This is a genomic window from Bacillota bacterium (assembly GCA_013178045.1).
Classification (GTDB): domain Bacteria; phylum Bacillota; class Ch66; order Ch66; family Ch66; genus Ch66.
In genome coordinates, this window is the sequence record JABLXP010000004.1 from 1 (window position 1) to 170,311 (window position 170,311).

Consider the following 170,311-nt stretch of genomic DNA (forward strand, 5'->3'; position numbering starts at 1 on the left):
CGACCATGAATGCCGAGACCTTCTTAAGCCCCAAAGTTTTGTTTATCTTCTGCTTGGGTCTGGTGGCCTTTGCTACAGCTACCGCCACGGGGATAATTTTCGCCAAGATCATGAACCTGTTCCTGAAGGAAAAAATTAACCCGCTGATCGGGGCAGCCGGGGTTTCGGCGGTGCCGATGTCAGCCCGGGTGATGCATCGGCTGGCGCAAAGCGAGGACAAGCGCAACTGGATTTTAATGCACGCGATGGGGCCGAACGTGGCCGGAGTGATCGGAACGGCGGTAGCCGCGGGTATGTTTATCTCCATGCTCGGTGGTAAATAGGTTTTACGTTGAGGTATTTCTATCATCAAGCGGTTTATCTTAACGCAAATATCGTTGGGTGAACCGCTTGATGACCAAAAAATACACCTCGCTCAAGGTTGGGGGTGTATTTTTTATTTATTTCATTTAGTTGAGAGAAAGGGTCAGGGCGACCTCATCGCAGTTGGGAAATTTGACACAGTTGACGCAGTCCTTCCAGACCTTCTGCGGGAGCTGGTCCTTTGAAATGACGGTAAAGCCGCACTTGCTGAAGAACGCCGGTTGGTAGGTCAGGACAAAGAGTTCGCTGATCCCCAGTTGCCGTGCTTCGGCCAACAGGGCCTCGACCAGTTGGCGGCCAATCCCCCGGTGGAGGTACTCGGGGGCAACGGCCACAGAGCGGATTTCCGCCAGATTTTCCCATACCACATGCAGGGCGCCGGTCCCCAGCAGTTTTTTGCCTTCCACCGCCAGCGTAAAATCACGAATGTTTTCATAAAGCGAGGCTAAGGAGCGGTAGAGCATTAGCTCTTTTTGGGCGTAGCCATTAATTAAGGCCTGCATGTCTTTAACGTCAGCTATAACGGCTTTGCGAATTTGCATGGGAATTCCTCCTTGTCTCAGAAAGATGTCAATTGACCAGTAATGCAAACGTATACTGATTTCTTGAATGATTATACATGAACCAATTGTATCACGTTAAGCCCCAAAAAGGAACAGAAACCTGGATAAAAATTTGGCTTGAATAAAAAGAGCAAACCCCGGGAAATAACAAGGGGACAGTTCCATCGCTGTCCCCTTTAAGCCTGTTTTCCACCGTAACGGTTTAATGTGCCTGGCCCTGCGTTATAAGCGGGCTTGGTCAATTGCGCATAAAGCAGCTCGGCCAAGCCAAAGGTCCGAGTTTTCGCCATCTCCTGGGCGTATTTCTCGTCCAGCATTTGCTCATAGATGCCAAGCGCCAGGCTGTTTCCCAGAAAGTCTGTTTTAGGTACGGTCGCCCGCATGCACCTGATCATCTGGTAAACCAGAACGCTCTCTAGTTCCTGACAGACTTCTTTCAGCTTTTTCTGATCGTTATTTTCCCGGGCTTTCTGCAACTGCTCGACAAATGTTGGTCCCGTAACTTTGGCTTCGGGGCTAGCGTTGGCCGGGGCGAGTTTGGTCGGAACAGGCAAAGAGTCTAAACTTACCAGAGACAGCAAGGATCTCACCTCAATACCCTGCAATTAGCGGCGAAGGTTGTTCGCCATTCCCAGCATTTCATCCGAGGCCTGAATAACCTTGGAGTTGATCTCGTAAGCCCGCTGGGCAGTGATCATGTTGATCATTTCTTCAACCACCTGGACGTTGGAACTTTCGAGATACCCTTGTTCAATGGTGATCGAGGAATCGCTTTCCGGGTCCCAGTCGATAGCTTCGCCGGAAGCAGCGGTCGCAGCGTACAGGTTGCGGCCCAGTTTTTCTAGGCCAGCGGGATTAATGAATTTAGCCAGCTCAATTCGACCAGCCTCGATGCGGTCGTTTTGACCCGGCAGCTTGTAGGTCACGCTGCCGTCGGTGCTGATCGAGATGTCAGTTGCTTCTGGCTCAAGCGCCTCCACTCCCACCAATTTGTAGCCATCCGTCGTGACCAGGTTGCCCTCGCTGTCGATCTTAAAAGAGCCGTCTTTAGTGTAGAGGGGCTCATCCCGGCCAGGGACTTCTACCTTGAAAAAAGCGTTGCCAGTGATCGCCAGGTCAAACGGGTTGCCGGTCGGCACCAGGTTGCCTTCAGAAAACAGGGTCTGGGTGGCAGCACTACGGACCCCGAGCCCAACAGATAATCCGACCGGCGTTGTTTGGTACTGGGCGGTAACTGTTGGTTGTTTGATATTAATGTAGATGAGGTCCTGAAAATCAAGTCGGGCTTTCTTAAACCCGGTGGTGTTGACATTTGCCAGGTTATGGGCAATCGTGTCAATGTTCATCTGCTGCGCTTGCATTCCTGAACTGGCTGTGTATAATGCGTGCAGCACTGGAATACCTCCCCTCTCAAAGGAATCGCTATGATTGTCCTGATCACGGTACTTCGGTCAGTCGGTACCGGGAGGCCTCTGCCGGGGCAGTCCAGCCTCGTGGGTTGTACAAAACTTCAAAGATTTTCTTCTGAATAAACACCTCCCTCCTTTGCTGATCAGTTTTTGAACATATTTGAACATATATTACAAACTACATAGTACTTAGACGTTTTTTGCCAAAATCCTGCCATTATTACCAGGGTTATTTTTTTTAGAAAATCATAGCGGGCTGAGTCTCAATTTTCGCGGCAGTAACAGGATTTTTTTCAGGGGTGTTGAATACTGGGAACAGGGAATCATTGATTGAACCATCCATAATTTGAGCAGGGAGGGAGTAAAATTGAAGCAAGCATTGATGATCATTGATATGCTTAATGATTTTGTGCAGGAAAACGGGTCTTTGTACATTGGTGAGGCCGGTCAGGAAATCATTAAACCTATCCAATCTGAACTAGCCGAGGCGCGAAGAAATAATGTGCCCGTGCTCTACGTCTGTGACCGGCACCGCCCAGACGACGCGGAGTTTAGAATGTTTCCCCCGCACTGTCTGGTGGGTTCGTGGGGGGCTGCGGTCTGTCCGGAACTGGCACCACAGGAAAAAGACGTTATCATACCAAAACGCCGTTACAGCGGCTTTTTTGGGACAGAGCTTGACTTGACCTTGCGTGAACTCGGGGTAGAAGAACTTATTCTGGTTGGGGTGTGTACGAATATTTGCGTCCTCTATACGGCGGCGGACGCCCGGATGCGGGGTTATCGCGTCAAGGTGTTAAAAAATCAAGTGGCCACATTTGATCCGGGCGCCCATGAATTTGCCCTGCGGGAAATGGAGAAAACTCTGGGTGTGGAGATAATTGACCGCTGATTATACAGATATTGGAAAGCAGTTTGAGAAGGAATTCCGGCGGGCATGACGAATTAACGAGCGTAAAGGAGGTGCAGTCAGTGTTTGGATTTATACCAAGTGTTGGACCATGGGAGCTTATTCTCATTCTTGTGATTGCCCTGATTATTTTTGGACCAGGAAAATTGCCGGAAGTTGGTCGGTCATTGGGGAAGAGCATAAATGAGTTTAAACGGGCCTCGGCGGATATCAAACGTCAGGTGGAAGATGGGCTGAAAGAAGAAGAAAAGGAAAAAGAGAAAGAAAAAACTTGATTAGGGCAATTGTTTATTGACACAGTTCTGATCTCATGATATTCTATGGGAAACAACTTCAAAGCGAGAGCACTCTTATCAAGAGAGGTGGAGGGACGGGCCCGATGAAACCCGGCAACCAGCTTCGCGACGAGGCCAGGTGCCAATTCCCACAGAATTTTCAATTCTGAAAGATGAGAGGGAGGGCGAGACAGGCAGCGAAAAAACCTCTTCATCTGAAGAGGTTTTTTTATGGTGTTCAATATGTGATGGGGGAGAGTGAGGTCTGGCGTGCAGAAATCTTTTGATTTGCTCAAGGAAAAAATCTTGGTGCTGGACGGGGCCATGGGGACCATGCTGCAATCGTGTGGCCTCAAACCTGGAGAATGTCCAGAACGCTGGAATATCGATCACCCCGAAGTGGTGCAAAGAATTCACCGGCTCTACGTTGCGGCCGGGGCGGACATCATCCAGACCAACACCTTTGGCGGAAACCGGTTTAAATTGCGTGAATTTGGCCTGGGTAACCAGGTGGCCGAAATAAACAAGGCGGCGGTTAGACTGGCCAAACAGGCCGCGGGTGACCGTGCTCTGGTCGCGGTTTCTATTGGCCCGACTGGACAGTTGATCGAGCCTTTCGGCGAGACAACTTTTGATGAAGTTTACGCGGCTTTCCGGGAACAGGTCACGGCGGCGGTGCAGGCTGGCGCCGACCTGATCAGTTTGGAGACAATGAGCGATCTGCAGGAGATCAGAGCCGCGATGCTTGCGGCCAGGGACAGTGGCCCTGTTCCCGTGATCTGCCAAATGACCTTCGAAGGTGGCCAGCGAACCATGCTGGGAACCGACCCGGTTACGGCGGCAGTTGTTTTGACTACTCTGGGGGCGAGTGCGGTTGGGGCCAACTGCTCGGGTGGGCCGGCGGAACTGCTGAAGGTGATCACCGCGATGGCGATGGTGACCGACCTGCCCCTGGTGGTTCAGCCCAATGCGGGCTTACCAGTGCTGATTGACGGACAAACCGTATATCCGGAGAGCCCGGCCACCATGGCTGAGTACGCAGTGAAGCTGGTTGACGCCGGGGCGAACATTGTGGGGGGCTGTTGCGGGACGAACCCCGACCACATCCGGGCGATCAGCCAGGCGGTTCGAGGGCGGCGCCCCGTCAAACGGGTTGTGCCGCCAGTCTCAGCCTTAACTGGGCGCAGTCAGACCTTGTTTATTCAGGAACAGGGCCGACCCATATTTATCGGCGAGCGCATTAATCCGACCGCGCGCAAGAAGTTGGCCGAGGATATCAGGGCAGGACGCATGCTGCATGTGGTGGAGGAGGCTCAAGCCCAGGTGGCCGCGGGAGCACCGATGCTGGATGTGAACGTAGGGGTACCCGGTGTTGATGAAGTAGCGGCGATGCGCAAAGCCGTGCTTCAGATTCAAAGCACGGTGGATGTTCCGCTGGCCCTCGATTCGACCAATCCTGAGGCAATTGAAGCCGGGCTGAAGGTTTTTGCGGGAAAACCTCTGATCAATTCAGTGAATGGCGAGGCAAAAAGCCTCCAGGCGATTTTACCGCTGGCGAGACGATATGGAGCGGCGGTACTCGGTTTAACCCTTGATAGTCACGGTATCCCCTCGACAGCGGAAGGACGTCTGGCGATTGCCCGACGCATCGTTGACGCGGCTTTAGCGTATGGGATCCGTCGGGAAGACATATATATCGATTGTCTGGTGCAAACAGTCAGCGCCCAGCAGGCCGAGGTGATGGAAACCCTGCGGGCGATTCAACTGGTCAAGCGTGAACTGGGGGTCAAAACCATATTGGGAGTCAGTAATGTTTCTCATGGTTTGCCACGGCGCGAGGTATTAAATTCCACTTTCCTGGCCATGGCCTGTGGTTTTGGCCTTGATCTACCAATAATGAACCCGTTTGACCAGCGTATGCGGGAAGGGCTGTGGGCAGTGGCGGTACTCACCGGCCGGGATCCATACGCGCGTGGCTATATTGATGAGTTCCGACCTGCTTTAAATGAGGCTCCAATTACGACCAGCGAAGCGGCTAAGCCGAGCAGTGACCGACAGCAGCGGATCTACCAGGCGGTGCTCAATGGCGAGAAAGCCAGTATTGCTGCGCTGGTGAAGGCAGCCCTGGAGGAAGGGGTTGACCCGCTGGTCCTGGTTAATCAGACCCTGATTCCCGCCATCGAGGAAGTTGGCGAACGGTATGATAAAAAGATTTTCTTCCTGCCCCAATTAATGCTGGCGGGTGAAACGATGAAAGCTGCCTTTGAGGTAGTGAAGCCGCGGTTAGCCACGGAACAAGCGCAGAATCTGGGCACAATCGTCCTGGCCACTGTTCAGGGAGACATTCACGACATAGGCAAGAACATTGTCGCTGTGATGCTGGAGAACTACGGTTGGCGGGTGGTTGACCTGGGACGGGATGTTCCAACGGCGACAATTGTTGAGGCGGCGGTTAGAGAGCAAGCCACCATTGTTGGTCTGAGTGCCCTGATGACTACCACCATGCCCAGAATGGCGGAGGTGATTACCGCAATGCGGGCGCGAGGTGTCAAGACCAAGGTGATGGTGGGGGGAGCGGTGGTGACTGCCGATTACGCTGCTAAGATTGGGGCCGACGGTTACGCGGCTGATGCTCGCGCTGCCGTGCTGAAAGCGAAGGAGCTATTGGGGTAGACAAATATACAAGACTTTTTATGACTAAGTTTAAATAGTCTTAGATCTGCAGAGAGAAAAGGAGGAGTATAGGGTGAGCCAGTTAAGAACTTATGCCGAAATCAACGAAAAAATCAAGTCGGGGAAAGCGGTAGTCGTTACAGCTGAGGAAGTGATCGACCTGGTTGCGGAGAAGGGGATTGAGCAGGTTGCCCGAGAGGTAGATGTGGTCACCACCGGGACCTTTGGCCCGATGTGTTCATCCGGGGTGTTCCTGAATTTTGGCCATCCCAAACCCCGCATGAAGATGAAAAAAGTGTGGCTGAATGGAGTCAGCGCCTACGCCGGGATCGCTGCGGTTGACGCGTATCTAGGGGCGACTGAACTGCCGGAGAATGACCCGGAGAACAAGGTCTTTCCGGGCAAGTTTGTGTACGGAGGGGGCCACGTGATTGAGGACCTGGTTGCCCGTCGACCAATTCGCCTGGAGGCCATTGCCTACCCAACCAACTGTTACCCCCGGAAAAAGATCGAAACAACAATTACCCTGGATGACATCAATGAGGCGATCCTGTTTAATCCGCGCAACTGTTATCAGAATTATAACTGTGCGGTCAATCTTTCCAATCAGACGATCTATACTTACATGGGCATTCTCAAACCAAACCTGGGGAATGCTAGCTACAGTAGCGCGGGGCAACTCAGCCCGCTGTTAAACGACCCGTATTTCAAAACGATCGGCGTTGGCACCCGGATCTTCCTGGGTGGAGGGATCGGGTATGTGGCCTGGCACGGTACCCAGCACAATCCTTCTGTCCCGCGGGGTGAAAACGGGGTTCCCCTGGGCGGCGCGGGTACCCTGGCCGTTATTGGCGACCTGAAACAGATGAGTCCGGAATGGTTGCGCGGGACAAGTTTTGTTGGTTACGGCGCCACCCTGACGGTTGGCATTGGGGTGCCGATCCCGATTTTGAGTGAGGAAATCCTTAGCTATACTGCTGTCTCTGATGCCGAGATCTTCTGCCCGGTTGTTGACTACAGTGAGGCCTACCCCCTGGGAACTGGTGGTAACCTGGGGCTGGTCAGTTATGCCGAGTTGAAATCAGGCAAGATTATCATTAATGGCAAAGAAGTTCCCACGAACCCCTTGTCCAGTTATCCTAGGGCCAGAATGATTGCCCAAAGGCTGAAGGAATGGATCCTGAAGGGAGAATTTCTCTTGACTGAACCAGTTCAGTTGCTGCCTTCAGTTGAGGCGGGGATCACCATTAAACCACTTCTCGAGAAGAACGGCAATGGCCGGTAGCTGATTAGTAAGAGAATGAGGATAAGGGGGAAAATCACGTGATCAGTAAAAAGGTAGTGCAACGATTTTCTGCCAGTATTGTCGAGCAACCGATCATTTACCGACTGGTCAAAGATTTTGACCTGACGGTAAATATTCTGAAGGCGGACATCAACCCGCGTAAGGAGGGTTCTTTGGTTTTGGAGTTGACCGGCCGGCCTGACAACTATGGCGAAGGGATCAAATTTTTAGAACACCTGGGGGTAAGCGTTGAGCCCTTGAGCCAAACGGTGGTCTGGGACGAAAAACGGTGCACCAGTTGTGGAGCCTGTACTGGTGTCTGCCCGGTCGCCGCGCTTCACATTCAGCGACCTTCCATGGAAGTAGCATTTGACAACACTAAGTGTGTCGTTTGCGGCATGTGTGTGCTGGCCTGTCCGGTAAGGGCGGTGGAGTTCCGCTTCTAGGAGAATGGAATCATGTATGTATCCAGAGTATACCGAGAGCAGGTTAAACAGGATGACCTGGTCCATTTTCGGGTGGTTATTAAAGAGAGCGATCTCTATATCAGTGTGGATCGCCCGAGTTTCAACCCGGGCGTAGAAGAACTTGCTTATGAGTTAACTTGGCGTTACCGTCAAGCTCTGGAAGAATATATTGCGGTTGACCCACTCTTCCGTACCACGTTTTCTCCCCACATACTGCGGCAAGATGCCCCGCCGATCGCCAGGACCATGAATGAGGCTGCCTGGCAGGCGGGGGTTGGTCCGATGGCGGCGGTGGCCGGGGCGATGGCTGAATTTATCGGCCGGGAGCTACTGTCGGCCGTCTGCGAAGTCATCGTGGAAAATGGGGGGGACATCTTTTTAGTCACTCGAGTACCGCGCACCATCGGTATTTTTGCCGGCACCTCCCCTTTCAGCAACCGTTTGGGGTTAGAAATACAGCCAGACACCACACCGGTTGGTGTCTGCACTTCTTCCGGGACGGTTGGCCCCTCATTCAGTTTTGGCCAGGCTGATGCGGCGGTCTTGATTGCCAAATCAGCCGCTCTGGCGGATGCTGCCGCGACAGCGGTCGGCAACGTTGTGCAAACCAAGGTTGATGTCCAAAAAGCGGTAGAGCTGGCCCAGACTATTCCCGGGGTGCTCGGGGCGGTGGTGATTAAGGACGATCAGTTGGCTGCCTGGGGCCAGGTCAGGCTGGTTCCTATTAAGATGCGAGCAGGGGGTTGATGTATGCCAAATTTGACTGACCAGATTGACTTGATTGTCGAATGGCTGCGGGCCAAAGTTAAAGAAGCCAATGCCCAGGGATTGGTAGTCGGGGTAAGTGGTGGTGTTGATTCGGCGACTGTGGCGGCGCTGGCGAAGAAAGCCTTTCCCGAGGCATCAATCGGGGTAATCATGCCGTGTCACAGTGATCCGCGTGACGAGCAGGACGCCAGACTGGTGACCGAGGTGGTCGGGTTGAAACGCGTCCAGGTTGAGCTCAGTGAGCCACACCAGTTAATCTATGACAATGTTCGCGACCGTCTGACTACCCAGGGTTATGAGTTCAGAGCCAATGACCGCCTGGCTGATGCCAATCTGCGTGCCCGGCTCCGCATGGGTACTCTCTATTCAATTGCCAACCTGTTAAATTATTTGGTGGTAGGAACCGACAACGCCGCCGAAGCGTATACCGGTTATTTTACTAAATACGGCGATGGCGGGGTCGATCTGCTGCCGCTCATCCAGTTTACCAAACGGGAAGTGCGGGCCCTGGCCCGGGAGTTGGGCGTTCCTGACCGCATCATTAACAAGCCACCCTCGGCTGGGCTGTGGCTGGGGCAAACAGATGAGGCTGAGATGGGCACCACCTATGAGATGATTGACGATTACCTGGACGGGAAACCGATTCCCGCCGATCATCTGGCGCGTATCGAGGAACTGCACCGGCGTTCAGAGCATAAACGGCAACTCCCTCCCAGCTTCCAGCGGACCGACCGGCAACTGGTTAGACGCTAGGGCAGAATCCTGCTGCCATTGCGTGTTGGGAAACCGGTGTGTTAAAATAGTGCTGAAATTGGGGGAAAGGAGGTTTGAAGCCGTGTCAGGTCATTCCAAGTGGGCGAACATCAAGCATAAAAAGGCCAAAATGGATGCGCAGCGGGGCAAGCTTTTTACGAAGATTGGCCGGGAATTGATTATGGCGGCCAGAGCCGGTGGTGGTGACCCCAATGTGAACATGCGCTTGAAGACGGCTATTCAGAAAGCCAGAGAAGCCAACATGCCAAATGAAAATATCATGCGGGCCATCCAAAGAGGAACAGGCGAGATTGAAGGGGTTAATTACGAAGAGGTAACTTACGAAGGCTACGGTCCGGCGGGAGTCGCCATCTTGCTGAATATTGCTACTGACAATCGTAACCGCACAGCAGCGGAGATCCGCCACATTTTTTCCCGCAATGGCGGCAGTTTGGGGGAAAGCGGTTGTGTGGCCTGGATGTTTCACCGCAAAGGGTTGCTGATTGTTGACCTCGCGGAAAATCAGAAGGACGAAGACGAATTGATGCTCATGTGTTTGGAAGCGGGAGCAGAAGATATAAAAGTAGAAGACGGGGAAGCGGAGATCACGACCAGCCCGGAGGATTTTGAGGCGGTCAAAGAAGCGCTGGCCAGGGAAGGGCTTAAGTTTTCTGTGGCTGAAGTAACCATGGTGCCGCAAACAACCGTCCAGCTCACCAACCCTGACCAGGTCAGTCAGATGTTAAGGCTGATGGAAATGCTCGAAGACCATGACGATGTCCAGAATGTATACGCCAATTTTGATATTCCAGATGAAATGATGGGTGGATAATGACGAACCTTGTTTACCGGGAAGCTAGCTCATATTAAAAGGCTGTTGCTAGGTAATCGCTCAACAGCCTTTTTGTATGGGCTCTATATTGCTCTAGATTTATTTTGGAAAAATTATATAAAAATTATATAAAATTATGTATGGATATAAAATATATTGTTGACAAACAATTTGCATTCAAACTATATTTAAATTAAAACGAACTGACGGAATGTTAACCACTATCTTAGAAAGGAGATGCTTGTTGTGGATTTTAAACTAACTGAAACGCAAGAATTAATCCGGGCCAATATGCGCGAGTTTACCAAACAGTATGTTGACCCCATCGCTGTGGAAATCGATGAAAACAGCCGTTACCCGGCCGAAGTAATTGCCAAGCTGGCCGAAATGGACTATATGGGGATGCCTTACCCCGAGGAATACGGCGGAGCGGGGGTTGATTTCCTAACCTTTACCATCGTTATTGAGGAACTTTCCCGTTCCTGCGCCGCAACGGGGTTTACCCTTTCCTGCCACACCGTGCTGGCCAGCGGCCCAATTTTCCACTTTGGTACTGAAGAACAGAAGAAAAAGTATCTGGTTCCCCTGTGCAAAGGGCAGAAAATTGGGGCCTTTGCCCTGACTGAACCTGGTGCGGGTACCGATGTCGGAGCGGCCACCACCACCGCCCACCTGGACGGAGATGAGTGGGTGCTGAATGGCACCAAGACTTTTATCTCCAATGGACCGGTAGCTGATACCTTTGTGGTCTTCGCGCTCACTGACAAAGCGAAAGGCACCAAGGGCATGAGCGCCTTTATCGTCCCCAAGGAAGCCCCCGGTTTGAAGGTGGGCGAGCATTTTTATAAAATGGGGATTCGGGCTTCCCAAACCTCAGAGATCATCCTCAAAGACTGCCGGATCCCCAAAGAAAATTTGCTGGGGCAGGAGGGCCAGGGTTTCCGCATCGCCATGTCAACCCTCGACAACGGTCGGATCGGTGTTGCGGCCCAGGCTGTGGGGATCGCCCAGGCAGCTATGGACGAATCCATCAGATATTCTAAGGAAAGAATTCAGTTTGGCCGGCCAATCTCGGCCAACCAGGCGATCCAGTGGATGATCGCTAATATGGCGACCGATATTCAGGCGGCCAGATTCCTCACCTATTACGCCGCCTGGCTGAAAGACCAGGGCTTGCCGTACACCAAGGAAGCCTCAATGGCCAAAGTCTTCGCGGCGGAAATGGCCTCCCGTCACACCTCCAAAGCTGTGCAAATCTTTGGCGGCTACGGCTATATCAAGGGGCAGAAAGTCGAACGTTTAATGCGTGACGCCAAGATTACCGAAATTTATGAAGGTACTTCGGAAGCTCAGCGGATGGTGATCGCGGGTAACCTGCTGCGGTAGAAGATTGGAGGGGGGCAAATATGCCCAGAATCATCACCTGTTTCAAATGGGTAATCGATGAAGCCGATATCAAAGTAGTGGCTGATTCTCGGGAACTGCTCCTTGAACGGGTTAGCTACAAGATCAGCGACTACGACCGCAACGCCATTGAGGAGGCAGTACGGCTTTTTGAACAACACGGTGGAAGTGTGGCCGCGATTACAGTTGGTCCACCGGCGGCGAAAAAGGGCTTAAAGGATGTCCTTGCGCGCGGCCCGGAAAAAGCATATTTTGTCAACGACTCTTCTTTTACCGAACTTGAGCCAGCGCAAACAGCGGCGATCTTGGCCAAGGCAATCCAGACCAGAATCGAGTACGACTTAATAATCTGTGGTGAAGGTTCCAGCGACCTCTATGCCCAACAGGTTGGACCGCGCCTGGCTGAACTGCTGGGTATCCCGTGTGCCACCTTCGTCAACAAACTGACCCTAGATGGCGAGCAACTCATCGCCGAACGGAAAATTGACGACGGAATCGAAGTGGTTGCCTTAACCCTGCCTGCTCTGGTTACCGTTTTACCGGATATCAATACACCCAGGATTCCGGGGCTAAAGCAGACCCTGGAAGCGAACAAGAAACCTATTGTTGAGATTACCGTCAAGGATTTAAATCAAACCTTTACTCCGTGTCTGCAGACGCTCAAGGTTCGGGGGACAACGATGGAGCGAAACTGCCAGAAGTTTGGGGCCGAGCCGACGGAAATCAGCAAGTTTGTCGAAGCCCTGCTTAAAGAAGGGGTAATCGCTTAAAGGGGTGAAAAAAGATATGGCTGGGGTTTGGATTTTAGCCGATCGTCGGGAGCAGACCCTTGAGTTGTTAAATATCGGTCGAGAGATAGCCACCAGGCTGGGGACCAGACTGGTGGCCCTAGTCAGCGCTGACCTGAACCAGGCCCAGGAGTACATTCTCCACGGGGCCGATGAGGTACTTATTATGCCGCCGCTGGCTGACGAGCAGCCGCTTTCTGCCTACGTCCCGGTTATTGCCGAGGAAGCCCGACAAAATGACCCGGATATTTTCCTGGTTGCTGGAACTTCCCAGGGCAAAGAGATGGCGGCGCGGATTGCTGCCCGGCTCAACACCGGCCTGGGCAGTGACTGCATTGGTTTAAACTTTGACGAAACCCAGCAAAAGTTAGTTATGGACCGGCTGATCTACGGAGGAGCGGCAGTGCAAACCGTTGTCTGTTTAACCTGCCCCCAGATGGCGACGGTCCCACCGCGCATGTTTGCTCCCGCTACCCCCCAGAACGGCCGGCAGGGAGTGGTCCGGGAACTTGCCCCACCGCCGCCGTCTGGCGTAAAAATACTCAGCCGGAAGCCCCGGGAACACGCTGCTGGGGACATCACGGAAGCAAAGGTGTTGGTTTGCGTTGGCCGCGGTTTTGAAAATCAAGCTGATCTGAAGCTGGCTCAGGAACTGGCGGAAACAATCGGCGGGGTAATCGCCTGTACCCGGCCGCTGGCCGAGGAATTGCACTGGCTGCCGGAACGGAGCTACATCGGTCTGTCGGGGGAAAAAGTCAAACCGGAACTCTACATCGGTGTCGGAGTCTCTGGCCAGATCCAGCACACCACTGGCATTCGTGATGCCAAAGTGATCTGTGCCATCAACCGTGACGAAAACGCGCCGATCTTTGATACCGCTGATTACGGGATCGTCGGTGACCTGTACGATGTCCTTCCCAAACTGACCGAGGAATGCAAAAAGGCTTTAGGGAAGTAAGGTGAGCTGAAATGGCGGCAGAAAAGTTTACTACTATCATCATCGGTGCGGGTCCAGCGGGGAGCACGGCCGCTTACCTCCTGGCCAAAGCTGGTCTGGATGTCCTTCTTATCGAGCGGGGAGAATCACCTGGCAGCAAAAATATGTTCGGAGGTCGGATGTACAGTTTTGCCCTGAACCGGATCATCCCCAACTTCTGGGAAGAAGCCCCGCTCGAAAGACCAGTTGTCCGCGAAACGGTCACCATGATAGCCGGGGATAAAAGCATTTCCTTAACCTTTCAGGAAGACAACTGGGCTACCCCTCCCTACCACTCCTTTACCCTCTTGCGGGCGGAATTTGATGCCTGGCTGGCCAGTAAAGCTGAAGAGGCGGGGGCCATGCTGGCCTGCAATATCCGGGTAGACGATGTGCTGCTGGAAAATGGCCGGGTTGTTGGGGTGCGGGCCGGCGACGACGAACTCCTGGCCGATGTCGTTATCGCTGCGGACGGGGCTAATTCGCTGATTACGGAAAAGGCAGGGTTACGACCGAGATTATCCCCGCGTCAGGTGGCGACCGGCGTCAAACAGGTGATCGAACTACCAGCAGAAACCATCAGTCAGCGGTTTCAGCTGACGGGAAATAATGGGGCTGCTCACCTCTTTGTCGGGTCCTGCACCCGGGGCATACAGGGCGGTGGATTCCTGTATACCAACAAAAACAGCGTCTCCTTAGGACTCGTGATTAATGCCGCTGAACTGCAGCGGTACCCGTATCAAATCAGTGAACTTTTAGAGGACTTTAAGGCCCAACCTTTCATCGCTCCCCTGATTGAGGGTGGGCGGGTCGCAGAGTATTCGGCTCATCTCGTTCCCGAGGCGGGTTTGCACATGATGCCGCGGCTGGTTGGTAACGGGATCCTGGTGGTGGGTGATGCCGCCGGCTTTGTACTCAACCTGGGCTACCTGGTGCGCGGGATGGACCTGGCCATTGGTTCAGGGGAAGCGGCAGCCCAGGCTGTCATGGAAGCTAAAGCCCGCCACGATTTCTCGCAGCGGGGGCTTAGCGTGTACCAGGATATCTTAAAAAAGAGTTTCGTTTGGCGCGATCTGGATTTTTATCACCAGGTGCCCCATTTTCTGGAGAATCAGCGCCTTTACCGCCTTTACCCGCAGCTGGCCACTGGGATTGCGGCGGAAATGTTTACGGTTAGCGATGCCCCGCCAGTCCACCTGCTGGGCAAGATCATGGCCCAGATCAAAAAATACCAGATTTCCTTAACGCAATTGGCCAGCGACGCCTGGAAAGGGGGCCGGGTTCTGTGAAGCGCCTGAGTACTGAACAGTTACTGTCGATCAATAAATTCTCTGTTGATGATGAGGCAAAGCACATTATTTTAGATAGGCAAATCTGCGGGCGGTGTGAGAGCAAACCCTGTCGTTTCGCCTGTCCTGCGGGCCTTTATTCGATCAAAGATGGTGAAATCAGTTTTGACCCCGTTGGCTGTCTCGAATGTGGTACTTGCCGTGTGGTTTGCTCTCACCCGGGAGCGATCACCTGGCAATATCCCCGAGGCGGATTTGGAGTTATCTACCGTTACGGCTAAAAAGAAGGAGATCTGGGGTATGGAATTAGAACAATGCATAAATTTTTTACTGACAAAGGTGCAACAATCTGTACATCAGCTTTTCAAGGCGGAGTTGGAGCCTTATGGAGTTACCCCCGGTCAATATGCGATTTTAAAATGTTTGTGGGACAATAATGGGCAATCAGTCAAGCAACTGGCGGAGCGCCTTTCCTTAGATAGTTCAACGATCACCAGTGTTTTAGACCGGCTAGAACAAAAAGGTTTGATTGAGCGGCATCCTGATTTACATGACCGCCGGGCTTTACAGGTAATAATTACCGATAAAGGTAGAAGTCTCGAGGAGCCTTTAACACAGGCGATCATTGAAGCAAACAAAAAAGCCATGAAACTTTTGGGTGACGCCGAGGGCAGGAGACTAAAACAGTTGTTGGATGTGAACAGGGCTGACGTCCAGTAGATAATAGGTGGACCGAACGGAAATCAAACCGAGATAAAGAAAAAAGTTAAGGAATAGAGAAAACCCGATGGAATCAACAGGGGGGATCGTTGATCCATCGGGTTTTTGTAATTACTAGGTTTTTTCTTCAAGGCAGGTACAGTAGAGGATTTACAGCTTGTCCATTAACTAAAATTTCAAAATGCAGGTGGGGGCCGGTCGAACGTCCAGTACTGCCGACCAGGGCGATTACTTCACCCTGGCTGACTTTCTGGCCGGTTTGGGCCAGGAGCTTGGAACAGTGACCGTAGAGGGTCAGCAGGCCATCGCCGTGATCAAGCATGATGGTTTGGCCGTATCCAGTAACCCAGCCGCTATAGATGACGGTTCCGGTTCTGGCGGCTTTGATCTGTTGACCGGTGGGGGCGGCGAGGTCTAACCCCTTATGTAGCCGGCCTCCTCTTGGGCCGTAGTAAGAACTGATCCGAGCTTGCACGGGCCAGATAAAACCTCGACTGCTTACACCGCGGGAGGCAATGGTCCGGGATTGTGTTGTTTTGGATGGCGAATCTTGCCGGCTCTTTTCGTTGGCTGACTGGTCTTTGCTGGCCGGTGTTGGCTTCTGGTTGACCACTGTATCCGTAATTTTCAAGGTGGTCTCACCCACTGATTTATTGTTCTCTAACGAAATGCTTTGGTCATTGTTGGCTCTGTTGGTCGTTTCTTCGGTTTCTTCGGTACGGTTAGCCGCTGGAACGGTTGGCTCCAATGTTCCCCCTACGGTGGTTTCCAGTGCAGGAAAAATAACCGCCGGAGTAAACTTGGGTGGAGTAAACCAGGTGGAATGGGAGAAGGTAGTGGAGGCGAGACCAAGGGTGAGTAAACCGACCAGCAGTGCAGCCGTAATCTTGATCTTGTTCATGTAAACTCCTTTCTGGCGCGAAACCTTACTGCAAAGAAGATTCGACAAAAAAATGATCATCCCTGGTGGGAATTGCAGGAGGTATAATATATACCATTTATGGAAATTATTATAGAAAATCAGTGCGATATTGCATTATGAAGTACCCAAGAAAGGAGGGGCGGCCGTGGTCGGCTCGCAACAAAAAAGAAATTGGTTCCCGGTATTCTTATTGGGTATTCTCAGCGTCTTGGCCGTCTTCCTGGTGGTCTTCATTTGGCCATTGCTAAACAAGCCCCGCAATCCGCTTAATGAGTCACCAGTGGCAGTTGAACTGGGGCAGAGCTGGTTGGGGCCAATTACTGCCACCACCAAAATCACCGTGCAGCAGACCTATTCCTTATGCCAGCACACGCAGGTGGTGCCAGTTGAGGTTGATTCAGCCCTGGAGGGGTTATCAGTTAAGCAATTGAAAGAACGCTACCCGGCCAGTCAGGGGTGGCAGGTCAAGATTGATGGCCCGGATCGGATTATCATACAGCAGACGCTAGATGGGTTTTGCCCGGCAGATGCCCAGAAACGGCATCTGGGGGTGATAGACAGTCGGGTGGCTATTTTTATCGGGCCGATGGGAATTGACCGCGAAGTGGAGAAGGTAACCGAGATCAATGTGGCTCGACTTCCGCCAGAACTGCGCGAGCAGATCCGCCTGGGTATGCTGGAATTTGCCAATTCTGATGATCTGCAGCAGGCGCTGGACAGTTTAGACGAGTACCAGTAATCACGTAAATTAATTGAGGCATGGGTGCAGATAGCTGCCTATGCTTTTTCTTTATGGGAGGAGGAGAAAAAAAGGAGATATCCTGGCGGTGGCGAATAGTGTTCTAGGAGAGAGGAGAGGAAGCTAATGGTAATCCTGGGGGTTGACCCGGGCATCGCCCTGACTGGATATGGAGTGGTGCAAGTCAAACCAGCCCTGAGAGTGCTTGGTTTTGGAGCGATAGAGACGACGCCAGCCTTAACAATCGCCGAACGGCTGGAGAGGCTGTTCAACGGGCTAAGCGAGATCATCCAGCATTACCAACCAACAGAACTGGCGGTAGAAGAATTGTTTTTTAACCGGAACACGCGGACGGCCATAACTGTAGGCCAGGCGCGGGGCGTGATTATTCTGGCTGCGGCCAGGGCAGGACTGGCGATTCACGAGTATACTCCTTTGGAGGTCAAGCAGGCCGTGGTTGGCTACGGTCGAGCGGAGAAGCGACAAGTTCAGCTCATGGTCAGAAGTCTGTTGGGTCTTCCCCAGATCCCAAAGCCTGACGATGTCGCCGATGCGCTGGCCATTGCGGTTTGTCATGCCCATTCTTATCGCTTGAAACAAACGTTGATGGAGAGGAACCAATGATGATCGCCTTTCTGCGGGGACGACTGCACGCAGTTCGTCCAGACAGTCTGATACTTGATGTTAATGGCGTTGGTTACCACGTTTATACTTCCAGCCGAACCCTGGCTCAACTACCGACACTTGGTGAGGAAATCGAGATGCACACCTACCTGCATGTACGGGAAGGCTCCATCCAATTGTTTGGCTTCCGGGAAGCCGCCCAACTCGAGTTCTTTCTGCTTTTAATTGAGGTATCCGGTGTTGGGCCAAAAGCAGCGCTGAGCATCCTATCCGCCGCCTCGGTGGCGGATCTGAGCCAAGCGGTGCTGCGCGAGGACGTTTCCTGGCTGACTAAACTTCCCGGTGTAGGAAAAAAGACAGCTCAGCGGCTTTTGGTTGAGTTAAAAGATAAGATTGGTCGGTCTAATCTTGCGGATCTTGCAAATGGCTGGGCTGAAACGGGTGGCTGGCGGACCGAGCCCTTGACGGAGGGAGCGGACGTTTACGCCGAAGCTAGTCAGGCTTTATTAGCCCTGGGGTATCAACCGCATGAGATTCGAGGGTGCTTGGAGCAGATTCGCTCAATTTCCGGTGAGGATGTGAATCTGCAGCGAATAATTAGATTGGCTTTACAGTACTTGGCCAAAGGGTAGGTGAGGAACATGGAAGAACGCCTTGTCGCGAGGCAGCAACAAATGGAAGACTGGGAAATGGAGGCCTCCTTAAGACCCCAGCGGTTGGCTGATTATATTGGTCAGGGTAAAGCAAAGGAAAATTTAAAGATTTTTATTGAAGCAGCCAGGGCCCGTGGCGAAACGTTGGACCATGTTTTGCTATATGGTCCACCCGGATTGGGGAAAACCACCCTGGCGAATATCATTGCCGTGGAGTTAGGGGTGCATATCCGCAGGACTTCAGGGCCCGCGATTGAACGGCCCGGTGACCTGGCAGCGATTTTAACCAACCTTGAACCGGGTGATGTTCTTTTTATTGATGAAATTCATCGTTTAAGCCGGATGGTAGAAGAGATTCTCTACCCGGCGATGGAAGATTTTCACCTGGATATTGTGATTGGTAAGGGGCCGAGTGCCCGTTCCATCCGTTTAGAGCTGCCAGCGTTCACCCTCATCGGGGCGACGACCCGCGCCGGCCTCCTGACCTCGCCGCTGCGAGACCGCTTCGGCGTGATGAGCCGACTGGATTTCTATACCGTGGAAGAACTGGAGCAAATCCTCAACCGGGCCGCCCGGATCCTCCAGGTGCAGCTTGACGCGGGTGGCGCCAGGGAGATCGCCAGACGAGCGCGCGGCACACCCCGGATTGCTAACCGCCTGCTGAAGCGCGTGCGCGATTACGCCCTGGTGAAGGGGGATGGGGTGATCACGCAGGAGGTGGCTGACGCGGGACTGCGCCTGCTGGAAGTGGACCATCTCGGTCTGGATGCCCTGGACCGGAAGTTGCTTTTGACGATCATTCAGAAGTTTGGCGGTGGACCGGTTGGGCTTGATACTTTATCCGCTGCTTTGAGCGAGGAAACGGAGACGGTGGAAGATGTGGTCGAGCCGTTTCTCATGCAGCTAGGATTTTTGCAACGTACCCCGCGAGGTAGAATAGCCACGGTGCGAGCTTATGAGCACCTGGGTCTGCCATTTCCGACAGCCGAGCCGGCGGCCGAAAATAAGCAGCAGGTTTTAAAGCTTTGATTTAGGTGTAAAAGGGACAAAATCCTGAGCACTGATTTTTTAAAGATGGTAGGTGAGCGGTAATGAAAACCCTTTTGCATATCTGCTGTGGGCCGTGTGCCACTTATCCTGTACCCCGTTTGCGCGAGCAAGGGCATGAGGTACACGGATATTTCTACAACCCGAATATTCACCCTTACCAGGAATTTTCCCGACGCCAAGCGGGGGTAGAGCAGTTGGCTAAAGCCATCAACCTGCCGGTGATCTACTATGCCGACTACGAGTTGGAGCCATTTTTGCGAGAGGTGGTTTTTCGCGAACATCAGCGGTGCCGGTTTTGTTATTATCTCCGGCTGAAGCAGGCGGCCCAAATCGCCCGTCATGGTAAGTTTGACGCTTTCACTACCACCCTCCTGGTCAGTCCATTTCAGAAACACGAACAGATTCGTGAAATTGGTGAGCTGGTTGGAGAACAGATGGGGGTTTCTTTTTACTATGAGGATTTCCGGCCAGGTTATCCCGAAACTATAGGACGGTCGAAAGAATTGGGGCTTTATCGACAGCAGTATTGTGGCTGTATTTTCAGCGAGAAGGAACGGTATGCCCCAAAGCGCAAAGGAGAGGTAGAAAACAGGGAGGAGAAACACCGTGGGTGATTGGAGTGCTTTTGGTAAGTTGTTGTTAGCCATAGGCGGCGGCATAATGATTCTTGGTCTTTTCCTTTTGGGGCTAGGAAAATTGTTTAATATCGGCCGACTGCCGGGGGATATCTACTATCAAAAAGGTAATTTTACCTTCTACTTTCCGCTGGCGACTTCTATAATTTTGAGCATATTACTAACCGTGGTGTTAAATCTGCTCAGTCGAAAATAAGTCTAAACTTGCCGCTTTTCCTTAAAAAGGGCAGGATTTTGCGATAATCGTGTCGAACCTCCCTCTAATTAGCTTACTGCTGGTGTGGAGGGTGATGGAGGTGCTTCGGGGAAAGTGGTTTAGCCAGTTGGGTCGGGTCTGTACTTTATTGATTGGCTTACTTCTGATCGTCTTGATTGGAATGTGGCCGTGGCCTGAAGTCCAAGCGGCAACAGTTCCGGCTACGGTGCGAGTTGGCTTGGAGATGAACGTGTCGTGGGTTGATTTCGAAGTCCGGCAGGGAGCCTACCAGTTAGTTGACGGGGCAACGAAAAAAGTCATTGCCCGGACTTTGCCTAGCGGGCAGGTGTGGCGGGCCCAGATTGCCTTAAACTCTACGAAGATAGAGGTTTTCAGTCTCCGCACGGGAACTAACTGGCAAAGCTGGGGAACTTTTGCGGGGCCGATTATGCTTGAGCCAATCAATAATAAGAACCTGAACCTGTTTAAACACAACAACCGAAGTTACCGGGGAAAGCTTGAAATAAGGTCTAACAAGGACTGTAATGGCTTGATCTGTATCAATGAACTGCCCACTGAGGAATATCTGTATGGGGTAGTACCCCGGGAGATGGGTCAGGACTGGCCGCTGGAGGCGCTCAAGGCACAGGCAGTAGTGGCCCGGACCTACGTTGCTAAGAACACGGCCAAACACAGTGCCGACGGCTTTGGGGTATGCAACCTCACGCACTGCCAGGTTTATGGTGGTTATGACAGTGAAAGCGCCCGGTCCACGGAGGCCGTCAACGCTACCCGCGGGGAGGTTCTGGTAGACGGGAACGGGACCCTGATCTATGCCCTGTACCACTCCAACAGCGGGGGACATACGGAGGACAACCGTTATGTAAATGGCTGGGATTACTCGTACCTGCGGGGAAAACCAGACCCATACAGTCGGGGGTATAGTCTGTCGGATTGGCAATTTGCTACGCCGGTAACCAGCCGGGGCAATCAGGGTCAGGCTGGCTTACTGGAACTGCTCCAAAAGAAAGATTCCATCGGACCGATTGATTCGCTGGAATTAATCAAAAGGGAGTCGGGCCGGGTAGAAGCGGTACTGATTACTGACACGAAGGGGAATACTATACAGAAAACCGGGAGCGAATTTGGGCAGTTGTTTAACCCCGGGTTTAATACCTATATCAGCCGGGACAGTTTCATGAGCAATTTCTTTGACTTGAGCACTGATGCGACTGTCGCCATTATTAATGGGCGGGACGAGGTAAAGACCCAGCACGGTGGAGCGAGCCGATTCGCGGTGTTGAACGCCAGTGGAGCAGTGGGTAAATTAAACGGGTCTGATTCAGGTTACTACCTCCAGGGAGCGACTCAATGCATTAAGGTGGCCAAAACCCCGACGCAGATCGCGGTTTTCGGGCACGGTTGGGGCCACGGCGTGGGGATGTCGCAGTGGGGGGCTTACGGCATGGCGGAACAGGGTCAATGCTATCAGCAGATTCTTGATTTTTACTACCCAGGGACTAAAATACAGTAGGATTAGGAGCAGCAGACTGTTCATATGGATATTGCCCTTTTTGACTACGATCTGCCGCCTGAGCTGATTGCTCAGGAACCGGTTGACCCACGTGACCAATCGCGATTGATGGTGGTCAGGCGCGACCAGTCAACACTTGAACATCGAATCTTTCGCGACATTACCGATTATTTGCGGCCAGGAGACGCATTGGTTCTGAATGAAACCCGGGTGATTCCTGCCCGACTCTTTGGTTGGCGGACAGATACAGGTGGCCGGCTGGAAGTGGTTTTACTGAAACGAGTAGGTTCCGATCGCTGGGAAGCTCTGGTCAGACCAGGGAAGAAGGCGCAAGCAGGAACGAGGCTAGCATTCGGTCGGGGAGAATTAAAAGCCGTAGTGGTGGGGAAAACGGCAGCGGGCGGTCGAGTCCTGCAGTTCCATTACGACGGTGTCTTTGAGTCACTCCTTGACCAAATTGGGGAAATGCCTTTACCACCGTATATTACCCGGCCGTTCAGGGAGAGCGACCGGGAACGCTATCAGACTGTTTATGCCCGGGAAAAGGGGTCGGCAGCTGCCCCGACGGCCGGCCTCCATTTTACACCGGAATTGTTGAAGACTATTGAAGCCATGGGGGTGCAGCTGGTTTACCTGGTCTTGCATGTTGGGCTGGGTACTTTTCGCCCAGTGAAGGTGACAGACATCCGGGAACACCAGATGCACAGCGAGTATTATGAGGTAAGCCAGGCAGCGGCGGAAAAGATTAATCAAGCACGGGCCAACGGCGGGCGAATTATCGCGGTGGGGACAACCACTACCCGAACCCTGGAGACGGTCGCTGACCCAACCGGCACAATATCTCCTGCGGCTGGTTGGACAGATATTTTTATTTACCCCGGGTACCGTTTCAAGGCGATTGATGGGTTGATCACCAATTTTCACCTGCCTAGGTCCACCCTACTGATGTTGGTCTCGGCCCTGGCCGGCCGGGAAAAAATCCTGGCGGCTTACGAAACGGCGGTCAGGATGCGGTACCGTTTTTTTAGTTACGGCGATGCCATGCTGATTCTTTAAAATGATTAATTAGGAGTAATCAATGGCCATCACATTTGAGATAATAAAAGAATGTTCGGCGACTGGCGCGCGTGTTGGTCGTTTAATTACGCCGCATGGGGTGATCGATACCCCAGTGTTTATGCCGGTGGGTACGCAGGCCACGGTGAAAACCATGACCCCGGAAGAATTGAACGCGCTGGATGTGCAGATCATATTAAGCAATACCTATCACCTGTATCTCCGGCCGGGAGCGGAGCTGATTCGGGAGGCCGGGGGGCTACACCGGTTTATGCACTGGGAACGGTCAATTTTGACCGACAGTGGGGGCTACCAGGTCTTCAGCCTGGGCGAATTGAGAGAAATTACTGAAGAAGGTGTCACCTTTCGTTCCCATATCGACGGTTCAACCCATTTCCTCAGTCCAGAACGGGCAACGGAAGTGCAGATGGCCTTAGGGGCAGACATCATCATGGCTTTTGATGAGTGCCCCCCTTATCCGTGCCCCTATGAATATGTCAAAGACTCTCTGGAACGGACCACCCGCTGGGCGGAACGCTGTTTGCAGGTCCACACCCGAAAGGATCAAGCCTTGTTTGGTATCATTCAAGGGGGAGTATTTCCCGATCTGCGTGCCCAAAGCGCTCGCGAGTTAATGGCTTTGGACTTTCCCGGTTACGCGATCGGCGGGCTGAGCGTCGGTGAACCGAAAGCCCTGATGTATGACATCCTGGAACAGACTGTTCCCTTGCTTCCGGCCAATAAACCCCGCTACCTGATGGGGGTAGGCTCCCCTGATTGTTTGGTGGAAGGGGTGCACCGGGGGATCGATATGTTTGACTGTGTCCTGCCAACACGAATTGCCCGTAATGGTACGGTGATGACGCGCCAGGGCAAGCTGGTGGTGCGCAATGCGGAGTATGCCCGGGATTGGCGGCCACTCGAGCCAGGCTGTGACTGTTATGCCTGCCAAAATTATACGCGGGCGTATATCCGTCACTTGATCAAGGCAAATGAGGTTTTAGGCATCCGTTTAACAACGATGCATAACCTGGCTTTTTTGCTGCGTTTAATGCGGGAGATTCGTCAGGCGATCTGGGAGGATCGTTTTCCCGCTTACCGCGAGACCTTTTGGGCTGAGTATAAAGTATCTTCGGGTGGGGAGGTTGATGAATAGACGACAAATGTGGAAAAAGCTTTTTGGTCAACCTAATATATTGGAGGGGGATTGAACTATGCTCACTAGCTGGGTTGTATACACGATCTTAATTATGGCGATTTTTTATTTTATGTTGATCGCTCCCCAGCGTAAAAAGGAAAAGCAACACCAGGCGATGCTGGATAACCTCAAGGTCAATGATCGGATTGTTACTTTGGGAGGAATCTATGGGCAGATTATCCAGCTGAAAGACAAGAGCGTGATTGTTGAAATTGCTCCCCGGGTAAGAATTGAACTGCTGAAGTCAGCGATTGCCTATCTTGATCGAGAGGGAACTGCAGATGAAAAGACATAAAATATAGGGGTTGCGAGACCGCATTGTGGCGAGATGCGGTCTGTTTTTGTCTAAAAACTCCCGCGCTATTCCTATAAATAGACATAAATCGAAGCAGGATTTAACCAGGAGTATGAATAAAATAAGACCCCAGGGAAAAAGCCGAGACAGAAAGGACTGTCGGGTTATGCAGCCACCAAAAGGCAGACAGTTAGTGAAAGAATTCAGGCAGTTAGGGATGAACCTGGTTAGGAGAGGGAAAATGTATTTGTGGGGAATCCACGACTGGTTGTCCTCCAGGTTCCAGCTAGGACGTCGAGAAAGGACAGCGGATATCTACTGTGATCACACCAGGGGCAGTTGGGTGATTACTTCCTGGGACCGGGCGGAAAACTTAGCTCTGGCTCAATTTGAGCAAAATATTTCATCATCCGCGACCACCCCGAATTTAACTAAGCCGGAGGTAATCATTCAACGAGGAGATATCTTCCGCGTGGATTTGGGGATGGCCGAGGCTTGTTATTCCCTCCAGCGGCCAGTGTTGGTTATCCAGAATGATATCAGCAACCAGTTTGAGGATACCGTCATTGTTGTTCCCCTCTCGCCGATGTTATATGCCAAACACCTCCAGGTCAGTGTGGTTATCCCGGGGAATACTCTGACTGGTTTACCAACCTCGCACGTGGCTTTATTTTCTATGATTCGGACCTTGCCCAGGAGTGTCTTCTCAACGGCGAACCACCTGGGTTGTTTGGAGCAATGGCAGATGGCCAAAGTTGATGAGGCGATTCGGCTCAGTCTCGGATTGAGCACGCTGCAGCGGATTCAATCCAGGGCGCGGATGAGGCGGACATCGTAAAAACTGTAGCTTTTTGCATATTTTTGGGAGGATAATATGATATTATGAAGAATAAGGTAATTTTAGTGCTGAGAGTTCACTGCCAGCCAAAACCTGGAGGGAAGCATGGGGATTATTACCTTGGAGGATATCAAAAGAGATCGGGAAGTAGATACTTTTATCACCAGGGGAAACGAATTTCTGGGTAAAATGGGTTTCACTGAACATGGGTACCGGCACGTCAACCTGGTGGCTGAACGCGGTTACCAGATTTTAACGGAATTGAAACACTCCCGGCGAGAAGCAGAACTGGTGGCCATTGCGGGTTATTTGCATGACATTGGTAATGTAGTGAACCGGGAGGGACACAGTCAGTCCGGGGCGCTGCTGGCTTTTAGTATTTTGACCCGCTTGGGAATGCCTTTGCCTGAAGTGGCAACGGTAACCGCGGCGATTGGCAACCATGATGAACAAAGCGGTCAGGCGGTCAATAATGTGGCGGCCGCTTTGATTCTGGCTGACAAGTCTGATGTTCACCGGTCGCGGGTCAGAAATCAGGAAGTGACGACCTTTGACATTCACGACCGGGTCAATTACGCGGTGATAGAGTCTCAGTTGAGGGTGGATGAAAAAAAGCGAACGATCACCATGGAGTTAACTATTGAGATCCAGATCTGCCCGGTGATGGAGTACTTTGAGATCTTTCTCACCCGAATGATCATGTGTCGACGTGCTGCCAATTTCCTCGGATGTCGCTTTGGTCTGATCATTAATGATGCCCAGTTATTATAGATGAGTTGATATATTCGGTGATAGATTTGCCAGTAGACAATCGTTGACAGCCCCTGAGGCCGGGTATATAATCGTGATATGTGGTTACCGGCAGATGAAGGAGAAGATTAGAAGGAGGAATAGATCAAATGAACAAGCGCAATCTGGGCAAGTTGATCGCCATCGTTGTCGCGGTGTTGATCCTTGTTGTTGCCGCAGTCAACCCGATCAAGAACAAGATCAACCTGGGACTTGACCTGCGGGGCGGCTTGCACGTCGTGCTGGAAGCGGTGGGGACGCCCGAAAACCCGGTGACTGACGAAAAAGTCAAAGACGCCAAAGCCATCATCGAAAACCGGGTCAATGGTATGGGTGTCCGTGAACCGATTGTTCAGCGCGAAGGCGACCGGCGTATCATCGTGCAACTGGCGGGGATCAACGACCCCGAAGAAGCGGCGCGGGTTATTGGCAAAACAGCGGTGCTGGAGTTTAAAACGGAAGACGGAAAAACCATCGTGACTGGTAAAGACTTGAAGGATGCCCGGGCTCAGCTCAATCAGGCTAATGAACCGGAAGTCCACCTCCAGTTCAACCCGGAAGGAGCCAAGAAATTTGCCGAGGCGACGGCGCAGAACGTTGGCCGGCCGATCGGCATTTACCTGGATAAGCAACGAATCAGTAACCCAGTGGTTCGTGAGCCGATTCCCAATGGCCAGGCCGTGATCAGCGGCGGCTTCCAGTCCCTGCAACAAGCGGAAAACGAAGCAGTCCTTTTACGGTCAGGTGCGTTACCGGTTAATTTGGAGATGGTCGAAAAGCGAACCGTTGGCCCATACCTGGGACAGGACTCGCTGCAGAAGAGTTTCAAAGCTGGTATAATTGGAATCCTGGCCATCTTCATCTTTATGCTGATCTTCTACCGTAGTCCGGGGCTGGTGGCTATACTGTCGTTAATCCTGTACGCGACCCTGGTCCTCGGCGTGATGGTGCTGTTCAAAGCAACCTTGACTCTACCGGGGATCGCGGGCTTTATCCTGTCCATTGGGATGGCGGTTGACGCGAATATCATCATCTACGAACGGCTGAAGGAAGAACTGCGGGCGGGGAAAACCTTGCTGGCCGCGATTGACGCGGGGTTCTCCCATGCCTTCTGGACCATTTTTGACTCTAACCTCACGACTTTGATCGGTGCGGGTGTGCTCCTGTACTTCGGGACTGGCCTGATTAAAGGATTTGCGGTAACGTTGAGTATCGGGATTATTCTCAGCATGTTCACCGCGATTACGTTTAGCCGGCTTGTGCTCCGCCTGATGGCCAGCTCGAAGCTGATTACTAATCCGAAGTATTATGGAGTTTAGAGAGGAGGGAGAGTCGTGAACGCCAATACGAAAGTCATCGATTTCGTTGGCCGGCGCAAAATTTGGTATGCCATCTCCCTGGTCATCATTATCCCTGGCCTGATCGCCTTGATGCTACACGGGCTTAACCTGGGGATTGATTTTACAGGTGGAACGATCATCAATTTGAAGTTTAACCAGCCTGTGACCACGACTGAGGTTAGTGAGGTGCTGAAATCGTTCGACCTGGGGGAAAATGTTCCCATCCAAGTGGCGAACGATAACACGGTTTTAATTCGCACCAAGGCCCTTGAGCAAGAACAGACTGACCAAATTGTGCGGGCATTCCAGGCTAAATACGGGCAGGTGACAGTGCTGCGGGTAGAAAAGGTCGGACCGGTGGTGGGAAAAGAACTGACCATGAAGGCCATCTACTCGGTCCTGGTAGCCTCAGTTCTGATGCTGATCTATATTACCTTCCGGTTTGAGTTCAAGTTTGGGGTCGCGGCGGTGATTGCTCTGCTGCACGACGTTTTAGTGGTCCTTGGGGTGTTTGCCTTGTTGCGTATTGAGGTGGACAGTTCGTTTATCGCTGCCCTCTTGACCATCCTGGGTTATTCGATTAACGACACCATTGTCATCTTTGACCGCATTCGTGAAAACCGGAAGATTATGCCGAAGGCTTCAGTTGAGGATTTGGTTAACCGGAGTATCACCCAGACCTTGACACGGTCGATTAACACGGTTTTGACGGTGGTCTTCACCCTGGTTGCGCTCCTCTTGTTTGGGGGAGAGACCACAAAGATTTTTGTGCTGGCGATGTTGATCGGGGTAATCAGCGGATGTTATTCGTCCATCTGTAATGCCAGTCCGCTTTGGGTTGACTTTAATCTGTTGAGCAAAAGAAAGAAGCGGATGGTAGCCACTGCAACTCGTTGAAGTCACGCTGAAAAGAATACAGGAGATAAGTTTTTTACCCTTGAACGTCCTCGTGAATATTTGCTATAATGATTCTAACAAAGTCAGGCCGCTCTGTTTAACCGTGCGGCTGGGCCGACAGGCAACGGGAATATTGGGGAAAATAACCCGTGGGACTTCATCAAATACTTTTTGATGGAGTCCTTTTAATTTTTGAGGAGGAATTAATGGTGCAGTCAGACAATTTATTTAACCGTTTTTTGCCAGATGAAAAGGCTAAGGTAGCTGCCCTGTCTGTGCTTTCCAATACCATATTGGTTGTTTTTAAATTGATCGCCGGTCTCATGATCAATTCAGTAAGTGTAATTTCCGAAGCCATTCACTCGGGATTGGACCTGGTGGCGGCGATGATCGCTTTTTTTTCGGTGCGAACATCCAGTCAACCACCTGATGAGAGACATCGCTATGGTCACGGTAAGATCGAGAACATCTCAGGGACAATTGAGGCAATTCTGATATTCATTGCGGCAGTTTGGATTATTTTAGAGGCTTACAAGAAGATCGTTTTAGGTAGTACAGTCGAAACGGTTGGCGTCGGCTTAGTAATCATGGCGATTTCGGCCGTGATGAATTTGATTATCTCAACTCTTTTAATGAAGACGGCCAGGAAAACTGATTCAGTCGCTCTAGAGGCTGATGCGCTTCACCTGCGCACTGATGTTTATACTTCGCTGGGAGTGTTCATAGGGCTGGCTGCCCTAGAGATCACCAAGATTCAGATTTTTGACCCGATTATCGCGATTGCGGTTGCTTTGATGATCATTAAAGCTGCTTATGATTTAACTGTAAAGGCATTTGTGCCCTTGTTGGACGTTTCCCTTCCCGGAGAAGAGGAAGCCGAGATCACCAATATCCTTGAGCTGTTGCGGGCAGAAGGGAAACTGGTGGATTATCATAAGCTCCGTACCCGCCGGGCCGGCCGTGAACGGCACGTTGACTTACATGTGGTAGTACCGCGAAACCATCCCATTCATGAGGTGCACCAATTGTGTGACCAGATTGAGGAAGATATTGAGAAACGACTTCCAGCGTCAAACGTTCTAATTCATGCGGAGCCCTGTCAGGACAAGTATTGTTCTCTCTGTCGGAGCTGCCCGGGCAACTTCAGCCAACTGCAGAACAAGGAAAGGTAATTAATTGTTCGAGAAAATAAAGTAACCACCGGGTACGGCCGGTGGTTTTTTAGGTAGTTATCCCCTTGTCGGTTGTCGTTCCCTCAGTGATAATTTATAATGGATTTAGCTTAACAGCGGAGGAAAGTTTATGCTGCAATGGGACAAGATCTGGTTAGTTTATAAGCCAGAGTATGAATTAACCCAACGGTTAGCCCGGGCACTTGGTATTTCGCCAATTGTGGCGCAGATTCTAATTAATCGAGGAATCAAATCAGTTGAGGACGCCAAATTATTTTTGGGGAGCGACCTGCGACAACTGCCACTGCCGTGGGAACTGAACGGAGTAAAGGAAGCCTGCCAGTATATTCTCACCGCGATCCGGCGCGGGGAAAAGATCCTGGTTTATGGAGATTATGACGTGGACGGGATCACCAGCACCACATTGTTGGTCACGGTACTGAAACGGCTGGGGGCTACTGTTGACTATTACATACCCGATCGCCTGGAGGAGGGTTATGGCCTGAATTTAGAGGCCCTCCGCACGGCTAAAGAGGCGGGAACGCAAGTAGTGATTACGGTCGATTGCGGCATTAGCTCACTGGCTGAGGCGGAGTACGCCCGTCAACTTGGTTTGACTTTACTCATTACCGATCATCACGAACCACCGCCAAAACTTCCCAACGCGTCTGCCGTGGTGAACCCTAAGTTGGGCTACGTCTTTCCTGAACTGGCCGGGGTGGGAGTGGCTTTCAAATTGGCGCAGGGTTTGCTGGCGACAGTCGATGGTGGAGCGGGAACTAAATTTTATGGGGAAGAACTGCTTGACCTAGTGGCTTTGGGAACCGTAGCGGATATCGTTCCTTTAACGGGCGAAAACCGGACCCTGGTCAAGCACGGCCTGCAGACAATACGCCACACCACTCGCGTTGGCTTACAGGAATTGCTAAAGATAACTGGTCTGGAGAACAAGGACCTCTCAAGCTGGCATCTGAGTTTTGTTCTGGCTCCTCGGCTGAATGCCGCGGGACGGCTGGGCGATCCCCGGTTAGGAACTGAGCTGCTCTTAACTGAATCGAGGCGGCGGGCGCAGGAGTTGGTTCTGTTGCTGGAACAGACGAATCTGGAACGCCAGGCTTTAGAAAAAGAAATTTTGCGTCGGGCGGAAGAGAAGATCGCGACCGAGGTGGATCTGCAGTCAACCCGGGTCTTGGTCCTGGCCGAACATGATTGGCATCCAGGTGTTATTGGCATTGTTGCCGCCAAACTGGTGGAAAAATATAGCCGGCCAGTATTCCTCATCACCGTTGAGGGGGATACCGGAAAGGGATCTGGCCGCAGTCGGTCAGGTTTTTCGTTATATGCCGCCCTTGAACAGTGTCGATCGTTGTTAGTAAAGTATGGCGGTCACAGTCAAGCCGCCGGACTGACGATCTCGGTTGACCAGATCGCCACTTTTCGCGAAGCCATTAATCAGGTGGCCGATAAAATGATGACGGCGGAAGGTTTGCTGCCCAGTCTGTATCTGGATACCGAAGTGGCGTTGGCTGATCTGAATTGGGAACTGTTTGGTCAGTTGCAAACTCTAGCCCCTTTCGGGAACGGTAATCCCAACCCGTTGCTGGTGTGTCGTGGGGTCCAGGTGGTGGAATGCCGGGGAGTCGGCAATGGAGGTAACCATCTGAAATTGAAAATCAAGGGGGAAACCGGCTATTGGGACGGTATCGGGTTTAGTTTGGGTGGGTTAACGGAAGTGGCAGCTACCTATGAAGCCGTTGACCTGGCCTTCGGCTTAGAAGAAAATGAGTGGAACGGACAACGGAGGTTACAGCTTAAAATTAAGGATCTCAGACCGAGCGGGTATGTAGATTTACATGGGTGGTTACCGGGTGGAAGTGCATCTACCAAGGGCGGGTTAAACCTGGTCGAAAAGCTTTTCTTTCATAGGACCGCCAGGAGTTTGTTTCCCGACCAGCCCACAGAGCTCACGGCAATGAGTGAGGTAGAAAAAATACTATTCTGGGTACGTCTCGCTCTGGAGAAGGCTAAAGAAGGGCTAGTCACTCTGGTGGTTTCTGTTCTTCCGTCGACTGTGGAACGAATTTATCAACAGGTGGTCACTCTTATTGGTCCGGGCTTGAACGTGTACAAGGTGTTTGCTTCGCAAACCCCATGCGAAAGAGCCATTATCTGGGATGTTTTCTGCCAGAGCCGTCCGGGCGTTATCTTGACAACCCACGATTTTTTAGCATATTATAAAGAAAAATTTCTCCAGTATCGGAAGCAAATCGGCCTGGTAGTCCAGAATGGCGTTGACTGCTCAGTGGAGATCGAGCAGTTGGGTGGGCCAGCCACGGTATGGTTCCCAGTCGAGGGACAGGAAACGGGTAGCTGGTTGGATATTTCCTGGCAAAATGTCTCCTCGATTGAAGAGGTGGTGGCGCTAACTACCTCTCAGCAAGCAGGGCCAACTTTGTTTGTCGTTGGTAATGGGCGGCAACTTGGTGAATTGACTGGTGCCTTGATCGCGTCGGGGATAGAGGAACTGGCTGTTTTGCCAGCTCATCTAGAATGGGAGCAGAAACTGGGGGCTTTAAACCGTCTGGAGTCAGGAGCAGCCAGTATTGCTGTATTAGAAGAAAACTGTCTGCTCCAATTGCCAGGGGCGAAGTGGCAGAATCTTGTCTGGTGTGGCTTGCCGCGTGACCCGTTTAACTTTTTCTCCTTGTTGAAACAGGTAGCAATTCAATCAGGCAACGGGTATTTGGTTTTTTCTCCAACTGAAGCGGTAGCGATGAAGAAAATTTTAACGGATAACTATCCGGGACGCGAGGTGCTTGGACGCCTGTATCTGGCGCTGCGCGAATTAGCCAATACGGACCGCACAGTAACTGCTCCCTGGCCGCGGTTGGTTGACCTGTTGGTTCAAAGTGCTGGGATTATTTCTGGGAAGGGTGCAACAATAAGGGCCGGCTTGACAATCTTTGATGACCTCGGATTAATTAATTGGCAAAATGGGGGCGGGCAGCACTACCTTCAATTGTTGCCTCCGCCGAGGGACAAGCTGAATCTCCAGTTGTCTCCCTGGTTTCGAGAAGGGATGCGCATACGCCAGGCATACGCTGCTTGGCAAAAAAGCGTGGGTATTATTATAGAAGGTCATGAGAGAAGGTGAAATGGTGCCCCTTGATCAACTACTGGAAAAGGTTCGCAGTTATTATCCCAAAGCAGACATAGAATTGCTGCGGCGAGCTTATGCCTTTGCCGACCAGGCGCATCAGGGTCAATTCCGGAATTCCGGGGAGCCATTCATCAATCACCCCTTGCGGGTGGCCTATATTCTGGCTGAAATCGAGATGGATGCGATCACGATTGCCGCCAGCCTGTTACATGATGTGGTGGAGGACACCCAAACCACGTTGGCCGACGTTGAAAAAAACTTTGGTAATGAGATCGCTTTGCTGGTTGATGGAGTAACCAAGTTAAGCCGCATTGAATACAAGTCCAAGGAAGAGCAGCAGGCGGAAAATCTGCGCAAGATGTTTTTGGCAATGGCCAAGGATATCCGGGTAATTATTATTAAGCTGGCGGACCGGCTGCATAATATGCGCACCCTGAAGCATCAGCCGCACGCTAAACAAATTGAGATTGCCCAAGAGACCTTGGAAATTTTTGCACCCCTGGCGCACCGTCTAGGGATTTTTCGGTTTAAGTGGGAATTAGAGGATTTGTCCTTGCGCTATCTCGAACCAGTCACGTACTACCAGCTTGTTGAACGGATTGCAAGAAAGCGGGCCGAGCGCGAAGAATACATTAATCAAATCATCGAGCGTTTGCGGCAACGTCTGACCGAGGTTGGGATTAAGGCCGATATCGCCGGGCGGCCCAAGAACTTCTACAGCATCTATAAAAAAATGGTGGACCAGCAAAAAGACCTGAGTGAACTTTATGACCTGATCGCCGTACGGGTCATTGTAGACAGCGTGAAGGATTGTTATGGGGCTCTGGGGATCATCCACACCCTGTGGAAACCGATCCCGGGGCGGTTCAAGGATTTTATCGCCATGCCCAAACCCAACATGTACCAGTCGCTGCATACGACCCTGATGGGGCCGCGCGGTGAACCATTCGAGATTCAGATTCGGACCTGGGAAATGCACCGGACGGCTGAGTACGGGATCGCCGCACACTGGGTATATAAGGAGGGAAACCGGACAGACAAAGAGCTTGACCAAAAGATCTCCTGGTTAAGGCAATTGCTCGAGTGGCAGCTCGAGCTGCGCGATGCCCACGAGTTTATGGAATCATTAAAGATCGACCTGTTTTCTGACACCGTGTTTGTTTTTACTCCCAAAGGCGATGTGATTGAATTGCCTGCGGGAGCGGTGCCAGTTGATTTTGCTTACCGGGTGCACACCGATATTGGACACCGTTGCGTGGGGGCAAAAGTGAATGGTCGCATCGTTCCCCTGGACTACAAGCTGAATAATGGTGATATTGTCGAGATCTTAACCTCAAAACAGGCGGCTGGGCCAAGTCGCGACTGGTTAAACTTTGTGCAGACTTCGCAGGCCAAAGGGCGAATTCGGCAGTGGTTTAAGCGGGAACAACGGGAAGAGAACTCCATCCGTGGCCGGGAACTGTTGGAAAAAGAGCTGCGTAAACAAGGCGGAGAACTGGTCGAGTGGTTTAAGGCTGAGCGTCTAATTGAAGTCGCCAAGCGCTTCAATTTCATGACCGTAGAAGACCTCTACGCCGCGGTTGGGATTGGGACGATCACACCCCTGCAGGTAATTGGGCGAATCAAAGATGAGTATCAGAAAGATAAAAAGCAACATGAACTAAAATCAGCGGCAACAGAAACGCCGACCAAGCGTTGGTCTAGGCACAACCACTCGTCACAAGGTGTTCGCGTTATGGGCGTAGAAAATCTGATGGTCAGGTTGTCGCATTGCTGTAACCCTTTACCTGGCGACCCGGTGATGGGCTATATTACCCGTGGCCGCGGTGTATCGGTTCACCGGGCCGACTGCCCGAACATTCAGCTGTTTAACCAGCATGAACGGGAACGGATCGTTGATGTGACCTGGGAAGCCCCAGAACAAGCGTCTTATCAGGTAGAAATTGAGGTCACGGCCGTTGACCGTCCGCGGCTGACGACTGATGTGATGAACACGATTGCCGATGCCAAAACCGCGATCAACTCAGTTCATGCCCGGGCTAAAAAGAACAAGTTGGCTATGATTAATCTCAAACTTGAAATAAAAAATATTGAACACCTGCAGTTGATCATGCAAAAAGTAAAACGCGTGACGGATGTCCTTGATGTGCGGCGGGTGATTCCTTAAGGAGGGTTTTCATTGCGGGCGGTGGTGCAGCGGGTTACCGGTGGTCGGGTAACAGTCGGAACCGCAACAGTTGGTGAGATCGGGATGGGGCTGGTTGTTCTACTCGGGGTTGGATGTGAAGATACAGAGCGCGATGCGGAATATCTAGCTGATAAAATTGCCAATCTGCGGATATTTGAGGATGAACAGGGAAAAATGAACCGGTCGTGCCTGGAGGTTGGCGGCTCGATCCTGGTGGTATCTCAATTTACCCTCTATGGCGACTGTCGGAAGGGTCGGCGACCAAGCTTTTCCAGTGCAGCGCCGCCAGACCAGGCAGACCAACTTTACCAGCACTTTGTGGAGGTCCTGAAAACATACGGGCTAAAGGTAGAAACCGGGCAATTTCAAGCTTCAATGCTGGTGGAAATCGCCAACGATGGGCCGGTAACCTTACTGCTGGACAGCCAGCGGCAGTTTTAGCATAAAGTTATTATCAAGTGAGGAGGTAGGCAATTAATGTATCTCAAAGGGATAGAAGTTGGGGTTATTAGTGCCAATTGCTACTTGATTGGCTGTGAAGAGACCAAAGAAGCGGCTTTGATTGACCCAGGCGGAGATGCACCGCAAATCATGCGGCTGATTGAAAACAGTGGCTTGACAGTTAAGTACATCATTAATACCCACGGTCACATCGACCATATTGGCGCGAACCAACAAGTCAAAGAGGCAACCGGAGCCGAACTCCTGATTCATGAAGCAGACGCCCCGATGCTCACCAGTGCCGGCCGCAATCTTTCTTTGTTTACCGGGAGAGTTGTCAGCGGACCTGCTGCCGATTGGGAGTTGAAGGATGGTGATCGGATCAAGATCGGGAAGACGGTCGAACTGGAAGTGATCCATACCCCGGGCCATACCCCCGGCGGAATATGCCTGAAGACTGGCGATATAATTTTTACGGGGGATACATTGTTTGCCGGTTCGATTGGACGAACTGATTTCCCCGGCGGCTCTTACAAGCAGTTGATTGACTCGATCAAGCAGAAATTAATGGTTTATGAGGACCACGTCGTGGTTTATCCGGGACATGGCCCTGCTTCAACCATTGGCTTTGAGCGGAAGCACAACCCCTTTCTTTAAGCAAAACTGTGCTTGCCAGTTAAAATAGCGCATGGTATAATAACGGCAAATGCATAATCTAACCCAAAGGCGATGAGGGAGAAAAGTAGTTCAGAGGTTGCCCTGCAGGGAGGAGATGTCGTGACTGTGAGCATCTCTAGGGTGATGCTGAGTGAAGTTCGCTCCTAAAGCTGCCGGCTGAAGCGCTGAAACCGGCGTGCGTAGGTCAGGACGGAGACTTCTACCGTTAAAAGGAAGCAGGTATCGGATGTGCTGATGGCGTCCCGTACTGGCAAGAGTGAGTTTGCTGGCTTGATTTAACTAAATCAGGCGGGTGAACTAATAAGGGTGGTACCGCGAAAGCATAGCTTCTCGTCCCTTACAGATGAGAAGCTTTTGTTTTTTGCGTAATGTCGAAAATGTCAGTTCAGACACAGTTGTTAGCATATCCTGTACTGAGTCGAGAGAGCGCCGGGATTTTTCTGGTGACTAAATGGGGTGGTACCGCGAAAGCCTGCTGCTTTCGTCCCGATGGGACGAAAGCAGCAGGCTTTTTGTTTTACATAATAATCTAAGGAGGGATTTTTCAATGGTTGTAGTGATGAAACTACAGGCCACGGAAACAGAAGTAGAGAAGGTGCAGGAAAGATTGGAACAGTTGGGTTTTACCAGCTATGTCATCCAGGGGGTTGAACGAATTGTGGTGGCTGCAGTGGGAGATACCAAAGTTGCCGGGCCGTTGGGTCTTGAGGTGCTGCCAGGTGTCGAAAAGGTGGTCCCAATCATGCGCCCGTTCAAACTGGTCAGTCGGGAATTCCAGTCTGATGACACGGTGGTCACAGTTGGGGGAGTGCAAATCGGTGGTTCCTCGGTGGTGGTCATGGCCGGACCGTGCGCGGTAGAAACTCGAGAGCAAATGTTAGAAACAGCCTGGGCAGTTAAACAGGCCGGCGCGAAAATTCTCAGAGGCGGTGCTTTCAAACCGCGGACCTCTCCATATAGTTTCCAGGGTCTGGCGGAAGAAGGATTGAAGCTGCTGGCTGAGGCGCGGGAAGAAACGGGAATGCCGATCGTCACCGAGGTAGTCAGTCCAGAAGATGTGGAATTAGTTGCGCAGTACGCTGACATCCTTCAAGTTGGCGCCCGAAATATGCAAAACTTTGCTCTTTTACGGCAGGTTGGCCAAATCAGCAAGCCGATCCTTTTGAAGCGGGGGCCGGCCAGCACTATTGATGAGTGGTTGATGGCAGCCGAATACATCCTGTCTCAAGGGAATACTCAAGTGATGTTGTGTGAACGCGGAATACGCAATTTTGACTCTTACACCCGGAACACCCTTGACCTCAGTGCCGTGCCAGTGGTCAAATACCTCAGCCACCTTCCAGTAATCGTTGACCCTAGCCACGGTACCGGCAAATGGCGTTGGGTCGGACCAATGGCAAAGGCCGCTCTGGCTGCTGGCTGCGATGGTCTGATGATTGAGGTGCATCCTCGCCCGGCCGAGGCCTGGTCAGACGGACCGCAGTCGTTAACCCCGGCAAGGTTCACCTATCTGGTTGGTGAACTCCGGTCAATCGCCGGCGTGCTGCAGAAGCAAATATAGCAAGTTAAATGAGGTGTTGCGATGATGATGATTAAGAGAATCGGTTTTTTAGGTCCAGCGGGCACGTTTTCTCACGAGGCGACAGAACAATACTTATTGACCAGTTTATCGTCCAGTAACCATGCTGGTATACGTTTGCTTGATTACCCAACAATCCCCAGTTTGGTGGCGGCGATTGGTGACCGAACTCTGGATGAGGCCGTGCTGCCCGTGGAGAACTCCTGGGAAGGGACGGTCAATCTCGCCCTCGACAGCCTGGCAGCTGAAGTAAACACCTGGATCAAAGCCGAGGTAATCGTCCCCGTGCATCACCATCTTCTGGCCGGGGAACCGATTGCGGTTACCGATATTGTTAAAGTTGTTTCCCATCCCCAGGCGCTGGCGCAGTGCCGGCGGTTTCTCGCCCAGCATCTACCCCATGCTGACTGGGTGTCAGCCAATAGTACGGCCGAAGCGGCGAAGCTAGTGACTGGTAAACGTGGTTGGGCGGCAATCGGGTCAAAACGAGCGGCTGAATTTCACCACCTGTTGATAATTGCATCAAATATTCAGGACTGTGACGTGAATGAAACCAGGTTTGTTGTGTTGGCTCAGTCTGACAGTGAGTTCACCGGTAATGATAAAACTTCGCTACTTTTTTCCGCGGCGCACCGTCCTGGTTCCCTTTATGAGATCTTAGCCGAATTTGCCCGCCGTGGGATCAACCTCTGCAAGATCGAATCACGCCCGGCAAAGCGGAGATTAGGAGAATACGTCTTTTTTGTCGACGTTGAGGGGCACCGGGTTGAGCCGGCGGTAGCTGAGGCCATTGAGGCGATCCGAGCGCGGACGGGTTTTTTGCGGGTCTTAGGCTCATATCCTCGGTTTGGCGGCTCAGGGCCGTCAGATCCCATTGATTAACCCGGGGCTTAACCCCGGGTTGGGGAGGACGATAGTGGCTTGGTCTATCTGGCTGAATACGATGTTCCAATCTTGAGCACTGCTCTATTTTTTAGCAATAAAAAATATTCAATCTAAGAGTACGTACACACGGTTTTCAGAAACGAGAATTGCTAATTATTAATTGTCTTAGCCAATTATAACTGGCATATATTTTGCGTAAGGTGCGTAAGTGATCTAAAAAATTTGTATTAACAGGAGGTGATGAATATTATATAATTCAAATATAAACTGTTTACAAAATTAAAGGTAAAAAAAGGGTGAACGACTCAGACCAAACTTTGGCTTGATACTCTGTCGTGTTTTTCGCTGTAAATATTATCCCCAAACCACACAAAATGTAAATATGCGTATTACAAGCTAGGGGTGCCGTAAGGCTGAGAGAGAGTTATCTCAACCCTTTGAACCTGATATGGGTAATACCATCGGAGGGAAGCAGAAAAGGATAAATGTTGCGCAGTTTTGTCGTCAGCTTACCCCCGGGGTAAGCTTTTTTGTCGTCTAGGAAACTATGCTTTAACTCTTGCTGTGGATAAGCTTCCTAGACGCTCGAACAAGAAAATCGACAACCAAGTATAGTCGACGAGGTTGATTTTCTTGCTAGGACTGATTGAGGTTTGATTTTGGCTCAAACCCGCGGGGATAGTTGAGGTTGATTATTATTTTATTATTTTTATTTTTTATTATTTTAAAGAGGTGGTGTCATTTGAAAATTACCCTCAACGGGAAGGAAGAAGTTATTAATGAAGGGACTAGCATAGCTGCTTTGATTGCGCTTAAAGGGCTTAATCCCGAGACGGTAATTGTGGAGTACAACTTTAACCTGGTCAAGAAGGAAACCTGGGCCGGGATCGTGCTTAAGGAAAACGACCGGCTGGAGATTTTGCGATTTGTCGGAGGTGGATAAGCAAGTGCAGGATGTGTTAACGATCGGCGGACGGGAATTGACCAGCCGCCTGTTTCTGGGTACAGGGAAGTTTGCGGCCAATAAATTGATACCTGAAGTGGTGAAAGCCGCCGGGGTGCAGGTGGTCACCGTGGCCTTGCGGCGGGTGGACCCGGAATATGAGGAAGAGAATATTGCGGCCTATGTTCCCCGGGATTGTATCTTGATGCCGAATACTTCCGGGGCGCGAAACGCTCAGGAAGCAGTCCGCATCGCCAGACTGGCCAGGGCGGCCGGCTGTGGTAACTGGGTAAAAATTGAAGTGATCACCGATAACCGGTACCTGCTGCCTGACAATTATGAGACGATCAAAGCCACGGAAATCCTGGCGGCTGAAGGATTCGTGGTCTTGCCTTACATGAGTCCAGACCTGATGGTGGCTAAGAAGCTTGTCGAAGCGGGTGCTGCGGCGGTAATGCCTTTGGGGGCCCCGATTGGCAGTAACCGTGGTTTGAAAACGAAGGAATTAGTGAGAATTTTGATTGAAGAAATTCCCCTCCCCGTTATTGTGGATGCCGGGCTCGGACGACCGTCCGAGGCCGCTGAAGCCATGGAGATGGGCGCGGCGGCGGTCCTGGTGAACACCGCCATCGCTACGGCCAGGGATCCCATCGCTATGGCCCGGGCCTTTGGCCTGGCGGTTGAGGCTGGACGCCAGGCTTATCTGGCGGGACTGGGGGAAACCACTGTTTACGCCAGGGCCTCTTCCCCCCTGACTGGGTTTTTGAGGGATTGAGGAAAGGGATGGGAAAGATGAGTTTTTATGAGGAACGTCAGCGGTACAATCACTTTGATTTTGAAAGCTATTTTGAACAAATCACTGATGCCGATATTGAAAAGATTATTGGCAAAAGCCGGCTGACCGAGTGGGACTACCTGGCCCTGCTTTCGCCTAGGGCGGAAAAATACCTGGAGGAAATGGCCCAGAAGGCGCACCGTCTTACTGTTCAGCATTTTGGGCGGGTGATTCTCCTGTATACCCCGTTGTACCTGGCCAATTACTGCATCAACCGGTGTGTTTACTGTGGATTCCAGGTGCTTAACAACATCGAACGGAAAAAACTAAACCTGACGGAGTTGGCCCGGGAAGCAGAAATTATTGCGGCGACCGGGTTAAAGCACATTCTCATTCTTACTGGTGAATCCCGACGGGAGTCACCAGTGTCATATCTTCGGGCGTGTGTTGACGTATTAAGGAAATACTTTACTTCGATCAGTATCGAGGTCTACCCTCTGCAGGAAGAGGAGTATGCCGAGCTCATTTCCGCCGGCGTCGACGGATTAACCATCTACCAGGAGGTCTATGACGAGGAGGTCTATGCCCAATTGCACCCGGCCGGTCCAAAACGGAACTATCGTTTTCGGCTGGAAGCTCCTGAACGGGCCTGTCGGGCCGGGATGAGAGCGGTAAACGTCGGAGCCCTGCTGGGGCTGAATTCCTGGCGGACCGAAGCATTTTTTACGGGGTTGCATGCCAATTATCTCCAGAACACTTTCCCAGAAATCGAAGTCAGTATTTCACCACCCCGGCTACGCCCTAGCCCGGGCGGTTTCCAGCCCCGGGTTGAAGTAAGCGATAAAAACCTGGTTCAGTACATACTGGCATTCAGGCTCTTTATGCCCAGGGGGGGAATCACCATTTCGACCAGAGAACGGGCCGAATTACGGGATCACCTGGTCAGGTTGGGCGTAACCAAAATGTCGGCTGGTTCCTGTACGGCGGTGGGGGGCCGGTCTGGCCATGACTCTACCGGTCAGTTTGAGATATCCGATGAACGCAACGTCCCCGAGATCGCCCGGATGATCTATGCTCAAGGCTATCAGCCGGTATATAAAGACTGGCAGGTGTTGTGATGATAACCAATCTGAATGATTTTGAAAAAGCGCTGGCCGAAATCCTGGGGCAGGCCAACCTGAGGAAAATTCAACAGGTGCGGGTTGGTATCGCTGGGGCGGGGGGACTGGGTTCCAACTGTGCTCTGTTTTTAGTAAGGAGTGGCTTTAGGCGATTCAGACTCGTTGATTTCGATGTCGTCGAATACAGCAACTTGAACCGCCAGTTTTACTTTGCAGCCCAGGTCGGGCGCAGGAAGGTGGAAGCCCTGAAAGAAAACCTGTTGTTGATCAATTCCAACCTGGTCATCGAGGCTTTGCCGGTGAAGATCGAGCCGGCAAACGTAAAAAATTTATTTGCTGATTGTGACGTGGTCGTCGAAGCCTTGGACCGGCCGGAATATAAAAAAATGGTGGTAGAGACCTACCTCAATGCGGGCCCGCTGCTGGTGGCGGCCTCCGGTCTGGCTGGGTGGGGCAGAAGCGATAACATTAAAGTTCACCAGCTTAAAGACAAATTTTACCTAATCGGAGACCTGGTCTCAGAGGCCGGTCCGACCTGTCCCGCTTTAGCCCCGGGTGTTAACGTGGCCGCGGCAAAGCAGGCCGATGTGATTTTGAATCATTTCTTGGTGAAAGATATTATTCAGGAGGACGACCATGACTATTAAAAAAAATTTGGCCAACTTGCTGGAAGCGGACATTTACGGGATAACGGCGGAGGAATATTCGCGGGGCAGAAGCAACCTCGACGTGGTTGCCCAGATGATTGCTGCCGGAATCAAGGTGATTCAATACCGAGAGAAGGATAAGCAGATGCGGCAAAAATACGAGGAGTGTCTAAAAATCAGGGAGATGACCAGACAGGCGGGGGTCACCTTGATTGTTAACGACCATGTCGACCTGGCTCTGCTGGTGGATGCCGATGGAATTCACCTGGGTCAGGACGATTTACCGCCGGAAAAGGTCCGAGAACTGGTGGGGGAAAACATGATTATCGGTCTTTCTACCCATTCTCCTACTCAGGCTGAAGCCGCTTTGAAATCAGGAGTAGTAGATTATATCGGGGTCGGGCCCATTTTTGCGACGAGCACCAAGAAAGATGTTTGCGCGCCGGTGGGCCTGGAGTACCTGGACTATGTGGTGAAGAACATTGACCTGCCCTTTGTGGCCATCGGGGGAATCAAGGAGCATAACCTCGCTGAAGTGAGTGGCCGGGGAGCCAGATGTATTGCACTGGTAACAGAAATAGTCGGAGCCGAGGATATTGTGGCCAAAGTACACAGTTTGAGGAGAAAACTCGGCCAGAAGACCTGAGAGAAAGGTGGTATGGATTGGCAGTAACTCAGGTTTGTAGCTAGAGGATCGGATGAACATATTTCGGAGGTGATAAAGTGGGAGAGTTGTTCGATTCGATCGCCCAGCGCTATGACTCCTGGTATCGGACAGAGCTGGGTAGTTTAGTACACCAGCTTGAAAAAGAAGTAGTGTATGACTTATTGGTGCCCAAGCCGGGCGAAAGAGTGTTAGACCTGGGCTGCGGTACTGGCAATTATACCATCGAATTAGCTCAAATGGGCTTGGAGGTGACTGGCCTCGACATCTCAAGCAAGATGCTTGCCATCGCCAAAGAGAAAGCCGCTTGCTTAGGTTTACCGATCAATTTTATAGAAGGGGATATTACTGGCATTGACCTGCCATCTGCACAGTTTGATAAAGTCGTCTCGGTAACCGCGTTAGAGTTTTTCCCGGAACCAGCAACTGCCTTGGCAAAAGTATACAACCTGTTAAAACCAGGTGGCAAAATGGTGATTGGGGTGATCGGAGCCCGGAGTTTCTGGAGCGACTATTACCTGAAACGAGCCAAGCAAGATCCCCATTCTGTATTTAACCGGGCCACTTTTTACACCGGCCAGGAGTTGTTGGCTCTTTTCCCATATGGTAAGAGAACATATCGAGGGTGTCTTTATTTTCCCCCTGATTTATCCCCTTTTTCGCGGGAAAAAACGCTGACCATGGAAAACGATCGAGAAATTAAAGAAAAAATTGCCCCGGGATTTGTTTGCGGATTGTGGGTGAAAATTTCATGAATGCTAATTATGCCCCACAATTGGTCAATAAACATGATTAAAGTTTTAATCCCGTACCACTTGGGTAGTGATACGGGATCTTTATAACCATTATCCCCCGGCTAGCATTGGGAAAACAAAGATTTCTTGATTGTCGTAGAACGTGACTTCTGATTCAAGGATCAAATTACCGCCGGTGGCGAAATATATGGCCTTTACTCCTAATTTTTGTACGACTTTTTCTTTTAATTCTATAAATCTGCTGGTGGTTAACTCTATCTCTTCTTGCGGCCGGTTGAAGACAGAAGCGTAAGTAACCTTAACTTTAATCATCCGCCAGTAACCTCGCCAGAAGTTCCTGGGAAATGGTGCCGTCCGGGTTCCAGCCCCGGAGCTGGTAAAATTCCGGGAGATACTTTTCTATATCCAGCACGTGGCCGTAAGCTCCTCCTTCCGTAAGAGGTTTTCTCACGTGGCCGGACAAACGGTCATCGGCCGGGCTGCTGCCCAGGTTAAAGGAAATCGCTCGTTTGATGGTTAAGGAGTTGTTGGCAGCGGCCAGGACTTTTTCTGGGCTCCAGGGTACACCGGTAATAACAGATAAGGCGCCGATGACTGTTTTCAATGAGGTAAAGGTGAAGTTACACTTGACCAGGCAATTGTCAAGCTCCCGTAAACTCTGGTGATTGGCCACCTGCGCTACCCGACCGTCGAGGTTCTCGCGTGGGCCAGGCTCGATACCTAGATCTTTATCCTTTAACAGTCCCAAATCCACTTCGAAGAAATCGCCGCGTTGATGACACGCTCCGCGGGGGCAGGTGGCATATGACAGCGCCTGTCCGACAAAAGCCCGGGGCTCATGCATGGGGATTTCCAGCCGGCGCACGGCGGCGGCATAATCCGGGGATAGACCAAGTTCCTGTAGGGTTCTAATGGTCCCCTGACCAATTAACCGGCCAATGCCACGGTTTTCGCCCGTGAGCGTCAAGGCCTCGAGAATACCTTCCCGGTTGCCAAAATCAGGAACCTCGGCCATTATTTCGGCCGGCAGGAGTTTTTCCTCTTTTAGATACATAAGGAGGGCCAGGGTGACGCCGGCGGAAATGGTATCAAAGCCGTAGCGGTTGGCCAGGTCGTTGGCTTCGATAATGGTATCCAGATCCAGGTTTTGCACAAGTGGTCCAAACGCGACCGCGGTTTCATATTCAGGGCCATCGACTTTCCTGCCTTTGAAGCTAATCTCCCGTCCGCAAGCAATTGGGCAGCCCCAGCAGGCGCGGGCGTGCACTGAATATTCTTCCCGAAACTTTCTCCCGTTTAATCGGTCGATCGGAAATATCCCCTGGGTAAAATATTTCACCGGGACATCCCCGAAATGATAACCAATGTCAAGGTAACCCAGGGTACCAAATTGGGTAAACAGCTTGGTACTTTTTTGGTAGGCGGCGGTAAGCTCCCGAACCAGGACTTTCAAGGAATCTTTATCAGCGACCGGAACTTCACCTTTCCCATCCACCACGATTGCTTTTAAGTTTTTGCTTCCCCAAACTGCCCCAAATCCCATACGGCCAGCCGCCCGCCCGTGGTCGTTGATTACGGCTGCCATTGGGAGCAGATTTTCACCGGCTACCCCGATGCAGGCGATACTGGTGTTATCGCCGTGTATTTGTTTAAGCTGCTCTTGTGCTGTGTAGGTGTCGAGACCTTTCAAGTTGCTACCCGTTCGGATTTCCACATTCCCGTTTTGGACTAAAAGATAGGTCATTTCTTGGGCTTTACCCTGGATGATTAAGCCGTCCAGGCCGGCTCTTTTTAAATAGGCCCCGAATCTGCCCCCAGAGGTGGATTCGCCCCAGTAGCCGGTTAAAGGGGACCTCTCGCAAACCGCGAAACGGGAAGAGCCCGGTATGGCAGTGCCGGTGATTGGACCCGCCATGACTGCCACGCAGGCTTTTTCTGCCAGTGGCTCGATCTCGGGTTTAAGGTCGTCGTAAAGCAACCTTGCTGCCAGACTACTGCCACCGATGAATTTTTCTGCGGCTTTTAACGGTGTGGCTTTGATTTCCACCAAGCCGCTGGTCAGATCAACGTAAGCGATTTTGCCGGTATAACCGAACATTATTTCACCCCTCCCATTAGCTGGCCGGTAAATGAAGCCATGATTATTTCTTCATAATCCCTGGGCGTAATTGGTACGGGACTTAAAAGCGTGACCGGGTCCATCAGGGCCCAGGAAACCAGTTCCTCAAGAGCTGAAGTAAACGCTTCCCTGGTTACCTGGGGATAAGCCGAGAATTTGTATTCGAATCCAATTTGTTGATAAAAAGCCAGAAGCGCTGCTAAAAATTCGCTGCTGTCGCGGTAATTAAATGCTTGGGCCAGTTCCTCTGGTTTAGCGATATGTCTGGCGTAAAACTCGTAAACGTAAGGTAAAAATGCGCCCACGCTTAGGCCATGGTGCAGGTTAAATTTTTTGCCGATGGTGTGTCCCAGGGCGTGGTCAATTCCCGGAGCGGCATTACTGAAGGCAAGGCCGGCCAGGTTTGCCGCGATCAGCATTTTTTGCCGGGCTTCTAAATCCCGGCCATCCGCGATCACCCGGGGCAAATACTTAAAAATTAATTTTATGGACTGTAAGGCATAACCGTCAGTATATTCATTGGCCCAGCCGCTTAAAAAGCCGCCCCTACCGCGTGCGCCAGGGCATCAAAGCCCGTCCACATGGTTAAAACCGGGGGCATCGAGATGGTAAAATTGGGGTCAAGGATAGCGATATCGGGCACCAGTTCGGGGTGGGTGACACTCATTTTGTGACCACTATCGTTTGCAAGGCACGGATCCCTGAAGTGCCCGCCATTTTGTAGAGTGTCCGCACGATTGGAATCTCAAAACCATAACTTTCACGTGCTTTCATCATATCCCCCCCTGATTTCTTCCAACAATTACTTAATTTTCCTTTATAGTATTTTTTTAAGCGGGGAGTCAATGACAAATATTTCTAAAAATTCATTTATTTTTGCGTTTTTTCTTTTCCTACTGACCCGCGGGGGCAAGATAAAGGGAATTATGTATCATTTTAGAACAGTGTTTCATTTTAACTCGAGGATAGGCGATTATTTGCCAGTAAAAAGGGGCTGAATCAGGATCTTGACATCCGGATATTCTCCGGAACTCAAGCGCTCGAACGCAGCCTGGACGCCATCCAAGTTAACTGTAGAACTGACAAACCGCTCGGTTTGGATGACTTTCTTGGCCATGAGGGACATCGCGGTATCGAATTCCGCGGTGGTATACCCGATCGAGCCTTTAAGTTCCAACTCGCGCAGCACCACAAGCAGGGTATTGATGGGTACCGACGCGTAACTCACTCCCACCAGAACCATGCGGGCGGTTTTTTTTGAGGGCCATGATCCCAGTATTGACTGCCGGGGCAACGGCGGCACATTCCAGGACATGGTCAAAACCTCCCCCGGTGGCTTCGATGAGCTTGGGTACTAATTGTTGGTCAGTAGCATCGAAGACAGCGTCAACATCGCCCATCTTCAGGGCATTTTCTACCCGTAAGGGATTGGCTTCGGTCAGGGCCAGGTAGGACGCTCCGTAAATCCGGGACCAGGCCGCGCAGAGCAGACCAATTATCCCCCCGCCGGTGACCAATACTTTATCTCCAGGTTTAAACCCGGCCAACCGCACGGCTCGGAGAGCCACGGCCGTTGGTTCGATCATGGCGGCTTCGTCGTCGCTCATTTCATCGGGTAGTTTTCTGACCATATAAGGACGAGCAGCATAATATTCCGCGTATCCACCTGTCGCGGTTACCCCGGGCGAGGCGGCCAGGCTGTTTACGCAATATTTAGGTTGACCACTGGTGCATGGGCCGCACTTTCCGCAGGGATTAAGAGGAATAACCGCGACGCGGTCGCCGACGCTGATGGTGTCTTTCAATGCCCCGGGATCAACTACCGTACCGCAAAATTCGTGGCCCATAATCAACTCCGACCGTTCCCCTTTTTCCCAGATATGGATGTCTGAACCGCAGATACCGACCCGGGAGACCTTGATGATAACCTGATTGCCGTCGGTTTTTGGAGTGTCGGTCTCAACCGTGGCTAATTGTTTTTTGCCGACAAGCTTTACCGCCCGCATCTAAAAAACCCCCTTTACCGAAATAAAATAAAAATGTAAATGTGAGGAAGAACCTCTCGCTTTCTTTCAGTTGCTCATGCAATAATTATGCCAAATTCAAAAAATGGACGCGCTGGCCAACTGAAAATATTCCGAGCGCGAGCATTAGGCCGGCCGGCGTCACAGGACACGACGCTCACCGGCCGCCAACAGTTGTAACATTATGGAACAGTTGTTTAATAATGGAGCAATATTATCACAAGTTTTATTTTCACCGTTGAGGTGGACAAGAAAACCATGAGCCCGGTGACGAAAAGCATTAGTTATGGGTTCAAGGAAGAGAATTAATGAGACCGAATGGCCGGCGGTATCGTTCTACCGCCGGTCTTCTCTCTTGCAAAACAGTGCGCATATTTGCTTGAAAAAAGTAATGACTGACCATATAATTAAAATTATAATTTATAATCAGTGCTGACCCTTTGAACCTGAACTGGGTAATGCCAGCGGAGGGAAGTGAGTAACCCTGTTATAACCGTGTTTTCTTTGACACTCCCTGGAGGGAGTATTTGTTTTTTATCGCACGCCTGAAAAATTGTATTGTGCAGTATAGATACACTAAATTATTGGGGGGAGAAGTAAATGACACAACTGGAAAGGGCAAGACGGGGGGAGATTACTCCCCAGATGGAAGCAGTAGCTGCGGCGGAAAGCGTGTCCCCAGCTGCGGTCCGGGATCTGGTTGCTCGCGGTCTGGTAGTTATTCCTTGCAACAAGGAGCATCGTGGTCTGGTACCGTGTGGAATCGGAAAGGGTTTGCGTACAAAAATAAACGCCAACCTGGGGACTTCTCAGGTCTTTCCGGACTGGCGGGATGAGATGGTTAAACTGGAAATAGCACTGGCTGCCGGTGCTGATGCGGTTATGGATCTGAGTACTGGCGGCGAGCTCAAAGAATGTCGTCAGCAGATTATTGCGCACGCTCCGGTACCGGTAGGAACTGTGCCGATTTACGAGGCAGCGGTGAGAGCTCGTTTGCAACACGGCGCAGTTGTGGAGATGGAAGCAGATGAACTGTTTCAGGTGATCGCGGAACAGGCGGCGGAAGGAGTGGATTTTATCACTGTCCACTGCGGAGTGACCCGGCAAATTGTGGAAAGACTGAAAATCCAACCCCGCCTTCTGGGGATTGTTAGTCGGGGCGGTGCGATCATGGCGGGTTGGATGCTCCATCGAAACGAGGAAAATCCCCTGTATGCTCAATTTGACCGTTTGTTAGACATTTGCCGGACCTATGATGTAACGTTAAGTCTTGGAGATGGATTGCGACCAGGGTGCCTGGAGGATGCTACAGATCACGCTCAGATTGAGGAACTAATGATTTTGGGCCAATTGGTACAACGAGCTCGGGAGGCCGGGGTCCAGGTGATGGTGGAAGGACCAGGCCATGTTCCCCTGGATCAAATTGAAGCCAATGTCAAACTGCAAAAGCGCCTTTGCTTCGATGCTCCTTTTTATGTCCTGGGGCCACTTGTAACAGACATTGCGGCCGGTTATGACCATATCGCCGCGGCTATCGGTGGCGCTCTGGCGGCGGTGGCAGGAGCTGACTTCTTATGTTACGTGACCCCAAGCGAGCATCTGGGTTTACCCACGGCGGAAGATGTTCGGGAAGGGGTCATCGCTTCCCGAATTGCAGCGCACGCGGCCGATTACGTTAAAGGAATATCTAATGCCCGGGCCCGCGACCGGGCAATGGCCGAGGCGCGTCGGAGTTTAAACTGGGAACGGCAGCTCGAACTGGCCCTGGATCCAGAAAAGGCACGCCGGGTACGGATGGAACGTAATCCTGTTCCCCAGGAGGCTTGTTCGATGTGTGGTGATTACTGTGCCATCGATCTGGTGAACCGTTATTTAGGACATCAAGGACCGAAGTGCTAAGCCAGGGAAAATGACCTGTTCTTCTGACCCTTCCGGGGTAGAACATCATTAATGGCGGTCCAGTATAAAAGATCATGGAAAGGGAGATTATTCAGAGATACTTATGAGCACGATCTGGCTTGACGGGCTCGCAATTGAACACCGAAAAACTTTGGAGGACATTGTGCGGCTTTTTTTCCCTACTGCCGAAGTTAAGCATGGCCAACCGCAGCAGGACGATCAATTAACATCAGAGCGTGAAGAAGATGAACCAGCTGGTTGGTTAAAAATGTGGGAAGAAGAAGCCTGTGGCTACATAGCAATAGAAGCGGAATTTTCTCTAGTAGGCTACCGTGGATATCGGGTTGTTGCACATCAGCGGGAGACGCTAACTGCGCCGAACCAGAGTGATGCGGCTAATCAACGGAAGCGTGTAATTCGACTGTGTGTGCTCAAAACCCTGACCCAGGCCACAGGTAAATTGCCTGGTCCCTGGGGAATTTTGACTGGTATTCGGCCGACCAAGGTGGTCCACCGTTTGATCGACGAAGGCTACTCAGCCGAGGACATACTGGAAATTATGACCGAAGACTACGCCGTTAGCCCAGCCAAAGCCCGGTTGTTGTACGAAATTGCGCGTCGACAGCGACCATTTCTTCTTACTCCAGCGCAGGCCGAACGCTTGGTCAGTGTATACATTGGAATTCCATTTTGTCCAACGCGGTGTCTCTACTGTTCATTTCCAGGTTATCCCCTGGCTCGACACCGGGCCTGGGTTGAACCATTTGTAACTACCCTGCTCAAAGAAATTCAGGTGATCGGTGAAGTCTTGCACACTTATGATTATGCGGTACAGAGTATCTACCTGGGTGGAGGTACGCCAACCAGTTTAGATATCGGGCAGTTGGGCCAACTGCTGGAAAAAATCAACCATTACTTGTTCAGTTCGGCGACTAAAGAAATCACGGTGGAAGGAGGACGACCGGAAACCTTATCCAATGAGAAGTTGAGTCTACTCAAGGGAATGGGTGTCAATCGGTTGAGTATCAATCCCCAGACGATGCGGGACGAAACCCTGCAGACTATCGGCCGGGCTCATTCGGCTGAAGACATTGTACAGGCGGTGGAGCGGGCCCGACGAGTTGGATTTTCAACGTTAAATATGGATATAATTATTGGATTGCCTGGGGAGACGGTGGCTGATGTTCAACAGACTATGAAACAGATTATGAAGCTGGCGCCGGAAAACTTGACTGTCCACACTATGGCGATCAAACGAGCGTCCCGGCTAAAAGAAGAACTGGTCGCCTGGAAACTGCCGACCGAAGAAGAAGTCGGCCGGATGCTGGAAGTAACCAAAACTGTCGCTGCTGAGATGGAACTAGTACCATATTACCTTTACCGGCAGAAGCGAATCCTGGCTAACCTGGAGAATGTTGGCTACGCTTTTCCCAGTCATGAATGCCTCTACAATATCCAGGTAATGGAAGAGCGACAAACCATTGTTGGCCTGGGGGCTGGGGCTGGTTCAAAATGGGTCTCCCCAGCTGACTGGACGTTAATCAATACTTATAACCCTAAAGACCCCAACGACTATATCAAACGAATCAATGAACTGCTCGACAAAAAGAAGGATATGTTGCACGGTTTAAGACGGAAGCCGACACATTAGGCTAAATTGAAAGAACCAGTAGCTGACTCACAATTCAGAACAACATTCTGGGCATACTTATGATATACCTATGTCAACGTTCTAGAAGAGAAAAAGGCTGTTTATAGAGGATTCTGATGTTTCTTGGCGAAAAAGGTATAGTGATATTACTATTATTTATTTATTACTATGTTCGGAGAACCTGTGTTTTTACGTGCGGTGTTTATGTTAGCGGGAAAAGAGTAAGTGTGCTCGATAACCTGTGTACTGAACCCGGACAGGAAAGGGAAGCGGTATGCATGAGATGAGTCTTGCCCAAGGAATCATGGATTTGGTTCGCGAGAGTGCAGTTGAAAAGGGTATTGAACAAATTAAACGCATAAAGCTGGTGATAGGCAAGCTCTCAATGGCTGAGCCCGAGAGTCTAAGATTTGCTTTTAAGATTATGGCCACAGATAACCTGTTTAAAGGGGCTATTCTCGACATAGAGGAAAAGGAGATTACCTGTCGCTGCAATAATTGCCAAGCGATCTACGCGGTTCAAGATGTGATTGAGCGCCGATGTCCGCGGTGTAGAGCCATTGAGGCTGAACTCGTGTCCGGACACGAATTGTACGTTGACTGGTACGAGGGAGAATGATATGAAGCAGGTTAAGCTGGGGAAAAATATCCTGAGTGTCAATGATATTATTGCCAGGTGTTACTGATGTCAAGCAGCCTTAGTCACCGCGACGATTAGGAGTAAACTGGGATTATGAAGACGAATGAGAAGACAGTGGCTATAAGGATACAGATAAGAGGTGTGGTTCAAGGCGTGGGTTTTAGGCCCCATGTGTACCGCCTGGCTATGGAATATGGGATTAAAGGCTGGGTCTTAAATTCGTCTGCTGGAGTAGTGATTGAGGCCGAGGGCCAACCGCTTGTGGTAGACCGATTTCTTCACCGTGTAATTGAAGAGGCGCCTCCCTTGGTCCGTATCAAGGAGGTAGAAGTGTTTCCCATCGCTGCTAAAGGATTAAGTGATTTTGTAATCAGAGAAAGCGAGCGCCAGGCGGAGAAAAAGGCGCTGGTACCTCCGGACATAGCGGTCTGTGCCGACTGCCGGCGTGAGGTAACTGACCCTGGAGACCGCCGATACCGTTACCCCTTCACCAACTGTACTAACTGTGGTCCTCGCTTTACCATTGTTAAAGATGTACCCTATGATCGTGAAAACACTACCATGGCAGTATTTCCAATGTGTTCTGTCTGCCGGGAGGAGTACGAGAACCCGATTAATCGTCGCTTTCATGCTCAACCCAACGCCTGTCCGGTTTGTGGGCCTCGTCTTAAGCTTGTAGACCGCGAGGGGCAGGAGTTGCCGAGTGATAAGGTGGTAGCCCTTCTTAAAGCGGGTTATATTGTGGCCGTAAAGGGCTTGGGGGGGTTCCACCTGGCTTGTGATGCTACTAATGCTCAGACCGTAGCAACCTTGCGTAGGCGTAAGCGCCGGGAGGCAAAACCCTTTGCAGTCATGGTTCGAGATCTCGAGGTGGCTTACAAGTATTGCCGGGTAAACAAGTACGAGGCCGAGTGGCTGTCATCACCGCAAGCCCCTATTGTGATCCTGGAACGAAATCTGGAAACAATACTCCCCGAACGGGAACTGCATCCAGGAATAAGCACCAGAGGGGTTATGTTGCCCTATACACCCATGCATTTTCTCCTTTTCGACGATGACCTGGAGATTCTGGTGATGACGAGTGCCAACATCTCAGATGAGCCCTTGATAATTGATAACGAGGAAGCCCTGGCAAAACTCGGGGAAGTAGCAGACTACTTTCTCATCCATAATCGCGAAATCTACAATCCCTGTGATGACTCGGTACTCAGAGTCACACCACTGGGGCAGACCCAGTTTTACCGGCGGGCCCGGGGCTTTGTTCCCGAAGGAATAAAGTTGCCCTTCAAAACACGGCCGGTGCTTGCCCTGGGAGGGGAGATGAAAAGCACCTTTTGTCTAACCCGAGGTGATGAAGCTTTTTTAAGTCAGCATTGGGGAGATCTGAACCACCACGATAACTACATGTGTTTTATTACCAGCATACCGCGTTTTAAGAAGATGCTGGCTGTAGAACCTGAGGTTCTGGTCCATGATCTTCATCCAGAATATCAGACAACCCGCTGGGCTCGTAGCCAGGAAGGAATAGAATTAAGAGCCGTTCAGCACCACTGGGCCCACATGGCTTCGTGTATGGCAGAAAATAGTCTCACGGGGGAAGCAGTTGGGATAATTTGCGATGGCACCGGTTGGGGAATGGACGGAGCTGTTTGGGGATGTGAAATCCTGGTTGGGGATTACAGCCACTTTGAACGCTGCGGACACCTGCGCTATATCCCCCTGCCCGGAGGGGATCAGGCCATTAAAAGACCTTACCGTATGGCGTTCTCATATCTTTACGATGTTTGGGGAGAAGAGGCCTTAAGTTGGGCTGAGTGCTATCTAAAAGACCTCGGAAAGGAAGAAAGAGAACTGCTAATCATTCAGTGTCGAAGAGGGCTAAACTCGCCGCCAACCTCTTCCTTGGGGCGCTTATTTGATGCTGTTTCCGCCTTTCTTGGTATTTGCAGTTTTAACCGCTATGAGGGACAGGCTGCCGTAGAACTGGAGGAGGCAGCAGGAGGACGTATTGGTGAACCGTATTCCTGTGAGGTTTATCAGGAAGATGGGAAATGGATCATGGATATGCGCCCGCTCTGGAGGGAGCTTGGCGGTGACCTGAGGAAAGGAAAAGATATAGGCCTTGTCGCTGCCCGCTTTCACGGAACTGTCGTATCGATGCTGGCTGAGGTCGCGACTAAGGTGGCCCGGGCCAAAAGGTTAGAACATGTGGTTCTAAGCGGCGGATCGTTTCATAACCGACTTCTTTTGGCCAAGCTTACGCAAACGCTTGAGATGGCAGGACTTCGTGTCTATCACCAGAACCGGGTACCACCAGGGGATGGCGGTTTATCCCTGGGTCAGGCTGCTATAGCGGGGTGGCGATAGGGCTTGATGATGTTGGGTGAGAGGGATTACTAACGGATTTGATAGATGGGGGGATAGGATAGGATGTGCCTAGGTGTACCTGCTAAGGTTGTTAAAATACTACCACAGTCCATGGCTGTAGTCGATGTACAAGGCAATCTGGTCGAGATAAGCGTGCGCTTTACGCCGGAGGTAAGGGAGAACGACTACGTGCTGGTTCATGCTGGTTTTGCCATGGAGATAATAGACCCTGAATGGGCGGAGGAGACAACGCGTATACTGGAGGAATTGCATGGTCATGCAGAATACTGATCTTCACAGCACCTATCTCTTAGAGGAAATTAGGAAAGAAAAGCTGGAACTTAGTTTAATGGAAGTTTGCGGGACGCACACCATGGCCATTGCCCGCAGCGGCCTAAAGGAATTGATGCCGAAAGGCATCCGGCTTATTTCAGGACCCGGCTGTCCCGTCTGCGTGACGGCACAGGCGGATATCGATGCCGTAGTCGCTTTGGCCCGCGAACCCTTGGTTATCCTGGCTACTTTTGGCGATATGATGCGGGTACCGGGCAGTGAGAGTTCCTTGGCCCAGGAAAGAAGCCGTGGGGCCGACATACGGGTAGTCTACTCGCCTTTAGATGCAGTAGCGCTGGCACGATCTAATCCCGGTCGTGAAGTGGTTTTCCTGGGTATTGGCTTCGAAACAACGGCCCCAGCGGTAGCTGCCAGCATTGAAATGGCAGCCACCGAAGACATAAAGAACTATTCGGTATGGTCTTTAAATAAGCTGGTACCGCCAGCTCTTAATGTTCTCTTTTCTGATCCAGAACTTAGGGTGGACGGCCTCATCTGCCCAGGACACGTATCGACGGTTATCGGTATATCGCCTTATGTGGAATTGGCGGCTAGATACAAGCGCCCATGTGTGGTTACCGGCTTTGAGCCGTCGGATATCATAGAGGGGATCTATATGATTCTGACTCAAATAAAGCAGGGCAGGAGCGAAGCCGAGATCCAGTACCGGCGGGTTGTAAAACCTCAGGGCAATGTAGTGGCGCAAAAGATGATAGACCGGTTTTTTGAGCCTGTGACAGCGCGCTGGAGGGGATTAGGGTCTATCCCTGCCAGCGGTTTGGCTATAAGAAAGGAATATGAGGCTTGGGATGCACGTGTTAAATTTGCACTACCCGAGTTTCCTGAAAGGCCAACCAGGGGATGTTCTTGCGGGGAAATCTTAAAGGGTAAGATAACTCCTTTAGAATGTCCACTATTCGGAAGGTATTGTACTCCCAGTACTCCGATTGGTCCCTGCATGGTCTCTCAAGAAGGAGCCTGTGCCGCTTATTACCGCTACGGTCGAAGAGTTAATTAAAGAAGGCGGAAAAAAGTAAGAGGTGAACAGAATGAGCGACGAAAGAGTACTCTTGGCGCACGGGGCCGGGGGCAAGATGTCTCAACAATTGATAGAGCGGGTGTTTAAGAAAAAGTGGACGAATCACGCTCTGGAGCCCCTACTCGATGCGGCTGTCCTTTCCCTCCCCGGTAAGCACATCGCTGTGACCACCGACTCTTTTGTAATAACCCCTATCTTCTTTCCTGGCGGCGACATAGGTAAATTGGCAGTAGCGGGAACGGTAAACGATCTGATTGCAATAGGTGCAGTTCCCCTCTATTTAGCGGCAGCCTTTATAATCGAAGAAGGTTTCAAGATTGCCGATCTCGAGGCTTTGGCCGACTCCATGGCCCAAACAGCCAGTCAGGCCGGGGTGAAGCTGGTTACCGGCGATACCAAAGTAGTGGAAAGGGGAAGTGCTGACGGTATTTTTATTACGACTACCGGAGTAGGATTTATGCCTCTTGGTATCGAATACCAACCCCAACGAATCGAGCCAGGAGACAAAGTCATCCTCACGGGAAATGCAGGTGACCATGGGCTTGCCATCCTGGCTCAGCGCGAGGGTTTGAGTTTTACTACCCCTGTTGTAAGTGACTGTCGTCCTCTGATCCGGTTAGGGGAAGTTACCAGAGCTTATGGTCCGGCGATTAAGTGTTTGCGCGACCCCACCCGGGGCGGGGTAGCCACTGTTTTGAATGAGTTGGCCCAGCAATCGGGGACGTGTTTCCACATACGGGAAAGAGATATACCGATTGCTCCGGCTGTTAGAGGAGCATGCGAGATGTTAGGTATGGATCCCCTTTACCTGGCCAACGAGGGAAAAATGGTGATTATTGTCTCCTCTGATGCTGCCTCGCAGGTACTGACTGCGTTAAGGCAAATACCAGAGGCTGCCGACGCTGCCCTTATAGGGGAGGTTAAGGCCGAGCCTCGAGGAATGGTTGTACTTAAAACCGAGATCGGGGCCGAGCGCATTCTTGGTATGCTGGAAGGGGAACACCTGCCGCGTATCTGCTGACGTGACCAGAGGCACAACGTCAAGGCCAGGTGCTTGTTATTTATTGTAAATTGTAAAAAAACAGGTAGCATGGCAAGATATGCAAATGGGATACCCATTGACAACCAATTTAGACATGTATTATCATATAATTGTTAGCACTCAAACTGAACGAGTGCTAACAAGATGCGCCGAGGGGGGTGAAGTCAATGCAACTTCGACCCCTGGCTGATCGGGTAGTGGTAAAAGTTGTGGAAAAAGAAGAGAAAACCGCTGGTGGGGTTATTCTACCCGATACAGCAAAGGAAAAGCCTCAGGAGGCGGAGGTGATCGCGGTGGGTCCAGGTCGGACGCTAGATAATGGCACTACTATTGCTCCTGAGGTGAAAGTTGGGGACAGGGTCGTTTTCGCCAAGTATAGCGGTACTGAAGTGAAGGTAGACGGCGAAAAATACCTGATCCTGCGGGAAAGTGACATCTTAGCGATATTTAAAGTTTGATTTTTTAAAATACAGAAAGGAGGCATTTAGTCTTGGCAGCGAAACAGTTGGCTTACCAGATAGAAGCGCGTAAAGCCTTGGAAAAGGGAGTTAATACAGTTGCCGATGCGGTCAAGGTAACCCTTGGACCAAAAGGCAGAAACGTGGTTATTGAAAAGAAGTTTGGTTCTCCGTTGATTACTAAAGACGGTGTAACTGTGGCCAAAGAGATTGAACTGGCCGATCCATACGAAAACCTGGGTGCGCAGCTTTGTAAGGAAGTAGCCAGTAAGACTAATGATGTAGCCGGCGACGGGACTACGACAGCTACTGTTTTAGCGCAAGCGATTGTTCTGGAAGGCCTCAAGAACGTAGCGGCAGGGGCCAATCCGATCTTCATTAAACGTGGGATTGATAAAGCTGTTGAAGCAGCAGTAGAGGAGATCAAAAAAATCAGTATCCCAGTCGAAACCAGAAAAGCGATTGGTCACGTGGCGAGCATTGCTGCCAATGACACGACCATTGGCGAACTGATCGCCGAGGCCATGGATAAAGTGGGCAAGGACGGGGTAATCACCGTCGAGGAATCGAAGGGGACGGAAACCACGGTTGAGGTTGTCGAAGGGATGGAGTTTGACCGCGGCTACATATCGCCCTATTTTATCACCAATACGGATGCGATGGAAGCCGAGTTTGAAGATCCTTATATATTAATCTACGAGGAAAAGATTTCTTCATTAAATGATTTGTTACCGGTGCTGGAAAAGGTAATCCGCACAGGTAAGCCTCTGGTGATCATTGCTGAGGACGTGGAAGGCGAGGCTCTGGCTACCCTGGTTGTCAACAAGATTAGGGGGACTTTAAAGGTAGCAGCGGTCAAAGCTCCTGGTTTCGGAGATCGCCGCAAGGCCATGCTGGAGGATATCGCGATCTTGACAGGTGGAACCTTTATTTCCAAAGATGCCGGCTTTAAACTAGAAAATGTTGGCCTTGACATGCTCGGTCAGGCGAAGAAGATCAAAATTGCCAAGGAGAAGACTACCATCGTTGAGGGGGCCGGTTCCAAGGATAACGTCAAGGTGAGAATCCAGCAGATCAAGACCCAGTTAGAAGAAACCACGTCCGAGTATGATCGAGAGAAATTGCAAGAACGATTAGGTAAGCTGGCGGGCGGCGTGGCCGTGATCAGGGTTGGTGCAGCAACCGAAACCGAGCTGAAGGAGAAGAAGCACCGAGTAGAAGACGCCTTGAATGCCACGCGGGCTGCGGTTGAAGAGGGGATTGTCCCTGGCGGCGGAACAACACTGATCAACGTCATCCCGGCCGTGCAGGCCTTGAAGCTTGAGGGTGATGAGGCGGTAGGCGCTAGGATTGTTGCCCGAGCTCTGGAAGAGCCGCTGCGTCAGATTGCCAACAATGCTGGTGTTGAGGGCTCGGTCATTGTTGAGAAAATCAAGGGGCAGTCCAGAGGAATTGGCTTCAACGCGGTTACAGAAGAATTTGTCGACATGGTTGAAGCGGGTATCGTTGACCCGGCAAAAGTGACCCGCAGTGCTTTGCAGAATGCGGCCAGTATCGCCTCGATGCTGTTGACGACCGAAGCACTGGTTACTGATGCTCCGAAAAAGGAGTCACCTAAGGCGCCATACAATCCAGAGATAGATTATTAAAAATGTGTATTACTGATACATGTATTGTATAACTTGGGACTGAACAGTTGTTCAGTCCCATTTACTTGTTTATTTATGTGTCGATGCATATTAATCAGTAAAATGTCCAAAATACATAGTGAAAAAACTGCGCGAAAGTGGGGTAGTGAAATGCCATTAATTCCATACGAGCCTTTTAGACAATTAGATCAATGGCGGAGAGAGATGGACAGATTTTTTAACGAGACCTGACGATTCCCATTTGCGCCGGCCGTGGCCGAGCCGAGAATTGATGTGTACGAGACAGAGAGTGAGGTGATTGCTGCTTGCGAGATTCCAGGTCTGGAAAGGCGAGAGGATGTTCATATTGATGTTGACGACAATATATTGACCATCAGTGGAAGTATCAATCGCACCAACGAAGTGCAAGAGGAACAAATGTACCGTCGGGAGAGATTTATTGGTCGTTTTCAACGGTCAGTTGCTTTGCCCAGCAAGGTGATATCAGAGGAAGCGAAAGCAATTTATAGGAATGGTATATTAGAAGTGAGAATACCCAAAGCCAGGCCAGAAACGAGAAGACGGGTAGATATCGAATTTCACTAAAGCTAGGAGGTGAGAAGAAAAGTGGCGAAGAGAGAGAAGGATGTTAATGGCAAGAAGAAGACCGCCGAAAAGGTCAAACCAAGGGGACCATTGTCTCCAGAACCTGACCTGATTCCTGGAACAGAAGCCGGCGAAGCGATCCCGGAAAAGAAATAGCTTTCATAAACAGTCACCCTGGTGGTGGCTGTTTTTAACTTAATGAATATTTGACAACCAATTTCCCTTCGGCTACAATACTGCTATGGTAGCAATTTGTTAAATTTGAATGCGATGATCAGGAGAGTAGCTTGGAACTGCGTCGCCAGGGAGGAGACACCGTGACTGAAAGTGACTCTCGACGTCGGCCAGGTGAAAAACACCTGGGAGTGGGTTGCCTGAAAGAGGTTAAAAAGCAAGTAAGGTAACTCGGGTGGCCGCCGTTAACCGGCTGGAAGCGGAGTAACCGATAGGTTATTCAATTAGGGTGGCACCGCGGGAAGACCTCTCGTCCCTACACGAAGTTTAGTGTTGGCATGAGGGGCTTTTATTTTATATTTTATTATATTATAGCTGAGGATAGGGAGGGGTATCTTTGTTAACAACCGGTCCGCGAGGGACAAATGATATCTTGCCAGGAGAGGTCGAAAAATGGCAATACCTGGAGAGACAGATCCGTGAACTCTGCCGGGAGTATGGGTATGCTGAGATCCGGACGCCAATTTTTGAACATACCGAGTTGTTTCAACGTGGGGTAGGTGAAACTACCGATATCGTCGAAAAGGAGATGTACACGTTCTTAGATCGGGGAGAACGCAGCATTACCTTGCGCCCAGAGGGGACAGCGCCAACGGTCAGGGCCTTTCTGGAACACAAACTGCAGGCACAACCCCAGCCCACTAAATTATTTTACATCGGGCCGATGTTCCGCTATGATCGTCCCCAGGCGGGGCGGTACCGCCAGTTTCACCAGTTTGGGGTTGAGGTGTTTGGGTCGAATGACCCCATGGTAGATGCGGAAGTTATCGCCATGGCCATGGATTTGTACGACCGTTTAGGACTAACTGACCTGGAACTGCAGATTAACAGCGTCGGTTGCCCAAACTGCCGAGGAAAACACCGGGAGGCCCTGCAGGCTTTCTTGCAGCCGCACCTGGAGAATCTTTGCCCAAACTGTCGTGGTCGATTCGAGCGTAACCCGATGCGGATTCTCGACTGCAAGAGCGAACACTGTCAGGCTTTAACCAGAGAGGCCCCAACGACAACCCGGTGCTTGTGCTCTGGGTGTGCGGCCCACTTTGCTGCCGTCCAGAAGTACTTAAATTTATTAAATATTCCTTACGTGGTCAATGAGCGATTGGTCCGCGGCCTGGACTACTATACCAATACCGCGTTTGAGATCGTGGCGAAGGACATTGGGGCGCAGAGTTCCATCGGGGGTGGCGGCAGATACAATGGCTTGATGGAACAATGCGGTGGGCCGGCGCTGCCCGGCATTGGTTACGCCCTGGGCCTGGAGCGCATCTTGCTGACCTTGGAGCAGCAAGGGGTCAACCTGCCAGTGGAAACTAATTTCGATGTTTTCATTGCTGCCCTGGGGGAAACCGCCCGGTCGCGAGTATTTCCTCTCTTGTTTGCGCTCCGTCGGCTCGGGGTCAGAGCGGACATGGATTATTTAAATCGCAGTTTAAAGGCGCAGATGAAGTATGCCAATAAATATCAAGCAAAATATACTGTGATAGTTGGTGACAACGAGTTGAGTCGAGGGGTAGCGACTGTACGGGAGATGGCAACGGGTGCTCAGGTGGAGTTACCATTGGCTGATCTGGCTGATCAGCTCAGGTCGCGGCTCGAAGACGATTTGCAGAAGGAACTTGATTTAATATAAATGGTGGGAGGAGTCAAGAAGATGACTGAAACCAGTGAATCAATCCAGGGGTTAAAAAGAACTCATTCCTGTGGTGAACTGACCAGTGCTCAAGTTGGACAGAAAGTGGTATTAATGGGTTGGGTTCAGCGGCGGCGTGACCACGGAGGACTTATTTTTGTTGACCTGCGCGACCGGTCGGGTCTGGTACAGGTGGTATTCAGCCCAGAGGTGAGCCAATCGGCCTTTGCCAAAGCAGAAATCGTTCGCAGTGAGTATGTGCTGGCTGTAATTGGAGAGGTCAGACAGCGCCCGGCGGGTACGGTTAATCCTAACCTAGCTACAGGTGAAATTGAGGTTTATGCGAGGGAAACCCGCATTCTTAATAAGGCAAAGACTCCGCCATTCTACATTGAGGATGGGATTGACGTCGATGAGATTATTCGCCTGCGGTATCGCTACCTGGACTTACGAAGGCCGGAAATGCAGCGCAATCTGATCCTGCGCCACCGAGTAACCAAGGCAATGCGTGATTTTCTCGACCAGCGGGGTTTCCTCGAAATCGAAACCCCTATGCTGACGAAGAGCACACCGGAAGGGGCACGGGACTACCTTGTGCCCAGCCGGGTTCACCCAGGCGAATTTTATGCATTGCCCCAGTCACCACAGATCTTCAAGCAGATTCTTATGGTGGCGGGGATGGAGAAATACTTCCAGATCGTGCGGTGTTTCCGGGACGAAGACCTCCGGGCCGACCGCCAACCTGAGTTCACTCAACTGGATATAGAGATGTCGTTCATAGACCAGGATGAGATTTTGAGTTTGATGGAACAACTGGTGGCGCACATCTTCAAGCAAGCCCTGGGCAGAGAATTAACGACGCCATTTCCACGACTGACGTATCAAGAGGCGATCAATCGTTTTGGTTCGGACAAGCCCGACTTAAGGTTTGGTCTAGAATTGAAAGATGTTTCTGATCTGGTGAATAATGTTGAGTTCAAGGTGTTTACCAATGCGTTGAAGGAAGGCGGCCAGGTCAAAGGCATAAATGCTGTGGGCTGCGCCAGCTTCTCCCGTAAAGAACTGGATGATTTAACCAGCTTTGTGGGAAATTATGGAGCAAAAGGTCTGGCCTGGATGCAGATAACGGCGGAAGGAGTCAAATCGCCGATTGCCAAGTTCTTTACCGAGGAGCAGTTGCAGACACTAATCCAGCGTTTGGAGGGCAAACCAGGTGACTTGTTGCTGTTTGTCGCTGACCAGCCAGGGGTGGTGGCTGACGCCCTTGGCCATCTCCGTCTGGAACTGGGGAATCGCTTAAACCTGATCGACCGGGATGAGTTTAAATTTGTCTGGATCGTGGAATTCCCATTACTAGAATACGACCACGAAGAAAAACGCTGGGTGGCCATGCACCATCCATTTACTTCCCCGGTAGATGAGGACATTCCGTTGATGGATACTGATCCCGGCAAGGTCAGGGCGAAGGCGTATGACCTAGCCTTGAACGGAATTGAGGTTGGCGGAGGAAGTATCCGGATTCACCGTCGAGTGATTCAGGAAAAAATGTTCCGCCTTTTGGGTTTAACTGATGATGAGGTTCAGGAGAAATTTGGGTTTATGCTGGAAGCTTTTGAGTATGGAACTCCTCCTCATGGTGGAATCGCCTTTGGGTTGGATCGGTTGGTCATGCTGATGGCTGGTCGGGAGAGCATTCGGGATGTAATCGCTTTCCCTAAGACCCAGAGCGCGACTGACTTAATGACCAGGGCACCATCGCCAGTGACACCCAAACAAGTCAGGGAACTGCACATTCGGCTCGACGTAGCGGTCAAAAAGTGAATGGACTCAGAGCAGGCTTTCAGAAACAACCTGGGTGTTTGGTCCCGGTCGTGTAATTTTGAAAAAGGCTGGAACCCAAAGGGTTAGAGGTACTTGGCACTTGAATGAGGCCTGGGACTATGGTAATATTGAGATGGAAAAATTGAACGTTTGTAGGTTAACGCCCTACTGTGTTCGTGAAGCTGCCGATAAGTTTTGAGCCAACACCAACACATAGGGAGCCTGGACTCTGGCTGTGGCTGATATGCCCCCAGCGAGGGGACATCAAAGACACTCAGGAGGGCACCCACCTGCCGAGAGCAGGTTCAAAACATCGGCCCCACGGCATGGGTGGGGTTTCCTTTTTTTGTGGCTTAAGATAGCCAACGGTCTGCACCATATAAATTTGGCAATTTACTTTTTACACCAGAAATGATATCATGGCAATATCAATAAGATACTAAGATGGAGGGGATTATTTTGACGGAACAGAAGGCTTGGCGGATTAACGGGTTTCTGCCGCTGGCGATGATTCTCTTGCTGCTTGGGGGATCGATTTACTTTTTCATCCAGCAGGAAATTGTGGCCGGGGTGGTCGCGGTGGTGTTGGCGATTCTGCTGGCGACGGGCATCAATGTTGTTCAGCCTAATGAGGCCAAAGTATTGACTTTTTTCGGCCGTTATATCGGCAGCATCCGGGACAGCGGCTTTTGGTTTAATGTTCCACTAGCGGTACAGAAAAAGGTCTCCTTGCGGGTGCGCAACTTTAACAGTAAAACATTGAAAGTGAATGACGTGGAGGGTAATCCCATCGAGATTGCTGCCGTGGTGGTCTTTAAGGTAATTGATTCGGCTAAAGCCATGTTCGATGTCGATGATTACGAGAAGTTCGTCGAAATCCAAAGCGAAGCTGCCCTGCGTCACGTTGCCACCAAGTATCCATACGATATTTTTCAGGATGAGGGATACTCGTTGCGGGGAAATGCTGACGAAGTAGCGGGTGAACTGGCCCGTGAACTCCAGGAACGGCTGACGGTGGCCGGCGTTGAGGTTATGGAGGCGCGCCTGACTCATCTGGCGTACGCCACCGAGATCGCCAGCGCGATGCTGCAACGGCAACAGGCAACGGCGATCCTGGCAGCACGGCAGAAGATTGTTGAAGGCGCCGTGGGCATGGCCCAGATGGCGATTACTCAACTGCAGCAGGATGGTACGGTTGAACTTGATGAAGAGCGAAAAGTCGCCATGATCAATAATCTATTGGTGGCAATTGTCTCTGATCGGGCGGCACAGCCCGTAATAAATACTGGAAGTTTGTATTAGCTGGCGAGAATTATGGCCACGAAGAAAAGTTTTCTGTTACGAATTGATTCCAAACTGTATGAAGTGCTGGAGCGCTGGGCAGCTGATGAATTCCGGAGTGTAAACGCCCAGATCGAGTTTATTCTGCGCGAAGCGGCTCGGCAGGCCGGGCGGCTTCCCAGGGTAAAATCTGGTGGGAAAGATGATCAAGGGGCGTTATGATCTGGTAAAATGTTGCTGGCCAGGACATATAACTGGTGATACGGTCTGCCTGGTTGTCGTCATGTCCTGATAAAGGGCGGATGGTTTGACCAGTCTCTCGAAAAATTCAGGGGGACAACTTGCAGATGAAGAGGAAGGAGAAGACTCTGACGGAGATGGTGGTTGGAAGAAAGGAGGTTTCCCCGGGTGACTTCCTCATGGAGGTCTACACCCGACTCTATAATCATTTTGGTCCCCGACACTGGTGGCCGGCGGAGACGCCTTTTGAAGTAGTGGTCGGAGCGATCCTCACGCAGTCGGTGGCCTGGCGGAACGTGGAAAAAGCCATCGCCAATCTGAAAGAGGCCGGGTTACTCAGTGTGGAGGGCCTGCACCAGGCCGAAGTTGAAGAAATCGCCAGCCTGATTGTCCCCACCCGGTACTACCGGGCCAAGGCAAAGAAGCTGAAGGCTTTCATTAATTTCCTGGTGGAGAAATACGGGGGCAGTTTGGCCAGATTATTTACTGAGCCATTAGCCAAACTACGTCCAGAACTCCTGGGCCTGAACGGCATAGGGCCCGAGACAGCCGACTCGATTCTTTTGTATGCGGGCGAATACCCGATCTTTGTGATCGATGCCTACACCCACCGGATTTTTCAGCGGCTGGGTGTGTTTGAGCCGAAAGTAAGCTATGCGGAGATGCAGCGTTTCTTTATGTACCATCTACCAACCGATGTTAAGCTGTTTAATGAATACCATGCCTTGATTGATGCCCTGGGCAATCGACTCTGCCGCGCCAGGAAACCGACCTGTCAGGAATGCCCTTTACTTGGGCTGGGCTGCCAGGTCTCCAAAGATGGAAACCTGAAAACAGAAAGTCTAACCGTGTTACCTGAAAGGTGAGGTAAAGACGATTACCGTGTAGTATACTAAAAGTAGAAATAAATAAAAAAATAAAAGGGGGGCGCGGGATGACTGTAAAACAAATCTCCATCTTCTTAGAGAACAAGGCGGGACGCTTGGCACGCGTCACGCGGGTTTTGGGAGATCACGGGATCAATATCCGGGCGTTGTCGATCGCGGATACCGCGGACTTTGGGATTCTGAGGTTGATCGTCAATCAACCGGAGCAGGCTTATCAGGTTCTAAAGGAAGCCGGTTTTACGGTGAGTGAGACTGAGGTTATCGCCGTGGAGGTTCAGGATTCGCCGGGCGGCCTGGCTACCGTGCTGGAAGCGATGGGCGAGGCCGGGATCAACATTGAGTACCTCTATGCTTTTGTGTCCAAACCAGCGGACGATGCCCTGGTGGTTTTCCGGGTGGAAAACCCGGCCGCCGCCATGGTGATTTTGAACGAAAAGGGAATTCGTACATTAAGTGGTGAAGAAGTGTATCGATTGTAGAGTTTGTGTCTGGGCGGTAACATGAGCATAAACGGATACAGGAATAAAACATTTACGGTGACCAAGATCCTGGTGGAGAGACCAGGATCTTGGTCTTTTATATGGTCTGTTGCTGTTGATAAAAATTTATTTACGGTAACCAAGAGCCTGGTGGGAAGACTAGGGGCTTGGTATTTTTCTGGCCCGCTGTTGTTGATGGCTTTTTGGGTTTAGGTCCCAGGACTTACGCATCATTTTTAACTGCTTTTCTTATGAAAAATACCGCAGGAGCGCGAAAAATCTTAGTGACACGCGTTTTTGTCTGGAAAAAAGATTTAGGAAAAGTTATACAGCAGCAGGAGATTACATGCGAAAGTAGAATATAGTGGTATAAAGTGGTGGAAAGTGGAGGAAATTGTCCTCGCGGTGGGGTGAACGGGTATGTTTATGGGGGAGTATCAGCACTCCATAGACCCCAAAGGACGGTTAATAATCCCGGCACGGTTCCGCGAAGCCCTGGGTGATAGATTTATCGCGACCAAGGGCTTGGATAACTGTTTGTTTTTATACCCCCTCTCGGAGTGGCAGGTAATTGAAGAGAAGTTGAAAACCCTTCCTTTTACTAAAGCTGACGCACGGGCGTTTGTGCGGTTTTTCTTTTCGGGGGCCACCGAGTGTGAGGTTGATAAGCAAGGGCGGATCCTCCTACCAGGTAACCTGCGGGAGTTTGCGAGAATTGAACGTGATGTTGTGATTATCGGGGTGTCTACCCGAGTAGAAGTCTGGAGCAAGGAAGAATGGGAGAAATACAGCCAGCAGGCCGAACAGTCATACGAAGAAATTGCCGAAAAGATCGTTGATTTAGGGATTTAATTATGTCCTGCGGTTATGCTAAACATAATGATATTTGTTAATGAATCAAGGTGGAGAAGGAGACCGATGGAATTTTATCACCAACCGGTGATGTTAAAGGAAGTGATTAATTGGCTTAAAATTGAGCCAGCTGGTGTGTATGTTGATTGTACCACTGGTGGCGGCGGGCACAGTTGGGAAATTTTACGGCGACTCGGCCGGAATGGGCGTCTGATCGGACTGGATCAGGATGCGGCTGCTCTAACAGCGGCGCGGCAGAAGTTGGCCGATGAACGGGTTACCCTGGTGCAGACCAATTTTGCGCGAATCAAAGAGGTTCTTGAGGAATTAGGCATTGGGGCGATAAACGGTGTTTTGTTTGATCTGGGGATGTCTTCTTATCAAATTGATGAAGGTGAGCGAGGCTTTAGCTTTCAACAAGATGCCCCGTTAGATATGCGTATGAATCCTGAAGACGGTCCTAGCGCTGCTGAACTGGTGAATAAACTGTCTGTCCAGGATTTAACCCGACTGATCACCAACTACGGTGAGGAACGATGGGCAAAAAGGATCGCCGAGTTCATCGTCGCTAGAAGAAAGTATAAACCGATTTTGACTACGGGTGAATTAGTAGGGGTAATTAAAGCTGCTATCCCGGCCGCAGCCAGGCGGACTGGCCCGCACCCGGCACGACGCACTTTTCAGGCCTTACGCATTGCCGTCAATGACGAAATAGGGGTGCTGGAGAGAGCCTTAAACGATTCCATTCAACTGCTGCAATCGGGAGGACGGATAGTGGTGATCTCTTTTCATTCTCTGGAGGACCGGCTGGTTAAGCAAGTTTTTCAGGCTGGGGCGCAGATGTGTATCTGTCCACCCGGGTTACCAGTTTGTACTTGCCACCGTCAGCCGTTGTTAAAGGTGCTTACTAGGAAGCCGGTTGTTCCTTCGGCCGAAGAGGTTGAGAAAAATCCCCGGTCCCGCAGCGCGAAAATGCGGGTGGCGGAGCGAATATAGCCATGACGATACCGGCGAGGCTAGTTCTAAACTAGAAGGAGGGTGAATAATCTTGATAGTAGCGCCGCAGAGATATGATTACTATGAACTGTCCAGGAACAATCCGACACCTCAGCGACGGGCTAAACTTACACACAGGCGGAAGGTTGGACTGAAAGTACTGTTAGTTGGCGCGGTGTTAAGCGGATTTGTGTTTGGCCTGGTTTTGACTTTTTATTATTTATATTCCGTTCGGCTCGGCTATCAGGTCGTTGCCCTCCAGAACGAGATAGCGTCGATCAAGAAGGAGAATGCTTACCTGGAACTGGAGGTTGCCCGGCTCAAGTCCTTGGACCGGATTGAACAGGTAGCCACTACTCGTCTTGGGATGGTAAAACCGCAAGAGGTTGAAATGCTGCAGGTGGCACGTAACCAGCCGGTGAGTCCGGGTAAAGGAGCTTCTACGTTGGCGGCTAATAAACAAGCGGCCAGTGCGCTTGAAGCGCCGACCAAGAATCGCCATCCATTAATTGAGGCGGCAGCCCAGATGGTGGCCAGTTTACCAAGTCGCTGATATTCAGACAGGGATAAGCGCGGTCGGTAACCACACATTAGACCCAAATCTGTTGTTAAAATGGCAAGCCCGAGCGGAACCAAAAGGGGCGAGGGTAATTGACAACAACAACGGTCGTGGTAAAAAAAAGAATAACCAGTTTGTTTTTAATACTAGGCCTGGTACTCACGGGCCTTGCCTTGCGTCTGGGATGGATCCAGATCGTACGGGGCAGTGAACTACAGCAACGAGCTTTGAATAACCGTATGCGGGACGTACCGGTTGAGGCCAAACGGGGCATTATTTATGACCGCAATGGGCGGGAATTGGCTATTAGTATTAGTTCTGATGCTTTGTATGCCATCCCGGCAGAAGTGAAGCACTCCCAAAAAGACAAATACATTGCGCAAAAGCTGGCTGAGATCCTGGAGATGGATGAACAAAAAATTTGGGAAAAGATCACCCGCAACTCCCGTCACGAATGGATTAAACTGAAAGTCCCTCCCAATCAAGTACAGCAGATCAAAGCCTTAAACCTGCCCGGAATTGGATTCGCCGAGAAGAGCCAGCGTTTTTACCCGAAAGATTCTCTGGCGGCTCATGTTTTGGGGATATCTGGCGCCGATAACACCGGTTTAGAGGGAATTGACAAGTGGTACGATAAGGAATTGGGGGGGATTCCCGGCCGAATCGTAATCGAGCATGACGCTATGGGACGGCAGATCCCTGAGGCGATCCACAAGTACATTCCACCAGAGGACGGACACAATATTGTTCTGACGATTGATGAGACCATCCAGTACATCGTTGAACGCGAACTGGATAAAATTGTCGCTGCCCGCCAACCGAAAAGCGCGACGATCATTGTCATGGACCCGAAAACGGGTGAAGTCCTGGCCATGGGGAACCGACCGACCTATAACCCGAATAACTACAACGACTTTCCTGCGGCTAATCGACGCAATATCGCTATTTCCAACAGTTATGAACCAGGATCAACCTTCAAGATTGTTACCGCAGCGGCTGCCTTAGAGGAAGGGGTTGTTCGTCCGGATGACCGTTTCTACGATCCCGGGTATATTAAAGTCGGGAAGGAAACAATCGGTTGCGCTCAGAATCGAGCGCACGGCAGCCAGAGTTTCCGTGAGGTGGTATATAATTCTTGTAACGTGGGTTTTGTTGCCGTTGGGTTGCGTTTGGGTTTGGACAAATTCTACAAATATGTCCGCGCCTTTAATTTCGGTGAGAAGACGGGTATCGATCTCCCCGGGGAAGCGGCGGGAATCCTGGTGCCGCAGGCGCGAGCCAAACAAATTGACTTGGCCGTTATGTCGTTTGGTCAGGCCAATGCCGTTACCCCGCTCCAAATGATTAGCGCTATTTCAGCCATAGCCAATGATGGCTTGTACATGAAACCCCACCTTGTTCGGGCGATTTACAATAAAGAAGGCAAACTAATTCGAGAAGTACAGCCTGAGCCGGTGCGGCAGGTCATCTCGAAAGAGACGGCGCAGGAGCTCCGCATGATCTTGGAAGGAGTTGTCAGAGACGGCACTGGGAAAAACGCTTACGTGGAAGGTTACCGGGTGGCCGGTAAGACGGGCACCGCGCAAAAAATTGCTCCCGGTGGTGGGTACCTGGCCAATGAGTACGTGGCTTCTTTCATCGGTTTTGCGCCGGCGGATAATCCCCGGATCGCGGCGCTGGTCGTGATTGACGCGCCGAAAGGTTACCCTTACTATGGTGGTTGGGTCGCGGCCCCGGTATTTAAGGAACTGGTTTGTGATACCTTGCGCTACCTGCAGGTGCCGGCACAGGGTGAGTCTGGCCAGGGGAGTGTGGGTGAACCAGCGCAAAAATTGGTATCAGTTCCCAATGTGATCAATTTGTCGCTCGATGAGGCGGTAGGAATGCTGACTAAAGTTGGCCTGACAGCGATTGTTGAAGGCGAAGGACAGCGGGTTTGGGGTCAGACTCCGTTGAGTGGAGCCGAGGTTGCTCCTAAGACCAGTGTGCTCCTCTATCTCGGACCGGTTAGGGGTGAGGCGGTTATGCCTCAGAACGTGACTGTACCAGATGTAACTGGTAAGACCATGCGCGAAGCGGCCCAAATTTTGGGGGCGATCGGGCTGCGCTTGGATGCTCGGGGGACAGGGATGGCCACACGGCAACATATCGAGCCGGGAACTGTTGTCAAGACGGGGAGCATTGTCACGGTCGAGTTTCAACCTCCATCAGGACAGCGGCAATAAAAAATTAGGAAGTATTATTATTTTGACAAAATCAAGGAAATAATAGAAAATGAGTGTTATAAAGGAAGAACAGGAGGCCGAGCGGTGAACCTGGAAGAATTAGTAAGAAGAATTAATGTTAAATCTATTAGCGGTGACCCTCGCATCGAGGTCACGGGAATTGCCTATGATTCGCGTCGAGTTCGACCGGGGATGGTGTTTGTCTGTATTACCGGGTTTAAAACCGACGGTCACCTGTACATTGATAGTGCTGTTAATAACGGTGCGGTAGCGGTGGTGGTGGAAAAGGAGATTAATCCTCCAGCCGGCGTGGTGGTCATCCGGGTCGCCAACACCAGGTGGGCCCTGAGTGAGATGGGAGCAGCCTTTTATCAAGATCCCTCGCGTCAGCTCCGCATGGTTGGTGTAACAGGAACCAATGGCAAGACTACGACCACCCACTTAATAGAAGCCATCCTCAAACAAGCTGGATATAAAGTCGGACTGATTGGCACGGTATACAACAAAATTGGTGATGAGGTTTTGCCAGTTGAGCACACGACCCCAGAATCGCTCGACCTGCAAGAATTATTAGCCCGGATGGTCAAAGCTAAAATTGATGTGGCGGTAATGGAAGTCTCGTCACACGCACTGGCCTTAGACCGCGTGAGTGGTTGCGAATACGACGTGGCTGTGTTTACCAATCTCACGCAAGATCACCTGGATTTTCATCAAAACTTAACTAACTATTTAGCGACCAAATCTCGACTGTTTAGTGAACTTGGACAGCTCGATTTCAAGCGAACTCCTAAATACGCGGTAATTAATGCTGATGATCCCAATAGTTCTTATTTGATCGAACGGACCAAGGTACCTGTCGTTACATATGGAGTAAGCCGAGCTGCGACGGTGACGGCGCGGGAGGTTGTGGTTACACCCCGGGGTACATCGATGGTGGTCAATTACCCAGCAGGTGAATTTCTGCTCTGCCTGCAGTTGACCGGTTTGTTCAATGTCTATAACGCCCTGGCGGCTGTTTGTGTCGGCTGGCAAGAAGGGGTTTCTATAGGGGACATTCAAACGGCCTTGCAGGCGGTAACCGGTGTACCAGGGAGATTTGAATTGATTGACTGTGGTCAGGAGTTCACCGTTATCGTTGATTACGCCCACACCCCTGATGGTTTGGAGAACATCTTGCAGACGGCTCGTGAGATCACGTCTGGGCGGGTGCTGACGGTATTTGGTTGTGGCGGGGATCGCGACCGGACGAAACGCCCATTGATGGGTGAGGTTGCGGGCCGTTATAGTGATTTTACGGTCATTACCAGTGATAATCCGCGGACTGAGGACCCCCTGAAGATTATTGAGGATATAATCCCTGGCATGGCAAAAGTGAGTGACCAGTATGAGGTTATTCCGGACCGCCGAGCGGCCATAGCTGCCGCATTGCAGAAAGCCAGGCCGGGCGATCTGGTAGTAATTGCCGGAAAAGGTCACGAGACATACCAGATCATTGGTAATCAGGTTTTTCCTTTTGATGACCGGGAAGTGGCCCGAGAAATCCTGAGGAGCATGTAAATATGGAAGAAATGTTGGTGTCAACACTTTGCCAGGCTGTGGCTGGTGAACTTCTGCAAGGAGAGCCGGAGGCAAGATTTTGCGGCGTCGGCACCGATAGCCGGCAAATCCAGCCGGGAGAGTTGTTTATTGCCCTGCGAGGTGAACGTTTTAATGGGCACGCTTTTGTTGCATCGGCCCTGGCCGCCGGTGCCGCGGGTGCAGTTGTTTCTGAACAGGTGGAAGTAGCGGCGGAAGACCGGGGGAAACCGTTGGTCCGCGTGGCGGATACGCGTCAGGCCCTACAACAGTTGGCGCAATACTACCGTCAGCTGTTTAATATCCCAGTGATTGGTGTGACCGGCAGTACTGGCAAAACCACCACGAAAGATATGATCGCGGCGGTTTTATCAGAACGCTGGTTAACCTTAAAAACCGCTGGCAATTTTAATAATGAAATCGGCTTACCGCTTACTCTGCTGAAGTTAACGTCCAGGCACCAGGCAGCGGTAATTGAAATGGCCATGCGGGGACGGGGAGAGATCGCTGCTTTGTGTCAGATCGCTCAGCCGACGCTGGGGGTGATCACTAATATCGGCCATACGCATCTGGAATTGCTCGGCTCTCAGGCCAACATCGCCAGGGCCAAGGCTGAACTCCTCGAGGCTTTGCCTCCTGATGGAGTGGCGATCCTTAACGGAGACGATTTCCAGGTTCGCGAAATCAGCCGTTATGCTCCAGGACGCGTCTTTTTCTATGGTCTCGAACAACCAGCGGAGATTATGGCGCGCAACATCCAACTGCTGGGTAAAGACGGAAGCCGGTTCACCGTCCAGATCGCGGGAATGACGGCTGACGTTCATTTACCCATTCCGGGGGTACATAACGTACTCAATGCTCTGGCGGCGGTGGGAGTGGGATATAATCTCGGTTTAACCTTAGAGGAAATAGCCAGCGGGCTTCGTAAGGTGCGGCTTTCTGCTATGCGACTGCAGATCGAGAGCGGGCGAGAAGGCTTGACCGTGATCAATGATGCGTATAACGCTAACCCCCAGTCAATGAAAGCAGCCTTGCACACCCTGGTCGAACTGGCGGACGGCCGCCGAACCATAGCGGTGCTGGGGAGTATGTTTGAGCTGGGGGCATACGCGGGGCCAGGCCACCGGGAAGTGGGTCGGCTGGCGGCGGAACTGGGAATTGATTACCTGCTTACAGTGGGAGAACTGGCTGAGCAGATCGCGGCTGCCGCGCTCGAAGCCGGCCTTCCGGCTGAGCGGGTTGAGGCGGTAGCGAAAAACGAGGACGCCATTGTCCAGTTGCAACGAGTTTTAGACCCTCAGGATGTTGTTCTGGTTAAGGGCTCGCGGGGGATGAAGATGGAAGAGATTGTTCGCGCTCTTCTGGCTTAGTTACCCTTAGACGAAGCAATTCAATGGGGGTTAAGGGTCAATGATCGAAAACGTCTTGTTCAAAAGCCTGTGTTCCTTTTTCGTGGCCTGGGTAATTTGTCTAATTATCGGGCCTTTCCTTATCCCAATCTTGCGCCATCTGAAGTTTGGGCAACGTATTCGCGACGATGGTCCACAGGCGCACTTGCAAAAAGCGGGTACGCCGACGATGGGTGGGTTAATGTTTCTGGCAGCGATCACCACCGCAGCCATCTTCTTTAGTGAGCGCAACATGACTGTGTGGATCTTATTGACAACAACTCTGGGTTACGGGTTGATTGGTTTTTTGGATGACTTTATTAAAGTGGTGAAAAAGCGGCCTCTGGGACTGAGAGCCAGGGAAAAGCTGGCTGGACAAATTGGCCTCGGTTTGCTGGTAGGTTTGTTGGCCGTAACCGAGCTTGGTCGGGGCACGGTGATTGGGGTTCCGTTAACTAGTATGACCTGGGATATGGGGTGGCTGTATATCCCGTTTGCGGCTTTTGTTGTTGTTAGTGCAGCGAATGCGGTCAACCTAACTGATGGTCTGGACGGACTGGCGGCGGGGACGGTGATGTTTGCTTCCCTGGCCTATGTCCTGATTGGCGTCATGACGGGTCTCCCGGAGACGGCCGTTTATGCGGGAGCTATGGCCGGTGGGTGTCTGGGTTTCTTAAAATTCAATCGGCACCCGGCACAAATTTTTATGGGTGATACTGGCTCTCTGGCCCTTGGGGGGGCCCTGGCTGCTCTAGCAATTATAACCCGGACCGAACTGGTGCTGGTCGTGATCGGGGGTATATTTGTTATTGAAACCCTGTCAGTCATTTTGCAGGTGATCTCTTTCCGTTTAACCGGACGACGGATCTTCCTGATGAGCCCGTTGCATCACCACTTTGAGTTGGCGGGTTGGTCTGAAAAACGGGTAGTGTACACTTTTTGGGCGCTGGCGGCTGTCCTGGCTATTTTAGGGATCTTGAGTTTGCATAACTTTCCATATGAAGGGTAGGTTGATTAACAGTGGAAGTACAGAACAAAAAAATCCTGGTTATTGGACTTGGACGAAGCGGACTGGCGGCGGCGAAGGTTCTTCACCACCGGGGGGCCATGGTGACGGCCTGTGATGTTAAGACAGAAGAGCAATTGGGGGCGGTGGTTTCAGAACTCAAGCAGTCGGGAATTACTGTGTGGGCTGGGGGTTACCCTCCTGTCAGCCCAGCCAGTACCGATTTGATCGTTATTAGCCCCGGAGTACCGTTGACGATTCCTCCCGTGCAGCAAGCGCTGGCCGATAATATCCCTATTTTGAGTGAGTTAGAACTGGCCTACCGGTTTTCTCCTGCTTCCTTTGTGGCGATAACTGGGACCAACGGTAAGACTACAACTACGGCTCTGATCGGGCAAATTCTTCAGGAGGCTGGCTTCCCGGTTTTAGTGGGAGGCAATATTGGCCTTCCCCTAATCGAAGAAGTCACGAAACTGACCCCAGCGCACGTGGTGGTGGCTGAGGTGAGCAGTTTTCAATTAGAACGTAGCGAGGAATTTCGACCGAAAGTGGCCGTGATCCTGAATATAACGCCGGACCATCTTGACCGACATGGCACCATGGACGAGTACACCCGGGCAAAGGCGAAAATATTCGCGCGTCAGCAGCCAGGTGATTTTACCGTGCTCAATTATGATGACAAAATCGTCCGCGGTTTGGCTGACCAGGTACCTGGACAGGTGATTTTCTTCAGCCGGAAACAAGAATTAAACGAAGGTGTTTTTGTCCGAAGCGGTCAGGTAGTTGTCAGGATGGACGAGATAGAAACAGTCATCTGTCCTACGCTGGAGATCGGGATCAAGGGGGCCCATAACCTGGAGAATGCCCTGGCGGCGGTAGGTGCAACTTGGGTCCTGGGAGTGACGCCGGAGAGCCTTGCCCACTCACTCCGCAAGTTCCCGGGTGTGCCGCACCGGCTAGAATTTGTCGCGGAGATTAATGGTGTGAAATACATCAATGATTCCAAAGGGACTAATCCCGATGCGGCCATGAAGGCACTGGACGTTTATAGCGAACCGATTGTGCTGATCGCCGGCGGAAAGAACAAAGGCAGTGATTTTACTGAATTTGCTCAGATGATCCGACATAAGGTTAAGGACCTGGTGCTGGTTGGCCAGGCTTCAGGGGCTATCCGCCAGGCGGTAGAAAAAACAGGTTTTACCAATATACATCAGGCGACTACTTTCCCTGAAGCAGTGATCATGGCCTCAAAACTGGCTGAGCCTGGGGACGTGGTTTTACTATCTCCAGCCTGCGCCAGTTGGGATATGTTTAACAATTTTGAGGAGCGAGGCGATTTGTTCAAGCAGGTAGTGCGGTCCTTGAGGGGGTAGGGCCATGCGTTTGCCGAGAAAGTCACCTGACTTTATCATTTTTCTGGTGACGATTCTTCTCCTGTCAATTGGCGTGATCATGGTTTTTAGCGCCAGTGCGGTTAAGGCTGGGATTAATTATAATGATGAATATTATTTCTTGAAAAGACAACTACTCTGGAGCGTTATCGGTATCCTGGCGATGATTTCGATGATGAATATTGATTATTACCGTTTAAAGCGGTTTGCCGGCTCCATTTTGCTGATTGGACTTTTTTGCCTGGTGCTGGTTCTGGTCCCCGGTGTGGGTAAAGGGGCTAAAGGAGCGATCCGCTGGGTGGGAATTGGCCCACTGACTTTTCAACCCTCTGAAGTCATGAAGCTGTGCCTGGTTTTCTTTATGGCCAAAAGTCTAAGTAATTATCAAGACCGGATTCAGTCTTTTGTTGGTGGGGTTCTCCCGCACTTGGCTATTGTGGGGGTAGTGGCCGGCCTGGTCATGCTCCAACCCGACCTGGGAACGGCCGTGACTATTTGTGGCACAACCTTTTTGTTGTTGTTTGCCGCCGGGGCGCGTACCAGTCATTTAGTTTTTTTGGCTCTGATGGGCATAGCTCTGGTTGCGGTGGCGAGCGTAACGGCTTCATACCGCATGGAACGCTGGATCGCTTTCCTTGATCCCTGGAAATATGCCCTGGATGAAGGGTTTCAGACCATTCAGTCGCTATACGCAATCGGGTCCGGGGGATTGTTGGGGATGGGCCTTGGCCGGAGCCGGCAGAAGTTATTCTATTTACCTGAGCAGCACACCGACTTCATCTTTGCGATCCTGGGTGAAGAACTGGGCTTCATCGGCGCCGTCCTGGTGGTGGCTCTGTTTTTCCTCTTCGCGTGGCGGGGGTTAAGAGTGGCGATAACCTGTCCAGATTCCTTTGGCAGTTTGCTGGCTACTGGCATCACCTGCATGATTTCCTTACAGGCGATTATTAATATTGGTGTGGTGTCAGGTAGCCTGCCGGTTACTGGCATCACTCTGCCGTTTCTGAGCTACGGAGGCTCGTCATTGTTGTTTACGATGATCGGGGTGGGGATACTCTTAAATATTTCGCGGTACACTACGGCAAAGTAATCATTAAGAGCTGGTATGAAGACCAATACTTTCAACGTTTGGAGGTACCGACTGTGCGGGTGGTCTTAACTGGAGGCGGGACGGGCGGACATATTTACCCAGCCCTGGCGATCGCCCGGGGTCTGAAGGAAAGCCAACCAAAGGTGAAGATTCTTTTTGTTGGGACCCAACAGGGGATGGAGGCTACAATTGTTCCCAAGGAGGGGTACCGTTTCCGCACCGTCACCGCGGAAGGGCTGGAGCGCCGTGTGTCTTGGCGAATAATTAAGACCGGCGTTAAGTTAATTAAAGGTTTTATTGAGGCTTATCGAGTTTTGCGTGATTTTCAGCCGACAGTGGTCGTCGGCACCGGTGGATATGTGTGCGGCCCGGTGGTCATGGTAGCCAGCCTGATGGGGTTACCAACGGTAATCCATGAGCAAAACGCGTTACCAGGCATTACTAACCGCTTTCTGGCGGGACGAGTTGATCGGGTTCTGACTACTTTTCCTGATTCGGTTCGCCATTTTCCTAAATCAGCCAGAGTATTTGTGACCGGGCTTCCGATTCGGTCGGAAATCCTGCGGGTTACTCGGGAGGTGGGGGCGCGCTGCCTGAAAATTGATCCCGCTAAGTTTACCCTGCTGGTGGTGGGAGGCAGCCGGGGGGCGCAGAGCATCAACCGGGCCATGGGTCAGGTCTTACTAGCCTGGCAGAATCGGCATGACCGGCAGATCGTTTTTGTTACCGGGCAGGCTGGTTATGACGATACAATGGCCAATCTCCAGGAAATGGGTATAGATTTGGCGAAATGTGGGAATATTATGGTTACCCCTTATGTATATGATATGGAGAACGCTCTGGCGGTGGCCGATCTGGTGGTATGCCGGGCAGGCGCGGCTACACTGGCGGAGATTACCGCTAAAGGGATTCCCGCTGTCTTGATCCCTTATCCTTTTGCCGCGGAAAACCACCAGGAGTTTAACGCCCGCTCTCTGGTTGAGCGCGGGGCGGCGGAATTGATCCTTGACCGGGAATTGTCGGGAGAACGGCTGCTTGGTGTTCTTGATCGGCTGTTCAGCGATCGGAAAAGGCTGGCACGCATGGCGGCTGCTTCGAAAAGCTGTGGACAACCAGACGCCCTGGATGAGATTATTAACCACATTAAGGAAGTAAGTCGAAAAAGCTAAACATTGGCCGTCGGGATTGGACAAGCCTGTGGGTTGTAACACCTGTTTTTTTATTTGCATAAGATATTGTTGCAAAGGCTATGATTGTATCTACATTTAATACCGCTTGGGTCTTATTTTGACCGGGAAGGTGAATTTTCCAGGGACTGCGTTCAGACTTAGGCGGGAAGGAGTGACGGATCGTGCTAAAAACAGCAGGCGAGTGGTATCATTTTGTCGGTATTGGGGGAACTGGTATGAGTGGAATCGCCAGGGTTCTGCTCCAGGCTGGTTATCGGGTGAGTGGTTCAGACCTCGCCAGTAATGATACGACCAGCAAGCTGGCTCAACTCGGTGCCACGGTTTACCAGGGACATACCGCTGCACATATTAGCGATGGGATCGATGCAGTGATTGTGTCATCCGCGGTACCGTCCAGCAATGAAGAAGTTCTGGCTGCCAGAAAGAAAAATATCCCCATTGTCCACCGCGGTGAAATGTTGGCCTCTCTAATGGAGGCTCGTCAAGGAATCGCTGTAGCCGGGGCCCACGGTAAAACCACAACCACGGCCATGGTCGCCCTGGCTCTTGAACGTAATGGGCTAGATCCCACGATCATTGTGGGTGGTGATTTAAACGAACTGCAGGGTAACGCCAAGTTAGGTCAGGGGGAGTATCTGGTGGCTGAAGCAGATGAAAGCGATGGCTCGTTTCTTCTCCTGCGGCCGAAAATAGCGGTGGTGACCAACATCGAGAATGACCATCTGGATCACTATCGGACAGTGGAAAACATAGTTCAGGCTTTTCGTGAATTTGTCGGACATGTGCCAGCAGACGGCCTGGCGCTGCTGTGTGCTGATGACCCTCGAGTAAGAGAAATCGCCGATAACTGCCCCAAACACTGCCTGACCTATGGTGTTACCAGCGCCGCTGATTTTATTGCGCGAGACATTGTTACCCAGAGTTTGTCGACTCAGGCCCAAATTTATTACCGCGGTCGCCGACTGGGCAAGCTCAGCCTGAGCATACCCGGGGTCCATAATGTGTTAAACTCCCTGGCCGCGATAGCAGTAGGCCTTGAACTCGGCCTAGATTTTCAGAACGTCGCTGATGCCTTGCACACCTTTCGGGGGGTTCACCGCCGTTTCGAAATTCTGGGTGAAGTTCGGGGGATCACCGTGGTTGACGATTACGCTCACCACCCAACAGAGATCAAGGCCACATTAAAAGCAGCTCGACAGACTGAAGCCAAACGAGTAATTGTCGTATTTCAACCACACCGGTACACCCGAACTTATTATCTGCAAGACGAGTTTGGTACGGCATTTAGCGATGCCCACGTGATCATCATCAATGAAATATACTCGGCCGGTGAAGCGCCAATTGCGGGGGTAACGGCTGAACTCCTGGTGCGGTCGATTGAAAAGTTCGAACAAAGGCCGGTGATTTACCTTCCAGAGAAAGAGATGATTATAGATTACCTGGAAAAGAACGCGACTGCTGGTGATCTGATCTTGACCATGGGCGCGGGTAATATTTGGCAAGTAGGGGTAGAATTGGTGAAACGATTGCGAGGTGACAGCCCATTAAGTTAAAGCAGAATTGGAGGTAGAGGCGTGGACCGATTGGTGATCAAAGGGAAAGCTAAACTGGAGGGAAAGATTCCTGTCAGTGGGGCAAAAAATGCTGCTCTACCCATTATGGCAGCCACAATATTAACGGAATCAGAGTGTATTCTCCACGGAATTCCTGATTTGACGGATATTTTTGTCATGGCGGAAGTTTTGCAGTTACTAGGGGTCAAGGTGCATCGGGTTGGCGACTCGCTGATGATCAACGCACAGGGCATGAGAAACAATGAGGTTTCCGAAAAACTGATGCGCAAAATGCGAGCCTCTAACCTGGTGATGGGAGCTTTGCTCGGACGAAGCGGTAGATTTCGTGTATCCTACCCCGGTGGTTGTGCCATCGGTTCCCGGCCGATGGATTTACACCTTAAAGGTTTTCGTGAACTTGGAGTGAAGATTGACGAGAAATTTGGTTACATCGAAGGGGAGGCCCCAAAGCTGAGGGGGGCCGAGATTCACCTGGATTTTCCCAGTGTTGGGGCGACTGAAAATCTGATGATGGCTGCATGTCTGGCAGAAGGGACTACCATGATCCGCAATGCCGCCAAAGAGCCGGAGATTGTTGATCTACAAAACTTTTTGAATACATTGGGGGCCAGAATCATAGGGGCTGGTCTGGATGTGATCAGGATTGACGGAGTAAGAAAACTCGGGGGTGGTGAACACCGAATTATTCCTGACCGGATTGAAGCCGGCACGCATATGGTCGCGGCGGCGATTACTCAGGGTGATGTGGTGGTGACCAACGTAGTCACTGAGCACGTCGAACCGGTCGTGGCGAAACTGCGGGAAGCGGGGGTGACCATTACTGAAGAGGCTGGAGGAATCAGGGTCAAAGGAAGGAGGCCGCGGGCCGTAGACGTGAAAACCTTGCCATTTCCTGGTTTTCCGACTGACATGCAACCCCAGATGATGGCCTTGATGACCATTGCCGAAGGGACGGGGCTATTTACGGAGACAATTTTTGAGAACCGGTTCAAACACGTCAATGAACTGCGGCGTATGGGGGCAAATATCAAGGTTGAAGGACATGTAGCCGTTGTCAAGGGAATCAATCACCTCTGTGGAGCCCTGGTCGAAGCGACTGACCTGCGGGCGGGCGCAGCTTTAGTCATAGCGGGCCTGGCTGCTGAAAACACCACGATCGTGGAGGGTGTTGAACACATTGACCGGGGTTATGAACGGCTAGAGGAAAAGTATCGGGCGGTGGGAGCAGATATTACCCGCGTCTCAGTTTCTTAGAAGTTCAGTCACCTCAGGTAAAGATTTGAAAAGATTGAATAAAAACCTTGACATTCCTATCAGGAATGTTTTTTTAGTGCTGTCTTGGACAAGAATCAGAGATCTGCTATAATGACTTTATTGGAGGTGGGGCTTGTGCAGGCGAAGCTCAATTCTCGCTCAACAGCCGAGTATTCGGTTTCCTATAGATTACTTCACGGTTTTATTTTTTTGCTTCTATCATTGCTGGCACTCTACTTTTTTCTCCATTCTCCATTCTTTGCCATTAAAAAAATTGAAGTTGCGGGCAGTCAGGCGATTCACCAGGAAGAGGTCGTCCAGCTTGCCAGCATTGCTCTAGGTACCAATATTTTTCGGGTAAACATCGAGGAGATTAACCGGCGATTGGCTTTACACCCCATGATCGAGCAGGCAGTGGTGACCCGGCACATTCCTTCAACGCTGATGGTGAAGATCGTGGAACGTAAGCCACTTGGACTGCTGCCAGTAACTGGCGGATTTATTGTCATCGATGGCCAGGGTATTTATTTAACCAAGATCGGGAGTATCGTTGAGCTGAACCTACCAATTATTACGGGAGTCCAATTGCCAGCAAACCTGTTTCCAGGCCGTGTGATCGCTGCTCCTCAATTGTCAGCCGTTCTGCCACTCCTCCAGCAACTGGATGCCTTACTGGGCCAAGCCATTTCTGAGGTTAATGTAGCCACCCCGGAAAAAATGAGACTATACACTTTAGATGGTGTTGAAGTACGGGTTGGCACTGTAGAGCAGACCCTGGCTCATTTGGACCTGTTGAAAGAAGTGCTGACCAAGAAACGTCCCGATGGTCAAAAGATTGAGTATATTGATATGAGTTTTGCTGGTAACCCAGTAGTAAAGTATCGACAGTGATCATGCTGCCACGAGACATAAATTTGTAGGGATATTGGGGTGAAGGAAAATGAAATCCAAAAGCGGCTTGCTGATGATTACCTTGGTCAGTGTGATTCTGGGACTAATGCTGGCCGTACAGTTTAAGGTAACGCAAAGCAATAGCATTGGACCTTCTGAACGGGTTCAGGACCTGGCGACGCGGTTGAAACAGGCCGAGGTAGAAAGAGACCGTTTAAAGTCGGAAGTTGAGGATCTACGCAAAAAAATAACTAACACCTCAACCAACGAGGCGTTGGCAAGCGAGATGGAAAAAGCGCGGCAAGCAGCAGGTTTGGTGGCTTTAAAGGGCCCGGGGATAACAGTTACTTTAAATGACAGTCCCAAGACTGTCCACCTCGGTGAAGACCCGAATCTGTACTTGATTCACGATGAGGATCTGCTGAAAGTCGTTAATGAATTGAAAGCGGCTGGTGCCGAGGCGATCGCAGTCAACGACCAGCGGATTATTGCCATGAGCGAAATTCGGTGTGCCGGCCCGAATATTCTTGTGAACGTCAAGAAAATTGCTCCCCCATTTGTGATCACGGCGATAGGTAATCCTGATTTGCTGGAGAGTTCTCTCCGGATGAAGGGCGGAATCATCGAAACTTTGCAGGTCTGGAATATTCAGGTGAAGATTGAGAAATCCCAGAACCTCAAGGTGCCCGCCTATAACGGCCCCATCAAGTTTGAATACGCTATTCCAGTTAAAGAGGGTGAGTAGATGTGTGGTGGATACCGATCCTGGGTTTGGTATTTGGTATTTTAATTGGTTTAAAGTCTCCGCTGTATTTTCCGGTTGCCTACGCGAAATACATGTCCGTGGCGGTGCTGGCCGCGCTGGATTCTGTGTTTGGGGGACTACGGGCCGGACTGGAAGAACAGTTTGACAACACGATTTTTATGAGCGGTTTTTTTAGTAATACCTTACTTGCGGCCATGTTGGCTTACATTGGAGACCACCTGGGGGTAGAACTGTATATGGCTGCAATTGTTGTTTTTGGTGTCAGGGTATTCCAAAATTTAGCGATAATTCGTCGTCATCTTTTAAAAAAATAGGAAAAAATACAAAATTAAAAAAGAGGGAAAACCGGTTTTATGTTGAATCATTCAATCTAAGTAAAATCTGGTTTGGAACTTTCATTCAGGTAAAACTGGGTTGGAGGTGCACAACTTGGCCAGGCGAACTATTGTGGTTGGACTTGATGTGGGGACGACCAAAACGACCGCCCTGGTGGGGGAAGTTGACGGTGAGCATCGAGTCCACATCATCGGAGTTGGCGAGTGCCCCTCTAGCGGATTGCGTAAAGGGACTATAGTTGATATAGATAATACTGTAAAGTCAATTGATCGTGCTATTGAGAAAGCCGAACGGATGAGCGGTGTCCACGTTGAAGCCGTCTGTGTGGGGATCGCGGGTGCCAATATCAGCTCTGTTAATAATCGGGGTGTAATTGCCGTGGCCGGCCCCGACCGGGAAATCACGGCCGAGGATGTCGAGCGAGTGCTGCAAGCTGCTCGGGTCATCCACCTGCCTGCTGATCGGCGGATTATTCACGTTATCCCCAGACAGTATCTGGTTGATGGGTATGACGGTGTGCGCGACCCAGTTGGTATGGCGGGAAGCCGTCTGGAAGTGGAAACGAATATTATTACTGGCGCAGCCACATCGATTCAGAACATGCTTAAAAGCATCCACCGGGCCGGGCTCAAACTACAGGATTTAGTCCTTAATCCCCTCGCGTCGGGGGAAGCCGTCCTCCTCCCAGCAGAAAAGGAATTAGGGGTAGTTGTTGTTGATATCGGGGGCGGGACCACCGATATCGCTATTTACGACCAGGGCAGCCCGTGGTTTACTTCGGTATTACCAATCGGCGGCGATTACGTGACCAGCGACCTGGCGGTTGGCTTACGGACAACCCTGGCGGAGGCGGAGCGCGTTAAACGTGAGATGGGCTGTGTGCTGGCAGATCTGGCGCCCGATAACGAATATGTTGAGATCACTAGTGTTGGCGGCAAAGAGGTTAACCGAGTTTCGCGCAAGCTCCTGGCTACCATCATAGAACCACGCATGCAAGAAATAATTGCCATTATTCGGAATGAAATTTATCGTTCCGGATATAAGGGAATACTCCCCGGCGGGGTGGTTTTGACGGGAGGGGCAGTGCTGATGGATGGATTGGTTGAGTTGGCTCGAACGCAGTTTAACTTACCAGTGCGTATTGGCGTCCCCGAAGGAATCGGGGGAATTTCTGATGTGGTCAGCAGTCCGGCGTATGCCACTGCGGTTGGTTTAGTGCTCTACGCGGCAAAAAAACTGCACAGCAGCGCGGGTGAGGAAGATGATCCTTTATTAGGTAAATTCTTCGCGAAAGTTAAGTCCTGGTTTCGAGAGTTTTTTTAATTTTTATCTCATACCACCTGATAACCTAATGGGAATTAAAGGGAGGTCAATCTATGCTAGAATTTGATACCGATTTGGCCCAGTTGGCGGAAATCAAGGTAATTGGCGTAGGCGGGGGGGGAAACAATGCGGTTAACCGCATGATTGCGGCCGGTCTCAAGGGAGTTGAGTTCATCGCTGTCAATACTGATGCCCAGGCTTTGCAACTATCCCAGGCCGAGCACAAGATTCAAATTGGTGCGAAGCTGACCAAAGGTCTGGGAGCTGGGGCCAATCCCGAAATCGGTGAGAAAGCAGCCGAGGAGAGCCGGGAAGAGTTGATCCAGGCGTTGCGGGGAGCCGATATGGTTTTTGTGACGGCCGGCATGGGGGGTGGCACCGGGACCGGTGGAGCACCAGTGGTGGCCTCGGTTGCCAAAGAGGTAGGAGCTCTGACGGTTGGGGTGGTAACGCGACCATTCACCTTCGAAGGTAAGAAGCGCGCCAGCCAGGCAGAAAAAGGTATTACGGAATTAAAGAGCCGGGTAGATACCCTGATCACGATTCCGAATGACCGCCTGCTGCAGGTGGTGGATAAGCATACATCAATTAATGAAGCTTTTAGAATTGCTGACGATGTGTTGCGCCAGGGTGTTCAAGGGATTTCTGACCTGATTGCCGTCCCTGGTTTAATCAATCTGGATTTTGCTGATGTTAAAACAATTATGACAGAAACTGGCTCCGCTTTAATGGGTATCGGTACAGGTAGGGGAGAAAACCGGGCAGCAGAGGCGGCGCGGGGAGCTATCTCCAGCCCGCTTCTGGAAACTTCGATCGAAGGAGCCAAAGGTGTGCTGCTGAACATCACCGGTGGGCCTAGCCTGAGCTTGTTTGAGGTCAACGAAGCGGCGGAGATCATCGCCCAGGCGGCTGATCCGGAAGCTAACATCATCTTCGGGGCGGTTATCGACGAGAATTTGAACGATGAGGTGCGGGTGACGGTCATTGCTACGGGGTTTGATAGCCGACCGACCCACCGCGGTGGAGTACCGGAACTGGATATCCGCCCGTTTGCTTCGGATGACCTGGATATTCCGGCGTTCCTGAGACGTAAGTAAGATAGTCTACAATACCGCTGTCGCCGCACCAACAAAGACGCAAATTATTGGTAATACAGTATCATAGTGGAATCACAGGCCGAATCGGGCCTGTTTTTTGTCGTCTAGGAAGCTATGCTTAAACTGTTGCTGTAGATAAGTTTCCTAGACGAGGGGATTTTCAAGGGGTATGCCCCTTGATGTTAACGATAAGTTGATTTTCTTGTTGCCTTAAGGTTACTGTTTTAGTTTGCCGCGAATATCTTCGAAATAACCCTAATCACGGCCAGTTTTGCCATTCTCACGGTACAAGAATAGACACTTTTTTAAAAAGGCGTTCGGTATAATAATTAAGTAATGGAATAAGGCAAGCATCATATACATAATGATGATACAGAAGCAATTCCTGGCATACCTGGACGGGGGTGTCGCTCCGTGACCGAGCAACCGTACGTCTATATAGATATAGTTTTCGTGATCAATCTGGTTATGGATTACACCATCCTCTGGGCAACCGCAAAATTGGGTCAACTTCAGGCACCAAAACGAAGGTTGTTTCTGGGAGCCCTGATTGGAGCCTGCTATTCTGCTGTTTTGCTTTTTCCCAACTTCAGCTACATGTACAGCCTGCTAGTGCGTCTCCTCCTTTCCCTGATTATTGTCGGGGTTACTTTTGCTCCCCTGAAGTTAACAAAGTTGGCCCAGGCCCTAATTTATTTTTATCTGATCGCGTTCACTATGGGTGGTGCAATCCTTGGGGGCATCTATTTTTTAAGCAACAATCCCCACCTGTATGGGACAATGAATGAGCTGATGCTCAGTCTGGTCAATATTAAATACACCTGGTTATTAGTGGGAGTAGCAGTGGCGGTGGTATTAGCCAAATTAGGGGTGGGCTTCATCAAAAAGAACTTGTTAAAAAACTATCTGCGTGTACCGGTAACCATCTGCCTGGCTAGCCACCGGCTGGAAGTCGAGGCCTTGCTGGATACAGGTAATCAACTTAAAGATCCAATCACCCAGGCACCTGTGCTGATCGCCGAGTTGCGGGTCTTGGCTCCGGTGATGCCGCGGGATATACAGGAAGTTTTTCAGCATTCAACAGATCCTGAGGTTCACAAGATGATTGCCAAACTGGCCCATTCTTCCTGGTCGTCACGATTAAGGGTCATCCCTTTTACTTCTATCGGCAAGCATCACGGGATGTTGTTAGGTTTGCGACCCGATGAAGTGATTGTCCGAACGAACGAGCGTACCGTCCGGACGAAGAATGTGGTGATCGGGGTGTACAACAAGGCGCTGTGCCCCAAAGGTTCATACCAGGCCTTGCTGCACCCGGATTTGATCGAGTCGGCCATGAGTGCTTGAGCTTGAGGGGAGGGATGAGCGTGCGCAATTTTGTTATGTGCTTGAAGTGGACAGTATACCTGATTGTCTTGAATTGGCTGCAAAAGGTCAGCTGGTTATCCGAGATTTATTATGTTGGCAGTAGTGAAGCGCTACCGCCACCGTTAACCAGTGATGAAGAGGTTTTCTTGCTGACCAAACTGGAAAGGGGCGACCACGGCGTCAAGACGGTTTTGATTGAGCGTAACTTGCGTCTGGTGGTTTACATCGCCCGGAAGTTTGAAAATACGGGAGTCGGCATCGAAGATCTGGTTTCGATCGGGACGATCGGACTGATCAAGGCGGTTAACACCTTTGATCCTGGAAAAAAGATCAAATTGGCTACCTATGCTTCGCGCTGTATAGAAAATGAAATATTAATGCACCTGCGGCGCAACAACAGAACCCGGGTGGAAGTTTCTTTTGATGAACCCTTAAACATTGATTGGGACGGGAACGAATTGCTGCTCTCAGATGTCTTGGGAACAGAGAATGATATAATTTATAAGTCACTGGAGGACGAAGTGGACAAAAAACTGCTTCAGGCAGCAATGCTAATACTCAGCCCCCGGGAAAAGAGGATCATGGAACTGCGCTTCGGTTTAAAAGACGGGCAGGAGAAGACCCAAAAAGAAGTAGCGGATATGCTGGGAATTTCTCAATCCTACATTTCTCGCCTGGAAAAGCGGATTATCAAAAGACTACGCAAAGAAATCCACCGTCTGGAGTAAGGGGCAGGAAGACAACCTAGATCAAGTTTGAGACGTGTCGCTAAACAGCGGCATGTTTTTTTTAATTGTCTTTTGGCGATAACCTTACGGAAATCATTGGCGAGAGGGCGAGAGTATGGATATTCTCTGAACAACGCAAGCTATATGACAGATTGGTTTGATTCGTCGAGAGAAGGTGATGAAGTTGATTCAGACCATTGATGATTTAAGTCGAATACGCGATAAGACCCGGCAACGGATGTGGCCGCGGCTAGCCACATTGGCCGGCGAACAAAATCAAATCAATGAATATCAAGTATTGGTCTGTAGTGGTACTGGTTGCACCGCTTCCAGGAGCCAGGCTGTTCTGAAGGCACTCAATCGGGCAATTGCCGACTCCGGGCTGGAAGAACGAGTCCGGGTAGTGAAAACAGGCTGTTTTGGCTTTTGTAAACAGGGGCCGATAATCGTTATCTATCCTGACAAGACATTCTACTGCCATGTTCAAGAAAAAGATGTCGAGGAAATTGTCAATACTCACTTACAAAGCGGCCAGTTGGTGGAAAAACTCTTGTACCGGGAACCGGACCGGGAAAAAGTGGAACAAAAGCTCGATGAACTGCTCTTTTTTGAGCACCAGCAGCGGATTGCTTTGCGCAACTGTGGGGTAATCAATCCCGAAGATATTCAGGAATACATCGCTTTGGATGGTTACCTTGCTCTGGCCAATGTGTTGATTGATAGGAACCCGGCCCGTGTGATTGAGGAGATCATCAAGTCCGGGTTGAGGGGAAGAGGGGGAGCCGGGTTTTTGACCGGGCGGAAGTGGCAAATGGCTGCTCAGGTAGAAGCCAACCCCAAATTTGTTGTCTGCAATGCTGATGAAGGTGATCCCGGAGCGTTCATGGACCGCAGTATTCTTGAGGGGGACCCGCACAGTGTCCTGGAGGCGATGGCAATTGCCGGTTATTGTATTGGGGCCAACCGTGGGTATATTTACATCAGAGCAGAGTACCCGCTTGCTGTTGAACGGTTAGAAATAGCGATTGCTCAGGCGAAGGAATATGGGATGTTAGGTTCGAATATCTTCGGTTCTGGTTTTGATTTTTCGGTTGAAATACGACTGGGAGCTGGTGCTTTTGTCTGTGGGGAGGAAACCGCTCTTCTCCGCTCAATCACCGGTCGTCGAGGTGAACCGCGGCCTCGACCGCCATTTCCCGCTGTTTCAGGCCTCTGGAACCAACCAACTTTAGTTAACAATGTTGAGACTTTTGCCAATATTCCAGTGATCCTGCGGCAAGGAGCAGACTGGTATGCCAGTATTGGAACGGAAAAGAGTAAGGGAACAAAGGTTTTTGCTTTGGCCGGACAGATCAATAACACCGGTTTGATCGAGGTCCCGATGGGTACCACCCTCCGGACGATTATCTATAGAATTGGTGGTGGTATTCCGCACGGTAAAAAATTCAAAGCTGTTCAAACGGGAGGACCATCAGGGGGGTGTATTCCAGCCCAGTACCTGGATACGCCGATTGACTACGAATCACTGGCTGAGCTTGGTTCAATGATGGGCTCCGGGGGAATGATCGTCATGGATGAGTCTGACTGTATGGTGGATATCGCTCGATTTTACCTGGAATTTTCCCAGGATGAGTCATGTGGGAAATGCACGCCGTGCCGTATTGGGACAAAAAGACTGCTGGAGATCATTGAACGCATTACCCAGGGAAAGGGAGAGATGGAAGATTTGGAACTCCTGGAAGTGCTTTCTCAGGACATCAAGGAAGCGTCATTGTGTGGTCTTGGGCAGAGTGCACCTAATCCGGTTTTGAGTACCCTCAGGTATTTCCGGGAGGAATATGAAGCCCATATTAAACAAAGACGTTGTCCCGCCGGCGTGTGCCGCTCGCTGTTTGAATTCAGGGTGAGCGATGAACGTTGTATTGCCTGTGGGGTTTGTGCGCGGGTTTGCCCGGTTGATGCCGCGCAGGGTAAGGTGAAAGAAGGACCCTTTACAATTAATCAGGAAAGATGTATCAAGTGCGGCGCATGCGAAGATAAATGCCCTGCTGACGCGATCTACAAACATTAGTGACAGTACAAGCCTGAGATGACAATTAATGATCTATCACCGTCGAATGACGATATCGTATGAAGGGAAGGTGGCGCTCATGGACCAGGTAAAATTGATGATCGATGGGATTGAAGTCACCGTCGAGCCGAATACGACAATCTTAGAGGCCGCTAGACTGGTAGGGATCGAAATCCCCAGTCTCTGTTACTTAAAGGGTATCAACGAGATTGGGGCGTGCCGGGTTTGTCTTGTCGAGATAGAAGGGGTCAAAGCCCTGCAGGCCTCTTGCGTTTACCCGGTTTCTGAAGGGTTAAAGGTACACACGAATACCCCGCGGGTGCGGCGTGCCCGTCGAACCGTGGTTGAACTGCTTATGAGTAATCATCACCGGGAATGTTTGACCTGCATCCGCAATCTGAACTGTGAACTGCAAAATGTGGCCGACAACCTTGGGGTACGGAACTTGCGGCACACCGGCGAGATGATTGACTACGGCTTCTATGACCGCAACCCGGCTATTGTGCGTGATTACAATAAGTGCATTGTCTGTCGTCGCTGCGAGGCCATTTGCAGTAAGATTCAGGAAGTTAATGTCTATTCCGCCCAACGACGAGGCCTCAATACGGTTATTGCCCCGGCCTTTCAAAAAGACCTGGGAGACGTCGCCTGCATCATGTGTGGGCAGTGCGTCATCGCCTGTCCGACTGGATCCCTTGCCGAAAAAGAACACATTGAACCGGTCTGGCGGGCGTTGGAAGACCCTGACAAGTACGTAGTTGTTCAAACGGCTCCTTCAATCCAGGTGACTTTAGGTGAGCCCTTCGGCTTGCCGGTAGGTACCGTGGTCACCGGTAAAATGGTGGCTGCCTTGCGTCGTTTGGGCTTCAACCGGGTGTTTGCCACTGATTTTACGGCTGACTTGACGATTATAGAAGAGGCTCATGAACTCCTGGAACGGTTGGCGGGTAAGGGCAAGCTCCCTCTTTTATCTTCCTGTTGCCCGGCCTGGATCAAACTGTGTGAGCATTTCTATCCAGAATTCTTGCCAAATTTATCCAGTTGCAAATCGCCCCACGAAATGTTTGGCGCTCTGACCAAGACGTACTTTGCCGAGAAGCAGGGAATTGATCCGCAGAAAATTGTGTCGGTGGCAATCATGCCCTGCACCGCGAAAAAGTATGAGGCAGCTCGACCAGAAATGGGCGCCAATGGGATGCGGGATGTTGATTATGTGCTGACAACCCGCGAATTGGCCAGGATGATTCGACAGGCTGGGATCGACTTTAAAAACTTACCCGATGAATCCTTTGATACCCCGATGGGGATCTCCAGTGGGGCGGGAGCGATCTTCGGAGCCACTGGTGGTGTTATTGAGGCGGCGGTACGTACTGCCTATGCCTTGACGCATGATGAAGAGATGGGGTACTTAGACTTTGAAGAGGTCCGTGGCCAAAGTGGCATCAAGGCGTGCGAAGTGGAATTGGCTGGCAAGAGGATTCGGATTGGCGTTGCCCACGGTGCGGGTAACGCTCGTCGGATTTTGGATAGCATTTTGGCCGGAGAAAGCTATGACTATGTTGAAATTATGGGCTGCTCCGGAGGTTGTGTGGGTGGTGGAGGGCAACCGATCCTCGGTGGACGGGATCAGAAGAGAATCTCGCTTGATTACAGGCACAACCGGGCTGATGCTCTGTATCACATTGATGAGCACAAGATATGGCGGCGGGCGCACGATAACCCGGCGGTCAAGGCCTTGTATGCCGAGTATTTGGGACATCCGTTGAGTAAGCGGGCTAAAGCCTTGTTGCACACCACTTATGAAAATCGAGGTCGCTATTGTGCCTTTACTGATGATGATAAGAAACGCTGGTTTGAGCACCAGCTTGCGGCCAGGTAGCAGTGTTAGCCTGAAATAAGAATAAAATCGGAAAGGCATGGACATAATCTATCCAGACAACCGAATAAGGAATATGCGGATTTTAAGTTACCAGGCATAGCGCAAGGGGGTTCTCTGGTAGTGAACAAAGTAGAAATATGTGGCGTCAATACTTCGAAGTTACCTGTACTAACCAATACCCAAATGCGAGAACTCTTTACTAAAATGCAGAACGGTGACCGGGACGCGCGGGAAAAGTTAATCAGCGGTAATTTAAGGCTCGTCTTGAGTGTAATTCAACGGTTCACCAATCGGGGAGAATTTGTTGATGACTTGTTCCAGGTCGGTTGTATCGGCTTGATGAAGGCCATCGATAACTTTGATCTCAGCCAAAACGTAAAGTTTTCCACTTACGCGGTGCCGATGATTATTGGCGAGATTCGCCGGTATCTGCGCGACAATAATCCAATCCGGGTTAGCCGGTCCCTGCGCGACATCGCTTATAAAGCTCTCCAGGTGCGGGACAGTCTGGTCAGCAAACATTCTCGTGAACCTTCAATCAATGAAATTGCCGAGGAACTCCAACTACCCCGTGAAGAGATCGTTTTTGCTCTGGATGCCATTCAAGAGCCAATCTCTCTCTTTGAGCCGATCTACCACGATGGGGGAGATCCAATCTTTGTCATGGATCAGATCGGCGATGAACGTAATGTGGACTCGCACTGGTTGGAAGGAATTACGGTCCGTGAGGCCTTGAGTAAACTCAGTGACCGGGAAAAACTGATCCTGACGTTAAGGTTTTTCGAGGGAAAGACCCAGATGGAGGTTGCCGAAGAAATCGGGATTTCCCAGGCTCAGGTATCTCGGTTGGAAAAAGCAGCGCTAATGCACATGCGCAAACACGTTTAAGAGGAGGTGGACAGCATGAGGAAAAAAACCCTGGTTGGATTGGTTATCATAGTTCTACTGGGCATCGGGTTAGCTTTCCACTGGCCGGGTCGTCAGGTCGAAGAGAGTTTTACCCCTGACAACCTTCTTCGGTTTCACGTACTGGCTAATAGTGACAGTGCAGCTGACCAGCAATTGAAAGCCCAGGTTCGTGACGTTGTGCTGGCACACTTGAGGAGCAAAATGGAGACCGTGAGCAGTGTGGAAGAAGCCGAGACCATTATCGCCAATGACTTGCGCGAAATCGAACAGATAGCGGAATCGAAGGTTCGGGAAGCGGGGCAGTCTTACCCGGTGGTGGCCGAGTTAGGACGCTTTAATTTCCCAACCAGGTCGTATGGACAGCTGACCCTGCCGGCCGGCGAGTATACTGCCTTACGGGTAGTAATCGGTGAAGGAGAAGGGGCCAACTGGTGGTGTGTCTTATTTCCTCCCCTGTGTTTTGTGAATATCTCCAACAGCCTGGCAGCTGAGCCAGCCTGGGATTTGCCGGAAGGGCGGCCGGTATTTGCCCCTCAGGGTAAACGGACGCAGTTTAGCGAAAACGCTCCTCGCGTCAGGTGGAAATTCTGGGAACTCGTGTCCACGCTTGGTCGCTAAAGTGGGATCATTCCTGACACATCTCCCGGGGCACTATCATATACTATGATAGAACTACCCGAAGGGGGTGAGAGTCAGATGCTCAGGGTATCGGAATTGCGGATGCGTGATGTGGTCAATGTGATTGACGGTCGGCGGCTGGGCACGATTAAGGATTTTGATCTGGACGTGGAAATGGGCCGTATTAAGGCGGTGATTCTACCCGGTTCGGGTCGATTTTTAGGATTATTTGGTCGTAACGACGACGTGGTTATTCCGTGGGAGAAGATCGTCAAAGTCGGCATTGATGTGATCCTGGTTGAACTGCAGTCGTTCACAGAGGCCCGCCACCGTACGGGCGATGATCCAGAGATTTTAGTTTAATTTACGCTGAACATATATTTTTCAACTTTTGGGGATAGACTTTGTGGGCGTGCCCCTACAAGCCTGTCCTTTTATTTTTAACAAAAATCAGGCCGCAAGTCCCAGGACAAAAGGCAACATTTTTCTTGACAATACTAGATATGGTGGTCTATAATCAAAGTACCCACAAAATACAGGGCAGTTGACTGTGCGTCAACTGCCTCGCCTACCACAATAATGACACAATAATGACCATGTTGTGCTAGTTATACTCTATTTTCTGCACTCGTCAGTGAATTCCTGTTTGTGTCGAAAAATATTCTTTTGGGAACTAGAGAGGGGATGGAGGGTATTGCGCTGCCCGTTCTGTGGCTATGAGGATAGCAAGGTACTGGATTCTCGACCGGCCGAGGATGGCAACGCGATCCGGCGCCGCCGGGAATGTTTGGAGTGTGCCAAAAGATTCACCACCTACGAGCGAATCGAAGAGATTCCGCTGATGATCGTGAAGAAGGATGGCCGAAGAGAGGTTTTCGACCGCAATAAGCTCCTGCGCGGGCTGATCAAAGCCTGTGAAAAGCGGCCGACAACACTGGCTGTGCTGGAAAAACTGGTGGATGAGGTAGAGAAAGAACTGCGCAATACCATGGACCAGGAAATTACCAGTCAGGTGGTTGGTGAAATGGTGATGGAAAAATTGCGTCAGGTTGATGAAGTTGCATACGTGCGATTTGCTTCGGTCTACCGGCAGTTTACTGACGCGCACAAGTTTATCCAGGAGATAGAAAAATTGATTAAATCAAATACAAGTCAATAGAGGAGGCGCTATCCATGTTTACTAAGATTAAAAAACGAGATGGCCGCGAAGTTGAATTTAATGACGCCAAGATTACTGATGCTATCTTTAAGGCGGCCCAAGCGGTTGGCGGGGAGGACCGGCAGACCGCCGTTGAACTTACTGTTGAGGTTCTTAGGCTGTTGAAAAAGCAGTTTAACGGCAATATCTTTACGGTAGAAGACGTGCAGGATGCGGTTGAGAAGGTCTTGATTGAGGCCGGGCACGCGAAAACCGCTAAGGCCTACATTCTCTACCGGGCGAAGCGAACCAGAATCCGGGAAGGCAAATCAGAGTTAATGGACACTGTAGCGGATATTCTGGTGGAAACCAACCGGGAAAATGCCAACATTGGTAACTCGCCCTCGGCCAAGATGCTGCAGATTGCTAGCGCGGCCAGCAAGCGCTACTATTTGACGCGCCTGATCCCCGAAGAATTCTCTTTGGCCCACATTCGTGGTGATATCCACATTCATGATTTAGACTTCTATGCCAAAACGCTCAACTGTATCCAGATCCCTCTGGGAAAACTGCTCAAATCAGGCTTCAATAACGGGCACGGTTATATTCGACCTCCGAAGCGGCCTGGTTCCGCTACTGCTTTAGCGGCGATCATCTTGCAGAGCTCGCAGAATGATATGTTTGGCGGCCAGTCGTTTCCGTTCTTTGACCGTGACATCGCTGAGTTCGTGAAGGACGCCTCAGAGGATGAAACCTTCCAGGCCATGGAGGCTTTGATCTATAACCTGAACAGCATGCACTCGCTACGTGGCCGCGAGCGGATTTGGGTTTTCGACCGGGATAAGGGGCAGTTTTATACCATTTCCATGGAGGAATTCCACCGTCAGTTTAAACCGGGCCGCTTTGCTGCGTTAAGCCTCAACTACCAGACCGGGCGTACTGAGTTAAAAGACATCACTGCTTCTATGAAACACCCAAATTTCAACAGGCTGCTCAGAGTTAGACTGAAGTCGGGTCAGTGTGTGGAGGTAACGGACAACCATTCCTTGATGACTTTGAATGAGAATGGGGAGATCACTACTGCAATGCCCGAAGCCATGCGGGTTGGTCTGACCCCAGCCCGATGGCAGATTGAGGCGCATGAACACATCTATGACTTGAGCAGGTATCCAGCATCGCGCCGTTATCCCATGGCTCAATTAAAACTTGATGAAAACCTGGCCCGGTTCTTAGGTTTCTATGTAGCAGAAGGTTCAGTAGATGGATCGGCAATTCAACTGGCCTTATTTGATGAGGAACTGGAGTTTGTTATCAAGGAAATATTGCAACGGATCCATCCTGACTTTTCTGTGCGCCTCCGCTATCGAAATGGAAAAAAGGCTGACGTGGCTTGCCGGGTGGGACGTACATTTGCTAGTTTTGTTGGGGATATTTGTGGCCGGGGCGCGGCAAATAAACGGGTGCCCTCAGAGCTTTTCCTGGCTTCTGAATCCATAATCAGAGCCTTCCTGGATGGTTATTTGAGCGGAGACGGGAGTGTGAGCGGTAACCGTGTAACTGCTACCACCATATCCTCGGAACTGCGGGACGGCATCTACTTGCTGTTAGTCAGGTTGGGAATCCCTGCCTACATGCGCCAGTATTACCCACAGACCCGGTTCGCTAGTGTTTGTGAACAGTATAAGATCGCGGTGGGAGGTTATTATGCTACTTCCTTATCTCTATCAGGAAGAAAAGGGGAGAATTTAGCTGACCTATACCGAGTGACCACCGAGCAAACCCAATACGATTACGAATACCTGCGCCCGCACATTGCTAGAGTTTATGGGATTCACAGCCGGAACGCACATCAATACCGGATCCGACCGGTCTATATTGAAGAGTTAGTGGCCGATTTGGAGGCTCGTCGGCTAAAACCAGAAGAGGAGAGAATGGTAACTCAGCTAGCTAATTTTGAATTTTGGAAGAGTGAAGTTGAGAAATCTCTTAAATTGGTAGATTCCACTGAAAAGTATCACTTACAGAAACTATTAATAAGGGATCAATTACCTCGTTTCAGTAAATATCTGCCCATATTCCTACCTTATGCTGATTGGTTAGAAAGGTTTATGTTACCTCAGGATTTAGGTATGAGGGCTGAAGGTGGGCGCATCACTAACGACTGCCAGAGCCCTGTTCTGGTAATGCGTTGGGCAAAGGCGGTTTTGAAAAAGAATAAAGAGTTCGTTGAATTACTGATGATCTTAAAAAGAGCGCTAGAAGTATACCCGCTGGGTGTACGTGATATCGAGGAACTTCCCTACGAACCTTATGTTTATGATATTTCGGTGGCAGATAATGAGAACTTCATGACGGCTCAAGGCATATTTGTCCATAACTCGCGCGCGGGGGCCCAAGTGCCCTTTTCCAGTCTGAATATTGGGGCAGATACATCTGAAGAAGGGCGGAAAGTGACGCGTAACTTGCTCCTGGCGTACGAAAAAGGGCTGGGGCGGGGAGAAAACCCTATCTTCCCCAATATAATCTTCCGTGTCAAGGACGGGGTAAACGCCAACCCTGGCGATCCTAACTATGACCTGTTCAAGCTAGCCATCAAGGTAGCGGCCCAGCGGATGAATCCGACGTTCAGCTTCATGGATTCCTCCTTTAACAAGCCATATGGGTGTGAGGTCAGCTACATGGGCTGTCGAACGAGAGTGATCGGTAATCGCCGGGGCCCGGAAGTTACGGAGCAGCGCGGAAATCTTTCTTTTACCACGATTAACTTGCCCCGGCTGGCGATCAAGGCCAACCGCAGCCTGGGCAAATTCTACCAGGAATTAGATGCTATAATTGACCTGGCCTGTCGACAATTGTATCACCGGTACCGGGTTCAGGCCGCCCTCAAGGTTAAAGACCTGCCTTTCCTGATGGGCCAGGGGCTGTACCTGGATTCGGACAAGCTTGGTCCATGTGACCCGATTGAGGAAGCCATTAAGCACGGTACCCTGTCGGTAGGCTTTATTGGTCTGGCGGAAGCCCTGGTAGCTTTGATCGGTAAGCACCACGGTGAGTCAGACGAAGCTCAGGCCATCGGCATGTCGCTGGTTCAATACATGCGCAATAAAATCGATCAGGCGGCTGAAGAGTATAACCTGAATTATACTCTGTTGGCGACGCCTGCCGAAGGGCTGTCCGGCCGTTTCGTGGCTATAGACCGTGAGGAATACGGCCTGATTCCTGGTGTTACCGATAAGGAGTACTACACCAACTCTTTCCACATTCCGGTTAGTTTCCCGATCTCCATCCACGATAAGGTGGCCCGGGAGGGAGTATATCATAAGTACACCAATGCCGGGCATATCAGCTATGTTGAGTTTTCTGCTCCGCCAATTCATAATCTGGAGGCGGTAGAAACCATTATCAAGCACATGAAGAATAGTGACATGGGGTACGCCGGCATTAACTTCCCTATCGATTTCTGTGACAGTTGCAGTCAGACCGGGGTTTTCCCGGGGGATGAATGCCCCTTCTGCGGCTCGATATCTATTCGCCGCGTGCGGCGGATTACGGGTTACCTGAGTACTGTAGACCGGTTCAACGATTCAAAGGTGGCGGAGTTGCATGATAGAATAGCGCATAAATGGAAATAAAGTAGCAATTTCATAAACCCCCAGCCTCCATTCCATAATGGAGGCTTTTTATACGAACAATATGTTGATAATCGAGAAATCGATGAATTCAAAGCCATAAGAAAAACCCGGGGATTCTTTTAGAGCGTTGCCGTGGTTGTTTTCCCAGCGGAGGGCGAGAAAATAATAGAAAAATGGTTGCTCAGTGATGACAAAGTCGTGATTTGGATGATGAAGAAAAATTTGAAAAGGATCGGCTGTTTCGAAAGAAAGTTCCTGGCAGCTTCTCCATTAATCCACTTCTTTCAATTTTAGATTTTCGTGACAAACTACAGAGGGAGAACAGGCTTCGCCATTTTAATGGAGGTGGCCGGTAATTTGAATTGGTTTTTCCCTCGACCGATGGGGTTAAAATTCTTTTTAGCGTTCATCTTATTTCTCCTAGTACAGCTTTTTTGGCCGATGCTAGTCTTTGCGCCGACTCATACGCCTCAATTTTCTTCTAAAGTCGTGGTGATTGATGCCGGTCACGGCGGGGAAGATCCGGGAACGATTCACGGCTCGATTTATGAAAAAGACATCAATCTTGCGGTTGCCTTAAGGTTGGAAAAAATACTTCTTGCCCAGGACGTCCAGGTGGTAATGACCAGGCGCACAGACATTGACTACATTGTTCACCGCCGCTTGCGGGGGGAGAAGACTCGAAAGCAAAGCGATCTGGATCGTCGCCTGGAAATAGCCAATGAGCATGGGGCGGATCTGTTGATCAGCTTGCATGTCAACTGCTGGCGTAAGTATCAAGCTGGGGCAGAGGTCTTCTATAATCCGCAATCTGACCGGAGTGCTCTCCTTGCCCAGTGGATTCAACAGGAACTGCGTCAGATCCCGGGCATGACCAAACGAATCGCCAAAGCGGGTGATTATTATCTGATTATTCAGGCGGACATGCCTGCAGTGATTGTTGAAATGGGCTACCTTTCCAGTCCAAAGGAAAGACAATTACTGCTCACCCCGACGTACCAGGAACAATTAGCCCAGGCGATTGCGGCCGGTATTGTGCGCTATTTACGGGAAGGCGAGACCCAGTTTCCGAATCCGGATGTATGATTTGCTTTAATGTTTCCCCGCTGGTTGATTTCTCCCTGTTCTTGAGCTATACTATACCCAGTATACCATTTTAAATAATGGTGTGAGGGGATTCGCCGACAGGAAGGGTTCTTGGTGATTGATAAAGAGCAAGAGGTAATTAACGACCTGATTACCCGAATGCGGAAGATCGAAGGACAGGCGCGGGGAGTCCAACGGATGATGGAGGAAAACCAGGACTGCGGCGCGATCCTGGTGCAGCTTTCAGCCATGAAAGCGGCGATCAACCGGGTGGCGATGAAAGCCGTTGGTTGATACTATGGCAAGAAAATGCTAGAGGAACTGGCGAGTGGAGGCGATGGCCGCGTGGCGATGGAGGACATCATCGACATTTTGACTAGGTTTTCTTAATATAACCCACGAGCCTATTTATTAAAAGTTAAAGCAAAGAGCAATACCCTCCAATAATCAACGAAGTTAATCGAATTGAATGCTAAGGTTTTTTAGAATAATGAACACGGTGGTTGACACCGTGTTTTTTTCTTGACAAAGTTAATTGGTCAATGTATCCTTACCCTCTTTTCCTGACGAGCCAGCGGGTTTCCCTATGCTGGCTCATTTTTTTCAATTCTACCTGCTTCATATTTTCTTCACATTCAGTCGGTACACTTAGGAATGAGAGAAAAATTCAAAACATTGACCCAATATGATACAATGCTCATAACTAATCGCATTTGATTGATAATTGAGTAATGAATTGAGGGAGTCGAGAGGAGGACATGGTGTGTGAGCGGGAAAATCCTGGTCGTTGACGATGAGAAGAAAATCGCTGAGGTGGTACGGGCCTACTTGGAGCACGATGGCTTTGAGGTTCTGGTGGCCTATGACGGGAAAACCGCGGTGGAAATGGCCAGAGCGGAGCGGCCTGACCTGGTGGTGCTTGACTTGATGCTACCGGGCAAAAGCGGTGAAGAGGTCTGTCAAATCTTGCGTGCGGAGTCTGAGGTGGCGATCTTGATGTTGACCGCGAAGAATTCGGAAACTTCCCTGATTCATGGCTTGAACCTAGGAGCTGATGACTACATGAGCAAGCCCTTTAGTCCCCGGGAACTAGTGGCGCGGGTGCGGGCGGTCTTGCGGCGTACTAAAGCCAAAGGTAAGGGTGATCATGAAGTGTTAGACTTCCCCGCCGGCAAGCTGCGGATTGACCTGGCGCAGTACCAGGTCTGGCTGGATGGCCAGCCAGTCAACCTCACACCGACGGAATTTAAGTTGCTGGTTACCCTGGCACGTAACCCAGGGCGGGTTTATACCCGCAGTCAGCTGACTGTTCAAGTGCACGGTTACAATTATGAGGGGTATGATCGCACCATCGACGTCCATATCAAGAATCTGCGCCAGAAGATCGAGTTAAACCCCGATGAACCACGGTTTATCAAAACCGTCTACGGGGTGGGGTATAAATTTGAGGGCGATGGCCGTGCGAATTAGCTTGTGGATAAAGGTCATTCTTGTTTGCTTGGTTTCAATCCTTCTGAGTATCGGCTTGATTGGTACTTTTGTCAACTATATCTTAAATAGCGCCTTTGCTACTTACATTCAGCGGAACCAAGACATCCGTAACCAGCAGATTGTGGAAACATTGAGTTCTCTGTATGAGACATACGGGGACTGGCAGCGGGTGCGGGCCCAATTGCCGCCAATGGGGATGATGATGGGTACCGCCGTCCGGGTGGTGGATAACAACGGACGGTTGGTGGTGGACCTGTCTCCTGGGATGGGTATGATGGGCCGGCGCGGCACGATGGGGTCAGAGGTCTGGAACCGGCCAGGAGCAGTCCGTGAAGCCCCGATCATTGCCAACGGCGTGCAAGTCGGCACCGCCTACTTGACTCAAATGGGGCGCCACGGGATGTGGACCGCGGAAGACCTCTGGTTTCTAGGCCGCATTAATTATTCTATTATTTTGGCTGGCTTACTGGCCGCTGTATTAATTTTACCGGCGACCTACTTTCTGGCCAGAAACATTACCGCTTCTATTGGGCAAGTCACGCGGGCAGCCAAGCGTTTGGCCGAAGGCGATCTGAATCAACGCGTTGCGGTACACACCCGGGATGAAATCGGGGTTTTGGCCGAAACATTCAATCTAATGGCTGACCAACTGCAGGGTCAGGAGCGTCTGCGCAAAAAATTAATCGGTGATATTGCTCATGAACTAAAGACTCCGCTTACCACGCTGCGGATCCACCTGGAAGCTTTTCAGGACGGCATCTTGATTCCTGACCAGAAAAACTTGCAGGTGGTGCATGAAGAGGTGATGTCCCTGGTCAAATTGGTCCAGGACCTCCAGGAACTATCAGCCGCCGATGCCCAGGCCCTTAACCTGGTAAAAATTCAGACGGATTTTGGTGAACTGGTCGAGGGTGTGGTCCAGAAGATGAGGCCGCTGTTTGAGGAAAAAGACATTGCGGTCGAACTGCATTTATCACCTTCTCCATTGCTGGCTAAGATTGACCCGGATGCCATGACCAGAGTGTTGCATAACCTGTTGTTTAATGCCTACAAATATACTGCCAGCCAGGGGAAAGTCACCGTAGCCGTGGCGCGGGAAGGCGACCAGATCGTGATGCAAGTTAGCGATACCGGCATTGGGATTCCTCCTGAGCACCTGCCCCACATTTTTGAACGATTTTACCGGGTTGATCCTTCCCGCACGAAAGAGACCGGGGGAACGGGGATTGGCCTGGCGATTGCTAAGGAACTAATTGATGCCCACCAGGGAGAGATCCGGGTTGCCAGTACGCCGGGAGTAGGCAGTACGTTTACTGTCATACTCCCGCCAATTTCATAGAACCTTTATATCTTCTTCATAACTTCTTCACATGGACTGGATATGATCAAAGCGTAAGGTGAAGTTATCAGGGAGGAGGTGGACAAAAAATGAAAAAGAAGACAATGGTGCTCATCGGTGTGATTCTACTGCTGGTCCTGGTCGTACCAACTACTTTTGCCGCAGTGGCAAGTGACAGTTTGACTACCCAACAGCAGACGGAACTAGAGAAGCTGTATGTTCAACAAACTGAAATTCAGAAGCAGATTATTGACAAACGGGTTGAGTATGGACAGCTTACTCCCCAGCAGGGTGACGTTCTCAAGCAGCGTCTGGAGCAGCGCCAGCAGTATCAGGCGCAGAACGGTTACTCCTGCCCGGGTTGGGGTGCTGGTAATTGCCGGGGCGGAGGCACTGGTTTCGGTGGTCGGGGACCTGGTTGGATGCGGCGCAGTTAAGCGCCAAGCTCCAATTCATGGTTTAAGTAACTGTGAAAACGCAAATTGATATATTGTCACTCCAAAAAAATCACCCCCAATCCCCGCGGGGGGTGATTTTAATTCTGTTTTTTCTTTCCCCAATTGATTTTCAAGTGATGTACCGCTTGTTTCATCACGGTATTTTGTCTACAATATAAATTACAATTATGATATATGTTCACTTACCATTGATTAAGGGGTCCGGAATATGCCTAAAAAAAGCCGGCTTGAGGCTGAGATTACTAATCTAGTTGTCAAACTGCAAAGGGAAATCCTCGGTAGGGGCCCGGAGGACGCCAGGAGCTATATTGTGCATGATATGGTAATCCTGAGACTGAAGGGGGTTTTGACTACCGTAGAAAAACACCTGACAAAATCTGAAAAGGGCTGTCAAGTCGTAAAGCAGATGCGAGAAGTCTTGAGAGAAACTTATGCGGAAGAGGAGGAGCAAATTATTGCTAATGTTACTGGCTGTAAGGTAATTAGCAGCCACAGCGACATCAGCACCAAGACCGGTGAGCGGATCGAAATTTTTATTCTTGACCGGAACCTGGAGGAACTGCTCCAAAACCAAAGCTAAGCAGGTTTCGACAAATTAATCCTTTACTTCTAAAGTAAGTGTATTATATAATAATATTATTAGTGAAAAAACTCTAAAGTAATTATTTTATGTCTATATATTGTATATATTCGTCATTTTTTCTATATGTCGTATCAGGTTAGCTAGGAAATTGGTTTTTCACATATCAAAATAATATAACAATAACAATGGACAACTAAAATAAGCCAGATAATTCCAGCAGGCTGAGAACGGGAAGAATCCATGCGGGGCTAGGCGAGTGGGAGGAAGTTCTTTCTTTGTCTTACTTGTCAAGTGACCTTTATGGGTGATGCTCAACTGGAACAAACGCCAGTTGATGTGCCGTTTGGTTCTGAACTATCTCGGGTGAGGGAAGTGGTTGTTTTCCTCCTAGTAGACTGGGGTCTGTAATTATTTGTGGACGCCTGGTAGGCTAGCTCTTAATCAGGTTATTGATTTAAAGAGCTAGCTTTTGCATTTTGCGTACAATATTTTAATTAAATTATAAAATATCTGATTTGTTTTTTGCAGGGATTTGTTTCTTAGAAACGAATAATAAAAGCATAACAAAAAGAATAACTAAAGAATAACAAAAAATAAATAATTGGAAAATCGGGAATGGCTTTCCGCCTGGTTTGGGTTTGGAATACCCTGGTAATAATAGTCTTGGGCTCCCTCAGGATCTAAAACCCAATCCCAATCTTTTTCTTCCCGAGTGGAGCCCCTTTTATTTCCAGGTTAAATCTTAAAGGAGGTTTTCAATTGAAAGTAGAACTGGTAGCCAATATTCTAGACGCTAATACAGCGATCGCCGGGCAAAATCGTGAGCGTTTTGCCCAGTCTGGCACGTTTGTCGTTAACCTGATGAGTTCTCCCGGCGCCGGCAAGACCACAATATTGGAAGAAACTCTGGGGAAGTTAAAAGATAGAATCGCGGTCGGGGTAATCGAGGGTGATATTTGTACTACCAGAGATGCTGACCGCATTGCCAAACGAGGAGTGCCAGTTGTCCAGATCAACACCAGTGGTACCTGCCACCTGGATGCTAATATGATTGCCTCGGCAGTGACTAAATTAGGGGACCAGAAGTTTGATCTAATTGTGGTGGAAAACGTGGGTAATCTGGTCTGCCCGGCCGAGTTTGACCTGGGTGAAGATATTAAAGTAATGGTGATCAGTGTTACCGAGGGAAACGATAAGCCGATGAAGTATCCATTGATGTTCAGAGAATCTGCAGCTATTTTGGTCAATAAAATAGACTTACTGCCCTACACTGATTTTGATCCCGAAGAACTAAAACGTGATGTCAGCTTGATCAACCCGCACGCCAAACTCTTCTTTGTTTCAGCAAAGACGGGAGAAAACATGAATGAGTGGACGAATTGGCTGTTGGAACAGATTATGGCTAAAATGAACAATTAGTTTTTCCGGAAACATTAATCTAAATTCATTTAACCAACAGGGAGGTGGTATAATCTTGGAAAATTGACAGAAATTTTTTTGCCTGGAAAGAGCTAGAATAAAAGACCAAGGAGGGATATGTATGCCAACGCTGACTAGACGGGAGTTTATTAAACTGTGTGCTGGCTCGGCGGTAGCGATCAGTATGTCCGGTTTGCTCGCGCCTTATCTGGCTGAGGCTGCCCAGGGTGCACCGCCAGTCATCTGGATTCAAGGGGCGTCTTGTACTGGTTGCTCGATCTCATTATTAAATTCTGTTCATCCTGACATCAAAGAAGTGCTGTTGGACATCATCAGCCTCAAATTTCATCCCAACGTCATGGCTGCGGCTGGTGATCTGGCCATTGAAGCCATGGACAAGACTATTGCTGAGTACCCGAAGAAATATTATCTGGTCGTTGAGGGGGCCGTCCCGACCAAAGACGGCGGGTTCTACTGTACTGTTGGCGAGACCAAAGACGGCAAACCCGTCATGTTCACTGACCTGGTGAAGCGCCTAGGCGAAAATGCTGCTGCTGTATTAGCGGTCGGAACCTGTTCTTCCTTCGGCGGAATTCCCGCTGGCGATCCCAACCCGACGGGCTGTGTACCGGTATCTAAAGTAGTCAAAGGAACGCCGATCATCAATATTGCTGGCTGTCCGCCGCATCCCGATTGGATCGTCGGCACAATCGCCCATGTCCTTCTATATAAAGATATCCCTGAGCTTGACAAACACGGCCGACCGAAAATGTTCTTCGGCGGAACTGTCCACGATAACTGTCCGCGCCGGCAGTACTTTGACAACAGCATCTTCGCCAAAACCTTTGGTGAACCCGGCTGCCTGTTAGAAATCGGCTGCAAAGGACCAATGGCCCACTGCGATGCTTCGACGCGACTCTGGAACAATGGTGTCAACTGGTGTGTCAACTGCGGGGCTCCGTGCCTGGCCTGCACTGAACCGGCTTTCCCAGATGGCACCTCACCAGTATATAAACGATTACCGGAGATTCCTTTAGGACCACAAATCAGTTATACTGCTGATACTATCGGCTTGGCTTTAGGAGCGGCGACAGTAGCAGGAATTGGTGGCCATCTGATTGGTAACATTGTGACTGGCCGCATTGGCGGCAAACATGATGAAAAGAAAGAGGGTGACAAGTAATGGCCATGAAGGTAGTAGTTGACCCCGTAACCCGGATTGAGGGACATCTGAAAATGGAGGTAGAAATCGACGGGGGTAAGGTTGTTAATGCGCACAGTACAGGGGCCTTGTTCCGTGGTTTTGAACTTATCCTTCAGGGGCGCGATCCACGGGATGCCCAGCAGATTGTCCAACGGATCTGTGGGGTTTGACCGACTGGGCACGCGACAGCGGCTGCGCTGTCACTCGACGATGCCTTCGGCATTACTCCACCGACTAATGGGCGAATCATTCGTAACCTGATCCTTGGCGCTAACTATATTCAGTCCCATATCCTGCATTTCTACCACCTGGCGGCGCTGGACTACGTGAAAGGACCTGACGTGGCGCCGTTTATTCCGCGCTACGAAGGTGATTACCGGCTACCGGAGGCTGTAAATAAGGCGGCGGTTGACCAATACCTCCAGGCCCTTGAGATGCGTAAGAAAGCCCACGAAATGCTGGCTATATTTGGTGGACGGATGCCACACGTCCAGGCGATCGTACCAGGCGGAGTGACCGAGACTGTTGATGCCCAGAAAGTAATGGAATTCAAGTCCAGACTGAAAGAACTCATCGGATTCATTGATAATGTTTATGTTCCGACGGTTAAAGCCGTGGCCGAAGCCTATAAAGACTGGTTTAGCATTGGCACTGGCTGCAAGAACATGTTAGCCTATGGGGTATTCCCATTGGACGATAAGAAAGACCCGGCTGGTCAAAACCAATTCATCAAGCGCGGTATCTATCTTGATGGCCAGGATGGAACATTAGACCCAGCAAAAATTAACGAAGATGTTAAGTACTCCTGGTATAATGATGATACGGCCGGCAGCAAACACCCGACCGAAAGTGTCATCACCCCCAATCCGACCAAACAGGGCGCCTACTCTTGGCTTAAATCACCGCGTTATAACGGCAAAGTCATGGAGGTTGGCCCGCTGGCGCGGATGTGGGTGAACAAACAGAAAGATGTGCGGGCTTTAGGTAACGCTGCCTTCTCTACCATGGGCCGACACTTTGCCCGGGCGGTCGAGTGTTCGTTGATTGCCCATGCCATGGAAGATTGGCTAATGCAGCTTCAACCCGGGGCGCCGGTCTGCACACCGCATCAGGTACCGGAGAAGGCCCAGGGCATGGGCTTAACCGAAGCTGCCCGAGGCGCACTTGGCCACTGGATCAAGATCGAACACCACAAAACAGCCAAATACAATGCCGTTGTACCGACGACCTGGAATGCCTCGCCGCGGGACGCCAACAACCAGCCTGGCCCGATCGAGCAGGCGATGATCGGTACGCCGGTCAAAGATCCCAAGAACCCGATTGAAGTGGTGCGGATCATCCGGGCGTTCGACCCGTGCATCGGCTGCGCTGTCCATCTAGTTACCCCGGATAAGAAGGTACTGGCAATACACCGGGTGTACTAGAAAGGGGGATGAGCATGAAACAAGAACTGCGCCACCCCTTCGCCATCCGTTTCTTCCACTGGTGGAACATGGTGGCGATCACTATTTTAATCTTAACAGGATTTTATATCCACAGCCCGTTGAAGTTCAGGCTGTTCAGCAATATGGATACGGCCCGGTACCTGCACTTCATCATGATGTATTTCTTGATCTTCGGAGTTATCGGCCGGCTTTACTACATGTTTGCCACCGGGGATTACCGGAACATCTTATTCCAGCCAAGTGATATCAAAAAATTTCCGAGCATGATCAAATATTATCTCTTTCTGACCAACCGTCACCCGTATTACGGTAAGTACAACCCCGGTCAGAAGATGATGTATACAGGGGTTTTTGTGCTAGCAATTGTCCAGATAATCACTGGTTTCATTCTCTACTGGCCGACCAAAATGAGTTATTGGGCATACTTGCTGGGCGGACCAATCATTGTCAGGATGATTCATTACTGTGTTACCTGGGTCTTTGTGCTTTCTGTACTGGTCCACGTCTATTTGGACATCGCGGAAGGTTTCCCGATCTTAAGGTCTATGTTTACGGGTTATATGCCGACTGATTTCTATCATGGAGATCATGAAGAGGAGCAGGTAGTGCCAACCGGCCAAAAGGCCAGCTTAAAAGCTAAGTAGAGGGGAAAAATATTGAGTAAAGTTTTGGTTTTAGGTGTTGGTAATTTACTCTTGAAAGACGAAGGGGTGGGGGTTCACGTGGCGCACGAACTGATGAAGATGGAGCTCCCGCCTCAGGTTGAGGTGATTGATGCGGGCACAGCGGCCCTGGATATGTCACACATCATCAGCGAGGCCGATCGCCTGATCGTGGTTGATGCCCTCAAAGGCGGGCATGAACCCGGGGCTATTTATCGAGTCCGCCCGGAAGATTTAACCATCACCCCGGCAGAGTTCAACGTCTCCCTCCACCAGTCGAACCTGATCGAGACCCTTATGATGATCGAACAGATTGGGCGTCGACCGCCGACCATTATTATCGGGGTTGAACCGAAGGAAATCACCTGGGACCTGGAACTGTCACCCGAGATTCGGGCCCGGCTTCCCCAGGTGATCCAGCTGGTTTTAGAGGAGATTAGTCGGTCAGATTGACAGGAGAGCCTTGAGCTTCGGTGTGCTTTTTGGCAGCCGAAGCTCCTTCTATGAACCAGGGAAGCTCCTGCCTCTTTAGGCGGGAGAGGCTTCGCTACAAACAGGAAATTATAAAGATATATTTATATTGTGGGCAATAAAAATAAAAAAGACAGCCATTTAAAATTAAATTTTTTTGGTGGGAGGAATTAGTACGAGAAGGTCGAATTAATCCCGAGAGTAACACAAATTTTATCAACGTGTTATGATGGTCTGATGAAAAAGGAGGGGGTTAAAAATTTATAATCTCTAAGGCATTATAAAAATTTTTTATACCTCTAGGTAGCAAAAAATTTTTACGCCTAGGTAGCACGATTTGATGAGATTTAACACTGCATTTATTAATTGACTGTTATTGGTGGGGGGTAGTTAATATGCATATTCCAGATGGTTACCTGAGTCCGCAAACGGCAATTCCGCTGATCGGGGCCATGATCCCGATCTGGGGAGTAGCCATAAAAAAAGTCAAATCAACACTAAAAAAGAGAGAAGTACCGCTTCTAGCTATAGGAGCCGCTTTTTCTTTTACCATTATGATGTTTAACTTGCCGATACCCGGCGGAAGTTCTGCTCATGCGGTTGGAGCGGTATTGGTCGCGATACTGCTTGGCCCCTGGGCGGCGTGTATTGGGGTATCAATAGCTTTGATAATCCAGGCGTTGGTTTTTGGAGATGGAGGGGTGCTGGCCATTGGGGCTAACTGTTTTAACATGGGAGTAGCGATGCCCTTCGCGGGATATTTTGTCTACAAGTTAGTAAAAGGGAAATCGGACATGTTGTCTAACCGCGGCATAATCGCGGCGGCGCTAGGGGGATACGTGGGTTTGAACTTGGCTGCTTTTTTTACGGCGCTTGAGTTTGGCACCCAGTATCATCTCTTTCAGGCGGCTGATGGCACGCCCCTCTACTTCATGTATCCGATTAAGATCGCTGTTGGCGCCATGATGGCGGAACACTTGATTTTTGCTGGTCCAGTTGAGGGAGTGGTAACGGTTTTGGGGATGGTCTTCGCCGTAAAAAACTACCCATCAATTGCCTCGGGCAAGGTCTTAGTCAAAGCAGATAATTAGGAAATGGGGGTTAGGGCGTGTGATTAAGGACTTTCGAAACTTGTGGCTTGCTTTAGGGGTTTTAATTATTTTATCTCCGCTCGGTTTGATCGCTACAGGGACTGCCTTTGGCGAATGGTCAAAGGAGGAACTATTGGCCGAGGTCGGTTTTATTCCAGCTGGTTTAGAAAAGTTCGCTGATATGTGGAAATATGTGCTATTACCTGATTACAGCATACCGGGCCTGGAAGGTCCTCTGCAATCAGCTTTTGGTTATATCTTTTCCGCTGTTATCGGGGTTGCCCTGGTCGTGGCCGTTATAATGATGTTCTCCAGAATTGTCCGCGAGTAGTATAATATCCTGTTTTGTATTCGCTTCATTGAACTAATCTTCGCTATGGCTCCAGAAGTCGTGGCCTGATATCCCTCTTAATTGTACGAGGTGTCTTATTGCATGGCACCTCGTCCTTTTCAGTTTGATGAAAGCTTTCTGAAAGTTTAATGAGGAGGCAGATACGATGCTGCCTGAATGGATGGTCGAGAAACAAGGGAGTAGTGTAACCAGGCAAACGAAAACAATTCGTCGGCCTTACCATTACTTGACGAAAAGTATTGGCCAAATGAACAAGGCGATTTTTGACGACCTGTCGACGGAACGATACGCTTCCCTGAAAGGACTCTGGCAGCAACTTGATCCAAGAATCAAGTTGATCTCGACTGTGGTGTTGATTGCCCTAGCGGCCCTGGCCAAGAGCCTCTGGGTTCTATTGGGTCTCCTGGGCTGTTCAATTGGCTTGATGAAAGCCTCGCGGTTACCTGTATGGACCTTACAAAAACGAATATGGGGTTTTGTCCCCCTGTTAACGCTCTTGGCAGCCCTCCCGGGAACGTTAAACATTTTTGTCGACGGAGATCCTTTGCTGTATCTCTATCAATCTCCTTACCCAGACAAAATATTTGGTCTTATTGACCTACCTACCAGCATTTATATAACTAGACAAGGAAGCCGGGCAGCCTTATTCTTGGTCATGCGGGTGGGAATATCGGTTTCTATGGGCACTCTCTTGACTCTCACTACGCCGATCGCGAAACTTCTCAAGTCATTGCGGGTGTTGAGAATTCCGCCATTGTTTGTTATGATGATTGAAATGAGTTATCGATACCTGATTCTGCTTCTTCATACTTCGATTGAGATGTTTGAAGCGCGCAGCTTGCGGACGGTAGGTGAACTTTCCTTACGGCAAAAACGAGCTCTGGTTGGTTCTTCAATTGGGGCCTTGTTTGCTAAGAGCATGGTGCTCTCGGATGAGGTTTACATGGCGATGAGTGCCCGAGGCTATACCGGGGAAGCGGTAAGTATAGGCCAAGTACAATTAAAAAGGTTAGATTTGAACTGGATAGGGTTTCTGTTAATAATAGTACTCATTACAATCATGGGGGAATTGAAACTTGTCTAAAGCGCCGCTTTTTAGCCTCAAAAACATAATGTTCGGCTATAGTCCGGGCGAACCAGTTTTTGAGAGAATTAGCTTGACCATTTATCCGGGCGAGAAGATTTGTATACTCGGGGCGAACGGATCTGGAAAATCAACGCTGTTAAAGCTCATCTGCGGTTTGGTTTTTCCTTGGGCGGGGCAGTTCACGGCTTTTGGGGATGAAATCAGTGAAAAATACTTTGAAAATGACGTCCTGGCTAAAGAATATCATCGGCGAGTGGGATTTGTCTTTCAAAACTCTGATGCCCAGCTTTTTTCCACCAGGGTTTGGGATGAGATCGCTTTTGGACCGCTGCAGATGGGGTGGGGAAGCGAGGCCGTCAAGCAAAGAGTCGAGGACGTGCTGAAAATGCTAAATCTTTGCCATTTACGGGACAGGTCACCGTATCGTTTGAGTGGGGGGGAGAAAAAGAAGGTCGCAGTGGCCGCGGTCCTGGCGTTAAACCCTGAGGTATTAGTTTTGGATGAACCAACCAATGGTCTGGACCCGAAAACGCAAAGGTGGTTGACAGAATTATTGCTCGAACTGAATAATCATGGCCGCACCATCATCACTGCTACGCATAATTTGGAATTGGCTCATGCCATTTCTGACCGTGTTCTTGTTTTATCAGAGCAGCATGAACTAGTCTATGATGGACCGAGTTTAGCTGCTTTAGAAAACAAAGAGTTATTGATGTCGGTCAATCTGATTGACGAATACTGTCACAATCATGGGGATGGGGCGCATATTCATCTGCATACTCATGATTAAGATAAATGTTTGTAAAATTCCGGGCAACAGCAGGAGTTGACTAATTTAAAGAGAATTCAGTATAAATATCACGCTTTTCTGAAGATGTGCCACGAGGAAGGAGGAGTGGGATGGCAGAGGAACTGGTCCGTTTTGGTGTCTCGATGAATGCCCAGTTATTAGCTAAGTTCGATCGGCTGATCCGGCGCAAGGGTTATGCTAACCGGTCAGAAGCCATTCGCGATATGGTGCGCGGGCTATTAGTTGACGAGGAGTGGCAAACTGGTTCATCAGAGGTGGTTGGCACGGCGACCCTGGTCTATGATCACCACGTCAACAACTTGGCCACAACCTTAAATGAAATTCAGCATGATCATCACTCTGTGATTATTTCGACGCTCCATGTCCATCTGGATCACCACAACTGCCTGGAGGTCCTGGTCCTGAAGGGAAAAGCGGATGAGATCAAGCAGGTGGGGGAGCGACTGATCTCAGTGAAAGGCGTCAAGCACGGTAAACTGGTGTTTACCTCAACTGGGAAGGAATTGACTTAACCTTGATTACTTTGGGGCAGCAGACGGAATAAGTCGTTTAACTAAACTGAGGGAGGAATAAAAAATGTGTGAATGTTGCGGCTCACCTCATAAAATCAACCATGTCTCCCACGTTCATGTCCACGGATTGAACAGCGAGGCTGATGTGGAACGGTTGAACGAAGAACTGAAGCGGATCCCGGGAACAACCCTGGTGGAGATGACTGCCGGGCACCGCGGGCACGGGATAATTACATTTGATACCCGATTTATCAGCGAAGATAGCCTGCGGGTGCTGATCGAGAAGTTGGGGTATGAAACCCACCAACACTAAAGGGTCGTCTAGGTTTTAACTTGTTTTATTCAAAGTTCACTTTTTAGTTTAGTGAGCAGGATTTTGTATTAACAGGTCGAAATATAAAAACGATAATAGGTAACCACTTTCTGTCTCCGAGCTTGATCGCCTGAAGCCTTTGAGGTATGGTGATCAGGCCGATAGGGTGTGGCGGGAAACGGCTACGCCTCCCGGTTGGAAAGGAGTGCAGTTGGTCGGGTTGTGGATTTTTCATGACCAGGCACCACTGTGCCCTACTAGCACTGTGCCTGGTCTTATTATGTAAATTTTGCCGTCATGGGAGTGATTAGAATTGGAGCTGGTTTGGGAGGGCCTGGTTCAAGCCGCCCAGATGTTATTCACCCTTGATCCGGAAGTACTGGCGATTTCCTGGCTGACGCTCAAGGTTTCCGGGATGGCGACATTGATCAGTGTCTTGATCGGGATTCCGATCGGGGCAGCCTTAGCCCTGACTGAATTTCCCGGGCGGAAGTTTTTAGTCAGCTTGGTCAACTTCGGGATGGGCTTACCGCCGGTTGTGGTTGGCCTGTGGGTAAGTATCTTGCTGTGGCGCTCCGGGCCACTTGGGTTTTTGGGAATGATGTACACGCCGGGGGCAATGATTATTGCTCAAGCGGTGATTGCTTCTCCCATCGTCACTAGTTTCTCGCTCGCGGCGATTCAGCAACTTAATCCCAAACTGCGCCTGCAAATCCTGGCACTGGGGGCAACCCCAGGGCAACTCCTCTGGTATTTGATGCGGGAAGCTAGACTGGGTTTACTGGCGGCCGTGATGGCCGGTTTCGGTGGGGTAGTGTCCGAAGTTGGGGCTTCCATGATGGTTGGGGGTAACATCAAGGGAGAGACCCGAGTGCTGACCACAGCAACCGTGATGGAGGTTTCCAAAGGGAACTTTGACGTGGCGATTGCCTTAAGTATAGTGTTGCTGCTTCTAACGTATGGCGTTACCGCTGTGCTCACCACGATTCAACAGCAGAGGAGAATATCATGAGTAGTGTTGTTTTGCAGGTAACGGATCTTCAGCTGGTTAAAGGAAGGCAAACGATCTTGGATATTCCTTTCCTTTCAGTTACGGAAGGGGAGGTCCTGGTGATTATGGGGCCTAATGGGGCAGGGAAGACCACATTGCTTCAAGTTTTGGCGGCCCTACAACCGCCGACCACCGGGACCATTACTTTCCGGGGGTATAATGTGACCAGACTTAATCCGGTGAAACTGCGGCGGCGCATGGCGGTGGTCTTCCAGGAACCGTTGCTTTTAGATACCACCGTTTATGAGAATGTCGCTGTGGGTCTAAAAATTCGCGGTGTACCTCGGGCGGAAAGACATGCCCGAGTGGAGAAGTGGCTGGACCGGCTGGGAATCAGTGGGCTGGCGCAGCGGTCGGTGCGGTATTTGTCAGGGGGCGAGGCGCAGCGGGTGAGTTTAGCCCGGGCTTTTGTGCTGGAGCCAGAAGTACTCTTTATGGATGAGCCGTTTTCGGCGCTTGACCGGGAATCCCGGCTCAGTTTGCTTGAGGAGATTGGCAGTTTGCTCAAGTCAACGCGGCTGACCACGGTTTTCGTCACCCACCGTCAATCTGAAGCCCTGATGTTAGCTGACAGCCTTTGCTTTATGGAAGCTGGTCGCATTGTCAGACGGGAAACAGTCGGCCAATTTCAGAAGCGGCTCGGACCAGTTGCCGATTGGGTTTGAAAGCAGAGTCCCCCAAATGGGAAACGGGGACCGTAGTAAAACCGGCCCGGTTATGGTAAACTGATAGGCAGGTAGGTGAGGTGGATGGACCATTGGACCCTTCATGAGACGGAAGGGATTAAATATTTTTGCCTCCCCAGCTTCGAACAGACCGGTCTGGTGAAGCATGCCTTTACCACCCGGTGGGGAGGCCACAGTAGGGAAGAGTTTGCTGATTTCAACCAGGCCTTGCATGTCGGTGATAACCCCGAGGTGGTAGTGGCCAATCGGAAACGGATGGCCCTGGCCCTGGGGATTAGTCTGGAGGATCTTGTCGTGGGAGAGCAGGTCCACGGTGACCGGGTCGGGGTGGTCACCCGGGCTGACCGTGGTAAAGGGGCCCGCGCGGAGGTCACGGCGATCCCCGCAACCGACGCCTTGATTACCAACGAACCCGGGGTGGCCCTGGCCACACACCATGCCGATTGTGTTGCGATATTTTTACTGGACCCGGTTCGGCGGGCGATTGGGCTGGCTCACGCCGGCTGGAAAGGGACAGCCCTGGAGGTTGGCCGCAAAGCTCTGCTGCGCATGGGAGATCAGTTCGGTACCCGGCCGGAAGATTGTTTGGTGGGAATTTCTCCCTCGATTGGTCCCTGCTGCTATGAGGTTGACACGCGAGTGCGCGACCAGTTGCCAGCTTATTTCTTGACCTGGCCGGGAGTTTTGGTTGATAAAGGTGAGGGGCACTACCAGTTTGACCTCTGGGAGGCCAACCGGCGGTCATTACTCACGCTGGGTGTACCTTATACCAACATTTCGGTTAGCCGCCTGTGCACGTGTTGTCATCCTGAAATGTTTTTTTCTTATCGTTTCACGGGTGGACGAACAGGCCGCATGAGTGCTGTACTCATGCTCAGAGATTAGCCCAATCCTTTACCCGACTACACAAGGAGGGATAAGGGTGCCGAAAATTCTGGTTGTAGATGATGAGATTCATATCCTTGAACTGGTCAGATTTAATCTGGAGAAAGAGGGTTATCAGGTCGTCGTGGCTACAGACGGGCTGGCGGCGGTGCAGCAAGTATTGTCGGAACGCCCGGATTTATTGGTCTTGGATATCATGTTGCCCAAAATGGATGGTCTTGAGGTTTGTCGAACCCTCCGCAGCAATCCCCAATTCGGCGATTTACCGATTATTATGTTAACGGCCAAGGGTGAAGAGCGTGATACGGTAATGGGGTTAGAAATGGGCGCCGATGATTACATTAAGAAGCCATTTAGCCCGCGTGAATTGGTGGCTAGGGTTAAGGCGAGGCTGAGAACGAAGACCGCGCGAGGAGACCGACCGAGCCTGGCCAGTGGCATCCTATCGGTTCAGGATGTGGTTGTGGATACCGAACGCTTTGAAGTTCTTGTTGACGGACAGCGCCGGGAATTTACCCCGAAGGAATTTGAACTCTTACGGCTATTGATGGCTAATCCAGGTCGAGTATTTACACGCGATGTGCTGCTAGAAAACATCTGGGGATATGAGTTCTTAGGTGACACCCGGACGGTTGATGTGCATATTCGGCATCTACGCCAGAAGCTGGGTGATGATCCCGCTTTTCCCCGGTACATTGAAACTATTCGTGGCATTGGGTATAGATTTAAGGAGCAGGCCAATGTTTAAAAAGATTTACTGGAAAATCGCTTTGAATAGTGTTCTGGTTTTTTTACTGCCGCTCAGCGTGGCTTCCTACTTTATTGACCGTCATTTATACGGGATGCTTCTGAACCAGTTGGGCCTGCCGACGGTCCTGGTTCAGGAATCGATGCGGGATATCCGTTTGTTTGTGGCAGCAGTAATGATTACAACTTTACTGGTGTCGTTTGTCCTGGCTTACCATTTAGCCCGCCGGATGACCAGACCGATTCAAGACATGTGTGCTGTCGCCCAGAGCCTGGCCCAGGGCGATCTTGATCAACGCGTCTGGTTTAACCGGGATGATGAATTAGGAGAACTCGGTAACACGATCAATCTTATGGCTGACCGCCTCAAGGAGATGCTCAGGGACTTTTCCCAGGAAAAGAATAAGATGCAGACTATACTGACCAGCATGGTTGACGCGATGATTGCTTTTGACCAGGTTGGACGGGTGATTCTAATTAATAAGGCTGGAGAAGAGGTCTTTAGGGTGCGGGAAGAAGACGCCCTGGGCCGTTATGTTTTAGAGGTCATCCGTAACCATGAGCTGGAAGCCAGCATTAAAGAGGTTCTTGAAGAGGGTAACATTGTGAGTAAGGAACTGAAGCTGATTCCAACCTCCAGCCGAATATATCGGGTGCATATTGGCGCGATCAAATCTGAGGTGAACCGGATCCAGGGGGCGGTGGCGGTCTTCCGAGACATCACAGATGTGCGCAATTTTGATCAGATGCGTTCCGAATTCGTCGCCAACGTTTCTCACGAACTAAGAACGCCCCTAACTTCGATCAAGGGGTTTGTGGAAACCCTTATGGATGGGGCGGCGGAAGACCGGGCCTTGCGGCAGCGGTTTTTGGCCATTATTGAAAGTGAAACTAAACGGCTGAACCGGCTGATTGATGACCTGCTCACTTTGTCCAGCATCGAATCAAAACAGAGGGAAGTGCAGTTTCGTCCGCTTGACCTAGCTCGACCGGTGAAAAAGGTGGTGGCTATGCTTAATCCGCGGGCGGTGGAGAAACAGATCACCATTGAGTGCCAGATTCCCGTTGATCTGACGCAAGTCTGGGGAGATGAGGACCTGCTTGGGCAGGTGGTGATCAACCTGATCGATAACGCGATTAAGTACACTGCGCCCGGCGGAAAGATTATCCTTAAGGCAGCTGCAAACCAGGACGAGGTGATTGTCCAGGTGGTTGATAACGGAATTGGTATTCCTGCTAATAGCCTAAACCGACTATTTGAACGCTTCTACCGGGTGGACAAGGCCCGGTCGAGGGAACTGGGCGGGACTGGCCTGGGGCTGGCGATTGTTAAACACATTGTCGAGTCCCATGGCGGGAGAGTTTGGGTCGAAAGTGAGATGGGACAGGGTAGCACCTTTAGCTTTACGCTTAGAGCAGTGGAGGGATCAATGGCCAATGGCGTACATTAGCCAGGAAATCTCCAGATATGTATTGTGGGGAAGCGCTTTAATTGTGGGGGGAGATTATCTTTGCCAACCGGCGCTGCGGCTAGTGCCAGGCCGGACAGGGGCTTAAATCGCTGAGAAGAGCAACTCTCTGGAGGTTGGGACCGATGGGCAAAGTCTCCAGGCTGAAAAGAATCCAAAAAGATAGACAGCAGAAGCGGTTACGGCGATTAGGGTTTTTACTGATCAGTACCTTATTATTGGCTAGTATTTTGTGGCTAGGGCTGAGTTGGGTTAAGAAAGCAGTGCTGGCCTACTTGGTGAAACTGATTGTCGTCTCGGATGGAGTAATTCAGACCACGATACCCGGGGAGGGTCTGGTGATCCTGGACGAGCGAACCGTAACTGCGCCGGTGAATGGTTTGATAAGAGCGGTTGTAGGTGAGGGGGAACGAACAAGACTTAATGCTGAGTTTGCCCGGTTCAGACCGGTTAGCGGGAATGAAACCAGTGAGATTTCTTTACGGGCTCCTCTGGCTGGCATTGTCTGTTATCATCCGGACGGCCTGGAGAATGTCTTGACCCCGCAAGCCTGGGATCAGTTAGACCTGAGCAAGATTGAACAATTGCTTGATAAAGCTGGGCAAAAGAGTGCGGCGGGAATTTTTTCTGCCGGGCAGCCAGTGGCTAAAATAATTAATAACCTGAATAACCCTCTGTTGCTGGTCCGACTATCGGCAGTTGATGTTCGACTGCCAGCCGTTGGACAAACAGTCTTCCTGCAACTTGACCAGGGAAAGGAAACTCTCACTGGTGAACTGACTGCCGTCCGTCAGGAACAGGCTGGGGTCCAGATGTTGATTAAACTGAAGGAGTTCCGGTCTGAACTGATTCACCAGCGCCGAGTGAAGTTGTCATACATCAGTGAACGTTTCACGGGCGTGATTGTCCCGACAACGGCCCTGGTTGAGCGGGATGATGAGAGCGGGGTTTATATTCTTTATAAAGGGCGGGTAGTCTGGAAGCGGGTTGAGGTGGTTGGTAAGTTGGGCCAAGAGGCGGCAATACGGGGAATTAACCCTGGTACTGAGATCGTCAAAAATGCCAATTTAGCTACGGAGGGTCAGATCTTACAGTAATTCACGCATGTGGGGCAGGAAACGTGTATTCTTTTGTCGAAGAACTATAAAATTTTGGAGGGAGAGCAGAGGTGGATATTGCGCATAATCTAGAGATTGTTCGCCGCAACATCAACCAGGCCGCGTTAAAGAGTGGTCGCCAACCCTCAGAGATCAAGTTGGTCGCTGTGACCAAGCAGGTAGAGGTAACCAGGATTGAAGAGGCCATTCGGCTTGGGATCACTGCTTTAGGTGAGAATCAGGTGCAAGAACTGGTCGATAAATACAGAAAGATCACTGCCCCGGTTGAGTGGCACTTGATTGGTACTCTGCAAACAAATAAGGTTAAATATATACTTGATAAAGTAAGGCTGATTCATTCCCTCGATCGCTGGGCTCTAGCCGAGGAAATTTCCCGTCGAGCAATTCGTTTGGGGAAAGAAATCTCGGTGTTGATCCAGGTGAATGTCGCGGGTGAAGCCACTAAGCATGGACTGGAGGTAGCGGTAACTGAGGAGTTCATCCAGGAAGTGGCTAACCTGCCCGGCCTGAAGGTGCTGGGGTTAATGACCATGGCCCCCCAGGTTAACGACCCGGAGGAGGTTCGTCCGGTGTTCCGCGAACTTCGCCAACTGGCAGCCAGAATCGCGGGGCGGCAGTTAAAAGGGGTGGCGATGGACTGGCTGTCGATGGGAATGACGAACGATTATCTGGTTGCCATTGAAGAAGGTGCTAATCTGGTTCGCATTGGGACCGGTATTTTTGGTGAACGGAATCAGAAGGGAGAGACAAAGCGTGAGTAAGCGGTTTATTGATCGGGTTCTGGGCTTTTTAGGCTACGAGGAGGACGAATTCGAAGCGGAACAGTTACGGGTGAATGAGGAGCAAGTAAATCCGACGCTACCAACCAAAAAGGGTGGGGCTGTTTTCAGTCTGCATGCCCCGAAGTCAGTCAAAGTGGTAATTGTTGAACCAGGGACGTTTGAGGAGGCGCAAGGAATAGCGGAACATCTAAAGAACCGTCGTCAGGTTATTATCAATCTGGAGCACGCAGAAAAAGAATTAGCTAAACGGGTAATTGATTTTGTCAGTGGGGCGACTTACGCCTTGGACGGGACGGTGCAAAAGATTGCCAATGGCGTCTTTTTGTTTGCGCCAGCCAATGTGGATGTTTCCAGTGACTTGCGCGATGACATCAAGGAAAGAAACATTCTTTGGGCCAGTATCATGCGGGGGGATAAGAAATGACCCAACTGTCAGTACGGATTGGGTGCCTGGGCGGAGGGGCCATGGGTGAGGCCATTCTGCAGGGATTGTTGCGTAGTCAAATTGTCTCTGCCGAACGGTTATGGGTGAGTGACATCCGGCCGGAACGGCTGACCGCTTTGCGCGAAAAATACGGGATTAAAGTGTGCGAGCGCAATCAAGAGCTGATTAAGGCTGTTGATGTACTAATTCTGGCCATTAAACCCCAGAGCCTGGCTGAGGTTCTCCAGGATATCGGTCAGCAAGTTTCGTCTCAACAGTTGGTGATTTCAATTGCGGCGGGTATCGGCCTGGATTTCCTGCAGCGCTTTTTTCCAGCTAATACCCCGCTGATTCGCGTGATGCCGAACACCCCAGCTTTGATCGGAGAAGGGGTGTCAGCACTGGCTTTGGGTCAGTTCGCTGGTCCAGAGCATGAAGCCGTGGGCCGGCAAATCTTTGGGGCTCTCGGTCAGGTGGTAGTCGTGGCTGAACAGATGATGGATGGGGTAACGGGCTTAAGCGGCAGTGGTCCAGCTTACGTTTTCCTCTTTCTAGAAGCCCTCACGGACGCTGGCGTACGTGTCGGCTTATCACGTGACCTTGCCTTAACCATGGCTACCCAGACAGTAATTGGCGCTGCCCGACTGGTCCAGGTTACTGGTCAACACCCGGCCGTGCTGAAAGACATGGTGACCTCTCCTGGTGGCACGACAATCGCTGGCTTGCACGTCCTGGAAGAAGGTAAAATGAGAGGGACGCTGATCAGTGCGGTAGTGGCGGCGACGGAGCGCTCTAAAGAATTGAGTAAGAAATAGAGGAGGGGGAGGCGTGAGTACCCTTGCCGTATATGTTAATGTTGCTTTTGAAATTCTGATCTGGTTGATCATTGGGCGCTGCTTTCTTTCACTCGTTCCCCATAACCCGAGACAGCCGATCATTCGCTTTATTTATGACGTGACTGAACCCGTTTTGGCCCCGTTCCGGCGGTTTATCCCAACCATGGGGCCGGGAATTGATTTTTCCCCGTTAATGGCTATTCTTGTTTTAGGGTTGTTGCAGACAGTTTTAGTTAAAATGTTACTGCGATTTTAAAATATGGGGGTAATGCAGCGTGAACATAACTACGGTGCCATCGACAGTAGAATTACTGGCCCCGGTTGGTAAGTGGGATGTGTTGGAGACCGTCATTGCTAATGGAGCTGACGCTGTGTATTTAGGCGGAAAGAAGCTGAACATGCGGATGTGGCGGTCGGAATTCAATTTTTCCGATGAAGCCCTCCAGGATGCTGTTGCTTATGCTCATGAGCGGGGGAAGAAAGTTTACGTTACCGTCAATAACCTATATTTTACTGATGAGTTGAATGAACTAGCGGCCTACCTGGAATCTTTGCACCAGATGGCGGTGGATGCTTTGATTGTCCAGGATATGGCCGTTCCGTATTTGTGTCAGCAACTTGGTCTTAACATGCCTCTTCATGTCAGTGTTCAGGCTAATACCCATAGCATTGAAGGGGTTAAAGCTCTCCAGGCGATGGGGATCAGTCGGGTGATTATTTCCAAGGGCTTGTCTCTGGAAGAAGTCTATCAACTGCGACAGGCCACCGGGGTGGAGATCGAGTATTTTATTCACGGCGATATTTGTGTGGCGCAGACGGGGCTGTGTTACACGAGCAGTTTAATTTTTGGGGAGAGCAGTAATCGCGGGCGGTGCATGAAACCATGCCGCTGGACCTATGATTTGATTGATCGCCAAGGCCGACGGATAGACCTGGGTGGCCGGGGACGGTATTTATTGGCCAATAAAGACCTGTGCCTTTATCCTTTCATTCCTGAATTGATTCAGGCGGGGATTTGTTCATTCAAAATTGAAGGGAGGATGCGTGAAGCGGCTTATCTGGGACCGATCGTGCGCGCTTACCGGGAGGCGATCGACCGTTACCTGGCTGATCCCGCGGGTTATCGCCTGAACACGGCTGTCTGGAGAGAAATGATCGCTAATCGAGCCCGTGATTTTTCTTCCTGCTACGCGTTCAAGCACCCCGGCGAGCAAGGAATCGGTTATTCTGGGGAACGGGAACCCAAGTTTCCGACCCGGCCCATCCCCCACCCGACGATTTCCCTCGGGGATGTTGAACAGCTGGCAAACAGCACGGGATGTACAACTAGTTCTAAACCTGTTTTAGCTGTACGAGTAGGGACGCGGGAAGCAGCGGCCAGAGCGGTGGAAGCGGGAGCGGAAATGATCTATGTCGGTGGCGAAGTGCCGACAACAGAGCAAACGGGTTGGGGTGAGCGAGAGTTACGCGAGGCGATTAAGTTAGGTCACCAGCAGGGCTGCCAGGTGGTGGTCACTACACCACAAATCACGACCCGACGGGAACTGCACGAGTTTGCATATTTGCTGTCCCGCTTGTCCGACCTGGAGGCTGACGGGGTGATGGTCGGCAACTGGGGAACCCTGTATCTGGCCAGTCAAATGAGTCCAGTACCGATCTATACTGATTATTCGCTGAATGTGACTAACACCGCTACCCTTGATCTGCTCCGGAAACGCTGGCGGGTTACCCAGGTGACGGTTTCGTTAGAATTAGCCTCCGCTCAGGTGGCCCCTCTGGCCAGCGAGTACCCCGTGGAACTGGTTGTCCACGGCCAGATAGCGGGGATGGTCATGGATTACTGCCTGCCAGGTGCCCTGCTCGCGGGGTCGACGAAACAAGATCCCTGCCCGCGTCCCTGTCAGGATATGGAGTATTTCCTGCGCGATGACTGCGGTCAGGATTACCGGATTGTTGCTGATCAGTATTGCCGTAACCATTTATTAATGCCGTTTGACCTGTGTTTGCTCCCCTACTTGCCTGAGTGGAGCCAGTTTGGTCTGGCCTCTGTCCGGATCGAGGGGCAGTATTACGATGCGGAAACGGTGGGGCGATTGACCAGAATTTACCGGCATAACCTGGACCGGCTGGCGCAAGAGGCTGACGGATACCGTTTGCCATTAAGTGTTTGGACGGAGCTCCAGGAGATTCATCCTCAAGGCTGTATGGCGGGAGCCTATAATAAATAGTTTGCGTATAACCTCAATAAGAATCAAGGAGGTATGATTTGGGCGATGCTAACGCCGGTGGACATCTTGAATCAGGAGTTTCGCAAATCACTGCGGGGATACAATGAGGACGAGGTTGATGCTTTTTTAGAGAAGGTGGGGCGTGATTACGAACGGCTCTACCGCGAAAACCTGGATCTAAAGGAACAACTTCAGCAGAAGGATAATCAGTTGCAACAATACCGCCAACTGGAGGAGACGCTGCAAAATACTCTGGTGTTAGCCCAGAAATCATCGGATGATCTCAAAAGGAACGCGGAAAAAGAAGCCGACCTGATTCTTCGGGAAGCGCGGGCGAAAGCGGAAGAAATGGTGGCTCAGGCCGGGAAAAAGATGGAGAAGTTATTACAGGAGTATGAGGCATTGCAGCGGCAACTTCAGGTGTATAAAACCCAGTTGCGCTCTTTTCTCAAAGCGCAGTTGGAATTGGTGGACGCCCAACCGGAGAGCGTGCGGCTGGAACTGGCGGCTGCCCAGGAGGAAGATAAAGTCGTCTAGGTTTATTGGCAGGTGGTATGACAAGTGATCAGCGAAGTAAGAACTGTCCCTGGCGGGGTGCAAATCAAAGTCAAGATTCAACCCCGCGCGGCAAAGAACGAGTTAGCCGGCTGGCTTGATGGGATGCTGAAAATTCGCCTGACCGCTCCGCCCGTGGACGGAGAGGCCAATGCTGCTTGCGTCCAATTTTTGGCTGAGTTGTTTGCGGTACCGAAGTCGGCGGTGAAGATTGTTAATGGGCAGACTTCTCGCCATAAAACGATAGAAATCAAAGGGGTAACAGCAGAGTACGTCCATAAACTTAAGGTTTAATCTAAATTTACGGGGATACAGCTCGACAGGTAAGAAACGACTGGTCACCGGCAGTTTTCGACGGTGCTTTTGTGACCGGTAGAACATCAATGATGGAGCGGATGGGTATTTCGATAAGCTCAATAATCCGATTGATTTGTTCCGGGGGAATGCCGGGACCAGTATCGGAGAAATAGAGCACGATCTCGTCATTTATTTATTGGTGATAATTCACTCCTGATTATCAGCGTGCCACCATTGGTCATTGCCTGGATAGCGTTATTGACGATATTGATAAAGGCCTGTTTTAGGCCGGACACATTTAATAGCATCGGTGGTAGGTCCGACCTATAAGCTCGAATTATTTTAACCCTGGCGGGGACTAGAATGTCCCAATTCTTGACATCTCGTGGGTTTTTCGGATATAATGAGGGAAATTCAGAGAAAGTAACCTCTCCTCCCGTATAGTGAGCGAGAGGTTTTTGCTGTGGAAAAACCGAAAAAGAGGTGGCAAAGTGTGGAATACAATAAAACCTTGAATCTTCCCCAAACCGAGTTTCCAATGCGGGGGAATCTTCCCCAACGGGAACCAGAAATCCTCAAGTTCTGGGAAGAAATTGATATTTATAAGCAGGTTCAGGCGGCCAGTGCGGGTAAACCGAAGTTTATCCTCCACGACGGGCCGCCATATGCCAATGGGCACATTCACCTGGGACACACCCTGAACAAAGTGCTTAAGGACATGGTGGTGAAATACCGTTCGCTGGTGGGTTTTGATGCCCCATATGTCCCAGGCTGGGACACGCATGGCTTGCCCATTGAACAGCAGGCGATTAAGGCCCTGGGGCTTAATCGACACGCAACATCGATCGGGGATTTTCGCAAACGCTGCCGCGAATATGCCCTTAAATACGTGGATATTCAGCGGGAGGAGTTCAAGCGGCTGGGCATTCGCGGTGATTGGGAGAAACCCTATCTAACACTACAGCCGGAGTTTGAGGCAGAGCAGATCGGCGTTTTTGGTGAGATGGCGAAAAAAGGCTATATTTATAAAGGATTAAAACCCGTCTACTGGTGTGCCGATTGCGAAACAGCTTTGGCTGAAGCCGAGGTTGAGTACGCAGACAAAAAGTCACCATCAATCTACGTCAAGTTTGCGTTTAAAGACGCTAATGGGGTTTTCCCTGAAGAACGGGCTTATGCCATAATCTGGACTACCACCCCGTGGACGCTGCCGGCCAATACCGGGATTGCGCTGCACCCTGATTATGATTATGTTTTGCTCCAGGTGAAAGACGAATTCTACGTGCTGGCCAGGGAGTTAGTGCCAGCCGTGGTTGAAGCTTGCCATTTCGGCGACCATCGGGTGGTCAAGACCTTCAAAGGTGCCGCCCTGGAACGAGCAGTCTGCCAACATCCTTTCTTTGACCGGGAATCAGTGGTGGTGATGGGTGACCATGTTACCCTGGATCAGGGGACCGGCTGTGTCCACACTGCACCTGGACACGGTGAAGAAGACTTTGCTGTTGGTCGGGTCTACGGTTTGCGGGTTATCCAGCCCCTTGATGATAAAGGGCGTTTCACCGCTGAAGGCGGTCAATTTGCCGGAATGCATTACACCGAAGCGAACAAAGCCATTACCAAGGAATTAGAGCGCCGCGGTGCGTTGCTCAAGCTGGATGTTATTTCTCACCAGTACCCCCATTGCTGGCGCTGTAAAAACCCGATCATCTATCGGGCAACAGAACAGTGGTTTGCCTCAATCGATGGTTTCCGACAACAGGCGTTGGCGGCCATTGATCAAGTCAAATGGATTCCGGCCTGGGGACGCGACCGGATTTACAATATGGTCGCCGAACGGGGTGACTGGTGTATTTCCCGGCAACGCACCTGGGGGGTGCCGATTCCCATCTTCTACTGTACCGAGTGCAACGAAGCCATCATTAACGATGAAACCATCAAACATATTCAGGAGTTATTCCGCGAACACGGTTCTGATGTCTGGTTTATTCGACCAGCGGATGAACTGGTGCCGCCAGGATTGGCGTGTCCAGCTTGTGGCGGGACCAAGTTCCGCAAGGAGTCGGACATCATGGACGTCTGGTTTGATTCAGGGTCGAGCCATATGGCGGTTTTAGAGCAGCGCCCTGAACTCACCTGGCCGGCGGATCTTTACCTGGAGGGCAGCGATCAGCACCGAGGTTGGTTTAACTCATCCCTATCAACCGCGGTCGCCGTCCGGGGCCAGGCTCCTTATAAAGCCGTCTTGACCCATGGCTTCCTGGTGGATGAACAGGGGCGTAAGATGTCCAAATCATTGGGCAATGTCACTGATCCCCTGGATGTAATCAAACAGATGGGGGCGGATATCCTTCGCCTCTGGGTATCCTCGGCTGACTACCGTAACGATGTGGCGGCTTCCCCGAATATCTTAAAACAGGTCGCTGAAGCCTACCGTAAGATTCGTAACACCTGCCGGTACATTCTGGGCAATCTTTACGACTTTAACCCGAATACCGACCGGGTCGCGTTTGACCAGATGCCCGAGCTTGACCGCTGGGCCCTGTTGAAGTTGCACAAGCTGATCAAGCGGGTAACTGAAGCTTACGAAAACTACGAGTTTCATTTGGTCTACCACAGTGTGCATAATTTTTGTGCTGTTGATATGAGCGCATTTTATCTCGATATTATTAAGGACCGCTTGTACACCTCCGCCCCAAGTTCAGCTGTGCGACGGTCGGCTCAAACCGTGATGTATGACGTAATCCAGGCTTTGGTCAGAATGCTTACCCCGATCCTGGCGTACACCATGGAGGAAATCTGGAAGTATCTCCCCGAGGAAGCGGGTAAGCCGATCAGTGTACAACTGGCCGGATGGCCGGTGATGAATGAAAGTCTGATCGACGAGGCGCTGGAGCAGAAGTGGGAGCGGATCATCGAGCTGCGGGAAGCGGTGGCCAAGGCCCTCGAACTTGCCCGTCAGAACAAGGTGATCGGGCATTCACTGAATGCCGCTGTAACATTGGCTACTGACGACCCTGGCCTTTATCAGTTCCTGGACGAACAACGTGACGATCTGGCGACGATTTTTATTGTGTCGAAGGTTGACATTACCCGGGGAGATGGACAGACCGGCGAGGGTTACATACCGGCCGATCTACCCAGTCTCCGGATTTGGGTGACCGAGGCACCAGGGATAAAGTGTGAGCGGTGCTGGATTTATAGTGAAACGGTGGGCCAGGACCCCAAGCACTCGACGTTGTGTCAGCGTTGTGTATCGGTAATGAATGAAATTGAGTTAAAGGAGTAGAAAAGATGACCGGAGAAAGCAGCAGCCGCATTATCGTCACTGTCCTGGGTTGCGACCGGGTGGGGATCATTGCTGGTGTGGCCAATGTACTGGCCGAAGCCAATGCCAATATCTTGGACATCAGTCAGACTATTCTCCAGGAATTCTTTGTCATGATTATGATCGTTGATATGGCCAGGTGCACGGTTGACCTGAGTACCTTAAAGGAAAGACTGACCGCTAAAGGTGAGGAACTAGGTGTGCGGATCACAGCTCAACACGAAGACGTTTTTCGCTTCATGCACCGCATCTAGGAAGGAGGGTATGAGCTGTGCCGCGAATGATCAGCCCCGAAGAGATATTAGAAACCATCCGCATGGTAGAGATGGAGAATCTAGACATTCGCACTATCACCATGGGGATCAGCTTGCGCGATTGTGTTGACGCGAGTCTATCCAAACTGAAGCAAAAAATTTACGATAAGGTCACCCGCCTGGCTGCCCGTTTAGTCCCGGTAGGAGAAGAGCTGGAACGGGATTACGGCATCCCGATCATTAATAAGCGGATTTCCGTTACGCCCATTTCACTGGTTGCTGAAGGTTGTGAAACCGAAGATTACGTTGAGATCGCCCGTACCCTCGACCAGGCGGCAGCCGCGGTGGGAGTGAACTTCATCGGCGGTTATTCCGCCCTGGTGCATAAAGGTTTCACCACGGGAGACATCAAGTTAATCGAGAGCATCCCTGTGGCTTTGTCCTCAACCGAGCGCGTCTGCTCATCGGTGAATGTCGCCACCACCAAGGCCGGGATTAACATGGACGCGGTGGCCATGATGGGGCGAGTGATCAAGGAAACGGCGAGGCTGACCACTGAGCAGGACGGGATTGGCTGTGCTAAACTGGTGGTCTTTTGTAACGTGCCAGAGGACAACCCCTTTATGGCGGGGGCGTTCCACGGGGTTGGCGAGCCAGAGTGCACCTTGAACGTTGGGGTCAGTGGTCCTGGCGTAGTCCTCAACGCGGTGCGGAAGAATCCGAACAGTGATTTTGGCACGCTGGCGACGGTGATCAAGCATACCGCCTTTAAGGTGACGCGGATGGGTGAACTGATTGGTCGGCAAGCTTCCAAGCGTTTGGGGGTTCCGTTTGGAATCGTCGACCTGTCCCTGGCTCCTACGCCGGCGATTGGTGACAGCGTGGCCGACATTCTGGAGGCGATGGGCCTGGACAAGTGTGGCGCACCTGGCACGACAGCGGCCCTGGCCCTTTTAAACGACGCGGTGAAGAAGGGCGGGGCCATGGCTTCTTCCTATGTCGGTGGATTAAGCGGGGCATTTATCCCGGTCAGTGAAGACGCAGGGATGATCAGCGCGGTTGAAGCCGGCGCCCTGACGATTGAGAAGCTGGAAGCGATGACCTGTGTATGTTCAGTGGGTCTGGACATGATCGCCGTTCCCGGTGATACGCCGGCCGAGACGATCGCGGCGATCATTGCCGATGAAGCCGCTATTGGGATGATCAACAAAAAAACCACGGCGGTGCGCCTGATCCCCGCACCCGGAAAGCAGGTGGGGGACTACGTGGAGTTCGGGGGACTGCTGGGACGTGCCCCGGTGATGGCGGTGAATGCGTTCAGCCCGGCCAAATTCATCAGCCGCGGCGGCCGGATACCCGCGCCAATCCAGGCTTTGACGAATTAGAAATAACCATTTATGAATCGGGACAAAAAAGATAAGGGGTGAATGGAAATCACCTCTTTTTTGATTGACATGGAGGATGCAAAAATGAATTATCGTGAATTCCTCATAATCTACCCCAGAGGTCATTTTTTTGTGTCGGCACCAAATAAATCATCTCCTTCTGGGTAAATTAATACCGAGCGGGGGAGGTAACACCATCGTGACCGATGATTCTGAAACCAGAATAATCGTCAAGCTCAACCAGAAAATTAATGAACTGGCAGTGGCCATTGAGAAAATGAAGCTAGCGGAGTACGTGGAACTTCTCAACCGTCCATGGCGGCTCCTGTACATAAACTTCATGGCCGGCCTGGCCCGTGGACTGGGGACGGCCGTTGGCTTTACCATACTGGGGGCCGTGGTCTTAATTATTTTAGAGCGGTTGTTGGTCTGGAATCTGCCGGTGCTCGGTGGTTTTATTGCGGAGATTATTAAGATTGTGCAAACAGAAATCATGCGGTAAGGGGGCCTCAGAATGCCTGAACAGGACTTAACAGCAATTCGGCAAAAATTGCTGGCTGAACGAGCTGAACTGGTGGAGCGGATCCGGCATTTCGATGACGGCGGATTGGCGGAGCCGATGGGAAATTCGGTTGATGAACTATCAAGTTATGATAACCATCCCGCCGATTTGGGAAGTGAAATGTTCGAGCGGGGTAAAGACCTGGCCTTGCGAGAAAACGCGAAAATCCAGCTCATGAAAGTTGACGAAGCTTTGAAGCGACTTGAAGAGGGCCGGTATGGGATTTGTGAGCACTGTGGACAGCCAATCCCGTCAGAACGGTTGGAAGCGGTGCCGACAGCTTCCCTCTGCCTTAACTGCAAAGCCAATGAAGAACCGCCTGACCGCAGTGTCCGACCGGTTGAAGAGGATGTCGTTGAACTTCCGTTTGGCCAGCGGAACTATGATCTGGAAGGCGAGCCCGGGGTGAGTATGTATGATGGAGAGGATGCCTGGCAGGAGGTGGCGCGTTACAGCGAGCACGCCTGGTTTTCCAGGGCCGGGGCTTACTACGGACCAATTGGGATGGAGGAAGAGGATGTCGGCGCTGTAGAAGACGTAGAGAAAATTCCCTACGTCAGGGGTAAGGATGGAATGTTATATAAGGATTTTCGGGGATTGGATGACGAGGATATCCCCCTGGAAAGAACGGATCGCGCGGTCGATTGACCAGTTCGCCCACCATCTGGTGGGCTTTTTCATCTGTTCACAACATTTTATCTCAACAGAAGAATTATTGTACGCAAACGGTATAAGTTAATGAAAAGGGAAACTCAGTGAGATAATAACACATAAGATTTATTTAAAGATTATTTGTCAAAAGGAAAACTATAAGCCGAGCACGAATAAATATTGGGGGAGGGAGGATTTGGCGTGAACATTGGTGTGTTTTCTGACAGCTATCGGCCATACGTCAGCGGCGTCGTGACCTCGATCGAAACCTTCACCCAGGAATTGAACAGTCTAGGCCATTCGGTTTATATTTTTGCCCCTCGTTATCCTAACTACGTTGAGACTAATCCGAACATCTTCCGGTTTCTTTCCGTCCGGCCGCCAACTAACCCTGATTTCAGTCTGGCGGTTCCCATTTCTCCTCGCCTGGGTTATACCATCAAGCGGTTGCAGCTGGACATTATTCATGTCCATTCACCATTCTTGTTAGGTCGGCTTGGCGCTCGCTATGCCCGGCGCTATCGGATACCGTTGGTCTTCACCTACCACACTTTGTATGACCAGTACGTGCATTATGTGCCCTTTGGACAAAGGCTGACACGGGATCTGATGGTTCATTGGAGCCGGCACTTCTGCAATCAGTGCGACCTGGTAATCACTCCGAGTTCAAAGGTGAAAGAATTATTGCGTCAGTACGGGGTGAAAGTGCCGATCAAGGTATTGCCGACGGGGATCAACGTTGATAAGTTTGCGACGGGAGATTCTGTCTGGGTCCGTCAGCGGTATCACCTCAACCCGAAGACGAAAATTTTGTTATTTGTCGGGCGTTTGGGAAAAGAAAAAAACGTCGATTTTCTGTTATACGCCTACCGCCAGGTTGTTGACCATTTCCCGGACAGTGTGTTACTGATCGTGGCGAGAGGACCTGAAGAGCAGGCGATGCGAGATTTAGCCAGGGAACTGGGTCTGGGTGAACGGGTTATATTTACCGGATTTCTTCAGGGAAATGAGCTGGTTAATTGCTACCACGGCGCCGACCTTTTTGTTTTTCCTTCGGTGACCGAGACCCAGGGTTTGGTTTTAGTGGAAGCGATGGCGGCGCGACTGCCGGTGGTGGCGATTAATGCTTTCGGGGTGGCCGATATGGTCAGCCACGGTCTGGATGGACTGTTAACCGAGCAATCTTTAACTGCCTTTAGTTCAGCGATTATCGAACTGCTGCAGGATGACGCACGGCGAGCGGCGATGAAAGAACAGGCCTGGCTGAAGGCGCAGCGGCTCTCTTCGCGCAACATGACCCTCGAACTGGTTCGGGTTTACCAGCATTTAATCGACTTGCGGAAGCGGAACGATTACGCTACGGGCAGTTAACTGAAGGGAGAAAGAGCATGTTTTTTATAACAGCCTTGTTAATCCTGGGACTGGATCAAGGGACCAAATACCTGGTCCAGGCGGAGATGATGCCGGGCCAGTCAATCCCCATCTGGCCGGGGGTATTTCACCTGACTTATGTGGAGAACCCGGGAGCGGCCTTTGGCTTGCTGGCCAATCAGACCGGCTTTTTTATCCTGGTGTCTATCGTGGTCATCATTGGGGTCATTGTGGTTTACCGACGGATGGCCCGTGACAACCGGTGGCTGAAGTATGGCCTGGCGATCCAGCTCGGGGGTGCCATGGGTAATCTCATTGACCGAATTCGCTTCGGCCACGTGATTGACTTTTTCGATCTGCGGGTTTGGCCGGTCTTTAATGTTGCCGACATGGCGATAGTGGTCGGGGTGGCCATTCTGTGCTTGGAACTGTTGCGCCTGCCCAGTGATAAGGTTGAGACCCTCTGAAGGGGTGCCAGGAACATGGAGACGAAACAATCGGTTTTTTCGGCGGCTGAAGCTGATTTCGCCGACGAGCCATTCATTTATCTGGTTGAGCCTGAGGAGGCGGTGACAAGAGTAGATATTTTTCTGGCCCGGCGCCATTCATCAATATCCCGGACCCACGTGCAGAAGTTGATCGCGGAGGGGTTGGTCACGGTCAATGGCCAGAGCGTGAAGGCTAACTACAAACTGCGCGCCGGTGATCAGGTTGAGTTTATTTTGCCACCCCCGGTCGAGCTGGAAGTTCTCCCAGAACCAATTCCCCTGGATGTGTTGTATGAAGACGCGGATGTGATTGTCGTCAACAAACCCCAGGGGATGGTGGTCCACCCGGCCCACGGCAACTACCACGGGACGCTGGTCAATGCCCTCCTGGCGCACTGTCGCGATTTATCTGGGATCAATGGGGTGCTCCGGCCGGGGATCGTGCACCGGCTTGATAAAGACACCTCGGGAGTGCTGGTGGTGGCCAAAAACGATCAGGCCTACCAGAATTTGGCCGAGCAAATCAAGGCTCACGAAGTCACCCGGCGTTACGTGGCTCTGGTCCACGGGGTTATGCGAGAGCCAGCCGGCGAGATTGAAGCTCCCATCGGGCGCGACCCGCACGACCGTAAAAGGATGGCGGTCGTCAACCAAGGAGGCAAGGAGGCGATCACCGGCTACCGGGTGCTGGAACGCTTTCAGGACTACACTCTGATCGAGGCCAGATTAAAGACTGGCCGTACCCATCAGATTCGGGTGCACATGGCTTTTCTGGGGCACCCGGTTGTTGGGGATCCCGTTTATGGTCCGCGTAAAGCCCACTTTGGCCTCCGCGGGCAGGCCCTGCACGCAGAAGTTCTGGGGTTTAAGCACCCGCGAACGGGGGAGTATCTGGAATTTACGGCTCCGCTGCCGGCCTATTTTAGTGAATTGCTGAAGCGGTTGCGAGAAAAGAGATGTGAATGAGCCAAAATGTACAACCTGGTGATTGACAGATGAATCACCGATTGACTATAATAGATATAGCTCCCGGCCCGGTTGGTGGGGTCTGGAGTGAGTGTAAGAGCTGAGTGATGTACGACAATCACATATGCGATGAGCAGAGCAGAGTTGAGATGAGATTAGTCGAGCTGAGATGAGTAATAGGGGATTGTGTGTCTTTTCGTGACCTTGAACCAGTACTCATTTGAGTGCTGGTTTTTTGTTTTCACAGGGAGGGGTGGGGAAAATGATTTTTCCAGCCGAAGAGGAATACCTGCAGGCGGCGTCGCGTTACGGAGTGATTCCGGTGTGGGAGGAGTTGGTCGTTGACCTGGAGACCCCGATTTCAATTTACCAGAAAGTGGCTACCGGTGATTACTCTTATCTGCTGGAAAGTGTTGCGGGGGGCGAGCAGTTGGCCCGGTACTCGTTTATTGGGTTTGATCCTTTTCTGATCTTTAAAGCAAAAGGCAATACGCTGGAAATTGAAGAGACCGGACGGAAACGGGTGGAAACGGGTGAGCCGTTGGGTAAGTTAAGGGAACTGGTTACTGGTCTGCGGGTCAGACCGCTGCCGGACCAACCGCGTTTTTTTGGGGGCGCTGTGGGCTATTTCGGCTACGATGTGGTTCGCCAGTGGGAGCATCTGCCGGTATTGGCCGTGGACGATCTGGGGTTACCGGACTGTTATTTTGTCTTGACCAGGACCGTCCTGATCTATGACCACGTCAGGCATCGTTTGAAGATAGTTGTCCTGCTCCCGCACGGGAACAACCCGCCCGGCGCTTATGCTGAAGCTGTGGCCACCATCAAAGAGATTAAACATCGTCTCGGAACGGTGTCGAATAGCGAGCGGAAACTGTGCGGTCAGAAGCCCGGTGTGGTTGGTCCGTCAAATTCCATGCCGGTGATGGCGAACATCACCCGCGAAGAGTTCCTTCAGCGGGTCAAGCGCGCCCAGGAATATATCAGAGCCGGGGACATTTTTCAGGTGGTCCTATCCCAGCGGTTTCAACAGGTTATTCGGGTGGATCCGTTTGCGGTCTACCGGGTGCTGCGCTCGCTTAACCCTTCTCCCTACATGTATTACCTGAACTTTCGGGAACTCCAACTGATTGGGTCTTCCCCAGAAATGCTGGTGCGAGTAGAAAATGGCCGGGTGGAGACTCACCCCATCGCCGGTACGCGCCCGCGCGATCCGAACCCGGCAGTTGACGAGGCTTTGGCGCAGGAACTGCGGGCGGACCCGAAAGAGCGGGCCGAACACATCATGCTGGTTGATCTGGGGAGAAACGATCTGGGACGGGTTTGTGCGTATGGTTCAGTGCAGGTGACCAGATTTATGGAAATCGAGCGTTATTCTCACGTTATGCATCTGGTCTCGACGGTGCAAGGCCAGCTTTCGCCCGATAGTGATGCTTACGCAGCCTTGAAGGCCTGTTTTCCCGCGGGAACGGTTTCCGGGGCCCCGAAGATCCGGGCGATGGAGATCATTGAGGAACTGGAGCCCAACCGGCGGGGCCCTTACGCGGGCGCGATTGGCTATCTCGGTTTTAACGGTAATCTTGATTCCTGTATTACGATCAGAACGATCGTGGTTAAGGACGGGATGGCCTATGTTCAGACCGGGGCGGGGATTGTGGCTGATTCTGAACCGGAAAAAGAGTATGAAGAAACACTGAACAAGGCCAAAGCTCTGCTCAAGGCGCTAAATCTGGCTGAAGGGGACGAGGTTCTTTGATCCTCATGATCGATAACTATGATTCTTTTACCTTTAACCTGGTCCAGTACCTGGGGGAACTGGGGCAGGAAATTCGGGTTTACCGCAACGACCAGATTTCTCTGACGGAGATTCAAAAACTGGCGCCGCAAGCCATCGTGCTCTCGCCCGGCCCGCGGACGCCAGCCGAAGCGGGGATCTCGCTGGCGGTGGTTCAGGCTTTTGCGGGGCAAATCCCCATCCTAGGCGTTTGTCTGGGACACCAGGCCATTGGTCAGGCTTTTGGGGGCCAGGTAGTACCGGCCGACCGGCTCATGCACGGGAAAACCTCGGAAATCTGGCATGACGGTCGAGGCATCTATGCGGGACTGCCCAATCCCTTCATTGCCACCCGCTACCATTCTCTGGTCGTCAGCCGCGAATCGTTGCCAGCTTGTCTAGAAATTACCGCCCAGACGCCGGCGGGTGAGATCATGGGGCTGCGGCACCGGCAGTACCTGGTGGAGGGGGTCCAGTTCCACCCCGAGTCGATCCTTACGGAAGCCGGCCGGATGCTGCTGGCCAACTTCCTTAAAATGTGCGGAAAGGAGGAAGCAAAATGGAATTAAAAAAGGCCATTGATAAGGTGATCAACTACTATCACCTCAGCGAGGAAGAAGCCGAAGAAACAATGAGTCTGATCATGGATGGCGAAGCGACGCCAGCGCAGATCGCGGCCCTGATTACGGCCCTGCGGTTAAAAGGGGAAACCGTCGAGGAAATCACGGGTTTTGCCCGGGCGATGCGGGCCAGGGTGAGGAAGATTGCCCCGCGTCATCAGCGGCTAATTGACACCTGTGGGACCGGTGGCGACCAGCGGTTTACCTTTAACATTTCCACCACCGCAGCCTTTGTGGTGGCCGGGGCAGGCCTGCCGGTAGCCAAGCATGGGAATCGCTCTGTTTCCAGCCGGTGCGGCAGCGCAGATGTTCTGGAAGCCCTGGGGGTGAAAGTGACGATTTTGCCTGAACAGGTGGAGCGCTGTTTGGAGGAAATTGGGATCGGGTTTCTCTTTGCACCGACTTTTCATGAGGCGATGAAACACGCGGTCGCTCCCCGACGCGAGATCGGCATCCGCACGGTGTTCAATTTGTTGGGACCGCTGACCAATCCCGCCGGGGCGCAGGTGCAGGTGCTGGGGGTCTACGACGCCAGTCTGACCGGGATCATGGCCCGCGTTTTACGTCGTTTGGGGGTAGAACGGGCCATGGTGGTGCACGGTGAGGACGGACTGGATGAAATCACCCATACCGGCCGGACCAGGGTAAGTGAATTGAACAATGGTGAAATCAGGACGTATTACCTGGACCCGACCGATCTTGGCCTGTCCCGGGGCGAACTGAAAGATATTGTCGGCGGTTCGGCGGAAGAGAATGCCCGGATTACGCGCGAGGTCTTGAGCGGTCGGCCGGGACCATGCCGGAATGTGGTTTTGCTGAATGCGGCGGCGGCGCTGCTGGTGGGAGGAAAAGTTGATCACCTGCGCGACGGTGTGCAGCTGGCGGCGGAAGTGATTGATTCTGGCGCCGCCCTGGCCAAGCTGGAGGGAATGATCGCTTTTACGCGGAGGTGTGACTGATGTTTCTCGAACGCATCGTGGCGCACAAACGAGAGGAAGTTGCTCGGCTGCAGACATGCTTCCCGGTTAAGGAGTTGAAAAAACGGGCGGCCGATGCTCCACCGACCAGGGATTTTTATCAAGCAATTCAAAGAGATGGGCCGCAGGTAAATCTAATCGCTGAGATCAAGAAGGCTTCGCCATCGCGCGGGGTAATCCGCGCCGATTTTTGTCCACGGGAAATTGCCCGGACTTACGACCTGGCCGGCGCCAAAGCAATTTCGGTTTTAACCGAGGAAAAATTTTTTCTCGGCCATCCCAAGTACCTTCAGCAGGTTAAAGCAGTTACCCCTCTTCCCCTCCTGCGCAAGGATTTCATTATTGTTCCTTACCAGGTCTATGAATCGCGCGTTCTGGGGGCCGATGCCATCCTGTTGATCGCGGCCATCTTAGAACAAAGCCAGCTTGAGGAATGTCTGGGGTTGGCGGGGGAATTGGGTCTGGCCGTCCTGGTCGAAGTCCACACCGCCGCTGAACTCACCCGCGTATTAGCGACCGGTGCGGAAATAATCGGGATCAATAACCGCAACCTGGATGATTTCCAAACTGATTTGGCCACCACTTTTTCCCTGGCGCCGTCTGTACCGGCCGGCAAAGTGGTGGTTAGTGAAAGTGGGATCCGGACTGCTGCGGAGATCGGCTGGCTGGCGGCCAGCGGCGTGCACGCGGTGCTGGTCGGCGAAACCTTGATGCAGGCCGCGGACATTGGGCAGGCGGTGAAGCGGTTGATAGGAGGGCAGTCCCGTGGTTAGAGTCAAGATCTGTGGAATCTCGACCATCGAAGAAGCGCTGGCGGCGGTTGACGCCGGCGCCCACGCCCTGGGCTTTGTTTTCGCCGCCAGCCCCCGGCAAGTCACCCCGGTGATTGTTCGTCGAATCGTTCGGGAGCTGCCGCCACTGATCAGTAAAGTTGGGGTGTTTGTTAACGCCGGTCAAGAAACGGTCGCCGAGATCGCTGATTACTGTCACCTCGATGTCCTGCAGTTTCATGGCGAGGAGACGCCAGAAGATTGCCAGGGTTGGCGGCAGCCTGTGATCAAGGCCTTTCGGGTCAAGGACCGCTCTTTTCTCAAGGAACTCCCCAAATACCGGGTGGCGGCCTATCTGCTGGATGCCTTTGTCCCGGGGAAGATGGGGGGCACCGGGACCAGCTTCAATTGGGAACTGGCGCGGGAGGCGAAGCGGCATGGCCCAATTATCTTGGCGGGTGGAATCAAGAGGGAGAATGTGGTGCAGGCCCTCCGTGTCGTAGAACCCTTTGCCATTGATGTGAGCAGCGGGGTCGAGACCGGGGGCAGGAAGGATCCGCAAAAGATCATGTCTTTGATGGCTGAAGTAAGGAGGGTCAATGATGAGCTTACCAGACGGTAATGGACACTTTGGGATTTTTGGCGGACGGTTTGTGACGGAAACCCTCATGCCCGCCTTGGAGGAATTAACCCGGGCTTATGAGGAGGCCAGGAATGACCCGGCGTTTCAAGAGGAGTTTCGCTATTATCTGAGAGAGTATATTGGGCGGCCCAGCCCGCTCTACTTTGCCGAGCGGTTGACCCGCCAGCTGGGAGGGGCCAGAATTTATCTCAAACGCGAGGACCTTAACCACACCGGCGCCCACAAGATCAATAACACCATGGGGCAGGTGCTCCTGGCCAGACGGATGGGCAAAAACCGCGTGATCGCTGAAACCGGGGCCGGCCAGCACGGCGTGGCCACCGCGACCGCGGCCGCGATGTTCGAGCTGAATTGTACCGTCTTTATAGGCGAAGAAGACATCCGGCGTCAGGAGTTAAATGTCTGCCGGATGAGGCTGCTGGGGGCCGAGGTCGTGCCGGTGAGCAGTGGGAGCCGGACCTTAAAAGACGCGATGAACGAAGCCATCCGCGACTGGGTGACCAATGTCCAGCATACCCATTATTTGCTGGGTTCAGTGGGCGGTCCCCATCCCTACCCGATGATGGTGCGGGATTTCCAGGCGGTCATCGGGGAGGAAACCAAGGTCCAGATTCTGGCCGCGGAAGGGCGGCTGCCGGATTATCTGGTCGCCTGTGTTGGCGGCGGGAGTAACGCCATGGGACTCTTTTACCCCTTCCTGGCTGACCCGGTGGAACTGATCGGGGTTGAAGCCGCCGGGCGCGGCCTGGCGACGGGCGAGCATGCTGCCACCCTGACCGCCGGCCGGCCGGGGGTGCTCCACGGGACGCTGAGTTATTTGCTTCAAGATGAGCATGGTCAGGTGCAGCCAGCTCACTCAATTTCTGCGGGTCTGGACTACCCCGGGGTGGGACCGGAACACAGCTACCTGAAGGAGACGGGTCGGGCGAATTATACCGCAATTACGGATGAGGAAGCCCTGGAGGCGTTTCAACTCCTGGCGCGGACCGAAGGGATTATTCCCGCCCTGGAAAGCGCGCACGCTGTAGCGCAGGCGATCAAGCTGGCCCCAGGCCTGAGCCGCGATCAAATCATGGTGGTCAACCTTTCGGGGCGAGGCGACAAGGATGTCCCCACGGTGGCCAGGGTATTGGGGGTGAAGTAGCGTGAACCTGAAGAATCAGCGTACGAATCGGATCACCGCCCGGTTTAGCCAGTTACGGCAGACCGGAGAGAAAGGCTTGATTACATTTATTACGGCGGGCGATCCGGACCTGGCCGCCACGGCCAACCTGGTGCTGGCCATGGAACAGGCCGGGGCGGATCTGATTGAGCTGGGCGTGCCTTTTTCTGACCCCATGGCTGACGGACCGATCATCCAGCGGGCTTCGGAACGGGCCCTCCGGGGAGGAACCAGTCTGGAGCGCATCCTGGGTTTGGTCCGCCAGCTCAGGACGCAAACCGAGATTCCCCTGGTTTTGATGACTTATTACAACCCGGTTCTGCAGTACGGGTTGGCTAAATTTGCTGCCGAAGCGGCCGACGTGGGGGTCGATGGCGTAATTGTCCCGGATTTACCCCCGGAAGAAAGTCAGGAATTGAGGCAAGAGGTTCACCGACGCGGGTTGGACCTGATTCCATTGGTGGCGCCAACCAGTACGGGTGAACGGCTGGCCAGGGTTGGTCAGACCGCGCCGGGGTTTATCTACTGTGTTTCCCTGACCGGCGTCACGGGGGTGCGGGATCATGTCCCAGCCGATATTGAAGATTTCATTAAGCGGGTGAGAAGTTGCTGTACCCAGCCGCTGGCAATCGGCTTCGGGATTTCTAATCCCGCGCAGGCGGCCCGGCTGGCCCGCCTGGGGGACGCGGTGATTGTCGGTAGCGCCATCGTCAGGGTGGTAGAGCAGTATTCCGCTGACCCGGCGAAGATGTTGGCTGAGGTGGCCAGGCTGGTGCGGCAGTTGAAACAAGCCATCAGGGGGGGAGTGGAAAATGGAACCCTGTAAAGTATCGCTTGAAAAAATATCTTGTCTATGATATTTTTAAGCTAGAAATAAATATGAACCGATGGTTCATAAAATGAACCAGGGATGTGACTTAAGGTGGAGGTTCGAGCAGTTGAACGGGCTCTGGCAGTTTTAGAGGCTTTGCAGGAAGACGTGCAGGGGCTTTCTGAATTGAGCCGGAAGCTTAGTTTGTCTAAGGCTACCCTGCTCAGAATTTTGAATACTCTGACTAAGCAAGGCTTTGTTGACTATAACGAAAAAACTAAAAAATATGACTTGGGGCTTAAACTGCTTCAACTTGGCATGACGGTTACCGAAAGATTTGATCTTAAGAAAGTAGCGGGACCATACTTAGAAAAGCTCTGGAATGCCTGCGGCGAGACGGTGTACTTGAACATCAGAAATGGCAATGAACGTCTTTGTATTGATTGTTTGCATGGCAAGAAAGACGTACGAGTTGTTGCTTATACAGGGCATAAATCACCGCTTTATGTGGGGGCGTCGGGGAAGGCTATTTTGGCTTTCCTGGAACCACAAGAACTGGATGATTATTTGACAAATGTTAAGCTGGAAAAAGTAGCGCCGGGGACAATTACAGATATTGAAGCACTGAAAAATGATCTAGCTAAGACCCGGGAGCAAGGGTATGCAACAAGTTTTGAAGAACGTTATTCTAATGCATTGGGTGCCAGCGCCCCAATCCGAGATGCCACTGGTAAAGTGATTGCGTCTATTTCCATCACTGCGCCGAGTAATCGGACAGCGGATGAGGTTAACCAATACATTGTTTTGGTGAAAGAGGCAGCCCGAGAAATTTCCAGTAAACTAGGATATGTTTCACCGAGAACGATATAATGCCAATTTATCTTGAGTTCTGACAACTGCACACTGAAGAATATATTTGTTTGAGCTACTATCTGTATATTGCCTGAAAAAAAGACCTTGTCTATCTATGTAACAATAAAGGCAAATTGGGTAGTGGCTTATTTTTTAAATTCACATCATAAACTAACTTTTACTGTTTTTATCGGCTGGTATTTCTGGGACCTATAATCATGAATTGCTGGAGGTGAGATGAACTGGGATATAACTTTAACAGGTTAGGACAAAGATGTAAAGTCGAGAAAGGTGGTTGGACGGGATGACAAAATACGAGGGGAAGACGATCGAAGTTAACAGTGAAACTTTTGAAAGCGAAGTTATTAATTCCCCCTTGCCGGTAGTTGTTGATTTCTGGGGACCGCAATGCGGCCCGTGTCTAGGTCTGATGCCGCTGGTGGAGGAATTGGCCCAAAGGTATGCTGGGCAGGTTAAGATAGTTAAATTTGATACTTCAAAGAATCGCCGCTTTTGCATCGGCCTAAAAGTGATGAGCTTGCCAACGTTTCTTTTTTTCAAGGAAGGAAAAGAAGTCGAACGTCTTATCGGAAATGATCTTAACATTGGAAAAATTGAAGCATCGTTGAGAAAAGTCATTCAAAACTGAGAGGCGGTGATGAGGATAGACCAGGAGTTAAAAAATGATTTGGTGACAAACTTAAGGTTTAAAAACATTAGGTCTCGACAATTTGCGATCTCAAGCTCGTGAAGAAAGGTGGGCGGCAATGCGTGAAACTACGGTTTGAGTCTGTCAAGATAACTGACGTTAGATTTGGTGACAAGACTATTGTGAAGAACAATGTTTTACATATCAATAAGGAAGAATTAACGAGTATTTTGGCTAAGGACGAGAATTTTAAGAGCGTTCACGTCGAATTAGCCAAACCGGGTGATTGCACGCGGATCGTCAATGTGGTAGACGTGGTGGAACCGAGGTGTAAGATTGCTGGTGGTGTTGATTTTCCTGGTGTATTGGGAAGGACTGTCTCTGCAGGTCGAGGGGTGACGCGAGCATTGAAGGGGGTGGCGGTTGTTTTCTGTGATCGTCATCCCCACTGGATCCACTCGAAATCCCTGATCGATATGGCCGGTCCAGCAGCCGAACTTGGCCGGTATGGCAAGACGTTGAACGTGGTTATCGACCCAATCCCTAACGGGGATCTACCCGATCTGGAATACGCTCGCTCGGTTAAATTGGCTGGGCTAAAGGCTGCCGTATACCTGGCTCAGGCTAGCATTACCGAGCACGCCGATGAAGTAGAGGTATTTGACACAGATACCACGGAAAATATTAGCCCTGATTTGCCGAGAGTTGCCTACTATTATCAAGTCTACAGCCCGCAGCACGATCCAAAAGGAATTCCCGACCCAATTTTTTATGGATATCCTATTGCTACCACTCTCCCTTTGGTCGTTAATCCCAACGAGATTCTGGATGGGGCGGTTTTAAGTGGGTATACCATACGCATGATGGAGTCCTATTCCATTCAAAACCATCCGGTGATCACGGAACTTTTCCGTCGACACGGCAAAGACCTGAACTTTGTTGGCGTGGTGGTTGGAGTCTGTAGTATGGAGCCGGTACGTCGCGCCTTGGCCGCAATGATGGCGGCCAACCTGGTCCATGACACCTTGAAGGCAGACGGCGTGATCATGACCAAAGCCCTTGGTGGAGCACCTAATGTTGACCTAGGGGCTACAGCGTCGGAGTGTGAAAAGCTGGGCGTCAAGACTTCACTTTTAATTCAAATCTTGAACACCCAGGCTTCTTTAGATTCGGAGGTTTTGTTTAATGACCCCGCTCTGAACGCCATCGTAAACACGGGGGTAATTTTTGAACGGGTGGAATTCCCAGCCCTGGATCGGATCTTGGGTGGGACGGCCGAAACGCCAGTTTTTAGTGATAGCCGCAAGCAGACCGCTGGTCAAAAGCTCGAAGTGGAGCAGAGATTCATCTGCGGCAGTTTGAACCAGTTGGGTGCTTCATGCGCCAAAGCCGTTGAGTATTAATCGGAACCAGACAGAAAGGGGTGATAACTTTGGTAAATCAGAAATGGCGGATTGTGTGTTATGTAAATCAATTTTTTGGCCAGGAGGGCGGAGAGGAAAAGGCCGGGATGGGTTTTCTGGTTAAAGAAGGCCCGGTTGGGCCGGCTGTGCTCTTAAAATCACTTTTTGGCGATGAGGGTGAAGTAGTAGCTACGGTGATCTGTGGTGACAACTACTTTGCCGAGAACGTGGAGAAAGCTGTTAACGAGGGACTGAAGCTCATCACGGAACTGAAGCCGGACGTGTTGATTGCTGGGCCGGCCTTTAATGCGGGCCGGTATGGCATTGCCTGTGGGGCGATCGCGAGCGCGGTTCAGGGTCGACTAGGCATCCCGGCTGTTACCGGCATGTTTCCAGAAAACCCGGGAGCCGAATTATACCGAAAGAATGTGTATGTAGTTAAGACCGGCATAAACGCCAGCCACATGAAGGAAGCCATGAGCACAATGGTTAATCTGGCCCGCAAATTATTGCGACGGGAGCCCATTGGTAGTGCCGCGTACGAAGGGTATTTACCCAGGGGGGTCGTCAAAAATGAATATGTGGAAAAAAGCGGGGCCGTAAGGGGTATTGAGATGTTGCTGGCCAAAATTAGGAACCAGCCATTTGAGACGGAACTCCCTATTCCCCAGTTTGAGCAGATACCGCCGGCTCCCCCGGTCAAAGACATCAAAACGGCCAAAATTGCCTTGGTCTCTGACGGCGGGGTGGTGCCCAGAGGAAATCCTGACAACTTCAAGGTAAGCCAGAACACGGTATTCGCGGCTTATAATCTTGAAGAAATTTTTGGTGGTCAGTTTCAGGTAGCCCATTCGGGTTATCACCCAACCGAGATCCGCGAGAACCTCAACCGCCTACTTCCGCTGGATGTCCTCAAAGAAATGGAAGCGGAAGGAGTATTTGGCAGCCTGCTGCCGGTCTTTTATTCCACATCAGGCAATACCACCACCGTTCAAAGCGCCCGAAATATGGGCAAAGGGATCGCCAAGGAATTGTATAACAGTGGGGTTGACGCGGTGATTCTTACCTCAACATGAGGCACAAGTACTCGTTGCGGGGCAACGATCGCGAAGGAAATTGAACGATTGGGCATCCCGACTGTTCATATTACTTCTGTTGTAGACGTGGCTATGATGGTTGGGGTATCAAGGTTGATCCGCGGCTTTTCAATTACCAGTCCACTAGGTGATCCCCATTTGGAGCCACAGGCCGAGAAGGCCATGCGTCGCCGTTATGTGCAGAAGGCAATTCAGCTGCTCCAGGAGGATGGCCATGAGGGTACTTTTGAGACTATTTAAGGTTATGTATTTCAGGCTTTAGAGGGGGTTTCCGATATGAACGAACAAGAGTTGATTCAAAAGGCCAGAGATAATGCGCGGCAGAACTTTAAAGATGGTTTGAATTGCGCGGAGTCAGTATTTAAGGCCATCATCGATGCTGGGATGATCGACGTTGCACCGGAAATGGTATGCCTGGCTACCGGGTTTGGTGGCGGAATGGGTTTGAGTGGGAATAACTGTGGTGCCCTGGTGGGAGCGATCATGGCAGTGGGTGGAGCGCACGGGAGACGCAACCCGTTGGAAGGTGATTTTGCCCAACGGGTTGACCGTTTGTACGGTAACCCGGGTCTATACCGTTTCTTTAATCAAATCCCTCACGAATTTCGCCAAATCGTGGGAATGCTTGATTGCAAGGAGATTAATCGCGATTATCCCGAGTGGCAGGATAAAAATCGCTTCCGTAATTGTATGCGGATTGTTGTTGATGCGGCTGGGCTGGCCGCAGAGTATATCCTCAAAGGCCAAACCGAGGGGTATCAGCAACCATTTAGGGAGAACGTAGCTGGGAAACGGTAGAGATGGGAAGGGGTGAAGCCATGTGTGCTTCAAGTAAAGTAATGACTTTGTCTGAAGCCGTTGACCGATTTGTCCATGACGGAGACCTGATTTCGTTCGGTGGGTTTTCTGCTACCCAGTGCCCGATGGCCGCAGTCCACGAGATTATTCGAAAGGGGATCAAGAACCTTCATGTTGTGGCCTGCTCAAATGGCCAGGCAGTTGATGAACTGATCGGTGGTGGCTGCGTTGAACGGATTGAGATCGCCTATGGTGGAAACGGTCGATTTGCACCGACTTGCTTCCGGTTTCGAAAAAGTATCGAAAATGGAAGCCTTAAAGTTGAGGACTATTCTAATTACCAGATGACCTTAAGATTTATGGCCGGTGCCATGGGGGTTCCTTTCCTTCTATCATATTCCTCGCTTGGAACAGATATCATCAACCAATGGGGGTTTGACGAAGAATATCGGCTGCAAGATCCGCGGCTACCGTTGAAGAAACTTATCGTTATGGATAACCCGTTCAACCGGACGGACAAAGTTGATCAGGTAGTACTGGTACCAGCGCTCCAGCCGGATGTCACCATTATCCATGCCCAAAAAGCGGATGCCTTTGGAAATGTCCGGCTCATGGGCCTGATTTACTCTGATGTTGAACAGGCCAAAGCATCAAAACATGTGATTGTAACCTGTGAGGAAATTGTTGATACCGATGAGCTCCGCCGGGAGCCCGAACGAAATCAAATTGTTAGTTTTCAAGTAAGCGCTGTGGTTGAAGTTCCATGGGGAGCTTATCCTACTGCTGTGTACGGCTACTACGATTATGATCCCTGGTTTTTACTTGACTTTTACCCCAAGGTTGCCAGGGATGAAAACCTGTGGAAAGATTACCTGGATAAGTATGTTTTTGGGGTTAGGAATCGGCAAGAATTTCTGGAATTAGTGGGCTTAGATAAAGTTGAGCGCCTTCGGGCAGACCAGGAGTACGGATACAATCGGAGTTTAAAAAGGAGGTGAGTAGTGTGGCCGAGTACAGCCTGCAAGAGATGATGACGATTATAGCAGCTAGGGAGATTAAAAATACCGACATTGTCTTTTGCGGTACAGGAATTTCTATGCTCGCGGCAATGGCTGCCAAGAATATTACTGCACCCGACGTTATAATCTTCTTTGAGACTGGGGCAATCGATGTCCAATTTGACCAAACTCCGTTGAGTGTCGCGGACCCAAGAATTATGAACAAAGCGGCGCGCCTGGCCGGTTTAGCGGAATCGTTCGCTACGATGCAAAACCAAATCACCGGCAAAAACGTTCTTGGAATTCTTGGTGCAGCCCAGATTGACATCTACGGAAATCTAAACTCCACCTCGCTGGGAGATTACAGGAGTCCAACCGTGCGGTTTTGTGGTAGCGGGGGAGCATGTGACGTGGGAACATTCGTTGGCCGAACCATGATTTTTATGGAGTTAGGCAAACGTAAGTTTGTCGAGAAGGTTGACTACGTAACCACACCCGGATATTTGGATGGGCCAGGCGGACGCGAGCGACTCGGCCTGCCCGGAGGCGGCCCATCAATCGTAATCACTAATAAAGCTAGTTTCCGGTTTGATGAAGAGACCAAGAAAATGTACTTGCACAGTTATTATCCAGGCTTTACGCCAGAGGTCATTCAAAGCGAGCTGGGTTTTGAGGTTGACTTAACCAGGGCTATTGAAGCTACACCTCCCAGCGAGGAGGAACTTCATATTCTCCGGACGGTGTGCGACCCTGAACGGTTGTTTTTACGCTAGCTGTTGAAAACGTGCAAATCAACTTGATGAAAGAGGTGAAAAGGGTAATGATTAAGGGAAAGAAAATTATTGTGCTGGGTGACCGGGACGGTATTCCAGGTCCCGCGATTGAGGAGTGTGTAAGATCGGCAGGTGGAGAAATCCTGTTTTCAGCTACCGAGTGCTTCGTTTGAACTGCAGCGGGAGCCATGGACCTGGAAAATCAGGCGCGGGTAAAATCGTCTGTTGAAAAGTACGGTGCTGACGACATTATCGTTATCCTTGGCAGTGCAGAAGCCGAGGCGGCCGGACTTACTGCAGAAACCGTAATTAACGGTGACCCGACCTTTGCCGGTCCACTGGCGGGAGTCCAGTTGGGACTCAAGGTCTATCACATTGTGGAAGATGAAGTTAAGAACGAGATTGATCCGGCAGTTTACGAAACCCAAATTGCGATGATGGAAATGGTTCTGGACGTCGATAGAATTAAGAGCGAGATGAAGAAGATTCGGGAGGAGTTTGGGGTTTAGGCTTCGGCCTAAACCTTTTCTCCAGTTGCCCGATCAACATGGAGGTGCTTTATGTCTTACCCGGTTGTGTCCAAAGTAAGTTATTTCCTGGCGCACACTCCTTGTCTATTGACTGAATGTGGGTCAACCCAGATGTTGGAGCGGGTAAAAAATCCCCAGGGGAGTTATCTGGGCAGTTTAATGAACAGCTTACGCACTTATGAGGAAGTGGTTGGGTATGCACCAAATCAAGCCTTTATTGGGAACATCAAGCCTGAAGATTTAAAGGCACTTCCCCAACCGTGGTACAAACATTTGCTTCCAAACGCTCAGCGTTTCGGCCGTTTCGGTGAAATTATGCCGGAGGACGAGTTTTTGGGGGTAATGAAAATGGTAGATACATTTGACCTGGTGATTTTAGAAAACGGTTTTACCGATAGAGTAAGGCGGGCCCTGGAAAACCACCCTCTATTTAGCACCCAAGAACTGGAGCGTTTAGGGGCAGGTGTTTCCCAGCACCATATTGAAGAACTGGTTGGACGAGGAACGGCAATTCCGTTGAGTATTGATGAACGGCTGATAGGCTGTGTAAAACAGGCCCATGACTGGGACCATAACCTGGCCGCCCACGTGATGGTGGAGAATTTAGCGACAAAGGCCTCGGCGGTGATGGCCGGTAAATATTTATTATCCGAAAAACCGGAAATAGAAATAGAATACATTATTGAGTGTTCGGAGGAAGCCTGCGGTGATATGAATCAGCGGGGCGGGGGAAACTTTGCTAAAGCAATCGGAGAGATGTGCGGTTGTCAGGCCGCGACGGGCTCGGATACGCGTGGATTTTGTGCTGCTCCCAACCACGCCATCATTCAGGCCGCGGCACTGGTGCAGGCCGGGGTATTTAAGTCGGTGATGGTCGTCGCGGGAGGTAGTGTGGCCAAACTGGGTATGAATGGGCGTGACCATGTTGCCAAAGGTGTGCCAATCCTCGAGGACGTGATAGGCGGTTTTGCCCTACTCATTTGTCCAGATGATGGCCGGAATCCTCTGCTCAGAACAGACCTGATCGGATGTCATCGGATTGGCTCCGGTGCTTCGCCACAATTAGTTATGCAGTCAATTGTCACCGAACCTTTAGAGCGGGGCCAGCTTAAGATTATGGATATCGACAGGTATGCAGCGGAGATGCAGAATCCTGAAATAACTGAACCGGCTGGAGCGGGAGATGTACCCCGGGCTAATTACCGTATGATCGCGGCGCTGGCTGTCCTGAAGGGTGAGATCGAGCGTAACGACATTCAGCAGTTTGTTGAGGAGCGCGGTGTCCCAGGGTATGCTCCGACGCAGGGTCATATTCCATCGGGGATTCCATACCTCGGGCATGCCCGTGAAGATATAATCGCTGGCAAGATTGAAAAAGCGATGTTCATCGCCAAGGGAAGTTTGTTTTTAGGCCGAATGACCAATCTCTTTGACGGCGTGTCTTTTATCCTTCAGCGTAATGATGGCCGTACCGGGTCAGGGGAATCCAGCACCTCAAGAGCGGAGTTAAAGGCAATGGTTGCCTCTGCTTTTCGGCAGGTGGCCGAGTTGTTAAGTGAAAGCGATCGACCAGGGAGGTGAAGAGGATGGCAAACCAACCCGTCCGTCATCTGGTTGCCGAAACCCTGAAGGAACTAGCCGATCTAATGGAAGGGCACTTTCGTAAGGTGTCGGTATGTGTGACAACAATTGGCAGTGAACACGGTCCCACCGAGGTACTGAGAGGGGCAGAGCTGGCGGAGAAACGTTTTCCCTTTGTTCGTGTTATCCTTGTAGGGCCGGCCACATCCACGAGGCTTCCTCTAGTCGAGGCCGACAGCGAAAAGGAAGCTCATGAGAAGATGGTTAATCTGTTAGTTGACGGTGAAGTTGACGCGGCCGTAACCATGCATTATGACTTCCCCATGGGTACGGCCACCGTCGGGCGTCTGATTGCACCTGGGACAGGGCGGGAGATGTTGGTGGCAACAACTACCGGTATGATGGCCAGCCACCGGGTAGCGGCCATGATTAAGAATGCCGTTGCCGGATTGGCCGTGGCGAAGACGTTAGGTATAACCAAACCCAGTGTGGGACTTTTAAACGTCGACGGCGCAGTTCAGGTGCAGAGAGCTTTAAGCGATTTGAAAGCGAGAGGCTACGAGTTTGAATGGGCAACTTCCTGTCGCCAGGATGGAGGTCCTCTGATGCGGGGGAATGACGTTCTGGTAGGTACGCCCGATGTGCTAGTCTGTGATACCCTGAGCGGTAACCTGCTGGTGAAACTCCTGAGCGCAATGACCACCGGAGGTACGTACGAGACAACTGGTTTTGGATACGGCCCCGGCGTGGGAGAAGATTTCACCAGTTATATAGGGATCGTTTCCCGGGCCTCCGGTGCTTCGGTGATTGCCAACGCGATTGGTTATGTCGGGCAGATGGTGAGCGGGGATCTGGTTTCCCAGGTCCGTGAAGAGTATACCAAAGCCAATCAATGCGGCCTGACGGGAATCCTGGGAAGGTTTTCAACGCCAGAGACAAAGAATGAAAATATTGCTCCACCGCCGATGAAGGTCCCGGCGACCAGAGAAATTAGGGGGATCGACGTACTGGCGATTGAGGATGCGGTGCGCGAGGTTTGGAAGTCAGGGATCTTCGCTTCTTTAGGGATGGGCTGTACCGGTCCAGTGATTATGGTGGCGGATGGTGACGAAGAGGTGGCACGTTCAATACTTAAAGAGAAGGGATATCTGTGAGATGACTTAACAACGAGGAGGCAACCGTGGTGGTTGTCTCCCCTTTTCCAGTCTGAATCGGTTTTGAGCGGATTTCACTGAATGGGATCGGGAGGCAAAAACATTTAGAACGGACACTTGACCGAACCGTATCCAGCTTCCGTAATCTCCTGGAAAACTTCTTCGATGATGATATTTTCGAGCAAACCTTCTATTTGACAGGTGCAAAACTTGAGTTATCGTTATAACAACGGCAGCGAAATCTTAAAAGGACTCAATTTCACCATTAAGGATGGTGAGTTTGTTGCCATCATCGGGCAAAACGGTGCAGGAAAGACCACTTTCTTAAAGCACTTTAACGGTCTGCTAAAACCAACCGCCGGCAGAGTGATGGTCAATAACCTGGACGTAGCTAAGACCAAAACCAGCCAGCTTACCCGTCAGATCGGGTTCCTGTTTCAGAACCCGGACCACAGTGCCTGGCCGGCGTATTTTGCAGCCATAACGTGACTGAAGGCTGCCAGCGGATTTTCTTTCAAGATTTTATAAAAAACTGATTGACACTTTAATATAACCACTCGATAATGAAGTTAGGTGACCGACTGGCCGGTCGGTTTGAGATTAATTTGTGGAGGGACGGGTGTGAGGAGGATTACCAATTTAGGAATTATTTTGGTTCTGTTGGGAGCATTGGTGGTTGTTGCCGGTTGTGGTAAAAGCAGTAGCAAAAGCACGATGGCTTCCAAAACAACTCCAGTTAAAGTGGTCAAGGTGAGTACCGGTGACATCATTTCGGCATCCAATTACAGCGGCAAGATCGCAGCTGCGGTGGATATCAGTGTGGTGCCGAAAGCCAGCGGGAAGGTGGCAGAAGTCCCGGTTAAGGTAGGCGATGTGGTAAAGAAAGGGCAGGTGCTGGTTAAACTGGACGGAGCTGAGCTTGCAGCCCAGGTCAGACAGGCGCAAGCAACACTTAATATGTGTCAAGCCAACGCTCAAGTTGCGCAGCAGAACCTGAGACGCATGGAAGAACTTTTCCGGGATGGTGCGGTTTCCCAGAGCCAGTTAGACGCAGCCCGCGGGAATGCTGAAGCGACCAGCGCCCAGGTTCAGCAGGCGGCGGCGACTTTGGATTTAATGAGTACCCAGTACCGCAACACCATTATTGAAGCCCCTCAGGCCGGTCTGATCTCCAGCGTTCGTGTGGAAGTGGGCGAGATGGCATCGCCGAGCATGCCGGTGGTCAACATCGTTGACATCAGCAAAGTCTCGGTTGAGGTCAATGTAGCCGAAAGTGATATCAACAAGCTAAAGGCTGGTCAGGAAATTAAGGTGAAGGTGCCAGCGGTATCGACTAATCCTTTTACGGGAAAAGTGACCTCCATTGCTCCAGCTGCGGATCCGGTGACCAAAGCCTTCCCGGTAAAAGTTGAGATTCCTAACCCTGAACAGTTGCTCAAACCGGGGATGTTTGCCGAAGTAGAATTGAGCACGGAAAAACGGGAAAATGTAATTGTCATCCCGAAAGAGGCGGTGCTTAAACGAGCTGACCGGACGATTGTCTTCGTTGTTCAAGAGGGCAAAGCGATTGAGCGGGAGGTTAAAGTCGGCCTTACCAGCAACGGAACCGTAGAGATTATCAGTGGTCTGAACGTTGGAGAAGAGGTCGTGGTGACCGGCCAGAACTCGCTGCAGAATCAAATGCCAGTCCAGGTTGTCACTGAGGGGGCAAATTCATGAAACTCTCCGAGTTAGCTGTCAACCGACCGGTAACAATATTAATGCTGGTCTCAATTGTTGTCCTTTTGGGAGCGATTTCCCTCAGCCGGTTGTCGGTTGATTTGTATCCTGACATTAAACTACCAGTAGCTGGAGTAATCACGACCTACGGTGGGGCAGGACCCCTGGAGATTGAAGACCAGGTGACCCAGCCGATTGAAGAAATCCTGGGAACGATCAACAATGTCAAACAAATTAGATCCATCACGCGCCCAGGCGCCTCGGTGGTCATTGTGGAGTTTAACTGGGGAACGAACATGGATTTTGCCACCTTACAGATGCGGGAAAAGGTTGACTTGATTAAGAAATACCTCCCAGATGAGATTGAGACCCCGATGGTCATCAAAATGGACCCCTCCATGATGCCAGTGCTGCAGATGGGGATATCCGGCGGCCGGGATCTGGCGGAACTGCAGCGACTCGTGGAAGATGATTTCAAGAGCCGCCTGGAGAGGATTGACGGGGTGGCCCAGGTGGCGATCACTGGTGGTTTGACGCGGGAAATAAAAGTACTGGTTGACCCAATTAAGCTGCAGAGCTACGGGCTATCGATCAGTCAAGTGGCTGCGATTCTGCGTTCTGACAACTTTAACCTTTCCAGTGGTGAGGTGACAGATGCCAAAAAGCAGTTGTTCGTTCGCAGCCTGGGCCAGTTTCAGAGTATTGACGAGATTAAAAACTTGGTTATTTCTCTACCACAAGGCGGGCAGGTTTTCCTACGAGACATAGCTACCGTGGTGGACGGCTACAAAGATGTGACGCAGTTGACACGCATGAACGGCCAGCCGAGTATCGGTTTGCACATCTTGAAACAGTCCGACGCCAATACCGTTAAGGTGGTCGAGGCGGTTAAAAGGGAGATTGACCAGATTAAACGGGAGCATCCGAATCAGAATATTCAGATCAACTTTGTTTTTGACCAGTCTGATTATATTAAACAGTCGATCAGTACTGTGGAACGTCATGCCGTGGTGGGTGCCATTTTAGCAGTGGTTGTACTTTACCTATTCCTGCGCAACTTGCGGAGTACCTTTATCGTTGCCCTGGCGATCCCGCTGTCGATAATTTCAACATTTATTCTGATGTATTTCGCCGGGTTGACACTGAATCTGTTGTCCATGGGTGGTTTGGCTTTGGGTATTGGGCGGATGGTGGATGATGCCATTGTGGTTTTAGAAAACATTTACCGCCACCGTCAGCAGGGATACAGTTTGTATGAGGCGGCCAGGCTGGGCAGTGCCGAGGTGGGCAACGCGGTTATGGCCTCGACCTTCACGACCATCGCTGTATTTTTTCCCATTGTTTTTGTGGAAGGATTTTCGGCCATTCTCTTTAAACAACTGGCGATGACTGTCTCGTTTGCTATCTTTTCATCATTGATTGTAGCCTTGACGATCGTCCCAATGTTGGCTTCTAAGTCGCTAACCATTGAAACGATTCCGCCCGGTGAAGCGAGAGGATTTTTACAAAAGGCGAACATTTGGTGGGGAGATAAACTGGAGCAGTTAAACCAACGGTATCGGGTGTGGCTAGCCTGGGCCTTGGAACACCGCCGGCGGGTGATTGTAATTACTGTGGTGCTCCTGGTGGTTAGCGTGGCCTTGACGCCGTTCATTGGTGCCGAATTTCTCCCGGCAATGGATAGCGGCGAAATATCCATTGAGGTTCAGATGCCCAAAGGGACAGTTTTAGCAGAGACGAATAAAGTAGCCGAACAGATCGAGGGCATCCTGAAGTCAGTACCAGAAGTGAAAACTGTCTTTGTCAGCGTTGGTCCCGACGGAAGTCAGATGATTTCCACAGGCGCTTCTCAGCCTGATATAGCTCGTCTACAGGTAATGCTAACCAAGAAAAGTGAGCGAAAAAGAACTGATATTGCTGTCGCGGACGATATTCGTCAGAAAGTCGCGCTGATTCCAGGTGCGGAAATCAAGGTCTCGGCGGTTGACCCGAAAACGGCCGGGATGCCGAGCAGTACCCCGATCAATATTGCCATAAAAGGTGATGACCTGGATGTTTTGAAGGATCTGGCGGAGCAGATCGCCGCAATCGCCCGGCAGGTTGAGGGTACCCGCGAGATTAAGACCAGTCTGAGCGAAGGGCAGCCCGAGGTTCAAGTGATTGTCAATCGCCAGAAGGCTTCGTTGTATGGGATCACCGCGGCACAAGTAGCCAACACTGTTCAGACAGCGATTGAGGGGCAGGTGGCCACCCGTTACCGAAGCGGCGGCGATGAGATTGACATCAGGGTTAGATTGGCCGATAATGCCAGACAGAGTCTGCAGAACCTACGCGATCTGACGGTTGCCTCCCCAATGGGGATGTCGGTACCCCTATCAGAACTGGCCAGATTAGACCTGGCGACCGGCCCGAATGTCATCAACCGGGAAAGCCAGGTCCGGGTGGTGAACGTTACCGGTTACATCAGCGGCCGTGACTTAAACAGCATTATGAAGGATATTCGGGCCCGGGTGGATCAACTCAATCTCCCACCTGGCTACAGCGTAGAATATAGTGGTGAGAATAAAGAGATGCGGGAGTCCTTTAGCAGTCTTACTTTAGCTTTATTGCTGGCGATTATCCTGGTCTACATGGTGATGGCGATCCAGTATGAATCACTTGTTCATCCGTTTGTGATCATGTTCTCGATGCCGACGGCGGTGATTGGGATTGTGCTTGGTTTGCTCCTGACCGGGCGGGCGTTTAGCGTTCCAGCCTTCATTGGTGTGATCATGCTGGCGGGGATCGTCGTCAGCAACGCCATCGTGCTGGTTGACTACATCAATACCGTCCGTCAGCGGGGCGTGGAGCGGAACCAGGCAATCCTGGAGGCAGGGCCGGTTCGGCTCAGGCCGATTCTAATGACGGCCCTGACCACCATCCTGGCGATGCTGCCCCTGGCCTTTGGTTTTGGCGAAGGCGGGGAGAGTCAGGCCCCCATGGCGACGGTGGTCATCGGCGGTTTAACAGTGTCGACGGCGATTACGCTGGTCCTGGTACCAGTCGTGTACACTATTTTTGATGATCTTGGCCTGCGGATTAAGAACCGGCTCAAACGACGGTTAACTGGGATGCCGTCGGTAGCTCAATAAAAACAAATTAATAACAACAAGGAGGATAAAGCCAATGAAAAAAATCGGGGTTTCCATACTGTTGGGGATATTGTTGCTGGGCTTCACCGTGGGGATGTCAGCGGCCGAGCAGGAATCGATACCGGCCACGGCAGCGCCAGAGCAGAGTAACCAAGCTATCACCGGACCAGACCAGGAACCAGGGCAGCCAGGTGAGGGGGGCCAACCAGCCCTACCGCAGCCGGAAGTTGTTACTCTATCGCTTGAACAGAGTATTGATCTGGCCTTGGCGAACAACCCTGAAGTTATACAGGCCAAATTGGACCGCGACAAGGCCAGCGTCGATCTGGACTCGGCAATAGATGCGGCAAGAAAAATTGATGAGAACCCTGGTTCATATGAAAAAGCGTTGGTTAAAGAGGTTAACCCGAAAATTTGTGAATCTGCGCTGAGGATCGCCGGCAAGGTTTACGAAATCAAGCTTAATTCCATTCGGCTGAGCGCAGAAAAAGCGTATTACGATGTTTTAAAGGCACGCCGAGCAGTAGAAATTAAAGAGGCGGCCCTTAAGCGGGCGGAGGAACAACTACGGCAGGCCCGGCTGAATTACCAGGTTGGCACAGTGGCGAGAAATGATGTCCTGTCTGCTGAGGTGCAGGTAGCTCAAGCGAAAGCCGAGCTGACCGCGGCGCGGAATCAGAAAGACTATGTTGAGATGACGTTCAACAAGACCCTGGGGACTGACCTGAAGAAGCCGTTTAACCTGAGCAGCCAGTTCAGCTACGAACCGATTGAGGTTGACCTGGACCGGGTTTTAGCCGAGCAGGTGGACAATCAACTATCCGTAATTCAAGCCAGGGAAAACCTGAGTTCAGCCAAACTGAAACTTGCTTGTGCCGGTAAGTACTGGGCACCAAACGTTTATACGTACCAACTGGTGAAGATAGAGGTGGATAAGGCAGAAATTAAATACAATCAAGCGGTGAAGGACGCCACTCTCCAGATCTACCAGGCTTACAATACCCTCCAGGCGGCTAAAGACATGGTCGAAATGTACCAGAAAGCCGTCGAGCAGGCGAAGGAAAGTGCTCGTCTGACCAATCTTCGTTACCAGGTCGGTCTGGCGACCAGTCTGGAAACCATCAATGCTTCCCTGGCCTTGAGTCAAGCGGAAGACAAAGCCCTGCAGGCCATTTATGACTATAACCTGGCCAAAGCCAAGTTCAAATACAACCTCTTTGACTTATCGACTGGTAGCAGCGCATCGTCTGCAAGTAGTGGAATGTAGTTGAATGGAAGGGGCCTGGGGGGGAAGATGATGGCGGAAAGTCGGGAGGAAAAAGACAAACGACGTCTGATCCTGGAGGCAGCCATAACTGTATTTTCCCAGTATGGATTTCACCAGACTAAGGTTGAAGACGTAGCCGTCGCGGCTGGAATCGGCAAGGGGACGATTTACGAGTATTTTTCCAGTAAACAAGAGTTGTTTGAGGAAATGTTCAGGGAGTGTGTCCTCCTCTACGGGGAACGAATGCAGAAAGACCTGGCGGCGGAAGAGACCATCCGGCGTAAGATTGTCCGTTTAATCCAACTGCACCTGGAATTTACTCAGAAACATAAAGACCTGGCTAAAGTGGCGTTTGGTGACCACAGCTGGATCAGCCAGGACCTGAAGAACTGGATGATCTCCATGCGGCGGCAAAAAATCGCTCAACTGAAAGCAATGATCGAGGAAGGGATCAAGCGGGGAGAATTTCGGGCGGTCAATCCTGAAGCAGCTGGTTTCATTCTGGCCGGTACGCTCAGTGCTCTGTGGTTTCCCGATGAATTCAGCGACCAGGTTGTCTTTGATCGACTGGTGGATTCGTTGCATGACATTTTGCTGTACGGATTGAGTGCTGAATAACAAATTTGTTAACAACAAGCCCCGTCGTGTTTTCGACAGGGCTTGTTTTCTTGTATTGGTTAATGGATTTTGACGATATTGGCGCCGTACTTTTTCAGTGTTTCCGAAGCCTCGTTGGCTTTTGTGTCATCAGTCCGCACGGCCACCAGGATGTTGCCGGCTTTGATATCTTCTTCGTACCGCCGGCCCTCAGCTTCGGGAATGCCCCAGTCAACCAGACTACCCGCGATACCGCCCGTTGCCGCCCCGGAAAGCAACCCCGCGATTGGACCCGCGGCGACGATTGGGCCCAGCCCCGGAATCGCTAGAGCTCCAGCTCCGACGGCCAGACCGGCCAGACCACCCAGTACTCCACCGGTCGTGGCCCCGTCGGTTACTGTGTCGCCCCGCATGGTTGGAGCGCCGATGTCTTTTTTGAGATCACCTTTTTCGTCTTTGGCAACAATGGAAATTTCACGGTCGAACCCTTTCTGCCGTAGTTCGTTTACGGCTCGTTCCGCCTGATCACGAGATGCAAATGTGCTGGCTACTGTTTTTGCCAAAAGATTTCGCCTCCTTACAAAGCTTTTTTGTTCCAAAAGTAGTGTTACCATTTTCCGCAGAAATATGTGATGGTGCAGGTTTTTATATCATTATGTGGAAATAACTATACTAAGTCCAAGTGAAAGAAGGGACTCGTGTGGAGCAGAGAATCACTCAACACCTGGTGAACCGGATAGTCCAGGGTTCTGACGACAAATTGGTGACAGAACGATTTTTGGACCAGGTGGTCAGGGAATTTCCCGTGACGATTTTTTTTAATGAACAGGAACTGGTTACTTTACTGTGTACCCCTGAATATCTTGAGGATTTGGGGGTCGGTTTTTTAAGTTCGGAGGGTTTGCTTAAAGACCTGGCTTCCCTTGTCTCGGTCAAAGCCGATTATCAGACGGGCCAGGTCTGGGTCAACACCTCTCGACCGGCACTGGTCGCCGAAAAGACGTTTATGAAGCGCTACCTCACGACTGGATGTGGTAAAGGGACGACTTTCTATCATGTGATGGATGCCCAGATGTGCACGCCGGTTAAAAGTTCACTCCAGGTGTCTGCCAGAGTGCTCCTGGACCTGATCAGACAGCTCCAGTTGTGTTCTGAGTTGTACCGGGAAACCGGCGGCGTGCACAGTGCTGCTTTGTGTTCGGGGAAGGAGATGTTGCTTTACCGGGAGGATATTGGCCGGCACAACGCGGTTGATAAGATCATCGGTCACTGCTTCCGGGAACAGGTGGTGCTGGAAGATAAATTTCTCGTTACCAGTGGCCGGATTTCTTCGGAGATCTTAATTAAAGTGGCCAAGCAAGGCATTCCGATCCTCGTGTCGCGTTCTGCTCCCACCGACCTGGCTCTAAAGGTGGCTGATGAGGTTGGGGTTACGGTGGTGGGCTTTGCGCGCGGTCGACGTCTCAATGTCTATACCCACGGCTACCGCATAACATTAGAATGACAACCGGGGGTGATTGAACGATGATACCGCTGGTCGGATTTGTTGGGCAATCGAACGCAGGGAAAACTACGCTGATCGAAAAAGTAATCCGGGAGTTAAAAGCCCGAGGATATCGTCTGGCCACACTCAAGCACCATCACGGAGATTTTGAAATTGATCGCGAGGGGAAGGATACCTGGCGCCATGCTCGGGCGGGAGCCGATACCGTTGTTTTGGCTTCGCCAACCAAAGTGGCCATGATTAAGAAACTGTCCAGGGAAATGTCCCTGGCTGAGGTGGCGGCTCTGGTGACCGATGTTGATTTAATCATTGTGGAGGGGTATAAACAGGGACCGCAACCCAAAATCGAGGTTTTTCGTTCGGCTGTCCAATCAGAACTGGTCTGTTCTCCGCGTGAGCTGTTGGCCGTAGCGAGCGACGTTCCATTGAATTTGGGGATCCCCTGTTTTTCCCTTGATGACCCCGTAGGACTCGCCGATTTTATCGCTAGCAAATTCTTAAAGCCGGGTGGGTAGTAGATGAGCGGTGAACAGAAGATCGAGATAAAACTTCAACCCGGAGAACGGATCGTGTGGATTGAACCCGGCCGCCCGTTAAGAGAAGCTTTTGCCCTGGCCGGCTGGCGGTTGGAAACTCCGTGTGGCGGGCTGGGAACCTGTGGTAAGTGCCGGGTACGGATTAGTCCTCGGCTTGAGGTAACTGCTAACGAAAGGGAAATTCTTTCCGCGGCAGAGATCATGGACGGAATGCGGCTGGCCTGTCAGGTCCTGGTTAACCAGCCCCTGGAGGTAAGTTTGCCGGTAGTGACCCGTGAGGTGTGTCGGAAAATTGATGTGATGGATGAGCGAATCGGTGAGCTATCGGTTGCTGGTCAAGGTCAGGGGTATGGCGTGGCTCTGGACTTGGGAACAACCACGATTGCTGGCTCGCTGGTAGAGTTGCATACCGGCCGACGAATGGCGCTGGCTGCCGAGCTCAATCCCCAGGTCATTCATGGGGCAGATGTCCTGTCTCGCCTTGCTTTTGCCATGCAAGGGGAGGCAGAACGTCGACAACTGCAGCGGGAAGCGGTGGCGGCAGCTAATGTAATCATTGGCCGGTTGATCAAAATGGTCGGGTTAGATATCTCCGCAATCAAGGAAGGGGTGGTTGTAGGTAACACGGTCATGCATCACTTGATGCTGGGGCTCGATCCGGTCAGCCTGAGTCAGGCTCCCTACCGTCCGCTGGTCAGCCATTCGGTCTGGGCGTGTGCAGAAGAACTCGGGTTTAATTTAACCCCAGGGACCAACCTGCATTTTCTCCCTAACATAGGTGGTTTTGTCGGTGGGGATGCGGTCGCCGTCTTGCTGGCGACCGGTCTTGTTGACAGTGCTCAGGTGAAACTCATCCTGGATATCGGCACCAATGGGGAAATTATGCTGGGGTCGACGGCCGGCCTCTGGGTGTGCTCGACGGCAGCCGGCCCGGCTTTCGAGGGTGGGCGAATCACCCACGGGATGCGGGCCGCGACCGGAGCGATCGAGAAGGTTAGAATAATCGACGATGAAGTTGAAATAGCCGTCATCGGCGAAGGCCCGGCCTGTGGAATCTGCGGCTCAGGGCTGATTCAAGCTGTTGCCGAACTGTACCGGGTAGGTTTGGTCGACAAAACCGGCCGGCTCCTGGAAGTTGATGAAGTCCCAGCAGAGATTGGCGTGAGATCGCGCTTGACTGTCAGTGAGGGAGAACGGGAGTTTATCTTGGTTCCAGCGGAAATGTCGGCGCATGGCCGCGCAATTTCCATTACCCAGCAGGATATTCGGGAACTTCAGCTGGGAAAGGGAGCGATCCGGGCCGGTGTAGAGACCCTGCTCAAGGAACTCCAAACCTCAGAGCCGGAAATCGCTGAAGTTATACTGACAGGTACGTTCGGTACATATCTCGATATACCGAGTACGGTCAGGATCGGGTTGATTCCACCCCGTTTCGCCGATCGCGTTACCCTGGTGGGTAATGCTGCCCTGCTGGGGGCGGAAATAGCCCTTGTATCATCCGAGGCCCGGGTCATCGCCGACCAGATCGCCAGGAAGGCGAAACGTATCGAACTGGCTAACCGGGCAGATTTTACTGAATTTTTTATCAATTACCTTAATTTCGGTGTTTAAGGAGGGGCCATGGAGCGGGTAGAAAGGGTAGTCTGTGCCTGTCGTGGTCAACAGCCAGACCGGGTACCGCGGGGTGAACTGGGGATTGAACCAGGTTTAGTCCCGTTACTTCTGGAGGCAGCGGGATTAACGCCCACCGGCGATGCTCTGGTTGACCGGGTTCGGGTCATGCAGCGCCTGAAGTTCGATCTAACTGGTCTTACCCCTGCTTTACCTCGACAGGATACCGGTCGGGTTGATGAAAGGGGGCGGGTTATTTACCAGGATGGCTGGGGACGCCAGGTGGTTAAGGTGAAGAATCAGACCCAGGTACTTGTTCCAGCCATTACAGAAACCGATCAGATCAAGAAATGGCACCCTCCCGACCTGGCGTTGATTGACCTTGATGAGATCCGAACCTGGCGGCAGCAAACTGACTTTTTCCTTTTTGCTGTTGTTGAGGGAGGGTTCAGCGCGGTTGCCAGTTTGTTTGAATTTACACAGTTTCTCAAACTGACTGTTACTCATCCTGTCGAAGTAGTTGCCCTGGTGCGAGAAATGTGTCAGTGGCAAAGTGAACTGGCTAAACGGTGTGTTGCGGCTGGAGCGCACGGGGTGGTGGTGGCTGACGACTTGGCTTGGCAGCGGGGAACATTCATCTCGCCAGCTGCGCTTCGTCAGTTGGTTTTTCCCTCTTTAACCCGTCTGGTAGAGGAGATTAAGGCGATGGGTGTGCCGGTGTTCTTGCATGCGGATGGCGACTTGATGGATATAATGGATGACATCGTGGCGGCGGGGTTTGACGGGCTGCACTCATTGGAACCGGCGGCCGGGATGGAACTGGTAAAACTTAAGCAACTTTTCGGCCGAAAATTGTGCCTCTGGGGTAACCTGTCCGGTGATTTACTGCTGCCGGGAGTACCGCTTGACAAAGTCCAGAAAGCCACTCGACGTACGCTTGCTCAAGGTGCCCCGGGTGGAGGATTCATCTTGGGAAACTGCACCGGCATCCTGTCTGAGGAGATGTCGCCGGCCCATATTCTGGCGATGTATGACACGGCAGATCAGTTTGGGATTAGAGAATAGACTAGTGAAACAACCAAATCTCTGTGTTAAAGACAATGCGGCGAGCATTTGGCTCGCCGCTGGAAATTATTCATTCTAAATAGTTAATCACCAGTCCTGTGATCAATTTTGGATAAAAGAAGGTGGATTTCTGTGGCATTTTATCACCGGCTTTAGCAACCGCAGTTACCTCTTCTACCCGGGTTGGGTTGAGGAAAAAGGCCAATTGCTGACTGCCTTCGTCTACAGCGGTGATGGCGTCAAGTGCATCTCGGGTATAGGTCAGATTATCCTGATTTTTACGCTGTTCACTGCCAATGCCTAGGATCCGTTCCAAGACCAGGGTGTCCAGAATGGCCACATCGAGCTGATGGAAGGCCGTCGACCGGGATTTGTCCATCACCTCAGCCAGAGCAACGTCGGGGCGCAGAGTTAAGAGGTAAAGCTGTTTTTCTTCCGTGTACAGACCGAAGACGTGCCGGTTCTGCCTCCTGTCAGCCATTAGTTGAAGGAAATTGGCCAGGTCAGCCTCTCGATTTGGCGACGTTGGATACACCTCAAGCTCGAACCAAGCCGTTAAGGCTTGCTTGAAATCAGCCAGGTTAAACTGGCGCAGGTTTCGCACCAGGCGATGGGTAGGGAGGATAACCAGCCCATCATCGTGAAGATTAACCAGGGTGGCTAAGACGGTATCGTATCCCCTGAGTCCCTGGGAATGCATTTCGTCTCGGAAGTTGAGCGAAGTTTCGTAGCGGTGGTGGCCATCAGCAATAAAAATTTGACGTTGTTGCATCAATTTTTGCACTTGCTTGATAGTCTGTTTATTAGTGATCACCCAGAGACGGTGGATTTCATTATTTTCATCAGTAAACTCCACATCAGGCGGCCGATTCCCAGCAGCTTTCCACAGCAATTGCTCAATTTGGCGATCAGGATCGGAATACAGGCCAAAGATCGGGCTGAAATTAGCCCGACATGCGCGCAGTAGCTGCAAGCGGTCTGCCTTCGGCTTGGAAAGTGTTTCTTCGTGAGGTAAGATATTACCCTGGCTGTACTCTTCAACCTTCAGACCGCAGAGGAAACCGGTGCGAATCTTTCTTTCGTTGCGAATAGTAAACTCCTGTTGGTACAGGTAGAAGGCTGGGTTGTCTTCTCGTTTCAAGATACCTTCCTCTAACCAACGGGCAAAATAGTTGGCAGCTCGGCTATAGCGGTTATTGCGTTCATCGTCCTGAGGAAGAACTTGTCCCAACTCCAGACGGATAATGTTGTAAGGGTGACGGGCGTAGTAGCGGGCTTGAGCTGGTGTGTCGATGACATCGTATGGTGGTGTAACCACTAAGGCCATGTCTCCTATTTTGTTGGGGGCGTATCTCACTGCGGCAATAGGAACGATAGTGGCCATAATATACCCTCCCAGCTATTTTTGATGGTAATTATATCCTATTGTATTATAACTGCAGAGGAATTTCAACTCGTATCTCTCTAAGGGTATGCGGGTCAAGTTGCAATTTCATGCTGTAGGTGGTTTAATTTAAATTGATATCGCTCGTTCTAGGTGGCCTGGAATATTATGGGAAGATAGGAGGCTCTATTTTGCTGGTTGATTACCATGTACACGGAATGGGACACGGGACTTATAACCATTCGCGGGATGATTTAGCCGCTTTTATTCAGACCGGTCTCTCTGTCAACCTGAAAGAAATCGGTTTTGCGGAACATGACTGGTATTTAAACAAGATCAATTGGACAAATTTATCCTCAATCCAGGCAGATTTTCCGCAAGTTGCTGTTCGCATTGGTCTGGAAGTGGACTATTTTCCTGAGAGAGAGAAGGAAATCGCGGGTTGGCTAATGAAGCATCCTTTTGACTATGTGATCGGCTCGGTCCATCATATTGGTGATTGGATGTTTGACCATCCCGATTGTGTAGCAGAGTACCAGCGGTGGGATATTGACGACCTTTATCAGGTCTATTTTAACCTGGTCGCGAGGCTTGTTCAGAGCCGGCTTTTTGATGTGATCGGGCACCTGGATCTGATTAAAATCTTTGGCTATCGTCCGCAGCGAAGCCAACCAGAGCAGATGATTGAACCAGTGCTGAAAATGATCAGACAGGCCGGTTTGGTCGTGGAAATCAACACGGCTGGCCGATATCGACCAGTAGCCGAGGTTTATCCCAGTGAAAAGATTCTGACCAGGTGCTGGGAACATGATATTCCAATCACCTTGAGTTCTGATGCCCACGAACCTGAGCAGGTAGGCCGCGACATAGGCTGGGCACGGGAACTGGCCAGGCGGATTGGTTACCGTCAGATCGCGACTTTTCATCGACGGCAAATTGATTTTGTTTCGCTCTAATGATATTGGATTAAGAACAAAAGGAGGGGGTCTACATGTCTTATGAGGAAAAGCTCAAGGAGCTTGGCCTGGAAATCCCGAAAGTCCCGCAGCCGGTTGCTGCCTATGTGCCCGGGGTCAAAGTTGGAAACCTGGTGTATACTTCCGGGCAACTGCCGATGGTTCAGGGGCAACTCCAATTTTCCGGCCGCTTGGGGGAAAATCTTAGCGTGGAAGAGGGCTACCAGGCGGCCAGGATTTGCGCGCTGAACTGTCTGGCTGTGGTGAAAAGCCTGGCGGGCAGTTTAGAGACAGTGGAAAGAATTGTTAAAGTTACGGGCTTTGTTAACAGCGCCCCGGATTTTACCCAGCAGCCGCAAGTACTTAATGGAGCTTCGGAGTTATTGGCCCAGATTTTCGGGGGAGCAGGTCAGCATGCCCGTTCAGCCGTTGGGGTGAATACCTTACCCCTTCAGGCACCAGTTGAGGTAGAAATAATCGTTAAACTTCGAGATTAGTTAGTGGGAGTGAAGGAGGAGATCAGTATGTCGGTTTATGATCAGGCGCATGCCCTGGCCCGGGCGTTGAAAAGTTGTGATGAGTACACATCCTTTTTGGCGGCCAAGGCCAAGGTTGATGCTGACAAGAATGCCAAAAAAATGTTGCGAGACTTTCAGCAGCGGCAGATCGCCGTGCAGAAAGCGCAGATGTTAAACGAAGAGGTGCCCGAGGAACAAATAAAGCAACTCGAGCGGATGTTTGAAGTGCTTAGCTATAATCCGATCATTAAGGAATACCTGACCGCTGAATTCCGTCTGGCCAGAATGCTGGCGGATATCCAAAAAATTATCGGAGAAGCCGTGGAACTTGGCCTCGACGAAGAAGATTAATTTTATAGTTATAATTGGAAAAGCAATCACGAACATGAATAATGTATACTGTGTAAATGAAAAGAAATCAGCGAAAAACAGGAAGTATACAGTATAATTGCCCAAAATCTATTTACTGTACGAAATTCAGCTTATATAATTCACTATAGACATAATGTTTCAGTTTCTCATACTCAAAATTAACATTAACATCGAGGAGGGTTATGGGAATGACCTACAGTAAGGGGATTAACGCTACGGGTGCAACTTTGACGAAGGCCAGACTTGGCGATGACGTATGTCCCTACAGTGGGATGTGTGTTACTTGCTTGGATGGATGCGTCGGTTTGTGCGAGGTTGGCAAGTCGGCTGTCCGGGCGAAGGAGGTTCTTTACCCACAACCGTTTGGGAAAATCACGTCGGCTTCCCAAAAGGACTATCCAGTTGATTACTCTCATTTCAACATTATGGGCTCGGTTGTCGGTGCGTATGGGATTGAGGCCGACAGCAATAAAGCCCTCTTCCCCGCGGTTAACCTGGAGACAACTATTGGGGCAGGCCCGGACAAGATTAAACTAAAACTGCCAATTATTATTGGGGCGTTAGGTTCAACCAATGTCGCGTTGAATAACTGGGCCGAACTGGCGGCTGGTGCAGCTCTTTCGGGTGTTCCCATGGTTGTTGGAGAAAATGTTTGTGGGATGGACCCGAAAGCGGAATTTAAGAATGGTCGCGTAGTGAAAGCTCCTGACCTAGAGTTCAGAATCAAGTCGTATAGAGATTGGTATAACGGCTACGGGACCATTGCAGTTCAGGCCAACGTTGAAGATACCATGCTGGGGGTGCAGGAATACGCCCTATCTGAGCTTGGCGTGGAGGCAGTGGAAATTAAATGGGGCCAGGGAGCGAAAGACATCGGGGGCGAAGTTAAGCTGAACACAATTGAGCGGGCGCGCCTCCTGAAGAGCCGTGGCTATATTGTACTGCCCGATCCGGATGATCCGACCGTGGAAGCTGCTTACAATGCCGGTGCGTTTAATGAGTTTGAACGCCATTCGCGGATAGGCATGGTGACCGAGGAAGGTTTCCATAAACGGGTGGAAGAACTGCGGAAAGCCGGCGCCAAATATGTGTTCTTGAAGACAGGAGCATACCGGCCGGCCGACCTAGCCAGAGCGGTCAAGTTCTGCTCGGATGCGAAAATTGATTTGCTCACTGTGGATGGTGCTGGCGGCGGTACCGGGATGAGCCCGTGGCGGATGATGAACGAGTGGGGTATTCCTACTGTGTACATCCATGCATTGTTGACGAAGTACCTTGACCGGTTGGCGGCTAAAGGTGCTTATATTCCCAAAGTGGCTATTGCCGGTGGATTTGCTCTGGAAGACCAGGTGTTCAAAGGCTTAGCCTTGGGTGCGCCGCACGTTAATATGATCGAAATGGCCCGGGCTCCGCTGACGGCAGCCATGGTAGGCAAGACCGTAGCAGAAATGATTAAGAGTGGCAAGGTTCCGAACGAATACAAGAAGTATGGCGAAACCGTTGAACAGATCTTTATTCTGGCCGAACAGGTGAAGAAAGAACTCGGAGCCAGATTTGCCGACTTCCCGACCGGTGCGATTGGAGTATACAGCTATTTCGAACGGCTGGCCCAGGGGCTGCGGCAGTTCATGTGCGGAGCCCGGAAGTTCAGCCTGGAGTACATCACACGGAATGACATCGTCGCCATCACCAAGGAAGCGGCCGAGATCAGCGGTATCAAGTACGTTATGGACTGTGATGCCGAAGAGGTTGAGAAGATTCTCGGTTAATCCCTGGCACTATAAAAAGTTAAAAATATGCTTTTCTGAGGGGGGTTGTCTGTGACAACCCCCAAAATATTGTCAACAACTTGTGGGTTAATCCAGGGAGCATAAACTAAATGGCTACAAATGTATAACGGAATGTTATTGATTAACTCAACCGGCTGTGTAATAATATAACGTAATAATCATTATAACAGGAAATGTTTTCGGTTTTGTAGAAGGTTAATGCTGAGAATAATAAAATATTGTTAAAACGTATATTATTTTTTGACTAGACCAAGGGGAGGACCCAATGATTTATTTAGATAATGCGGCGACTTCCTGGCCGAAGCCGGAGAGTGTTTGTGAAGTCATGACTCGGTGTCTGCGGGAATATGGCGCCAATCCCGGGCGCGGGGGGCATCGTCTGTCCCTGCAGGCCGGGCGGGCGCTTTTAGAAACGCGCGAACTAGTGGCCGAATTGTTTGGGGTAAAGGATTCAGCGCAAATTGTTTTTACACTGAATGTTACCGAAGCCCTTAATCTGGCGATTAAGGGCGTGACCAAGCCGGGTGATCATATTTTAATCAGTGGGATGGAACATAATGCTGTTGCCCGGCCAGCATTTAGTCTGGCTGAGAAGGGAATAGAGACGACTGTGATTCCCTGCTCGCCGGAAGGGTTAATCAATCCGGCGGATGTGGCGAACAACATCAGAGAGAACACGAAGCTTATCTGTGTTAACCATGCCTCGAACGTGACGGGGACCATCCAGCCGATTAACCAGATCGGGAAAATAGCGCGGGAACGCGGCGTGCTTTTCCTGGTTGATTGTGCCCAGACTGCGGGGGTTTACCCAATCGATGTGAATAAAAGTCAGATCGACTTGCTGGCTTTTACCGGGCACAAAGGGTTGCTTGGTCCCCAGGGGACCGGGGGGTTATACATTCGCGAAGGGGTTGACGTGACTCCCTTAAAGCAAGGGGGGACGGGAAGCCATTCCGAGTTAATGTATCAGCCAGAGGTGATGCCCGATAAATTTGAAAGCGGCACGCCTAACACGGTCGGTTTGGTCGGCCTGGGGGCGGGGATCAAGTTTATCCTTGAGGAAGGGATGGAGACCATTCGCCGGCATGAACAAATGCTGACCAAGGAACTTTTGCAGGGTTTACGCGAACGAGAAGGGATGACCCTGTACGGACCCCAGGATGTAGAACAGCAGACGGCGGTTGTTTCGCTCAATATCAATGGACAGGAAGCCAATGAAGTGAGTTTTATCCTGGACCAGGTGTTTGATATCGCGACTAGAGCTGGTCTCCACTGTGCTCCGCTGGCCCATCAGACTATCGGTACCCTGGAGACGGGGACGGTCCGCTTGAGTCCTGGCTATTTTAATACTCTTGAGGAAATAAAGACAGTTCTGGACGCCTTGGCCACAATTGAAAGGGAAGGGAGTAGCCATGCCCGATAAGTCAGCGATTTTCACCTTTCCTTCTACCCATCACGCCTTAAAAGCCGAGCAAGTGCTGAAGTCAACCCCGTTCAAGACTACCATCATCCCGGTGCCACGGGAGCTCACTTCCCTTTGTGGCCTGGCGATTAAGGTTGACCCGGAACACCGGGTGGCGGTTGAGGAAACTCTTGTCGCCTATGGTGTAAAAATCGAAGGAGTTTTTCTGCTTCCTCATAAGAAACAGAGCCATATGCGGGTTTAACTAGTGGTCCGGGCGGATTGCCTGGACTTTTTGGTGCATTTATGCTACGATTCCACTTAGAGGTGTCTGTCCGAAAAAATCTTATGGATGGATGAAGGAGGGATTAGGGTGCTGGAAGCAGTTGATATCAGTTTGAGCTTTCCAGTTAACGGCAACAGCGTGGCCAAAGAAGTGCTTAACCACATTAATGTAACGCTGGAACCGGGTAAATTTTACGCTATTACTGGACCAAACGGGGGAGGCAAAACATCCTTAGCCAAAGTGATCATGGGAATCTATCAGCCTTCCGGGGGAAGGTTGTATTATAAAGGAGAAGACATCACCGAGTTAAGTGTCACTGAGCGGGCCCGGCGGGGGATTGCTTATGCTTTTCAGCAGCCGCCCCGGTTTAAGGGATTGCGCGTCCGTGACCTCTTGCGGATCGCCAATCACGACCTGGACGAAGCGGCCCTGCATGGTCTCTTACGGAACGTAGGCTTGTGTTTTGAGGACTATATTGACCGGGAGGTTGACGCCAGCTTATCGGGTGGTGAGATGAAACGGATTGAGATCGCGACACTTCTCGCCCGACAGGGAGAAATGACCATCTACGACGAACCGGAAGCCGGGGTTGACCTCTGGACATTTCACCAGTTGGTCAACGTGATTATCAACCAGCACCACAAACGGCAGGGCACAACTTTAGTCATTACCCATAATGAAAGATTTCTCATGGCTGCGGACGAGGTCATGCTGGTCGCTGATGGGGAAATTCGGGAGCGGGGTAAGGTGGACAAGATCTGGCCTCTGATCAAGGATGACTATAACTGCCAGTGGAGAAATCAGTGTGGAGGAGAAACGAATGACCCTAACTGCATTAGATAAACAGCTACTGGCGATGATCGCGGATCTCCACGATATTCCCGCCGGAGCATACAACATCAGAAAAGACGGCGGCGCGGTGGCCCGCCAGTCTTCAGCCAATATTGAAATCCTTCCGAAAACGGACAAGCCCGGCATTGACATCATCGTCAAACCGGGGACCAAGCAGGAAGCGGTGCACATTCCAGTAATAATGACCAAAACTGGCTTACACGATCTGGTTTACAATACTTTCGACATTGGTGAAGGAGCAGACGTCCTGGTGGTGGCCGGTTGTGGTATTCATAACAGCGGGCAAGAGAAAACGCAGCACGATGGGATTCACGAGATCATCGTGCGGCGGGGAGGTAAGTTGCGCTACGTGGAAAAACATTTCGGCCAGGGAGACGGAGGAAAACGAGTGCTGAACCCGCAGACGATCATCACTGTGGAAGAGGGCGCGGTCGCTGAATTAGAATTGATCCAGATTAAAGGAGTAGACAATACCATCCGACTGACCAGAGCGGAAGTGAAAAAGCACGGGTTGCTCAAGATGGTGGAAAAACTCCTCACCCATAATGAACAGAACGCCGAGTCTTCCATCGTAATTACCTTGGTGGGTGAAGATTCAGCCGCCCAGGTGATTTCCCGAGCTGTGGCGCAGGATTCGTCAAAACAAGTTTTTAAAGCTTCCCTTATTGGTCAGAACCGGTCGCGCGGCCATGTTGAGTGTGATGCTATTATCATGGACCAGGCGAAAATTACTTCTGTCCCTGAACTTCATGCAGAGCACGCTGAAGCCGAACTGACCCATGAAGCGGCGATCGGCAAGATTGCCGGTGACCAACTGCTGAAGATGATGTCCCTGGGGTTGACCGAGCAAGAAGCGATTGAGACGATCCTAAGTGGATTCCTTCGATAAGAACTGTTAGACAGCTGTCAGGCACGGGGTGCTGCAGGAAGGTGAAAATGTGAATCTGAGTTTGTTGCAAACCTTTGTTACAGTGGTAGAGATGGCCAGCCTTTCTGGGGCGGCCCGGAAACTACATCTAACCCAACCAGCGGTGAGCAAGCACATTCAGGCCCTGGAAGAGCACTACGGCACCCAGTTGTTGGAACGGGTTGGGCGGCGGATCAAGCTGACCGAGGCGGGGGAGATTTTGTTCCGAAACTCGTTGGAAATCATGGCAATAATGGAGCAAACCGATCAGGCAATCGCCGAATCTTCTGCTCAGATCAGAGGACGGCTGGCGCTGGGAGCGAGCAATATACCCGGTCACTACATTTTACCGGCGATCGTCGGGCGCTTTAAAAAAGCTTACCCTGAGGCCCAGATCACCTTGGAGATCGGTGATACCAGTCAGATCATTAGTCAATTGTTGGAAGGGAAAATCAACGTTGGCGTGGTGGGGGCGTGGGTGAAAAACAGGAAGCTGACGGGTACTAAATTTGCCGAGGATGAAATTTGCTTGATTGTACCCCCCGATCATCCCCGGGCAAAAGATGGCGCTATTGAAATTAAAGATCTGCTGAAGGAGAATTTGATCTGGCGGGAAAAAGGATCGGGTACGCGCATGGTGATCGAGGAAAAACTGAACCAAGCTGGTTTAAGCCCGGAGAAGTTAAAGATCGTGTTGGAGTTAGGGAGTACCGAGGCGGTGATCTCAGCCGTTGAGGCTGGTTTGGGAGCAGCTTTGGTTTCCCGGTGGGCGACCCAAAAAGTTGAAGACCTGGGTCGTGTGGTCAGCCTGAGTGTTAAAAACCTTGACCTCAAACGAGATCTATATCTGGTCTACCCAAAACAAAAGTCTTATCCCCGCGTAGTGCAAGCATTTTTAGATTTCGTCAGGGAGTAAACTAATAAACTAAAGAAAAAGAACTAGAAAAAGAACTCATTGTTTCTGATTTCGGACCAGGCGATGGGTTCTTTTTGTCTAGTATTGGGGTTACATTTTGGATTACTTTTTCATAAAAAGGTCACGGAAGCGATCAAAGAAAGACCGAGATTGCGGATGGCTGACAATGGTTTCGGGCTGGCAAAGACGCTCGGCAATCTGCCTCAGACATTTGGCTGCGGGGCTGTTGGGATCGGCCAGGGTAAATGGCACTAGTTTTTTGACGGCCCGTGGAACAGCCAGATCTTCTAAAATATAGCCCAGGTTTGTCACTTTCAGGCGCAGAAAACGATTGGCGACCCCGACCATCCGGTCAGCGATCTGTTGGGCTTCCGACTTGTCTTCAGCTTTGTTGACTACTAACCAGGTCTTGAGAGAGTGGTTTTGCTCATCGATAACTTTCAGGATCGCATAGGCGTCAGTAATCGAATGCGGCTCGGGAGTAGTGACCACGATGACCTCATCGGCGGCCAGCACGAAGTTGAGAACATTGCGGGAGAGGCCAGCGCCGGTATCGATCAGAATCACGTCAGCATATTGTTCAAGGGCTTTGAAACTGTTGAGCACCCGGCTGAACTGATAATCGTCCAGGTTGGCCAGGGACTGGAGTCCTGAACCACCAGGAATAATGTGTATTCCGCCAGGTCCTTCGACCACCAGGTCGAGGATTTCTTTCTCCCGGGTTGCCAGATGGTTCAGGTTGTAACGGACGTTTAGGTTGAGGAGGACATCAACATTGGCTGTCCCGAGGTCGGCGTCGATAATGAACACTCTTTGCCCTTGTTTGGCTAAAGCAATCCCAATATTGATAACCAGATTTGTTTTCCCGTTATGTAAAGCTTTACATAATGGCAATTATGCAAAGTAATTGCTTATGTCAAGTTGATGGGCACAAACAAGCAATGAGCCTATTTATGCCCTATTTACTTGACATAAATAAGAGGCTATTGGCAGATCTTCTGTAACCAGCTCAGCAGGTC

General features: G+C 51.0%; 169 protein-coding genes, 1 other RNA gene, 2 pseudogenes, 4 riboswitches and 2 other annotated features. Of the genes and pseudogenes, 159 read left to right on the top strand and 13 right to left on the bottom strand.

Annotated features, from left to right (window positions below; translation table 11 throughout):
- On the top strand, positions 1-323 hold a 323-nt coding region (locus tag HPY81_03385), incomplete at its 5' end, for a glutaconyl-CoA decarboxylase subunit beta (GenBank protein ID NPV26501.1).
- 126 nt (positions 324-449) lie between these two features.
- On the opposite strand, the gene HPY81_03390 is transcribed toward HPY81_03385, so the two are convergent.
- The 3 genes from HPY81_03390 to flgG all read right to left on the bottom strand — a co-directional run bounded on the left by HPY81_03390 (position 450) and on the right by flgG (position 2,320).
- The gene (locus HPY81_03390; protein ID NPV26502.1) at positions 450-905 is read right to left on the bottom strand and encodes an N-acetyltransferase; all 456 of its coding nucleotides are present in this window, start codon (positions 903-905) and stop codon (positions 450-452) included.
- A 197-nt stretch (positions 906-1,102) separates the two neighbouring features.
- Positions 1,103-1,516: a hypothetical protein gene (locus HPY81_03395; protein NPV26503.1), complete on the bottom strand. Its 414-nt coding sequence runs from the start codon at positions 1,514-1,516 to the stop codon at positions 1,103-1,105.
- 15 nt (positions 1,517-1,531) lie between these two features.
- Positions 1,532-2,320: a flagellar basal-body rod protein FlgG gene (gene flgG / locus HPY81_03400; protein ID NPV26504.1), complete on the bottom strand. Its 789-nt coding sequence runs from the start codon at positions 2,318-2,320 to the stop codon at positions 1,532-1,534.
- A 382-nt stretch (positions 2,321-2,702) separates the two neighbouring features.
- Between flgG and HPY81_03405 the strand changes: the two genes are divergently transcribed.
- The 14 genes from HPY81_03405 (at position 2,703) to HPY81_03470 (ending at position 15,475) form a co-directional block, all read left to right on the top strand.
- Positions 2,703-3,227 carry a cysteine hydrolase gene (locus HPY81_03405; protein NPV26505.1) on the top strand — a complete coding sequence of 175 codons (525 nt, stop codon included), beginning with the start codon at positions 2,703-2,705 and terminating at the stop codon, positions 3,225-3,227.
- 92 nt (positions 3,228-3,319) lie between these two features.
- A complete protein-coding gene (tatA, locus tag HPY81_03410; GenBank protein NPV26506.1) occupies positions 3,320-3,520 on the top strand; it encodes a twin-arginine translocase TatA/TatE family subunit in 201 nt (66 codons plus the stop codon).
- Between the two features lie 72 nt (positions 3,521-3,592).
- Positions 3,593-3,700: riboswitch (SAM riboswitch) on the top strand.
- A gap of 90 nt (positions 3,701-3,790) precedes the next feature.
- Positions 3,791-6,193, top strand: coding sequence for a dihydropteroate synthase (locus tag HPY81_03415; protein NPV26507.1), 2,403 nt, complete (start codon positions 3,791-3,793; stop codon positions 6,191-6,193).
- A gap of 73 nt (positions 6,194-6,266) precedes the next feature.
- Positions 6,267-7,478, top strand: coding sequence for a hypothetical protein (locus HPY81_03420; protein NPV26508.1), 1,212 nt, complete (start codon positions 6,267-6,269; stop codon positions 7,476-7,478).
- A 38-nt stretch (positions 7,479-7,516) separates the two neighbouring features.
- Entirely contained in the window at positions 7,517-7,924 is a 408-nt protein-coding gene (locus HPY81_03425) for a 4Fe-4S binding protein (protein ID NPV26509.1), read from the top strand.
- Positions 7,925-7,933: 9 nt separating this feature from the next.
- Entirely contained in the window at positions 7,934-8,692 is a 759-nt protein-coding gene (locus HPY81_03430; protein NPV26510.1) for a UPF0280 family protein, read from the top strand.
- 3 nt (positions 8,693-8,695) lie between these two features.
- Positions 8,696-9,466, top strand: a complete 771-nt coding sequence (gene nadE / locus HPY81_03435) for an NAD(+) synthase (protein NPV26511.1) — start codon at positions 8,696-8,698, stop codon at positions 9,464-9,466.
- Between the two features lie 82 nt (positions 9,467-9,548).
- Positions 9,549-10,298, top strand: a complete 750-nt coding sequence (locus HPY81_03440; protein NPV26512.1) for a YebC/PmpR family DNA-binding transcriptional regulator — start codon at positions 9,549-9,551, stop codon at positions 10,296-10,298.
- 246 nt (positions 10,299-10,544) lie between these two features.
- Positions 10,545-11,684: an acyl-CoA dehydrogenase gene (locus HPY81_03445; protein NPV26513.1), complete on the top strand. Its 1,140-nt coding sequence runs from the start codon at positions 10,545-10,547 to the stop codon at positions 11,682-11,684.
- A gap of 20 nt (positions 11,685-11,704) precedes the next feature.
- Complete coding sequence (locus tag HPY81_03450; GenBank protein ID NPV26514.1) at positions 11,705-12,472, top strand: electron transfer flavoprotein subunit beta/FixA family protein; 768 nt, start codon at positions 11,705-11,707, stop codon at positions 12,470-12,472.
- Positions 12,473-12,488: 16 nt separating this feature from the next.
- A complete protein-coding gene (locus HPY81_03455; GenBank protein ID NPV26515.1) occupies positions 12,489-13,448 on the top strand; it encodes an electron transfer flavoprotein subunit alpha/FixB family protein in 960 nt (319 codons plus the stop codon).
- Between the two features lie 11 nt (positions 13,449-13,459).
- Positions 13,460-14,755, top strand: a complete 1,296-nt coding sequence (locus HPY81_03460) for an NAD(P)-binding protein (GenBank protein NPV26516.1) — start codon at positions 13,460-13,462, stop codon at positions 14,753-14,755.
- Positions 14,752-15,036, top strand: coding sequence for a ferredoxin family protein (locus HPY81_03465; protein ID NPV26517.1), 285 nt, complete (start codon positions 14,752-14,754; stop codon positions 15,034-15,036). Before HPY81_03460 ends, HPY81_03465 begins: the two co-directional genes overlap by 4 nt.
- Before the next feature lie 19 nt (positions 15,037-15,055).
- Positions 15,056-15,475: a MarR family transcriptional regulator gene (locus HPY81_03470; protein ID NPV26518.1), complete on the top strand. Its 420-nt coding sequence runs from the start codon at positions 15,056-15,058 to the stop codon at positions 15,473-15,475.
- 127 nt (positions 15,476-15,602) lie between these two features.
- Here the strand turns inward: HPY81_03470 and HPY81_03475 are convergent, their stop codons facing one another.
- Positions 15,603-16,436: a M23 family metallopeptidase gene (locus HPY81_03475; protein NPV26519.1), complete on the bottom strand. Its 834-nt coding sequence runs from the start codon at positions 16,434-16,436 to the stop codon at positions 15,603-15,605.
- Between the two features lie 106 nt (positions 16,437-16,542).
- Here HPY81_03475 and HPY81_03480 point away from each other — a divergent pair, with 106 nt between their 5' ends.
- From HPY81_03480 to HPY81_03615, 28 genes are all read left to right on the top strand, one after another.
- Complete coding sequence (locus tag HPY81_03480) at positions 16,543-17,136, top strand: hypothetical protein (GenBank protein ID NPV26520.1); 594 nt, start codon at positions 16,543-16,545, stop codon at positions 17,134-17,136.
- A 126-nt stretch (positions 17,137-17,262) separates the two neighbouring features.
- Complete coding sequence (ruvC, locus tag HPY81_03485; protein ID NPV26521.1) at positions 17,263-17,760, top strand: crossover junction endodeoxyribonuclease RuvC; 498 nt, start codon at positions 17,263-17,265, stop codon at positions 17,758-17,760.
- Positions 17,757-18,392 (top strand): Holliday junction branch migration protein RuvA, encoded by a 636-nt coding sequence (gene ruvA / locus HPY81_03490; GenBank protein NPV26522.1) that lies wholly within the window; start codon positions 17,757-17,759, stop codon positions 18,390-18,392. Before ruvC ends, ruvA begins: the two co-directional genes overlap by 4 nt.
- Positions 18,393-18,401: 9 nt before the next feature.
- Positions 18,402-19,442: a Holliday junction branch migration DNA helicase RuvB gene (gene ruvB / locus HPY81_03495; protein ID NPV26523.1), complete on the top strand. Its 1,041-nt coding sequence runs from the start codon at positions 18,402-18,404 to the stop codon at positions 19,440-19,442.
- A 62-nt stretch (positions 19,443-19,504) separates the two neighbouring features.
- Complete coding sequence (locus HPY81_03500) at positions 19,505-20,077, top strand: epoxyqueuosine reductase QueH (protein ID NPV26524.1); 573 nt, start codon at positions 19,505-19,507, stop codon at positions 20,075-20,077.
- A complete protein-coding gene (locus HPY81_03505) occupies positions 20,070-20,294 on the top strand; it encodes a DUF2905 domain-containing protein (protein NPV26525.1) in 225 nt (74 codons plus the stop codon). Before HPY81_03500 ends, HPY81_03505 begins: the two co-directional genes overlap by 8 nt.
- A gap of 91 nt (positions 20,295-20,385) precedes the next feature.
- Positions 20,386-21,828 (top strand): SpoIID/LytB domain-containing protein, encoded by a 1,443-nt coding sequence (locus HPY81_03510; protein ID NPV26526.1) that lies wholly within the window; start codon positions 20,386-20,388, stop codon positions 21,826-21,828.
- Between the two features lie 24 nt (positions 21,829-21,852).
- Positions 21,853-22,884 carry a tRNA preQ1(34) S-adenosylmethionine ribosyltransferase-isomerase QueA gene (queA, locus tag HPY81_03515; protein ID NPV26527.1) on the top strand — a complete coding sequence of 344 codons (1,032 nt, stop codon included), beginning with the start codon at positions 21,853-21,855 and terminating at the stop codon, positions 22,882-22,884.
- A 22-nt stretch (positions 22,885-22,906) separates the two neighbouring features.
- Positions 22,907-24,040, top strand: a complete 1,134-nt coding sequence (tgt, locus tag HPY81_03520) for a tRNA guanosine(34) transglycosylase Tgt (GenBank protein NPV26528.1) — start codon at positions 22,907-22,909, stop codon at positions 24,038-24,040.
- A 58-nt stretch (positions 24,041-24,098) separates the two neighbouring features.
- The gene (gene yajC / locus HPY81_03525; protein ID NPV26529.1) at positions 24,099-24,377 is read left to right on the top strand and encodes a preprotein translocase subunit YajC; all 279 of its coding nucleotides are present in this window, start codon (positions 24,099-24,101) and stop codon (positions 24,375-24,377) included.
- Between the two features lie 166 nt (positions 24,378-24,543).
- On the top strand, positions 24,544-25,215 hold the full coding sequence (locus tag HPY81_03530; GenBank protein ID NPV26530.1) for a type II toxin-antitoxin system PemK/MazF family toxin: 672 nt from the start codon (positions 24,544-24,546) through the stop codon (positions 25,213-25,215).
- Positions 25,216-25,320: 105 nt separating this feature from the next.
- Positions 25,321-25,986 (top strand): HD domain-containing protein, encoded by a 666-nt coding sequence (locus HPY81_03535; GenBank protein NPV26531.1) that lies wholly within the window; start codon positions 25,321-25,323, stop codon positions 25,984-25,986.
- Between the two features lie 128 nt (positions 25,987-26,114).
- A complete protein-coding gene (gene secD, locus HPY81_03540) occupies positions 26,115-27,323 on the top strand; it encodes a protein translocase subunit SecD (GenBank protein ID NPV26532.1) in 1,209 nt (402 codons plus the stop codon).
- A 36-nt stretch (positions 27,324-27,359) separates the two neighbouring features.
- Positions 27,360-28,241 carry a protein translocase subunit SecF gene (secF, locus tag HPY81_03545; GenBank protein NPV26533.1) on the top strand — a complete coding sequence of 294 codons (882 nt, stop codon included), beginning with the start codon at positions 27,360-27,362 and terminating at the stop codon, positions 28,239-28,241.
- A 206-nt stretch (positions 28,242-28,447) separates the two neighbouring features.
- The gene (locus tag HPY81_03550) at positions 28,448-29,413 is read left to right on the top strand and encodes a cation transporter (GenBank protein NPV26534.1); all 966 of its coding nucleotides are present in this window, start codon (positions 28,448-28,450) and stop codon (positions 29,411-29,413) included.
- 130 nt (positions 29,414-29,543) lie between these two features.
- A complete protein-coding gene (recJ, locus tag HPY81_03555; protein ID NPV26535.1) occupies positions 29,544-32,567 on the top strand; it encodes a single-stranded-DNA-specific exonuclease RecJ in 3,024 nt (1,007 codons plus the stop codon).
- Positions 32,554-34,740 (top strand): bifunctional (p)ppGpp synthetase/guanosine-3',5'-bis(diphosphate) 3'-pyrophosphohydrolase, encoded by a 2,187-nt coding sequence (locus HPY81_03560; protein ID NPV26536.1) that lies wholly within the window; start codon positions 32,554-32,556, stop codon positions 34,738-34,740. The genes recJ and HPY81_03560 overlap by 14 nt, the downstream gene beginning before the upstream one ends.
- Before the next feature lie 12 nt (positions 34,741-34,752).
- Positions 34,753-35,202, top strand: coding sequence for a D-tyrosyl-tRNA(Tyr) deacylase (locus tag HPY81_03565; GenBank protein NPV26537.1), 450 nt, complete (start codon positions 34,753-34,755; stop codon positions 35,200-35,202).
- 36 nt (positions 35,203-35,238) lie between these two features.
- Positions 35,239-35,859 carry an MBL fold metallo-hydrolase gene (locus HPY81_03570; GenBank protein ID NPV26538.1) on the top strand — a complete coding sequence of 207 codons (621 nt, stop codon included), beginning with the start codon at positions 35,239-35,241 and terminating at the stop codon, positions 35,857-35,859.
- A 63-nt stretch (positions 35,860-35,922) separates the two neighbouring features.
- Positions 35,923-36,221 (top strand) — a binding site (T-box leader).
- Positions 36,222-36,257: 36 nt separating this feature from the next.
- Positions 36,258-36,413: a hypothetical protein gene (locus HPY81_03575; protein ID NPV26539.1), complete on the top strand. Its 156-nt coding sequence runs from the start codon at positions 36,258-36,260 to the stop codon at positions 36,411-36,413.
- 14 nt (positions 36,414-36,427) lie between these two features.
- Positions 36,428-37,441 carry a 3-deoxy-7-phosphoheptulonate synthase gene (gene aroF / locus HPY81_03580; protein NPV26540.1) on the top strand — a complete coding sequence of 338 codons (1,014 nt, stop codon included), beginning with the start codon at positions 36,428-36,430 and terminating at the stop codon, positions 37,439-37,441.
- Positions 37,442-37,462: 21 nt separating this feature from the next.
- The gene (pheA, locus tag HPY81_03585) at positions 37,463-38,341 is read left to right on the top strand and encodes a prephenate dehydratase (GenBank protein NPV26541.1); all 879 of its coding nucleotides are present in this window, start codon (positions 37,463-37,465) and stop codon (positions 38,339-38,341) included.
- Between the two features lie 391 nt (positions 38,342-38,732).
- Positions 38,733-38,831, top strand: a riboswitch (TPP riboswitch).
- 255 nt (positions 38,832-39,086) lie between these two features.
- Positions 39,087-39,287, top strand: coding sequence for a sulfur carrier protein ThiS (thiS, locus tag HPY81_03590; protein NPV26542.1), 201 nt, complete (start codon positions 39,087-39,089; stop codon positions 39,285-39,287).
- A gap of 4 nt (positions 39,288-39,291) precedes the next feature.
- A complete protein-coding gene (locus HPY81_03595) occupies positions 39,292-40,062 on the top strand; it encodes a thiazole synthase (GenBank protein NPV26543.1) in 771 nt (256 codons plus the stop codon).
- 17 nt (positions 40,063-40,079) lie between these two features.
- Positions 40,080-41,180 (top strand): 2-iminoacetate synthase ThiH, encoded by a 1,101-nt coding sequence (thiH, locus tag HPY81_03600; protein NPV26544.1) that lies wholly within the window; start codon positions 40,080-40,082, stop codon positions 41,178-41,180.
- A gap of 11 nt (positions 41,181-41,191) precedes the next feature.
- Complete coding sequence (gene thiF / locus HPY81_03605; protein ID NPV26545.1) at positions 41,192-41,830, top strand: sulfur carrier protein ThiS adenylyltransferase ThiF; 639 nt, start codon at positions 41,192-41,194, stop codon at positions 41,828-41,830.
- Positions 41,820-42,476, top strand: a complete 657-nt coding sequence (thiE, locus tag HPY81_03610; protein ID NPV26546.1) for a thiamine phosphate synthase — start codon at positions 41,820-41,822, stop codon at positions 42,474-42,476. The genes thiF and thiE overlap by 11 nt, the downstream gene beginning before the upstream one ends.
- A gap of 77 nt (positions 42,477-42,553) precedes the next feature.
- Complete coding sequence (locus tag HPY81_03615) at positions 42,554-43,249, top strand: methyltransferase domain-containing protein (protein NPV26547.1); 696 nt, start codon at positions 42,554-42,556, stop codon at positions 43,247-43,249.
- Between the two features lie 90 nt (positions 43,250-43,339).
- On the opposite strand, the gene HPY81_03620 is transcribed toward HPY81_03615, so the two are convergent.
- The 6 genes and pseudogenes from HPY81_03620 to HPY81_03645 form a co-directional block, all read right to left on the bottom strand.
- Positions 43,340-43,561: a hypothetical protein gene (locus HPY81_03620; protein NPV26548.1), complete on the bottom strand. Its 222-nt coding sequence runs from the start codon at positions 43,559-43,561 to the stop codon at positions 43,340-43,342.
- A complete protein-coding gene (locus HPY81_03625) occupies positions 43,554-45,347 on the bottom strand; it encodes an aldehyde ferredoxin oxidoreductase family protein (GenBank protein ID NPV26549.1) in 1,794 nt (597 codons plus the stop codon). The genes HPY81_03620 and HPY81_03625 overlap by 8 nt, the downstream gene beginning before the upstream one ends.
- Positions 45,347-45,904: pseudogene (locus tag HPY81_03630) on the bottom strand (iron-containing alcohol dehydrogenase). The gene HPY81_03625 and the pseudogene HPY81_03630 overlap by 1 nt, the downstream one beginning before the upstream one ends.
- A complete protein-coding gene (locus HPY81_03635) occupies positions 45,901-46,035 on the bottom strand; it encodes an iron-containing alcohol dehydrogenase (protein NPV26550.1) in 135 nt (44 codons plus the stop codon). Before HPY81_03635 ends, HPY81_03630 begins: the two are co-directional and overlap by 4 nt.
- 306 nt (positions 46,036-46,341) lie before the next feature.
- Positions 46,342-46,596 carry a hypothetical protein gene (locus HPY81_03640; protein NPV26551.1) on the bottom strand — a complete coding sequence of 85 codons (255 nt, stop codon included), beginning with the start codon at positions 46,594-46,596 and terminating at the stop codon, positions 46,342-46,344.
- Positions 46,535-47,374: an alcohol dehydrogenase catalytic domain-containing protein gene (locus HPY81_03645; GenBank protein NPV26552.1), complete on the bottom strand. Its 840-nt coding sequence runs from the start codon at positions 47,372-47,374 to the stop codon at positions 46,535-46,537. The genes HPY81_03640 and HPY81_03645 overlap by 62 nt, the downstream gene beginning before the upstream one ends.
- A 436-nt stretch (positions 47,375-47,810) precedes the next feature.
- Positions 47,811-47,882, top strand: a riboswitch (TPP riboswitch).
- A 110-nt stretch (positions 47,883-47,992) separates the two neighbouring features.
- Here HPY81_03645 and thiC point away from each other — a divergent pair.
- The 103 genes and pseudogenes from thiC to HPY81_04160 all read left to right on the top strand — a co-directional run bounded on the left by thiC (position 47,993) and on the right by HPY81_04160 (position 155,214).
- Positions 47,993-49,291, top strand: a complete 1,299-nt coding sequence (thiC, locus tag HPY81_03650) for a phosphomethylpyrimidine synthase ThiC (protein ID NPV26553.1) — start codon at positions 47,993-47,995, stop codon at positions 49,289-49,291.
- A 103-nt stretch (positions 49,292-49,394) separates the two neighbouring features.
- The gene (gene hemZ / locus HPY81_03655) at positions 49,395-50,942 is read left to right on the top strand and encodes a coproporphyrinogen dehydrogenase HemZ (protein NPV26554.1); all 1,548 of its coding nucleotides are present in this window, start codon (positions 49,395-49,397) and stop codon (positions 50,940-50,942) included.
- A 283-nt stretch (positions 50,943-51,225) separates the two neighbouring features.
- The gene (locus tag HPY81_03660; protein ID NPV26555.1) at positions 51,226-51,561 is read left to right on the top strand and encodes a hydrogenase maturation nickel metallochaperone HypA; all 336 of its coding nucleotides are present in this window, start codon (positions 51,226-51,228) and stop codon (positions 51,559-51,561) included.
- Between the two features lie 114 nt (positions 51,562-51,675).
- Positions 51,676-53,949: a carbamoyltransferase HypF gene (hypF, locus tag HPY81_03665; GenBank protein NPV26556.1), complete on the top strand. Its 2,274-nt coding sequence runs from the start codon at positions 51,676-51,678 to the stop codon at positions 53,947-53,949.
- A 63-nt stretch (positions 53,950-54,012) separates the two neighbouring features.
- Positions 54,013-54,240, top strand: a complete 228-nt coding sequence (locus HPY81_03670) for a HypC/HybG/HupF family hydrogenase formation chaperone (protein NPV26557.1) — start codon at positions 54,013-54,015, stop codon at positions 54,238-54,240.
- Positions 54,227-55,300: a hydrogenase formation protein HypD gene (hypD, locus tag HPY81_03675; GenBank protein NPV26558.1), complete on the top strand. Its 1,074-nt coding sequence runs from the start codon at positions 54,227-54,229 to the stop codon at positions 55,298-55,300. Before HPY81_03670 ends, hypD begins: the two co-directional genes overlap by 14 nt.
- A gap of 31 nt (positions 55,301-55,331) precedes the next feature.
- Positions 55,332-56,342, top strand: a complete 1,011-nt coding sequence (hypE, locus tag HPY81_03680; GenBank protein ID NPV26559.1) for a hydrogenase expression/formation protein HypE — start codon at positions 55,332-55,334, stop codon at positions 56,340-56,342.
- A gap of 188 nt (positions 56,343-56,530) precedes the next feature.
- Entirely contained in the window at positions 56,531-56,821 is a 291-nt protein-coding gene (gene groES, locus HPY81_03685) for a co-chaperone GroES (GenBank protein ID NPV26560.1), read from the top strand.
- A gap of 32 nt (positions 56,822-56,853) precedes the next feature.
- Positions 56,854-58,470, top strand: coding sequence for a chaperonin GroEL (gene groL, locus HPY81_03690; protein NPV26561.1), 1,617 nt, complete (start codon positions 56,854-56,856; stop codon positions 58,468-58,470).
- 150 nt (positions 58,471-58,620) lie between these two features.
- Positions 58,621-59,055 (top strand): annotated as a pseudogene (locus tag HPY81_03695) (Hsp20/alpha crystallin family protein).
- A gap of 261 nt (positions 59,056-59,316) precedes the next feature.
- Positions 59,317-59,550: a binding site (T-box leader), on the top strand.
- Positions 59,551-59,626: 76 nt separating this feature from the next.
- On the top strand, positions 59,627-60,919 hold the full coding sequence (locus HPY81_03700) for a histidine--tRNA ligase (GenBank protein ID NPV26562.1): 1,293 nt from the start codon (positions 59,627-59,629) through the stop codon (positions 60,917-60,919).
- Positions 60,920-60,940: 21 nt separating this feature from the next.
- Complete coding sequence (aspS, locus tag HPY81_03705; GenBank protein NPV26563.1) at positions 60,941-62,740, top strand: aspartate--tRNA ligase; 1,800 nt, start codon at positions 60,941-60,943, stop codon at positions 62,738-62,740.
- Positions 62,741-62,899: 159 nt separating this feature from the next.
- Positions 62,900-63,081: non-coding RNA, 6S RNA (gene ssrS / locus HPY81_03710), on the top strand.
- A gap of 118 nt (positions 63,082-63,199) precedes the next feature.
- The gene (locus HPY81_03715; protein ID NPV26564.1) at positions 63,200-64,042 is read left to right on the top strand and encodes an SPFH domain-containing protein; all 843 of its coding nucleotides are present in this window, start codon (positions 63,200-63,202) and stop codon (positions 64,040-64,042) included.
- Positions 64,043-64,054: 12 nt separating this feature from the next.
- The gene (locus tag HPY81_03720; GenBank protein NPV26565.1) at positions 64,055-64,243 is read left to right on the top strand and encodes a hypothetical protein; all 189 of its coding nucleotides are present in this window, start codon (positions 64,055-64,057) and stop codon (positions 64,241-64,243) included.
- A 155-nt stretch (positions 64,244-64,398) separates the two neighbouring features.
- Positions 64,399-65,127, top strand: coding sequence for an endonuclease III domain-containing protein (locus tag HPY81_03725; protein NPV26566.1), 729 nt, complete (start codon positions 64,399-64,401; stop codon positions 65,125-65,127).
- Positions 65,128-65,195: 68 nt separating this feature from the next.
- The gene (locus HPY81_03730; protein ID NPV26567.1) at positions 65,196-65,627 is read left to right on the top strand and encodes an ACT domain-containing protein; all 432 of its coding nucleotides are present in this window, start codon (positions 65,196-65,198) and stop codon (positions 65,625-65,627) included.
- Positions 65,628-66,047: 420 nt separating this feature from the next.
- Complete coding sequence (gene mraZ / locus HPY81_03735) at positions 66,048-66,479, top strand: division/cell wall cluster transcriptional repressor MraZ (protein ID NPV26568.1); 432 nt, start codon at positions 66,048-66,050, stop codon at positions 66,477-66,479.
- A 66-nt stretch (positions 66,480-66,545) separates the two neighbouring features.
- Positions 66,546-67,475 carry a 16S rRNA (cytosine(1402)-N(4))-methyltransferase RsmH gene (gene rsmH, locus HPY81_03740; protein ID NPV26569.1) on the top strand — a complete coding sequence of 310 codons (930 nt, stop codon included), beginning with the start codon at positions 66,546-66,548 and terminating at the stop codon, positions 67,473-67,475.
- A gap of 52 nt (positions 67,476-67,527) precedes the next feature.
- Positions 67,528-68,028, top strand: a complete 501-nt coding sequence (locus HPY81_03745; protein ID NPV26570.1) for a septum formation initiator family protein — start codon at positions 67,528-67,530, stop codon at positions 68,026-68,028.
- A gap of 98 nt (positions 68,029-68,126) precedes the next feature.
- Entirely contained in the window at positions 68,127-70,259 is a 2,133-nt protein-coding gene (locus HPY81_03750; GenBank protein ID NPV26571.1) for a stage V sporulation protein D, read from the top strand.
- Positions 70,260-70,343: 84 nt separating this feature from the next.
- Positions 70,344-71,816: a UDP-N-acetylmuramoyl-L-alanyl-D-glutamate--2,6-diaminopimelate ligase gene (locus HPY81_03755; GenBank protein ID NPV26572.1), complete on the top strand. Its 1,473-nt coding sequence runs from the start codon at positions 70,344-70,346 to the stop codon at positions 71,814-71,816.
- An 11-nt stretch (positions 71,817-71,827) separates the two neighbouring features.
- Positions 71,828-73,204 (top strand): UDP-N-acetylmuramoyl-tripeptide--D-alanyl-D-alanine ligase, encoded by a 1,377-nt coding sequence (locus HPY81_03760; GenBank protein NPV26573.1) that lies wholly within the window; start codon positions 71,828-71,830, stop codon positions 73,202-73,204.
- Between the two features lie 40 nt (positions 73,205-73,244).
- The gene (locus HPY81_03765; GenBank protein NPV26574.1) at positions 73,245-74,231 is read left to right on the top strand and encodes a phospho-N-acetylmuramoyl-pentapeptide-transferase; all 987 of its coding nucleotides are present in this window, start codon (positions 73,245-73,247) and stop codon (positions 74,229-74,231) included.
- Between the two features lie 11 nt (positions 74,232-74,242).
- Positions 74,243-75,601 (top strand): UDP-N-acetylmuramoyl-L-alanine--D-glutamate ligase, encoded by a 1,359-nt coding sequence (locus tag HPY81_03770; GenBank protein ID NPV26575.1) that lies wholly within the window; start codon positions 74,243-74,245, stop codon positions 75,599-75,601.
- A 4-nt stretch (positions 75,602-75,605) separates the two neighbouring features.
- Positions 75,606-76,709, top strand: a complete 1,104-nt coding sequence (gene spoVE / locus HPY81_03775) for a stage V sporulation protein E (protein NPV26576.1) — start codon at positions 75,606-75,608, stop codon at positions 76,707-76,709.
- Between the two features lie 53 nt (positions 76,710-76,762).
- A complete protein-coding gene (murG, locus tag HPY81_03780; GenBank protein NPV26577.1) occupies positions 76,763-77,878 on the top strand; it encodes an undecaprenyldiphospho-muramoylpentapeptide beta-N-acetylglucosaminyltransferase in 1,116 nt (371 codons plus the stop codon).
- 236 nt (positions 77,879-78,114) lie between these two features.
- Positions 78,115-79,452, top strand: a complete 1,338-nt coding sequence (locus tag HPY81_03785) for a UDP-N-acetylmuramate--L-alanine ligase (protein NPV26578.1) — start codon at positions 78,115-78,117, stop codon at positions 79,450-79,452.
- 21 nt (positions 79,453-79,473) lie between these two features.
- Complete coding sequence (gene murA / locus HPY81_03790; GenBank protein NPV26579.1) at positions 79,474-80,727, top strand: UDP-N-acetylglucosamine 1-carboxyvinyltransferase; 1,254 nt, start codon at positions 79,474-79,476, stop codon at positions 80,725-80,727.
- Positions 80,728-80,862: 135 nt separating this feature from the next.
- Complete coding sequence (locus HPY81_03795; GenBank protein NPV26580.1) at positions 80,863-81,618, top strand: FtsQ-type POTRA domain-containing protein; 756 nt, start codon at positions 80,863-80,865, stop codon at positions 81,616-81,618.
- A 49-nt stretch (positions 81,619-81,667) separates the two neighbouring features.
- The gene (locus tag HPY81_03800) at positions 81,668-82,363 is read left to right on the top strand and encodes a DUF881 domain-containing protein (protein ID NPV26581.1); all 696 of its coding nucleotides are present in this window, start codon (positions 81,668-81,670) and stop codon (positions 82,361-82,363) included.
- A 2-nt stretch (positions 82,364-82,365) separates the two neighbouring features.
- Positions 82,366-82,698, top strand: a complete 333-nt coding sequence (locus HPY81_03805) for a small basic family protein (protein NPV26582.1) — start codon at positions 82,366-82,368, stop codon at positions 82,696-82,698.
- Between the two features lie 115 nt (positions 82,699-82,813).
- The gene (gene ftsA / locus HPY81_03810; GenBank protein NPV26583.1) at positions 82,814-84,043 is read left to right on the top strand and encodes a cell division protein FtsA; all 1,230 of its coding nucleotides are present in this window, start codon (positions 82,814-82,816) and stop codon (positions 84,041-84,043) included.
- A gap of 53 nt (positions 84,044-84,096) precedes the next feature.
- Positions 84,097-85,140, top strand: a complete 1,044-nt coding sequence (ftsZ, locus tag HPY81_03815) for a cell division protein FtsZ (protein NPV26584.1) — start codon at positions 84,097-84,099, stop codon at positions 85,138-85,140.
- A 414-nt stretch (positions 85,141-85,554) separates the two neighbouring features.
- Positions 85,555-86,487, top strand: a complete 933-nt coding sequence (gene spoIIGA, locus HPY81_03820) for a sigma-E processing peptidase SpoIIGA (protein ID NPV26585.1) — start codon at positions 85,555-85,557, stop codon at positions 86,485-86,487.
- A gap of 35 nt (positions 86,488-86,522) precedes the next feature.
- A complete protein-coding gene (gene sigE, locus HPY81_03825) occupies positions 86,523-87,236 on the top strand; it encodes an RNA polymerase sporulation sigma factor SigE (GenBank protein ID NPV26586.1) in 714 nt (237 codons plus the stop codon).
- A gap of 178 nt (positions 87,237-87,414) precedes the next feature.
- Positions 87,415-89,307, top strand: coding sequence for an NADH-quinone oxidoreductase subunit NuoF (gene nuoF / locus HPY81_03830; GenBank protein ID NPV26587.1), 1,893 nt, complete (start codon positions 87,415-87,417; stop codon positions 89,305-89,307).
- Positions 89,308-89,386: 79 nt separating this feature from the next.
- Positions 89,387-91,186 carry a 2Fe-2S iron-sulfur cluster binding domain-containing protein gene (locus HPY81_03835; protein ID NPV26588.1) on the top strand — a complete coding sequence of 600 codons (1,800 nt, stop codon included), beginning with the start codon at positions 89,387-89,389 and terminating at the stop codon, positions 91,184-91,186.
- A 114-nt stretch (positions 91,187-91,300) separates the two neighbouring features.
- On the top strand, positions 91,301-92,074 hold the full coding sequence (gene sigG, locus HPY81_03840; protein ID NPV26589.1) for an RNA polymerase sporulation sigma factor SigG: 774 nt from the start codon (positions 91,301-91,303) through the stop codon (positions 92,072-92,074).
- A 15-nt stretch (positions 92,075-92,089) separates the two neighbouring features.
- Complete coding sequence (spoIIR, locus tag HPY81_03845; protein ID NPV26590.1) at positions 92,090-92,713, top strand: stage II sporulation protein R; 624 nt, start codon at positions 92,090-92,092, stop codon at positions 92,711-92,713.
- Positions 92,714-92,791: 78 nt separating this feature from the next.
- The gene (locus HPY81_03850; protein NPV26591.1) at positions 92,792-93,076 is read left to right on the top strand and encodes a YlmC/YmxH family sporulation protein; all 285 of its coding nucleotides are present in this window, start codon (positions 92,792-92,794) and stop codon (positions 93,074-93,076) included.
- 331 nt (positions 93,077-93,407) lie between these two features.
- On the top strand, positions 93,408-93,872 hold the full coding sequence (gene nrdR / locus HPY81_03855) for a transcriptional regulator NrdR (GenBank protein NPV26592.1): 465 nt from the start codon (positions 93,408-93,410) through the stop codon (positions 93,870-93,872).
- Between the two features lie 14 nt (positions 93,873-93,886).
- Complete coding sequence (gene nrdD, locus HPY81_03860; GenBank protein NPV26593.1) at positions 93,887-97,483, top strand: anaerobic ribonucleoside-triphosphate reductase; 3,597 nt, start codon at positions 93,887-93,889, stop codon at positions 97,481-97,483.
- A 357-nt stretch (positions 97,484-97,840) separates the two neighbouring features.
- Positions 97,841-98,569, top strand: coding sequence for an N-acetylmuramoyl-L-alanine amidase (locus HPY81_03865; protein NPV26594.1), 729 nt, complete (start codon positions 97,841-97,843; stop codon positions 98,567-98,569).
- A 159-nt stretch (positions 98,570-98,728) separates the two neighbouring features.
- A complete protein-coding gene (locus HPY81_03870; protein ID NPV26595.1) occupies positions 98,729-98,863 on the top strand; it encodes a metal-sensing transcriptional repressor in 135 nt (44 codons plus the stop codon).
- Between the two features lie 471 nt (positions 98,864-99,334).
- On the top strand, positions 99,335-100,039 hold the full coding sequence (locus HPY81_03875; protein ID NPV26596.1) for a response regulator transcription factor: 705 nt from the start codon (positions 99,335-99,337) through the stop codon (positions 100,037-100,039).
- 28 nt (positions 100,040-100,067) lie between these two features.
- Positions 100,068-101,399, top strand: coding sequence for a HAMP domain-containing protein (locus HPY81_03880; GenBank protein ID NPV26597.1), 1,332 nt, complete (start codon positions 100,068-100,070; stop codon positions 101,397-101,399).
- An 89-nt stretch (positions 101,400-101,488) separates the two neighbouring features.
- Positions 101,489-101,836 (top strand): YckD family protein, encoded by a 348-nt coding sequence (locus tag HPY81_03885; GenBank protein ID NPV26598.1) that lies wholly within the window; start codon positions 101,489-101,491, stop codon positions 101,834-101,836.
- Positions 101,837-102,065: 229 nt separating this feature from the next.
- Positions 102,066-102,437: a DUF2294 domain-containing protein gene (locus HPY81_03890; GenBank protein NPV26599.1), complete on the top strand. Its 372-nt coding sequence runs from the start codon at positions 102,066-102,068 to the stop codon at positions 102,435-102,437.
- A 762-nt stretch (positions 102,438-103,199) separates the two neighbouring features.
- Complete coding sequence (gene hypB / locus HPY81_03895) at positions 103,200-103,859, top strand: hydrogenase nickel incorporation protein HypB (protein NPV26600.1); 660 nt, start codon at positions 103,200-103,202, stop codon at positions 103,857-103,859.
- Between the two features lie 121 nt (positions 103,860-103,980).
- Positions 103,981-105,042, top strand: coding sequence for a hydrogenase small subunit (locus HPY81_03900; GenBank protein NPV26601.1), 1,062 nt, complete (start codon positions 103,981-103,983; stop codon positions 105,040-105,042).
- Complete coding sequence (locus HPY81_03905) at positions 105,042-106,487, top strand: nickel-dependent hydrogenase large subunit (GenBank protein ID NPV26602.1); 1,446 nt, start codon at positions 105,042-105,044, stop codon at positions 106,485-106,487. The genes HPY81_03900 and HPY81_03905 overlap by 1 nt, the downstream gene beginning before the upstream one ends.
- 14 nt (positions 106,488-106,501) lie before the next feature.
- The gene (gene cybH / locus HPY81_03910) at positions 106,502-107,152 is read left to right on the top strand and encodes a Ni/Fe-hydrogenase, b-type cytochrome subunit (protein NPV26603.1); all 651 of its coding nucleotides are present in this window, start codon (positions 106,502-106,504) and stop codon (positions 107,150-107,152) included.
- 9 nt (positions 107,153-107,161) lie between these two features.
- Positions 107,162-107,623, top strand: coding sequence for a HyaD/HybD family hydrogenase maturation endopeptidase (locus HPY81_03915; GenBank protein NPV26604.1), 462 nt, complete (start codon positions 107,162-107,164; stop codon positions 107,621-107,623).
- Positions 107,624-108,036: 413 nt separating this feature from the next.
- Positions 108,037-108,732 (top strand): cobalt transporter CbiM, encoded by a 696-nt coding sequence (cbiM, locus tag HPY81_03920; GenBank protein ID NPV26605.1) that lies wholly within the window; start codon positions 108,037-108,039, stop codon positions 108,730-108,732.
- Positions 108,733-108,751: 19 nt separating this feature from the next.
- The gene (locus HPY81_03925; GenBank protein NPV26606.1) at positions 108,752-109,063 is read left to right on the top strand and encodes a cobalamin biosynthesis protein; all 312 of its coding nucleotides are present in this window, start codon (positions 108,752-108,754) and stop codon (positions 109,061-109,063) included.
- Between the two features lie 166 nt (positions 109,064-109,229).
- Positions 109,230-110,168, top strand: a complete 939-nt coding sequence (cbiQ, locus tag HPY81_03930) for a cobalt ECF transporter T component CbiQ (GenBank protein NPV26607.1) — start codon at positions 109,230-109,232, stop codon at positions 110,166-110,168.
- 28 nt (positions 110,169-110,196) lie between these two features.
- Positions 110,197-110,961: an ABC transporter ATP-binding protein gene (locus HPY81_03935; GenBank protein ID NPV26608.1), complete on the top strand. Its 765-nt coding sequence runs from the start codon at positions 110,197-110,199 to the stop codon at positions 110,959-110,961.
- A gap of 110 nt (positions 110,962-111,071) precedes the next feature.
- Entirely contained in the window at positions 111,072-111,494 is a 423-nt protein-coding gene (gene nikR, locus HPY81_03940) for a nickel-responsive transcriptional regulator NikR (GenBank protein ID NPV26609.1), read from the top strand.
- A gap of 64 nt (positions 111,495-111,558) precedes the next feature.
- A complete protein-coding gene (locus HPY81_03945) occupies positions 111,559-111,807 on the top strand; it encodes a hypothetical protein (protein ID NPV26610.1) in 249 nt (82 codons plus the stop codon).
- A gap of 100 nt (positions 111,808-111,907) precedes the next feature.
- A riboswitch (molybdenum cofactor riboswitch) is annotated at positions 111,908-112,029 on the top strand.
- 91 nt (positions 112,030-112,120) lie between these two features.
- Positions 112,121-112,819, top strand: a complete 699-nt coding sequence (locus HPY81_03950) for an ABC transporter permease (protein ID NPV26611.1) — start codon at positions 112,121-112,123, stop codon at positions 112,817-112,819.
- Positions 112,816-113,523 carry an ATP-binding cassette domain-containing protein gene (locus tag HPY81_03955; GenBank protein ID NPV26612.1) on the top strand — a complete coding sequence of 236 codons (708 nt, stop codon included), beginning with the start codon at positions 112,816-112,818 and terminating at the stop codon, positions 113,521-113,523. Before HPY81_03950 ends, HPY81_03955 begins: the two co-directional genes overlap by 4 nt.
- Before the next feature lie 84 nt (positions 113,524-113,607).
- Entirely contained in the window at positions 113,608-114,429 is an 822-nt protein-coding gene (gene pgeF, locus HPY81_03960; protein NPV26613.1) for a peptidoglycan editing factor PgeF, read from the top strand.
- Positions 114,430-114,466: 37 nt separating this feature from the next.
- A complete protein-coding gene (locus tag HPY81_03965) occupies positions 114,467-115,177 on the top strand; it encodes a response regulator transcription factor (protein NPV26614.1) in 711 nt (236 codons plus the stop codon).
- Positions 115,170-116,627 carry a phosphate regulon sensor histidine kinase PhoR gene (gene phoR / locus HPY81_03970; GenBank protein ID NPV26615.1) on the top strand — a complete coding sequence of 486 codons (1,458 nt, stop codon included), beginning with the start codon at positions 115,170-115,172 and terminating at the stop codon, positions 116,625-116,627. The genes HPY81_03965 and phoR overlap by 8 nt, the downstream gene beginning before the upstream one ends.
- 143 nt (positions 116,628-116,770) lie before the next feature.
- Entirely contained in the window at positions 116,771-117,742 is a 972-nt protein-coding gene (locus tag HPY81_03975) for a hypothetical protein (GenBank protein ID NPV26616.1), read from the top strand.
- A gap of 71 nt (positions 117,743-117,813) precedes the next feature.
- Positions 117,814-118,524, top strand: a complete 711-nt coding sequence (locus tag HPY81_03980) for a YggS family pyridoxal phosphate-dependent enzyme (protein ID NPV26617.1) — start codon at positions 117,814-117,816, stop codon at positions 118,522-118,524.
- Positions 118,517-118,969, top strand: a complete 453-nt coding sequence (locus HPY81_03985) for a cell division protein SepF (GenBank protein ID NPV26618.1) — start codon at positions 118,517-118,519, stop codon at positions 118,967-118,969. Before HPY81_03980 ends, HPY81_03985 begins: the two co-directional genes overlap by 8 nt.
- Positions 118,966-119,784 (top strand): pyrroline-5-carboxylate reductase, encoded by an 819-nt coding sequence (gene proC / locus HPY81_03990; GenBank protein NPV26619.1) that lies wholly within the window; start codon positions 118,966-118,968, stop codon positions 119,782-119,784. Before HPY81_03985 ends, proC begins: the two co-directional genes overlap by 4 nt.
- A 13-nt stretch (positions 119,785-119,797) precedes the next feature.
- Positions 119,798-120,061: a YggT family protein gene (locus HPY81_03995; protein ID NPV26620.1), complete on the top strand. Its 264-nt coding sequence runs from the start codon at positions 119,798-119,800 to the stop codon at positions 120,059-120,061.
- Between the two features lie 19 nt (positions 120,062-120,080).
- Positions 120,081-122,033: a U32 family peptidase gene (locus HPY81_04000; GenBank protein NPV26621.1), complete on the top strand. Its 1,953-nt coding sequence runs from the start codon at positions 120,081-120,083 to the stop codon at positions 122,031-122,033.
- Positions 122,034-122,078: 45 nt separating this feature from the next.
- On the top strand, positions 122,079-122,570 hold the full coding sequence (locus HPY81_04005) for a DivIVA domain-containing protein (protein ID NPV26622.1): 492 nt from the start codon (positions 122,079-122,081) through the stop codon (positions 122,568-122,570).
- Between the two features lie 27 nt (positions 122,571-122,597).
- Complete coding sequence (locus tag HPY81_04010) at positions 122,598-122,882, top strand: YggU family protein (protein ID NPV26623.1); 285 nt, start codon at positions 122,598-122,600, stop codon at positions 122,880-122,882.
- Between the two features lie 496 nt (positions 122,883-123,378).
- The gene (ileS, locus tag HPY81_04015; protein NPV26624.1) at positions 123,379-126,171 is read left to right on the top strand and encodes an isoleucine--tRNA ligase; all 2,793 of its coding nucleotides are present in this window, start codon (positions 123,379-123,381) and stop codon (positions 126,169-126,171) included.
- Positions 126,172-126,176: 5 nt separating this feature from the next.
- The gene (locus HPY81_04020; protein ID NPV26625.1) at positions 126,177-126,464 is read left to right on the top strand and encodes an ACT domain-containing protein; all 288 of its coding nucleotides are present in this window, start codon (positions 126,177-126,179) and stop codon (positions 126,462-126,464) included.
- Between the two features lie 26 nt (positions 126,465-126,490).
- Positions 126,491-127,849: a PFL family protein gene (locus HPY81_04025; GenBank protein ID NPV26626.1), complete on the top strand. Its 1,359-nt coding sequence runs from the start codon at positions 126,491-126,493 to the stop codon at positions 127,847-127,849.
- Between the two features lie 199 nt (positions 127,850-128,048).
- Positions 128,049-128,351 (top strand): hypothetical protein, encoded by a 303-nt coding sequence (locus HPY81_04030; GenBank protein NPV26627.1) that lies wholly within the window; start codon positions 128,049-128,051, stop codon positions 128,349-128,351.
- A 12-nt stretch (positions 128,352-128,363) separates the two neighbouring features.
- The gene (locus tag HPY81_04035) at positions 128,364-129,059 is read left to right on the top strand and encodes a conjugal transfer protein TraR (protein ID NPV26628.1); all 696 of its coding nucleotides are present in this window, start codon (positions 128,364-128,366) and stop codon (positions 129,057-129,059) included.
- 204 nt (positions 129,060-129,263) lie between these two features.
- On the top strand, positions 129,264-130,433 hold the full coding sequence (locus HPY81_04040) for a glycosyltransferase family 4 protein (protein NPV26629.1): 1,170 nt from the start codon (positions 129,264-129,266) through the stop codon (positions 130,431-130,433).
- 17 nt (positions 130,434-130,450) lie between these two features.
- The gene (gene lspA, locus HPY81_04045; GenBank protein NPV26630.1) at positions 130,451-130,900 is read left to right on the top strand and encodes a signal peptidase II; all 450 of its coding nucleotides are present in this window, start codon (positions 130,451-130,453) and stop codon (positions 130,898-130,900) included.
- Positions 130,901-130,915: 15 nt separating this feature from the next.
- The gene (locus tag HPY81_04050) at positions 130,916-131,887 is read left to right on the top strand and encodes an RluA family pseudouridine synthase (protein NPV26631.1); all 972 of its coding nucleotides are present in this window, start codon (positions 130,916-130,918) and stop codon (positions 131,885-131,887) included.
- A gap of 262 nt (positions 131,888-132,149) precedes the next feature.
- Positions 132,150-133,643 (top strand): anthranilate synthase component I, encoded by a 1,494-nt coding sequence (gene trpE, locus HPY81_04055; GenBank protein ID NPV26632.1) that lies wholly within the window; start codon positions 132,150-132,152, stop codon positions 133,641-133,643.
- Positions 133,640-134,230 (top strand): aminodeoxychorismate/anthranilate synthase component II, encoded by a 591-nt coding sequence (locus tag HPY81_04060; GenBank protein ID NPV26633.1) that lies wholly within the window; start codon positions 133,640-133,642, stop codon positions 134,228-134,230. Before trpE ends, HPY81_04060 begins: the two co-directional genes overlap by 4 nt.
- Complete coding sequence (trpD, locus tag HPY81_04065) at positions 134,221-135,240, top strand: anthranilate phosphoribosyltransferase (protein NPV26634.1); 1,020 nt, start codon at positions 134,221-134,223, stop codon at positions 135,238-135,240. The genes HPY81_04060 and trpD overlap by 10 nt, the downstream gene beginning before the upstream one ends.
- Complete coding sequence (gene trpC / locus HPY81_04070; protein NPV26635.1) at positions 135,240-136,031, top strand: indole-3-glycerol phosphate synthase TrpC; 792 nt, start codon at positions 135,240-135,242, stop codon at positions 136,029-136,031. Before trpD ends, trpC begins: the two co-directional genes overlap by 1 nt.
- Positions 136,024-136,650, top strand: coding sequence for a phosphoribosylanthranilate isomerase (locus HPY81_04075; GenBank protein ID NPV26636.1), 627 nt, complete (start codon positions 136,024-136,026; stop codon positions 136,648-136,650). The genes trpC and HPY81_04075 overlap by 8 nt, the downstream gene beginning before the upstream one ends.
- On the top strand, positions 136,631-137,815 hold the full coding sequence (gene trpB / locus HPY81_04080) for a tryptophan synthase subunit beta (protein ID NPV26637.1): 1,185 nt from the start codon (positions 136,631-136,633) through the stop codon (positions 137,813-137,815). Before HPY81_04075 ends, trpB begins: the two co-directional genes overlap by 20 nt.
- Position 137,816: 1 nt before the next feature.
- Positions 137,817-138,659 (top strand): tryptophan synthase subunit alpha, encoded by an 843-nt coding sequence (locus HPY81_04085; GenBank protein NPV26638.1) that lies wholly within the window; start codon positions 137,817-137,819, stop codon positions 138,657-138,659.
- Positions 138,660-138,755: 96 nt separating this feature from the next.
- Positions 138,756-139,514 carry an IclR family transcriptional regulator gene (locus HPY81_04090; GenBank protein ID NPV26639.1) on the top strand — a complete coding sequence of 253 codons (759 nt, stop codon included), beginning with the start codon at positions 138,756-138,758 and terminating at the stop codon, positions 139,512-139,514.
- A gap of 286 nt (positions 139,515-139,800) precedes the next feature.
- Positions 139,801-140,145: a thioredoxin gene (locus tag HPY81_04095; protein ID NPV26640.1), complete on the top strand. Its 345-nt coding sequence runs from the start codon at positions 139,801-139,803 to the stop codon at positions 140,143-140,145.
- A gap of 122 nt (positions 140,146-140,267) precedes the next feature.
- Positions 140,268-141,548: a hypothetical protein gene (locus tag HPY81_04100; GenBank protein ID NPV26641.1), complete on the top strand. Its 1,281-nt coding sequence runs from the start codon at positions 140,268-140,270 to the stop codon at positions 141,546-141,548.
- A gap of 107 nt (positions 141,549-141,655) precedes the next feature.
- Entirely contained in the window at positions 141,656-142,885 is a 1,230-nt protein-coding gene (locus HPY81_04105; GenBank protein NPV26642.1) for a glycine/betaine/sarcosine/D-proline family reductase selenoprotein B, read from the top strand.
- Positions 142,886-142,921: 36 nt separating this feature from the next.
- On the top strand, positions 142,922-143,443 hold the full coding sequence (locus HPY81_04110) for a hypothetical protein (GenBank protein ID NPV26643.1): 522 nt from the start codon (positions 142,922-142,924) through the stop codon (positions 143,441-143,443).
- Between the two features lie 20 nt (positions 143,444-143,463).
- On the top strand, positions 143,464-144,441 hold the full coding sequence (locus HPY81_04115; protein NPV26644.1) for a CoA transferase subunit A: 978 nt from the start codon (positions 143,464-143,466) through the stop codon (positions 144,439-144,441).
- A 29-nt stretch (positions 144,442-144,470) separates the two neighbouring features.
- Complete coding sequence (locus tag HPY81_04120) at positions 144,471-145,214, top strand: ketoacid-CoA transferase (GenBank protein NPV26645.1); 744 nt, start codon at positions 144,471-144,473, stop codon at positions 145,212-145,214.
- Positions 145,215-145,261: 47 nt separating this feature from the next.
- Positions 145,262-145,723 (top strand): glycine/sarcosine/betaine reductase complex selenoprotein A, encoded by a 462-nt coding sequence (locus HPY81_04125; protein NPV26646.1) that lies wholly within the window; start codon positions 145,262-145,264, stop codon positions 145,721-145,723.
- Between the two features lie 51 nt (positions 145,724-145,774).
- Positions 145,775-147,325, top strand: a complete 1,551-nt coding sequence (locus HPY81_04130; protein NPV26647.1) for a glycine reductase — start codon at positions 145,775-145,777, stop codon at positions 147,323-147,325.
- A 5-nt stretch (positions 147,326-147,330) separates the two neighbouring features.
- Positions 147,331-148,479: a glycine reductase gene (locus HPY81_04135; protein NPV26648.1), complete on the top strand. Its 1,149-nt coding sequence runs from the start codon at positions 147,331-147,333 to the stop codon at positions 148,477-148,479.
- Between the two features lie 201 nt (positions 148,480-148,680).
- Positions 148,681-148,968, top strand: coding sequence for an ATP-binding cassette domain-containing protein (locus HPY81_04140; GenBank protein NPV26649.1), 288 nt, complete (start codon positions 148,681-148,683; stop codon positions 148,966-148,968).
- Positions 148,969-149,100: 132 nt separating this feature from the next.
- Positions 149,101-150,198 (top strand): efflux RND transporter periplasmic adaptor subunit, encoded by a 1,098-nt coding sequence (locus HPY81_04145; protein NPV26650.1) that lies wholly within the window; start codon positions 149,101-149,103, stop codon positions 150,196-150,198.
- Positions 150,195-153,329 (top strand): efflux RND transporter permease subunit, encoded by a 3,135-nt coding sequence (locus HPY81_04150; protein ID NPV26651.1) that lies wholly within the window; start codon positions 150,195-150,197, stop codon positions 153,327-153,329. The genes HPY81_04145 and HPY81_04150 overlap by 4 nt, the downstream gene beginning before the upstream one ends.
- A gap of 34 nt (positions 153,330-153,363) precedes the next feature.
- On the top strand, positions 153,364-154,596 hold the full coding sequence (locus HPY81_04155) for a TolC family protein (protein ID NPV26652.1): 1,233 nt from the start codon (positions 153,364-153,366) through the stop codon (positions 154,594-154,596).
- Positions 154,597-154,626: 30 nt separating this feature from the next.
- A complete protein-coding gene (locus tag HPY81_04160; GenBank protein ID NPV26653.1) occupies positions 154,627-155,214 on the top strand; it encodes a TetR/AcrR family transcriptional regulator in 588 nt (195 codons plus the stop codon).
- Between the two features lie 59 nt (positions 155,215-155,273).
- Here the strand turns inward: HPY81_04160 and HPY81_04165 are convergent, their stop codons facing one another.
- Positions 155,274-155,807, bottom strand: a complete 534-nt coding sequence (locus HPY81_04165; protein ID NPV26654.1) for a DUF1269 domain-containing protein — start codon at positions 155,805-155,807, stop codon at positions 155,274-155,276.
- Between the two features lie 98 nt (positions 155,808-155,905).
- Between HPY81_04165 and fdhD the strand changes: the two genes are divergently transcribed.
- Genes fdhD through HPY81_04185 form a run of 4 tightly spaced genes read left to right on the top strand, consistent with a single transcriptional unit; the run spans position 155,906 to position 159,909 of the window.
- On the top strand, positions 155,906-156,697 hold the full coding sequence (fdhD, locus tag HPY81_04170) for a formate dehydrogenase accessory sulfurtransferase FdhD (GenBank protein ID NPV26655.1): 792 nt from the start codon (positions 155,906-155,908) through the stop codon (positions 156,695-156,697).
- 20 nt (positions 156,698-156,717) lie between these two features.
- Positions 156,718-157,212, top strand: coding sequence for a molybdopterin-guanine dinucleotide biosynthesis protein B (gene mobB / locus HPY81_04175; protein NPV26656.1), 495 nt, complete (start codon positions 156,718-156,720; stop codon positions 157,210-157,212).
- A 3-nt stretch (positions 157,213-157,215) separates the two neighbouring features.
- The gene (locus tag HPY81_04180) at positions 157,216-158,844 is read left to right on the top strand and encodes a DUF4445 domain-containing protein (GenBank protein ID NPV26657.1); all 1,629 of its coding nucleotides are present in this window, start codon (positions 157,216-157,218) and stop codon (positions 158,842-158,844) included.
- Positions 158,845-158,853: 9 nt separating this feature from the next.
- On the top strand, positions 158,854-159,909 hold the full coding sequence (locus HPY81_04185) for a hypothetical protein (protein ID NPV26658.1): 1,056 nt from the start codon (positions 158,854-158,856) through the stop codon (positions 159,907-159,909).
- 70 nt (positions 159,910-159,979) lie between these two features.
- Here HPY81_04185 and HPY81_04190 read toward each other — a convergent pair whose 3' ends face one another.
- A complete protein-coding gene (locus HPY81_04190; protein NPV26659.1) occupies positions 159,980-161,293 on the bottom strand; it encodes a DUF1015 domain-containing protein in 1,314 nt (437 codons plus the stop codon).
- Between the two features lie 191 nt (positions 161,294-161,484).
- Here HPY81_04190 and HPY81_04195 point away from each other — a divergent pair, with 191 nt between their 5' ends.
- The 9 genes from HPY81_04195 to HPY81_04235 all read left to right on the top strand — a co-directional run bounded on the left by HPY81_04195 (position 161,485) and on the right by HPY81_04235 (position 169,292).
- Complete coding sequence (locus HPY81_04195; GenBank protein ID NPV26660.1) at positions 161,485-162,249, top strand: histidinol-phosphatase HisJ family protein; 765 nt, start codon at positions 161,485-161,487, stop codon at positions 162,247-162,249.
- 35 nt (positions 162,250-162,284) lie between these two features.
- Entirely contained in the window at positions 162,285-162,746 is a 462-nt protein-coding gene (locus HPY81_04200) for a RidA family protein (protein NPV26661.1), read from the top strand.
- 27 nt (positions 162,747-162,773) lie between these two features.
- Positions 162,774-163,118: a YlbF family regulator gene (locus tag HPY81_04205; GenBank protein NPV26662.1), complete on the top strand. Its 345-nt coding sequence runs from the start codon at positions 162,774-162,776 to the stop codon at positions 163,116-163,118.
- A 209-nt stretch (positions 163,119-163,327) separates the two neighbouring features.
- A complete protein-coding gene (locus tag HPY81_04210; GenBank protein NPV26663.1) occupies positions 163,328-164,908 on the top strand; it encodes an FMN-binding glutamate synthase family protein in 1,581 nt (526 codons plus the stop codon).
- A 286-nt stretch (positions 164,909-165,194) separates the two neighbouring features.
- The gene (locus tag HPY81_04215; GenBank protein ID NPV26664.1) at positions 165,195-166,352 is read left to right on the top strand and encodes an aminotransferase class V-fold PLP-dependent enzyme; all 1,158 of its coding nucleotides are present in this window, start codon (positions 165,195-165,197) and stop codon (positions 166,350-166,352) included.
- On the top strand, positions 166,342-166,596 hold the full coding sequence (locus HPY81_04220) for a DUF3343 domain-containing protein (GenBank protein NPV26665.1): 255 nt from the start codon (positions 166,342-166,344) through the stop codon (positions 166,594-166,596). The genes HPY81_04215 and HPY81_04220 overlap by 11 nt, the downstream gene beginning before the upstream one ends.
- Positions 166,597-166,683: 87 nt before the next feature.
- A complete protein-coding gene (locus tag HPY81_04225; protein NPV26666.1) occupies positions 166,684-167,460 on the top strand; it encodes an ATP-binding cassette domain-containing protein in 777 nt (258 codons plus the stop codon).
- Complete coding sequence (locus tag HPY81_04230; GenBank protein NPV26667.1) at positions 167,438-168,358, top strand: SufD family Fe-S cluster assembly protein; 921 nt, start codon at positions 167,438-167,440, stop codon at positions 168,356-168,358. The genes HPY81_04225 and HPY81_04230 overlap by 23 nt, the downstream gene beginning before the upstream one ends.
- Positions 168,359-168,407: 49 nt before the next feature.
- Positions 168,408-169,292, top strand: coding sequence for a LysR family transcriptional regulator (locus HPY81_04235; GenBank protein ID NPV26668.1), 885 nt, complete (start codon positions 168,408-168,410; stop codon positions 169,290-169,292).
- Positions 169,293-169,394: 102 nt separating this feature from the next.
- Here the strand turns inward: HPY81_04235 and HPY81_04240 are convergent, their stop codons facing one another.
- On the bottom strand, positions 169,395-170,186 hold the full coding sequence (locus HPY81_04240; GenBank protein ID NPV26669.1) for a MinD/ParA family protein: 792 nt from the start codon (positions 170,184-170,186) through the stop codon (positions 169,395-169,397).
- Positions 170,187-170,311: the final 125 nt, after the last annotated feature.

Excerpts from the sequence above, each read along its gene's own strand:
- HPY81_04225 (NPV26666.1), top strand. The coding sequence starts at position 166,684 with ATGGATGAAGGAGGGATTAGGGTGCTGGAAGCAGTTGATATCAGTTTG.
- HPY81_04215 (NPV26664.1), top strand. The coding sequence starts at position 165,195 with ATGATTTATTTAGATAATGCGGCGACTTCCTGGCCGAAGCCGGAGAGT.
- secD (NPV26532.1), top strand. The coding sequence starts at position 26,115 with ATGAACAAGCGCAATCTGGGCAAGTTGATCGCCATCGTTGTCGCGGTG.
- HPY81_04120 (NPV26645.1), top strand. The coding sequence starts at position 144,471 with ATGATGACGATTATAGCAGCTAGGGAGATTAAAAATACCGACATTGTC.
- HPY81_03955 (NPV26612.1), top strand. The coding sequence starts at position 112,816 with ATGAGTAGTGTTGTTTTGCAGGTAACGGATCTTCAGCTGGTTAAAGGA.
- HPY81_04135 (NPV26648.1), top strand. The coding sequence starts at position 147,331 with ATGGCAAACCAACCCGTCCGTCATCTGGTTGCCGAAACCCTGAAGGAA.
- ruvC (NPV26521.1), top strand. The coding sequence starts at position 17,263 with ATGGTAATCCTGGGGGTTGACCCGGGCATCGCCCTGACTGGATATGGA.
- HPY81_03620 (NPV26548.1), bottom strand. The coding sequence starts at position 43,561 with ATGATTAAAGTTAAGGTTACTTACGCTTCTGTCTTCAACCGGCCGCAA.
- rsmH (NPV26569.1), top strand. The coding sequence starts at position 66,546 with ATGGAATTTTATCACCAACCGGTGATGTTAAAGGAAGTGATTAATTGG.
- nikR (NPV26609.1), top strand. The coding sequence starts at position 111,072 with ATGGCAGAGGAACTGGTCCGTTTTGGTGTCTCGATGAATGCCCAGTTA.
- HPY81_04115 (NPV26644.1), top strand. The coding sequence starts at position 143,464 with ATGTGTGCTTCAAGTAAAGTAATGACTTTGTCTGAAGCCGTTGACCGA.
- HPY81_03870 (NPV26595.1), top strand. The coding sequence starts at position 98,729 with ATGCGGAAGATCGAAGGACAGGCGCGGGGAGTCCAACGGATGATGGAG.
- HPY81_03470 (NPV26518.1), top strand. The coding sequence starts at position 15,056 with ATGGAATTAGAACAATGCATAAATTTTTTACTGACAAAGGTGCAACAA.
- cbiM (NPV26605.1), top strand. The coding sequence starts at position 108,037 with ATGCATATTCCAGATGGTTACCTGAGTCCGCAAACGGCAATTCCGCTG.
- hypD (NPV26558.1), top strand. The coding sequence starts at position 54,227 with ATGCAGAATACTGATCTTCACAGCACCTATCTCTTAGAGGAAATTAGG.
- trpD (NPV26634.1), top strand. The coding sequence starts at position 134,221 with ATGGAATTAAAAAAGGCCATTGATAAGGTGATCAACTACTATCACCTC.
- nrdD (NPV26593.1), top strand. The coding sequence starts at position 93,887 with ATGTTTACTAAGATTAAAAAACGAGATGGCCGCGAAGTTGAATTTAAT.
- HPY81_03460 (NPV26516.1), top strand. The coding sequence starts at position 13,460 with ATGGCGGCAGAAAAGTTTACTACTATCATCATCGGTGCGGGTCCAGCG.
- HPY81_03550 (NPV26534.1), top strand. The coding sequence starts at position 28,448 with ATGGTGCAGTCAGACAATTTATTTAACCGTTTTTTGCCAGATGAAAAG.
- HPY81_03450 (NPV26514.1), top strand. The coding sequence starts at position 11,705 with ATGCCCAGAATCATCACCTGTTTCAAATGGGTAATCGATGAAGCCGAT.
- HPY81_03535 (NPV26531.1), top strand. The coding sequence starts at position 25,321 with ATGGGGATTATTACCTTGGAGGATATCAAAAGAGATCGGGAAGTAGAT.
- HPY81_03625 (NPV26549.1), bottom strand. The coding sequence starts at position 45,347 with ATGTTCGGTTATACCGGCAAAATCGCTTACGTTGATCTGACCAGCGGC.
- hypE (NPV26559.1), top strand. The coding sequence starts at position 55,332 with ATGAGCGACGAAAGAGTACTCTTGGCGCACGGGGCCGGGGGCAAGATG.
- HPY81_03570 (NPV26538.1), top strand. The coding sequence starts at position 35,239 with ATGTATCTCAAAGGGATAGAAGTTGGGGTTATTAGTGCCAATTGCTAC.
- HPY81_03975 (NPV26616.1), top strand. The coding sequence starts at position 116,771 with ATGGGCAAAGTCTCCAGGCTGAAAAGAATCCAAAAAGATAGACAGCAG.
- recJ (NPV26535.1), top strand. The coding sequence starts at position 29,544 with ATGCTGCAATGGGACAAGATCTGGTTAGTTTATAAGCCAGAGTATGAA.
- HPY81_04210 (NPV26663.1), top strand. The coding sequence starts at position 163,328 with ATGACCTACAGTAAGGGGATTAACGCTACGGGTGCAACTTTGACGAAG.
- spoIIR (NPV26590.1), top strand. The coding sequence starts at position 92,090 with ATGAGGAAAAAAACCCTGGTTGGATTGGTTATCATAGTTCTACTGGGC.
- HPY81_03850 (NPV26591.1), top strand. The coding sequence starts at position 92,792 with ATGCTCAGGGTATCGGAATTGCGGATGCGTGATGTGGTCAATGTGATT.
- HPY81_03645 (NPV26552.1), bottom strand. The coding sequence starts at position 47,374 with ATGCGGGCGGTAAAGCTTGTCGGCAAAAAACAATTAGCCACGGTTGAG.
- trpE (NPV26632.1), top strand. The coding sequence starts at position 132,150 with ATGATTTTTCCAGCCGAAGAGGAATACCTGCAGGCGGCGTCGCGTTAC.
- HPY81_04150 (NPV26651.1), top strand. The coding sequence starts at position 150,195 with ATGAAACTCTCCGAGTTAGCTGTCAACCGACCGGTAACAATATTAATG.
- sigE (NPV26586.1), top strand. The coding sequence starts at position 86,523 with ATGTGCTTGAAGTGGACAGTATACCTGATTGTCTTGAATTGGCTGCAA.
- HPY81_03575 (NPV26539.1), top strand. The coding sequence starts at position 36,258 with ATGTCAGTTCAGACACAGTTGTTAGCATATCCTGTACTGAGTCGAGAG.
- HPY81_03800 (NPV26581.1), top strand. The coding sequence starts at position 81,668 with ATGAAATCCAAAAGCGGCTTGCTGATGATTACCTTGGTCAGTGTGATT.
- HPY81_04205 (NPV26662.1), top strand. The coding sequence starts at position 162,774 with ATGTCGGTTTATGATCAGGCGCATGCCCTGGCCCGGGCGTTGAAAAGT.
- HPY81_03475 (NPV26519.1), bottom strand. The coding sequence starts at position 16,436 with ATGATCATTTTTTTGTCGAATCTTCTTTGCAGTAAGGTTTCGCGCCAG.
- HPY81_04180 (NPV26657.1), top strand. The coding sequence starts at position 157,216 with ATGAGCGGTGAACAGAAGATCGAGATAAAACTTCAACCCGGAGAACGG.
- thiC (NPV26553.1), top strand. The coding sequence starts at position 47,993 with ATGACACAACTGGAAAGGGCAAGACGGGGGGAGATTACTCCCCAGATG.
- HPY81_04110 (NPV26643.1), top strand. The coding sequence starts at position 142,922 with ATGAACGAACAAGAGTTGATTCAAAAGGCCAGAGATAATGCGCGGCAG.
- HPY81_04020 (NPV26625.1), top strand. The coding sequence starts at position 126,177 with ATGACCGGAGAAAGCAGCAGCCGCATTATCGTCACTGTCCTGGGTTGC.
- HPY81_04185 (NPV26658.1), top strand. The coding sequence starts at position 158,854 with ATGGAGCGGGTAGAAAGGGTAGTCTGTGCCTGTCGTGGTCAACAGCCA.
- thiH (NPV26544.1), top strand. The coding sequence starts at position 40,080 with ATGAGTTTTTATGAGGAACGTCAGCGGTACAATCACTTTGATTTTGAA.
- HPY81_04050 (NPV26631.1), top strand. The coding sequence starts at position 130,916 with ATGGAGACGAAACAATCGGTTTTTTCGGCGGCTGAAGCTGATTTCGCC.
- pgeF (NPV26613.1), top strand. The coding sequence starts at position 113,608 with ATGGACCATTGGACCCTTCATGAGACGGAAGGGATTAAATATTTTTGC.
- hemZ (NPV26554.1), top strand. The coding sequence starts at position 49,395 with ATGAGCACGATCTGGCTTGACGGGCTCGCAATTGAACACCGAAAAACT.
- aspS (NPV26563.1), top strand. The coding sequence starts at position 60,941 with ATGACTGAAACCAGTGAATCAATCCAGGGGTTAAAAAGAACTCATTCC.
- HPY81_04025 (NPV26626.1), top strand. The coding sequence starts at position 126,491 with ATGATCAGCCCCGAAGAGATATTAGAAACCATCCGCATGGTAGAGATG.
- HPY81_03935 (NPV26608.1), top strand. The coding sequence starts at position 110,197 with ATGTTCGGCTATAGTCCGGGCGAACCAGTTTTTGAGAGAATTAGCTTG.
- HPY81_04230 (NPV26667.1), top strand. The coding sequence starts at position 167,438 with ATGACCCTAACTGCATTAGATAAACAGCTACTGGCGATGATCGCGGAT.
- HPY81_03890 (NPV26599.1), top strand. The coding sequence starts at position 102,066 with ATGCCTAAAAAAAGCCGGCTTGAGGCTGAGATTACTAATCTAGTTGTC.
- proC (NPV26619.1), top strand. The coding sequence starts at position 118,966 with ATGACCCAACTGTCAGTACGGATTGGGTGCCTGGGCGGAGGGGCCATG.
- HPY81_03765 (NPV26574.1), top strand. The coding sequence starts at position 73,245 with ATGATCGAAAACGTCTTGTTCAAAAGCCTGTGTTCCTTTTTCGTGGCC.
- HPY81_03530 (NPV26530.1), top strand. The coding sequence starts at position 24,544 with ATGCAGCCACCAAAAGGCAGACAGTTAGTGAAAGAATTCAGGCAGTTA.
- nuoF (NPV26587.1), top strand. The coding sequence starts at position 87,415 with ATGAAGTTGATTCAGACCATTGATGATTTAAGTCGAATACGCGATAAG.
- HPY81_03500 (NPV26524.1), top strand. The coding sequence starts at position 19,505 with ATGAAAACCCTTTTGCATATCTGCTGTGGGCCGTGTGCCACTTATCCT.
- HPY81_03670 (NPV26557.1), top strand. The coding sequence starts at position 54,013 with ATGTGCCTAGGTGTACCTGCTAAGGTTGTTAAAATACTACCACAGTCC.
- HPY81_04005 (NPV26622.1), top strand. The coding sequence starts at position 122,079 with ATGCTAACGCCGGTGGACATCTTGAATCAGGAGTTTCGCAAATCACTG.
- HPY81_03725 (NPV26566.1), top strand. The coding sequence starts at position 64,399 with ATGGTGGTTGGAAGAAAGGAGGTTTCCCCGGGTGACTTCCTCATGGAG.
- thiE (NPV26546.1), top strand. The coding sequence starts at position 41,820 with ATGACTATTAAAAAAAATTTGGCCAACTTGCTGGAAGCGGACATTTAC.
- HPY81_04130 (NPV26647.1), top strand. The coding sequence starts at position 145,775 with ATGTCTTACCCGGTTGTGTCCAAAGTAAGTTATTTCCTGGCGCACACT.
- ruvB (NPV26523.1), top strand. The coding sequence starts at position 18,402 with ATGGAAGAACGCCTTGTCGCGAGGCAGCAACAAATGGAAGACTGGGAA.
- HPY81_03885 (NPV26598.1), top strand. The coding sequence starts at position 101,489 with ATGAAAAAGAAGACAATGGTGCTCATCGGTGTGATTCTACTGCTGGTC.
- yajC (NPV26529.1), top strand. The coding sequence starts at position 24,099 with ATGCTCACTAGCTGGGTTGTATACACGATCTTAATTATGGCGATTTTT.
- HPY81_04165 (NPV26654.1), bottom strand. The coding sequence starts at position 155,807 with ATGGTAACACTACTTTTGGAACAAAAAAGCTTTGTAAGGAGGCGAAAT.
- phoR (NPV26615.1), top strand. The coding sequence starts at position 115,170 with ATGTTTAAAAAGATTTACTGGAAAATCGCTTTGAATAGTGTTCTGGTT.
- HPY81_03760 (NPV26573.1), top strand. The coding sequence starts at position 71,828 with ATGTTGGTGTCAACACTTTGCCAGGCTGTGGCTGGTGAACTTCTGCAA.
- HPY81_03720 (NPV26565.1), top strand. The coding sequence starts at position 64,055 with ATGGCCACGAAGAAAAGTTTTCTGTTACGAATTGATTCCAAACTGTAT.
- queA (NPV26527.1), top strand. The coding sequence starts at position 21,853 with ATGGATATTGCCCTTTTTGACTACGATCTGCCGCCTGAGCTGATTGCT.
- HPY81_04095 (NPV26640.1), top strand. The coding sequence starts at position 139,801 with ATGACAAAATACGAGGGGAAGACGATCGAAGTTAACAGTGAAACTTTT.
- trpB (NPV26637.1), top strand. The coding sequence starts at position 136,631 with ATGAGCTTACCAGACGGTAATGGACACTTTGGGATTTTTGGCGGACGG.
- ruvA (NPV26522.1), top strand. The coding sequence starts at position 17,757 with ATGATGATCGCCTTTCTGCGGGGACGACTGCACGCAGTTCGTCCAGAC.
- spoVE (NPV26576.1), top strand. The coding sequence starts at position 75,606 with ATGCGTTTGCCGAGAAAGTCACCTGACTTTATCATTTTTCTGGTGACG.
- HPY81_03390 (NPV26502.1), bottom strand. The coding sequence starts at position 905 with ATGCAAATTCGCAAAGCCGTTATAGCTGACGTTAAAGACATGCAGGCC.
- HPY81_04220 (NPV26665.1), top strand. The coding sequence starts at position 166,342 with ATGCCCGATAAGTCAGCGATTTTCACCTTTCCTTCTACCCATCACGCC.
- HPY81_03455 (NPV26515.1), top strand. The coding sequence starts at position 12,489 with ATGGCTGGGGTTTGGATTTTAGCCGATCGTCGGGAGCAGACCCTTGAG.
- nadE (NPV26511.1), top strand. The coding sequence starts at position 8,696 with ATGCCAAATTTGACTGACCAGATTGACTTGATTGTCGAATGGCTGCGG.
- HPY81_03835 (NPV26588.1), top strand. The coding sequence starts at position 89,387 with ATGGACCAGGTAAAATTGATGATCGATGGGATTGAAGTCACCGTCGAG.
- HPY81_04190 (NPV26659.1), bottom strand. The coding sequence starts at position 161,293 with ATGGCCACTATCGTTCCTATTGCCGCAGTGAGATACGCCCCCAACAAA.
- HPY81_04200 (NPV26661.1), top strand. The coding sequence starts at position 162,285 with ATGTCTTATGAGGAAAAGCTCAAGGAGCTTGGCCTGGAAATCCCGAAA.
- mobB (NPV26656.1), top strand. The coding sequence starts at position 156,718 with ATGATACCGCTGGTCGGATTTGTTGGGCAATCGAACGCAGGGAAAACT.
- cybH (NPV26603.1), top strand. The coding sequence starts at position 106,502 with ATGAAACAAGAACTGCGCCACCCCTTCGCCATCCGTTTCTTCCACTGG.
- HPY81_03785 (NPV26578.1), top strand. The coding sequence starts at position 78,115 with ATGAGTGGAATCGCCAGGGTTCTGCTCCAGGCTGGTTATCGGGTGAGT.
- hypF (NPV26556.1), top strand. The coding sequence starts at position 51,676 with ATGAAGACGAATGAGAAGACAGTGGCTATAAGGATACAGATAAGAGGT.
- HPY81_03660 (NPV26555.1), top strand. The coding sequence starts at position 51,226 with ATGAGTCTTGCCCAAGGAATCATGGATTTGGTTCGCGAGAGTGCAGTT.
- lspA (NPV26630.1), top strand. The coding sequence starts at position 130,451 with ATGTTTTTTATAACAGCCTTGTTAATCCTGGGACTGGATCAAGGGACC.
- HPY81_03560 (NPV26536.1), top strand. The coding sequence starts at position 32,554 with ATGAGAGAAGGTGAAATGGTGCCCCTTGATCAACTACTGGAAAAGGTT.
- tgt (NPV26528.1), top strand. The coding sequence starts at position 22,907 with ATGGCCATCACATTTGAGATAATAAAAGAATGTTCGGCGACTGGCGCG.
- trpC (NPV26635.1), top strand. The coding sequence starts at position 135,240 with ATGTTTCTCGAACGCATCGTGGCGCACAAACGAGAGGAAGTTGCTCGG.
- HPY81_03945 (NPV26610.1), top strand. The coding sequence starts at position 111,559 with ATGTGTGAATGTTGCGGCTCACCTCATAAAATCAACCATGTCTCCCAC.
- HPY81_04155 (NPV26652.1), top strand. The coding sequence starts at position 153,364 with ATGAAAAAAATCGGGGTTTCCATACTGTTGGGGATATTGTTGCTGGGC.
- cbiQ (NPV26607.1), top strand. The coding sequence starts at position 109,230 with ATGCTGCCTGAATGGATGGTCGAGAAACAAGGGAGTAGTGTAACCAGG.
- HPY81_03635 (NPV26550.1), bottom strand. The coding sequence starts at position 46,035 with ATGAGTGTCACCCACCCCGAACTGGTGCCCGATATCGCTATCCTTGAC.
- pheA (NPV26541.1), top strand. The coding sequence starts at position 37,463 with ATGATGATGATTAAGAGAATCGGTTTTTTAGGTCCAGCGGGCACGTTT.
- mraZ (NPV26568.1), top strand. The coding sequence starts at position 66,048 with ATGTTTATGGGGGAGTATCAGCACTCCATAGACCCCAAAGGACGGTTA.
- ftsZ (NPV26584.1), top strand. The coding sequence starts at position 84,097 with ATGCTAGAATTTGATACCGATTTGGCCCAGTTGGCGGAAATCAAGGTA.
- HPY81_03730 (NPV26567.1), top strand. The coding sequence starts at position 65,196 with ATGACTGTAAAACAAATCTCCATCTTCTTAGAGAACAAGGCGGGACGC.
- groES (NPV26560.1), top strand. The coding sequence starts at position 56,531 with ATGCAACTTCGACCCCTGGCTGATCGGGTAGTGGTAAAAGTTGTGGAA.
- HPY81_04160 (NPV26653.1), top strand. The coding sequence starts at position 154,627 with ATGGCGGAAAGTCGGGAGGAAAAAGACAAACGACGTCTGATCCTGGAG.
- HPY81_03900 (NPV26601.1), top strand. The coding sequence starts at position 103,981 with ATGCCAACGCTGACTAGACGGGAGTTTATTAAACTGTGTGCTGGCTCG.
- aroF (NPV26540.1), top strand. The coding sequence starts at position 36,428 with ATGGTTGTAGTGATGAAACTACAGGCCACGGAAACAGAAGTAGAGAAG.
- HPY81_04035 (NPV26628.1), top strand. The coding sequence starts at position 128,364 with ATGCCTGAACAGGACTTAACAGCAATTCGGCAAAAATTGCTGGCTGAA.